This window comes from Rhizobium sp. BK591 (assembly GCF_014195045.1).
Classification (GTDB): Bacteria; Pseudomonadota; Alphaproteobacteria; order Rhizobiales; family Rhizobiaceae; genus Rhizobium; species Rhizobium anhuiense.
The window spans coordinates 32377-263062 of record NZ_JACIAZ010000008.1 but is presented as its reverse complement, the minus strand read 5'-3'; the positions used below and the strand labels follow the sequence as shown (position 1 = coordinate 263062).

Below are 230686 nucleotides of genomic sequence, written 5' to 3'. Positions count from 1 at the left end.
CGAGGCGGTCGACGGTTCGGCGACATGGAGCGAGCCTGACATCTATGTCTCGAAGGCCACAATTGGCAGCCCGCCCGATCCCTTCGCCGTGGACGGGCAGGACTGGCACCTCGCCGGATACCTGCCTTCGGCAATCGCTTCAGGAGAAATGTCGCCTTACCGGCGGATGGTGAGCGCTGCCATGCGATATGCGGGCGCCATTCGCATCGACCACGCCGCAGCGCTTCGCCGCCTCTTCCTGGTGCCATTAGGCAGCAGGCCGGACAAAGGCGCCTTTGTCCGCTATCCCGAGGATCGGCTTTTGCAGATCCTCGCCGAGCTATCCGCAGAACATCGCTGCCTGGTCATTGGAGAAGATTTGGGGCTGATCCCCAAGGGATTGCAGGAGGATCTGGCGGCGGCCCACATTCTCTCCTATCGCATTCTTTCCTATGAACAGGACGAACAGGGTTTCAAGCCGGCGGACGTCTATCCCGTCCTCGCTTTGGCCTGCATTTCGACCCACGACCATCAGACGCTTGCCGGCTGGTGGCGTGGCGCCGACATTCAGGCCCGCTCCGACCACGGCATCGTGCCGGCCGATCTCACCGAAAAACATCGCGAATACCGCAAGCGAGAACGGAGAAACCTGAAGGCCGCCTTCAAGCTCGCCGGCCTCGATCTGCCGGCCCGCCTCGCGCGCGCGAAAGCAAGCGAGCGGACGCTGAGAGAATTGACCGTGAGCGCCTATCGCTTCATCGCCAGGACACCCTCGCTTCTCGCCGTGGTCCGTCTCGCCGACCTTACCGACGAGAAGAGACCGACCAATGTTCCCGGCACCAGTGACAGCTATCCGAACTGGAAGCCGAAGCTATCGTTTTTGCTCGGGGATCTGATGTCGAGCCCGCTGCTCAAGAGCGTGACGGCGGCAATGCGGGAGGAACGGCCACGGGACTGATCGAGGTTGGGGCGAGCCGTCAGCTTCGTCATTGTCGCTCGATCGGGCATCCCAAACGAATGGAAATCGATCGGGAAGGGAACGAATAGCAGGCCGGCGAATTTTGAAGGAATAAGGACAGGGATCGTCGAGACGAGGCTCCGTCCGTTTCGCCGCTTCAGATGCGGCGCGCCTAATATTGATGGAAAATACGACCATGACGACCGCATTCATCCTTATCGCATTGGCGCTGATCATCATATACGCCGGCCGACATTGCTGTTCATCTGCGTCGGATATGCCGATTATGTGCTGGAGCGGCGAAGGCATATGGTAGCTCTGAAGCACGCCGTGAAGCGTCGCAGCGACGAGTTCTAGAGCAATTCCTGAAGGGGCTGATCCAGAGGCAGGTTGGCAGATAACCCGCCTCCGGCAGCCGGCGTTCGTGAAGCGCCCTGCAAAGATCCTAGAGCAAAGATCCTAGAGCATTTCCGTTTTTCTCCGAATCACGGAAATGCTATCTCTTTGTTTTCACGCAAGTCCGGACGCAAAACTGCGACGCCCTTTTGCTGGAATTGCTCTAGTCGTTCGCGGTGACCTTGACGCCGAGCACCGAGGGAATGGTGTTCGGTGCACCCATGGCAGCACCCATGATCATCGGAAAGGGAACCGGCTTTTCCGGCGCGGCGCTGATCGTCAGATTTTTCGGACCGTCGAGATAGGTGTTGACGGCGGCCGACACCTGGTTTTGCAGCTCGGGTAGGTTGAGCTGTGCCGTCATCATCGGCACAAGACCTTTCAGCGATTGCGCCAGTTGATCGCCCGTGACGCCCTGCTGCGAGCCAGCATAGTCAAGTGCCTTCTTGGTGATCGAGGCATCGTCGAAGCGGATCGAAGCGCTGTTGAACGTCAGCTGCTGCATCAGCCCCAACATCGCAAGGCCGGCGGCCTGGTTGGCCTCTTCCTTGTTCGGATTGGCCTCGGCGGTTTTCACCGCCTGCTGCAGCGATTTGATGAAGCTCAGCGTGTAACCGGAGAAGTCGACGGCGAAATTCAGCCGGCCGATATTCTTGAAATCGAAGGCATATTCGTCGACGGCGACCTTGCCGTTTTCGATCTCCCAGTTGCCCTTCATCGTCACGGTGCCGTCGAGCGTCGTCAGCCCGAGCTTCGCGATGGCTTCCTTCGCGCTCGCCTCCTCGACCTGCGACAGGTCGGCTTTGATGCCGGCGACATTGGCGTCATAGGCAAAGCCGCCGTCCTGGCGTCCGAGGTTTGACTCGATACTCTCGATAGCAAGCACGTCCTTGCCCTTGATGTTGAGAGCGATTGGGCCGGTGCTGACGGTTTCATAGAGGAGGATATCGTTCAGCGTGTCGCCTGATGCATTGGCGGGGATCGTGAGGCCGACGATCAGGATGTCCTTTGCGGAAAAACGACCTTCCTCCTGGCTCATATCGATATCCGGGAAAGAGACGCCCTTGGCGTAGTAGCCGCCGCCTTCGGTTTCCTCGACGCCCTCGAAGGTGAGGTCGCCGATTTTCAGCGTGTCGCCGGGCAGGTTCGCATATCCCACCTGGACGCCTGTCGCCGTTACCGTGTCGCCGTCGACATCCGCGTTCTCAAAAGTGATGACCGTACCGCCGGCACTGGTTGCGGCATTGAGTTTCTTCATCATGTCGGCGCCATCAAGGGCAAGCGCCGGGCCGGCGAGCGTCAGGAATGCGGCGCTTGCCATCATCATGTGGAGATTGCGTATGGGCTTCATCGAGATGTCCTTATGGAGAAAGTAGATGCGAGGTTTGTGAACATTATCCGGACGTGTCTCTCCCACGCTGAGAACGGAGAGGCGAATGCATGTCCTGGTGATCAGGTAAGCTAATTGGGGGGCGATAAGGTTCGGATCAGCCGCAACCCCAGGGCTGACAAAAAATGGCCATCCCTACGCCGGCCGTGGGCGGCAGCATTTTCTCTAGCAGGGGTGGTTTTGCGATTCATTCTCACACATAAAGTGTATTTCTTCGATTCTTGCAACCCTTTGAATTCGGATGCCAAACCGGAAATATGGGTGTTGTCAGATGCACCGGAATGGGGGGTCCAGCTTTTCTAAGCCCGCGGCACTCGCCCGCGCAACAGATAGGCGAGCGCAAAGATTACCAGAAAGGGATAGACGAGCACGATGATTGGCAGACCGGCGGCAAGCGCATCATTCTGCAGATAGATGTTGAGGACGCCGGCGCCGAGCACCAAGGGATAAAGCGGCGCAAATCTGTCGAACCACATCCTGAACGGTCCTGCCAACAGCAGAACGAGCGCTGGCAGAATGAAAATGCCAAAATTTCTCGCAACATTCATGAGTTCAGCATCAAGCGGTTCGGGGAATGAATAAATTCGGTTTAGTTGACGGGCCGCCCACAGAGCGGCGATTGCCGCCCCTGCATATCCCGCTGCTCTTGCTAGCATCGCCGAACGTTCCTTTCGTTCATCCTCCCGCATTGATACGGCCATGCCTTCACCGTATCCACATGCATTGCCCGATGTCTTAGTGTTTTTTGCCTAGGCTAGGACGACGTGCCCGTCGGAGGAAAGCGCTTCGAGGAGTGCCCCTTCCATTTTGGTGTTTCTGATCTGCAATGTGCGGATTGCGACGGGACGGAGCGAGAGCGTCGTCGAGGGATTCAGTGGAGCTTTGCGTGCATCCGGTGTTGCTGACAGCTAACCTCATGGGCAGCGAACTGCTGTGATGTAGCTCAGCATATGCTGAATGACTTGCCGGTCCACAGAGCGGGTGGGCTTATCCGCTGTCGGAGGTTCTGCTGCTTGTGCTGCGTGCGACAGTTGAGCGGCATGGAGGATTTCGTCGAGATCCGGCTTGGGGGCGAGGAGCGGATTATCTCTCGGCAATAGCCGACTGAGGGGTTCGGCGAGAAAGTCGCAAGGCCCGAACGACTGACGGTGTCGCAACCGTTTTATTGCGGGTGATCTAGTTAAAGCCGTAAGGCGAGATAACGTTGACGAAGCCTCTGCAATTGCGCTAACGTTAGCAAAAATTGGAGACTAAGATGAAGATTGTGCGCTACCAGTCAGCCGATGGAATTCACTACGGGGTCGAAAGCGAGGGCAGGATCGAGCGGATTGCTGGCGATCCCTTCCAAGCAGTCGAGCTAACCGGGCAGATGGATTATCTTTCCGACGTCCGCATACTATGCCCGATAGAGCGACCTCGCATATTTGGGGTCGCGTACAATTACCGGCAGCACACCGACGAGTCCGGAAAAGAACAGCCAACGCTCCCGGTGCTGTTCATGAAGCCAAGCACGGCTGCGAGCGGCAACGGAGATGCGATTGAATATCCAAGTGATGGCGAAATCGTCCACTACGAGGCTGAACTGGTCGCCATCATAGGCAAAGGCGGACGCCACATTCGCAAGGAACATGCCTTGCAACACGTCCTCGGCTACACATGCGGTAATGATATCAGCGACCGCATCATACAGCGGCAGGAGAGCAAGTTCGGTTGCCTGCTGGCGGGTAAGGGCTACGATACTTTTGCGCCGATGGGTCCGGCTATTATAACAGATCTCGATCCGACAAACCTTGACGTCATCCTTCGTCAGAACGGCACCGTCAAACAATCGGGGAATACGCGAGACCTCGTCTATTCAGTTGCTGACATTGTCGCTTACTTGAGCCGCTTCATGACATTGCTGGCCGGCGATGTCATCATGACCGGTACGCCTGCGGGTGTCGGGCCGATCGTTCCCGGCGACGATCTTGAGGTGGAAATCCCCGGTATCGGTGTTTTGAAGAATCCCGTGGTTCCTGCGCTGCATTAAGCGGCGCACGAGCGGAGATTGTTTCTAAACGGCTTGCATTTTCACGGCAAAGATTTCGGTTGACCTTAAGTTCTCGAGTGCTATTGATGCTAACGTTAGCACTTGCCTGTGAGCTGGTTTGCACCGGGCGACCTTCGGGCAGGAAGATTTGCGAAGACAAGCTGAAGGTGGAGAAATGGCACGAGTAAAATATATCTCGAATACCGAACTGGCCGAGAAGCAACCCGCACTCAATGAGCGCCTGCTTAAGGAGAGGAAGGTTCCGACCGGAAATATCTTCCTCGCGCTCGCCAATGCTCCGGCAGCCCTCAACGATTTCCTGACCTATGCAAATGCGGTCCGGGCGGCTGACCTCAGCCCGAAGCTGCGTGAAATGGCGATCCTGACGGTCGGTTACTGTACAAACTCCGAGTACGAAGTGAAGCATCATCACTCTCATGGCCTCAGGGCGGGCCTGACGGAGGAGCAATTCCATGCCATTCCGAATTTCGAAAACTCGGATCTTTTTAACGAGCAGGAAAAGGCTGTGATGGCCTTTGCCAAGGACTCCACGCTGAACGTTGATGTTTCCGATGAAGTGTGGAACGGGGTCGCAAAGTTCCTGTCGGAGAAGCAGCTTGTCGAACTCGCAATCAACGTCGCCTGGTACAATTCCGGCGTTCGCCTCATGGGCGCGCTGAAGATCGATCTTGAAGAGGGATACCGGTGAGCAAGCGGGCGGCGCGGAAGCTGCGTCCGCCTCGGCTTGCCGCATAGTTTTGGCGCGTCTCATCAAGATTATTCCAAAGCTTTCAGCGTCCGGCCTTGGGATATGAATCGCAGCCAATCAAAGAGAGGTGCACGTCGCAGGGCGGGCGCCTCTCTCTGATTCGGAGGCTTGCTGCGGGAGATCGACATCCTGCCGGCGTTCACGGAGCGCTCGTGCTGCCGCGAATGACCAACTGGGGCGGAGAGATGAAGCTGTAGGGCTTGCTTAGGTCACCCTTGTTCTGAAGATGATGCAGGAACCAAAGCCCGCAAGCCGTTGCCAACTCCGAAACAGGCAACTGGACTGTCGTCAGTCCCGGCCCCCACCACCGATACCCAAGCTCATCGCCGAACCCGATGACGGAAATGTCGTGGGGGACGCGCAAAGCCTGATCCTGTATTTCATCAATGACTCCGGAAGTGTTTTGTACCGCACCGATCACAACCGCCGTCGGTCGATCCTTTAAGGAAAGAAGGCGACGCACGGCCTCCCGTCCGAATTCGGTGGACGAAGGCGCGCCCAGTTCCTCATGAACGGTGATCGTGTGGCCGGAGCTCTTTACCGCGTCCCGGAAACCCTGCACGCGGGCTGCGCCAGTGGGCAGCTCTTCCGTGCCGCCGATATAAGCGATCCGTTTGTGACCTTCATTGATGATATGTTCAGTGCTTTCGTAAAGTGCCCGTCTGTCATCAATCCCAAACCATTGGTCGCCGAGCAGCGGCGCCTTTCGCAGCAGTTGGATGTGAGGCGTCATCTTCAGGATTCGCGCAGAATCGGGATGAGGTTTTGCGCTCGGGACCAGAATGATCCCGGCGACGTTGACGCTTGTGAGCTCCTTGATGTGACGAAGCTCGTGCATTCTGTCGTCATCGGTTTCGCACAGGGTCAGCTGGTAATTCGCTGAAAGAAGGCACCGCGAGAGAGCATGGGCAATAGTTGAATAAAAGCTGTTCCGGATATCTGGAACGATCAGCCCAACGAGATTACTCTGAACCCCACGCATCATGCGTGCGGCACGATTGGCAATATACCCCGCTTGAGTTGCAGCTTCGTTCACCTTTCGCTTCATCTCGGCGCTGATGCGTCGATCGTCGGCAAGGGCGCGACCCACGGTTGAGGGTGAAACTTGCAGTGTGGCGGCGATGTCTTTAATTGTTACCATTGTGCTTGGCTCGAATGATCACTTTCGCCAACGATAGCACTGACGTCGCAGTTGTCAAACTCCGAAATCACAATCGATTTCGCCAAATCGATGCGATCTAATTTTCGCCCCAATGCTTCGGCTCGGCGACGAGATGTAGTCATAAAAATTCCAAATTTCTCATAGGCTTGATCTTACGTTCCGGAACTTCTCTGTCCTTGTCGCTGCGCCTGAAGCGAACTTCGGCAGCGAATTAACCTGTTGAACGCCGTTGACAGGCAGGCTTCGCTATGAGACGAATGTTGTGCGAACGTTAGCGCAAACGGGAGGAGGCATAACGTATGGATGTTCTGGTGTTCCTGGAGCCGATCATCGTATCCACAGAAGGACGTGGATCCTGATGACCCTTGCTCTTTTCTTGCAATCGGCTGTCGGTGGCGTCTTGCTGGGTGGGATGTATGGCCTGCTGGCGATGGGCCTCAGCCTGAGCTGGGGCTTGTTGAAGCTGGTGAACCTCAGTCACTTCGCGCTGGCCTTCCTTGGCGCTTACCTGACCTATCAGTTTGGCACCGTTTACGGCGTCCCGGCATATTTGAGCGTTCTGGTGATCGTGCCGCTGTTTTTCGCGCTCGGCGTTGCGCTGCACAGCGTGTTCGTGCGCTTTCAGGTGAAGGAATTCGCGTCTCTCCTGGTGACGTTCGGCGTCACGATCCTGATCGAGTCGCTGATCCAATGGATCTGGTCGGCTGACTTCCTGCGCTATGAAACACCCTATGCCCAGACCACCATCCGGCTCGGTCCGATCTTTGTGCCCGTGCTGGATCTTTCCGCCTTTGTTTGCGCCGGGGTGCTTGCTGGAGCGGCCTGGTACGCGTTGAACAAGACCATGCTCGGCAAGGCGCTGCGTGCGGCCGCCCATGACGCCCCCGTAGCGTCAGCTTTCGGCATCAACTCTGCTCGCGTGTCATATATTCTGGCTGGCCTTTGCTCGGCGACAGCGGGTATCGCGGGTGTCTTCATCGCCCTGATCGGAACTTTGGCACCATCTCAAATCGAGGCCTGGATAGGGGTCGTATTTGCCGTCGCCATCATTGGAGGATTGGGCAGCCCCATCGGTGCGCTGGGCGCCGGAATGCTGATTGGCGTGGCCGAGAGCCTTACAATGTCCGTTGTAAATCCCGCTTGGGCGCCGCTCGTAGCATTCAGCGTGCTCATCGTCATCCTCTTGCGCAAACCGGTGATTTGACAATGAAAAAGCTTCTGATCACGGCGCCTATCGTAGCGGTCCTGGCCTTGCTGCCTTACCTGGGAATGGCGGATTACTACCTTTCCTATCTGTATATCATCTTCTTCTGGGTCGTGCTGGCAACGAGTTGGGGCATCCTGAGCGGTTATACGGGTTACTGGAGTTTTGGTCACGCCGCGTTTTTCGGGATTGGCGTCTACACAACCGCCACGCTGGCGACGCAGTTGTCGTGGCCTTTCGTCGCGACGATACCTGCTGCAGCACTGCTGGCGGCCGCGATCGCCGTTCTGATTGGCTTGGTTGTCTTCCGTTCCGGAACTCTGCGCGGTGAATTCTTCGCGCTGCTGACGCTGTCGGTGACGTTCGTTGTCGCGGCCATTGTGTCAAATACCTCGCTGGACTCGGGCACAGGCGTATTCCTCTCGGGGATCGAAATCCCGATGATCGGTGTGACGGCGTCCGGCTCTCTCTACATGTTCGGGCTTATCGCGGTTCTTGCTTCGCTGGCGACGTCATACTTCATCTTTCACAGCAAATTCGGTCAGGGCTTGCTCGCAATCCACGACGATGAAGACGTTGCAGAGGTGAAAGGCGTTCCGACATTTCGTTATAAGCTGATCTCGTTTGCGGTTTCGTCGGCACTTGCAGGCGGAATGGGTGCGATTCACGCCGTATATGTAGGCTACGTCACTGTTGGCGAGACGTTTGCGGTGACCGTTCCTCTCTATGTGGTGCTTATGAGCATTCTCGGCGGTGCTCGCCATTGGGCCGGGCCTGCGATCGGCGCGGTCATCATCACCGTGCTGCAGAGCGCTATCGTCAGCGGCGCTCATGCGGAATTCGGCCGTGCCGGCGTCGCTCTTGCGCTGATCGTTGTAATCCTCGTGCTGCCGTCCGGCATCGTCCCCAGCCTTATCCGCAGCTTTGCCGGCAGACGCGGCGGAATTGGCGCACCGGAGACGGCTGCCCAGGCCGGTACTCAACTCGCGCCTCTAGCCGCGGCAGGTTCCGATCCGGTGCTTCTCAAATGCGAGAATGTTACCAAATCCTTCGGCGGTATCCGCGCCCTGACCGGCGTCACGCTGGACGTTTGGCGGGGTGAAATCCTGGCTCTGGTTGGGCCGAATGGCTCCGGCAAGTCCACACTGATCAACATGATCAGCGGCCACTACGCCATGACCTCAGGTACGATAACACTGGAAGGCGAGGAGATTTCCGGTCGGTCACCCCATCTGATCGCGCAGCAGGGCGTGGCGCGGACGTACCAGATCCCGCGCTTGTTCGATAATCTGACGGTCCTCGAAAACGTTCAGCTCTGCGCGAAATTTGGTAGCGCAGATGGCATGGGCGCGGCTGCGGTCGACGCGGTTACCAGGGAGGCGCTGGCCTTTACCGGCCTGGCTGGGAAGGCCGGCGTGCTCCCCGCAGCATTGAACCTGCATGACCGAAAGTTTGTCGAATTCGCGAGAGCGCTGGCCGCAAAACCGCGTCTGCTCCTGCTCGATGAGGTGCTCTGTGGCTTGAATCCGGCCGAGGTCGACCACGCGGTTGAAATGATCAAGCGGATCAAGGCTGGCGGTACGACGATCATCTTCGTTGAACACCTCATGCGGGCGGTTGTCGCTTTGGCGGACCGTGTCGCTGTGCTGGATCAGGGTAAAGTTCTGGCGCTTGGGCATCCAAGCGAAACGATGAGAGATCCGGCTGTGGTCAGCGTATATTTGGGGGCCAGTGATGCTGCTTGAGGTCGATAAGATCGAGGTCGGTTATGGAGATGCGATTGCTCTGTGGGACCTGTCCATCGGTGTAAAGCCAGGCGAGATCGTTTCGGTCGTCGGTCCGAACGGGGCGGGCAAGAGCACGCTGGTCAATGCCATCGCCGGAATTCTCCGCCCGCACAAAGGAAAGATCGTTATCGAGGGTAACGATGTTTCCAAGGTGCCGAGCCATCGGGTCTGCGATTACGGCATTGCGGTTGTCCCGGAAGGGCGCCGTCTCTTCACGATGATGACGGTCCTCGACAATCTGTTGCTCGGTGCGTACCGCTCGGTCGCTCGTACGGAGCGCGACGCCACGCTCGCTGAGGTATTTCAGCTTTTCCCTATCCTGAAAGAGCGCCAGGATTCATTGGCGGGTTCCTTGTCGGGTGGGCAGCAGCAAATGGTTGCGATCGGCCGTGGCCTGATGGCCAAGCCGCGCGTGCTTCTCATGGACGAGCCGTCGCTCGGGCTGTCGCCTTTGATCGTCGGGGAAATGTTCAAAATCATCCAGATGATCAATGAGCGAGGCGTAGCGGTGCTGCTCGTCGAGCAGAACGTGAACAAGGCGCTGGAAATTGCCCATCAGGCCTACGTGATCGAGCAAGGTCGCGTGACGGCCTCTGGAGCGCCGGAGGTTCTCATCAATGATCCAAGCATCAGGGAGGCGTATCTTGGTATCTGAAAATTCCAGCGGGAGAGTTCCCGTACATCTTCGGCGCGTCGTGACGGAACACGGCAGTCAGGGTGCTGCCAGGTTCGCTGGGGACGGCGCCGTTCCCCGCACGGACATATTCAGGACGGTCCCTGGATTGGTGTCGCGGATGATCTGGTCGACTTCCGCCTCCACGGCCATCCCATTCAACGGAACCGATCCGACTCCGCTGGTCGCAAGCTTCGTTCCGGAGCCCGGCGAAACGCGCTTTCTAGTGCTAACGTTCCCACCAGATGCTGTTTTTATATCTCCGGATTTCGATGGTCCGGCCGCTCTCGCGGAGAATCTGGCGGTCAGTCCAGGTTTGGCCGAACGCTTCGAGCCGGATGGCAAACATCAAACGCCCACCGTCGATTATGGAATTGTTCTCGACGGCGAGATCTGGATGGAACTCGACGGTGGCAATGAGACCCGTCTGCGCCAGTTCGACGCCTTCGTACAGAACGGCACGCGTCACGCCTGGCGAAACAAGAGCGACAAACCGGCAACCATCGCCGTGGTGCTGGTTGGCGCACGGACCCCCGACCTGACGGATTATGATGACGGCCTGTGAGGCCTGATGATCCAATTTCAATCTGACCTTGTGGACCAACTGAACATGACCAACACCGAAATCCGAAAAGTGCAGGGCCGTCGCGTCTGGGATTCCCGTGGCAGGCCCACCGTTGAGGTAGAGATCGAGCTGGCCTCCGGTGCGACCGGCCGGGCCATTGCACCTGCTGGTGCATCGACCGGCACCGGCGAGGCGCTCGACCTTCGTGACGGCGGCAGCGCCTTTGCCGGCTTGGGGATCAACAAGGCCCTCACTGCCGTCAACGGAGAAATAGCCAAATTGCTGGTTGGCCGGAATGCCAATGATCAAGCCGAGCTGGACAATGCCATCATCGAGCTGGATGGCACCCCGAACCGGAGCAGACTGGGTGGAAATGCATCGGTGGCAACATCGATGGCGTTGCTTCACGCGGCAGCGGCAGCGGCCGACCAACCGATCTGGCGGTATCTCGCGGGTTCCGGCAAGGGGATTACGATGCCACTGCCGGAAATCCAGATTTTTGGAGGTGGAGCGCATGCAGCACGCCGGGTAGACGTCCAGGATTTCATGGTCATGTGCCCTGCTGCCTCGACTTTCGCGGAGGCTTTGGAGTGGACCGCTGAAGTCTACCGCGCGGCAGGCGACATTATGAAACGTGCCGGAAAGCTCCAGGGCGTGGCGGACGAGGGAGGCTATTGGCCTGCCTTCACCAGCAATGAAGAAGCCCTCGATGCCTTGGTGCGTTCGATCGAGGCCGCCGGCCTGAAGCCAGGCGGCGAAGTCGTCATATCGCTCGACATTGCGGCCTCCGAATTCGGTCGTGAGGGTAAGTATTCGCTGGCGTTGGAAGATCGGCAGCTCGATACGGCCGAGATGATCGACATGCTTGGCGGCTGGTTGAAGACCTATCCAATCGTCTCTATCGAGGATCCGCTCGCTGAGGACGATCCGGATGGATTCAAGGCGTTTACCGCTCGCTACGGCTCCAAATGCCAAATCATCGGCGACGACTTCTTCGTGACGAACGCGGCGCGGGTAACCGAAGCGATCAAGGATAAAAGCGCCAATGCGGTTCTGATCAAGCCGAACCAGGCGGGCACGATCACAGAGACGTTCGACGCGCTCTCAGTTGCCAAGAAAGCGGGCTTTCGGACAATTGTTTCGGCCAGATCCGGTGAGACGGAAGATGTGACGATCGCCCATCTGTCGGTCGGCTGGGATGCCAGGCAGCTCAAGGTCGGATCGTTCTCACGCTCCGAGCGGATGGCCAAGTGGAACGAGGTTCTCCGTATTGAGGAGGCCCTTGGAAAAGAGGCTTCGTTCGCCGGCTGGTCGGCGCTAGACTTGGCTGAAAAGCCAGCCGCGGTTGCTGCTGTAGGTTAGATTTTGGATGGGCCGGTTGCGGGTCTCGCTCAATAACAGGCGTTGACAAAAGCGCCGGCCCTTTTATGCTAACGTTAGCAATAAATAGATGAGGATGACATGCTTCCGGCTGTTAATTTGAAACCTCCCTTCAACATCACGCGCTTCAGCCACGTCGTGCTTGAAGTCAATGATGTGGAGCATAGCCGAGATTTCTACCTCAATGTCGGCGGCCTGATTGAAACAGAATTCGCGGAAGGTGTTTCATACCTTCGCGGATTGTCCGAGGCCTGCCATCACAGTCTCGTGCTCGCACCTGCCGGCGGGAAGCCGACGTGCAGGCGGATCGGTTACCGGGTGTTTCTGGAGGAGGACCTCGACAAGGCCAAGTTCTTCTTCGATGAAAAGGGGCTCCCGGCGGAATGGGTCGAAGTTCGAAATCAAGGGCGGACCCTGCTCGTCAGCGACCCGTCGGGCGCTCGCATCGAGCTTTGCTCCAGCATGAGTGTTCATCCCCGTAAGTTCCTCGAGGTGCATGAACATCGCGGCGCCCGAGCCCAGGGGCTTGATCATTGCCAGATCATGGTCGCCGATCCGTTGGGTCTAAGCGCGTTCTACGGCGAACTCGGTTTCCGGACTTCGGAATATATTGCGGCCGGCGACAATCTCATTGCGAACTTCATGTATCGCAAAGGTGTCTGCCTCGATCTGGCGTTGGTGCCGGGCATCGGCCCCCAATTGCATCATTTCGCTTATACGGTTCCCGAAAGCAGCGACATCTTCGCCGTGTGCGATTTTGCCAGCCGTTATGGATATGGCGACAGCGTTGAGCGCGGACCCGGACGCCATGGCCCTTCCGGAGTCCTGTTCGTCTACCTGCGCGATCCCGATGGACACCGGGTGGAGTTCTTCAACAATCACTACACCACGATAGACGCGGAATTGGAGCCCATTCGTTGGGACGCGGCAGCCCTTAGCACCAATGTCCATTGGGGAATGCCGGCCGTCTCGAAGTGGTTCTTCGAGGCAAGCGAATTTACGGGAGTACCGCTGGAGCACCCCGAGACAATGCCGAACCCCATGACGCTGGAACGCTACGCAGAGGGGCTGGCGAAGAGCTGAGACCTGCCGCCGGCGGCAGAGACTGATGATGACATGCCGGAAGCATCTGGGAGGATGAGATGAGTGCGAATTCCATGATACTGAATAGACGAACATTCCTCGGGTCTGCAGCCGCAGTAGCAGCTTTCAGCTCGATGCCGAGGGTTTTTGCCCAGGAAGGGCCGGTCCGCGTCGGCGGAACGCTGCCGTTAACAGGCCCGCTTGCGGGCGTAGGCGCGATCCACAAGCTCGCCGCAGAGGTGTTCGTCGAACAGATCAACGCCAAAGGCGGTATTCTCGGACGAAAGGTGGAATTCGTCCTTCTCGACGACCAATCGCTGCCCGCCAATGCTCGAACGCTCTATGAGCGCCTTGTGACCGCCGATAAGGTCGATCTGCTGATGGGCCCCTATGGCACGTCGTCGATCATCGCAGCAATGGGCGTTGCCGCTCGGTTCAAGAAGATGCTGGTTCAGAGCAGCCTGGGGGACCCGAGTCTCGCGCCCTATCCGCTGCAGTTCCCATCTCTTCCAATCGGCGCCGAGCCGCAATCGGCGGATACCGAGGTTGTTCTCGATGCCTATGCGAGCCTGCCGACCCCTCCCAAGACGATTGCGTTCGTCACGAGCAAATTTCCGTCGGCCCTCACGATCGCCAAGGGCGGCCAGCAAGTTGCCGAGAAGCGTGGCATCAAGAACGTGCTGGACCTTGAATACGAGTTCGGCACCAAGGACTTCGGCGCAATCGCGAACCGCATCAAAGCGGCTGATCCGGATCTGCTGTGGTCTGGTGCGATCGGCATGGAGGCCGTGCAGCTTCTCGATGCAATGGGCCGGATCGACTACCAGCCCAGGAACCAATTCTATCTGTTCCCGGCACCCGGCCCGACCGCAGCTCACCCCAAAGCGAACGGCTTGACCTCGCTGACCTGGTTTGAAGAGCACGAGCCGTTTCTCAGGTATCACGGCGCCCAGGAATTCGTAAGCGCTTATGACAGCAAGGCGAAGGCGGCGGGTTTCCCCTATCCGCGTACGGAGTATCAGGCTGCGGTCGAATATGCTGCGTGGCAAATTCTTGCAGCGGCAGCAGAAGGGGCAGGGAAATTGGACGACGCCGCGATGGCTGCGTGGTTGCGCTCGAATACCGTCGAGACGGTCGTCGGGCCAAGGACTTTCGACGGCAAGTTCAATGCCGGGAAACAATCGACGAAGCTCAAGCAAGTTCAAGGAAAGGATTGGGTGACTGTCTGGCCTGCGGATTTCCGACCGGCTGGGAAGGAGTTCCTGGTCCCCTGACGAATGCCGCTCGGCACTGTGCCGCGCATCTGTCTGAAACTGCAAAAAATGCATTCGGTCGGGCACGGTCCGACCGATGTCCCTATGGAGGAGTTAATGGTTAAGACTATGATCGCCGCTCGGCTGCATGCTCTGCATCAGCCGATGTCGCTGGATGAGATTCCGGTTCCCACGCCCCGGCCCAACGACGTCCTGGTGCAGGTCAGGGCCTGCGGTATCGTGCCCAACATGGCCAACGTCATCAACAATTGGCCAACCTGGTTCCCTCACCAGCCACTGCCGAAGTTTCCGGCAGTGTTTGGCTTGGACCCAGCCGGGGTCGTCGCCGAAGTCGGCGAGGCGGTCACCAATGTCAAAATTGGCGATCGTGTCTATGTAAGCCCTCTCAGATCCTGCGGTTCTTGCAAGGCGTGCCGGTCAGGCAACCGCAGCCAATGCCGCTACTACACCTTGAATGGGTACTTCAGCACCAGTCGCGACGGTCAAAGAATCTTTGATCTTTATCCGTACGGCGGCTTCAGCCAATTCATGACCGCCCCGGAATACTCGCTCGTGTGCCTGCCGGATAATCTCAGCTTCGAGCAGGCCGGCCGCTTCGGTTACCTCGGTACATCCTACGGCGCCCTGAAGAATGCACAGGCTGGACCTGGCCAGGTTTGCCTCATCGACGGGATCACCGGCACGCTTGGCGTCGCGGCAACCAAGCTCAGTCTTGCGATGGGGATCTCCAAAATTCTGGGCACCGGCAGAAGCAGGGAATTGCTGGACCGCGTAAAAGCCATCGCTCCTGACCGCATCGACACCATCATGCTCGGCGAAGGCTCGACCGGAGAATGGGCAAAGGCCCAAACCGGTGGCGAGGGAGTGGATTTCGTTATCAGTGCGCTGGGCGCGAGAGCCCCCGCCGCGACCGTGGTCGACTCCATGCGCGGAGTTCGTCGGGGCGGCCGCGTGGTTGTCGTTGGCGGCGTCGCAGAAGATGTCCCGGTCGACGTGAAGTGGCTGATGGACGAGCAAGTTCAGCTCATCGGCTCGAACTGGTTCAGCGCTGCGCAGGGGCAGGAAATGGCAGACATGGTCCGCACCGGTGTGCTCGACCTGTCGTATCTGGAGCACAAGGTCTATCCGCTTGAGCGGGTGAACGAAGCCATATCAGGCATTGGCGAGCGCGATGGCGGCTTCAGCAACTATGTGGTCGTTCCTCCGGTCCCTGCCTCCTATCAATAACAATCACCGGCGCCGGCTATCGCCGGCGCGTCCCTCACGCGAGAAGAGAGAACATGTCCAAGAAAGATATCGCGGTCCTGGTCGGAAGCCTTCGTCAGGCCTCGATCAACCTGAAGTTCGCCCGTGCAATGCAGAAAGTGGCGCCCGACGGACTGAACCTGGAAATCGTACCGATCGGCGACCTTCCGCTCTATAACCAGGACTTGGAGACGGAGACGCCGCCGACGGAATGGACATCCTTCCGCGAGCGCATCAAGGCTTGCGATGGCGCAATCTTCGTGACGCCTGAATACAATAGATCCGTACCCGCGGCATTGAAGAACGCGATCGAAGTCGGTTCTCGCCCGTTCGGGAAAAGCGTGTGGGATCACAAGCCCGGTGCGGTGACCGGAGCTTCTCCCGGTCTCATTGGCGGCGCAGCCGCGGCACTTCAGCTCAGGGTTATCCTGACCAACATCAACGTGCCGACCATGCCCCAGCCTGAAGTTTACCTCAGCACGGCCGACAAATTAGTGGGCGATCACGGTGTGTTCCTCAATGAAGGAACCCAGAAGTTCATCGAGAGCTTCCTGGTCGCTTTCGAAAGCTGGGTCGCTCGGTTCTGAGCCGAAGCAGATGTGAAGCTTTTATCCGCCATCGCGAGACCAGCGCGATGGCTTTTTATGCTCTCTTTTAATGAATGCGCCGCTTTCCCGATGAGCCCGGTATTTTCACGGGCGAAGCCTCAGCTGACAGGCGAAACCTCAGCGCCGTATGCTGCTCGATCGCCCGATGTGACGCACAAGCGCCGCGTCGGGAGTATCATGTCGGTTTTGTCGTGGTGATGGGAATTCTCGCCCGCAAGTCGTTGTTTCGCTCTTCTGACCATTTCACAAGGGCCGCGCGGTTATCGGCGCAGCGGCAAAGAAAAATGCCGCTGCCTGAGGAGTGGGGTTCCGTTATGGAAACCAGGCCTGCGCCACGTCAGCCAACTTTCGCCGAGGCGATGCGATCAGCGGGATGGCGACTTTGCGGACCGTTTCGCGCTGGCATTCGTCGGTTATGTATTCGACGGGCGATTTGCCGTCGACCCGGGCGAGGAAGAGAGCGGGCAACAAGCTTGCGGCCCGAGCCTCGAGAGCGTCTCGATCCTCCCAGTCGACCTGATCCAGGTAGGCTGCCGTCAACGCCGCGAATGACGATGCGAGCTCAGATGCCGCCTTTCCAGCGATGACCTTCTTCAGCAATAGATGGTTGAGGCAGAAGGCCAGGTCGAAAGCCGGGTCGCCAAACCAGGCGCATTCGGCATCCAGGAACACAGGGCCGTTCTTGCCCAAAAGGATGTTCTTCGGGCTGACGTCGCCGTGGACAAGCGCCAGCTTCGTTTCGGCCGTGCGCTGAACCAGTTCTGCGAGGCGGTCGCTGACGAAGGGATGTTTGGCGGCGGTCGCCACCAGATAGGGCTCAAGCCGAAGCGCATAGAAATTCGATCCGGAGTCGAACTTTTCTGGCAACCCCGATATACGGGCACTGACAGAATGGATCTGTCCAATCCGCCGACCCGTTAGCTCTGCCGCTTTTCGGTCAACGCTCCCGTGGAGCAGGTCGGTCTTCCACAGCGGATACTGATCGCCGGGAAGAAACTCCATTGCGAAGACGCCAGACAACGCGTCGTGTGCGAGAGGCTTCGGAACGGCAGAAGGGAAGTGCTGCGCCACGAAGGAAATCCAGTTCCATTCGTACACATTTCTCGACACCGGCGCCTGCCAATCGGCGGATACCTTGAGCTTGGCAAGTGCGCGTTTCACACAGATGAGCCGGCCGGGAAGCTCCACACGGTAGATATCTGAAGAAACACCACCCGTCAGCGGCTTGTAGATCGCCTCCTCGGAAGCGCTCCTCAAACCGTTCTTCAGCAAGAACTCATCGAAAGTCGTCATCTCATATACAGACATGAACCCAGTGTCCTTGCAGTATTAGCGGCGGGGGCTGTTGCGGGGTTGTTCAGGCTTCTCTCCGCAGAGAACCCTGACGACCTCCTCCGCCGCCCGGCGACGCAACTCGATCAGCGAAGCATCCGAGGAGAAGGCGACGTGCGGAGTGATCATCGCGCCGGGATGAGCGATCAGCTCCGGTGGGACGCGTGGTTCATCCTCAAGGACATCGAGGCCGACGCCGCTCAGAATGCCGGAGTCCAAGCCTTCGATCACGGCGGCAGTTTCGACAACGCCGCCTCGGCTGACATTGATCAGCAGGCTTCCACGGCGCATCTTCGAGATGGCGTCCCTGTTGATCAGGTGGTGCGTCGCAGGCGCAAGCGGCGCATGGACGATGACGATATCGCTCTTGGCCAGAAGCGTATCGAAGTCGGCGAGCTCCACATCTGCAGGAATATTCGAGGCATGGGGATCGTAGGCTAGCACCCGGCATCCGAGCGCCTGCATTTTCGCGCCGGTCGCACGACCGATGCGGCCAAAGCCAACGATGCCGCAGGCCAGGTCCGAAAGCCTGCGGAGATTTGCCGAAGCCGGGTCCCAGCGCCCGTCGCGAACTTCGCGATCGAAGTGGATCAGGCCACGGGCCCAGGCAATCGCAAAACCGACAGCGTGGTCAGACACTTCTGCAACGCAATAATCGGGAACATTCGTGACCCATATCCCCCGCTCCGTCGCCGCCTCGACTGCAATATTGTCCAGGCCAACTCCGAGACGAGCGACGATCTTGAGGTTAGGAGACGCAGCAATTGCCGTCTCGCTGACTTGAGCCCAGCAGGTCAGAATCGCGTCCGGCTGATGCTTTGCAGCCAAAGCGTCGATCTCAGCAGGCGGAGATGGCTCGGCCGGACCGCTGACGAGGATGAACCCGGCCCGCTCGATTACCTCCCGCTCCACTTTGTCATCCGGCCAGGCGTAGTCCGTCAACAGCACGGTCCGTGTCATGAATTTCCTCCCAGTTTGTGCGAACGTTAGCGCGGCAATTTTATCGAGGTCAAGAAAAATAGGCTTACGCCATCCGCATTGGCGCTCGTTACCCGCTGTTTCGCAGCCCTGCTGCAATTCCATTGATGGTCAGGTGCAGCGCCTCTTCAGTGTCCTGATCGCCTTCTCCGGCACGGTGGCGGCGAAGAAGGTCGATCTGCATGTGGTTAAGCGGATCGAGGCAAGGAAAGCGATGATGGATCGACTGCTTGAGTGCCGGATTATTCTCAAGCAGCGAGGCCTGATCCGTTATGGAAAATAGCGCAGCTGTCGTCGCTTCCCATTCGTCTTTTATGCGTGCGAAAATTTTCTCATGGGTGGATGCATCAGGAGTGAGGCCCACATACCGCGCCGCGATCGCCATGTTGGTCTTGGCCAACACCATCTCCATGTTCGCAATGAGTGTCTGGAAGAAAGGCCAGTCCCGGTGCATTCCCTGAAGAATTTGCAATCCGTCGCGGTGTCCGGCCAGCCATTGTCGCACGGCCGAACCGAATCCAAACCAACCCGGCAACATCATGCGGCTCTGCGACCAGCCGAACACCCAGGGTATCGCACGCAGGTCTTCGATGCGACGTGACGAGTTGCGTGAGGCTGGGCGGCTGCCAATGTTCAGTTTTGCGATTTCGCCGATGATCGTTGCTTCCCAGAAGAACCGCTCAAATCCCTCAGTCTCGTAAACCAAACGGCGATAGGCGCCAAAGGCCAGGTCGGACAGTTCCTCCATGGCGCCAAGATATTCGGGATCCGGCTCTTGCGCGTCGGAAGGCAGCAGGGACGCTTCCAGCGTCGCGGCTATAAGAAGTTCGAGATTCCGACGACCTAGTGCCGGATTGGAATATTTCGCCGCAATGACTTCACCTTGCTCCGTCAGCCGGATCGATCCGGCAACCGCGCCAGGGGGCAGGGCGGTGATGGCTTCATAGCTTGGGCCGCCACCGCGGCCCACGGAGCCGCCGCGACCGTGAAACAAGCTGAGGCGAACGCCTTCACGCTCAAAGAGCTGGATGAAGGACGTTTCTGCCTTATAAAGTTCCCATCCCGAAGTCAGATAACCGCCATCCTTGTTGCTGTCCGAATAGCCGAGCATAATTTCCTGTTTGCCGCCGAGCGCTTCCACATATGTCCGATAGGCTTCGACGGCCAAAACTGTTTGCATCACGTCATGCGACCTTCGAAGATCCGAGATCGTTTCGAAAAGCGGTATGATGTTGATTGACGCCGCTTCGGGCTCATCGGGCCGGAACAGCCCCGCCTCACGGAACAGGACCATGACCTCCAGAAGGTCGGAAGGGCTTCCGGCCTTCGAAATGATGTAATTGGGGATGCTGACGCGGCCATAGTGCTTATGGGCTTCGGCAGCTTCCCGCAGAACGGAAAGCTCCGACGCCGTCTCGGCCGAATAAGTCCTGAGCGGTGTCATCAGCAACTGGGAAGACCGTAGTTCCTCGGTGAGCAAGCGGATCTTATCACTCTCGGCTAACGCCTCGTAACGTGTGCCAGGCCGCACGTTCTCGAAAAGCTCATGAACAACCCGTTGATGAACCTCGGAATTCTGTCTCAAATCCAGACTGACAAGGTGAAAACCGAAGACGTCTACGGCGCGTTGGAGCCTGCGCAGTTTTCCGGTGGCGATCTTTTCTGCGCCATTGGCTGCCAGGGATTTGCTGATCGTCGCCAAGTCTTTGGCGAATTCGGCAGGGCACAGGTAGGAAGGGGCGGCCGCCACAGGTTCGCGAACCAGTTCCGTGCTGCCGAACTTACGTGCCGTGGCCGACAGGCGAGCATACATGCCCGATATCGCCAGGCGATATGGCTCGTGTCGGCGCCGCTCCGATCTGTCGGGGGAGTCGGTCGCGAGGCGCTGAAGCTCCTGCGAGACTTTCACATACCGGTCATCCAAGGAAAGTTCGGCGCCAAGGCTATGCAGTTCGCCGAGATAGAACGAGAAAACTCTCTCACTCTGCAAGCAGAGCGCCTCCCTCAGGGTTTCACCGTTAACATAGGGATTGCCATCCCGGTCGCCACCGATCCAGGAACCCATGCGCAGGAATGGCGGCAGCGCGCCCTCGCCGAAACTCCAGGGGGAGTCTCGCAGCTGATTTTCGAGAATCTCGTACACCTCCGGGATCACCCGGAAAATGGTGCTGTCGTAATAGGACAAGCCATTGAGGATTTCATCCACGACTTGAAGCCGCCGCCCCCGAAGGCTGTTCGTTTGCCAAAGCGTCGTCGTCGCCCTCTCCAAATCCTCCTTATGCCGACCTATCTCCTGCTCAATCAGGCCGGCTTGGTCGAGCTCAGTCAGGCATCGTGCAAGCTCCTGCTCGATTTCGATAACGCTCTTCCGCCGAACCTCGGTGGGGTGCGCTGTGAAAACGGGCGAGACGACCGCTTCAAGAAGCAGTTTGCGGATATCTTCCGCCTCTACCCCCGCCGCAGCCAGAACGGAAAGCGATCTGGCAATTGTTCCCGGCATGGCAGGTTCATGATCGACGATGCTGAAGCGCTGCATCCTGGCTTGGTGTGCGTCTTCGGCAATGTTCACGAGTTGAGAGAACTGGCTGAATGCGCGGATCACGCGCTTGAGGGTCCGGGGAGGCATTTCTGCACAAAAGAGGGCGAGCTTGTCGTTCAAGTGCCGGCCGGTCTTTCTATGGCCGGCAACCGAGAGAGTGCGGACCTGCTCCACGATCTCACGGGCCTCCTCGCCGTCGCTTGTTTCGATAGCCTCGCACAGCAGGCGGCCGAGCAGCCGAACGTCCTTCACCAGGGCCCTGCTGGCCATCAGGCGTTTCCCCTGCATGCTTGCTTTGCGTAATTGAAGGTGCAAATGTGCATTCCTTGTGCTAACGTTAGCATAAATTGGCAGGATTTAACCGAGGAGTCAAGCAACACGCGCAAACGAACATGAGCGAGAAGCCGAACGAGCGACGAAGCCCCTGACGATATTCCAGATTATCGAAGGTGTCTCAGGTGCGGCTTGATCAACCGCCGCCATCTGCCGATCCGCCTTCCTGGTAACGCGCGACCTCGTCCAGCAGCCATGCGCGGAACGCCACGACAGGACGGAAGTCCTTCCTGCTCAGAGGCGCGACCGCATAATAGGCGCTGGTGCTTTTGACCTGATGTGGAAAGGCTTGAACGAGCTGGCCATTTGCGAGTTCGGAGTCGATGAGGAAAAGCGGCATCAACGCGAGCCCCAGTCCGGCAATGCAGGCTTGGGCCACGTTGCTGAACTGTTCGAACCGCATGGCCTGCGATGGGGTGCCGTTAACCTGGAGGCTTTCAAAAAAATGGCTCCAAGCCCCGGGACGGGACGCCATCTGCAGCAGCGGCAGGCGAAGCAGATCTTCGGCCCTCACGATGGGATGTGAACTGAGAAAAGACGGGGACGCGATCGGTGCAACCATCTCTTCCATAAGAAATATGCTTTCCGTACCGGGCCAATCGGGCTGGCCGATATGAATCGCCATATCTATGTCGTCGCGGTCGAAATCGAACACGCCTATGCGCGTGGCGAAGTTCAACGTGATCTCCGGGTGTCTAGCGACAAATCGCGGAATGCGTGGCATCAGCCAGCGGGTGCCGAATGTCGGCAAGATGGCAAGATTGAGCTGATCGCTATGTTGTTTGGTCATGGCCTGCAGCGAAGCGGAACGGATTTCCGCCAAAGCGCTGGCAATAGCCCGGGCATAGTCTGTGCCCGCCTCCGTGAGGTTGACGCCACGGCTAGTGCGCTCGAACAGTAAAACGCCGAGTTGTTCTTCCAGCGCTGCGATCTGCCGACTGATCGCTCCCTGCGTCAGGGAAAGCTCCTGTGCTGCCGCAGAGAAGGTGCCCAGCCGCGCGACGGAATCGAACGCTGCGAGAGCCGAGGTGGAGGGAAGGAGCCTTCGCGAGAGGTTTGCCATGCGCTATTACTATAGCTCATAGGCCGATGAGTAAACCTCGCTTTCTCAGTCGTGAAAAAACAGCTTTAATTCCGTCAAATTCGAACTGCCAAAACCTCAACGGGAGGACGACGATCTTGGCCTTTTCTTGGAACGACCCTTTTCTGCTCGACGACCAGCTGACCGAAGATGAACGGATGATCCGCGAGTCCGCTGCGGCTTTCGCAGAATCTGAACTCTTGCCGCGCGTTGAGGACGCCTATCTCGAAGAAGCGACCGACCCGGAGCTGTTCAGGTTGATGGGGCGGACGGGCCTTCTTGGGGTGACGCTGCCTGAAGAATACGGGGCCGCGAACGCATCCTACGTTGCCTATGGTCTGGTCGCCCGCGAGGTCGAGCGTATCGACTCCGGATATCGTTCGATGATGAGCGTGCAGTCCTCGCTGGTCATCTATCCGATCTTCGCCTACGGCTCCGACGAGCAAAAGAAGAAGTATCTGCCGGGCCTCGTTTCGGGTGAACTGATCGGCTGTTTCGGCCTGACCGAGCCCGACGCGGGCTCGGATCCCGGCGGTATGAAAACCCGTGCCGAGAAAATCGAGGGCGGCTACCGATTGCGCGGCTCGAAGACGTGGATCTCGAACTCGCCGATTGCGGATGTCTTCGTCGTCTGGGCAAAATCTGAGGCTCACAACAATGAAATACGCGGCTTTGTTCTCGAAAAGGGCATGAGGGGCCTTTCGGCTCCAAAAATTGGTGGCAAGCTTTCGCTGCGCGCCTCGATCACGGGCGAAATCGTGATGGACGGTGTCGAAGTCACCGAGGATGCGCTTCTGCCCGGCGTTTCCGGTCTCAAGGGGCCGTTTGGCTGCCTCAACCGCGCCCGTTACGGCATCTCCTGGGGTGTTATGGGAGCTGCCGAGGACTGCTGGTTCCGCGCTCGTCAATACGGCCTGGACCGCAAACAGTTCGGGAAACCGCTAGCAGGGATGCAGCTTTATCAAAAGAAGCTCGCCGATATGATGACCGAAATCACGCTCGGACTGCAGGGCTCGCTTCGCGTTGGCCGGCTGATGGATGAGCACAAGATGGCCCCGGAAATGGTCTCGATCGTCAAGCGCAACAACTGCGGAAAGGCGCTTGAGATGGCGCGGCAAGCCCGGGATATGCATGGCGGCAACGGCATTCAGATCGAGTATCACGTCATGCGCCACGCGCAGAACTTGGAGACGGTCAACACATACGAAGGGACCCATGACGTCCATGCCCTGATCCTTGGGCGTGCTCAGACAGGCCTCCAGGCGTTTTCCTAATTCCCGATAGTCTATTCGGCACAGGCCGTCCTTTAACCTCCGGATTAACGCGAGGCAGCATGCCTATAGTGGATAAGATTTCTACCGTCGCCGTCATCGGTGCTGGACAGATGGGTACTGGGATCGCGGAAGTCGTGGCGAAACACGGGTATGAGGCACTGATTTACGATCTCGACAAAAGTCGAATTCGCGCGAGCATCGAGGCGAGCGCCGGATATTTCGGGCGCCAAGCGGAAACCGGCAAAATGCCGGGCGAGGCGGTTGAGCAGGCGATCTCCCGAATAAAGGGAGCGTTCTCCCTGTCGGATCTGGCGAGCGCCGATTTGGTTGTCGAAGCGGTGAGCGAGAATGAAGACCTCAAGAGGAAGGTCTTTACGGATGTGTGCACTGTCCTGAAGCCCGACGCGATCCTGGCGACGAACACATCGTCGCTCTCCATAACGCGGCTCGCCGCGTCAACCGACAGGCCCAATCATTTTATAGGGATGCACTTCATGAATCCCGTACCTGTTATGAAGCTCGTAGAGCTGGTTCGCGGCATCGGAACGGATCAAGAGACGTTTGCCATAGCCAAGGATTTCGCCGAATCCATCGGCAAAACGGTCACCGTCTCCGAGGATTTTCCGGCCTTCATCGTAAATCGTATCCTGATCCCCATGATCAACGAAGCGATCTACACCCTGTATGAGGGTGTTGGAAACGTGGAAGCCATAGACATCGGCATGAAACTCGGCGCCAATCATCCGATGGGGCCACTCGAACTGGCGGATTTCATCGGTTTGGACACATGCCTTTCCATCATGCAGGTCCTTCACGAAGGGTTGGCTGATAGCAAATACCGTCCGTGCCCGCTGTTGGTCAAATACGTCGAGGCCGGGTGGCTCGGTCGCAAAGCACAACGCGGGTTCTACGACTACAGGTACGTTCCAGCTCGACCAACTCGCTGATCCCCATCTCATCCCCAACATCGAGATTTATCAGGCATTTATCATGACCGAAGAACACGCAGACGAAAATCGCGAGAGCATGGAATTCGACGTTGTGATCGTCGGCGCCGGTCCGGCCGGTCTTGCGGCGGCGATCCGGCTGAAGCAGGTCAATCCGGAGCTCTCGGTCGTCGTGCTGGAGAAGGGCTCTGAGGTCGGGGCGCATATTCTGTCGGGCGCCGTCGTCGATCCGATCGGCATCGACCGGCTGCTGCCCGGCTGGCGTGAGGAGGAGGGGCACCCGTTCAAGACCGAGGTCAGCGCCGATCACTTCCTGCTGCTCGGCCCGGCCGGCTCTGTTCGCCTGCCGAATGTGCTGATGCCGCCGCTGATGAACAATCACGGCAATTACATCGTCTCGCTCGGCAATGTCTGTCGCTGGCTGGCGAGCAAGGCCGAAGAACTCGGCGTCGAGATCTATCCGGGCTTTGCCGCCACCGAAGTGCTCTACAATGACGAAGGCGCGGTGATCGGTGTCGCCACCGGCGACATGGGCATCGAGAAGAACGGCGAGCCTGGACCCAACTATACCCGCGGCATGGAGCTGCTCGGCAAATATACCCTGATCGGCGAGGGCGTGCGCGGCTCGCTCGCCAAGCAGCTGATCGCCAAGTTCGATCTGCAAAAGGATCGTGAACCGCAGAAGTTCGGCATCGGCGTCAAGGAACTCTGGCAGGTCAAGCCCGAGCATCACCGGCCTGGCCTGGTGCAGCACTCCTTCGGCTGGCCGCTGGGCATGAAGACCGGCGGCGGCTCCTTCCTCTATCACCTGGAAGACAATCTGGTGGCGGTCGGCTTCGTTGTCCATCTGAACTACAAGAACCCCTATCTCTATCCTTTCGAGGAATTCCAGCGCTTCAAGACGCATCCGGCGATCCGCACCACTTTCGAGGGCGGCAAGCGGCTGTCCTATGGGGCGCGCGCCATCACCGAGGGCGGCTACCAGTCGGTGCCGAAGCTCACCTTCCCCGGCGGGGCGCTGATCGGCTGTTCGGCCGGTCTCGTCAACGTGCCGCGCATCAAGGGCAGCCACAATGCGGTGCTGTCGGGCATGCTGGCGGCCGAGAAGCTGGCGGCGGCGATCGAAGCAGGCCGCAGCCATGACGAGGTCGCCGAGATCGAGAGCGAATGGCGCAAGGGCGACATCGGCCGCGACCTGAAGCGGGTGAGGAACGTCAAGCCGCTGTGGTCGAAGTTCGGCACCGCACTCGGTGTGGCGCTCGGCGGCTTCGACATGTGGACCAATACGCTGTTCGGCTTTTCGTTCTTCGGCACGCTGAAACACGGCAAGACCGATGCGCAGTCGCTGGAGCCTGCCGCCCAGCACAAGCCGATCGCCTATCCGAAGCCGGACGGCGTCCTGACCTTCGACCGTCTGTCCTCGGTGTTCCTGTCGAACACCAATCACGAGGAAGACCAGCCGGTGCATCTCAAGGTCAAGGACATGGGCCTGCAGAAGCGTTCCGAGCACGATATCTATGCCGGCCCGTCGACGCGCTACTGTCCGGCCGGCGTCTATGAGTGGGTGGAGAAGGACGGGCAGGATACCTTCGTCATCAACGCCCAGAACTGCGTGCACTGCAAGACCTGCGACATCAAGGACCCCAACCAGAACATCAACTGGGTGCCGCCGCAGGGCGGCGAGGGGCCGGTCTATCCGAATATGTAGTCCAACGATGATCTGCGGATTTAGGAACGATCAGGAGTTATCGATGCAGTTTCCGCTAGAGGGCGTTCGGGTCGTGGAGTTGGCGCGTATCCTGGCTGGTCCGTGGGCTGGACAGACACTTGCCGACCTGGGAGCGACCGTCATCAAGGTAGAAGGTCCGGATGGCGACGATACGCGCCGTTGGGGGCCTCCTTTCATCAAGGATGGCGATGACGTCGCTGCGGCCTATTTCCATAGCTGCAATCGCGGAAAACTGAGTATCACGGCGGATTTCAACTCTGTGGAAGACGTCGAAAAGGTTCGTGCACTGATCGCCAACGCGGATGTCGTCATCGAGAATTTCAAGGTAGGCGCCTTGAAGAAGTTCGGTCTTGATTACGAGAGCCTGAAGGCGATCAATTCGAAGCTGATCTACTGCTCGATTACCGGATTTGGCCAAACCGGTCCCTATGCCGGGCGCGCAGGATACGATTTTATCGTCCAGGGCATGGCGGGCATTATGGATTTGACCGGTGAACCAAGTCGGGAGCCGCAGAAGATTGGCGTGGCGTTCGGCGATATCTTCACAGGGCTCTATTCGGTGATCGCTATCCAGGCCGCTTTGATCCTCCGTAACAGCACAGGTGAGGGAGAGCATATCGATATGGCTCTGCTGGACAGCACGGTGGGCGTCTTGGCCAACCAGGCGATGAATTTCCTGGCCTCGGGAAAGGCACCAACGAGACTCGGCAATGCGCATCCCAACATCGCGCCATACCAGGTATTCCCGGTATCCGACGGCAATATCATTATCGCCTGCGGGAACGACAGTCAGTTCGCACGGGTGTGCGATATCCTTCGGCTATCCGCTGTGGCAGCCGATGTTCGTTTCAAAACGAACGCGGACAGAGTGCGTCATCGAGAGGAACTGACATCGGTGATGGAAGCGCGCACGAAGCTCTTCAACCGGACGGATTTGCTAGCCGACTTTGCGCGCGTGGGTGTTCCCGCCGGGCCGATCAACACCGTGGAAGATGTATTTTCGGATCCGCAAGTGCTGCATCGCCAGATGGCGGTGGAGAATGAAGGGATACCGGGCATCCGGACGCCTATCATCTTCTCGGAGACGATGCTGACCCGGCATCGTAAGTCGCCAAGGCTTGGCGAGCACAATGGCAAAGTGCGGTCAGACTGGTCTTCGACGGACTGATGCTTGCTAGCATCGCCGAACGTTCCTTTCGTTCATCCTCCCGCATTGATACGGCCATCCCTTCACCGTATCCACATGCATTATGGGCGCCTATTGCCTGCAGCCCCAACGCATTCAAGAATTGTCGTGCGGCAAACCCCGGTGTCCCGCTGGATGAGAGGTTGTGTGCGCCAGGCTCGGTGGGCGATCCGGAATTCGAGGTCCTTGTAAAAATAGGTCTTGGCCTTTTGTCTCAGACGGCTCCTGTCCAAAGCGTCTGCCGTTACGACAAGATGTGCGGCAAGCCGTTTGAATTGCCATGGCGGCGAACCTTGCTCCTTCTCGATCACCTCCACATGGTAATAGGGATCGTGATCGGCGGGATCCGGATGTTTGTAGACGGTGGCCCAACGAACTGTTCGTGGTGAAACGGAGAGAATGACCGTGGAAACATCCGTGGATTTCACCGGTTCGGCACGCATGAAGACCGGTGCGGCCAATATCGTCGCGACAGCCAGAAGGATGGTTCCAGGAACTATTCGCATGGGTAAACAGCGTTCCATCCAAGAGTTAAATCACTGCCACGCTTTGAATGAATTTTTAATGCCGCCTTTTTCTGAAAAATTCAACGCCAACACGAGGGATGGACGACTGCGTTTGCTCCGACCGATTCTGGAACAATGTCTATCGTCCCCTGTTACATTGACGATAAAACGAGTGCTGCGTGAAGGACGAAGCAGTTGGAGGGCTCGATGAAGCGGAGCATAGGATTTGGGTTGATACTTGCCGTTGTGCTGACAGGCTGCACCACCGGCGCAGGCAATTATTCGTCGGCGGGGCTGGCCCCCATTCCCGGCAGCATCACCTATAATGGTCAACCGCGCACGAAGTTGACGAAGTCGCCCGTCGGCTCTTCCTTCCCGCATACCTTCACAGATCAATGGGGACGCCAGGTCGAGGAGATCTACATCATCCGGCCCGACCGGAGCTTGCTGATCGCCGAGCGCCACTACCGGCCGGTCTTTTCGCTCGACGACGACTAGGCGCGGCGTCAGTCGAGCACTCTCTACGACACGATCCGAGGCCGCGTCTGACAAGATTTCAGGATTGTCAGCATCGCGATTATGGCCGACGCTCCGTTATCGAAGCGAGGGGATGTGCATGGTCGATATTATTATCCGAAGCGCTCTTGATATCGTTGGGCGGACTGAGCGGCTTATCGAAGCAATGAGGCGAATGCTCCAGAGCAAAGGTCTTGACGAAGTCGAGGTCTACGAGCTCGATTATGAGATCGAGCGGCTCGGGGACATGGTTTTCAACATGGACGAAGCTGTTCGATCGCTGGCACGCACGGTCGAAGGCTGGCCGCAGCCGGTTCTTGCACACGAGATCCGCAGGACATTGCATTGACGGCTGATCGCCGCTTTTGCAACTGACGTGTCACGAAGTCGGTCTTGAGTTGGGAATGTCGATTCTGCGTGTCACGCCGATGTCACGCGACCGTCGCAGCAATATGTGCTTGATAGGCGTCGTTAGGCTCGGGTTAAGGCACGGTCGGGCCAAAATGCTATTGTTTCGCGGGGGCGTCGCAATGACCTTGAAGACTTCGGGGCGAAAATCACAGCCCCACGAATTTATCTTTCCGGTTCACACGCGCACGATCGCAGAGATCAGGTACAATAGTCTCAGCCGCGTGATGACGGTGGTCTATCACGACGGTCGCTCGTGCACGACGTCAGGCATACAAGGTCCCGCCATGCTGCGGATCCTCGCCCAGCAGCCATTGGAGCGCTCTCCGTTTCTGTTGCAGACGGTGATCTGACGCAGAGGCGTCGTCGGCCCTTGTCGCGCCGCGGGTGTTCGCTTGTTAAATCAGCGCGGTTATGCATCCATTTCGCGCGGGCTGCGTTCATCTCCAACAGCCAATCCATGGAGGGAATGCCGATGACCTTTCCACCACCGAAGGCCGAAGCTCCTGCGCAGCGCTTCGAAGAGGCGACCGCCGCTGCGCGCGAGGCTTTAGAAAGGCTGATTGCAGCCGCCAATGAAGCCGGATGGGGCACCGAAGAGATAACCTCAGCGCTCCTGAAGGCTGCGCAGTTTCTGAGCGACGCCAACAAGAGAGATCCCGATCCGGCCGACGATCCCGCCATCAGCGACGAACCTGCCAGGGCACAGATCGGTCGTGGTGAGCTCTACGATTGATGCATGTCGCCCAAAAGCGTGCAGCGGTTTTGGGCAACGACATGCATGAAAACAAAGATCTAAACGGGTTGGTTTTCTGCTCGAACTGACCGCCGCGTCGATGCTCAGCGCATGAGCAGGGCCACCAAACCAACCTGGGAATTGACCCCGAGCTTGGAATAAATGTTTCTGAGATGAGTCCGGACAGTTTCGTAGCTGATGTGATCGGCTACGGCCACTTCCTTTGGAGAACGGCCTGAGGCAATGCTGGATGCGATCCGGATTTCCGTCGCAGTCAGTTTGTATGTTTCCATCAGGAAGTCTCGCCGCTCATTGAATGGTGTCGTGATCATCGGCTCGATGATCACGGCCACGGTCGGCCCCTCCAGGAATTCGGTGAACGCGTCGGACTGCAGTCGGACGAGGGTGATGCGGTAATTGGCCTTGTTCTTCCCCTTTACAATCGCCGTATGCGGCTTTGTTTGCACACCCTTTCTGGACGTCAGGAAATCGAGAACGGCAGCTGATGTCTCGCATTGAAGTGCGAGCCTGCCATCCGGCGCGATATGCACAGGGAAGCCAGCTTCCACGAACGCTTCCGCACTCCTATTCCATTGGCGTGCTCGCCCTTGCTCGGAAACGTAGATCAGTCCGGCGCCGATACTATCAAACAGGGTTTGCGTTGCCTGTTTTTCCGGTGCCAGCAGATCGCGCTTCCGAATGAAGTCGAAAGCCCTTTTCAAATGCGGCGCGAGGATCGTGTAGCGCCCGGTTGCCGCTTTGTTGAAATCGGGGTCTGCCGACGACGTGCAGGTCGACAGAACGAAGGTGCGGGTTTCCTCCCGGATGATGGAGACACCGATGCTGGTCTCGCAGCCGGCCTGCCCCTTCAGCCAATCGTTGTAGAATTCCGATTTGAGCAAGTCTTTGCGTGGAAAGATTTCGTCTCCACAGACACCCTGGCCGACGGGCACGACGCTCAATCTCGGAATCCAAGGGTTCACCGAGGCAAAGTGGCTGCTGAACTGGTCGACCTCGGTCCTCGAGAAGCCCGATACGTAAGGAACATGAGCAATAGGCGAGGCCAGATCGTGGTAATGGAGTGCAGCTTTTCCATTGGGCGAAGTTTCCGCAACTCGATCCAGAAAATCTTGCCAGTTGCACTCACCGAAGAGACTTCCATAGATCAAATCTATCAGCTCAGATGAAACCTCATTTGACTGGAGCATGATCTTTCTGAAAATCCCATGACGAGTATTTTCAGTATTAAATAACGTAGGCCAGGCAAAGACAACAGGAACTATATGCAATAACAAATCGGTGGCCATCGATACAACACGGCCGATCACAATGCTGCTGTGCGACCGATTGATTCCGCCTGGATCTGCGGTCTCACCGGCCGATCGTCGCGACGGAGCCGCGTACGACAAGGCGCGTACTGACGCGCAGACGTTCGACGGCAAGAGGCGTGCGTTCGATGCGGGCGACCAGACGTTCGCTCGCGAGCTTGCCCATCTCGTAGACGCGCTGGTCGATGATGGTGATCGGTGGAACGGTGACGCTGGTCCAGTCGGCATCCAGGAAGCAGATCATCGACACGTCGCTCGGGATTGACAGGCCGAGCGACTGCAGCGACTTGAAGATGCGCAAGCCGACGAGGCTGTCGGATGCCAAGAGTGCAGTTGGCGATGATCCCTCCGAGACCAGGCGTTTGATCACGCCGTCCGTCTGTTGCTGGTCGGTGGCGCCGAGCCTGACATAATGAAGAGGGTTCGGCAGGCCCGCCTCGGTCAGGACGCTCACGAAGCCTTCCACGCGTTCGCGCACGGCGGAATTCGATATTCGCCCGACATCGGTGAGCCCGCCGCCTTCGGCATCCATGGCGGAGACGTAGGCGAGGCGGCGATGCCCTTGCCCGATCAGATACCGGGTCGCGGTGACTGCCGCATCCTGGTCGTCCCCGGTCACGGCGTCGACATCGAGTTCCGGAATGGCCCGGTCGAACAGGACCAGCGGCACGCCGGCGCGGCGGATATCTCGGAGGTGATCGATGTTGTCGCAGCGAGCGGGCGTGACGATCAGACCATCGACGCGTTTGCCGATCAGAAGGTCGACGGCCGATTTTTCCGCATCCAGCTGTTCGCCCGAATTCGCGATGATGACGTTGAAGCCCGCAAGCCGGGCAGCATCGCTGATGCCGCGCACCGCCAGGCTGAAGAAAGCGTTCTCGATATCGCCGACCACGACCCCGATGATGCCGGATCTTCCGGTGCTCATGCTCCGGGCGAGCTCGTTCGGGCGGTATTCGAGCGCGGCTGCCGCCGCCATGACCTGATCCGTGATCTTGGCGCTGACCACGCCGTAGCCGCCGAGCACGCGGGCGGCCGTCGCCTTCGAGACCTTTGCGGCCTTCGCGACATCGGCGACCGTGACTGAACGTTTCGAATGAGCGGAATCTTCCATGAGCCGAGGACTACAAGAGTTGTTGACGGCCGGTCAATTGACGGATATCAAATATGTTGTGAGACCGGTCTCTTTATACAGGAGACCGGTGTCTTGTCCAGAAGACTCTGCCGCACTATGCGACGGGGGCGGGGCGACGCGACAATGCCGACAAGAGCATTCCTTTCAGAGCGGAGAACGAACATGAAGCCTTTTGAATCATTTGCGGCCACCCTCGCCCCATTGCGGGCCGGCCTTTTGACATGCCTTCTTGCAGTGGGTGCAGGATCCGCGGCGGCGGCTGACAATCCCTATAAGCTAATCGAGCCCGGGGTGATCAGCGTTGGCACGATGGGCGATTCCAAGCCCTATACGTTTGCGACGGCGGACGGCCAGTTCACGGGTTTCGATATCGAGCTGTTTCTCAACGTCGTCTCCCGCCTCGGTTTTCCAAAGGACAAGGTGACGTTCACGGGCCAGGAATTTTCAGCCCTTCTGCCGTCGGTCGCTAACGAACGGTTCGATGTTGCCGTTGCGGCGATCGGAACCACCGAAGCCCGCAAGAAGACGGTCGACTTTTCCGACGGCTATCTTGCCGGTTATCTCTCTGTCTTGACTGCGGATGCCGCCATCAAGGATGCCAGTGGCCTCAAGGGCAAGCGTCTCGGCGTCGTGCAGGGGACCTTGCAGGAAGTCTATGCGGCCAAGAATTTCGGTGAGACCGATCTGGTGAAATTCCCCGACAACAATTCCGCCGTGGCCGCCCTCAACAACGGAACGATCGATGCGCACTTTCTCGACTACGAGGCCGCCAAGCAATATGGCGAGCGCTATCCCGCGCTGAAGGTTGCTGTAAACATCCCGTCCTTCGATGCGCCGGCGGGCTTCGTGGTCAAGAAGGGAAATGATGCCTTTCGGACGGCGCTGAACGGCGCGCTTCACGACGCGATGCAGGATGGCACCTGGAAGTCCCTTTATGAAAAGTGGTTTCCCGGCTCGCCCATGCCGGACCAGTATCTTCCCAAGAAGTAAGGCCGCAGGCCGGCCGTTCAGAGCGGACGGCTGACAAATGGCGCTGCCGATCGCAGCCTGCGAGCGGCAGCGTGCCCGGCAAGGGCTCCAATGGGGATCTCGATGAACTGGCTTGAAAATCTGCGCCGCAGCTTCCTCGACTGGGATGCCATGGCGGAAGTGCTGCCGAGCATGATCAGCGTCGGCCTGAAAAACACGTTGATCCTGGCCGCTGCCTCGACCGTGCTCGGCGTCGTCATCGGCATGGTTCTTGCCGTGATGGGCATCTCGCAGTCCCGCTGGCTGCGGCTGCCGGCACGCCTCTATACCGATGTTTTCCGCGGGCTGCCGGCGATCGTCACGATCCTGATCATCGGTCAGGGTTTTGCCCGGATCGGCCGGGAGATCTTCGGTCCGTCGCCATTTCCGCTCGGCATCCTGGCGCTCAGCCTGATCGCCGGTGCTTATATCGGCGAAATCTTCCGGTCGGGGATCCAAAGCGTCGAGCGCGGTCAGATGGAAGCCTGTCGGGCGCTCAGCATGAGCTACGGGCAGGGCATGCGCCTGATCGTCATCCCGCAGGGCATCAGGCGCGTTCTGCCGGCGCTGGTCAACCAGTTCATCGGAAACGTCAAGGATTCCAGCCTTGTCTATTTCCTCGGATTGCTCGCCTCCGAGCGGGAGATCTTCCGTGTCGGGCAGGATCAGGCCGTCGTCACAGGTAATCTGTCGCCGCTGCTGCTAGCGGGTGTTTTCTACCTTGTCATCACCGTGCCGCTGACCCACTTCGTCAATTATATCGATGCGCGACTGCGCCTGGGAAAACAAGGCCACGGCCCCGGCACGGCAAGTGGGCTGCTCGAGGTGAGCGAGTTGCAGGCCGCTGCCGGTCCGCAGTCCGCGGCCAAATCTGTCGAGGAGATGGAACCGCGCTTCAAGGGTGGGGCCCTCAATATCCGGGACCTGACCATGGCCTATGGCCATCTCGACGTCCTGAAGGGGGTCGATCTCGACATTGCCGCCGGGACCGTCACCTGCATCATCGGCCCCTCCGGCTCGGGAAAATCGACGCTGTTGCGCTGCATGAACAGGCTTGTCGAACCGAAAGGCGGTGACATCCTGCTCGATGGCGAAAGCATCCTGGCGATGAAGCCGGAGAGGCTGCGCCGGCGTGTCGGCATGGTGTTCCAGCACTTCAACCTGTTTCCCGATCACACGGCGTTTGAAAACGTCATGCTTTCGCTGACGAAGATCAAAAAGATGCCGAGACAGGAGGCGCGACGCATCGCCGAGGCGCGTTTGGCCGAGGTCGGTCTCGCAGAGCGCAAGGATCATCGCCCGGCAGGTCTATCGGGCGGGCAGCAGCAGCGCGTCGCCATCGCGCGTGCGCTTGCCATGGATCCGGAACTCATCCTGTTCGACGAAGTAACCAGTGCGCTCGATCCCGAACTGGTGAAGGGCATTCTCGACCTGATGGCCGCTCTCGGCCGCCAGGGCATGACGATGGCCGTGGTGACGCACGAGATGGGATTTGCCCGCAGGGTGGCTGACCAGGTCGTCTTCATGGATGAGGGCCGCATCGTCGAAGCCGGCTGCCCGGAGCAGATATTCGACAATCCCCAAAGTGAGCGATTGAAGCGCTTCCTTGCCGAGGTCCTGTAAAGCGCCCGAGGCAAGGCATGGGCGCCGGTCTTCCGCACGCCGGATGCACCGGATTTTTCACCCGATGTAGAAAGAGCAGGAAACAAGGTTATCGACATGAATGCTTCCACCAAACCCGTGAAGGTCATCGTCATCGGCGGCGGGATCTTTGGCGTCTCGACGGCCGTTCATCTGGCGCGGCTCGGGGTCCGCACCGTGCTCGTCAATGACGGCCCGCTTGCCAACGGTGCCTCCGGCCGTTCGCTTGCCTGGCTCAACTCGGCGCGTAAACGCTCCGATGCCTATCACCGGCTGCGTTTGGCCGGCATAGATCGCTATCGCACCCTGGCCGCCCGATATCCCAATGCGCCGTGGCTGCGTTTCGACGGCGGCCTGACATGGGATGCGGACGATGCCGGCAACGAGATCGCCGAGATCTTCGACTATGAGCGCGATCGCGGCTATCACGCGCAATGGCTCGCCCGGGAAGGAATTGCCGGGACGACGCCAGGTGTCGACGCAAGCGCCGTGACGCCGCAAGGCGCGATCTTCAACCCCGGGGAGGGCTGGATCGATCTTCCGTCCTTGATCGCCACACTCGCGGAAGAGTTCCGCTCGCTGGGCGGTGAGATCATTACCGATGCCGGGCGCGCGACGGTCGATGTCGAAGGCGGGCGGGCCTGCGGCGTGATCACGGCCGACGGCATCCGCCGCGATGCAGATGCCGTGCTGCTTGCTGCGGGCGGCGATGTTCCCGCAATCGTGGCCGAGGCCGGCCAGCTTATCGAGGATGCAACGCCTGTCGCCCTTCTCGTCAGGACCAAACCGATCCGCCACCCGCTGAAGGCCGTACTCAATACCCCCCGCATTGCCATCCGGCCGACGCCCAGCGGCGGCTTTGCGCTCGATTCCGCCTGGTCCGAGGAAGAGGTGAGCGTGAAGCCTGACGGCAGCTACGAAGTCAGGCAATCGACGCTGGACGGGCTGCTGCGCGAGGCCTCAAGGGTTCTCGAAGGCAATCCGAGACTGGAGATCGAAGATTATGGGGTCGGGCCGAAGCCTATCCCGGGCGATGGCGAGCCGGTCTTCGGCGAGCTGTCGTCAATCCCTGGCTACTTCGTTGCCTTCAGCCATAGCGGCGCCACCCTCGGCCTGATTGCCGGCGAATTGCTGGCGGACGAAATCGTCACTGGGCGCCGCCATCCACTGCTGGCGGAGTTTCGGCCGGAGCGTTTCAGCGCGTCGCGACAGTGAAGGTCGCGAAGCTCGAGCCGCTGGCCGGGGGTGACGGTTCTATGCCGCAGCGGTTCGACGAAGCGTGTCCGTTTCCGCCAATTGGAACTGATCGATCAATTGGAGGAGTATCCTCGTCTCGTCGGCAAGTTCCTTCGTCGCCGCGCTGGTTTCCTCGACCATGGCCGCGTTCTGCTGCGTCATCTGGTCCATCCGGTTGACGGAAGAATTCACTTCATGAAGGGCGTTATACTGCTCTCTGCTCGAGCGGGCGATCACGTCCATCTGCTCGGAGGCTGTGACCACTTTCGCCGAAATGCTTTCGAGGACTTCGCTCGTTTCGCGCACGACACGCGCTCCATTGGCAATCTCCGTCTGCGAACGTCCGATGAGCTGTTTGATCCTTTGGCCGGCCTCCGCGGAGCGCTGGGCGAGCTCGCGCACTTCCTGGGCCACGACCGCAAAGCCCTTTCCGGCCTCGCCGGCGCGGGCCGCTTCGATGCCGGCGTTGAGCGCAAGCAGGTTCGTCTGAAACGCGATTTCGTCGATGACGCCGATGATTTGAACGATCTCGTCGGACGCCGCTTCGATCTTGCTCATCGCATCGATAGCACTGGCGACGACCTGGGATGACGAATCGGCCGCCTGTTTGGTGTCGGTGATGATCTGATGGGCGTCATCGGCGCAGGCTGCAGACGAACGAACCGTCGTGGTGATTTCTTCGATGGCTGCTGCAATCTCCTCGAGTGCGACGGCCTGTTGTTCCGTGCGCCTTGCTAGATCGCCCGCGGCGAGATCCATTTGGCCGGCATTGCCTTCGATCATCCGGGTGTTCGTGCGGATCTGGTCGATCGTTTCCTGCAGCCGCAGCAGCGACGCGTTGAAATCGTTGCGAAGCTGCTCCAACCGTCCGAAGAAGGGTGTCGCGATCGTTTGCGAAATGTCGCCCTGCGCCAGTCGACCGAGACCCTGCGCCAGTGCCGTCACCGCGAAGTCTATCTGCTCTTCGACCGCGCGTTTTTCCTCATCGTTTCGATGCCTTTCCTCTTCGGCCTTTGATCGCTCGATCTCGCTGCGCTCCTCGATCTCGACCTTGGCGATGGCATTGTTCTTGAATACGCCGAGCGCGCGGGCCATATCGCCGATTTCGTCGGCCCGGCGCTCGCCAACGATTGATGTTTCGAGCTTGCCATCCGCCAGGCGCCTCATGGCCGAGGTGATCTGATTGATCGGGCCCTTGAGCGTCACGGTCAGCCCGACGCCTGCGAGGATCGCGATCACCACGCCGAGGATCGTCGTGCCGAGAGACATCGAGTTGGCGTCCGTGCGTTCCTCGGCCGCGTTCTGCCGCTGCATTTCGGCGAAAGCCGTCAGTTGAGACCACATCCCGTCCACGTCGGCGGCGGCCGAACGGAATTCCTCCTGGCGCTGTGCGCTGATGTGGACGAGGTCGGCGGCAGCCTCCTGCATCTTGTCCAGCGCCGGCAGAAGCTTCGATCTGAGTTTGTCGAACTGCGCAACGCTGCCGGCGTTGGAAATCAGCATGTCCAGGCCTTTCCTGACAGCGGTAATTTCCTGCGAGAGTCTCTGAAGATTGGCGTCCGTCGGCGCGAGCGTCAGTTTGGCCATGACGATCTGGATCACATAAGCCGAAGTGATCAGTTTCTGGCCGTCTCTCTGGCTGGTCTTGGCGCGCTCGACCGGCTTGGCAATCTCGGCCGCCTTTTCCGTTGCCGCCTTCACCCGCCGTGCGGCGGCCGCCTGCAATTCAGGCAGTCTGCCGACGATCTGGCCCATCGCATTGCTGAGGCCGGCTGCGCGTTCCTCGGTTTGACCGGTGGCCTCGACAAGCGGCTTCAAGGAAACAATGGCGTCGTCGATCGCCTTTTTGGCCCCCGGCGCTTCGCCGGCCAGCGCCATCGCCAGGACCCGCTGCTGCCGGCCGAGTTCTTCCATGTCAGGCCCGCCGATACCGGCGGCGGCTTGAACCTTGTCGTTAAACGCCTGGGCGAAGGATAAGAAATCGGAAATACGCTGCGCATCGCCCAGCATGTTGCGTGCTTCGTCCTCCTGGCTGTCGGCAGCCCGCTGAAGAACCTTGGTACCTTCGACGATATCCGTCTGGGACGACACGACGACGCTCAATGCCTTCTGAAGATCGATGAGCAGCGCCGCCCGGTTCTCCTGAAGTCGCCAGAGCGAATCCATGCGGGTTGAAATTCCGTCGATGGAGGATTGCGCCTGCTCGAGTTCCTGCTGACCGCTGCGATCGGCGGCGAGCTTATCGATGCCGGCTTTCAGAAGGGTGCGTTGATCGGCAAGTTTTCGGGTGACGACATCCCGGTTTTCTTGCGTGGCATTGGCGAGGAACTCGCCCATCGCGGCCGACAAATCCCGAAAGCCGCTCAAGGACTGCAGGACGGAATTGGAAATATCCATCCGCCCCTGGAGCAGGCTCGACGCATAAAAACCTGTCGCGCCCACGGCCATGATGCTCAAGACGAACGGAATGATGAACACCATCACCTGCGTCTGGATTCGAACGCGTGACAATAGCCTTCCCAACATGAGTCCCTCCTCGGCTCACAGCGTCTCGTTACGGCGCCGGGCGCAGGGGCTGTTGCAGTTCGCCCCCGTCGAGTGAAAATCCTCTTCCGCCTGAGGCGGTCGCCGCACAGGTTTGCTCGCAACCAGCGGCCGTTCGCCCCTTCCTCTTGACCTTCCGAAATTCCTGGATCCGTCGGAAGGAAATGCCTGAAGAAGAACAATCAATCTCGGGTGAAGATGCCGATCCCCTCGAACCGGTTCTGCACATAATCCCTGCCGGACGCATGACGCATCAGTGGAATAGATATTTCATACTGCACGACTCATGAAATATTCGTTTCAATATTCGCTGAAACCAGCATTTTGTCTAGCCTGGGAAGCGGCGGCCGATGCATCCTTCTGAGCCGTCAGACGTTCTATCGCCAGGAAACAACTGGAGACGCATCATGTTGAAGGACGAACGCGGAGAGATCGGCACAAATAGGGGTATGCCCGGCGGTGCCGGCACCGCACCCGCGGCTTTCGAAGAAGCCACCATCAATCCCGATCTCATCAGACGTGAGGGTTTCGCGAGCGAGGCCGACTATCGGGCGTATATTGCAACACTCGGTGGTCATGTTCCGGTTGGCGACATCGTCGAGGAACCGCTCCTGGTCTCTGATGGTGATGTCTCCGATGGTCATGCCCTGGAAGGCCGCTTGCGAGAACTGAGAGAAGAGATCGAAAACCTCCGCGCGCGCCTTCACGTGATCCAGCATCAGGCTGCGACCGTCGTTGCGGAGAACGTCCGTTGGGCCGATGCAAGCGCCCATGCACAGCTCGGCAATCAGCCCTGGCTCAAGCTGGCAGGCGCGATGGCGGCGGCATTTGTCGTTACGCGGGGCATCCGGCGGCTGCCTCTGGGAGCCGTGGCGACGACGGCGGTGCCGTTGGTGCGGCGGCGATGAACCGGAAGTTCGCCAGGTGACGTCTGTCAGCGTCGACGACTGATCACGCGAAACCGATTTCCGCTAGCAGAGGCAGGTGGTCGGAGGCGACTCTTGTCAGCCGGTTTTCCAGGACCGCCGCCTGTTTGACGATGAGATCCTCGGTGACGAAGATGTGGTCGAGGCGCATCAGCGGGTAGCGGGATGGAAAAGTCGCTCTCGGCGCGTTGCTGCCTGCGAACTGGGCGTCCTTTAATGAGCGCGCGGCAAGTCGGTAAGTCGCCGACGACGGAATGGCGTTGAAATCGCCGCAAAGAATGCTGGGAAGCGCTTCGTCCGCCGTGCCGCGCAGCCAGCCGGAATTCAGCAGTGTCGTCATCTGCCGGATACGCTCGCGGCCGCGAAGGCCGAGATGGGTGTTGACGACCAGCAGTTTTCGGTCGCCGACCAGTATTTCGGCGGACAGCGCTCCGCGCTGTTCGCCGATGGATGGCAGCGGGCCGGCCTTGACCGCGCCTGTCGGCAGCGCGGTGATGATCGCGTCGCCATATTGCTCCTCGGCAACCGACAGCGCCGGATGGAAATGCGCCTGCATCTTCAGCAGCGAGGCAATCATATGGGCCTGGTCGACGCCGCCGGTCCTGCGCCTGAGGACATCGACCTCCTGAAGCGCGACGATATCGGCCCCGGCCTCGGCGATGACGGAAGCGATGCGGCCGGGATCGAGCTTCCGGTCGCTGCCGATACAGCTGTGCACGTTATAGGTCAGAAGTTTGATCGATTTATCCGGCATTGGCCCCGCTGAAAAGCTTGTTCCCTCCGGGAGAGCACGGAACTCGTTCCTCCCCAGGGACAACATAGAACGTGTTCTCCCTGGGGAACACAGAACTCGTTTGATCGTTCCAGATCATCGAGCCGCCGCGCTCGCATCTCGGAAACGGACAATCGATGAGCTTGAAAAGCGTAATCTGGAATGGACTGCTCGTGGCCGCGCTTTGCCTTGCGGTCTTTCTCCTCTATCGGATCTTCCAACAGTATAGTCTCGAGCAGATCGCCCAGTCGGTTCGCAGCATTCCTTTTTCGACCTTCTGCACAGCCCTTCTGTTTGCGGCGGCATCCTATCTGTGCCTCAGCTGTTTCGATCTGCTGGCGATCCGTTCGCTCGGCAAATCCTTGCCCTATTCCAGGATAGCGCTGACTTCATTCATCAGCCTGTCGCTCGGCCACAATATCGGCTTTGCCGGCCTGAGCAGCGGCGCCTTCCGCTATCGTTTCTATTCTCGCTGGGGGCTGACGGCGGAGGACGTGGCGAAGGTCATCCTGTTTTGTGGCGTCACGGTGGGGCTGGGGCTGATCACGCTTGGCGGTCTCGCCATGATCGTCAATCCCGGTGATGCCGGGCGCCTGCTGCGCATTGATCCGGGAAGTGTGCGCATCTTCGGCGCGATGGCGCTGGTCGTGCCGGTTGTCTATACGGGCCTGGCGTTCTTCATCCGCGGCACGTTGCGGCTGTGGCGCTGGTCGTTTCAGCTGCCGCGATTTTCGATCGCGGTCGCGCAGGTCGGGGTCGGGACGCTCAACTTCATGCTCGTCTCCGCCTGTCTGCACCAGATGCTCTCGGCCTTTGGCGACGTCGCCTTTTTCCGGTCGGTGACGGCTTACGTGCTCGCCAATTCGGCAATTCTCGCAACACATGTTCCGGGCGGCCTCGGCGTGCTCGAGGCGACCGTTTCGTATGCCGTGCCGAAGGAGGCCTCGATCGGCGCGCTGATTGCGTTCCGCTGCGCCTATTTCTTCATCCCGCTGGCGCTCGGATCCACGCTTCTCATCATCAGCGAGATGATCTTCCGGCGGAGATCACGCCGGCCGGATGAGGAGGCGGACGAGCGCGCCGAGGCCCAGTCGGTCTAAGGGTGCGAAGGGTCGAACCGGGTCGAAGAGCCCTGTGCCTGTAATCGGTGAAATGCTGCCCGACAGCGCAACGGTGAATTCCCGCAAGCCCCGAGGCCCGTCATTGAGCGCATCGACCGCAGCGATGACCGAGCCGCTTTGCGCAAAGGCTGCGGCAAAGCTTTCGGGTTTGGTTCCGAGATATTCCGAAAGCAGGCGATTGCGCAAATCCGCGATTGCGCCGCGGTGCTCGTCATTGCCAGCCTCGAACAGCATGTCGCATTCGCAATCCAGCCCTTCCGAGCGATTGTTGAGGTTGGAGGAGCCGATGCGGACCAGTTCGTCATCGGCGATTATCAGTTTGGAATGGACGAGCACCTCTACCTCGCCGTCCTCTCCCGGCGTGACCGCGTAATAGACGCGCAAACGGCCGGCGCGATCGGCGCGTTTGAGGCGGCGGATGACGCGGTCGCGATTGCCGCCCATGACGAGCTTTTCGATCAGTCCGTGAGAACTGCGCGTACAGATGATGACGACCTCAGGCCCGTCTTCCTCCTGCAGCTGCGCGGCAATGGCGTCGGCAACGCGGAAAGAGGCGAGATATTGCGCCTCGATGTAGAGCTGCCGCCGCGCGCGGGCGATGACGTCCAATGTCATGGCGATGCCGTCGCTAATGCCGGGGCGAAGTGCGGTCGAAGGCTCCGTCAGCGCGAAGCTGACCGCAACCTCCCTCATGGAAATGGCGAGATCGTCCGGCCAGACGAAGCGGATATTTTCGGCCAAAGGCAGGTGGATCTCGCCGGTGGCATTTTCCCAGCGCTGCCTGGCGATGTCGCCGATCAGCCTGGCGGCATCGCCGGTGACCATTGCCTGAACGTCGTGCAGCGGATCGTAGGAAACGCCCTCCGGGTCGCGCCGCAGTTTCTCCTCGGCGCGATGGCGCCGGGTATCCCATCGTCGCGACGTCAGGTCTATGCCGCCGATGAAGGCGACGGCGTCGTCGATGCAGACGAGTTTCTGATGGTGGCAGCCGCGCAATGTCGGCTGAAGCTCGAAGCGCAGATCGATCCGTACATTCCTGGGAAAGTTCTTCTTTCGCAGCACCTGCAGGGATTTCTCCGAATAGATCGGCCCGAGCGTCCAGATGAGGATGCGTATTTCAAGCTTGGGATTTGCCGCGGCCAGGGCATGCAGCAGATCGGCCAATGTTTCGTCGGATTTTTCCGGTTGCATCCGGATGTCGGGATTGAAATCCCATCCGATGATCCAGACGGTGCGCCGCGCCTGCCGCAGCACGCGCGCCAGTTCGGCGAAATAGCTGTTGCCGTTGATCAGGAAGGCTGCCTTCGCCGCGCTTCCTTCCAAGCGCAAGGCCCCGCCCTCCTGTTTTGGGCGGTCGCCTGGTCGTTGTGATTTTGTCTGGGGCAAGTTCGGGTCATTGAAGATGGTTTCGAATGTCGTCATGATTGCCTCGGCCTCTCACTGGGAGAGCAAACGCCTGGAATATTTTTGGGTTCCCTGTCGCGCCGGATGAGGCGAACATGCCGGCAACGACGGGCGATACAAAGTGCAAGGAAACGAGATGTCACAACGAGCAGGCAGCGCCGATCTTCCCCTTCACGGGGGACGTGTGCCGCATTGGCTCGGCGATCGGATGACGCGGCTCGGCACGCTGATCACCGAGGCGATCGTCCATCACTATGGCCGCGACGAATTCCTGCGCAGGCTCGCGCATCCCTTCTGGTTCCAGTCCTTCGGTGCGGTCATGGGCATGGACTGGCATTCCTCCGGCATCACCACCAGCGTACTCGGGGCGCTGAAGCGTGGGCTGAAGCCGCGTGCCGGCGAACTCGGCCTGCATGTCTGCGGCGGTCGCGGCGCGCATTCGCGCAAGACCCCGCAGGAGCTTGTCTCGATCGGCGAGCGTGTCGGTCTCGACGGGGAGGGGCTGGCGACTACGAGCCGTCTCATCGCCAAGGTCGACAGTGCTGCCCTTCAGGACGGGTTCGATCTTTATCTCCACGGGTTCATTGTTGCCGATGACGGCCATTGGGTGGTGGTGCAGCAGGGTATGAATGGCGACAGGCGGCAGGCCCGGCGCTATCACTGGCTGTCGGAAGGGCTGGAGAGTTTCGTCGACTCGCCGCATGCGGCAATCGAGGGAAGGAGCCAGGGCGAGATCGTCAATCTGGCCGACAGGCGCGCCGAGCGCTCGCGGCGCGGCCAGCTCGATCTGCTGGCGACGCTCGGCCCCGACCGGATCATCCGCGAGGCCGCCGCGCTGCAGCGTGCCGAAGAACCCGCGCCCGAACCTGCCGAACAGCCAATGCTGCCGCACCTGATCATGCCCGCCCATCACGACGTCCGCGAGAGCGACGTCAATATGCGGCGCCTGCACGGAAATCTCGCCGCCGCGGCCGATCGCGGACCAGCGGATTTCGAACAGCTGCTGCTCGTTCCAGGCGTCGGCGCCCGCACGGTGAAGGCGCTGGCGATGGTGGCGGAAGTCGTCCACGGCGCGCCTTGCCGTTTTTCCGATCCGGCGCGCTTCTCGATCGCCCATGGCGGCAAGGACCGACATCCCTTTCCGGTTCCGCTCAAGGTCTATGACGAGACCATCGCGGTGATGAAATCGGCGGTGCAGAAGGGCAAGCTGGGGCGGGAGGAGGAGTTGCAGGCGCTGCGGCGCTTGGACGACCAATCCAGGCAGATGGAACACTATGTGACCGGCCCCGACCTCAAGGAAATCATCGCCGGCGAATTCCGCCGATCCGCCGATTTCGGCGGCCGCAGCGTGTTCGGCTGGGAGCCGCCGCCGGTGGATGAGAGTGGTCATTGACGTGATCTGCCGACGAATGCGCGCCAGCCTCACGTCATGCGGGGCGGGCCATTAGATCCAACGGGCCGTGTTCATCATCGAAACAGGCAAGGGCGCAGGGGCGGCCATGCTTTCCTTAACGCGCGGAGCCAGGCAGGGCGATCTCACCGTTTTCCTCTCCATCCCAGTACCGGATGGAGGACGCCGAAACCTTGATGAGAACGATCCCAGGAGTGTCCACTCCTTCAGGAAACCACCGCTCGAGATCGGGGACCCAATGTTCTTCGAATGTCGCCTTGTCCCGTACCAGTGAGGCAAAGCCCTCGACAGCGATGAAAATCCCCGGCTTGCCGAGGAGGCTGGGAGGCGCCGTGAACGTCAGCGAGACGGCGTCGATGCCTTCGATCTCGGTGATTTTTCTGCTGTCTTCATACGAAAAGAACCAGGAATCCCCGTCATATTCGACGTCGCCGTTATTGCTCATCGGTCGGGCCGAGATGCGGCCCGACCCGGCGTTCGTAGACAGCATGCAGAAATCGATCTTCTTCAGTTGCGAGGATAGGTCTTCGAGGGTCATAGACGCCATTGTGATCTCCCGTGTTTGAATGCTCGGGAGTAGCGTGCAAGCGTCCAGATTGTTCCGTGGAAAGTCCACGTGACTATGTCTCTATCCCTCTGAAGATAAGCAGCGCTGTAGCGTCAATGGCCGTCGGGCGGGACGGCCTCAATCGGAACCGTTTCTTTCAGATTCTTCCGGTGGAAGATGAAGAGCCCGGCAACGACGATGATTGCGGCGCCGATGATGATCTGCATGTCGGGAACATCATTGAAGAAGAGGTAGCCGAGGATGATCGCCCAGAGCAGCAGCGTATATTGCAGCGGCGCGAGCAGCGATGCCGGTGCAAGCTTCAGCGAGCGGGTGATCAGCAGATGCGCGCAGGTGGCGACGATGCCGAGGAGCAGCATGCCGGACCAGTCGACAATCGTCCCCGGCTGCCAATGGCCGATGCTCAAAACGATGCCGGTGATGAGCGCGGCGACCGTCTGCCATGTCACGAGCGTCGTGTCGCTGGTCGAGCGCAGATAGCGGCTCATCACCAGCGACAATGCAAAGGCAAGGCTGCCCGCAAGGCCGAAAAGCGACGGAAGCGACAGCATTGCGGTTGACGGACGCAGCGCGATGACGACGCCTGCGAAGCCGATCAGAACGGCCAGCCAACGCCGCCAACCGATTTTTTCTCCGAGAAAGAAATGCGAGAGCGCCGCAATGTAGATCGGCCCGGCCATATAGAAGGTCATGACGTCTGCGAGCGGCAGATAGGCGACGGCGGCGTAAAACAGCGCGACATCGCAAGTCGCCATGAAAACGCGTATGAACTGGAGGCCCTTCTGCTCGACGCGGAACAAACCCATCGGTCCTTGCCGCAGGATCATTGGTCCGAGCACGATGAAAGCGCCGACCGAGCGGATCACCAGCACCTGGCCGACGGCAAAGCTCGCAACCAGCCACTTGCCCATCGCATCGTTCAGCGCAAAAAGCAGATCGCCAAGCAGCATCAGCACGACGCCTGTTATGATCAGGTTTCCGGCATTGGCTACAGCAGTCTCGGTCTTCATTTTAGACATCCTTGCAAAAGCGGCCGCGAATACGCGGCCGAGTGCGGCTTCGGCCTTAACCCTGCCGATGTCAATGGGCCGGTTGAAGAGATTGCAGTCGAACCCGCAAACGACCGTCTTCGGGCCTGTCGACCCACGGCTTCATCAGCCGCCGCATCAAGTGCCTCTCATGAATCGGTGCCTTCGAGCGCCAAATGCGGGCATCAATCGCCATGCAGGACGCTGACATGTGAAATATATTTCATATGATGAATTATATTGACACCGCTCCGCCGTTGCGATTATCTGCCCATACCGGACTTCGAGGAGGAACTCCGGTCTTCAATGGATCATCGGCAGCCGCTGAGGCGCCGCCGGATATTTGGGAGGGGCTTCGGCCTCGAGGAGGAAACTTGCGCAGATTTCTAAGCACGACCGCATTGGCGGTCCTCGCATCGACGCTTTATGCCGGCGTGGCCAGCGCGGACGCGGAAAATCCGTTCCGCTGCAAGCCCGGTGAAAAATACGTCATGAATGTCATGGTTTCGGGCGTCGAATACTGGTTCCCGGTCTATGAAATGTTCAAGCAGGCCGGTCAGCAGCTCGGTTGCGAGACGGCTTATACCGGCACGCCGGAATATGACGTCAACAAGCAGATCGCCACCTTCGACCAGGCGCTGGCCCAGAACCCGGCCGGTATCCTCGTTCATCCGATGAACTCCGATCCGTTCATCGAGCCGATCAACCGGGCCATCGATCAGGGCACGGCGGTCGTCACCTTCGCAGCCGACGCGCCGCTTTCCAAGCGCATCTCGTTCATCACGTCGGACAATACCCGCGAAGGCACCTATGCGGCCGACGCGATTGCCGAAAAGATGGGGGGCAAGGGTGAATATGCCGTTCTGGAAAATCCGGGCCAGGACAATCACGACAAGCGTATCGCCGCCTTCATCGCCCGAATGGACGAAAAATATCCTGATATGAAGCTGGTCGGCCGCGCTGCGTCCAACCAGGACCCGAACAAGGCCTATCAGGGCTTGATGAGCTTGGTGCAGGCACATCCGAACCTTGGCGCCGTCTTCATGCCGGAAGCCAACTCGGCCATCGGCGCTTCGCAGGCCAACAAGGAAAGCGGCGGCAAGATCCTCGTCATGTGCGCCGACGTCAACGCCAACATCCTCGACATGATCAAGGCGGGCGAAGTGTTCGGCTCGATCAACCCGAACCAGGGCATGCAGGGTTACATGGGCTTCATGCTCCTGTGGCTCGCCAAGCATCCCGAACTCATCGACCCGATGAACGACGCCAAGCGCGCCAGCTTCAACCCGATGAGCATTCCGTTCGTCGACAACGGCCTGTCGATCGTCACGGCCAATAATGCCGACGACTTCTACTGGGACAAGTACCTGAAGCGGCGGGGCACCAAGGGCATCGAGGAATAAACCTTTGTGCCTGCTGTCCGGGGCTTCAAGCTCCGGGCAGCCATCGCGAGCGTGAGGAGGAGATTATGGTGGCGTCGGTGCCGGTTCTGGAAATCCGCAATGTCAGCAAGCACTTCGGTGCAGTGAAGGCGTTGACGGATGTGAGCTTCACCCTGGAAAAAGGCGAGGTTCATGCACTTTGCGGCGAAAACGGCGCGGGCAAGTCGACGCTGATGAACATCATTGCCGGCGTGCTGCAGCCGACCGAGGGGGACGTCCTTGTCGATGGCGCGCCGGTAAAAGTGACGTCGCCGGCGGTGGCGCAATCGCTCGGGCTTGGCCTCGTGCATCAGGAAATCGCGCTCTGCCCGGATGCGACGGTGGCCGAGAACATGTTCATGGCCGCGACCAACCGTCGCCGCTCGCCTTTCATGAATTATGGCAAGCTGGAACGGGATGCACAGGTCGTGATGAACCGTCTGGCGCCGATCGACGTCCGCCGCAAAGTCGGCGACTTGTCGATATCGAGCCAGCAGCTTGTCGAGATCGCCAAGGCACTGACGCTCGATTGCCGGGTGCTGATCTTCGACGAACCGACGGCGGCGCTGACGGAATCGGAGGCGCAGGTCCTGTTCGGGATCGTCCGCGACCTCAAGGCGCAGGGTATTTCGATCATCTATATCAGCCACCGCATGGCCGAAATCTTCAGCCTGTGCGACCGGGTCACCGTCTTTCGCGATGGCCGCTATGTCTCGACGGGGACGGTGGCGGACTTGACGCCGGATGATGTCGTGCGCCGCATGGTTGGGCGCGAGATCACCCAGCTCTATCCGGAAAAGCAAGCGCCGGCGGAGCGGACCGGCGAGATCATTCTGAGCGTCCGCGATCTCGGCGACGGCAGCCGCTTTACGGATGTGAGCTTCGAACTGCGCAAGGGCGAAATTCTCGGCGTCGGCGGGCTGATCGGCTCGGGGCGCACCGAGATCGCCGAAGGCATTTGCGGATTGCGGCCGGTGATCGCCGGCGAGGTGCAACTGCATGGACAGCGACTGCCGGCGCACTCCTATGCGCAGGCCGCGCAGGCGGGTGTCGTCTACCTGTCGGAAGACCGGAAAGGCTCCGGCATCTTCCTCGATCTTTCCATCGCCCAGAACATTGCCGTTCTCGATTTGAAATCGCTGACCGGACCCCTGGGACTGTTGAATTCCAAAGCCGAGGCGGATCGTGCCCACGACCTGGTCCGGCGGCTCGGGGTGCGGATGGGGGGCATCGACATGCCGGTCTCGTCGCTGTCGGGCGGAAATCAGCAGAAGGTGGCGATTGCCAAGCAGCTGGCGGTCAATCCGAAGGTCATCCTGATGGACGAGCCGACCCGCGGCATTGATGTCGGCGCCAAATCGGAAATCCACCGGCTGCTGCGCGATCTCGCCCGCTCCGGCATCGGCATCGTCGTCATCTCGTCGGAACTGCCGGAGCTTCTTGGGCTGTGCGACCGGGTGCTGGTCATCCACGAGGGCACCGTTGCAGGCGAGGTCGAGGACGAGACGATGACGGAAGAAGCGATCATGCGGCTCGCGTCGGGTATCGGCGGTCTTAACAATTCAAAGGCATCAGAGCATGCCGCATAAAGAAAACGCAGGGGCGGGAGACAAGGTCATGGCGGACGCTACATTGGCAACGGTACATCAGGCACGCGCGCCCGGCTGGAAACGGCTGGGGACAATGCGCGAGGCGGGACTGATCGCGATCATCCTGGCGCTCTGCATCGTCATGAGCTTTGCCTCGCCGCATTTTCTGACGCTCGGCAATTTCCGGGCGATGCTGATGTCGTTCTCGGTGGAGGGAATCGTCGTCGTCGGCATGACCATCCTGTTGATCGTCGGCGGCATCGACCTGTCGGTCGGCTCGGTCGTCTGCTTCTCGATGGTATTGTCTGGCTCGCTGTTCCTGATGGGGCTCGATCCGTGGAGCGCATCCCTGATCGGGATCATAGCCAGCAGCCTGATCGGCTGCGTCATGGGCTTTTTCGTCACGGTCGTCGGGCTCAACCACTTCATCACCTCGCTTGCGGCGATGGTCATCGTGCGCGGCATCTGCCTGATCATCACCAAGGGCACGCCGCTGTCGCTGTTCACCTTGCCGCCTTCGTTCAAGGCGGTCGGGCAAGGCACGTTCTACGGCGTCCCCTATGTGATCCTGATTTTTGTTGCGGTCGTCGTGTTGTTCGATTTCCTGCTGCGCCGGGCAACCGCCTTCCGCAAGGTGTTCTACACCGGCAGCAACGAGAAGGCGGCGCTCTATTCCGGTATCAAGACCAACCAGGTGAAGTTCTGGGTGACGGTGCTTTGCGCCACGCTGTCGGGGGTTGCCGGGGTGATCTACATGTCCCGCTTCGGCGCCGCGACCCCGACCTTCGGCGTCGGCATGGAGCTCAATATCATCGCAGCCGCGGTGATTGGCGGCGCGTCGCTGAATGGCGGCTCCGGCACGATCTTGGGGGCAATTCTCGGCATTGCCCTCCTGTCGGTCGTTACAAGCTCGTTGATCTTGCTCGACGTGTCCGTCTATTGGCAAGACATGATTAAAGGCTGCATTCTGCTTGCTGCCGTCTCGATCGACCATTTCCTGCACAAGCGGAAGGCTGCCTGACATGCCGATAGCCAAACTCAAACCCGCAAACGCGCCGCGCGAGGAAATCGTCATCGCCCGGCAGATGCACCAGGCCCTGGTCTTGCATTTCCTCGAGGGACTGACACAGGCGCAGATTGCCGATCAACTCGGCATCTCGCATGCTACCGTCAACCGCCTGATCAAGCGCGGCCGGCAACTCGGCCTGGTCGAGATCAAGATCAAGTCGCCGGTCGAGCCGCTGGTCGATATGGAGGAACAGCTGCGAGCGCTTGGCGGCATCGGCCGCGCCGTGGTGGTGCCGACTGTGTCCGACAATCCGCAAACGGCGCTTCAGGCCGTCGGCGAAGCGGCAGCGCGGTTGCTGCTGGAAGAGATCATCGATGGCGATACGATCTGCATCACGGGAGGCAAAGGCGTGAGCGCCGTCGTCGCCGGCTTGCAGCCGTCACGTCGTTTCAATGTCGAGGTCATTCCAGCAACGGGCTGCGTGCAGGGTAAGCACTATACCGACGTCAACCATGTCTCGACCTTGATGGCCGACCGGCTTGGGGGACGTTCCTACCAGATTCACGCGCCGCTCTTTGCCGACGATGCCGAGCAGCGGGCAATGCTGATCAACATGCGTGCCGTCGCCGACGTTTTCAAACGGGCGCGCGAGGCGAAGGTCGCGGTGGTCGGCATCGGCTCGATCCTGTCGGACGATTCGAGCTATTACGACCTGCATCCCTCCTCGAGCACCGACCGCGCCGCGATCGAGCGGTCCGGCGCCTCCTGCGAATTGCTGGCGCATCTGCTCGATGATCATGGCCAGGTCTGCGACTACAGCCTCAACCGGTCGCTGGTGTCGCTGACGCTGCCGGAATTCGCCTCGATCCCCACCAAGATCGGCGTGGCGAGCGGGCCGAACAAGGCAGGCCCGATCCTCAGCGTTCTCAGGGGCAATCATCTCGATACGCTGGTGACCGATGAGGCGACAGGTGCCCGGGTGCTGGCACTGGCGAATGGCGAAGGAAAATGGGCATGAATGGACAGCAATTGACACGTGAGATCGGCAAATCCGGCGTTTCCGCCTCGGCGGTCGGGCTGGGCACCTGGGCGATCGGCGGCTGGATGTGGGGCGGGACCGACGAGGCCGAATCCATCGCCGCAATCCAGGCATCGATTGACGCCGGCGTAACGCTGATCGACACGGCGCCAGCCTATGGGCTTGGACGTTCCGAAGAGATCGTCGGCAAAGCGTTGGCTGGGCGACGCGACAAGGCTGTGATCGCCACCAAATGCGGCCTTGTCTGGCATACGCAGAAGGGCCGTCATTTCTTCGACCAAGACGGCAAGCCGGTCCACCGTTATCTCGGCGGCGATGCGATCCTGCATGAGGTCGAGGAAAGCCTGAGGCGGCTCGGAACCGACTATATCGACCTCTACATCACCCATTGGCAGGACCCGACGACCCCGATCGAGGAAACGATGCGGGCGCTGGAAGACCTGCGAACATCGGGCAAGATCCGGGCGATCGGCGCAAGCAATGTCAGTTCCGACGACCTCGATGCCTATCTCGCTGCCGGCGGTCTCGACGCGATCCAGGAGCGGTTCAGCATGATCGACCGCGAGATCGAGGCAGAGCTTCTGCCGCTGACCAAGGCCAACGGCATAGCGACGCTGAGTTACTCGTCGCTGGCGCTGGGGTTGCTGTCCGGCACCATCGGTCCGGACCGTGTGTTTTCCGGCGACGACCAGCGCAAGGACAATCCGCGCTTTTCAGTCGACAACCGCCAGAAGGCAGCGGCGCTCGCCGACGCCATCCGGCCGCTCGCAGAAAAACACGGCGCCAGCATCGCCCAGATCGTGATTGCCTGGACGCTGGCGCAGCCGGGCGTCACCTTTGCACTTTGCGGGGCGCGCAATCCGGCGCAAGCGCTCGACAATGCGCGGGCCGGGACCATCCGGCTGGATACGGCCGATCTTGCGGCCATCGATACGGCCATAGCGGCGAAACTGACTGATATGGACAGGTAGCGGATCGCCATCATGAAACGGCAAGAAATATTGGACGGGCTCCGCCAGAGCCCGAAGGTGGACGTCTGCGTCGTCGGCGGCGGCATCAACGGCATCAGCGTCTTTCGGGAACTGGCCCTGCAGGGGCTGAACGTGCTGCTCGTCGAGAAGCACGACTATTGCTCCGGTGCCAGTTCGGCGTTGTCGCGCATGGTCCATGGCGGGCTTCGCTATCTTGAAAACGGCGAATTCAAGCTGGTGCAGGAATCGCTGGTCGAGCGGGACCGGCTGCTGCGCAACGCGCCGCATTACGTCGCGCCGCTGCCGACGACGGTGCCGGTGTTCGATATCTTTTCCGGCCTCGGCAATGGCATTGTCCGCTTCCTTGGCCTCAGCCGCCGTCCGAGCCGACGTGGCGCCGTCGCCATCAAGGCGGGCCTGAGCATCTATGATTTCCTGACGCGCAAACGGGCATTGATGCCGCGCCACCAGTTTCGCGGCCGGCGCACAACGCTTGCCAAGTGGCCGGCGCTCAATCCCGACATCAAGAGTTCCGCCACCTATTTCGACGCCTGGGTCAGCCATCCGGAGCGGTTGGGCATCGAGCTCCTACAGGATGGTCTTTTGGCAAAGTTCGGAGTGATGGCGCTGAACTATGCCGAACTGCGGCGTACCGAAAATGGTGAGTATCACGTCGAGGATCAGATCGGCGGCGCGTCCGTTGCCGTCGAACCGGCGCTGATCATCAACGCCACCGGTGGCTGGATCGACCTTGCCAATCAAACCCTGTTTTCGCCAGAAGCACGGCCGTCACCACTGATGGGCGGCACCAAGGGCTCGCATCTCATCATCGACAATGCGGAGCTGCGCGACGCACTTGCCGATCACATGATCTACTACGAGAACGAGGACGGGCGGATCTGTATCGCTTTTCCTTATCTCGGTAAGGTTCTCGTCGGTTCCACCGATATCCGCGTCGATGATCCGGAAACGGTGCGCTGCGAGGCGGACGAGCGGGATTATATCCTGCAATCGCTTGCCTTCGTCCTGCCCGATATCACCATTCGGCCGGAGCAAATCGTTTTTCAGTTTTCCGGCGTGCGGCCGCTGCCGGCGAGCACCGACAGCTTTACCGGACGCATCCCGCGCGATCATTTCTGCACCATGCTGGAGCCTCCCGATGGCGGTGCGCCGGTGCTCTGCATGATCGGCGGCAAGTGGACGACATTCCGGTCCTTCGGGGAACTGGCGGCCGACATGGCTCTGGAAAGGCTCGGCAGGCGGCGCCGCGTTGCGACAACCGATCGGCCGATCGGCGGCGGTCGGGCCTTTCCCGCGAACACGCCCGCCTGGCTAGCGCAGATGGCAGCCAGCAAAGGCCTTTCCGCAGGGCGCATGGCTGAGCTGTTTGCCCGATATGGCACGGATGCCGAGGCGATTGCCGGCTTCATCGCGCCAAGCCCCGATGAAGCGCTGCCGCACGCCGCCTACTCGGTGCGCGAATTGCAGTTCCTGATCCGCGAGGAAGCGGTGGAACATCTCGACGACCTGCTTTTGCGGCGCACGACGCTTGCCGTTTCGGGCGAGCTTTCACTCGACATGATGGACGCCGCACTCGACCTGCTGGCGCAGGATAAGAACTGGACGCTCGCGCATCGCGCCAGTGAGCGCGTCCGCTTTCTCACCCTTCTCAACGAACGCCACGGCGTCGACGAAGACATGCTTTCCGCAAGGAACGAACCAAGGAGCACAGAATGCGACACAACAGCAAAGTCCGGATGAACCGGCTGTTCGGCGGCGGCCGCTGCCTCGATGTGGCGATCGATCACGGCGTCTGCAACGAGCCGTCCTTCCTCAACGGGCTGGAGGACATTCAGGCCGTCGTCAAGGCGCTGGTCTCTGCCGCGCCGGATGCGATCCAGATGAATTACGGCCAAGCGGACCTGCTGCAGGACGTGCCCGGCAAGGACAAGCCGGCGCTGGTCATGCGCATCGACATGGGCAATCCCTATAACCGAATCCGCCACCGCGACATGTGGGCGGTGCTGCAGAACGACGCCGAACCGTTGATCGGCGCGATCGAGATGGATGCAGCCTGCGTCGTCGTCAACCTGTTCATGCTGCCGGACGAGCCGGATCTGTTCCGCCAGTGCGTGCAGAATATTTCCCGCGTGCGGGCCGATTGCGACAAGTATGGCATGCCGCTGATGATCGAGCCGCTGGTGATGCAGCCGGTCACCGAAAAAGGGGGTTATATGGTCGACGGTGACGCGGACAAGATTGTGACGTTGACGCGGCTCGCCCGTGAGATGGGCGCAGATATCGTCAAGGCCGACCCAACCACCAATGCCGAGGATTTCCACAGGGTGGTGGAAGCAGCCCGTTGCCCGGTTCTCGTCCGCGGTGGCGGCAAGGAAGATCTTCGTGCCGTCTTCGACAAATCGGCGGCCTTGATGCGACAAGGCGCTCTAGGCATGGTCTATGGCCGCAACATCTATCAGCACGCCAATCCGAGGGCCGTGGTGCGCGGACTGATGGCGATCGTGCACGAGGATGCGAGCGGCGATCAGGCGTTTGCGCTCTACCAGCAGGGTTGAATGCGATCTCGAACCTTGGGAGGGGTTCAGCATGGGAAACTATCTTTTGGGGCTCGACGCCGGAAACACCGTCATCAAAGCGGTGATTTTCGACCTGAGCGGCAACGAGATCGCGGCTGCGTGGGAAGAAGGGCGCAGCCGCATGCCGAGCCCGGGGCATGTCGAGCGAGGGCTTGACGAACTCTGGACGAATGCACGGCAGGTCATCCGCGCCTGCATCGAAAAGGCGGAGATCCAGCCGGAGGAAATCGCCGCGATCGGTTGCGCCGGGCATGGCAACGGTCTCTATGCGCTTGATCGCGACGGCGCTCCACTGCTCGGCATCCAGTCACTCGACACGCGGGCCGCCGGCCTGGTCGATGAATGGCGAGAGGCCGGCGTTGGTGACCGGACCTATCCGATTGCCCGCCAGCGTCCGTGGCCATCCCAGACGCCGACATTGCTTGCCTGGCTCAAGCGTCACCGGCCGGATCTGTTCAACCGCATCGGTACGGTGTTCTTCTCCAAGGATTTCGTCGTCAACCGCCTGACCGGCCGCCGCGTCAGCGAGGTGTCCGATATGTCGGGTGCCGGTCTGCTGGATCTTGCCGCGCGCCGCTACGACAAGGCGCTGATGGAGGCCTATGGACTGGGAGATTGCATGGACCTCTTGCCGCCGCTCATCGAAAGCGCCGACATTGCCGGCACGGTAACGGAAGAAGTGGCGACGCAGACCGGGCTCGCCGCCGGTACTCCTGTGGTCGGCGGGCTGTTCGACGTCGTCGCCTCGGCGCTCGGCTCGGGCGTTTCACGCACCGGCAGCGCCTCGATCATCGCCGGCACCTGGAGTATCAACCAGGTCATCATCGATGGCCCCGACCTCGACGGGCCGGTGTTCATGTCGTCGACCTTCGATCGCAGCCGCTACATGGCGATGGAGAACAGCGCCACCTCGGCTGCCAATCTCGAATGGCTGGTGCGGGAGTTTTTCGAAGGCGAGCATGCGGAAGACGTTTCGCCCTTCGATGCCTGCTGCGCGCTGGCCGAGGCGATCGAACCCGCTGCAGACGACCCGCTCTACCATCCGTATCTCTACGGCGCCCAGCAGGATGGCCATGCACGCGCCGGCTTCTACGGTCTTGCCGGTTGGCACACCAAGGGGCATCTCGTTCGCGCGCTTCTTGAGGGCGTCGCCTTCGGTCACCGCCAGCACATCGAGGCGATCCGAAAGGCCGGCGCGGTCTTCAACGAAGCCGTGCTGTCCGGCGGCGGCTCGCGCAGCCTGATCTGGCCTCAGATCTTTGCCGATGTGCTCGGCGTTCCGGTCAGCGTTGCCCGCTCGCGTGAAACCGGTGCGCTGGGAGCGGCGATTGCAGCCGGAACCGGCGTCGGTGTCTTCGCAGACTTCGGCGCCGGTGCTGCGGCCATGGTCCGGACCGAGCGGCATTATCGTCCGGATGTCTCGCTTGAGGCACATTATGCGCGGCGCTACGCTCTCTATCAGGATATCGCCGAGGCAATGGCACCGCTCTGGCGGCGTCTGACGGCGGTTCCGCTGGCAGCGGGAGCGGCGGCATGAACATGCGGGTGAATGATGGGGCCATCGATGCGGGAAGCTACGACTACATCATCGTCGGCGCGGGATCGGCGGGATGCGTTCTGGCCAACCGGCTGTCGCGCGATCCGAAAACTCGTGTCCTGCTGCTCGAAGCCGGCGGCAGCGACCGATATCACTGGGTGCATGTGCCGATCGGCTATCTCTATTGCATGGGCAATCCGCGCACCGATTGGATGATGAAGACGGCGGCGGAAGCCGGACTGAACGGCAGGTCACTGCCTTATCCGCGTGGAAAAGTGCTGGGCGGCTGCTCGTCGATCAACGGCATGATCTATATGCGCGGCCAAGCGGCCGATTACGACGGCTGGCGGCAAGCCGGCAATTCCGGCTGGGGCTGGGATGACGTGCTGCCCTATTTCCTGAAATCCGAGGACAATTATCGCGGGAAGTCGCCGATGCACGGGGCAGGCGGCGAATGGCGGGTGGAAAAGCAACGGCTTTCCTGGCCGATCCTCGATGCCTTTCGCGATGCGGCCGAGGAGCTCGGCATTCCAAAAACCGACGATTTCAACGATGGCGACAATGAGGGCTCCGGCTATTTCGAGGTCAATCAGCGCGGCGGCCTGCGCTGGAACACGACAAAGGCCTTTCTGCGCCCGGCGATGAAGCGGCCCAATCTGCGCGTGCTGACCCGCGCCGAAACCGAGCGGCTGGAATTCGACGGCAGGATGGTGACCGGCGTGCGGTTCCGGCTGAACGGGCAGAAACATCTGGCTCGCGCCGATCGCGAGATCATCCTGTCTGCCGGTGCGATCAATTCGCCGAAAATCCTCGAGCTTTCCGGCGTCGGTCGCCCGGATGTGTTGTCCGCTGCCGGACTGGACGTCGCCCACGAACTTCGGGGTGTCGGCGAAAACCTGCAGGACCATTTGCAGATCCGTACGGTCTTCCGCATCGAGGGCGCAAAGACGCTGAACCAGCTCTATCACAACTTGTTCAGCCGAGCGGGTATGGGGCTTGAATATATGCTGCGCCGGTCCGGTCCGCTGTCGATGGCGCCGAGCCAGCTCGGTATCTTTGCCAAGAGCGATCCGGCTGTTGCGACCGCCGATCTCGAATATCACGTGCAGCCCTTGAGCACAGACCGGCTCGGCGAGCCGCTGCATAAATATCCCGCTGTCACCGTCTCCGTCTGCAATCTGCGGCCGGAAAGCCGGGGGAGCGTGCATGTTGGCGGCCCGGACCTTTGCATGGCGCCGGAAATCCGCCCGAACTATCTTTCGACAGCCGGCGACCGGATGGTTGCGACGAAATCGATCCGGCATGCCCGCCGGCTGATGGAGGCCGATGCCATTCGCAATTACCGGCCGCAGGAGATGCTGCCGGGCACGGAATATCAGAGTGACGAGGACCTGATCCGTCGGGTCGGCGATATCGCCACAACGATTTTCCATCCGGTCGGCACCTGCAAGATGGGCAGCGACACCATGGCGGTTGTCGATCCGCAATTGCGGGTGCATGGGCTTGCGAGACTGCGGGTGGTCGATGCCTCGATCATGCCGACGATCGTCTCGGGCAATACCAACTCGCCAGTAATCATGATTGCCGAAAAGGCCGCGGAAAGCATTCTATCAGAGGCTTAACGCGGTTTTCCCAGGCGAAGCGCGAAGCGGTTTTGCCGGGAATCGGCGTCATAACAGGGGGTTCGGCCGAACCGCTTTCGATCTAAAGCGCCCAGTCATCCCGATTTTGGACCTCGGCAGCTTTGTCCTCGCTGCAAATCGTTTCCAGCGCCAACGAGGCACGACTGGAGTGTCTCTGTTTGTGCCGCAGGATTGCAAATTGGCGGGACGGCAAAGGGAAGCGCGCCTTAACCAGCAGACCCTGCGTCAAGAGCGGCGCGGCCACGGCGCCGGAAACGACCGTTGCGCAGAGGCCTTCTCTTGCTGCCGATATGACTGCTTCATTCGACGGCAGCTCAAGCGCGACTGTCAGATCTGCGGGGCCGATGCCGAGATTGGAAATCGCCGCCTCGAAAGCCGACCGGGTTCCGGACCCTTTTTCCCGCATGACCCATTTCGTGCCCGAAACCAGCTCCGCCGGGGCGATCGGTTTGCCACGCGCCCAGGGATGGCGCGGACCGACGACGATAAGGAGTTCGTCCTCGGCGAGCGGCCGAATATTCAGCGCCGGTTCGTCAACGCTGCCCTCGACGAAACCGACTTCCGCCAATCCATCGAGAACCGCTTTCGCCGCCGTGGTCGTGTTGCCGATCATCAGCTTGAGGTCGATGCCCGGGTAGCGGACCTTGAAACGCATCAGCATCGCCGGCAGCCAATAGCTTGCGATCGTCTGGCTGGCAAAAACAACGAGCTCACCCTTTTGCAAGCCGCCGAGATCGGACAAGACGAGTGCTGCGGCTTTTGCGCGCGCGAGTGTGGCTCGTGCCTCCCCCAGAAACACCCGCCCTTCATATGTCAGCTCTATGCGGCGTCCGACACGGTGAAAAAGCTCGACGCCATAGGAGGCCTCGAGATTGCGGATGGCCGAACTGACGGCCGACGGCGTGAGGCCGATCGCCGCGGCGGCATTGGTCAGGTGCTCGCGTTCCGCAACCGCAACGAAAATGGAGAGCTGTTCGAAAGTCATGATGCAATCGTTCGATTTTACCGAATGAACTATATTAAACTATTCAATGGAAGTCGACAATTGAGTATGGGACAGTGAAGCATTCCGCAAGGTCTTGCCGATGCTCGTTTCCGCCTCCCGTTCCCCGTCGCTTCCTGCCGTCCTGCCGGGACTTGTCCTTTGTGTGGCGGTCACGCTCATTGCGCAGTTGGTTGAGCAGTTGCAGCTGATGATTTTCGGCGCGCACTGGATCGAGAGCCTCGTGCTGGCCATTCTGATCGGCATTGCCATGCGCTCCTCGGTCCGCCTGCCGCAGACCTTCACTCCCGGCATTCACTTCGCCGCCAAGACGCTTCTCGAGATTGCCGTCGTGTTGCTGGGCGCCTCGCTCAGCACGGCCGCCATCCGGCAGGCCGGACTGCCGCTTGTCGGTGGAATTGCCGTCCTGGTTGCGCTGTCCTTGGCCGGCAGCTTTCTGCTTGGCCGGCTCTTCGGGCTGTCGACCAGCCTGGCGACCTTGGTTGCTTGCGGCAACTCGATCTGCGGCAATTCTGCGATCGCCGCGGCAGCACCTGTGATCGGCGCCAAACCGGACGATATCGCCGCCTCGATAGCCTTTACCGCGCTGCTCGGCGTTGGTGCGGTGCTGACTTTGCCGCTTCTGCATCTGTTCCTGGGTCTCAGCGCCGTACAATATGGCGTTTTCGCAGGGCTGACAGCCTATGCCGTGCCGCAGGTATTGGCGGCGACGGCCTCCGCCGGCGCCGTCAGCACCCAGGTGGGCACGCTCGTCAAGTTGATCCGCGTGATGATGCTCGGCCCCGTCATTCTTGTGCTCGGCGCAGTTCATGGTCGCCGTCCCGGCGGCGCCGCAATCAATCTCCGCCATGTTCTGCCATGGTTCATCCTCGGTTTTGCGGCCATGGCGACGCTTCGTTCGCTCGACGCGATCCCGGCGCCGCTGCTGCCCGCGATGTCGGCTGTATCAGCCGCCTTCACCGTTACTGCCATGGCCGCGTTGGGCCTCTCCGTCGATGTCAGATCCATCGCCCATACCGGCGGTCGGGTCCTCGTCGCGGCGGCGCTGTCGCTGCTGGCTCTGGCGGTGCTTGGGCTTTGCTTGATCGGCCTGCTGAATATCGTCTGAGACGGGGTGGTGTGCCCAAAATACTTGCAAAAATTCCCGTTGCCTTCCAAACGATCAGCGGCTAGCCTGTATATACAGGGCGGAGAAGCAAAGATCGTCATGCGGGTCATCTCTTCACAGCAAGCTGCGGATCTCCTCGAAGACGGGATGACGGTCGCTGCCTCGGGTTTTGGAGGATGCTGCCATCCCGAGGCCATCACGGCCGCGGTGGAGGAGCGTTTCCTCGCCACTGGAAAACCGCGCAAGCTGACACTTCTGTTTGCTGCCAGCACGGGCGATCGTCAGACGCGCGGCATGGGGCATTTCGGCTATGAGGGCCTCGTCGCCCGCGTGATCGCCGGGGGATGGCGGGGAACGCCGCGCCTTGGCAGGCTGGCGATCGAGGAAAAGATCGAAGCGCATTGTTGGCCGCAAGGCGTCATCGCCCAGCTCTATCGGGCGATTGCCGCCGGTCAGCCTGGGGTGATCACCCATATCGGGCTCGGTTCTTTCATGGACCCGCTGCATGGCGGCGGCCGCATGAATGCGACGACGCCGCGAGCGCTTGTCGAGCGCGTGTCGTTGCGCGGCAAGGAATGGCTGCTTTATCCCTCGATGCCGCTCGACTGCGTGCTTTTGCGCGGTACGACGGCCGACGAAGACGGCAACGTCACCCTCGAGGACGAAGCCTTTCCGCTCGACGTGCTCGCCATGGCGCAGGCAGGCCGAAATTCCGGCGGTGTCGTCATCGTGCAGGTCAAGCGGATTGCCGAGCGCGGCTCGCTGCCGCCGGGCGATGTTCGCATCCCGGCGGCGCTGGTCGATTATGTCGTCGTCTGCGAAAATCCGGCCCAGCACGGCGTCAGTTTCGCCGAGACAGACAATATCGCCTATACCGGGCGCGTCCGGATGGCGGTGAGCCGCCTGCACCCGGCGCCGCTGTCGGCCGATAAGATAATTCAGCGCCGTGCCTTCCTGGAGTTGGCGCCGCTCCATCGCCCGACGATCAACCTCGGCATCGGCATTGCCGCCGGGATCGGTCGGATCGCCAGCGAAGAGGGATTCGACGATTATACGGTGACGATCGAATCCGGCGTGATCGGCGGCGTGCCGGCCGAGGAACTGTCCTTCGGCGCTGCCGTCAATCCGACCGCCATCGTCCCACAGGCTTCGCAGTTCGACTTTTACGACGGCGGCGGCCTCGATATCGCCTTTCTCGGCATGGCCGAGGTGGATAGGCACGGTGCGGTCAATGTCAGCCGCTTCAACAATTCCATCGTTGGGGTCGGCGGCTTCACCAATATTTCGCAGACGGCGGGGCGTGTTGTCTATCTCGGCGCATTTTCGGCCGGCGGCGCGGAAATTGCGGTTGCCGACGGCAGCCTCGACATCATCCGGGACGGCAGAGTTTGCAAGATCGTCGACCATGTCGACCAGATCAGTTCGAGCCCGGCCTTTGCGCCGGAAGGGCAGTCGCAGCTCGTCGTCACCGAGCGGGCGGTCTTTCGAGTGATCGACGGATGCCTGATGCTGACGGAGTTTGCCCCCGGCATCGATCTCGCCTCCCATGTTCTCGACCGCCTGCCGAAGGGCGTCGCGGTGTCGGGCCAGCTGAAACAGATGGACGCGCGCCTGTTTGCCACCCACGCCATGAAGGACTTTGCCCCATGAAAATCGATGGAGCCGTCATCATCGTCACGGGCTCGGCAACAGGCGTCGGGGCCGCATGCGTGAAGCAGTTCGCCGAGAGCGGTGCCCGGGTGGTCGTCAATTACAACAGCAGCAACAAAGAGGCCGATGAAACGGCCGATATCTGCCGCAGCCTGGGCGCGGAGGTCGAGATCGTCCAGGCCGACGTTGCCGACGATGCGGCCTGCCGCCGGATGGTCGCGACGGCCGTCAACCGGTGGGGGCGGCTCGACGCCCTGGTGAACAATGCCGCAACGACGGTCAAATCGGATCCTTTCGATCTGGAGACATTGTCGGCCGAAGATTTTCAGAGTGTTTTCGGCGTCAATGTCATCGGCGCCTATCAGATGTGCCGGGCGGCGGTGCCTGTGATGCGTGACAGCGGCGGCGGTGCGATCGTCAATGTCTCATCCAACGTTGCCTTTACCGGCGGCGGCAGTTCGCTTGCCTATACGGCCTCCAAGGGTGCGCTCAATGCGTTGACCCTGGCGCTAGCGCGCACCTGCGGTCCCGATATCCGGGTGAACGCGGTTTGCCCCGGCATCATCGATACGCGCTGGATGCGCGACACGCTCGGGCCGGATGCCTATGGCGCCATTGCCAAGCGATTTTCGGAAACCGCGCCGCTCGGCCGGGTCGCGACACCGGAAGACGTTGCCGGCGCCATTGTCTGGCTTGTTCAGGGGGCAGAGTTCGTCACTGGCGAATTGCTTTCCGTCGACGGCGGCATCCGCCTGTCGGGTGGTGTTCGCAAGCCCGTGGCATCCGGCGGAGCCGCATCGTGACGTTGTCGGCCCAATCCATTCTCGATTTCCCGGTGCCGCAAGCGACGCATGTGGTTACTGCAAGAGATGCCATCCTCTACGCCCTGTCTGTCGGCTACGGCACCAACCCGCTCGACGAAAACCTATTGAACTATGTCTATGAACGCGATCTCGTGACCGCGCCGACCCTTGCCAATGTCGTGGCGCATCCAGGCCCGTGGATGCAGCAGACGGGTGTCGACTGGGCGCGTCTCGTGCATTCCGAGCATCGCCTGACCATCCACCGGCCAGTCCCTCTCGATGTGCCGCTGATCTCCCGGTCGCGCGTCTTGTCGGTGGTCGATCGCGGCCTTGAGAAAGGCATGTTCGTCAGCTTCGAGCGCATGATCGCAACCGTGGACGGTGATGAGCCGATCGCGACGATCGTCCAGACGAACGCCTGCCGCGGTGACGGTGGATGCGGTTCGGCGGGATCGGCGCCTGAACCTCTGTCCAAAGTCCCGGACCGAGAGCCGGACTTCGAATTCAATGTCGACCTCCCTGACAACGCCGCGCTGCTTTATCGCCTGAACGGCGATCTCAATCCGCTGCATGCGGATCCACAGGCAGCCGGCCGAAGCGGCTTCGATCGGCCGATCCTGCATGGGCTGTGCAGCTTCGGTTATGCGGGCTACGCCATCATCGCCGCCATCGATCCAGGCATGAAGATCGGCTTGCGGGCGATCGCGGCGCGGTTCAGCGCGCCGATCTTTCCCGGAGAAACGATCACCCTGCAGATGTGGCGCAACGACGCCGAGATTCGCTTCAGGGGGATCGTTGCGTCACGGGGTGTGACCATCCTCGACAATGGCATGGCGAGGCTGTCATGACGAAAGCGGTCAAACCAGCCGCCCGCGAGGCGCGCCATTATATCAGGATCAAGGAGCAGATCCTGGCCGACATCGCCGAAGGCAAGCTGCAGCCGGGAGACCGGGTATCCTCTGAAAGCGAACTGGTGGCGGCATTCGGCGTCAGCCGCATGACGGCGAACCGCGCGCTGCGGGAATTGATGTTCGAGGGTGTCCTCAAGCGATCCGCCGGGATCGGAACCTTCGTGTCGCCAAAGCACCTCGACGTCGATCTGCTTCAAATCCGCAACATAGCCGACGAAATACTGGAGCGGGGTCACACGCATAAGGCGGCGGTCGTTCAGGCCGGCTCGATGAAGGCGGATGCCAACGTTGCCGACGCGCTCGAACTGACGCTCGGCGCTGAGGTGATGCACTCGCTGATCGTGCACCTGGAAAACGACCAGCCCATTCAGGTCGAGGAGCGCTACGTCAATCCGCTGGTCGCGCCCGACTATCTGTCGACCGATTTCAGCAGCATGACGCCGAACGAATATCTGACGAAGGTGGCGCCGATAACGGCGTTCGAACATATCGTCCAGGCCGTCAAACCGGACACGACGATCCGCAAATATCTTGGCCTGAAGAATGATCACCCTTGCCTGCGCGTCTTTCGAAGGACCTGGTCGGGCGAGGCCGTCGTGACCTGTGCGCTGTTATACTATCCGGGCGCGCAATATCGGCTGGAAGCACGGTCCACCAAGGGTCCCTCGAAGCCCGTCGCCATTCTCGGAGAGAAACAGTGAGCGCCACCCATTCTCCATCGATCACCTTCAGCGCGTCGCCGCCGACGATCGAGGACATCGCAGCAATTGCCCGTCGTCACGCCAGGATCGAAATCTCCGCCGAGGTCGAGGCTCGGATTACGGCGGCGCGCGCCGTCGTCGATCGCTATACGGAAAAGGAGCTGCCGGTTTATGGCCTGACGACAGGACTGGGAGCGGGGGTCGATACACGACTTGCAACGGAAGATCTGGTGGCGTTTCAGATGCGTGTGCCGCAAGCCCGCGCGGTCGGCGTCGGAAAGCCGCTTGCCCAGGAATCCGTGCGGGCGATGATGGCCGTTAGGGCTGCAGGCATGGCGGCGGGCGGCTCCGGCATTTCGCTGAACGTGTTCCGTGGTCTGATCGCCGCCATCAATGCAGATATCCATCCGGTCGTCCCGTCATTGGGCTCGATCGGTGCGGCGGATTTGGCTCCGCTTGCCCATATGAGCCGGGCGCTTCTCGGCTTCGGCGAGATCGAGCTTGGCGGCGAAGTGCTGCCGGCCGCCATCGCCCTGGAAAGGGCCGGCCTGAAACAACTCGAATTGGCGCCGAAGGACGGGCATGCGCTTGTCGTGGCCAACAGTCTCTCCATCGGCCTTGCCTGCCTGGCGCTTGAGGATATCGAGCGGCTCTTCGATTGGTCCCTGAAGGCGATTGCCGTTAATTTCGAAGCGTTCCGGGCCAATGTCAGCGTCTTCGACGATCGCGCTCTCGCTGCCAGACCGGCCTTTGGGCAGCGCCGTGTCGCCGCTCAACTGATGGAACTGCTTTCGGGAAGCTCCTTGCTTGCGGCCGATGCCGCAAGACGTCTCCAGGATCCTTTGAGCTACCGCTGCACGCCGCAGGTCTGGGGCGCGATGAGGCATGCGATCGACGAGGCAAGGCAGGCGACGGAGATAGATCTCGTCAGCTCCAGCGACAATCCTGTCGTCATCGCCTCCGAAGGCGTCATTCTTGCACACGGCAATTTCGACATGACCGCTTTTGTGCTCGCCTGGGAAAGGCTGGGGCAGGCGATGGCGCATTGTGCGGCAGGCACCGCCTATCGGATCATGAAGATCATGTCGCCCGGCATGTCAGACCTCCCGCGCTTCCTGACCCCGATGGGCCAGAGCCGGACCGGTTTTGCGACCGTGCAAAAGACCGTCTCGGCCATGGAAGCCGAAATCCGCCATCTCGCCATGCCGGTTTCGCTTTCGCCCTTTCCCGTCGCCGATGGCGTGGAAGACCAAGCGTCGATGGCGCCGAGCGTTTTGGCAAAGACGCAGGCGATCGTCGAGCGCCTGCGTTATCTCGTTGCCATCGAACTGATTGCCTCGGCCCAGGCCGTCGAGCTGCGCGGCGTCTCAGGCGAATTGGGCAAGGGATCGGCTGAGGCCTATGCTTTCGTCCGCAATCACGTCCCGGCGCTTGATGAGGATCGCGCGCAAGGGCCGGATTTTGCGGCGATCGCCGCATTGATCGGGCTTGGCCCGCTGTAAGCCCGGTTCGCCACTGCCCCACCAAGAAGGGCAGGGCGCCGACCGGTCATGCCGACGGCTATTCTGGGGAACGCCGCCGGTTCGTTCATTGAAAAGTCAACAAGAGGGAATGACTATGAAAAATTGGACAAAGGGCATCCTTGCAGCCGGCATCATGGCAACCGCCATGTTCCAGTCTGCATCCGCAGAGACCATCAAGGTCGGCAGCAAGAATTTCACTGAGCAGTTCATCCTCGCTGAAATGTATTCAGCCGTTCTGGAAAATGCCGGCTTCACCGTCGAGCGCAAGATCAACCTCGGCGGCACGCTGATTGCGCACCAGGCATTGGTGGCCGGCGAGATCGATCTTTATCCGGAATATACCGGCACGGCGCTCGCATCCGTCGTCAAGGGCGAGATGTCGACCGACGCCGACAAGGTCTATACGCAGGTCAAGGACTTCTACGCCAAGCAGTTCAATCTCACATGGCTGAAGCCGAGCGGGATCAATAACGGCTATGTCATCGTCGTCCGGCAAGAAACGGCGCAGGCCAACAATCTGAAGAGGCTGTCGGATCTCGCCAAGGTCTCCAAGACACTGGTCTTCGGCGGCGGCGCCGAATTTCCGGATCGCGCCGACGGCCTGCCCGGCCTGAAGCGCGTCTACGACGCCGAGTTCAAGGAGTTCAAGCAGTTCGCCAAGCTTGGTCTTCGTTACGACGCGCTGGAACAAAAGGATATCGACGTTGCCAATGGTGCGGCGACCGACTGGCAGATCGGCTCGAAGAATCTCGTGCCGCTGGCAGACGACAAGGGTCTGTTTCCGCCCTACTACGTGGCGCCTGTTGTCCGCCAGGACGTGCTGAAGGCCAACCCGAAGGTTGCCGAACTGCTCGAAGCGGTCGGCTCCCATCTCGACAACGAAAAGATGCGGGTCCTCAATGCCAAGGTCGAAACCGATCACGAGGAAGCCAAGGACGTGGCGGTCGATTTCCTCAAGGAAAACGGCCTCCTGCCGAAATGATTGTCATGCCTCCGCGGCCGGATATCAATCCGGCTGCGGTCTGGCGCGGCGATCCATTTAAGGGTTTTTGTTCGAAAATCCGTCCGGTCAGCAGCCGGGCAGGAATATGGAGAAGCGGGAAATGCAGGAAATCTGGATCGATTATCTCAACGCCCTCGATGCCAAGGCGCTGGCGCTGACGAATGACGAGATTCTCGATGCGGTGTCGAAGGCGCTGGATGCGCAGGGCAGGGGTGAAACCGTCATCGAGCCGCGTGTTCATCTTGTGCCGGAGAGCTCCGACAAAGGCCATTTCAACGTGCTTCGCGGCTACGTCAAAGCGCTGAATTATGCCGGCGTCAAAGTCGTCGGCGACTTCGTCGACAACTACAAGGTCGATCTGCCTTCGGAGCTTGCGGTCCTCAACCTGTTCGACCCGAACACCGGCGTGCCGAAGGCCATCATCGACGCAACTGATATCACCGACATGCGCACCGGGGCCGTCACCGCTCTTGGCGCAAAATATCTCGCCCGCAAGGACAGCAAGATTCTCGGCCATATCGGTGCGCGCGGAACCTCTTACTGGAATGTCCGGCTTCTCGACCATCTCTTCGACTTCGAGGAAATCCGCGTGCATTCGCGCCGGCCGGAAAGTCGGGATGCCTTCGCCAAGCGTCTTGAGGCGGATCTCGGCAAGAAGATCATCGTCACCGACAATTGGGAGGATTGCCTCAAGGGCGCCGACATCATGGTCGAGGCGAGCCGCCTGCCGGAACCGGCGCCGCTGTTCAAGACGGAATGGGTGAAGAAGGGCGCCTTCGTCGTGCCCTATGGCACGATGAGCGCGCTTGAATTCGATCTCACCGACATCATGGACAAGGTCGTCGTCGACGATTGGGGACAATGCGGCCCCGGCAAGCCGTTCGGAGCGCTTCGCCGTCACGTCGACGAGCGCAAGGTGACGGCCGAGAACCTGCATGCCGAAATCGGCCAGATCGTCTGCGGCATGAAGCCCGGCCGCGAAAGTGACGAGGAGACGATCCTGTTCTGGCACCGCGGCCTCAGCACCACCGACGTGGCGCTCGGCGCCGCCATGGTCGACAAGGCAAGAGAGATGAACATCGGCCAGCGGCTGCGGTTCGCATAGTTGCCATGGTGATGTCCAAGCCGATCGCCTGTTCGAGAATGTATAATCTCAGTCCGCGCATTCGCGGCCTGTGGGATGCGTTGTTTGCGCTGGTCAGCGTGCAGTCCGGCATTGAGCTCGAGATCATCGCTCATGCAGCACCGGCGCCGCTGTCGGAGCTATGGGCGAGGCCGGACATGGGGCTGGTCTTTATGTGCGGCTATCCGTTTTCGCGTATGCCCGAGGGCGCCAGGCCGACTGCCCTTGCTGCACCCGTTTCGAGCGAGGCATGGTCTTTGGACCAGCCGCTCTATGCCAGCCACATTCTCGTCGCCTCCACCGGGGCGGTGAACGAGGTAGCGGATCTCGCTGTGGCCCGCTGGGGCTGGACCGTGCGCGATTCCCAATCGGGCTACCACGCGGCGCGTTCTTTTCTTGCCGACCGGTTTGCCGGGAAAGTGAAGCAGAGCATGACGGTCGGGCCGCTGCTCAACCCGTCAGGCATCGTCGCCGCCCTCAAGGACGGCAGGATCGATGCGGGTGCGATCGATGCTTACGCCTTCCAATTGTTGTCGATGCACGAAACCGATGCGATCGATGGTCTTCGTATTCTGGCGACGACCGATCCGCTTCCCGCGCCGCTATTGGTTGCCGCGCAAACCTTGCCTGCGGACATCGCCACAGCATTACAGCAAAGCCTCGTGACGTTGCATGAAACGCGTGAGGGAGCGGCGGTTTTGGAACGGCTCGGCCTCCGGCGATTTTCGACGGTCGTTCCCCCGGCCTACGATAGTCTGCCGCTAAGAGCCGACGACGCCGATCGCAGATTGGGGATCACATGGTAGACAGCCGAACGAGCGCTCGGATGCGGAGGTTTCGACGATGAAATGGGTCCCCAAACATCTCGACCGGCTCTTCGACGCGCTGTTGGAGCACCTCTATCTCGTTTTTTCCTCGGTCGGCATTGCCCTGGTGATCTCGCTGATCGTCGGGATATGGGCGGCGAGGCGGCCGCGGAGTTTTGCGGCCATCGTCATCTTCACCGGCATCCTGTTCGCCGTGCCGAGCCTGGCGCTGTTTGCGCTTCTGATCCCCATCATGGGCATCGGGGCGGCACCCGCCATAACCGGTCTTGCCGCCTACTCGCTGATGATCCTGATCCGCAATATCGGCATGGGATTTCAGGCTATTCCGCGTGACATATTGGAAGCTGCTGATGGCATGGGCTACGGCACGGCACGGCGGATCTGGGAAGTAGAACTGCCGCTGGCCATGCCCTATATCGTCGGCGGCATCCGCATCGCCATGGTGACGGTCATCGGCATCGCCACCGTTGCCGCCTATATCAATGCCGGCGGGCTCGGCGTCATCATTTTCGAAGGCATCGACCAGCGCTTTCCCGAAAAGATCATCGCCGGCGGGCTGCTGACGTCATGTCTGGCGCTCTTTGCCGACTGCTGTTTTGCCTCCTTCGAAAGGCTGCTGCGCCGGCGCAGCGGGGGGAAGCCGGCATGATCGTGATCGATGCATTCAGCTGGATCTTCAACAATTCCGGCACCTTCTTCAACGCGTTCAATCGCCATCTTCTGATGTGCGCCCTCTCGCTCGGCATCGCCTTCGTCATCGCCGTGCCGCTCGGATTTGTCGTCGCACGGGCACCACGCGCCGCCTTTGCGGTGGTCAATATAGCCGGCGCCTTGCGCTCCATCCCGAGCCTGGCGATCCTGTCGGCGACGATGCCTTTTCTCGGCATCGGATTGCTGCCGTCGGTGATCGCCCTCATCGTCCTGGCCGTGCCGCCGCTATTGTTGAACACGATCATTGGCATCCGCGAGATCGACGCCTCGGTGATCGATGCGGCGGATGGAATGGGCATGAGCGCCGGACAGATGCTGTGGGAGATCGAACTTCCCCTGGCCGTTCCCGCGATTCTGTCGGGCGTCAGGACGAGCGCCATCCAGGTCATCGGCGGGGCGGCGCTGGCCTCTTTCATCGGCGGCGGCGGGCTTGGCGATTTCATCAATGCCGGCATTGCGATCATGAACATGCCGCGCCTTCTTGTCGGAGCGGTGCCGATTGCCCTGCTCGCAATCTTTGCGGAATTGGCCTTCGGCGCCCTGGAGCGCCTCTTCACTCAACGGCGCTGAGCGGCCGAAAGCGGATATCAGGATGATTCATCTCGATCATGTTACCAAGAACTACGACGGAAGCGGCCAGCATGCGGTCGACAACCTCGATCTCCTGATCGAGACTGGTACGACGGTTGCCCTGATCGGTCCTTCGGGCTGCGGCAAAACCACGACCATGCGGATGATCAATCAGTTGGAGACCCCGACGACGGGACGTGTGCTGGTCGACGGCAGGGATATCGCCCGGGTCGACCAGAAGGAGCTGCGCCGCAGCATCGGCTATGTCATCCAGCAGGTCGGTCTGTTTCCGCATATGTCGATCGCACGCAATGTCGCGACCGTCCCGCGGCTTCTCGGCTGGGAAAAGGCGCGCAGCAATCGCCGCGTCGACGAACTCCTGGATCTCGTCGGTCTTGATCCGGCCATCATGCGGCAGCGTCTGCCGCATGAATTGTCAGGCGGGCAGCGCCAGCGCGTCGGTTTCGCGCGTGCACTCGCAGCCGACCCCGCAATCATGCTGATGGACGAACCGTTCGGCGCGATCGATCCGATCACCCGCGTCCGGCTTCAGGACGAATTCCGCGATATTTTGAGGAAGGTGAAGAAAACCGTCGTCATCGTCACGCATGACCTCGATGAGGCTATCAAGATGGGCGATCGCATTGCGATCATGCGGGATGGCCGCCTCCTTCAATATGATAGCCCGCAGGAAATCCTTGCGCGTCCCGTCAACGAATTCGTCGAGAGTTTCCTCGGCCCCGACCGAGCCATAAAGAGGCTCAGCTTGATTGCCGTATCGACGATCATGACCGCGCCGGAACCGTCCAACGGCGATGCCGAGATCGCCGCTGACGCCACGGTTCACGATGCCTTGGCGCTCATCCTCTCCGGTGAGATGCCGGGCCTGCATGTCAGGTCAGCCGATGGGACGCTTGCGGGATATCTGTCGCGAGACACCTTGTTGCGCGCCAATCGGCTGTAGAGCTCACCTGCTAAGCAGATGCGAGCGCAGCGCCGAGGACACGAACCATCGATATTGGAGCGCAACTCACCGACTCGCTCGCGGTGCGCGAAGGGATCAACATGCCAATGCTACCCACGCGCGCTGAAAGGGATTGCCGATCGCCCGCCTCAGGCTGTAGATCGGTATCACACAATGGGATTGTGTGAAGCCGGTCGCAATGGCGTCAACGCCGCTCATTCATCATCGGCTGTCTGAAGCTTTACCAGCGCGCTGCGCTGTCACATAAGGGGTCGACGCCATTGTCTTCGCTTGTTCTTCCTAGTCGCCCGCTTTCGTTGGCGCGCAACGTCATCTCCACGCCAAATGCTTACTTCTGGTCAACGCCTATCATCCTGGCACTGGCTATCTTTCTCTTCGTTTCGGCAGCGCCAGGCGTGATCCGCGATTTCCAGATCAGCCAGAACCCCTTGGTGCTCGAAAACGGCGATGTGCAAAACGGGCGATGCACGACGCGCAAAGCCATCTTCACGGATTGCGAAGCACGCCTTGTCTACAATTACGGCGGACGGGACTACGACACCGAGGTCGAGGTCATGTTCGTCGATTTCCATACCGGCGACTATGAAACTGGCCTTGTGATCTCAGCCGATCATCCGGAACTCGCGACGATGAGCCTCGGTCTGGATATGCTCTGGAACCGGATCATCACGCTGACTGTGTTTGTCATCCTGCTTGGCGGCATGAGCCTGGGTATGATTTTTCTCGGTATCCGCATTTGGCGGGTCAAGGGCCAACTGCGCCGGCCTGCCATGCTGACCCCTGTCCCGGTCGAGGTGACCGCATTCGACCGCAAACGCGGCGTCCTTTCCATCACCTATAATGACAAGATCGCCGCCGACAAAACGGGGCGATCGGCTTACACGCGCATGAAGAATGGAGAAGAGCCGCTCATCGTCGGTGAAGCCAAGGGCAAAGCGATCGGACTGGCTGTCAGGCACGGCAATACTGCTCTTCCGGTGCTTCTGGACGATCGTCTGCAGCGCGTCGAGCTTACGAATGATGAGCGTGCCGCCGCTCTTGCATCTCTTGCGTCTCAGCAAGAAGGCGATCGGAATGCGACGGTCTTGGTCGAAGAGCCCAAAAAGGCGGTATCGATCTGGAAGCGGCTGCAGATTTTCTTCGGTGTGTTGCTCCTGATCGTCGTCGGTGTGGTCGGCTTCTGGCTTTGGTACGTCACGAGCTCCACGACACAATTTCAATCGCCTGGCATGGATATCAACAATCTCATGCCGGCGCCGTTGAACGAGTGGGGATGCCAGCAGCTCAAGAAGCGGTTCGATCAGGATCGTGCGCCGTTTGGTTGCGTCGCTGACGATTACACAAGTTGGAAATAGGGACTTTCAATGGCGGGCTCAGCCGGGAGGACTGGCTCGGCCTGCCTGGCGCCTAGCCATTTTGGGGATAAGCTCGGAAAAAATCTGCGGATGCAGGCAACACACCATTGCGAAACCAACCGCGCTCGGCAAATGTCACCTCACGTAGCGTGAGACAAGTTCATGTCATTTCGGATCGAACGTCTGGTTGAAAAACACGTCAGCGGCGCGGCCGACGTATTGGTAAGAGCCTATGCCCTGCCGCCGTGGAACGAGAGCTGGTCCCTTGAGGCGGCTGCGGAAAATGTGACCTATGTGCTTGAAACCCCTAGATCGGTTGCGCTGGCGGCGGTTGATGAAGGCAAGGTGCTCGGGATTGCGCTGGGCGTACGACAGCGGCGCCACACCGGCCCGGTGATTTACTTGGACGAGCTTTCAGTGCAACCCGACGCACAGGGTAAGGGAATAGGCACTGCTCTGCTTTCTGCAATGTTTGAAACAGCCAAAGCTGAAGGGTGTAATAGCGTCTGGCTGATCTCGCAGCGAGGTGGGGCGCTGTCGGAGTTCTATCAGCGTTGCGGATTTGCTATGAGAGACGAGCTTGGCCTGTACTCCAGATCGAGCGGATAGTGCTGGATTGGGAGTCTCTGATCCGCCATTGACGATCCTGAGGATGGCGGGCCTGCGACGACGTCGAGCCGCCGCGCATCGATCGAGAATTTACGCCTTTCCATACATCTGGCTCGCCCGCAGCAGGCGTTGCGAATAGGGATGCTCGACCGCGCCTCTGCGCAGGGCTGCGATATCGACCTGTTCGACGATCTCGCCGGCTTCCATAATGGCGACGCGGCTGCACATATGGGAGACGACGGCGAGATCATGGCTGACGAGCAGATAGGTGAGGCCGCGTTCCCGACGCAAATCCTGAAGGAGATTGAGGATTTCGGCCTGAACCGACACGTCGAGCGCAGATGTCGGTTCGTCGAGAAGCAGAACATCCGGGTCCAGCATCAGGGCGCGGGCGATCGCCACACGCTGCCGCTGTCCGCCGGACAGCTGGTGCGGAAATCGGTAGCTCAGCGCCGGATCGAGGCCGACCGATCTCAGGACGGCATTCACGTCGACGGAATTCGTATCCAGTCCCTGGTTGCGCAGCGGCTCTTTCAGCTGCGAGCGGATGGTTTTGCGCGGGTGGAGCGACCCGTAGGGGTCCTGGAACACCATCTGCACCCGGCGGAAGAACGGCCGGCTGCGCTGCCGGTCCAGCGTCTCGCCCTGGAGCGAGATCCGGCCGTCATAATTGGCGTTGAGGCCGGAAAGCGCCCTGAGCACGGTGGATTTTCCGCAGCCGGACTCGCCGACCAGGCCGAAGGCCGTGCCGCTCTCGATGGCGAGGCTGATGTCTCTGACGACGGGTCGCTGGCCATGCCCGAAACGGATCGTGAGATTGTCGATCTTGATCACCGCGGCGCCTCCAATACGGGTTCGTCGAGCCAGGCCGGATCGCGTTTGAGGATCGGCAGCCGGGCAGGGGGATTGTCGATCGTCGGCAGGGATGCGAGCAGCCCTTGCGTATAGGGGTGTCTGGCCTTGTCGAGATCGCGCGCCTCGAGCACTTCGACGACCCGCCCCGCATACATGATGAGGACGCGATCGCAGAAATTCCTGATCAGATTGAGGTCGTGACTGATGAAGATCAGGCCGAGATTGCGGCGTAGCACGAGCTCGTCGAGCAGCGCCAGGATTTCGAGCCTTACCGTCACGTCGAGTGCCGACGTCGGCTCGTCGGCGATCAGCACTTCGGGTTCGGCGATCAGCATCATGGCGATCATCGCGCGCTGGCCCATCCCGCCGGAGATTTCGTGCGGATAAAGGCGGGCCACGCGCTCGGGATCGCGAATCTGGACGGCTTCGAGCATATCGAGCGCTTGGCGGGAGGTCTGCTTGGTGCTCGCCTTGGGATGATGGAAACGATAGGTTTCGGCGATCTGTTCGCCGATCCGCATGACAGGATTGAGCGAATATTTCGGGTCCTGCAGGATGAGCCCGATCCGCCGCCCCCTGATCGTCATCATCGTTTTCTCGTTTGCCTTGAGCAGATCCACGTCGCGAAAGCGCATCCGCTCGGCATTGACGATCGCGGTCGGCGGTAAGAGCTTCATGATCGCCCGCCCGACAGTGGATTTTCCCGATCCGGATTCACCGACGATCCCGAGTTTTTCCTGTCCGAGCGCGAAGCTGACGCCGCGCACGGCCCGCACCTGTCCACCGCCGAAGGCGATTTCGAGGTTTCGAATATCGATCAAGGGCTCGGTCATTCTGAACCTCGGGGATCAAGCACATCGCGGAGCGCATCGCCGACGAGGTTGAAGGCGAGGCTGACTAGCGCAATGGCAATGCCGGGTGCGGCGATGACCCAGGGGCTGTCGAGCATGAACTCACGGCCGCTCGCGGCCATCGAGCCCCATTCCGGCCATGGCGGCTGCGCACCGAGGCCGAGGAAGCCGAGACCAGCGGCGGTGATGATGATGCCGGCCATATTGAGGGTGACGCGGACGATCACCGAGGGAATGCACATCGGCAGGATGTGGCGGGTGATGATTGCGATTGAGCTCGCGCCCTGCAGGCGCACGGCGGCGATATAGTCCGCCTTGCGAAGGCTGAGCGTTTCGGCCCGCGCGAGGCGCGCGATCGGCGGCCAGGCCGTCAGCGAAATTGCGATGATTGCGTTGGTGATGCCCGGTCCGAGCGCTGCGGCAAAACCGAGCGCCAGCACCAGCCCGGGGAAAGACAGGAAAATGTCGGTGACGCGCATCAGGATTTCATCGATGATGCCGCCGAAATAACCTGAGACGGTGCCGATCAGCAGGCCGAGCGGGGCGACGATGATCGTGACGAGCATGATGATGTAGAGCGTCGTGCGGGCGCCATAGATCACCCGGGAGAACACATCGCGGCCGAAATTGTCGGTGCCGAGCCAATGGCTTGCCGATGGCGCGGCAAGCCGCCCGGCCATGTCCTGGACGATCGGATCGTAGCTCGTCAGCAAGGGGGCGGCCGTCGCTACCACGATCAGCAGCACGATGATGGCGAGTCCGGCGAGGCCAAGCGGGTGCAGGCTGAATTTCAGCCAGCCCTGATGGATTTGCTGCGCGGACGATTGAAACCAGCCTCGCGGCTCCGGCGCGAGCAGCCATTTGCGAAAGCCGCCGGTGTCAACGCTGTCTGCGTGCTCAGAGGAAATCGTCATGGCGTCACCGTGTCCTCGGATCAAGAATGCGATAGAGGAAGTCCGACAGGATATTGATCGTCAGGAAGACGGCGCCGATCGTCAGCACCGAGCCCATGACGACATTCATGTCATTCATCTGCAGCCCTCGGGTCAGGTACTGGCCGAGCCCCGGCCATCCGAAAACCGTTTCGATCAGCACCGCTCCTTCGAGCAGCCCACCGAAGGTCAGCGCCATGATCGTCAAAAGCTGCACGCGGATGTTCTTGAAGGCATGGCGCCAGACGACCTTGCGGGTGCCGAGCCCCTTTGCCCGCGCAGTGATGATGTATTCCTGGCTGAGCTGCTCCAGCATGAAGCTGCGCGACATGCGGCTGATATAGGCGACGGAATAATAGCCGAGGATCGCCGCCGGCAGGATGATGTGGCCGAGAGCGTTGTGAAACACGTCCCATTGCTGCTGCAGCGCTGCGTCGATCAGGAGAAAGCCGGTCATGGGTGTGACGAGACCTTCGTAGAAGACGTCGATGCGGCCGGATGCGCCGACGAGCTTGAGCTTGGCATAGAAGATGAAGAGCGCCATCAGCCCGGTCCAGAAGATCGGAATGGAATGGCCGGCAAGGGCGACGATGCGGGCGACGTGGTCGATGACAGTTCCGCGTCTGACGGCAGCCGTGATCCCCAGGGGAACGCCGATGATGGCGCCGATGATCATGGCGATGACCGCAAGCTCGATGGTGGCGGGAAAGATCGTCATGAGGTCGGTGAGGATTGGTTGGCCGGTCGTCGCCGAGGTGCCGAGATCGCCTGTCGCGATCTTCCCGACATAGGCGAGGAACTGCATCCAGACGGGTTGCCCGAGCCCCAGCTCATGATAGACGCGATCATAAACCTCCTTGCTGACCTCCGCTCCGGTGATGGCGAGCACCGGGTCGGCAGGCAGCAGACGACCCATCGAAAAGGTCAGGAAGAGAAGGCCGAGCAGCGTCGTCACCACAGCCACGACCCGCCCTGCCAAGCGCCGCAACAGGTTCACCAGAGGGTGCGGGGCCGCCTCGGCGAACCCGCCCTCCGCAGAACGGGTGCCGCTCTCCCGCTTCGATGTCAGATCGGCGCTCGCCACGCGTTCTACTCCTTGGTCACGTCGTGCCAGCGCGTCGACCAGGTCGTGTGCCCGTGATAGTTCTTGACGTTGGCGCGCGTGACATAGGGGTCGGTTCGCTGGAAGAAGATGACGAGCGGCGAGGCCATGCCGGCATAGATGCCGTCCATCTTCTTGAAGATGTCAGTGCGCTTGCCCGTATCGCGCTCCTTCATCGATTGGTCGACGAGTGTGTTGAGCTCGTCCACTTTCATGCCGGCGCGCCAGAGATAATAGCTGCCGAGACGCGCCTCGTCGCTGTTGTCGGGATTGTAGGCATATTGCGTGGCGACAGCGAAAGGATCAGGCAGTCGGGCGCCGGAATTGCCGAGCAGCACCTCGTATTTCCGCTCGCGGAAGGCGGGCGTGAATTCGCCGGGCACGAGATCGAGATCGAGGCCGGCAGCACGGGCGCTCGCCTGCAGCGCTTCGGCGAAGGGCAGTGTCGCCGCGCCCGATGGATTGAGCACCTTCTTCAGGCCATTGGGGTAGCCGGCTTCCGCCAGCAGCTGTTTGGCTTTGGCAGGATCATAGTCGTAGTGGGAGGCAGCTTCCTCGGGCGCGCCGATCATGCCGCGCGGGATCATCGACTGCCAGGGAAAACCGGTATAGCGCATGATGTTGCCGGAGATCGCCTTCCAGTCGAAAGCATGCTGGAAGGCCTCGCGAACCTTCGGCTTCTGCAGATCCGGGTCTTTTTGGTTGAGGGCGATGTAATAGAAGCCCAGACCCGGAACGCTCTCGATCACCACGTCCTTGTTGTTGGACAGGGCATCGAGGTCGCCGCTTGCCAGATACTGGCCGACATCGACATCTCCGGCTTCGAGCTGCAGTCTGAGGTTGCCGGATTCTGGGATATGCCGAGCGACGACGCGGGCCATGGCCGGCTTGCCGCCCCAGTAGTTCGGCTGCGCGTTGAAGATCGCAACATCGTTCGGCCGCCATTGCGCCAGCGCGAACGGGCCGCTGCCGGCAGAATTGGCAGAAAGCCAGGCGCCGCCGAAGTCGCCGTTTGCCTCATGCGAGAGTGCCGTCTTCTTGTCGATGATGCCGATCGACGAGCCGGCTAGCGAATAGAGCACCAGATCGGTGTTCACGGCCTGCGGCAGCTCGATCTCAAGCGTGTGTTCGTCCTTTGCCCGAACGAGCTTTTCGACGTTGTCTGATGTGAAGCCCCAGAGCGCGACATCGGTGGAGCCGACCTGGCCCATCTTGATAACGCGCTGGATCGACCAGGCGGCATCATCGGCTGTTACCTTGTTGCCGCTCTGGAAGACCGCGTCGTCGCGCAATGTCAGCGTGATGATCTTGCCGTCCGCCGAGACGCTCCATTGCGTCGCGAGCATCGGCTTCAGCGTTTTTAGATCGTCCGGTGACAGTTGCACGAGGTTGTCGTAGAGATTGGAGATCAGCTCGGAAACCGTGCGGGCATTGTTCTGGGCCGGATCGAGCGTTCTTATGCCGGTGAGATTCGTGCCGATGACCAGCATGTTTGGCGGCGATGCAGCCCAGCTCGGCTGTGCCGCCGTCAGGGCGCCCGTTATCGCGATCGTTGTCAGTAGCTGTTTCAGCATCTCAAGACCTCCCAATCCTGTGGCGCGGCCATGCCGGCACCTGTTGCTTGCGGAAATAATGTCGGCCTCAGACGGCGGCCTTTGAAGTCTCCTGCCGGTTCGGATCCGTTTGAACATTGCCCTCGGCCTCCCAGCTTCGAAGCAGCCGATGAAGTTCCTCGCGGTCATGCTGGTCGAGCAGCGGCAAGCCCGGCACACGCACCGGGCCGACATCGAGACCGGAATAGCTGACCGCCTCTTTCACGACGGTCACGTTGGCGCCGTTGCGGAATTTGGTCCGCATCCGCTCGAATGGTTCGAGCTTGTTGACGATCGCTCGTGCCGCGGCGAAATCGCCATTTTCAAGCGCATCGTGGACGGCAAGCGAGAGCTTCGGTGCAACATTGACGAGACCGGAAGTGAAGCCGCGCGCACCGGCTGCGGTGAATGTCGGCGCCCAGCTTTCTGCCAGGCCGCAGACGAACAGTGCACCGGCCGGGTCGGCGGCCGGGATCGCTCGCGACAGCAGCATCAGATCGGTCGTCGCAAACTTGATACCGGCAATATTGCCGTGATTTGCGAGCCGAACGATCTCTGCGACACTGAAACCCTCGGCCCTGACATACGCGACCAGCGGCAGGGCGGAAGCATCCGCAAGATTGCAGAAATAGTCGATCTGGGCCGAAGGGGCCGCAAAAGGATCGACGGGCTGATGCGACATCACGGCGGAGGCGCCGATGCGGGCCGCGTCCTTTGCCATGCCGACCGCCTCGCGCAGCGACCGGCCGATCGCCGCCGTCACCGGCGCCTTGCCGTCGACACCTGACACCGCCGCCTCGTGGACGATCCTGATCTCCTCAGGCGTCAACGCATAAAATTCCCCGGTATTGCCGGCGGCAACGATGTTGTGGATGCCTGCTGCCGCCACCCGCTCATAGACCTTCGCCGTGATCCGGGGGTCGACTTCGCCGCTGCCGTCATAGGCGGTGACGGGAACACCCGATACGCCTGTGAGCGCCTTGCGCATGATTGCGATGCTCATCTTTCTTCCCCCTTAGCTTTCCATCAATCCGCCGTCACCCGACGGGTGATCGGCACGCTGTCATCCGAAACGGAAGGGCGCCAAGCCCTCTGCGTCCGCGTCGAAGGCGATGACCGTTCCCGCCTCGAAGCGTCCAGTGCGGTCGGTCGACAGGCTCGTGACGTAGAGGGTGCGCAGATCCGGCCCTCCGAAACACGGCATGGTCGGTGCGGCGACCGGCAGAATGTAGATCTCGACGATTTCGCCGTCGGGCGATATCCGGTTGAGGCGACCGGCGGATACGCCGGCGCTCCAGTAAAAGCCGTCACGATCGATGGCCGCTCCGTCCGGCCGCCCGTCGTCTTCCGTGAAGCTGCGAAGCCGGCGTCCTTCGCCGATTTCGCCCGTCGCCGGATTGAAATCGAATGCCTGCAGGAAACATTGCCGGCTGTCGGAGTGATACATCCGCCGGCCATCCGGCGACCAGGCAAGACCGTTGGAGCTCGTCAGTCCCGTTGCCACCGTCCGCGCGCTGCCGTCGGCGCCAACCCGGAAAAGAGCGGCGTCGTTTACTTGCGGCTTGGCTTCGCTGATCGAGCCGACCCAGAAGTGTCGGTCGGGACCGACCTTGCCATCGTTGAGGCGGCCATTGATGTGGCGCCCGACCGGATCGCACAGGAACTCGAGATCGCCCGAGGCGGGCTCGAAGAGGTGGACGCCTGTCTGGAGGCCCACGACGATCCTGTTGTCACGGCAGAGCCCGAGGCTGCCGACCGGAGCCGGCATGTCGAAGCGGTCGACCTTCCCTTGCGCGGAGATGCGGACAACTGCCGGCGCCAGGATATCGACGAGCCACAGCGTGCCGGTCCGCTCGTCCCATACCGGGGATTCACCGACCGTCAGCGGTTGCTGGATCACGGAACGGACGTCCGGGCGGATGATGCGCGGTGCCGTCATGGAACCATCTCCAGGCTCTCGGCCAAGCCCTCGGCGTCCCGCATGCGGATGGTGCCGTCGTGATTGATCTCACAGAAGCCGCCACCCTGGAACGCAAGCGCCACCGGCCCTTCGGATCCCTGCTCGATGCGGGCATGGTCGCGTGGCCGGTCCTGTGGCTGGTAGCCGAGCCTCGCTGCCAGTTCGTTGTCCCACCATTTCTCGTCGGTGTCAGAAACGCCATAGACCACCGTCGCGGCGATCGACGGGTGCGACAGGCCGATCCTGACCAATTGCGCCAGGTCTCGTGCGCTGATCCAGATCGCGACGGATCGCTCGCTGTTGGGATAGGTGCCGGCATTGCCGATGCGGATCGAAAGGGAGCGAATGCCCGATGTGTCGTAGTAGAGCCCCGCCACCAGTTCGCCCCAGCATTTGGAAAGCCCATAAGGGCTGTCCGGGCGCATCGGATCGAGCGGCGAGACGAGCTGGCCGCGCGGATAAAAGCCGGTGGCATGATTGCTCGAGGCATAGACGACCCTGGGAATTTTGTTGATCCGCGCCGCCTCGTAGAGATTGTAGGTTCCCAGCACATTGGCCTGCAGGATGGCGTTCATATCGATGCCGCTTGCAATGCCCGCCAGGTGGACGATGCCGTCGATATCTTCAAGCGCAGCGGTGGCCTCATCGACATTGGCGAGATCGGCCTTCACGAAATGCTCGTTTTCGCCAAGCCCGGCAGGCTCCTCGAGATCGATCAGGCGCAGATGCTCGACATGCGAGCGAAGCAGCGGGCGCAGCAGCGTTCCGACACGTCCGGCGGCACCCGTCACAGCGACCCGTTTCATCGTTCTTCCTCCCATTCTCGCTCAAACGCCCTGGAACATGCGGGCGCGAGCATTCAGTATGTGTCTCTTCATCGCATCGTGAGCGTCGGTTTCCCGCCGCGCGAAGATCGCCTCCACGATCACCGCATGCTCATCCTGGACGCTGCGAATCTGCTCCAGCGTTCGTTTCAAGCTCAGGCTTCGTGTCACGGAATGCCCGATGGCGAAATGCGGCCTGAACCATTCACGAACGGTGATGTGGAACTGGTTGCCGGTCGCCATGGCGATGGCATCATGCAGTGCCTGGTCTTCCTCAGCGCCAAGCTCCCCGTTGCGAAGGCATTGCTCGATCGCAAGAAGCGCTGCCGTTATCCGCTCCCTGTCATCCGGCTGCCAGTTTCGTGCGGCAAGCTCCGCAGCCTCGGCTTCGAGGCCGGCGCGGAATTCGAAAAAGCGCTGGACATCGGCGAGCGAGCCGACCGGCACCATTTTCAGCATCGACGAATCCGGCCTTTGCCGAACATAGGAACCGGATCCCTTGCGCGAAACGACCAGGCCATCGGCTCTTAAACGTTCGAGCGCCTCACGCACGACGGGCCTCGAGGCGCCGAAATCCGCGGCGAGCTTCGTTTCCGACGGCAGTCGTTCGTTCACCGGAAAGTTGCCGTCGGCGATCATCCCCACGATCTTCTCGTAGATGATGTCGCTGAAGCGCGTTGCGCCTCTGTTGGAAACGGCGTCGACTGCGAAAGTCATTATGGTCCTTTTCTCTCAAGCCACGCGGCGCCCCACGTACTCCCTGTCGCCGATCGTGAGGTCTTCTGTGTGGCCTACAGAATCTGACAGATCTGCCGCCGTTTTTGGTCTGGCGACAGTATTTTCAGCGGCATGACGCCTGCGGTGTCTGGCTGCATCGCTATCGAATTTGTAAATATCTGTCAACTCTTGTAATCATTTGAGAACGTGTCTATGGTTCGGTCCCAGCGCCGAGGAGGGCGCAAGCGGCAGGTCGGGAGCCCGCCGCATCAGCCGGTGCAAAAGCTGTGCCGGCGCAAAAAGGGAGGAACTCGATGCCCAATGAAATTCTGTCGCGTGGTGTCACACGCCGCGCCGTGCTTGGTGGCATGGCTGGCGTCGCAGCGCTGTCCATCGCCGGCCGCGCTTTCGCCGCAGGCGGCGAAGCGCCGGCACTTGCGCAGCTCGTCAAAGACGGAAAACTGCCGCCGCTTGCCGAGCGCCTGCCGAAAAAGCCGATGGTGGTGACGCCGTACGAGAAAGTCGGCACCTATGGCGGCTCGCTGCGGCGCGGCCTTCGCGGTTCATCGGACCATAACGGCATCCTGCGCATGGTCGGCAACCAGAGCCTTGTGCGCTGGAACCTCGATTTTACCGCCGTGCAGCCGAACCTTGCCGAACGCTGGGAAGTTAGCGACGACGCAAAGCAATTCACCTTCCATCTGATCGAAGGTGTTCGCTGGTCCGACGGCCACCCCTTCACGGCCGACGACGTCGTTTTTGCGATCGAAGACTGCGTCAAGAACACCGAGCTCTACAGCTCGACACCGGCGCAGCTTGCGGTCGCCGGCAAGCCGGTCACGGTCGAGAAGATCGACGATTATACGGTGAAGTTCACCTTTGCGGCGGCCAACGCGCTTTATCTCGAAAACCTCGCCACGCCGCTCGGTCAGCATCCGACATTGTTCCCGAAGCATTACTGCAGCCAGTTCCTGCCGAAATACAATCCCAATATCGAGGCCGATGCGAAGAAGGCCGGCGTCACCAGCTGGACGGAGCTGTTCCGCAGCCGTTGCGGCGATATCGAGATCCCGTCGCGGTGGGGCAATGTCGACAAGCCGACGCTCGATCCGTGGGTGGTCAAGGAGCCCTATGCCGGGGGTGCCACGCGCGTCGTCATGACCCGCAATCCCTATTTCTGGCAGGTCGATACCGAGGGCAACCAGCTTCCCTACATCGATGAAATCAACTTCGGCATCTCGCAGGACGTCGAATCGCTGATGCTGAACGTCATCTCCGGAAAGATCGATATCCAGGAACGCCATATCAGCGTTCTGGCCAACAAGCCGACGCTGTCCCAGAACATGGAGAAAGGCGATTATCGTCTGCTGACGCTGGTGCCTTCGGCCTCGCAACAGTGCCAGATCTACTTCAACATCACCCACAAAGATCCTGCCATGCGCAAGATGTTTGCGGATAAGGCGTTCCGGCAAGCGCTGTCGATCGGCATCAATCGCCCAGAACTCATCGACATCGTCTATTTCGGACAGAGCGAACCCTACCAGGCAGGACCGCGTCCGACCCATCCCTGGTATAACGAGAAATACGCGCGCCAGTTCACCGAATATGATGTCGACAAGGCGAGCGCGATGCTCGATGAAGCCGGCTACAAGAAGGGCAGCGACGGTTTCCGGCTGCGGCCCGACGGCCAGAAAGTGTTCTTCTCGATCGACGTCATTCCGACGCTCTATCCCGACCTCGTCGATGCCCTGGAATTGGTCAAGACGCATTGGGCTCAGATCGGTATAGACATGAAGGTCAACACGATCGAGCGGGCGCTCTATTACACTCGCGGCGACGACAACGCCCATGATGCGGCGGTGTGGCCGGGTCCTGGCGGTCTCGATCCGATGCTCGATCCGCGCGATTTCTTCGCCTTCCATCCTCAAGGATCGCGTTACGCCATTCCGTGGACGCTTTGGTACACCTCCAACGGTGCCCGCGGCGAAGAGCCCCCGGAAAGCCAGAAGAAGCGCATGAAGCTCTTCGACGAAGCGCGTTCGACGGCCGATCTCGACAAGCGCGGCGCGATCATGAAGCAGATCTTCGATATCGCTGCGGAGGAGTTCGAGACAGTCGGCCTATGCCTTGCCGTCGGCGGCTTCGGCATCATCCGCAACAATCTGCGCAATGTTCCCGAGAAGGAGCCGGATAGCTGGTCCTGGCCCAATCCAGGGCCTGCGATGCCGCAGCAATTCACCTTTACGAGCTGATTTCGAACTTGGCGCCGTGCCCAACGGTACGGCGCTTTCTTTCAGTTCGCCCTCCGAGATGCCTTGCCGGCTGACGGCCGACAGGGCCCGGAGGGCGGCGTTCAATGCAAGAGGCGCCTCATGCTGATCTTTATCGCCAAACGCTTCCTATGGATGATTCCATCGCTGTTTGCCGTCAGCTTCCTCGCTTTCGTGTTGATCCAGCTGCCGCCGGGCGACTATGTCACGACCTATATTGCGACGCTGGCCGCCTCCAACGAGATCGTCGATCAGAACACGGCGGCACAATTGCGCGAGCGCTTCGGCCTCGGCGATCCGATGCTCGTCCAATATTTCAAATGGATCTGGGGCATCCTCTCGCGCGGCGATTTCGGCATTTCCTTCGAGTGGCAGCAACCGGTCTCCGACCTGATCTGGGAGCGCATGGCGCTGACCCTCGTCCTGGCTCTGTCGACATTGATCGCCACCTGGGCGATCGCCCTGCCGATCGGCGTTTTCTCCGCCGTGCGCAAATATTCCATCGGCGACTATTTCTTCACCGCCTTCACCTTCTTCGGCCTGGCCGTTCCGTCTTTCCTGCTGGCGCTGGTGCTGATGTATATCGCGGCGGTCGAATTCGGCCAGGATGTCGGCGGGTTGTTTTCGGCGGAATACGAGAACGCGTCCTGGAGCTTCGCCAAGATGGTCGACCTGTTTTCGCATCTCTGGCTTCCCGTCATCATCCTGGCCGTCTCTTCGACGGCAAGCCTCATTCGCGTGATGCGCGCGAATATGCTCGACGAACTGCCGAAGCCTTATGTGACCACGGCACGGGCAAAGGGGCTCTCGGAGTTCCGGCTGCTGATGAAATATCCTCTGATGATCGCGCTCAATCCCTTCATCTCGACGATTGCCTGGCTGCTGCCCAACCTCATTTCCGGCTCCGTCGTCGTCGCCATCGTCCTCAATCTGCCGACGGCAGCACCCCTGCTGCTGCAGGCGCTGATGGCCCAGGACATGTATCTCGCCGGCGCCTTCGTTCTGCTGATCTGCGCGCTGACGCTGATAGGCTCTCTGATCAGCGACATCCTGCTTGCGCTGGTCGATCCCCGCATCCGGTTGGAATAGGAGCCTCACGTGGCCGACATCACCGTTACAAATATTCAGCCGGATCGCGCTGCCGTCGCATCGCAGTGGCAGCTCATCTGGTGGGCTTTCCGCCGGCACCGGCTCGCCATGGTCGCGCTCGTCGTCACCGTGATGATGTATATCGTCGCCCTTGTTCCCGGTTTCTTCGCCATCAACGATCCGAACCTGCAAAATGCGCGGGCGACTTTTCACCCGCCGCAGAAATTGCATCTGATCGATACTGCGAACGGTTTCTCCTTCGGCCCGCATTATTACCCGATGAAGCTGACTCGCGATCCGGAAACGCTGGCCGCTATCTTCAAGGAAGACACGACGAAGCGTGTCGACGTCCAGTTTTTCGGGCGCGGCTATGAATATTCCGTGTTCGGCCTGTTCAACACCAACATCCATCTGATCGCCTCGCCCGACAAGACGACGCCGCTGCTTCTCTTCGGTGCCGACAGGCTGGGGCGCGATGTCTTCAGCCGAACGGTACAGGGCTCGCAGATATCGTTGTCGATCGGCCTCGTTGGCGTATTCTTCTCACTGATTCTCGGCATCGTGCTCGGCGGCATCTCGGGATACTACGGCGGCCACATCGATTTCTTCCTGCAGCGGGTGATCGATTTCGTGCTGTCGCTGCCGACGATCCCGATCTGGCTGGCCATGGCCGCGGCCCTGCCGCAGGATTGGCCGGCGACGCTGCAATATATGATGATCACGATCATCCTGTCGCTGACCGGCTGGGCGCAGCTTGCCCGCGTCGTTCGCGGCCGCTTCCTGTCCCTGCGCACCGAAGAATTCGTCGCCGCCGCCAGGCTCGACGGCGTTCGCGAAAGACGCATCATCTTTCGCCACATGCTGCCGAGCTTCGCCAGCCACATCATTGCCTCGATCACGCTTGCGGTGCCGGCGATGATCCTTGCCGAAACCTCACTCTCCTTCCTGGGGCTTGGGCTGCAGCCGCCGACCATCTCCTGGGGCGTGCTGTTGCGCGAGGCCCAGAACATTCGCTCGATCGCCACGGCACCGTGGCTCTTCATGCCGGGCTGCGCCGTCGTCGTTGCCGTGATGGCGCTCAACCTTCTCGGCGATGGCCTGCGCGATGCAGCCGATCCCTACAACAAATGAGGCCGGCATGACCGATATCGTTCCCATTGCCGGCAAGCCGCTGCTGCAGGTGAAAAATCTGACCGTCGAATTCCCGCTGCGCACCGGCGTCTTTCGCGCCGTCAGCGATCTGTCCTTCACGATCGAGCCGGGCAAGACGCTCTGTGTCGTCGGCGAAAGCGGATCGGGAAAGTCGGTGACGGCGCGTTCGATCCTGCAGATCGTCGATGCGCCCGGCCGTATCTCCGGCGGATCGATCATCTTGAACGAACAGAACGGCGGCTCGATCGATCTGACCAGTCTCAATCCGCGTGGGCGCCAGATCCGGGCGATCCGCGGCCGCGACATCGCCATGATTTTCCAGGAGCCGATGTCGTCACTGTCGCCGATCCACACGGTCGGCAACCAGATCGTCGAGGCGCTTCGCCTTCACACCAGGATGAGCAAGGCAGAGGCGCGCGCCGAGGCCATATCGCTGCTCAAGCAGGTCGAGATTCCCTCGCCGGAAAAGGCGCTCGACCGATATGCCTTCCAATATTCCGGCGGCATGCGCCAGCGCGCGATGATAGCCATGGCGCTCGCCTGCAAACCGCAGCTCCTGATCGCCGACGAACCGACCACGGCCCTCGACGTGACGACACAGGCCGAAATTCTCGATCTGATCGCCCGGCTGCAGAAGGCCAAGGGCATGGCCGTTCTGTTCATCACCCATGACATGGGCGTCGTCGCGCAGATCGCCGACGATGTGCTCGTCATGCACAATGGCGTCGCCAAGGAATATGCGCCGGTCGAGCAAATCTTTCATGCACCGAAAGACGACTATACCCGCATGCTGATCGGCTCGGTGCTGAAGCTGGAAGCGAAGGCCGAAATTCGGCTGGAGCGCGCCCCGCTCGACACGACGGCGCCACCGATCCTCGAACTCCGCAATGTATCGATGGATTTCGGTGAAGTGAAAGCGCTGGACGATGTTTCCATTTCGCTTCTGCCGGGCGAGACGCTTGGGATCGTCGGCGAAAGCGGATCCGGGAAGACGACGATGGGCCGCTCGATCATGCGGCTGATTGATCCCACAGCAGGCGAAATCCTCTATCGCCGCGCCGACGGCGACATCATCGATCTGGCAACGGCAAAGGGTCAGACGCTCGCCGCCGCACGGCGGGAATTGCGGATGGTGTTTCAAGATCCTTTCGGCTCCCTCAACCCACGCATGACCGTCTCCCAGATCATCGGCGAGCCGCTGCTCGTCAATGGCGTGGCAAAGGGGCGGGCGCTGGACGAGCGCGTTTGCCACCTCATGGAGCAGGTCGGCCTAGACCCGAGGGCGCGCGAACGCTACCCGCACGCATTCTCCGGCGGCCAGCGCCAGCGCATCGGCATTGCCCGCGCCATCACACTCAATCCGCGTGTCATCGTTGCCGATGAGGCGACCTCGGCGCTCGACGTCTCCGTGCGCTCGCAGGTGCTCGATCTCCTGATGCGCCTGCAGGACGAACTCGGCCTCGCCTATATCTTCATCAGTCATGACATCGGCGTCATCCGCTACATGTGCGACCGTGTCGGCGTCATGTACAAAGGCCAACTCGTCGAAATCGGCGATGCGGAGAAAGTCTGCCGCACGCCCGAGCACGCCTATACGCAGGCGCTCATATCAGCCATCCCGCGCCCCGATCCGCGCGACCGCGATCATTCGCGGCGTTTCCGCTACGTCGCGCCGGAGATTCTGAAGAATGGGAGTTCTCTGCGATGAAAATCACCGGGATCCGCACGTTTCTCATGCATGCCGGTCAGCCCGATCCCTCCAAATGGGCCTCGGACGAGCGCTCCGGACATGGTGCGTCCAGACAGCTCGCCGGCACCCGGAACTGGCTCTTTCTGAAGATCGATACCGACGAGGGCATCACCGGTATTGGTGAATGCTCCGGCTGGCCGCGCGTCATCGAGACGGCGATCCATGATCTTGCACCCCTCCTTATCGGCGAGGATCCGGCCCATATCGAACGGCTGTGGCAGAAGATGCATATCGCCATGATGGGTCACGGCATGCTCGGGACGGTCGGCGGCGGTGCGATGACCGGCATCGACATGGCGCTCTGGGACATCAAGGGCAAGGCGCTCGGCGTGCCAGTCTGGATGCTGCTCGGCGGCAAGGTGCGTGATCGGATCCCGATCTATTCGCATGCGAATACGCCCGAGCGCGCGCTCGCCATCAAGGAGCGCGGCATCAAGGCGATCAAATGCGGCGGGGTTGCCGATCCCGTCCGCAAGGTTGCAGCTCTCCGCGACGCCGTCGGCGACGACATGGACATCGCCATCGATCTGCATGGGCCGCCATGGCTGACGCCAGCCGATGCCTGCCGGCTGGTGCGGGCGCTCGAACCTTACGAGCTGATGTGGGTCGAAGATCCGATCGCACCCGACAATATCGACGGCTACCGGCGCATCCGCGACGCAGCCCATGTGCCGCTCGCGGCTGGCGAGCGCTCGGCAACTATCTTCGGCGAGCGCGAGCTCATCGAGAAGGAACTGGTCGACGTGATCCAGCCGGATACCGGCCGGGCCGGCGGCATCACCCAGATGAAGAAGATCGCCGCCATGGCCGAGGCGCATCATATCCAGATGGCGCCGCATTCGGGCTCGCTCGGGCCGGTGGCCGAATATGCCGCCTTGCATCTGCTTGCGGCGATCCCGAACGCCCTCATTCTCGAGCGCCTTGACGACGACTGGGACGGCCGCCGCCAGACGATCGTGCCGCACCCTGTTCAGGTCGACGGCCTGATTGCGGTTCCCGACGGGCCGGGGCTCGGCTGCGATATCGACGAAGCATTCGTCGCTCGTTTTCCGAGCGGCGGCAATGTCTCCGTTCCCGTGCCGGAAGCTGCCGGCTCCTATAATCCCGGAACCTACAAAGAGCATCTCTACGTGCAGACGCGCGTCGCACGCCGCAGCTATTTCAATCGCTAGAAGGACAGAAAGATGAAGATCGACCGCATGCGGGTTTTCATGACCCGCGACAAGGACCGTCCCCGCGTGATCGTCGCGCTCGACACCGATGACGGGCTGACGGGCTGGGGTGAATGCTACAATCACGGCCCCGACAAGGCGCTGCCGCCGCTCCTGGATTATCTCTACGCATTTCTCTCCGGCCAGGACCCCACACGCGTCGATTATCTCGTCAATCTGTTGATCCAGCAAAGCCGGTTCCCGCCGGGCGCGCTTGGCCTTGCCGCGATCTCTGCGCTCGATCACTGCCTGTGGGATCTTGCGGCCAAGGCAGCAAATGTCCCAGTCTACAAGCTGCTGGGCGGCGAGGTGCGCGACCGCATCAAGGTCTATGCCGGCGTCTACACCGCACCGGACGCGCCGGCCGCCCGCGACGAATTCGATCGTCTGAAGGAAGAATGGGGTTTCACCGCCTTCAAGCTCAGCCCCTGGCGTATCGACATGCACGCCCATCGCTGGGGCAATGTGGTGAAAGCCTCGGCGGATTATTTCCGCTCGCTGCGCGAGACGGTCAACGACGAATACGAGATCGCCTTCGATGCCCATGCCAAGATTTTCGAGCCGGTCGCCGCAAGGCAACTCGGCAACGCGCTGGCCCCCTACGATCCCTTGTTTTTCGAGGAACCGCTGCGCCCTGAGAATATCGAGGCGTGGGGCGATCTGAAACAGGGGCTCAACTGCGTGCTTGCCACCGGCGAGTCGCTCTACAACAGAAACGAGTTCCTGCGGCTGCTGCAGGTCAAGGGCGCCGATCTCATCCAGCCCGATATCTGCGTCGTCGGCGGCATCAGCGAAATGCGCCGCATTGCCACACTCGCCGAAGCCTATTTCGTCGGGGTGGCGCCGCACAACCCGATGGGGCCGCTTGCGACGGCGGTCAACGTTCATTTTTCGGCCGCGGCGCAGAATTTCCGCATCCTCGAATACCGGCTGCCGAAGGGGCAGGCCTATGTCTATGGCGGCCTCGATATCGAGAAACGGCAGGGGGAAACCCGCTATGTCGTCGATCCCTATCTGCCGAAGGACGGCTATCTGGAATTGCGTCCCGACCGGCCGGGCTGGGGCGTCGAAATGGACGAGAAGGCGATGGAAGAGGAAGGCTACATCCACTGGCAGCGGCGCGTGCCGAAGCGACCGGACGGCTCCTACGCCTTCGCCTGAGGCATTGTGCGCTTTAAAAACCGGAGCTGGCCGCCCAGATGGACGTGGCCAGCTCCCGCAGTACAGGATACGCAATCGCTCATTCCAAGCGCCCTCTAGGCATCTCTAGGCAGCACTGAGCGAACCCTTGCGATGAAGACGTGGAAGTCCCGCATGAAAGTGCGAAGGAAATCGGCGGTGCTGTCTTTCGTGACCTCGCCGTCGTCGGTGATCAGCCCTGGTGTGAACTGGATGTAGGCTTCCGGGGCATTCATCTGCGGAGAGTTGCAGAAACTGAGCACACTGCGCAAATTCTGCTGGGCGACGGCTGTGCCGATCGCGCCCGGCGACGTGCCGATCACTGCTGACGGCTTGCGTGTGAACGAGTTGGTGCCGTAGGGGCGGCTCGCCCAGTCGATTGCGTTTTTCAGCCCGCCGGGTATGGATCGATTGTATTCCGGCGTGACGAACAGCACGGCGTCGACGGCCGCGATTGCCGCCTTGAATGCCTTGCCAGCCGGAGGGTAGTCGGCGTCATAGTCGTAGCTGTAGAGCGGCAGATCCTTGAAGGATATCTCCGACATTTCGAGTTCCGGCGGGGCCAACCGCACCAACGCCGTGGCGAGTTTGCGGTTGATCGAGCCCTTGGCGAGGCTGCCGATGAGATAGCCTACTTTATGCGTGGTCATGGCGTTCTCCCTCTTGTCCTTTGATCGCAAGTAACTAATCGCCGAGGAACGTGACCGTCTCGTCGAGCGGCGCGCGGCCCGTACGGGCGTAACTTACCGTGGGGTCCTCGTACCCGATCGACATGCCGCAGAAGAGGATGAGCCCGTCCGGGGGTGACAGGACCTCCGCGACCGTCTCGCGAACCTGCGACCACGCCATCTGCGGGCAACTGTGCAGACCTTCGGCGCGGAGCAGCAGCATGACGGTCTGCAGATACATGCCGACGTCGGCCCATTGGGGTAGGCCCAGGTCGCGATCGATGTAGCAGAACAGGGCGGCGGGCGCGCCGAAACAGTTCCAGTTGGCGATTGCTGCCCGCTGGCGCGCTTCCCAGTCCTCGCGTGCAATGCCGAGCGCGCTGTAGCGCTCCTTGCCGAAGGCGGATCGGCGCTCCCCGTAGGGGGACTTCAGTGCGGCCGGGTACATCTCGTACTGCCGTTTGTCCCAGGCGTCGCCATGGGCCACACGCTCGACGGCGGACGTCTTCAGCTCAGCCAGCGGCGCGCCGGTCATCACGTAGGTGTTCCACGGCTGGATGTTCGATCCTGACGGCGACCAAGCCGCGGCGGACAGCACCCGCTCCAGAACCCCCCTGTCCACAGGCGCGTCTTTGAACCCGCGCACCGACCGTCGGCTTTTGACTGCCTCATATACGTCCATGATCACCTCCGTCTGACCCAAACCCAGCATCGATGAGCATGGTCGGGCTGCCGTTCCGTTCCTGATGCGGTTCATTATCTCCATTCGCAATGGAGGCGTAATCACACCGTGGTCTAGGAGGGGTACATCAAACGTACATCGGGGATCGATGCGTTCGAGGGGCATGTAGGCGAAGCATGACAGGACTCCCGCGCCACGGCATCCCGGCCTTGGAATTGCGGCCCCTGAACGGCGGCTTGGCGCTTGCGCTCAAGCCGCAGTCGTCTTTTTCGAAACTGCGTTCTTCGCCGTGATGCCGCACCTCGATGCGGCGGCGCCGATCCTGAGTTGCCGACAGGATCATCCTCAGCAGAATTGGACACCAATCATGAGCCGCAAGAGCAACGCTTCGTCATCAGGTGCCTACGGCTCGGACACGTTCTACCGGGGAGCGATGGTAGGATCCGAAAATGTCGGCGAGCGTATCGAGCATCGCCTTGGCCGCGCCGGATTGAAGTGAATAATAGATCGTCTGTGCAGCCCTTCGCGTCTGCACGAGTTCCTGTTCTCGAAGAATGGCCAAATGCTGGGACGTCGAAGATTGGCTCAACCCCACCTCGTCGGCCAGGACGCTCACCGACATTTCTCCCTCGGCCAGCAGATGCAGCATATGAAGCCGTTTGGCATTCCCCATGGCCGACAGGAAGTTTGCTTCGTTGTCGAAGGCGGTGGTTTCAGGGGAAGGCGCGGTTGACGAGTGATTGTTCAAAGCGAGATCTCCTTTAGGAACCAAAGCGGGGCACCAGGTCATATCCCCGAGCTTTAATTTAGGAATAACGCATGGGTGCGCGGCCGAAACCCCATTGCCGGCGCAAGATGGTCTTTTTCGGCGCAGATCGGATACGGCGCGCATCAAATGGACAGCGGCGGTATGTAATCTTCGAGGCCGGCATCCCGAGTTTTTGGAGGCGTGCTGCTAAAGCTGGAGCAATTCCAGCAAAACTGTGCAGCAGTGTTGCGTCTGGAATTGCGCTAGCGCGCGCCTGCCTGGCGCATTTGTGCGGGCAGAGTTTCCCAGGCCCGGATCAATTCGCCGATGGAGGCAGCCTCCATCTTGTGCATGACATTGCTGCGATGCAGCTTGACCGTCACTTCGCTGATGCCGAGATCGAAGGCGATCTGCTTGTTGAGGCGGCCGCGTGCCACTTCATGCAGAACCTCGCGCTCGCGCTGCGTCAGGGTCTCCAGGCGCTTGATATTGCGCTCGGCGATCGCGGCTTCCGCTCGCCGCTCGGCATCCGTCGCAATGGCAGCCGTAATGGCGTCGAGCAGCGTCTGGTCCCGCACGGGTTTGGTGAGAAAATCGACAGCGCCGGCCTTCATCGCCTGAACGGTCATCGGGATGTCGCCATGGCCGGTCACGAAGATGATCGGCTTGGCAATGCCGTTTTCGGCCAGATGACGCTGCAGGTGGAGGCCGCTTGCTCCAGGCATGCGCACATCGAGGATCAGGCAACCGGGGCTATCCAATATATCGGCGTCAAGCAATTCGCGGGTCGAGGCAAAACTGGTCGACCGGAAACCCGCCGACAGGATGAGCTCCGACAGCGCCTCACGAACGGACGCGTCGTCATCGACGATGATGACGAGTGGCTCTGTCTCTTCACATCTGCCCTGCAACGATAACGGCGCCGATCTCCGCAGCAACGGCTGGTCAACTCGCATGTCACCCTCCATCTGTCGATTTATGCAAAGCGCTGGCTATGGCTGCCAGCAGCGCCTGGGCATCAAAGGGCTTGCGGAAAAATCCGCCCACGCCTTGAGCGCGGCCCTGATCTGCTATCTCGTGGCGGCCCGTGATCAGGAATACCGGCAGCTCCGGGCGCGACTTCCGCACCAAATCGCGAAGTTCGAAGCCGTCGATGCCAGGCATTCCGATATCGGTGATGAGCAGGTCGAGGTCCGACAGCCCGTTGATGAGCAACGAGCCCGCCGACGAAAAGCTGCGGGCCACATAACCCGCGGATTCCAGAAGGTCGCCCATCGATTCAAGCAACCTTGGATCGTCATCGACAATTGCCACGACGTGTCTTGTCTTGTTCATGTTCAATTCCCTCCCACTCGGCGCGAGTGGGTTATCGGTATTTCCAATCTCTCCGCGATCCGGACGAGATCGGCGAGCGACGCCGCCGCCATTTTCTGCATCACATTTCTTCTATGGATCTGCAGCGTGACTTCGCTGATCCCCAATTCGGCTGCCGCCTGCTTGTTGAGAAGACCGCTGACGACGAGCGGCAGCACCTCGCGCTCTCGCGGCGTCAGGTCGAGGTAGTGTCGTTTGAGCATGTCGAGTTCGGCGCGTTCCGATCTCTTTGTCCGATCCTCGGCGATCGCCGCGTGGACTGCCGCCATGAGGTCCGCATCGCTGAAGGGTTTGGTCAGGAAGTCCACCGCACCATGCTTGATCGCACGCACGGAGGAGGGAATGTCGCCATGTCCTGTGATGAAGACGATCGGCGGATGGTCCCTGTCAGCGATCTGTCTCTGCAGGTCGAGGCCGTTGATGTCAGGCAGTTCGATATCGAGAATAAGGCAGGCGGGCAGGTCGGGCTTGTCCGCTTTCACGTATTCGCAGGCCGATTCGAAGGCGATGGCGCGCATGCCGTGCGACTCCAGCAACTCGCCGAGCGCTTCCCGAATACGTCCATCGTCATCCACGATGAAGACAATATGGTCATCGGCTGTCATGACGCCGCCTTCGTTTCTATGGGCAAGGTAAAGATCAACGTCGCTCCGTGCGGATTGTTCTTCTCGGCCCACAATCGTCCACCATGAAGCTCGACGATCGAACGGCAGATCGCCAGCCCCATGCCCATGCCGTTTTCCTTGGTCGTGAAGAACGGCTCGAACATTTTCTCGGGAAACTCGATACCCTGGCCGCGATCGCTAATCTCGGTCTGGACGGCATTCCCCATATGGCGCGCGCGGATCTCGATCATCCTGTCGTCTGCAACGGCGTCCATCGCTTCCATGCCGTTGCGGATGAGATTGATCAGGACTTGCTGGATCTGGATGCGATCGATTGCAATGAGCGGAAGATTGCCGTCAACGTCGACACCGATGCGAACACGACGTCGCCAGGCCTCGTCGGTCATCAGGCTGCGCGCCTCGTCGATGATGCCGGAGATCGTCGTTTGGATCCTCCTGTCCGCGGACTGTTTGAATAAGGCGCGAATGCGGCTGACGACCTCGGCCGCCGAGTTGGCGTCCCGGATGATGCGCTCGACCGTCTTTTGCGCCCGCTCCATATTCGGCGGCTCAGCCGTGAGCCAGCGCTGGCAGGCATGCGAATTCGCCACGACGGCCGCCAGCGGCTGGTTCACCTCATGCGCGATCGAAGCCGAAAGCTCGGCGAGGCTCGCCGCCTGGCTCGCCCGGGCAAGGCCCTCTTGCGCCAGGCGCAGCTCGTCTTGCGCTCGTACCTCACCGTCGATATCGAGGCATATGACATTCCACTGAATGATCTCGCCTTCAGCGTTGCGCATCGGCGCCGCGCGTGTCTCGACCCAACGATATTCACCATCGAACCGCCGTAGGCGATGCCTGCGTGCATAGGGCTCGCCGGTGGCGAGCGAATGAGCATACTTTTCCTTGACTCCGGCCACCTCGTCGGGATGAACACCGGCGTCGAGTGTGCCGGCCAGCCGGGACTTTCCCGTTCCGTCCAGCTCTTCGAGCTTGTATCCGAGAAAGTCGCGAAGCTGAGGATTGCGATAGACCGGCTCTCCATCCGGAGCGGCGCAATCGATCATGGCCGGCAGCGTCTCGACGATCTGCCAGAGCGAGCGTTCACTCTCTCGCAGCGCTTCTTCAACGCGCAGCTGATCATCGATGTCATGCGAGAGACCGTACCATTGGACGATCCGCCCGTTTTCGTCCCGCAGCGGCTCGGCGCTGCCCTTCACCCAGCGATAGACGCCATCGGCGCGCCGCAGGCGATACTGTTTTGAGAAGCCCTCGCCGGTGACGAGGGAGTGGTTGAGCGCTTCGGCGAGGCTGGCGGCATCGTCGGGATGGACGGCGGCTTCGATGAGGGCTGCCAGCCGACTGACGCCGGGCTTTTCCATATCGGCGATGTCGAGACCGAGAAAATCGATTAGGCGCTGGTTGAAGAAGGTCGGAGTGCCGTCCGAATTGAGCCGCCAGAGCAGGCTGGGAACCATATCCACCAGTTGCGAAAGCTCCCGCTCCCGGTCGCGCAGCGCTTCCTGTGCACGCATCTCATCGTCAATGTCGACTGAGATCACGTACCATTGCATGATTGCGCCGCTTTGGTCCCGCAGCGGTTCGGCGCGGCCGTCGACCCAGCGATAGGCACCGTCGACGCGGCGCATGCGGTATTTTATCGAGAAGGGATCGCCGCTGGCGAGGGAACGATGAACCGTCTCCAGCAACCTCGATGCGTCATCGGGGTGGACGAGGGTGTGAATGACTGACGCGAGGCGGCTCATGCCAGGCCTGTCCATATCGCCCACGTCGAGACCGAAAAAGTCGATCAGACGTTTGTTGAAGAAGACCGGCTCGCCTTCCGGCGTCAAGCGCCTGATCTGTACCGGGACCATGTCGACGAGCTGCGAGAGCTCGCGCTCACGTTCACGTAACGCCTCCAGCGCACGCACCTCGTCGTCGATATCGAGAGAAACGCCATACCATTGCACGACCGTTCCGTCGTCATCGCGGCGGGGCTCGACCCGGCATTCCGCCCAGCGATAGACATCATCCTGTTCGCGCCAGCGAAATCGCATCGCGGAGCCGGAGCCGGTTTCGAAGCAGTTCCTGAGCGTACGCTGGATGTCGGGTGCGTCTTCTGGATGAATCAGCTGTTGCAGCAGATCGTCGATGCGCGGTTCACCGAGAGCGTCGAAATTGGCAATAACGGAGCGGAAATGATCCTGATACCGCTTGTTGAAATAGAACGATCCTCCCGTGGGCTCCACACTCCAGATGCGAACCGGCACGGCGTCTATGATCTGCTGAAGCTGTTGTTGGCTCCGCCGCACAGCCTCTTCGGCATGAACCTGATCGTCGATGTCGTGACACAGGCCGTACCATTGGACAATGCGCCCTGATTGATCCCTCATCGGTTCCGCGCGGCTCGACATCCAGCGATAGAGGCCGTCGGAGCGGCGCAGGCGATACCGCATGGCGAAGCTCGCGCCGGTAGCGAGGCAATGGCGAAGGGCATCTCCGAAACCCGCCGCATCCTCCGGGTGAACGGTGGCGTCCAGGACGGACTCCAGCCGGCTCATGCCGGGTTTGTCGAAATCAGCAACATCGAGACCGAGAAAATCGACCATCCGTTGGTTGAAGAAGGTCGGCTCGCCGTCGGGGGTCAGACGCCAGACGTGGCTCGGAACCATATCCACGAGCTGCGAGAGTTCCCGCTCCCGGTCGCGGAGCGTATCCAGGCTTTGGCGCAATGTGAGCACTGCCAACTGGTGTTGCCGGGATATGGCGGCCACAATGAGCGCCGAAAATGCCGAGATGGCCAGAAAAAGCTGCAGCATGACCTGCTTGTGCTTCTGGGCCTCGGGATCGCCGGCAAACTGGCTGGTGCCTGTTATCGTGAACAATGCCGTGATCAAGGCGAGGAGGACCAAGGATACGGCGGCGCCTTTGAATTCGAAGCGAACGGCGGCCCAAAGAAGAGGCGGCATGATAATGTATGCGAAGGGGAGGTAGCCGCTCAGCGAAAGAGCCGCAACGCCGAGAAAGATCAGCCCCAGGACGAAAGCTTCCACCCATTGCGCGGCTGAGAGCCGGGTCTTGCCGCGCCAGCTGTGAAATACGACCAGCGCCAGCGGCGCCACGATCAGGACGCCGGTGGCGTCTCCGATCCACCAAAGAGGCCAAGCCGTTGCGAAGGATTGCGATTGTATGCCAAACCACGCCAGGGTCGCACTTCCCACGGTCGCGCTTGCGATGGGCGCAATCCCGGCGCCCAGTACGACGAACGCGAAAACTTCCTGCAAGGTTTCCAGCCGAACTGGCCGCTTCAAGATTCGGTTGACGAGCCATGCCCCGGCAACCGCTTCCAGGGCGTTCCCGATGTAGATCAGAAAAGCCGCAGGCAGCGGACTGTGGAACCACAGCAAATTGCTGAACAGTTCGGCCAGGCAGCCCCCCACCACCCACCACGGCCAGCTGTAGGGAGAGGCGGCTACAAGTGTCGCAATGAAAAGGCCACTCGCCGGCCAGATGGAAATTCCGGTTCCAGGGACGATTGCGAGCGACTGGGCGAATCCGCAGGCCAGCACATAGGCCACGATGAAAAGGCCCAGGTGCAGGAATTGAGGGCGGTGCGACCAGACGCTCATTATCAGTTGCTCCTGCCGGACAGACAAAGCCACGGGATCGTCGGCGTTTCGTATTGTCGTTCTTCTCGATTTCGGGGCTGGCGAGCGCATGCTCAGACCGTAACCCCGCCCCATTACAACCGCAACTCATGGAAACCCATGCATTGCGCGGGGATGTAGCCGCCGTGCCCGGAATCGGTGTTCGTCGCGAACGAGCAATTGGAGACCTGTCCTGCCTTCTGGTGGGGCATGCTAAACCTTGGGGTGGTTTCGCTAGACGTACGGCTAAGGCGACCGGACCCCACGGACGATGGAGAGCGCCCGGCTTTCCAGTCATTGTCGGTCCGGTCGATCCCGAGACGTTGAAGACAATCCCTATCCGCGATCTCGTCGCCATTCGCGCGGTGCAATGCAACAAAGGATGCTGAGATGAAAATCACGGTAGCGGGAGCAACCGGTGTTGTCGGAACACGCCTCAGTGAAATCATGCGCCAGTCCGGCCACCAAGTCAGCGCCGCGTCGTTGTCGCTCGGCGTCGACACGGTCAGCGGGAAAGGCCTTGAAGCGGCCTTGGTGGGAACTGAAGTCATCGTTGACGTTACCAACGCCGCATCTTTCGGCGACAGTGCGGCGCTGGATTTTTTCAGGGCTTCGACCAGGAATTTGCTTGCCGCAGCGGCCGAGGCCGGTGTCAGGCACTATCTTGCACTTTCGGTCGTCGGCACGCCAAGTCTGGTCGAAAGCGACTATTTCCGCGCGAAAATGGTGCAGGAAAATCTCATCAGGGCTTCAAATCGACCCTTTACGCTTCTCCGTTCCACACAGTTCTACGAGTTCATCAGCGGATTGATCGACACCGGTGCTGATGGTGATGTTTTCCGATTGTCTCCGGCGTTCATGAGGCCGGTGGCGGCCGGTGACGTCGCCGCATTGCTGGCGGAATTGTCAGTCGGAGCGCCGTTGAACGATATTGTTGAAATCGGCGGTCCGGATCAATTCGGTATCGATGAAATCGCCCGGATCTATCTCGCCGCGAATGAGGACGAGCGGCAGGTGGTGACAGACCCATCCGCCTCGTATTTCGGCGTCGAATTGACCGCCGGCGCGCTGCTTCCTGGCGCCGGCGCGCGCGTGGCGACCGAGAAGCTCTCCGACTGGCTCTACCAAGCGATGGCGGACTAGCGAGTCGATCATTTGATCGCGCGGCGGCACCCGGTTCATATCCACGACGCATTCCGTTGCGTGCAGGTCGGGTATCGGTCGAGGCCCTGGCGGCCAAGGGAATTGTCAAACTCGACGTGTGAGATGGCCGACCCCAGGGGGCGCTTAAAAGAAGGCGGTGGACCCTCATGTTGCCCACCGCCCACCTCCTCCCGGCGTCCGCCGCGACGGTCGGGAAGAGAACCAAATCTATCCGAACCAGGCCTTGGTTTGTATCTAAGCCGGCAAACAAAAGGGCAGTGTCGTTCACCAGTCACATAAGCATTTGTGAGGTGTGATTTGCTGCCAGGCGAATGTCATTGAAGTTGCTGCGGTCGCGGTCGCCGTTCCTGTGGATAAGCTGTGGATATCCAGTGGATGACACGATCGATCGGCGGCCGACAAAGCCCCCTATTCTAATCATATGTTGCCTATCCGTTCCGAATCTCTTCATCTTGCGTTGCTGCCGTCGACCTCCGCCGCAAACGTCGTCGACCGCACGCTACGGGCGCTCCGACATAAGTCGCGGAGCGCCCTTTCTCTTGCCGGAGGCTGGAACGCAGGCTAGAACCGTGGCGGCGGTTCCACCGCACCCGTGCTTCAGTCCGGGCAGGCCAACGCGGATCGTTTCACTGGATCGGTCGTCTCGTCACAAAAGAGGCGATGCGAACCGATAGCTAAGCCTCGCATATCGTTGCTCATGCCATAGATTACGCGAATTGGCAGTCGATCAATCGTGCGACGCCGACGCCGGTGACAGGCCGGCACATGTTCATAACTTGCGGGAGCTGCATGATGGAATATCGACGTTTGGGAAAGTCGGGTCTGAAAGTGAGCGAGTTCTCTTTCGGTTCATGGGTCACTTTCGGCAAGCAGGTAAATGGAGGCGACGCCGTCGATCTCATGAAGCTTGCCTATGACAACGGGGTGAACTTCTTCGACAATGCCGAGGGATACGAAAGCGGCAAGTCCGAAATCGTCATGGGCGAGGCGCTCAGATCGCTTGGCTGGAGCCGTGACAGCTTCGTCGTCTCCAGCAAGGTCTTCTGGGGAGGGCAGAAACCGACACAGCGCGGCCTGTCGCGCAAGCATGTGACCGACGCCTGCCATGCCGCGCTCAAGCGGCTTCAGGTCGACTATCTCGACCTCTACTTCTGTCATCGCCCGGATATCGACACGCCCATCGAGGAAACAGTCCGGGCGATGCACGATCTCGTCGCCCAGGGCAAAGTGCTCTACTGGGGTACGTCGGAATGGTCGGCGCAACAATTGACTGAAGCCTATGCCGTCGCTCGGGACTTGCGCATCACTCCGCCGACGATGGAGCAGCCGCAATACAACATCTTCGAGCGCCAGAAGGTCGAGTCGGACTACCTCCCGCTCTACGAGCTGATCGGGCTTGGCACCACGATCTGGTCGCCGCTCGCCTCGGGCGTCCTTACCGGCAAATACAATGACGGTGTGCCCGCCGACAGTCGTATGAACCTGCCTGGCTACGAATGGCTGAAGGAAAAATGGTCCAGCGATGCCGGCCGCGCCCAGCTCCGACAAGTCGGCGAGCTCGCAAAGCTCGCGGACGAGATCGGAATATCGATCACGCATCTCGCCCTTTTGTGGTGCCTCGCCAACCGGAACGTCTCGACCGTCATTCTTGGCGCATCGCGCGCCAGCCAGCTGCAGGACAATCTCGCGGCCCTCTCACACAGGCAAAAGATGACGTCTGACGTGCTGGACCGGATCGACGTGATCGCCGGCAACAAACCCGAAGAACCCCGTCGCTTCTAGGCGAAACAAATTTCTCTCGACGAGCCAAACCAAAACTCGTCGAGGGAAACTGCGGTTGGCCTACCGCAGCAGCACCGTGGTGGCCCCTCGGCGGTTGGCGTGCTTTCCGATTTTTGATCGGCGCTGAGCTGCGATAGAGCAACTGCCGCTATTGAGCGGCAATGTCGGCCGTTATCGCCCTGTTTCTCCTGATAGCGCCCACTTCTTCTTAGGCTCACGAATATGATGTGGGTCGAAGCGTTCAAGAAACCTTCATGAAGCTCAGGGTTGAAATGGCCTCCCCCGGCTCCAAATCTCGTCGGCGGTCTTCGAAGCACGAGGGGAGGGGCACATGGGCAATGCGTATGTCGATCGGATAGGGCGGGCCAGGTCAGGTTTGGGCTTCATTGTCGTTCTTGCCTGCCTCCTGTCCTGCCTTCCGGCATTTGCCGCGCCCGCCGATATCGGCGGTTTGACGGTGACCCTGCCCGACGCCGCTTCCGGCTGGAGGAAGGCCGCCAAAGGCAATCTCTTCATGCTGCAGAAGGATTTTCCTGAAACGGATGACGACAAGCGCGGCAGTGCTCTGATCCAGATCACCAAGCCGCTCCCGGCCGCGCGCAATTCCCTGCAGGCCGGGATGAAGACCTTCGTCGCCACGCTGCCCGACATGGCGAAGGAAGATATCCTGATCAAACATTACGGGGTGACGGTGAACGGCCACGACATCCGCGTGGAAGAACGCTGCTGCGTCCATCAGAACAATGTCAGCATCAACCAGATCGTGGTCGGCATCGCCGGCGACAAGCGGCAGGCCTATCTGCAGCTCGTGCTGCTGAATGTAACCGGCGACAGAAGCAAAGGGGCGGAGGCTGATTTCGCGGCCCTCGTGCGCTCGGTGAAGCTCGATCCTTCCGACAGGGATTTCGACCTTGTTCCGGCGAGCGGCGATGGCGGGCTGGACGGCGTCTTCACCCATCTCGATACCGGCATCCGGCCGAATGTCTTCGGCGGCATGGATTTCTACTCGGACAGCACGATCAGCATGTTCGACCGGGAGGGCCGGTTCAGCACGGAGCTGCCGAAGGGCGGCCGGAGCATTGGCGAACATTGCAAGGAGACCCCGACTGATTGCGGTCTCTACAAGCTTGCCGGCGGCGGCTTCTTCTCCTCGGCCGGGTCGATCGAAATGCGCAGCGTCACCTCAGCCTACGGCACGATCGAAATCGAGACGAAACCATTCTCGAAAAAGGGTGAGGACCTGGTGATTTCAGACGCGGATTATCGCGCCGTGCCGCCATTTGATGAGGGCACGACGCTCGACGGCGAATGGGTTTCCACCTTTGCCTCGAGCGGCATGACTGCGACCTCATCGGGATCGGTGGCCTCCAGCCATACGCTGACGCTTCGTCGAAACGGCACCTTCGAACGCACGGGCTGGTCCGGCGCCTCGATGATGAACGAAATCGGCGGATCCCGATCGGGCGTCACCACATCCGGAAACCGGCCGGGCGCAAGCGGCCGCTATAAGCTTTCCGGCTATCGCCTCGACTTGACCGACGCCGACGGCAGGACGGAAAGCATGAGCATATTCGAACCGGACAAAGCATCCGACGGGCTTCTGGTGATCAACGGCAACAACTACCTCAAGGACGACGGGAGATAGCCAGGTAGCATCCAAGGTATTGAATAAATTAGATTTATAAGGCTAATGCCTAAACTTCCCGGTCGGTTTGAAAGCCGCCAGGGTTGTCAGCCGTTTCGAGCCGTCGCCATGGCGCCAGCCGCCCGAAACCTGCCTGACCTGGCCAGCCGTCTCGATGGGTGAAATGAGCAGCTTGGTTAAGCATTTGTAAATTGGTAACGAATCGAGGCATATAGTAACTGCGCAACTGAAGCGCTTTCGTTCAAAATTGCGCAGTTACGTGGGAAAAAGATCATGCAGCCGAGTCTTGCTCTTCAGGACGATCAAGAGCATCTCCCGTCGCTTCTGGCAACAGATGCGAAGGAGTTATCCTATCAACTTCAGCAGCATCAGGCAAAAATCTTCCCCCCGCTGTCGCAAAAGACCATCAGAACATTTTCGCCGGCGGAAGCTGCGGCCTTCATCGGCATTGGCGAAGGCTATCTCCGCCAGGTGGCTGCCGATGGCCATGGCCCCGATCCGCTCGCAAACGGACGGCGGCTTTACAGTGCCCTGGATATGGATCGGATTCGCCGGGTCCTCGACGAGCGAAACGGCACGCCGAAATATGTGCCGGCCCGCAGGCCGGGCGAAAAGCTCCAGATCGTCTCCGTCATGAATTTCAAGGGCGGCTCGGGCAAGACCACCACGGCGGCCCACCTGGCGCAGTTCATGGCGCTCAGGGGCTACCGCGTGCTCGCCGTCGACCTCGATCCGCAGGCTTCCTTGTCCGCCTTGTTCGGCCATCAGCCGGAGTTCGACGTCGGAGAGGGCGAAACCATATATGGCGCGATCCGATATGAGGAGCCGCGTCCGATCGCCGACATCGTGCGCGCCACCTACACGCCCAATCTGCATCTGATTCCGGGCAATCTCGAGCTGATGGAATTCGAGCACGAGACACCGAAGGCGATGGCCTCGGGAACGGCGGAGACGATGTTCTTTGCCCGCATCGGCGAGGTCCTGACGGAGATCGAAAGCCTTTACGACATCGTCGTCATCGACTGCCCGCCACAGTTGGGATTCCTGACGATGTCGGCGCTCTGCGCGGCAACCTCGGTCCTGATCACGGTTCACCCGCAGATGCTGGATGTCATGTCGATGTCGCAGTTCCTGACGATGACGAGTGAGCTGATGTCGGTCGTGGAAAAGGCGGGTGGTCGCACCAGCTATGACTGGATGCGCTATCTCGTGACCCGTTTCGAGCCGAACGACGGGCCGCAAAGTCAGATGACCGGCTTCATGCGGGCGATCTTCGGCAATCGAATGCTTCACAATGCCATGGTGAAGTCGACGGCGGTCGCCGACGCCGGCGTCACCAAGCAGACTCTCTACGAGGTCGAGCGGTCGCAGTTCACACGCGGAACCTATGACCGGGCTCTGGAGTCCCTCAACCTCGTGAATGGCGAGATCGAAGCGCATATTCGCTCGACCTGGGGAAGGAAATAGGAGATGGCGCGCAAGAACCTCATCGAAATCTCCGCTCCGAACCCGGCAAGGGTGGAGGCAGTCGCGCCGCGCGACAATCGTCCGATCGCCGGATTCGTGCCGCAGGAGCGCAGTGCGGTGCCGGTCGGCGGCATCACCAAGACGCTCGGCAACATTACCGAGAAAATGGAGCGGGCGAGTGAACTGGAACGGCAGCTTGCCGCCGGCCAGACCATCGTCGAGCTCGATCCCGGCCTGATCGACGCTTCCTTCGTTAGCGATCGGTTGGCGATCGATGCGGCCGAACTCGCCCAGCTTGTCGAGCAGATCCGCGAGCATGGGCAGCAGGTTCCGATCCTTGTTCGTCCGCATCCCGAAACTAGGGGACGCTATCAGGTTGCCTACGGCCATCGTCGCCTGGCTGCCGCCCGAGAAATCGGCATCAGGGTGCGCGCGGTCGTCCGCGATCTTACTGACGGTCAGTTGGTCGTCAGCCAGGGTCAGGAAAACAGCGCTCGAACCAATCTCTCCTATATCGAGCGTGCGCTCTTCGCATCGCGGCTGGAGGAACGCAGCTTTGGCCGCGATGTCATCATGGCGGCTCTCGGCGTCGATAAGGCGGCGCTGTCGAGAATGCTGATCGTCATCCGGCAGGTCCCCCTGGCGCTCGTCAACGCCATCGGCGCGGCCCCCGATATCGGCCGTCGACGCTGGTTGGAGCTGGGCGAGCGGCTGGAAGGCGCCGACATCGAGAAGATCATCGCGGAGTTGTCCGCGGACGACGCTCGCAAAATCTCAAGCGACGAGCGGTTTCATCGGGCACTCGTTCTGGCAACGAAGAGGACGGCAGCGCCGAAGCCGGCGATCGCCAAAACCCTAGTCAGCGGCGTGCCGGTGGTGATCAAAAAGACAGCATCCGGTGCAACCTTCGTCTTCGACGGCAAGACCGCACCCGGTTTCGATCAATTCGTCCAGGAAAGGCTGAAGGGCCTGTTCCAGGAATTCAACAAGGACAGAGGAGCGTAACGCGCAAAAGAAAAAGGCCCCCAACGACGCCGTCGTGGAAGCCCTTCTCAGATCTTAAGCACATCGAGAATCGCATTTCCACGAATCACAGTCAAGCGTCTTAGGCACCAAATTGGTGGATGGTTTTCTTTTGCCTGAACGAAGGTGAAGGCAAATGGAGAGTGGATATGTGACGACGCCCTTTGGGCGGCGGCCGATGTCGCTTGGCATGCTGGCAAGCCAGCAACTGGCCGAGACCATCGAGCCGGGAATGAAGCGCAGCAAGTGGAAGCTGTTCAGGGCAATCTGCGAGGCGCGGCCGGCGCTCGGCGTGACCGATCGGGCGCTGACGGTGCTCGATGCGCTTCTGACTTTCTACCCTGACGACGAGATTTCCGAAGAAAAGGGCCTGATCGTCTTCCCGTCGAATGCGCAGCTTTCGCTGCGTGCCCGCGGCATGACGGCAGCCACCCTCAGGCGGCATCTTGCCGTCCTGGTCGAGGCCGGCCTGATCCTGCGCAAGGACAGTCCGAATGGAAAGCGCTATGCGCGCCGCGACAAAGCAGGTGCCGTCGGTGAGGCCTTCGGCTTCAGCGTCGCGCCGCTGCTCGCGCGTGCGGTTGAAATCGAAAACCTGGCCGCCCAGGCGGTCGCCGACCGGGAATTGCTCAGGGTGACCAGGGAACGCCTGACGGTGTGCCGGCGCGATATCTCCAAGCTGATCGCGACAGCCATCGAAGAGGAGGTCTCCGGTGACTGGGAGGGAATTTCGGCGATGTTCCGCACGCTCCTTGCCCGAATTCCGCGCGTTGCGACGGCCGAAGCACTGGCGCCGCTGCTCGACGAGATGGGACTACTGCGCGATGAGATCATCAACGCATTGGAAAGACGAATAAAAACACAAAATATAGGCGCCAATGAGTCTCAGATTGAGCGTCACAAACAGAATTCAAATCCCGACTCTATTTATGAACTTGAACCACGCTTCGACACGAAGCAGGGCGAAAGGGCGGTGGCCGATAATGAGCCGAACGCCGAAGCGCCGGACGAGCGAAGATTGAAACAACCGAAGCCTTCCGGCGGGATGGGCAACAAGGCGAAAGACACGGCAGATCCAGGGGCCGGGCATAGCCTGAAATCCTTCCCGCTTGGCCTCGTCCTCCAGGCCTGCCCTCAAATTCTCGACTACGGGCCGGGTGGAACGATCGGCAACTGGCGGGATCTGATGTCGGCTGCCGTCATCGTGCGCTCGATGCTCGGCGTCAGCCCCTCGGCCTATGAGGAAGCCTGCTCGGGCATGGGGCCGGAAAATGCCGCAACCGTGATCGCCTGCATCCTGGAAAGGGGAGGGCATATCAACTCGCCTGGCGGTTATCTCCGCGATCTGACCCGAAGAACCGAGAGGGGCGAATTTGCTATCGGCCCGATGCTGATGGCGCTGGTGCGGGCAAACAGTGGAGTGCGGCGACATGCCGGTTGATCGTAAGGAAGTTGCGGCTACGACAATGATCCGCAACGCTGACAAAGCGGCAACAAGGCAAAGAAAAACCCGCCGCTGAGGGCGGGTTTGGTTGGCGCCCCTTCGATGGAATAATCCGGCTCTGTTGCGGCAACGCTCGAGAGGACGCCGGCCGGACGATCCGAGGTTGACCGTCGACTACAACGTGCGCGTTCGCCCGAACGAACGCAGAAGAAGATTAAGAGAGACCGCGACTTTATCGATGTCGCGAATGTCCTGCGAATATTGACCAGTGTAGAGCTTCACGATCATGCTGTCGCGAGCAGAGCCAATGAGTTCGAAATACAGGTGGAGGTAGTAAGATTGCTTGTCACCGCCGCGACTTATGCTCCTGCGTCGTTGGGTGACCAGTCTGAGCTCAGATTTGAACGGAGCAAAGCCGGGCAGTTTAAGCACGACGGATTTGGATTGAAATCGGGACATGGTGGGGACCGCAACGACCGCCTTGTCCAAGGCCAAACTTACGATTTGGCCAGGGACATCGTCTACGATCGCGGGTTCATCGAGTTTGAAGGCATGAAACAAGCGTCGGGGTTTCTCAAAGCAGATGAGCGATGCGATGAGCAGCACGACGATATTGATACCTGACCACCAGGCCGCGACCGGCGAAAACTGGCCTTGTACATGCGCCGTTTCCGGGACGATGTTGACCAGCAGACCAAGGACGGTGATCATGATGATGCTTGCGATCCAGGCGAAGCTGTAGCGGTCGAACTGGTTCGACTCGTTGCCACTGCCCTTCGGCGTCACCCTGAACGGCTTGCCAAATGGTCTCACGAGACTGGAGACCACGGTAGGCAACATGCGGAATGTCGCAAAGGTCCCGACGGCGCTTGATATCACAGGCAGATAGCGCGTCGGCGTGATCCATAGCATAAGCAGAAAATACGCTGCCAGCAGCGGCACCTGATGAGACACATAATCGGCTATGTCAGTGAAATAGAGGGGGAGCAGGCCGAACCAGAGATAGACGATGGGGACGAGCAATATCATGAAGCGGACCAGATACTGCACCAGCCAGGACGCCGGCAGGAACATGATCCGTTGAAAGAGCGTCAATCCGGGGCCACGCAGCGGGCCATTATGCAGGTAAAGGGTTTGAATACCTCCCTGACACCACCGTTCGCGCTGCACAAAATAACCGGTTAGGTTTTCGGCAGCCAATCCCATCGACAGCCGCTCGTTCAGGTAGCGCGTTTTGTAGCCTTTGTTGAGCATTGAAAGAGTTGTCAGCAGGTCTTCTGTGATCGACTCCGTCGGGAATCCTCCTATTGCGTCAATGGACTTGCGGCGGGCAATCGAGCATGACCCGCAGCAGAAACTGACGTCCCAGGCGTCTCTGCTGGGCGCGATCTCGTCGAAGAACAAACGCTGCTCGTCCGGCCAGATATTCTCCAGGCCGAGGTTTGATTGCACCGGATCGGCGTTGAAGAAATGTTGAGGCGTCTGGACGATGCCGATGCTTTCGTCGCAAAAGAAGGGCAGCGTTCGGCGAAGGAAATGTCGATAGGGAACAAAATCGGCGTCGAAGACCGCAATAAACTCGCCCGAGCTGACCTTCAGCCCATTGTTCATATTGCCCGCTTTGGCGTGGTTGTTGTCGCCGCGCATGACGTGGATGACGTTCTTTTCTTCGCAATAGGCCTTCAGCCAGTCCCGGCGTTGATCGTCAAGCACGTACACATTCAATTTGTCGGGAGGATAATCCAGCGAGCGGGCGCCGATGATGGTTCGCTCGAGCACGTCGAGTGGCTCGTTATAGGTTGGAATGAAAACATCGACAGTCGGCAGCTCACGCTTGTCGCGCGCAAAGAAACCACGAGCCAGCCTGTCCGCTTCCGCGCTCCGGTCGACGTAGCGGCTCATCAATACCAGAAAAAGGATGACTTCGACGCACGCCAGAATCTCGACGACGAAGAGGATCCAAACCCAGTAGAAACTCGCACCGTTGTTGGGATAGGGAAGCACTGTCTCCGTCAAGCGCCAGAACATGTATCGCAATGCGACTGCAGCGACAAACGCGCAGGTCACCGCCCGTGTCCAGGTGTGACGGCGCGACCAATTGAACGGCCCCAGGCAAAAGAAGGCCAAAACGAGAAAGGTCGGAACCAGCGCTACAAGATACTGAACCACAGGCTTTTGACCCAGTTGGACACGTCGATGCCGTGCTTGGAAAACCTTACCTGCACTGTGCGCCCCACTTGGCAGGAGTTCGCAAAGTCGTCGTTCATGAAGGATGGATCAAGGCGAACCCGAATGCGGGCATTGCGCTGAGTCGACGGCGGCAAAGTGGCGGCAAAGGAATCGGTCTCGACCGAAGCCGAACTGCCTCTGACAGAAATGACCGTGCCCTTGAAGACATCGCTACGGCCGAACAAACGCACCTGCGCGACAAGTCCCGGATAGATCTCGTCATAATTGACCTCGGGAACAAGGATATCCACAAACAGCTCTCGACAGTCGAGGAGGCGCATCAACTCGTCATTCAGCACAACGTTCGAACCGCTGACGATACTCCTCGCCCAAACAACGCCGTCAAAGGGCGCTATCGCGGTTGCGGATTCAAGGCTGCTGACGCGATTTGCCTCTTTGACCAGCTGCTTTTGAACTTCGGTGGCTCGTGTTTCATTTTCCGCTATGCGCGAGTTCAAGTCGTTGATGCGAACGACTACCTCGTCTTCGCGCTGTCGCGAATAAGGCACGTCATTCTGCCCGTCGCCGAAGACAAAGATACCCTGGCGGACCGCATTGAGCCTTTGTTGCAATTGATCGACAGTCAGGTTGCTGATTTCGACCTCGCCGCCGGTCGCAGCGCCCGCGGCACGCGCGGCCTCAACCAGCTTCTGCGTGAGAATGCCTTTTGACTCGAGCTGCATCCGGCGGCTCAAGTCGACCTGGGCGACCAGATCCTGAGCTTGCGACACTTCGACTTTCTTCCGCAGGATTTCGACTTCGCGTTCGAGATTGGCAATGGTGGTCTGCTTGTAGACTTCCAATCTGGTAGACAATTCCTCGCGAAGCGCGGAGAGTTCCTCCCGTTCCTTTTTCAGTGCCGCGACGCGGTCGAGCGCCGTGTTGTGATCTGCCTCGAGCGACGCGAGGATTGCGCGATTGACGCGCGTATTTCTGATTTCTGCGAGGGATTGTCCCGCTTTGACCGGGCTGCCGACCTTGAGGGATTCTTCCGCAATTGTGCCATCGATTGGGGCATTAACGACCGCAAACCGCGCATTGACCGTGCCATCAAGGCTCGTAAAGCCGGTAATCGTCGGCAATGAAACGAGTGTCACCAGTGCCAGCAGCAGCAGGCCGACAACAATGCGTGTGATGCGATGGTTCCAGATCATGTTGGCATCCGAAGGTATCGCTTCTGCAGCATCCGCCCCAATCGAGCGGGGACAAACCGATGCAACTAATTCTTGTAATTTAGCGCATTGAAAAAAATAGACAAGTGATGGTCGTAAGCCTGAGGCAGAAGCAGGTCGGCTGTGGACGAAGTGCCGCATTGAAAGTCTACGGCGGCTGTTCGATCAGGGGCTTATTCCGGCCAAAACGCCTCGGAGCGATTGGGGCCTTTTGCGGTAGAACACGCAGCATCGCTCGGCTATAAAGTTCACGCCACTTTGGCCTTTTGGCGGTAACCGATGCCCAATCCTCCCGAATCCTCAGGCGAAAGCGTTGGCAAATCGAGCACGGGTGGCAATCAGCAAGCAGTTTCGGCAACGCAAGTGACCGCCTCGGATTCGCCGAGAACCACCCAGGCCGACAGTCCGCAACTCCCTCACCGACCCTTCGTCCAAACTCGCCAGGCCGCGAGCAATCTGTTAGGTGCGCTGCGTCACGATTTGCAGGCAAGTCCTGTGCTGGCGAAGATCAAGTCGATGGCTTTGTTTTTGATAACGAGGCTGACGAGGTCGATGCGGCTGGGAAGCACATCGGCTCTCACCAAATGGATGACGACTGCTCCGATCAAAGCCGGGCGCGGCATTCGCCATTGGCATAGCAAGCCGCGCGAAAGTCGCCGGCGCCGATGGCTTCCGGCGAACTGGTGGAAATTCGCTATGGGCTGGGCCTTGCTTGTGTGCCTCCTCATAGGCAGCGTGCTGGTGTGGGCACTAAAAGACGTGCCCTGGAGCGAGATTCGTGACGGAACGTTGAAGCCGATTGTTGTGCTGGAAACCGCTGACGGTGCGCCGCTCGTAAGGCAGGGACCTTATCAAGGGCCATATACGCAATACGACCAGTTCCCGTCCCATCTGATCGATGCCGTCCTTTCGATTGAGGACCGCCGGTTCATGGACCATTTCGGCGTCGATCCGAGAGGGATCGGGAGGGCGTTTCTCCGGAATTTGGAGGCTGGCTCGGTGGTGGAGGGGGGCAGCACCATCACCCAGCAACTCATCAAGCTGCAATATCTGGACAGCGATCGAACGATAAAGCGAAAGATACAGGAGGTTGTGATCGCAGTCTGGCTGGAGTGGAAGCTCGGCAAGCGGGAAATCCTGACGCGCTATCTCAACAGCGTCTATCTTGGCGCTGGCGCGACAGGCATGCCTGCCGCCGCGCGGATCTATTTCAACAAGGATATCGACGCCCTTAACTTGCCGGAATCGGCGATGCTGGCGGGGTTGCTGCGGGCTCCAAGTCAATGGAATCCCATCGACAATTTCGAAGGCGCCCGGCAGCGTAGCATGGTCGTTCTCGATGCGATGGCGACCAATGAAAAAATCACCGCGCCAGAGGCGGCGGAGGCCAAGGCGAGCTTTGCCAAGCTGCATCCAACGACGCCGACGCCGCGCTCGGGAAGCTGGTTTGCGGACTGGATTTCGCCGCAAGCGAGCGAAATCGCCGGCTCCTCGCCAGGTTCGACGTCGGTGCGAACCACGATGGTGCCGCAATTGCAGCAAATCGCCGAAAGGGTCGTGAAAGGAGCCTTGGACGGTGAAGGGAAGGCAGTCGGAGCATCGCAGGCCGCGTTGGTTGCGATGACGCCCGATGGCGCGGTCGTCGCGATGGTTGGCGGGCGCGACTACAAGGCAAGCCAGTTCAACCGCGCCGTCACAGCGATGCGCCAGCCGGGTTCCACCTTCAAGCTATTCGTCTATTACGCAGCATTGAAGGCCGGGTTCACCTTGTCTGACCAGGTTCTGGACGCGCCAATTGACATCGATGGCTGGTCGCCAGAAAATTCCGGCGGCAACTATCGCGGTTGGGTAACGCTTGCCGAGGCGTTCGCGCGATCGCTCAATGCCGCTTCAGTCGCGCTTGCCGAAGAGGTTGGTTTAGACAATGTGATTGCCGCAGCGCGTGAACTCGGCATCGATGCACCACTCGCCAACACGCCGTCTTTGGCGCTTGGGACATCCGAAGTAAATCTGCTTAACCTCACCAGCGCCTATGCGTCCGTCCAACTCGGTAGGGCACCTGTCAAGCCCTGGGGCATCATCGACTTTCAAGCGGCAGGGCAGCCCAAGACATTTCGAGTTGGCTCACAATCAAATCCGAACGTCGATCTTTCGCCCTACCAGTCCGATCTCCTCGGCCTCCTGCAGTTGGTGGTCGAGCGCGGTACTGGGCGTGGAGCGGACCCCGGCACGTTTGCGGCCGGCAAGACCGGCACGAGCCAGAACAATCGTGACGCCTGGTTCGTTGGCTTCACGGAAGCGCTTGTCGTCGGTGTCTGGGTTGGCAATGATGATGACGCGCCGATGAAGGGGGTGACGGGCGGCGCCCTGCCAGCGCATATTTGGCGGGATTTCATGCGCCAGGCGACGGCCGAACCTCCGCTGAATGGCGTGCGATCGACAGAAGCGGCAAGCGATGGTCAAGGCGCACCGCAGTCCTGTAACATCACCGCCTGCTCGCGCAGTTACCGCTCCTTCCGGCCTTCCGACTGTACCTATCAGCCATATTCCGGCGGCCGGCGGCTCTGCGAAAAGTGACGTGGCGCGCGTAACGAGGAGTCTGCAATCACCTCTTTACAGCTAACATGTCAGTCTGCTACATCTAATCTCAACAATCGGGAGGAAGCATATTTGACCCAGAAATTCGGCCTGTCAGTCGCCCTTGCCACGCCGTTTGACAGCAATGGCGATATTGCGATCGATGCGATGATCGTGCAGGCAAGGCGAAGCCTCGCTGCAGGATGTTCCAGCGTAACCCTGTTCGGAACGACGGGTGAAGGCTCCTCCATCGGAAGCCGGGAACGTGACCGCGTCCTCGCGTCTTTCCTCGATGCGGGGATCGCGGCAAAAAACATCATCGTCGGTGTGCTGGTCGATGCCGCCGAGGATGCGGCGATCCAGGCAGATCATGCTCTTTCCCAGGGCGTTCGTAATATTCTTCTTGCCCCGCCGTCCTATTTCAAGAATGTCAGCGACGACGGTGTCTTCCAGTGGTTTTCGGCCGTCTTCGCCATTCTGGGAGACAAGGCGCGGGACATCATCGTCTACAATCTTCCCTCGCTCACCATGGTCCCGCTGACCGTGTCGCTGATCGGACGGCTGCGGACCGCCTTCCCCAATATCGTGACAGGCGTCAAGGATTCTTCCGGCGACTGGCCGTATACCGAAAGCCTGCTCAAGGCGCATGGCGATCTCATTATCCTGGTGGGCGATGAACGGCATCTTGCCAGGGGCGTGCGGATCGGCGGCCAGGGGGCGATCTCCGGCATGGCGAATTTTGTGCCCCGCGACGTCAAGCTGATGGCCGAAGAAGGCAAGGACGATCCCCGCATCGAGGGTTTTGTGGCCGAGCTGCTCAAATATCCTGTTGTCCCGGCCGTGAAAGCCATGATGGCGCACGTGGCGTCCGAAGAGATCTGGCTTGCGGTGCGCCCGCCGCTCGCTTCAATATCCGCCGAAGGGCAGGCGCAGCTCGCTCTTGCTTTCGATCGTCTTTTCCAGTCGAAAGCGGCATAGGTCAGACATGTTTCGGGAAGAGGCGATGGACGAAACGGACGAGCAGCCAACGCTGCGGGAAAAGGCGTATGCGAGCTTCACGCGCCATCTTCTTGCGCGTGACGTGCGTCCCGGCCAGTTCGTCTCCCAGCGCCGTCTCGTCGAGCTGACGGGACTGACGCTCGGCGCCATCCGTGAGCTCATCCCGAGGCTCGAAGCCGAAGGGCTGATCAAGACGGTCCCCCAGCGGGGTTTGCAGATTGCTCATATCGACCTCAACCTCATTCGCGAGGCCTTCCAGCTGCGCGTGTTCCTGGAGAAGGAGGCCGTCGCGCTTTTCACCCGCTCTGCGTCTGACGAGACGATCGCCGGGCTTTTGAAGCAGCATCGGGATATCGCCGATGCCATTCGAAGCGGCGATACATCGCACGAATTGGAAGTGCACGCGCAGGCCGTCGATTGGGGTATGCACGACGCCTTTATCGATGCCCTGGGAAATTCCATCATTTCGAACGCCTATCGGGTGAACTCGATCAAGATGCGCCTGATCAGTCAGGATCGTTTTCGCATCGAAGGTCACGTCGGACCTGTCATGGGCGAGCACCTGAAAGTGCTCGAGGCGATCGAACGACGATCGGCGGAGGACGCCGTCAACAGCCTTGTCGCACACATCAATCATGCAAGAGATCGTGCGCTCAGGATATAATCGGAAATAAACAGCCGGGGGTGAGGAGATCGCCGGCAATAAGGAGGAGGAATCACATGTCATCGTTTTTGAATCCGACGAGACGCGGCTTTCTGGCGGGCACAGCCGCTTTTGGGGCGAGCAGCATGCTCGGCATGCGGCTCGCATCGGCCGCCGTCGACTGGAAGCGTTTTGCCGGCACGACGCTCGAAGTCAACCTGGTCAAGAGCCCGCGCAGCGAAATACTGCTGAAGTACCTGTCCGAGTTCGAGGCGCTCACCGGCATCAAGGTCAATGCCGAAGCGACGCCCGAACAGCAGCAGCGCCAGAAGACGACGATCGAGCTGAGCTCCGGCAAGCCGAGTTTCGACGTCGTGCATATGAGCTACCATGTCCAGAAGCGGCAGTTCGAAAAGGGCGGCTGGCTTGCCGATATCAGCGGTTTCCTCAAGGACCCTTCGCTGACCGACCCGTCCCTGACGGAGGGCGATTTCGCCGAAGCCGGCCTCGCCTTCGCCAAGGACGCCGGAGGTGTTCTGCGCTCTCTTCCCTTTTCAGTCGATTACTGGATCATCTACTGGAACAAGGCGCTGTTCGAGAAGAAGGGGCTTGCTTACCCCTCGAGCTTCGAAGAGCTGGCAAGTGCTGCGGAGGCACTGACCGACGCTTCGACCAACACCTACGGCTTCGTCGCCCGCGGCCTGAAGAACGCCAATACGCCGGTCTGGACGTCGCTGCTGCTCGGCTATGGTTCGAGCCCGCTCGGCCCTGACGGCAAGCTGCGCACGACATCGCCGGAAGCGATCGATGCGGCCAAGCTTTACCAGAGACTGATGACCAAAACCGCCCCTCCCGGCGTCTCCGGCTTCAACTGGGCGGAGGCGCAGTCGGCCTTCCTGCAGGGCAAGATCGGCATGTGGCTTGATGGCGTCGGTTTTGCACCGCCGATCGAAAATCCGGAAAAGTCGCGCGTCGTCGGCCAGGTCGGTTACGGCATCATGCCGAAAGGCCCGAAGGCACAGGCCGCAGGCACCTTCGGCGACGGCCTTGGCGTCGTCGCAGCAAGCCAGAAAAAGGAAGCAGCCTACCTCTTCTGCCAATGGGCGATTTCGCATGAAATGGGCGCCCGTCTGCTGCAGGCCGGCGCCGGCGTTCCTTTCCGGCAGTCCGTCCTCGAGGATGCGAAGGTTCGCGAAGGCGTCAAGATGCCGGGCGCGTGGCTTGATGCCGTCGTCGGTTCGGGCAAGATCTCGCAGCTCGCGCTGCCGGTCATCATTCCGGTCACCGAGTTCCGCGACATCTATGGCGTCGGTCTCACCAACATGATCGGCGGCGCTGATCCCGAAACCGAACTGAAGGCAGCGACGGCACAGTTCGAACCCGTCCTGGCGAAAAGCGAGGGATAATGGCCTCGGCAAGCATCGAAACGGCCACAGCGGCCAAGGCGTCGAAAGGAAGGAGCAAACCGGATCGGTTTGCTCCCAACTACTGGCCCTTCGTCATCCCGGCGCTCATCGTCATATCGGCCGTGATCGTCTTTCCATGGGTGTTTACCGTGTGGATGAGCGTCAACAGCTGGACGCTCGGCCAAGCGCAGGTCTTTGCGGGGTGGGACAATTATGTGCGCCTCGCCGGCGACGTGCGCTTTTGGGAGTCGCTGTGGCATACGGTGCTCTATACGACGCTCTCCGTAGTGGTTCCCCTTTTTCTGGGAACGCTCGCCGCGCTGATCTTCGATGCTCAATTTCCGCTGCGCGGTCTCATCCGCGGCATATTCGTGATGCCGATGATGGCCACACCCGTCGCCATCGCACTCGTCTGGACGATGATGTTCCATCCGCAGCTCGGCGTTCTCAACTATCTCCTCTCCCTCATCGGCATCGGTCCCCAGGAGTGGATCTACAATCAGAGCAGCGTCATCCCGTCGCTGGTGCTGGTCGAGACCTGGCAATGGACGCCGCTTATCATGCTGATCGTGCTTGGCGGCCTGGCGGCGGTTCCGCGCGAACCTTATGAAAGTGCGGAGATCGATGGCGCCAATGTCTGGCAGAAATTCCGTTATCTGACGCTGCCGATGATCGCGCCTTTCCTGATGATCGCCGTGATCATCCGCAGCATCGATGCAGTGAAAAGTTTCGACATCATCTATGCCATGACCCAAGGCGGCCCCGGCACGGCGTCGGAAACGATCAACATCTATCTCTACAACACCGCTTTCGCCTATTACGATATCGGCTATGGCTCGGCCATGGCGGTTGTCTTCTTCATCCTCATCGTCCTGCTTTCTTTCGTCCTTATGATGCTCAGGCAGCGCGTGAACTGGTCCGACGGGGAGGCACGCTGATGAAGCGCAAGACGCTCGATCGCATCGGACTGCTGTTCGTCGCCCTGGTGATGATCTCGCCGGTCGTCCTGTTCTTCCTCTGGATGATCTCGCTGTCGCTGAAGTATGAAATCGACAACGGCGCCTATCCGCCGATCTTCATCCCGGAGCGCTTGGCCTGGTCGAACTATCTGAAAGTCTTCGAGGAGAACAATTTCTTCCTCTATCTCTGGAATTCGGTGCTGGTGACGGGTGCGGCCACGCTTCTGGCGCTGCTGATCGGCGTGCCCGCCGGATATGGCATCGCCCGGCTGAAGGCGGAGAAGTCCGCGATGGTCATCATGATCGCGCGCATGACACCGGGCCTTTCCTTCCTGATCCCGCTCTTCCTGCTGTTCCAATGGCTGAACCTGCTCGGCACGCTCTTGCCGCAGATCATCATCCATCTCGTGGTCACCGTGCCGATCGTCGTGTGGATCATGATCGGCTATTTCGAGACGACCCCGATGGAGCTGGAAGAGGCTGCAAGCATCGACGGCGCGACACCCTGGCAGGTTTTCCGTCTGGTCGCCTTGCCGATCGCAAGGCCGGGCATCGTCGTCGCCTTCATCCTGTCGGTCATTTTTTCCTGGAACAATTTCGTCTTCGGCATCGTGCTCGCCAGTCGCGAGACGCGCACGCTTCCGGTCGCGGTCTACAACATGCTCTCGTTCGAACAGGTCAGTTGGGGTCCGCTCGCGGCAGCCGCATTGATCGTCACCTTGCCGGTGCTGATCTTGACGGTGTTTGCGCAACGGCAGATCGTGGCAGGCCTGACGGCCGGAGCCGTCAAGTGAGCGGGTGAGACGACGGTTTTGACGACTTCTGCCTTCGACCCGCCTCCCGGTCAGGCGCGCCGCGTTTTGTGCGTCGGCGCGGCGGTTATGGATACGTTGTTTCGTGTGCGCTCGTTACCGACCGGCCAGGGCAAATTTCTGCCCTATGATATGCTGCAGATTGCCGAGGGCATGGCATCGAGCGCCGCCTTTGCCGTTGCCCGGCTTGGCGGCCATGCCAGCCTTTGGGGCGCGGTCGGCGATGACGCCACCGGCGACCGCATCATTGCCGACCTCGGCGAGAGCGGCATAGACACGAGCGGTATGGTGCGTGTGGCAGGCGCCCGCTCGGCCGTCTCGACGATCCTTGTCGATGATCAGGGCGAACGCTTGATCGTGCCTTTCTACGATGCTGGCCTGCACGAGACGGTCAAGCCGGTCACAAAACAGGACATTTCCTCCTTCGACGCAGTGCTGGTCGACGTCCGCTGGCCGAAGCTTGCGCTGCGGACGCTGTTGGCAGCGAGAGAGGCGGGCAAGCCGGCCATTCTCGATGGCGACGTTGCCGGCGATGGCGTGGTCGAGATGCTTGCGCCGGCGGCGAGCCATATCGTGTTCTCGCAACCAGCCGCTGAGCGGCTTGCGGGAACGGCCGACCCGGTGACAGTCGTCGGCCTGCTGAAGCAAAAGTTCGAGCATGCCTTCATCAGCGTCACGGCTGGCGAAAATGGCTGCTTCTGGTTCGATGACGCAACCGGCGAAGTCTGCCATCTTGCCGCTCCAAAGGTGAGAGCGGTCGATACGCTTGCAGCCGGGGATATCTTCCATGGCGCTTTCGTGTTGGCTATCGCGGAAGGCATGCCGATCGAAGAGACGATGCGCCTGTCGTCTATGGCGGCGGCGCTCAAGTGCCAGGTCTTCGGCGGTCGCACCGGCGCGCCGACCAGAGCCGAAGTCTGCAAGGTGCTTCAAGATTGGCGCCCGGCGGTGGCGACGATGAAAGTGATCACACCGGAAGAGTTGTGACAATCCAGGCAGCAACGTCGTTAATGGTGAACGCCATGGAGGTGTTCACTTGATCACGCTTGTGCTGCCACCCAAAGGCGACCAAGCCCATGCCGCCGGGTCACGGCCCTCAATCCCATATCCTCGGCCCGAGAACCGCCCACCTCGAACCTGATGCTGTCGCCAGCATTGCGCCAGTCCGCAGGTGATCGCCGGCCGCAAATGTTCATTTGAACATTTCATTCTTGCAAAGTGAACTTCGCCTGTTACCATCGGGCTCACGTTCGTAGCGGGAGGCTTCGGACCGACAACAAGTGGGAGTGAGGATGAACAAGATCGCTTTTTTCCTGTCCGCAGGATTGACCAGCCTATCGTTATCCGTTCCGGCAATGGCAGCCACGAAGATCCAGTGGTGGCACGCAATGGGCGGCGAGAATGGCGCGAAGCTTGAACAGATCGCCAAGGGGTTCAACGCATCTCAATCTGACTATGAGATCGTTCCGGTATTCAAGGGCACCTATGACGAGACGCTGACGGGCGCCATTGCTGCGTTCCGCGCCAACCAGCAGCCCGCAATCGTACAGGTCTATGAAGTTGGTACCGGCACCATGATGGCAGCACAGGGTGCGGTCTATCCCGTTTACCAGTTGATGAAGGACGAAGGTGAGGCCTGGGACCAGAGCAAATTCATTGCTCCGGTCGTCGGTTACTACTCTGACACCAGCGGCAACGTTCTGTCCTTGCCGTTCAATTCCTCGACGCCGATCCTGTATTACAACAAGGATATCTTCAAGAAAGCAGGGCTTGACCCGGAAACGCCGCCGAAAACATGGGCGGACGTTGAAGCCTTTTCGCGGACGATCATGAAGTCCGGCGCAGCTAAATGCGGTTTCACCAGCGCCTGGATCTCCTGGATCCAGACTGAGAACCTGAATGCCCTGCACGATAAGCCGTATTCTACCAAGGCCAACGGTTTTGGCGGCTTGGACGCAGAATTCACCTTCAACAATGATCTCACGATCCGCCATTGGGGCAATCTGAAGAAGTGGCAGGACGAGGGGCTCTTCAAATTTGGAGGACCTGGCGGCGGCGATAACGCTCCTCCGATGTTCTATTCTCAGGAATGCGCGATGTACATGAATTCGTCCGCCGGTCGGGCAGGGGTCATCAACAACGCAAAGGCTTTCAAGGTCGGTTTTGCGCCGCTTCCCTACTATGACGACGTTATTCCGCAGCCGCTCAACTCGATTATCGGCGGCGCCACTCTCTGGACACTGAAAGGTCGCCCGGAAGAGGAGTACAAAGGTGTCGCGAAGTTCTTCACCTACCTGCAGAAGCCGGAAGTCCAAGCCGATTGGCATCAGTTCTCGGGCTACCTGCCGATAACGGAGGCTGCCTATAAGCTGGGCCAGGATCAGGGCTATTACGAGAAGAACCCCGGAGCAGATATCGGCATCAAGCAACTGACGCGGGTGACACCCACCGACAATTCCAAGGGCATCCGTTTCGGCAACTACGTCCAGGTGCGTGGCATTATCGACGATGAGTTTGCGGCCTTGCTGGGCGGGAAGAAGACGGCGAAGGAAGCAGTTGATTCCGTGGTCGCAAGAGGCAACGAACAGCTTCGCGATTTCCAGTCCGCCAACTAATGGGCTCCGTGACGGGGGCTGGTGAAAGACCGGCCCCCGTTTCCCATCCGTCAGTGTGAGGGCCCATGCAAACCAAACGGACCGTATTTCCCAACAAGCTTTTGCCTTACCTGCTCATCGCTCCCCAAATTTTCGTGACCGTGGTATTTTTCCTTTGGCCTGCGGGAACTGCATTCTGGCAATCTTTCCTGCGTCAGGACGCTTTCGGTTTCAAAACGACCTTCGTCTGGTTTGAAAACTACCGTCGGCTCTTTGCCGATCCGATCTACATCAATGCCTTCGGCCACACGCTCATCTTCGCCATACTCGTGACGGTCCTATCAACGTCGATTGCGCTGCTCCTGGCTGCAGCGGCAATGCGCGTGTTGCGCACCTCTCGAATCTATTCGACCTTGCTCATTTGGCCCTATGCCGTCGCCCCCGCGATCGCCGGCATTCTTTGGTGGTTCATGTTCAATCCGTCGATCGGCATCGTCGCCTATATGTTGCGGGCAATGGGAATCAATTGGAATCATCTGATCAATCCCGACGATGCCATGGTCCTGATCGTGATCGCGGCGACGTGGAAGCAGATTTCCTATAATTTCTTGTTCTTCTTGGCTGCGCTGCAATCCGTCCCACGCTCGCTTCAGGAAGCCGGGGCCATCGACGGAGCCGGTCCGATGAAGCGTTTCTGGACGATCGTGTTCCCGCTGATCTCACCGACGACTTTCTATCTGATCGTCATCAATATCGTCTACGCGATGTTCGACACCTTCGGCATCGTTCATGCAACCACCCAAGGCGGACCGGCGCGCGCGACGGAAATCCTTGTCTACAAAGTCTATTTCGACGGGTTTATCGGGCTGAATTTGGGCTCGTCGGCGGCACAGTCGGTCATTCTCATGGTGATCGTCGTCGCTCTGACGGCCGTCCAATTCCGTTTTATCGAACGCCGCGTACAATATTGAGGAATTCCAAGGATGGTTGAGAATCGCCCCTTCCTAAATTTCCTGGCGCACCTTGTCCTCATCATTGGCGTGACGATCGTGGTGTTTCCGGTCTACGTGGCTTTCATTGCATCAAGCCATGGCCCAAACGACTTCTTGTCAGGCGTCGTGCCGCTGACACCAGGTGGCCACATCATCGAGAACTATTCGACGATGCTCTCATCCGGGATGACGAGCTCCGGGGCGCCGCCGATCGGGCCGATGATGATCAACTCGTTGATCATGGCGGTTGGCGTCGCCGTCGGCAAGATCGTCATCTCGATCCTTTCGGCCTTTGCCATCGTCTATTTCCGGTTTCCGTTCCGGACCCTGGCATTCTGGATGATCTTCATCACCCTGATGTTGCCGGTCGAGGTGCGTATCGTGCCGACCTACAAAGTCGTCGCCGATCTTGGAATGCTGAACAATTACAGCGGCCTCATCATCCCGCTGATCGCCTCGGCAACGGCAACCTTCCTGTTTCGTCAGTTCTTTCTGACCGTCCCTGACGAACTGATGGAGGCCGCCCGCGTCGATGGAGCGGGACCGATGAAGTTCTTCCGGGATATTCTGCTGCCGTTGTCGATCACCAATATCGCGGCGCTCTTCATCATCCTCTTCGTACTCGGCTGGAACCAGTATCTCTGGCCGCTCATCATAACGACCGACCAGAGCTTCTACACAGTCGTGATGGGAATCCAGCGCATGGCAGCGGTTGCCGATGCCGAGCCCCGCTGGAACCTCGTGATGGCAGCGGTCATTCTCGCCGCCCTGCCACCCGTCCTCGTCATCGTCGCCATGCAACGCCTTTTTGTCAAAGGCCTGGTCGAAACGGAGAAATGAAATGGCAACGATCAACATCATCGACGTCAAGAAGAATTATGGTACCGTTCCAGCTGTCAAAGGCATCAACCTATCCGTTGCAGACGGCGAACTCATCGTCCTCGTCGGCCCCTCGGGCTGTGGCAAATCCACCCTGCTTCGCATGATTGCCGGGTTGGAAACGATCAGCGAAGGCCAGGTCGAGATTGCGGGCCGCAATGTCAATAAGGCAGAGCCGGCCGACCGCGATATCGCCATGGTCTTTCAAAACTATGCGCTTTATCCGCATATGACGGTACGCGGAAATCTCGAATATGGTTTGAAAAATCGCGGCACCGAACGGGCCGAAATCAACCGTCGTGTGGCGGAAGCCGCCGAGATCCTCGAAATCGGACCGATGTTGGATCGTAAACCTCGCGAACTCTCCGGCGGGCAGCGCCAGCGGGTTGCGATGGGGCGCGCCATCGTTCGCGAGCCGGCCGCCTTCCTGTTCGATGAGCCGCTGTCCAATCTCGATGCCAAATTGCGCGTGCAGATGCGAGTTGAAATTCGTCGGCTGCAACGGCGTCTCAAGACGACCAGCATCTACGTCACCCATGACCAACTTGAAGCGATGACCCTCGCAGACCGATTGGTCGTCATGAACGGCGGACTTGTCGAACAGGTCGGAACGCCAGTGGCAGTCTACGACCGTCCGGCAAGCTTGTTTGTCGCAGGCTTCATCGGCTCGCCGCCGATGAATCTGGTACCGATCGACGTCCTCAGGGCGGCCGACGGCGCTGGGACCCTGGCATTGCCTGCCGGTACCGACATGGTCGGGCTCCGCCCGGACGCGTTACTTGTTGCCAGGCCGGCAGAGCCTTCCGTCCGTCTCAACGCAACCGTCGAGTTGCTCGAGCCAATCGGGGGAGAAAGCCATCTGCATGTGCGATTGGGGGGGGGCCAGCAGACGGTTGTCCTGACCGTACCGGGTCGTCCGGACTTTGCCGAGAATGCGAATATCGACATCTTTGCACGTGTTGACGCGATGCACCCTTTTAATAGCGATACGGGAAAACGCACAGATTGACTCCAGTTTATTATTTCTCCATCCAACCTTCGAAGAAGACGAAAGAGATGAGACGATGACGACCGTAGAGTCGCGATCCGGGCCGAGACGCGGTGAAGTTCAGGCACATCGAGGCGCTTCTGCCGTTGCGCCTGAAAATACGATTGCTGCCTTTCGAGCGGCCGCGGACCAGGGCGCGGAATGGGTCGAACTCGACGTTGCACTTCTTGCCGACGGTACGCCGGTCGTGATCCACGACGTTTCCATCGACCGCTGTTCCTCGTCAAAGGGAAATCTGGCCAACCTCAACGCGTCGGATCTCGCGAGAATCGACGCTGGCTCGTGGTTCAGCCCAAAATTCAAAGGCGAACCGCTGCCGACGCTGGCCCGTGTCGTTTCCGCCTTGGGCGAACTCGGTCTCAATGCCAACGTCGAGATCAAGCAGCATGCTCATCACAAATCACTCGACCAGTTGGTCAAAGTCGTTGATGAACATTTGAAAGGGCGGGCGGCGCACACCAAGATCATGATCTCGAGCTTTGATGCCGCTGCGCTGAAGGGAATGCACGAAGTCGATCCAAGCTACGAGCTCGCCATGCTGTGGAGCAACCTGCCCGCGGATTGGTTGGATATCCTTCGGTCAATTCCCGCAAAGACCATCCATCTCGACTACAAGGCTCTGAGTGTCGGGTTTCTCGAGGAGGCCGTGCGTCGCGGCATCGCGGTGCGGGCATGGACTTGCAATGATCCCAAGCTGCTCGCGTCTTTCTGGGAGGTGGGTTTGACTGGGGTGATAACAGACGACCCCAGTGTCTACCTCACGTAAGGAGCGGCGATGGGGCAGCGGATCATATCGAGCCGACAACGTGAGATCCTTGCGCTGATCGAAACGGACGGTGTTCAGTACATCGAGGAACTGGCACGTCGGTACGATCTGACGACGCAGACGATCCGTCGCGATATCAATGCATTGTGCGATCTCGGGCACGCGCGCCGCTTCCACGGTGGCGTCGACCTGCCGGTCGAGGGCAGCAACATCTCGCTCAACGCTCGCGCCCAGCTCAACCGAAGGGCCAAGCGGCTTATCGCCAAGCGCGTCGCCGCCGACATAGGGGTCGACGCGACAGTGTTCCTGGGGATCGGCAGCACGGTTCGGTTCGTTGCCGAGGCGCTGCGTGATCACCAGGGCCTGACGGTGATTACCAACAACATCCACGTCGCCTTGAGCCTTTGCGATGCACCGAGTGTCGAGGTGCATTTGACGGGCGGCCTTTTGCGTCACGACGATCGCGACGTGGTGGGCACGGATGTGATCAGGTTCGTCGAAAAATTCTATGCGACTTACGCCGTCGTCGGCGCAGGCGCTCTAAGCCCGCTCAACGGTCTGATGGATTTCAGCTATAGCGAAGCCCAAATCACCAATGCCCTCCTTGAGAATTCACAAACGCAGATTCTGGCTGCAGACGTCAGCAAGTGGACGCGAAACGCTTCCGTGCGTGTGGCGCCATTCAGCAAACTCACCCGCTTTTATACGGATCGGCTGCCTGGCGAAGCGGCCGCCACCAATGCCCTCTCCGAGAGCGGCTTGGACGTGGTGACATGCAGCGAGGATATGGCATGAGCTATGTAGACCTTGCGCCATCAGCTCGTGAGTTACGGGACGTGCGCTACCTGTTCACCGACATCGACGATACCCTGACCACCGAAGGCAAGCTACTTCCGCAAACCTACCAAGCTCTCTGGGATCTCAGCCGGGCAGGCATTGCCGTCGTGCCGGTTACGGGCGGCTCCGCCGGTTGGTGCGAACACATCGTTCGTGCCTGGCCGGTGGCCGCGGTCGTCGGCGAAAGCGGCGCATATTGTGTCACCCGTAGGGACGGCGCAGTCGTCTTCGACTATTGGGAAGATGCCACCCTGCAGGCTGAGCGCCAACGCCTGCATCTCCAGTCAGTGAAAGAGCTGGTTTCGCGAAGGGGCAAGACGTTCAGAATTGCCCACGATCAGGTCTTCCGGCTGGCGGACGTCGCGATCGATATCCAGGGTCACGACCCGCATGAGGTCGAGGATCTCGCGTCCAGCATAAAAGCCATTGGCGGAACGGTTGCGATCAGCTCCATTCACATCAACACGTGGATCGGCAATTACGACAAGCGGTCGATGAGCGAACGCGTCTTAACCGAGATATTCGGTATCGACCCGGCTGAAACTCCCGCCGTTACCGCCTTCGTCGGCGACTCTCGAAACGATGCCCCGATGTTCGGCTTTATCCGCAACTCCTTCGGCGTCAACAATATCATTCCCGTCCTTCCGCAATTGCAGTACGCACCGAAGTGGGTCTCGTTGCAGCCCGCCGGCCTTGGTTTTGCTGATATTGCGAGAACGATCTTGCAAGCAGCAGCCGCAGGTGAATGAACGACGATCGACTTCGTGTCATGGCGGGGTGACGGCTCTAGAGAAATAATTCCGCGAAATCATACTGCGCAGCCGTGGCCACCAGCCGTCAGCTTTTGACCGAGCCGGCGGTCATGCCTGCCAGGAAATAGCGTTGGGCAACCAGGTAGAGTACCAGAAGGGGCAGGGAACCAAGCACGCTCATCGCCATCATCTCGTTCCATTCGAAGGCGTGCTGGCCCATCAGAAGCTGGATACCGATCGGAACGGTTCTGAGATCCATCGATTTCGTCAGCGTTAGCGCGAAGAGGAATTCGTTCCAGGCCAGCAGAAACGTGTAGACCGCCGTGGCGACGATCCCGGGGATGGAGACCGGAACGATGACGCGCCAGAGCGCCGTCCAGCTCGAGCCGCCGTCGACAAGGACGGCCTCGTCCAGCTCTTTCGGCAAGGTATTGAGATAGCCTGTCATTAGCAGGATGGCATAAGGCAGCGTGAAGACCATGTAGGTCAGGATCAGCGCCAGATAGGTATCGAAGATCCTGAAGGCGACCACCATGCCGAAATAGGGGATGAGAAGGGTGATCGGCGGAACGGTCTGGGTGCTGATGATGAAGATGTTCAAAGTGTTCTTGAAGCGGAACTGATAGCGGCTGAATCCGTAGGCGGTCAGGATGGCGATAACCAGGGTCAGGCAGGTGACGACGCCGGCGACGAAGTAGCTGTTGATGAAGAAGCGCACTTTCACCGGATCGTTGAAGATCGTCAGATAGGCGGCCACCGTAAAGTCATCCGGCAGCAGCCGCGGCGGAAGGGCGAAGATTTCCGTATTCGATTTCAGCGAACTGAAAAACATCCAGACGATCGGGAAGGTCGAAAAGACCAGGCCGATCGCCAGGCCGAGATAGGTCAGGATGGTCGGCAATGCCGAGCTTTTGAAGGAACGCTTTGCCATGGCGGTCACCTGCGCTGCTGGTGTTTGATGTAGAAGTAGGTGACGCTCATCGAAATGATGAGGATGATCATCGCGCTCGCCGAAGCCAGGGAAAACTCATACTGGGAGAAGGCGAGCTTGTAGGTGAAAGTCGAGAGCACTTCCGTCGAATAGATCGGACCGCCGCCCGTCGTCATCCATACGAGTGGAAAAACCTGCATCGTCCAGATGAAGTCGAGAAGCGCGATGCTGATGATGATCGGCATCAATTGCGGAATGGTGATGTACCAGAATTTTTCGAGTTCGTTGGCACCGTCGATACCGGCTGCCTCGTAAAGCTCCTTCGAAATGCCCTGGAGGCCGGCGAGCAGGCTGACCATGTAGAGCGGGTAACCCGCCCAGATGTTTGCGAAGGTCAATGCATGAATGGCGGTGCGCGTCGAAGAGAACCACTCGACCTTGAAGTTGATGATATGGAGCGCCATCAGCACGCTGTTGACGACGCCGTTCGGATCGAGCAGCAGGCGCCAGATGATGGCGATGATGACGGCGGTGAACAGCCAGGGCAGGATGAAGAGCACGCGCAGGATGCTGCGAATGAGCGGATCGACGCGGTTGGTGTTCAACAGCAGCGCGAAGGCCAGGCCGATGATGAAATGGAAGACGACGCTCATGATGGTAAAATAAAGCGTCTGGGCGACCGACTGCCAGAAGACCGGATTCTCGAAGATGGTCAGGTAGTTCTGGACGCCTGCGAACGCCGCATCCTTTTTCATGATGGCGCCGTCCATCAGCGAATATTTGAAGACCATCACCATCGGGAACAGCATCAGCAGAACAAGCAGCAGAGTGGCGGGCGACACGTAGAAATACGGCACCAGCTTCCTCAAGGTGCTGTAACGAAGCCATCCTTTTCTTGGCGCTTTGGCGTGCGCAGCGACCAGAGCCGGAGCGGAATGATTCATGAGCTGTGAGTTCCCATTCTGCCGAGATTTGACGACTTGCACCGGCAGCGCAATCTGGCGCTGCCGGTGATTCGTGAAAGCGACGTGCTTTAGAACTTCGCGAGCCAGGCCTTCTGGGTATTGGAAGCCGCGTCCTTGGCCGACTGCCCGCCGTCGAACATCTTCTGAACTTCGACGTTCATGTCGCGCATCAGCTCTTCGGCAACCGGAAGACCGACGAATTCATTGGCAGGATAGCCGCTCTGGAAGATTTTGAAAGCTTCGGCGAAGATCGGGTCCGATGCCACAAAATCCGGCTTGGCGTGGACATTGCCGGGGAAGGCGTTGGCAATCGAAACCAGACGGCCGTTGACGTCTGGGCTCATCAGATATTCCACAAGCTTCCAGGCTTCTTCCTTGTGCTGGCTGCCTTCGCTGATACCGATGCCCCAGGAGGCATAAGGCATGCCGCGCTTGCCGGTGTAGCCGTCAGTGGCCGGCAAGGCGGAGATGCCGAAGTTGAGCTTCGGATTGCGCTCGCGGATGAGGTTCACGTGGGCGAGCGAGTCGACCATCATGCCGACGCGGCCGTTGACGAATTCCTCGACCTTGTCCTGTTCCTTCTTGGCGAAAATGCCGGGCGAAATAACGCCTTCCTTGTTGAGGGACGCGATATAATCGAGCGTGCCGACGACAGCGTCATTTTCGAGATCCGGCTTGCCGTCCTTCAGCATCGAGGCGCCCGAGGCCCAGACCCAGGACATGACGTCGTTCTGGATTCCGCTCGGCGACTGCAGCGACAGCGGCAGGACCCAGCCATACTGGTTCTTCGGCGCATCGGTCATCTTCTTCGCGGCTTCAGCGAATTCCGTGCGTGTGGTCGGCAACTTGTCGACGCCGGATGCCTTGGCGATATCGAGGTTGACGAAGACGGGATAGACGAAGGAAGCGAGCGGGAACATCACGCTCTTGCCATCGACCTTGACGATATCGGTGATCTGGCTCTTGTCGTACTTCGCCTTGTCCATCAGTTCGTCCATGGAGGCGATTGCGCCCTGCTTGGCCAGCCCGTTTACCCAGGCGCCATCCAGGCCCACCACGTCGCTCAGCGTTCCGGAGGCGGCGCCGACGACGATCTGGTCACGCGTCGTGGCATAGGGGCCGCTGACCAGCGTCACCTTGATGCCGGGGTTGGCGGCCTCGAAATCGTTCATGATGCCGCGCAGCGCCCCGGACGGCATTTCGGGTTCCCACCATTGTATGAATTCGATGGTGGTGTCGGCAAACGCCGATGTGGCGCAGAGCGCCCATACCGCCACGGCAGCCCGCATCGTCACGCTGAATTTTCTGATATTCATGTGTGCCTCCCATAGATTTTCAGTTAATCGATCCTCCTCAAGATCGTAGGCAAAGTAGGTTCCCTAAGGCGCCTATCTGTCAATGAAGAACTGCGATCGAGAAAAAATGGGAGGCCCGTATTCATGGCGAGTTCGCACACAACTAATTGAAATATAATAACAAAATTATTCGCTATCGTCCGAATTTTTTCGGAGCATTTGTGTTGCTTGTGACGCTTTTTTTCTTTACTTTCGTAAACAAATGAAAGTCTGCCCAACAAAACGAAAAGCGGAGACGCCCGCCGTCCTCACCGCAAATTTTCGAATTCGGGGCCTGAAACAAGCGTTTTTGCAACCATGCGGCGCGAGCACCTGACGTCGCAAGAGAGGAGAATATTTCGTTTTTCGAAAGAGAGCCGGGTCCGCAGCGAAAAGTCATGCCGGCCTGCCCGTTGATTTTCCCCGATTCCGGAAAACGAAGACCACCCTGTACAAATTGCCGAATGCGTGTGATGCGACATCATTTTCGATTCAGCGCACCGTCGCGCCGCCGATTAAGGAACTGAATGGCCAAGAAAAGTTATAAATCGATGGACGATTTTGCGGCCGCCTCCGGCGTATCGCGTCCGACGCTGTCGAAATATTTCGATGATCCCTCGCAGATCAAGGAAGTGACCCGCAAGCGTATCGAGGCGGCTCTCAAGAAGTCGAACTTCGAGCCGAATCTTTTCGCGCGGCATCTCAATCGCAAGCGGACCAGGAATATCGGGATTCTGGTCCCGACCATGTCGGATCCCTTTTATGTGCAGGTCGTGTCGCTGATCGAGCTGGAGTTGCGCGAAAGGGGATTCTGGCCTGTCCAGATCTCCTCGCACACGCGGCCCGAGCTGGAGGCGGAGGCCGTGCGGACCTTGCTCTCGCTGAAGGTCGCGGGTGCGATCGTGGCGCCGCTGGGCGCCGGTTCGCGGCGTTCCGCGCTGGAAAGACTAAGGGATGCAATCCCCGTCGTTTGCTTCGACAATCCTGCCAGCGGTGACCTTCCCTATGTCGGCAACGACAACGCGCAAAGCATGGCAGCCATTGTGCAATATCTCTGCCGATCCGGTGAGCCGCCGATCTTCCTGGAAATTCCGCATATGACCGAAAATGCCGGCGAGCGGCAGGCGGGCTATCGCGCGACCATGGCGAGGGAAGGGCATTCCCCGCTCGTCATCGATTGCGACGCGCCGCCTTCCTGGGAGTTCGAGCGTCTCGGATACGAGCAGATGCAGAGGATGCTTGCGAATGGCGGACTTCCCGGCAAAACGCTCCTCTGCGCCAACGACCGGTTCGCCTTCGGCGCGATGGCGGCGGCATTCGCCTCGGGACTGAAAATCGGCCGGAACGAGGCTTGCGACGTGCGCATCGCCGGGCACGACGACCACCCGCTGAGCCGATATACCTGCCCGTCGCTGACGACGATGGCCCAGAACGCATCCGAGATCGCCGCGAAATCCGTGGAGCTTTTGCTCGCGCATATCGAGAGCGAGGATGACGGAACGACCCCCGCCACGAACAAGGTGATCCTTGAGGCAACGCTTGTCATGCGCGACTCGGCTTGAGATCCGGTCGGCTTGAGATCCGGCGAGGGTTACGGCCTCAGCGGGTAAGCGCGGGGTCCATGGTGCGCCACGCCATTGCAATGGCCTCAAGCGCCTCTTGCGCCTCCGGAATGGCCCGTCTCTTCGATACGAAGCCATGGATCTGTCCGGGCCAGGTCCGGCTTGTGGCCTGCGCTTCCCGGCTGAGCCGCTCGGCATAGCCTGCCCCTTCGTCGACCAGCACGTCGTGTCCGGCAAGGATCACGAAGGCCGGCGCCACACCGGCCAACGACATCGCGCTGAGCGGCGAAGCCCGCCAGTCCGACCTGCTCGCGGCTTCCGGCAGATAGTGGTCCCGGAACCATTTCATCGCCGCTGCCGTCAGGCCGAAACCCTCTGCGTAACGTGAGTAGCTGTCTGCGGCCTGCAACTGGTCGGTCACCGGATAGATCAGCACCTGGCCGATGACGGCCGGCACCTGTCCGTCCCGCGCCAGGAGGGCAACGACGGCGGCCAGATTGCCGCCGGCGCTATCGCCGCCGACGATAATGCGCGAGGGATCAATACCGAGTGCATCGGCCTGCTCCGTCATCCAAACAAGTGTGGCAGCGCAATCGTCGATCGCGGCCGGAAACGGATGTTCCGGTGCCAGGCGATAATCGGGTGAAACCACGACGGCGCCTGCCATATTGGCAAGCGTCCGGGAGATATCCTCATGGGTTTCCGGCGCGCCGATCACAAAGCCGCCACCATGGAGATAAAGCAGGGCCGGCGCCCCTTGGCGCGGCGCTGCTTGGCCGCGCCATATCTTCACCCTGATGGCGCCCACACGTCTTTCCAACATCTCTGCCACCTCTTCGAGTGGCCACTGGATGCCTGCGAAACTGTCCAGATATTGCTGCCGCGCCTGCGCCGGAGTGCAGCTTTCCACCGCCGTTTCCGGATCGCCAGGCCATGCCAGGGCGCGTTTGGCGGATTCGTCCAGTTGCGTCATGCGAGCAAGCTCCTTGCTTCGTCTTCCCGCAATTCTTTCGGCTGCGCGACGATACCCGCAATGGTCTGCGCGACGCCGGTTTCACCCGCACGCAGGATCGCTTCCATGACTTCGAGCACATGCAGGGCGAGATCGCCCGAAGCGCGTGGCGTGCGGCCTTCGATGATTGCGCGCGCGAGATCGGCAAGGCCAAGCATGCGGTAGTTGGCGCGATCAGGCGCGGCGATCGGCCAGTTGACGGCCCCGAAGAGTTCGCCTGATGTATCCGTTTCCTGCCAGGGAGCGCCACGGCTGGAGAGCGCGACGGAGCCGCCGAAATTGTCGGGGTCGGGCAGGCGCAGCGAGCCTTCGGTACCGTGGAGCTCGATCGGGTGGTTGGAGTGGCGGAAGACGTCCCAGGAGGTGCCGAAGGTGACGGTGGCGCCGCAATCGAATTCCAGCAGCGACAGCACGCTGGTCGGCGTGCCGACCTTGAACGTGGTGCCCTGTTTCGGCCCCTCGGCGGTGATGAGCCGTTCTTCCTGCCCGCTTGTGGCGACCGCCTGCACACGGCGGATCGGCCCCATGAGATTGACCATCATCGTCAGATAGTAAGGCCCCATATCCATGACCGGGCCGGCGCCGGCCTGGTAGTAAAAGCTGGGATCGGGATGCCAGTGCTCCATGCCGCGCCCCATCATGAAGGCCGTTCCCGTCACCGGCTTGCCGATGGCGCCGGCTTCCATCTGCCGCCGGGCATGGCGTCCGGCTGCCCCCAGGAACGTGTCCGGCGCCGAGCCGAGCATAAGGCCCTTGGTGGCGGCCGCATCCACCAGCCGGCGTCCTTCCGCGGCCGTGACGCCGAGCGGCTTCTCGGTGAAGACATGCTTGCCTGCCGACAGCGCCCGCATCGAAACGTCGAAATGCGCAGCCGGGATCGTCAGATTGAGGATGAGGTCGATGTCCTTGTCGTCAATGAGGCTATCGACGTCGGCCGCGCGCAGATTGAATTCCGCCGCGCGGCGCTTGCCGGCGTCGGCGTTAAGATCTGCACAGGCAATGATTTCGACGCCGCGGAACAGCGGCGCGTTGCGCATATAGGCGAGCGAAATGTTGCCGCATCCCACAACGCCGATCCTGAGTTTCATGCCATTGGTCTGTGTCATCGAGGAACCTGATTTTGCCGTTGCGGCTGCGGAGAGTTGAGGGTGCGTTACGTTTTAAGCGCAGGGAATAAATTATATTGACGCACGGTAACATTTGACCGTACGTAATGACAAGACACTGGGGTCGCAATCTCCGAAGAAGAGCCGCCCTTCCGGTTTTCGATCCGCACTCCCTGCGGAAGGGCTTTCGGCCGGCGAGGCGAAATGGCCCGAGGACTTCGGTATCGGCTGTTATCAATAGATAGGTCAGGACCAAGATATGAAAAATGCTGAGCTGCAGATCGGCTGCCAGACATTCACCTGGGAGATGCTCGGCGCAGGCTGGAGCGGCGGCCCGGACGATCTGGTGCGCGCCGTCGCCGATGGCGGATATACCGGCATCGAAATCACCGACACGATGATCGGTCACTACGCGCTCAATCCTGCCGATTTTGCCCGTACTCTGACAGACGCCGGTTTGACGCTGGTTTCCTTTGCCTTCGGCTCCGCCAGCGGCTTCACGGTGGCGGAAAAGATTGCCTCCGATCTCGACACGGCGCGGCGATGGGTCGATTTCGCGGCGAACTTTCCCGGTGCGATGGTCTCGATGGGATCGGCGACGGTCGTTTCGGATGGCCCGCGCGATGAGAAGTTCGCCATTGCGGCCGAGTGCTACAATCGTGCGACCGAGATTGGGCAGTCGGCCGGTGTCGCCGTTGCCGTCCATCCTTCCTCGCACCACAACACGCTCCTCTTCACCCGCGAGGACTATGACCGCCTGTTTGCTCTCTTGGATTCGCGCGCGGGCTGGGTGCCTGATACCGGCCATATCCTGCGTGGCGGCCAGCAGATCGGCGATACGCTGGCGGCCTATTGGGAGCGTATCCGCTACGTGCATCTGAAGGATGTCGACGCCGGTGGCGTCTGGGAGATGCTGGGCGACGGCGTCTGCGACGTGCCTGCCGTGATTTCGGCCGTTCGGGATGCGCCGAAGTTTACCGGCTGGATCGTGGTCGAGGAAGAATCGGACCACGCCGGAACCGATCCCGCCGCGGCGGTTCGCGTGAACCGCGAGACGCTTCGACGTCTCGGATTTTAGCCGGCCTCGTTTTCCCCGCTGTCGGCCTGAACCGTCGATCGGAGCCCAAGTCTCTGCTGGCGTTCTTACGCAGCGAAGAGGTGGACGGCAGGTCACGCGTAGCGGACCTCCACGCCGAGCTTGTCCAGCCGGTGGCGGATGCTGTGCGGCATGTTGCTGTCGGTGATGATCAGATCGACACGCGACAGCGAGAAGGCTTTCGAGGAGGCGCCGATGTCGAATTTGCTCGAATCCGCCACGAGGACGACACGCCGGGCCATGCGAACCAGGTTGCGCTTGGTCCGGGCGATGTCCTCGGAGACGTCGACGACATCGAAGGCCTGATCGATCGCGTGGGCGCCGACAAAGGCCTGGTGGGCGACGAGGCCACCGACCGCCTTGTCGGAGTCCGAAACGATCGTGCTCACGGTGCTCGGAAACACGCGGCCGCCGATCATGTGCACGTCGAGCCCTGGCCGGTACATCAGATGTTGTGCGATGTTCATCGCCGTCGTCGCAACCACGACGTTGTTGACCGGCGGCATCTGCATGGCAACCTGCAGCAGCGTCGAGCCGCTGTCGAAGACGATCGACTGGTTGTCGATGATCTGCCGCGCAGCCATCTGGGCGATACGCCGTTTCGCATCGAAATTGCGCTGCATGCGTTCCTCGAAGGCCGCCGCCGGCGAGTCGGACGGCAGGGCGATCGCGCCGCCATGCGTTTTGATCAGCTGCTTCTTCGCGTCCATGATTTCGAGATCGGAGCGGATCGTCACTTCCGAGACCTCGAAGAATTCAGCCAGCTGGCGGGTGCGTGCCTGACCCACCCGCTGAAGTTCCAGCATGATCTGCTGCCGCCTCTGTTCTGCAAGCATATGTGATCCCGACTGTCGCTTTTTGCGACTATCTGACTTTTGAAAAACGAAAGCATGAGCTCTCAGCTCACGGCTTCTGCTGCAAAACTAGCCGTTGAACGACGAAAATGCACGTCAAAAATTCCCTCGCCACGTAAAAACGAAAGAAATCGAAATATTGAATGTTTGTTTGTTTTCGAGTTAGGTTCTCCAACAATTGAAAAACCAGCCATCACAAAGGGAAGTCTCGCCATGGGTCTCGGAACCAAAGTCCGCCTCGCACGCCTGTTCTCGAACCCCTCGGGTCATTTGTTCGGAGGCGCCGTCGATCATTTTGTCGGTTATGGCAATGTGCGTGAGGGCGGGCTTGCCGACCTGCCGGGCGCGCTCCGGCGCGTCATGGCGGGGGGGCCGGACTACATCAGCATCCAGCCTGGTGCGGCGCGTCACCTCTGGTCGGAATATGCCGGAAAGGCAGCGCTCGTCATTCAGGGCGGTTGCTTCACCGCCGACGACCGCATTCGCCAGCTCATTGCCACCCCGGAGGATGCCGTGCGCTATGGTGCGGACGCTCTGGCGGTCGCCATTCCCGTGCGCGGCGCCACCGAAGGAGAGTATATCCGCTGGCTCACCGATACGGTCAACGCCGCCGCCCGTTTCGAGATGCCGGTCGTCGCCCATGTCTATCCCCGTGATTTCTCCGACGGCGGCAAGATCGTGTTCACGCCGGATGAGATTGCCTATGCGGTGCGCATCGGCTTCGAGGCCGGCGTCGACGTGATCAAGGTCGGCTATACCGGCGATTTCGAGTCCTTCAGGGAGACCGTTGCGACCTGCCCGATTCCGGTGGTGATCGCCGGCGGCCCGAAGACCGATACGCTGCTCGGAGCGCTCGTCCAGACTTCCGAAGCGTTGCGCGCTGGCGCCAAAGGCGCGGTTGTCGGTCGCAACCTTTGGGGTCATGGCGATACGACCATGGCCGCGCGCGCCTTCAAGCTCGTCATTCATAAGGGGATGGCGCCAGAGGACGCGCTGGCGGCGGCCGGTGCTTGAGGCGTGTCGCGCCCTTTCCAGGTTCTGGGCTTCGGCGCCCTGGCAATCGATGACATCATCTATGTCGATCGGGGGCTGACGGCCGGCAAGGGGAAGGTGACGAAACGCGCCACCGACCATGGCGGCAACGTGGCGACGGCCCTTGTTGCCGTCGCCCGGCTGGGCGGGCGCGCCGGCTTCATCGGCTGGCTCGGCGATGAGCCCGCGACTGATGTGGCCGGCAGCGAACTCGAGCGTGACGGCGTCGACATATCGCTGGCTCCCCGCCATGCGGATGCCGCTCCGATCCGCTCCGTGATCACGGTCGGTCCCGACGGCGACCGGTTCATTGCCTATGACGACGATGTGCTGCACGGCACGTCGGATGCGCTGCCCGACGATGTTCTGCTGCAGGCCCCGGTGCTGCTGATCGACGGTTATGCCACGCACTCGGAAAGCGTCGTGGCCCGCGCACGTGCCTTGGGCCTAGCCGTGATTGCCGATATCGAATGGACGGTCGGTGCCACGACGGATCGGATATTGGCTTTCGCTGACCATCTGGTGCTGCCGCTCGCCTTCGGGCAGGAATATACCGGCAAGCGTGATCCGACGATGATCCTGGACAAGCTCTGGTCTGCGGATCGGTCCGCTGTTGTCCTCACTGATGGCGAACGGGGGACCTACCTCCGCCAGAGTGGCGATGCCGTCCGGTGGCATGTGCCGGCTTATCCAGTACAAGCGGTCGATACCACAGGCGCCGGGGACTGTTTTCACGGGGCCTACGCTCTTGCCCTCGCGGAAGGGAAAAGCCCGCTGGATTGCGTTGCCTATGCTACGGCGGCTGCCGCCATTTCCGTGACCGCACGGGGAGGGCGCCGGGGCCTGCCGGACAACCGGACATGCCTGGCATGGATGGCGGCGGAGAATGCGCCGGTGCCGCTCGCTTTGCCCCAATGCCGGGAATGAGCGCGGGGTGCCTGATGTCGACGCTGGCCGATCGGTCGAGTGAAACCTCTCTGGTGGATAATTGATCGCACGGCGAGATCTCAACACCTGCAGCACGGCCATAAAAATTACGCGCGATAAAAAATAAAATCTCGCAACTAAACATCATAAATAGATATATTTTTCAGATATATATACCGAATTATCGGCACTTTCTGGCGAGTCATACCTCGATTCTTTTGTTGACTTTGAGGCGCAGTCCTGAGCCTTCTTGTCGAAAGGATCGGAGACGGCGGGGAGCGCCGTCTGAAGATGTGATCCGACTGGTACGGGAGGACGAGACGTGGCCGTGGTTGTACTGGACAAAATCTGCAAGACCTATGGCAACAGCTACCATGCGATCAAGGATCTGAGCCTGACGATCCATGACGGCGAGTTTCTGATCCTGGTCGGTCCGTCCGGATGCGGAAAATCGACTGCGCTGCGCATGATTGCCGGGCTCGAGGAAATCAGCAGCGGAACCCTGAGCATCGGCGGCCAGGACGTGGTGGATCTCGCGCCCAAGGACCGGGACATTGCCATGGTCTTTCAAAGCTATGCGCTTTACCCGCACATGACCGTGTTCGACAACATCGCTTTCTCGATGAAGCTGGCCGGAAAGAGCAAGGCCGAACGCACCAAGCGCGTGCATGAGATCGCCAAGATCCTGCAGCTGGAAGCCTTGTTGGGCAACAAGCCCGCACAGCTTTCCGGCGGCCAGCGCCAGCGTGTTGCGATGGGCCGCGCCATGGTCCGCGAGCCGGCGGCATTCCTCATGGACGAACCGCTCTCGAACCTCGATGCGAAGCTGCGCGTGCAGATGCGGGCGGAGATCGCCAGCCTGCAGCGACAGCTGGGCGTGACGACGATCTACGTGACGCATGACCAGACCGAAGCGCTGACCATGGGCGATCGGGTCGCGGTGCTGAAGGGCGGCGTGCTTCAGCAGGTGGATACGCCCAAGGCTTTGTATCACCGCCCGGTCAACGCCTTTGTCGCCGGTTTTATCGGCTCGCCATCGATGAACCTGTTCGAGGGGCGTCTGGAAGGCCGGCGAATTCATCTGCCGGGCTTCTCCATTCCCTTGACCGACGGCGCCTTCGAACGCGCGCCCGGTCTTTCCGCCTTCGAGGGAAATTCCGTGATCTTTGGAGTCAGGCCTGAGGATCTCTATGACAGCCGGTTGCCGTCCGGTGCTTCGTATCCGACGATCCCGGTGGTCGTGAAGTCGATCGAGGAGCTCGGCTCCGAGCTGATCGTGCATTTGAAGATCGACGCGGTCCGGATCGACTCGGGCGATCCCGATGCCGTCGAAGACCTGAGCGGGGCCGCCAACGCCGTCGCGCGGTTCGAAGCGGTCAGTGCGGTCGAGACAGGTCAATCGATCGATCTGGCAATCGACCCGGCGAAACTACACTTTTTCCATCCTCAAACGCATATGGCGCTCTGAAGTGACGAGCGAAAGAAGGGCTCATCGATGCCAGCAAAACAGGAACGACGTCTCCGCATCGGCGTATTGGGAGCGGGCCAGATTGCCCAGGCCGCGCACTTCGAGAGCTGCACCAAGGCGGCCAATGCCGACCTCTATGCGATTTGCGACGTTGCCGAGGATCTCCGCGAACGTATGGCAATCACCCACGGAGCGGAAAAAACCTATGACGACTACGACAGGATGCTGGCCGATCCCGACCTCGATGCCGTGATCATCGCCACCGCCGATGCGTTTCACGTCCCGGCCTCCATTCGCGCTCTTCAGGCGGGCAAGCATGTCCTGTGCGAGAAACCCGTCGGTGTCACCATTGAGGAATGCCTTGAACTGAAGGCCGCTGTCGAGACGTCGGGAAAGGTGTTTCAGGTCGGGCACATGAAGCGTTTCGACGCGGGGCTCCAGGCTGCCAAATCCTTCATCCGCGATGAAATGGGCGAGATGGTCGCTCTGAAAGCCTGGTATTGCGACAGCACGCACCGCTATCCGATGACCGATGCGGTCCAGCCCCTGATCGTCACCAGCGCCAATGCGAAAAAGCCCTCGGCCAATCCGAAAGCCGACCTGCGGCGCTACTACATGCTTGCGCACGGCTGCCATCTGATCGACACCGCACGTTATTTCGCCGGCGACATCGTTTCCGTCAACGCGCGCCTGTCCGAGCGCGCGGGCATCTGGTGCTGGTTCGTGGACGTGGAATTTGCCTCCGGCACGCTCGGCCATCTCGATCTCACCGTCCAGGTGCGCATGGACTGGCACGAAGGCTTCCAGATCTATGGCCGAAATGGCAGCATTTTGGGCAAGACTTATAACCCATGGTACTACAAGAGCAGCGAGGTGGACATTTTCCGCGAAGCGGACGGCGCCACCCATCGCGTTCTCGGCGCCGACGGCCATTTCTACCGCCGCCAGGTCGAAGGCTTCGCCCGCACCATTCTGGACGGCGCGGTGATGGAAGGCGCTGACATCGATGATGGCGTGGCATCCGTACGAGCCATGGTCGCCGTCGCGCGTTCGGCCGAAAGCGGCAAGGCGGTTGCGCTGGCTGACGTCACGGGCGGCGTGTGATGAAGCTCGGGATCTTCGCAAAGACCTTCGAGGGAACGGAGCCCTTGACCGTTTTGAATTCGGTCGCTGCGGCCGGGTTCACCTGCACCCAATACAATATGGCCTGTTCTGGCCTTCCGCCGATGCCGGAGATCATCACGCAAGCCCAGGCCCGCTCGGTCGCCGACGCTGCGCTGAGCAGCGGCGTCGAGATCGTTGCCGTTTCCGGCACCTTTAACATGATCCATCCGGATCCCGCCGTGCGCGAGGCCGGCCTTCGCAATCTGGCGACATTGGCCGAGCGTTGCGCCGGCATGTCGACCGACCTGATTACGCTCTGCACCGGCACGCGCGACCCCATCGACCAGTGGAAGGCCCACGCCGACAACGACACGCCGGAGGCGTGGCGGGATCTCCTCGAAGCCATGGAGACGGCCATCGAGATTGCCGAGCGCTATGATGTGGACCTCGGCATCGAGCCCGAGCTTGCCAATGTCGTCAACTCGGCTGAGAAAGCCGATCGGCTGATCACGGCACTGACGAGCCCCCGCATCAAGATCGTGCTCGATCCGGCCAATCTCTTCGAGGTCGCGACGCTGGATGAGCAGCGGCGCATCGTGTCTTCCGCCATCGACCTCCTGGCCGATCGGATCGTCATGGCGCATGCGAAAGACCGCAATCCTGACGGTCGTTTCGCGACCGCCGGCAAGGGTGTCCTCGACTATGGGCATTATCTCGGCCGTCTCAAGGCGATCGGTTTTGACGGCAGTCTCGTCACGCATGGTCTTTCGGCCTCGGAGGCGGCCGGTGTGGCGGCCTTCCTGAAGAATAGCCTCGACGGTAATTCTGCGGAGGCAGGAAGATGAGACGAGGTCAACCGTTCGAAACCAGCGACGGGACCATTCTCAATGTGGATACGGCGGGCGAGGGCGTGTCCGTCATCTTCCAGCATGGCCTATGCGGAGATGCGGCGCAGACCGATGAGGTCTTTCCGCCCGACATGGGTTTCCGCCGGGTGACGATCGAAGCGCGCGGCCACGGCCAGTCCCAAGCCGGCAATCCGGAGCAAATGTCGATCGCGACCTTCTGCGATGATATCGCCGCCTATATCGAGAAAAACCTCGCATGGCCGGTCGTGATCGGCGGCATCTCGATGGGGGCTGCGATCGCCTTGCGGCTCGCAGTCAAACGGCCCGATCTTGTCAAGGCTCTGATCATTGCAAGGCCGGCCTGGCTGACGGCGTCGGCGCCGGAGAATATGGCGCCCAATGCTGAAGTCGGGCGGCTTGTGAAAACTCTGCCGCCGGGCGAGGCAAAGGCCGCATTCCTGGCCGGGCCGGTGGGCCTGCGGCTCGCCGCCGAGGCGCCGGACAATCTGGCCTCGCTTGCCGGTTTTTTCTCCCGCACGCCTTTGGATGTGACCGCCGAACTGCTCACCAGGATCTCAAATGACGGTCCTGATGTGACCGAAGAGGAAGTCCGCGGTCTCACTACGCCGACGCTCGTCATCGGCCATGAGCGGGACAGCATTCATCCTCTCGCCTATGCGCGCGCGCTTGCCGAGCGGATTGCCGGCGCGCGCTTCGCGCAGATCACCCCGAAGACTGAGAGCCGTCCGCAATATGTCGCGGACTTCCGGCTTGCCATGAGCAATTATCTGAAGGAGCTCTGAAACAATGACGACCCCCTCCAGGACCTGGATCGAAGACCTTCCGAAGGATCGCCTGATCGCGGAATTCTCCGTCTGGTCGGCCGATCTCGTGCATTTGGCGGATGATCTCGCGCGTGTCGATCCTCACGTCGACATTCTGCATATCGATGTCGCCGATGGCCATTTCGCGCCGGCCATGTTGTTTTTCCCCGACCTCGTTGCCGGGGTGCGCAAAGTCTCCGCGCGCCCGATCCATGTTCACCTGATGGTCGCCGACAGCATCATCCTGTCGCAGATCGAGCAATTCGCCGATGCGGGCAGCGACCTGATCAGTCTTCACGTTGAAAATGAAAGCGTCGCCGACCAGGCTCTCGATCTTCTCGACCGTCGCGGTGTCGCAGCCGGCATGGTTCTCAAGGTAGATACCCCCGTCGAGCGGGTCGAAAGATATGTTTCCCGGCTGAGTTTCGTGACATTGCTCGGCACGGCGATCGGCGTGAAGGGCCAGGGCCTCGACGAAAAGGCCGGCGCCCGGCTGCAACAGGCCAAGCAGATCATCGCCGGCTGCGGTGCGGCGCATCGGATCGTGCTTGCGGCCGACGGCGGTATTCGCGAGCACACCGTGCCTCTCCTGCGCCAGTCAGGTGCGGAGACGGTCGTTCTCGGCTCCCTGGCTTTCAATGCGCCATCGCTCGACGAGCGTATGGCATGGCTCCGCGCACTCTAACTCATGGTCTTCACATGCAGCAGGTTGCCATTGGAATCGACCTCGGTGGGACGCAGGTCCGCGCTGCCCTTGTCGATGAGCACGGCAGGATTCTGGCGCGCGCAGCCGAACCAACGGATGCGCTGGCGGGCCCCGACCGCGTGCTCGCCCAGATTTGTGGCCTGGCCGATGGACTGCTCGCGGCATCGAACCCGGCTTCGGTGGTGGGCGTCGGAGTATCCGCTCCAGGCCCGCTCGATACGGTCACGGGCGTCGCCACCGATATCCCGACCCTCCCGGGCTTTGTCGACTTTCCGCTGAAGGCGGAGTTGCAGAAGCGGTTCCCGTTTGCAGTCGACCTCGAGAATGATGCTATTGCCGCTGCCATCGGCGAGTGGCAGTTCGGAATTGGCAAGGGATTTGATAATCTCGTCTATGTCACCGTCAGCACCGGCATTGGCGGCGGCGTTATTTCGGACGGTCGCGTGGTGCGCGGCCGCAAGGGCATGGCCGCCCATGTCGGGCACATGTCGGTCGTGCCGAATGGAGAGCTCTGCCCTTGCGGCAACAGGGGCTGCTTCGAGGCCTACGGATCCGGACCGGCTTTTGCACGACGCGCTCAAATAAGGGCGATGGAATCGAGCGGGACGACGATAGGCAGCGATGGCGGTGTCATCGACAGCCGCAGCATCTTCGCAGCCGCGAGAAATGGCGATCGTCTGGCAAATCAACTGGTTGACGAAGAAGCGGAAATTCTCGGCCGAGGCTTCACCAGCCTGATCCACATTTTCAGTCCGGATATCATTGTGATGGGAGGCGGGCTTTCCCACGAGTTCGACCGGCTCCAACCCGGCATTCAAGGCTACATCACACAATCGGCAATGCCGGCATTCAAAGATGTCAAGGTGATGCTGGCAGCATTGGATCAGAACTCGGGCCTCGTCGGCGCAGCGGCTCTGGCGTTTCTGACCGGCAAGGTACCTGCGATCGATCAGCTTTAGAGCCTTTCCGTATCGAGAGGTTGCTCTCCGTCAGGGCGGCGGGGTGGTACTTTCCCTCAGGATCAGTTCGACTGGCCACAATTCGTGAACCTCATCCACGGCACGTCCAGCGATAAGCTGTAGCGTTAGCTCAGCGCATCGCGTGCCCGCGGCACGCATGGACGATCGGGTTGTCGAGAGTGACGGTACCATGCTTTCTGCCGTCAGATAAGGGAAGACGTCGTCATGGGCGATGACCGACACATCCCGACCCACCGTCATCCCAAGCGAACGGACGGCACGGTAGACACCAAGCGCTGTCATCGTGGAACCGGCAACGATGGCGGTCGGCGCATTCGCGCTCTCCAGAAAAGAGCGGGCATGACGAAAGCCGCTCTCGTCGGAGAATTTATCGCAGACCATCAGGTTGGGATCGACGACGAGCCCACGCTCCTGATGGGCAATCCGAAAACCATGTTCGCGATGGATCGAATACGTCTTGCCCCGCAGGCCGTTGATCATGGCAATGCGCCGGTGCCCGAGATCGAACAGGTGTTCGGTGGCTCTACGCACGGCATTTTCATTATCGATATCGAGCCACGCGTGAACGTGCTCGGTCTCCGAGCGGCCGTGAACCAGGAAAGGCAGGCCCAAGCTGTTCAGCAACTCGATCCGCGGGTCCTTGGGGCGCGGCGAATGAATGATCACTGCATCCACTCGGCGACTTTCGACCAGGCGTCGGTAGGCCTGCATTTCGTCGTCATCATTGTGCGCGGTAATAGGCGTGATGAGAATATCGGTATCGGCCGTTTCCAAGCGCTGCGCCATCCCCGATATGAATTCAGCGAAATGGATTTCTCCCGAACGCCCCATCATGACGCCTATCGCCCCGGCTCTCCCGGTCTTTAGCCGCACGGCATTGATATCGGGGCGATAGCCAAGCCGCATTGCTTCGCCCGCAACCCGGGCGCGCGTGGCCTCGCTCACCTCGGGATAGCCGCTGAGCGCACGGCTGACCGTCGTCGGTGAGAGCCCAAGCTGCTTTGCAAATTCACGAAGTTTCATCGAATGTCTTCTTTGTCCCGGCAATCAATGGACGAAGCGTTGGCGATGCGCAACGGGCAAGTGCCAATCCGGCAAAAATTGAAATCGATTTCAATTTCTTGACATTGAATCTTTGCTCGCGAGGTCAAGAAGTACCTCTAATCGCTGTATATATGGCATTTTCCCATCATAATACAACTGAAGATCGACAATCGTAATGGCTTGACGCCTCTGCGGCCTTCTGCAATGGTCTGGTTGCCAAATCGATTTCAATTTCTGGGAGGAGATCATGAAAAAGTTTGCTTTAGCCTTGTCCGCACTCAGCGTCGCCATCGCTGCCGGCTCTGTCTGTGCCGCTGAAATTTCGTTTGCCGCAAATACCACCGGCAAAAACGTCGAATTCCTTCACAAGCAGCTTGCAATTTTTGAGAAGAATACCGGCAATCATGTCAAGCTCGTCACCATGCCGTCATCGAGCAGCGAGCAGTTTTCCCAATATCGCCTGTGGCTTGCTGCTGGAAACAAGGACGTCGATGTTTATCAGACCGATGTCATCTGGGCGCCGCAGCTTGCCGAGCAGTTCGTCGATCTGAAGGAGGCAGCCAAGGACGTGGTCGGCCAGTTCTTCCCGTCGATCATCGCGTCTCAGACTGTCAATGGCCGGCTTGTGGCGTTGCCGTTGTTTACCGATGCTCCGGCGCTGTTTTACCGAAAGGACCTGCTAGAGAAATATGGAAAACAGCCGCCGAAGACTTGGGACGAGATGGCTGCGACAGCCAAAGAGGTTCAGGATAAAGAACGCCAGGCCGGACAGAAGGACCTCTGGGGCTACGTCTTCCAGGGCAATTCCTACGAAGGGCTGACCTGCAACGGACTGGAATGGGTGAAGTCGTCCGGCGGCGGCCAGATCGTCGAGCCGGACGGGACCATCTCGATCAATAACGAGAAGGCGGCAGCAGCGCTCGAGCGGGCCAAGGGCTGGATCGGCACGATCTCGCCGCCAGGGGTGCTCGCATATCAGGAAGAAGAATCGCGCGGCGTCTGGCAGACCGGCAACGCCGTCTTCATGCGCAACTGGCCGTATGCCTATTCTCTCGGAAACGGTGCCGACAGCGCGGTGAAGGGCAAGTTCGACGTGATGACGCTACCGGTTGCGGCCGTCGGCGATAAGCCGTCTTCGACACTCGGCGGCTGGAACCTGGCGGTTTCGAAATATTCCGAAAAGCAGGACGCAGCCATCGCGCTCGTAAAATTCCTGGCGTCGAAGGACGTTCAAAAGGCACGTGCCATCGAACTGTCCAATTTGCCGACCCTGACGGATCTTTATGACGACAAGGATGTTGCTGCCGCGCAGCCCTTCATGCCGAACTGGAAACCCATTTTCCAGGACGCGGTGCCACGCCCTTCGGCGACGGCCAAGGTGAAATACAACGAGGTGTCCTCGAAGTTCTGGACTGCAGTGCACAATACCTTGTCAGGCAGCGGCTCAGCTGCCGAGAACCTCGAGCTTCTCGAAGCCGACCTAACGACCCTCAAGGGCGACGCTTGGTGAGTATTCCGACCGGCGGCTGTCAGGCCGCCGGTCCGGTCTTCGGACGAGCTAGCGAGGGATAGTCGTTGCATGAGCGAAATCGTAGTTCCACAAGCAGTCAAGCCCAGGGTTTCCCATTTCAGATCCTCCACGGAGCTGCGGTCCGAGCGCATCCGATCGGCATGGATGTTTCTGGCGCCGACGCTGTTGATCTTGGCAATCGTCGCTGGCTGGCCGCTGTTCAGAACGATCTATTTCAGTTTTACGAATGCGTCGCTGAACGACCTTGGCGATGCGCAGTTCGTCGGCTTTGACAATTATTTGTCGTGGGTGACGCTGAAGAGCGGAAGGACCGTCTATCGCGGACTGCTTGCCGATCCGGTCTGGTGGAACGCCGTCTGGAACACTGCCAAGTTTACCGTCCTTTCGGTGGTAATCGAGACCGTGCTCGGACTGATCGTCGCCTTGGTGCTGAACGCACGGTTCGTCGGGCGTGGGATCGTACGGGCCGCAATCCTCATTCCTTGGGCGATCCCAACCATCGTCTCAGCAAAGATGTGGGCCTGGATGCTCAATGATCAGTTCGGCATCCTGAACGATATTTTGCTCGGCTTCGGTCTTATCAGTGAGAAGATTGCCTGGACCGCCAATCCGGAAACGGCGATGATCGCAGTGCTGATCGTCGATGTCTGGAAGACGACGCCCTTCATGGCGCTTCTGATTCTTGCGGGACTACAGATGGTTCCGGGAGACATTTATGAGGCTGCCAAGATCGACGGCGTCAATCCGGTCAAGGTTTTCTGGCGTCTGACGCTGCCGCTGATCCGACCGGCAATCATGGTTGCCGTGATCTTCCGGATGCTGGATGCGATGCGCATCTTCGACCTGATCTATGTTCTGACGCCCAACAATGCGCAGACGAAGACCATGTCGGTCATGGCGCGCGAGAACCTGTTCGACTTCGACAAGTTCGCCTACGGCGCCACCGCGTCAACGGTGCTTTTCCTCATCATTGCCTCCGTAACCGTCCTTTATATCTGGCTCGGTCGCGTCAAGCTCGGCGGGGAGGAACGTTGATGCTGCTTTCGATCGTCAAGAATACGCTTTTCTACCTGCTCGTCACAATCATCGTCATCATTGCGGTATTTCCGTTCTACTATGCGATCCTCACGAGCCTGAAGACCGGCACGGCCCTTTTCAAAGTCGATTATTGGCCGACCTCGATCTCCTTCGGCAACTACACGTCCGTGATGGGCCAGGGCGGTTTCGTCCGCAGTCTGGCGAATTCCGCGATGATCGCCTGCGTCGTGGTTTCAGCATCGCTGCTACTTTCGATCACCGCTTCGTTCGCTTTGGCCCGGGTACACTTCCGCGGGCGGGCACTGTTGATGTTGACCATCCTCTCGGTGTCGATGTTTCCGCAGATTGCCGTTCTTGCGGGCCTCTTCGAACTCATCCGCTGGATCGGCATCTTCAACACGCCCTTCGCGCTGATCTTTTCCTACATGATCTTCACGCTCCCCTTCACCGTCTGGGTGCTGACGACCTTCATGCGCGAATTGCCGATCGAGATCGAAGAGGCGGCGATCGTCGATGGCGCTTCACCTTGGGTCATCATCACCCAGGTGTTCATGCCGTTGATGTGGCCGGCGCTGGTGACGACCGGACTGCTCGCCTTCATCACCGCCTGGAACGAGTTTCTTTTTGCGCTGACGTTCACATCGTCGGATACGCAGCGAACCGTCCCGGTTGCGATCGCCCTGCTTTCGGGCAACAGCGAATTCGAGATCCCCTGGGGCAACATCATGGCGGCTTCAGTGATCGTCACCGTGCCGGTTGTCGTGCTTGTTTTGATATTCCAGCGCCGGATCATTTCGGGGCTGACCGCCGGCGGCGTCAAGGGTTGAGGGAGTAGGACATGGCAGAAATCCGACTGGAGAATATCCGCAAGAGCTTCGGCGCTTTCGAGGTGATCAAAGGCGTGACGATGGACATCCGCCGGGGCGAGTTCATGGTGTTCGTGGGGCCGTCGGGATGTGGCAAGTCCACGCTGCTGCGGCTTATCTCCGGGCTCGAGGACATCACCTCGGGAACCCTCTCCTTCGACAACAAGACGGTGAACCAGCACGCGCCGTCGAAGAGAGGGATCGCCATGGTGTTCCAGTCCTACGCGCTCTACCCGCATATGACGGTCTTCGACAACATGGCTTTCGGCATGAAACTTTCCGGGAGCACCAGAGGCGAATGCCGCCAGCGTGTCGAACAGGCCGCCGGTATGCTGCAGCTCTCACCCTACTTAGACCGCTTGCCGCGACAGCTTTCCGGCGGGCAGCGTCAGCGCGTCGCAATCGGCCGGGCGATCGTACGCGATCCCAAGGTCTTTCTCTTCGACGAGCCGCTGTCCAACCTCGATGCGGCGCTTCGAGTCGCGACGAGGCTGGAAATTGCGAAGCTTCATCGCAGCATGAACAACACGACGATGGTCTATGTGACCCATGACCAGGTCGAGGCCATGACACTCGCCGATCGGATCTGCGTGCTGAGGGACGGCGTCGTCGAGCAGATCGGCACGCCGCTGGAACTTTACGAAAGCCCAAATTCGGTCTTCGTTGCCGGCTTCATCGGTTCGCCGAAAATGAATTTCCTCTCGGGCGAACTGGCGCAAGCCTATGATAGCCATACGATTGGCGTGCGCGCCGAGCATGTTCGCATCACGCCCGAGTCGCCCGTTTGGAGCGGCACGGTCATCCATTCAGAAATCCTCGGCTCCGATAGCTTCGTCTATGTGGATATCGGGGCGGATGAGCCGCTCATCGTGCGGGAAGCCGGAGTCTCCCGCCATGCGCCCGGCCAAACGCTTGGCCTTACGCCGCTTGCCGGCCACATCCACCGTTTCGACCGGTCGGGCCGTTCGCTTGAGCGAGCCTCCATTCGGGCTGCCTGATGTTCCCAAGGTCGATGTTCTTCCCAGGACTCGATCCGTTTTTTAACTATAAGGAGAGAACGACGTGACCATTCGCACCGTTGTGTGGGGAGAGAATATCCACGAGAATACCAATGCCATCGTCCGGGGCATCTATCCCGAAGGCATGCACACGACGATCGCCAACGCGCTGAATACCGACCCCAGCATCTCGGCGACGACGGCGACGCTGCAGGAGCCGGAACACGGCCTCAGCGAAGCCCGCCTTGCCGAAACCGATGTCTTGACCTGGTGGGGCCACAAGGATCACGGCGCCGTCTCCGATGTCGTCGTCGAGCGTGTCGCCAAGCGCGTCTGGGAAGGCATGGGGCTGCTCGTGCTGCATTCCGGCCATTTCTCCAAGATCTTCAAGCGGCTGATGGGCACACCCTGCGCGCTGAAATGGCGCGAGGCGGGTGAGCGCGAGCGTCTGTGGACGATCAATCAGCGCCATCCGATCGCCGCCGGCATCGGCGAACATTTTGAACTCGAGAACGAAGAAATGTACGGCGAGCAGTTTTCGGTGCCGGAACCGCTCGAAACGGTGTTCATCTCCTGGTTCCAGGGCGGCGAAGTGTTCCGCTCGGGCCTGACCTGGCGCCGTGGCGCCGGCAACATCTTCTATTTCCGCCCCGGCCACGAGACCTATCCGACCTATCACGACGTCAATGTCCAGAAGGTGCTGATCAACGGCGTGAAGTGGGCCTATAACCCTGAGGGCTCGTTGACGGGTATCACCGACGCTCCAAATGTGCCGGTAGAAAAAGCACTGGAGCCGATCGTCGAACGCGGCCCGAAACTACACCAAGCCGGCGAAGCCGGTTACCGCTGAGGACCTGAAACACCTTCCTTGGGCGCGGACGCCACGCGTGCGTTCGGCCCGGGAAAACGCTGAGCTGACAGCCGTCGCTCACCATTTGGCAAGACCATCTGGCGCTCGTGAAAGACGACGGTTTGGTGCTGATGATTTCGATAAACGACTATGAGGACAAAATGCGCTTGATCATTCTCGGAACCGGAGGATGGGCAAACACCCATGCCATGAATTTTTCCGAAATCGCCGACGTAAAAATTGTTGCTGCTGTCGATACGGACGAGGTCCGGCTGCGGGCCTTTGCGCTCAGGCATGATATCCCACTTACTTTCACGTCACTTGATGACGCCCTTGCCTGGGGAGAGTTTGACGCCGTGACCAATGTCACGCCGGATCGCGCGCATTATTCCACGACAATGAAGATACTCGGCGCCGGCAAGCATGTCCTCTGCGAGAAGCCGCTGGCGGTTAACTACCGCGAAGCTAAAGAGATGGCCGACGCTGCTGCTGCGTCCGGCAAGGTTGCGATGGTAAACCTTACCTATCGCAATGTTGCGCCGCTGCAAGCAGCGCGCAAGATGGTGCTGGACGGACGCCTCGGCGCGATCCGCCACTTCGAAGCGTCCTATCTCCAGAGCTGGCTGGTCTCAAAGGCGTGGGGCGACTGGACCAAGGAATCGCAATGGCTGTGGCGGCTGTCGACAAAGCACGGATCCAATGGCGTGCTGGGCGATGTCGGTATTCATATTCTCGACTTCGCGGTTTTTGCCGCCGGAAGTGACGTCAAGGCAGCCGCATCGCATCTCAAGGTGTTCGACAAGAGCCCCGGAAATCGGATCGGGGAGTACGAGCTCGATGCAAATGACAGTTTCCTGATGATGGCTGAACTCGAAAACGGTGCCGCCGGTGTCATCCACGCAACGCGCTGGGCGACTGGTCATCTGAACGAATTGCGCCTGCGCCTGCATGGAGACAAGGGCGCGCTGGAGGTGGTGCACACGCCGGAAGGTTCGACGCTCAGGGCCTGTGAAGGTCCCGATGCCGACAAGGCAATCTGGCGTAAGATCGAGGTCGAACCGGTCATCACCAATTTCCAGCGATTTGCAAATGCCGTGCAAAAGGGGCAGCCGGATGAGCCTGGTTTCGGCCACGCCGCCAAGCTGCAATTCGTTCTTGATCACGCAGTGAAGACGGCAGGCGTTCTGGCTGAACTGTAAGCGAAGGCGCCGAGCTAGTGCCCACTTTTGCTGGTTGCTCGTCGTCTTAAGGCGACAGCACCGGCTGCGCGGCCTCGTTGGAACCAGCGCCGACAGCTCGCACAAATTCCTCGAAGGGGAAGTTGCAAAGGGACGTCGGCCGTCAGACTCGCCGGTTAAGCTCGTCTTCGCTAATCCCAAAGTGGTCGAGGATGATACCCACGTTTCGGCGATGAGACTTGAAATAGACGTCGAAGAGATCGCCGATCAGGGGAACCGTTCCGCCGGCGGCGTCGATCCCCAGATTGACGGCCATACGGGCGAGCTTATGGGTGGGAATACCGAGGCGTCTCGCCTCATCGATGATGAAAAGGCCGATCAGGGATCCGGCAATGTCGCCGACGGCCGGGATAAGGCCGAGAATTGAGTCCGCGCCGATACGCACGCCGATGACAGGCAATCGGACTGCGGTATCCATCAGCCGCGCTATGCTGACAGCGCGCCGAATTCGTCCAAGTTCGATAGACGTCAGGTGTTTCGCGCTGGCGGAAGCTGGCATCAGCAGCCTTTTGGCGCGCGCGATCGCTCCGCCCCCTCGAGTGGGGGCGTGGGAGCGATTTGGTCGCATCGCCGCGAAATAGTCCGACGCAACGAAGGGCCGGCGCCATCATGATTTTCCATTGCCGTGAAACGCTGCAAACCCGATAAGGTTCGCCCGCGAAAGCAAGGATCATCTCTCGTCGGGAACCACGACCAGTTTGCCGACGAAGTTCTTCGCCATGAAATCGGTCTGCGCGCGATGGAATTCCGACAGTGGATAGACGCCGCCGACGAGAGGCCGGATTTTCCGGCTTTCGATATAGCCGACGATCCGACGGAAGTCGGCGCGGCTGCCCTGGCTCGAGCCATGCAGTTCCAGCTGCTTCAGATACATGGTCCGCAAATCGAGCTGGACGACCGGGCCGGCGATGGCGCCAGCCGTCGAGTAGCGGCCTTCTGGACGCAGGATCTTCAGCAGGTCGTTGAACAGCGGTCCGCCGACGAGATCGGCGACCACATCGATCGGCTGGCCGTGGCTGGCGGCATGGACGGCTTCGACCAGGTCGCCCTTGCCGCGGGTCACCACCGCCTCGGCGCCGATATCGAGCATCGCCGCCTCCTTGCCGGGACCTGCGACGGCGATCGGGATCGCGCCGCGAGCGCGCGCGAGCTGGATGATCGCCGAGCCGACGCCGCCTGAAGCGCCGGTCACGAGCACGCTTTCGCCGGCCGACAGCCTTGCCCGTTCCAGCATGCGCTCGCCAGTCAGATAGGCGCAGCAGAAAGTGGCGAGTTCGATGTCGGTCAGATCGGTTGCGACGACATGGGCATTCTCAGCCGGCAGCGCCATATATTCGGCATAACCGCCGTCGCGGCCATGGCCCATGTAATCGATGTCGGCGAGGCTGTCGTCGTCCCGGTTGTAGATCGAAAAGTCGACCATGACGCGTTCACCGATACGTTTGGGATCAACGCCGGCGCCGACGGCGACGATATGACCGACCGTATCGGTGCCCTGGATGCGTGGAAACGTCAGCGTGTTGCCTTGCCTGCGCCACGTGGAGACCGCCGATGGATCGTCCTCTGTGCCGTAGGCGCCCTGGCGGACCCAGACGTCGGTATTGTTCATGCCGCAGGCCGTGACACGGATCAGAACCTCGCCATCGGCGGGCGTCGGGACGGGCACGTCCCTGTCATAGACGAGCTTGTCCAGACCGCCATGGTCGGTGAGCAAGACGGCTGCCATCTTTTCGGGGATCGTCATACCGATCTGCTCCTCAGATATTCTTGAAGACAGTTTCGATGGCGTCCGCTGCGGCCTTGACCACAATGTCGGCCTCCTCGCGCGTCAGGCAAAGCGGCGGGGCGAAGCCGAGGATATCGCCTTGCGGCATGGCGCGGCCGATGACGCCGCGTTCGAGCAGGGCGGATGCGACCTGAGGGCCGATCTTGCGGCCGGCATCGAAGAACGTGCTGTCGTCCTTGTCCTCGACGAATTCGATGGCCGCCATCAGCCCGTCACCGCGGACTTCGCCGACGTTGCGGTGGCCGCCGACCGCCTTTTCCAGTTCCGAACGGAAATAGGCGCCGGTCGTGCCGGCATTCTCGACAATGCCGAGTTCGTCGATCAGTTCGAGATTGGCAATGCCTGCCGCAGCACAGATCGGATGGGCGGAATAGGTCCAGCCGTGACCGATCGCCCCCAGTTGATCGGACCCCTGTATCAGGACTTGCCACATCTTGTTCGAGACGATCGTGCCCGAAAGGGGAGCGTAGGCCGAGGTCAGCCCCTTGGCGATGGTGATCAGGTCCGGCTTCATGCCGTAATGGTCCGAGCCGAACATCGTGCCGAGACGGCCGAAGCCGGTGACCACTTCATCCGCGACGAGCAGGATGTCATATTTGTCGAGCACGGCCTGGATCTTCTGCCAGTAGCCGTTCGGCGGCGGCACGATGCCGCCGGTGCCGAGGATGGGTTCGCCGATGAAGGCGGCGATCGTTTCCGGACCCTCGGCGATGATCATCTCCTCGAGCTTGTCGGCGCAATATTGCGAGAACTGCTCTTCGCTCATCGACCGGTCAGGGCGGCGGAAATAATAGGGCGCTTCGGTGTGCAGCACCGGTGCGCGCGGCAGGTCGAAGGCGTTGTGAAAGAGCGCCAGGCCGGTGAGGCTGCCGGTCATGACGCCGGAGCCGTGATAACCGCGCCAACGCGAGATGATCTTCTTCTTGTCCGGACGGCCGAGGATGTTGTTGTAGTACCAGATGAGCTTGATGTTGGTTTCGTTGGCATCCGAGCCCGACAGACCGAAATAGACGCGGCTCATGCCGGCGGGCGCGCGGTCGATGATCATCTTCGACAGCGTAATCGAAGCTTCCGTGCCGTGGCCGACATAGGCGTGGTAATAGGCGAGGTTCTTCGCCTGCTCGGCGATCGCGTCGGCGATCTTCTGGCGGCCGTAGCCGACATTGACGCAATAAAGGCCGGCAAAGGCGTCGAGGCTTTTGCGGCCCGTCGTGTCGGTGATGTAGACGCCTTCGCCGCCGGCGATGACACGGGTCGGCGTCTCGCCGCGGGCATGCGCGCCCATATGGGTCGATGGGTGGAAGAAATGATCGCGGTCCCAGGCGTTGAGTTCGTTGCTTCTGTCGAGCATGTCGTAGCCTCTTTCTTGAAATGGAGCGGCTCAGGCGGCCGTGTCGATGCAGAGATATTTGAGCTCGGTGAAGGCCTCGAGCCCGTGGCGGGAGCCCTCGCGGCCGAGGCCGGACTGCTTCCAGCCGCCGAAGGGAATGGGCCCGCCGGTGATCTTGACGCGGTTGATCGCCACCATGCCGTATTCCAGCGCGCGGCCGAGCCGCAGCTGGCGGGCGCCATTTTCCGTGACGGCATAGGCGACGAGACCATATTCGGTATCGTTGGCGCGGGCGATGACCTCTTCCTCCGTGTCGAAGGTGGCAACCGCCGCCACCGGCCCGAAGGTCTCCTCGCGCATGACCAGCGCATCCGCCGGCACATCGGTCAGCAGCGTCGGCTCGTAAAAGAGCCGGCCCGTCTTGTGGCGTTTGCCGCCGGTGACCAGCTGTGCGCCACGCGCCAGCGCGTCGGAGACCTGCTCCTCGACCTTGGCGACGGCGCGTTCATGCATCAGCGGCCCGATCTCGGCGCCATCCTCGAGCCCCGCACCGAGCTTCAGTTCGGCAATGCGGTCTGCAAAGGCTTTGGTGAAGGCATCGGCGATGCGCCGCTGGACGAAAATGCGGTTGGCGGCGAGGCAATCCTGGCCTGACGTGGCAAACTTGGCGTTGACGGCGATCTCGACCGCCTTTGATATGTCGGCGTCATCGAAGATGATCAGCGGGGCGTGGCCGCCGAGTTCCATCACCAGCCGCTTCAGGGTCGGCGCGCACTGGGCGGCGATCAGACGTCCGATGCCGGTGGAGCCAGTGAAGCTCATGGCACGCAGGCGGATGTCGGCGCACATCCGCCCGACGATCGTTGCGGCGTGGCCGGTGACGACATTGAAGACGCCGGCCGGAATACCGGCGCGTTCGCCGAGCTCGGCAAGGGCAAGTGCTGAAAGCGGCGTCTCGGAGGAGGGGTGAGCAACGACCGTGCAACCGGCGGCGAGCGCGGCCGCAGCCTTTCGGGTGAGCATGGCAGAGGGAAAATTCCAGGGCGTGACGATGCCGACGACGCCGAGCGCCTCGCGGCGAACGATCATTTCCGCGTCGGGCAGGTGGCTGGTGACGCTCTCGGCGTTCAGCCGCTTGCCTTCCTCGGCATACCATTCGACGAAGGAGGCGGCGTAATCGATCTCGCCGCGTGATTCCGCGAGCGGTTTGCCCTGTTCGAGCGTCATGATCAGGGCCAGATCCTCCCTGGCCGCGAGCATCAGCTCAAACCATTTGCGCAGGATCGCCGCGCGGCTCTGCGGCAGCATTGCGCGCCAGGCGGCGAAAGCTTGCGACGCTGCATCGATTGCCACCGCCGTCTCGTTTGCGCCAAGGCTTGCCACCCAGGCCAGCGTCGCCGACGAGGCGGGATCGGTGACCTCGAAGCTTTTCCCTGATTTGCCGGCGACCCATCGGCCGCCGACATAGGCCAGATCGCGCAGGAGATGACGGTCTGCGAGCCGAGCCAGCGCGTCATGGTAGGCGGGGCGGGCAAAAACAGCGCTCATGTCCAATCTCCTCGTGGCGGTTGACGTCAGTCTTCCACGGGAGCTGGCGAGAGATTGTCTGTTGGCGGATGCAAAAAGAGAGAGATGGTCTAAAGAACGGCGGCCTGGCAGAGAGATTGTCTACGACGCGGTCTCTTCGCCGGCCGCAGTGAACGAAGAGACCGGAAGGACTGTTTCGTCCTTCACCGTCTTGGTGACGATGTAGGTGAAGTAGCGGTCGATGCCGAGTTCGCGGTCGAGAAGCCCGTCGACCAGCCGCTGATAGGCGTCGATATCGGGTGCGATGATCTTCAAGATGTAATCGACGCCGCCGCCGACCGACCAGCAGGCGACGATCTCCGGGGTTGCGCTGATGGCGCGTTCGAAGCGTTCGAAATCCGCCTGGCGATGATTGGCGAGCGTCACTTCCATCATCACGCTGGCGACCGGCGCGATGCGCCGCGGAGCGATGCGTGCGTGATAACCGGTGATAACACCGGCCTTTTCGAGTTTGCGCAACCGCATCCAGCAGGGCGTCGGCGACAGTCCGGCCTTTTCGGCCAGCGCCAGCTTGGTGATGCGGCCGTCGCGCTGGACGGCGTCGAGAATGCGCAGGTCGATGGCGTCGAGCTTCATGGTGCTTTCTTTAGAAAGAAATCATTTCAAACGCAGGGAAAAGACAATGGAAGCGCATTTTGGCATTGTCAATTGAACTGATTTTCAGCAGTGTTGAAATCATGACAAAGTGGCGCCCCGATCCCTCGCAACTCCGCCGGCCGGCCTATCTCTCGATTGCCGAGCAGATCGCAAACGCGATCACTGACGGCAAGCTCTCCGACGGCACGCAATTGCCGCCGCACCGCAAGATGGCGGATGATCTGCATCTCTCGGTGCAGACGGTCAGCCGCGCCTATGACGAGCTGATCCGCCGGGGGCTGATATCAGGCGAGATTGGACGCGGCAGCTTCGTCCAGACGCGCCCGCGCGAGCCGGAACCGCCCTACCTGCCGGAACGGCTGGGCGAGCTGATCGATCTGTCGATCCTGAAACCGGTCTGCGAGCAGATCCATCTGGAAAGGCTGCGGCAGGCCTTCGGCTGGCTTTCGGAAAACCTGCCCTCCAGTTCGGCCCTTTCCTTCAGGCCGAACATGGTGTTTCCGCGCCACCGTACCGTCGCCACGGAATGGCTGGCGCGCTGCGGGCTGGAGATATCGCCGCTGAACATCAGCCTGACGAACGGTGCGACGTCGGGCATGACGGTGGCGCTGATGAGCGTTGCCCCGCCCGGCTCGACGATTGCGACCGAAGCGATCAGCCACCATACGCTGGTTCCGCTCGCCACCTATCTCGGTCTGCATCTCGAAGGGCTGGCGATCGATGAGGAGGGCATGATCCCCGAGGCGCTGGATGAAGCCTGTCGGAAGGGACCGATCCGGGCAATTTTCCTGCAGCCCTCGGTGATCAATCCGATGGCGGCGCTGATGAGCGCGGAGCGCAGGCAGGCGCTCGCCACCGTCGCCGCCAAACATGATATCGCAATCATCGAAAACGACATTCTCGGCCCGATGGTCGAGAACCGCGCGCCGCCGATGGCAGCCTTTGCGCCGGAACGGACACTGTACGTCACGAGTTTCACCAAGATCACCGTTCCGGGTCTGCGGATCGGCTATCTCACCGCGCCCGACCGCTATGTCGCCGCCGTCGCCAACCGGCATCTCGTGTCCAACTGGATGGCGACGCCTGCCATGGCCGAGATCGCCACCCGCTGGGTCAGCGACGGCACGGCAATGGAACTCGTCAACTGGCAGCGCCGTGCCCTTTTGAGCCGGCACGCGATCGCGGCGGAGATGTTGGCCGGGCTTCCCTACCGGGCGCATCCGCAAAGCCTGCACGTCTGGCTGCCGCTCTCCGGCAATCATACGGAGGACGGGTTCGTATCGCAGGCAAGGCTGCGCGGGGTGGCGATCGCGCCCGGCAAATCCTTCCATACCACCGATCAGGGCTGGACGCCGGCTGTGCGCATCTCGCTTGGTTCGACGACGGAAAGCGAGTTGCGGACCGGGCTTGGGATCGTCGCCTCATTGGCGCAAGGCAATCCGGAAGAGCTGCTGCTTGCGATCTGACGCAACTGCCTTGCGTTTGGGCATTCGCAGAATAATTGTCATGATATTATTTTACGAATTGACATGATTTTGATGGACGGTCATCGTTAGGACATTGCTTGTCTCAACAGGGAGAGACATGAATGCTTCCGCCCATCATCCGCATCGACAACATCGTCAAAAAATACGGCCCACTGACCGTACTCGACGGCCTGTCGATGAATGTCATGCCGGGCGAGAAGCTGGCGCTGATCGGGCCGTCGGGCTCCGGCAAGACGACGATCCTGCGCATTCTGATGACGCTGGAGACGATCAGCGGCGGCCATATCGAGGTCGACGGCGAACAGCTCTACCATATGCCCGGCAGCAGTGGGCTGGTGCCGGCCGATGAGCGGCATCTGCACCGCATGCGCGAAAAGATCGGCATGGTCTTTCAACATTTCAATCTGTTCCCGCACAAATGCGTGCTCGACAATGTGACGCTGGCGCCGATGCTGACCAAGGGCATCAAGCGGCCGCAGGCCGAAAAACGGGCTATGGAGCTTCTCGACATGGTCGGCCTGGCCGACAAGGCGAGAAGTGTCCCGGCGCAGCTTTCCGGCGGGCAGAAGCAGCGCGTTGCCATTGCCCGAGCGCTGGCGCTGTCGCCGAAGATCATGCTGTTCGACGAGGTGACCTCGGCGCTCGACCCGGAGCTGGTCGAGGAGGTGCTGAACGTCATGCGGCGGCTGGCGTCCGAGACCGATATGACCATGCTTCTCGTCACCCATGAAATGGGCTTTGCCCATGATTTCGCCGACCGTGTCCTGTTCTTCGACCGCGGCAAGATCGTCGAGGAAGGCAAGCCGGGCGACATCTTTCGCAATCCGACGCAGGAGAGGACGCAGACCTTCCTGCGCAAGATCATTGCGGCGGGGCACCGCGTCTGAGCTCAGACATTGCCCGCAAGAACAAACTCAAGGAAAATCAGAGGAGTTGGGAACGATGAAAGCAGGATATTTTTTGAGCGCCGCCAGCCTGTCGGTGCTTCTGGTTGCAGCAGCTGCCCCGGCCTCGGCTGCCGATGACAAGCTCGAGCAGCTGAAGGAGCAGGGCTTTGCGCGTATTGCCATTGCCAACGAACCGCCGTTCACCGCCGTCGGCGCCGATGGCAAGGTGTCCGGCGCCGCACCCGATGTGGCGCGCGCCATCTTCGAAAAGCTCGGCGTCAAGGAAGTCGTCGCCTCGATTTCGGAATATGGCGCGATGATCCCCGGCCTGCAGGCCGGCCGCCACGATGCGATCACCGCGGGCCTCTTCATGAAGCCCGAGCGTTGCGCCGCCGTCGCCTATTCCGAACCGATCCTCTGCGACGCCGAAGCTTTCGCTCTCAAGAAGGGCAATCCGCTGAAACTGACCAGCTACAAGGACATCGCCGACAATCCGGACGCCAAGATCGGCGCGCCGGGCGGCGGGACCGAGGAGAAGCTGGCGCTTGAGGCCGGCGTGCCGCGCGACCGCGTCATCGTTGTTCCGGATGGCCAGAGCGGCATCAAGATGCTGCAGGACGGCCGCATCGACGTCTACTCGCTGCCGGTCCTGTCGATCCATGACCTGATGGCCAAGGCGAACGATCCGAACCTCGAAACCGTCGCTCCGGTCGTCAATGCGCCGGTCTATTGCGATGGCGCTGCATTCCGCAAGCAGGACGTCGCCCTGCGCGACGCCTTCGACGTCGAGCTGAAGAAGCTGAAGGAATCGGGCGAATTCGCCAAGATCATCGAGCCCTACGGCTTCTCGGCCAAGGCCGCGATGTCGACGAGCCGCGAAAAGCTCTGCGCCGCGGCGAAGTAATCGTGGCAGCCGGCCATGCCATCGGCATGGCCGGGTTGTCCCCGAACGATCTCCTAAAGCGTGTTGCGCTTTAGGTCCTTGTTTTTACGCATGTCGTCATCGCAAAACCGCTGCACAGTTTTGCGCGGCATGCTCTAGGAAGTGAGTTGCCGATGTCGGTATGGTCCGGCTATCTGACACTGATCCTTGAGGGCGCCCTGGTGACGCTCGAACTGACGGTCATGGGGTCTGCGCTGGCACTGGTGATGGCCTTCCTGGCGGGCCTCGGCCGGCTGTCGCGCTTCTTCGCCGTGCGGGCTCTGGCGACGGCCTATATCGAATTCTTCCGCGGCACCTCGATCTTCGTCCAGCTTTTCTGGGTCTATTTTGTGCTGCCTTTTGCGGGTTTGACCCTGACGCCGCTGCAGGCGGGCGTGCTGGCGCTCGGGCTGAATGTCGGTGCCTATGCGGCGGAGGTGGTGCGCGGCGCCGTCAAGGCCGTCGGGCGCGAACAGTCGGAAGCCTGCATCGCGCTCAACCTGTCGCGATACCAGCGCATGCGCCACGTCATCCTGCCGCAGGCGCTGCCGCTGATGCTGCCGACCTTCTGCAACAATGCGATCGAACTTCTCAAAGGCACGGCCGTCGTGTCGCTGATCTCGCTGACGGATATGACGTTCCAGGCGCAGGTGGTGCGGGCGCAGACCGGCAATACGCTGGTGCCCTTCGCGACGATCCTCATCCTCTATTTTCTCATGGCCTCGGCGATCTCCGCGACGATGCGCTGGCTGGAGCGGCGTATGGCGCGCAGCCTCGACGGCATAAGGACCTGATCGGATGGAATGGGATTGGGACTTCGTCTGGCAGATCATGCCGACCCTTCTCGAAGGGTTCCAGATCACCATTCTCGCGACCATCCTCGGCGCTGCCGTCGCGATGATCGTCGGCCTGGCTCTTGCGATTGCCCGGCGATCACCGGTCGCCGGCGTGTCCCGCACGGTCGGCTTCGTCTCGGAATTCATCCGCGGCACGCCGCTGCTGGTGCAGCTCTATTTCATCTTCTACGTGCTGCCCGATATCGGCATTCGGCTGGCGCCGCTGGTCGCAGGCGTCATCGGTATGGGCATTCACTATGCGACCTATACCGCCGAGGTCTATCGCGCCGGCATCGAGAATGTGCCGCGCGGACAATGGGAGGCGGCCAAGGCCACAAATCTGACGACGCGCCAGGCATGGATCCACGTGGTCCTGCCGCAGGCGATCCCGCCGATGATCCCGGCACTCGCCAATTATTTCATCGCCATGTTCAAGGAGACGCCGCTGCTTTCGGCGATCACCGTGCTCGAACTGATGAACCAGGCCAAGAGCATCGCCAACAGCAACTACCGCTACATCGAACCGATGACGCTGGTCGGCGTCTTCTTCCTCGTCATCAGCCTGATCTCCGTAGTGGGATTGCGCTGGCTTGAGGAACGCTACGCCAGGATGGATGACTGACCATGACCGTAGAGATTGAGATCATCCCTGCCGGCAGGCTGCCGCGACTGGAGAATCGGCCGCTGGAAAAGCGCATCGGCCTGATCATCCTCGCGACCGACCACACGACGGAAGTCGACTTCCAGCGCATGGTCGCCAGCGATCGCCTCGGCGTCTATGTCAGCCGCATCCACTACGCCAATCCGGTCACGGCCGAAAACCTCCTGAGGATGCAGCCGTTGCTGACGCAAGGCGCGGCACTGATCCTGCCGGACGAGGCGCTCGATGCCATCGTCTATTCCTGCACCTCCGCCTCGGTGGTGATCGGCGATCGCAACATCGAGGCGGCGATCCATGCGGCCAAGCCCGGGATTCCCGTCGTGACGCCGACGGCGGCCGCCGTGAAAGGTCTGAAAGCGCTTGGCGCCAGACGGATCTCGGTGCTGACGCCCTATACGGTCGAGACCAGTCGGCCGATGGCGGACTATTTTTCGGATCTCGGTTTTGCGATTGACCGCTTCACCTGTCTCGGCCTGACCGATGATCGCGAGATGGCGCGGATCGCACCGGAGGAGATCCTTGCCTTTGCGCGCCAGGCGCTGGCGCCGCAATCGGACGCGCTGTTCATCTCCTGTACGGCGGTGCGCGCAGCCCAGGTCGCTGCCCGCATCGAAAGTGAGACCGGCAAGCCGGTGGTGACCAGCAATCTGGCGACGGCCTGGTCCTGTCTGAGGCTTTGCGGCGATGATCGGGCGCGGCCCGAACTCGGTCAGTTGATGACCAAGTCCTATTGGGAAGGCTGAGATCATGGTGAGCACCTTGCCCGTTTCGCTGGAGGACATCCGTGCGGCGGCGCGACGGATTGCCGGCCGCGTGACCACCACTCCGATGGTGCAGTCCGCGTCGCTTGGCGAATTGGCCGGCGTGCCAGTGCATCTCAAGCTCGAACATCATCAGACGACCGGCAGCTTCAAGCTCCGTGGGGCGACCAATGCGGTGCTGTCCTTGTCGCCGGCGCAGCGCTTACGTGGCGTCGTCGCAGCCTCGACCGGAAATCACGGCCGTGCGCTTGCCTATGCGGCAAAGGCCGAAGGTGCCGTTGCGACCATCTGCATGTCGCGGCTGGTGCCGGAGAACAAGGTTTCGGAGATCCGCCGTCTCGGCGCCGATGTCCGCATCGTCGGCGTATCGCAGGACGAGGCGCAGCAGGAAGTCGACCGGTTGGTCCGCGAGGAAGGGTTGGTGATGGTGCCGCCCTTCGACCATCCCGATGTCGTGGCCGGGCAGGGGACGCTGGGGCTTGAAATCATCGACGACTTGCCGGAGGCGGCGAGCGTGCTGGTGCCGCTCTCGGGCGGCGGCCTTGCGGCGGGGCTTGCGGCCGCGGTCAAAGCCATCAGTCCGACGACCAAAGTGATCGGCCTGACGATGGAGAAGGGTGCCGCGATGAAGGCAAGCCTCGATGCCGGGCAGCCGGTGCAGGTCGAGGAAGTGGCGAGCCTTGCCGACTCGCTCGGCGGCGGCATTGGTCTCGACAACCGCGTCACCTTTGCCATGTGCCGCGAACTTCTCGACGACGTCATCCTGCTGACCGAGACGGAAATCGCCGCCGGCATGCGCCATGCCTATGCCTGCGAACGCCAGGTCGTCGAAGGCGCGGGCGCGGTCGGTATCGCCGCGCTGCTTGCCGGAAAAATCAGGGGCGGCGGTCCCATCGTCGCGATCTTGTCCGGGGCGAATGTCGACATGGAGCAGCACCTGCGGGTGATCAACGGGACGCAGCCGCTCTACGGCGAGGAGGGGCCATGAGCCGGATGATCATTCTGACGGAAACGGAACTGAGGAAAGTCATCGGGCTTGACCGAGATGCGGTCGCCTGCATCGAGGAGGCTTTCGCAGCGCTTGCGACCAAGGCCGTCGCCATGCCCCCGATCCTGCGGCTCGACATTCCGGAATATCGGGGCGAAGTCGATGTGAAGACGGCCTATGTGCCCGGCATCGAGGGCTTCGCGATCAAGATCAGCCCCGGTTTCTTCGACAACCCCCAGATCGGCCTGCCGAGCACCAACGGCATGATGGTGCTGCTGTCGAGCCGGACCGGACTGGTGCAGGCACTGCTGCTGGACAACGGCTATCTCACCGACGTGCGCACCGCAGCAGCCGGCGCTGTCGCGGCGAAACATCTGTCGCGCCAAAATGCGTCCGTGGCCACGATCTTCGGCGCCGGTATGCAGGCGCGGCTGCAGCTCGAAGCGCTGACGCTGGTGCGGCCGATCCGCGAAGCAAGGATATGGGCGCGCGATGCCGCCAAGGCGCAAGCCACGGCTGCGGAATTGGCCGGAAAACTCGGCTTTCCCGTCATCGCGACATCGGACGCCAGGGGAGCAGTGACCGGCGCCGACCTCATCGTCACCACCACGCCGTCGGAAATGCCGATCATCAAGGCGGGGTGGCTGGAACCCGGACAGCATCTGACGGCGATGGGCTCGGATGCCGAACACAAGAACGAGATCGATCCGGCCGCCATCGCCGCTGCCGGCCTCTACGTCGCCGACAGCCTGAAGCAAACGCGGCGCCTCGGCGAGCTGCATCACGCAATCGATGCCGGCCTGGTCGCGGCCGATGCGGTCTTCACCGAACTCGGCCAGATCGTCGCCGGCCGGGCGCCGGGGCGGACGGATAACGACCAGATCACCATTGCGGACCTGACCGGGACCGGCATTCAGGACACCGCCATCGCCACCCTCGCCTTTGCCCGAGCCGGCGCGGCGAAGGCCGGGACCACGTTCGAAAGCTGACCGGCGCGGCGCCGGAAAAGAAGGGAAGAGACATGACCCAGCCCAACCTCAAATTCTCGCTCGGCGAATATGCCGCGCGGCTGGAAAAGACACGGCGTGCCATGGAAGCGAAGGGCGTCGACCTGCTGATCGTCAGCGACCCGTCGAACATGGCCTGGCTCACCGGCTATGATGGCTGGTCCTTCTATGTGCACCAGGCGGTGATCGTGCCGCCACAGGGAGAGCCGATCTGGTTCGGCCGCGGCCAGGATGCCAACGGCGCCAAGTTCACCGCCTATCTGAAGCATGACAACATCATTGGCTATCCCGATCACTATGTGCAATCGACCGAACGCCATCCGATGGATTATCTCTCGGGCATCCTCACCGAACGCGGCTTCGGCAAGCTGACGATCGGCGTCGAGATGGACAATTACTGGTTCTCGGCGGCGGCCTTCGCGGCGCTGCAGAAGCACCTGCCGAATGCGCGCTTCGTCGATACGACCGCCCTCGTCAACTGGCAGCGCGCGGTCAAGAGCGAGACCGAAATCAAGTATATGCGCAATGCCGCCCGCATCGTCGAGGCGATGCATGCCCGCATCTTCGACAAGATCGAGGTCGGCATGCGCAAATGCGATCTGGTCGCGGAAATCTATGATGCCGGCACCCGCGGCGTCGACGGCATCGGCGGCGATTATCCGGCGATCGTGCCGCTGCTGCCGTCCGGCGTCGAAGCATCCGCACCGCATCTGACCTGGGACGACCGGCCGATGAAGACGGGCGAGGGCACCTTCTTCGAGATTGCCGGCTGCTACAACCGCTATCACCTGCCGCTGTCGCGCACCGTCTTCCTCGGCAAGCCGACGCAGGCCTTTCTCGATGCCGAAAAGGCGACGCTGGAGGGCATGGAGGCCGGTCTTGCGGTCGCCAGACCCGGCAATAGCTGCGAGGATATCGCCAACGCCTTCTTCGCGGTGCTGAAAAAATACGGCATCGTCAAGGACAACCGCACCGGTTATCCGATTGGCCTTTCCTATCCGCCGGACTGGGGCGAGCGCACCATGAGCCTGCGACCGGGCGACCGGACGGAACTGAAGCCCGGCATGACCTTCCATTTCATGACCGGCCTCTGGCTCGACGACATGGGATTCGAGACGACCGAGAGCATCCTCATCACCGAGAGCGGTGTCGAGTGCTTCGCGAACGTGCCGCGCAGGCTGATGGTCAAGGATTGAGGCTGCGATGACAGAGATTGGCTTGCGACCGTCACCGATCAGCGCGACGGTCAATTTCGCCGCCGAGGGCGTCCAGCACGGCTTCCTGCGGCTGCCCTACAGCCGCGACGATTCCGCCTGGGGATCGGTGATGGTGCCGATAACGGTCATCAGGAACGGCAAGGGGCCAACGGCTCTTCTGACCGGCGGCAATCACGGCGACGAGTATGAAGGACCGATCACACTCTTCGATCTTGCCCGCACGCTGAAAGCTGAGGAGGTGAGCGGCACTGTCATCATCGTGCCGGCCATGAATTATCCGGCATTCCAGGCGGGAACCAGGACCTCGCCGATCGACAGGGGCAACATGAACCGCAGCTTCCCGGGCCGGCCGGACGGCACGGTGACGGAGAAGATTGCCGACTATTTCCAGCGGGTGCTTCTGCCGATGGCGGATCTCGTCCTCGACTTCCATTCCGGCGGCAAGACGCTCGATTTTCTGCCGTTCTGCGCGGCCCACATCCTGGCGAACAAGCAACAGGAGAAAAAGGCCTTCGAATTGGTGACGGCCTTTGCGGCCCCCTATTCGATGAAGATGCTTGAGATCGATGCGGTCGGCATGTACGACACCGCCGCCGAGGAGATGGGCAAGGTCTTCATCACCACGGAACTCGGCGGCGGCGGCACCGCCACGGCCAAAAGTGCGGCGATTGCCAAACGCGGCACCATCAACGTGCTGCGCCATGCGGGGATCGTCGCGGGCGCCGTCGAGACCGGCCCGACGAGCTGGCTCGATATGCCGGACGGCCGCTGTTTCTCTTTCGCAGAGGAGGGCGGGTTGATCGAGCCTGTCATTGACCTCGGTGAAGCCGTGGCCGAAGACGCCGTCGTCGCGCGCATCCATCCGATCGGCCGGACCGGAATGGCGCCCCGCGAGATCCGCGCCGGCATGAACGGCATTCTCTGTGCCCGGCATTTCCCGGGGCTGGTCAAAGCAGGCGACTGCGTTGCCGTCGTGGCGATCGTTACGGACTGAGGTGGGAAGGGCGGCCCTTCCCTTTGCCGCGGACGCGTCAGGCCGCTTTCTGCGATCTTGACGGGCTGGCGGCCGCGTCGATCTGAAAGCGGCTGACGACCCCTTCCAATGTCTGCGTCTGGCTGCCGAGCGCCCGGCAGGCCGAGGCGGTTTCGACGGCCATGGCGGCGTTGCGTTGGGTGACCTGATCCAGAGCGTTGACGGAGGCGTTGATCTCGCCGATCGCCACCGCCTGCTCGGAGGACACCGAGACGATGCGGGCGATCAGACCGGCAACCTGCTCGACCTGTCCTTCGATTTCCAGAAGCGCCTTGCCGGTGCGGTTGACGAGCTGCACCCCGGTGGAGACCTGAGACGAGGAGGTGGAAATCAGCGCTCTGATCTCCTTGGCGGCGTTGGCCGAGCGCATGGCGAGTTCGCGCACTTCCTGGGCAACGACGGCGAAACCCTTGCCCGCTTCGCCCGCGCGGGCCGCCTCGACCCCGGCATTGAGCGCCAGAAGATTGGTCTGGAAGGCGATTTCATCGATGACATTGACGATGTCGCCGATCTGGGAGGACGAACCTTCGATCCGTTCCATGGCGGCGATCGCTTCGCGAACGACGGCCGCCGAATGTTCGGCGCTGGTGCGGGTCTCGGTCATCATGCCGGTTGCCTTGCCGGCATGGTCGGAGGCGTCTTTCGCCTTGGCATTCATCTCGTCGAGCGCGGCTGTGGCCTCTTCGAGCATCGCGGCCTGCTGTTCCGTGCGCAAGGCAAGGCTGTCGGCGGCATCGGTGATGCCGGACGAGGAACTGCCCACTTGCTTGGAGGTCTGGGCGATCTCGGCCATCGAAGCGCAAAGCGCATCCATGCTGTCGTTGAACTTTGCGCGCAAAGTTTCGTAGGCCGTGGCGAAGGGCGTCGTGATGCGGCAATCGAGATTGCCGTTCGATAGCTGTTCCAGGCCGTATGTCAGTTGGGCGATCACCGTTTCGCGGATCTGTTCCTCAGCGGCCTTTTCGGCCAGCTGGCTGCGCTCGCGCTCGAATTCCGCGTCGCGAAGTGCGGTCTCGCGCTTCTGCGCGTCCTGCCGTTCGAGCGCATTGCGGCGGAATACCGCGACGGCCTTGGACATGGCGCCGATCTCGTCGGAACGGTTGGCATAGGGAACTTCGGTCGAAAAATCGCCTTCGGCGAGGTTGCCCATATAGGCCTTCATACCGTCGAGCGGCACGATGGCGCGACGGCGCAGGAGATAGAGGCCGATCAGCAGCAGGCCGAACGAGCCGAAACCCGCAGCACCGGCATAGATCGTCCAGGTGACGATTTCCGAAGCGGCATTGCGCTCCTCGCCCTTCAGGAAGGCGTCGGAATTGGCAACGAGTTTCTCGACCGCATCCTGATGCGAATGGAAGGCAACGCGCAACTGTTCGATCGCACCATGCGCCTTGTCTTCATCCTTGGCATTCAAGGCGGGGATGATCTCGCGGTTCATCACCCCCCAGAATGCATCGCCCTTGGCGATGACATCGTTTTCAAGCTCGTCCTTCAACGCCTGCGGCAGCCGGGTGGTTTTCCAATAGGCGCGGCGGTCGTCGTAAGCGGCCTTGAGATTGGCGATCTTGGCAAGATTGGTGTCTGTTAGTTCGGGAAATTTGCTCGCCTCGAAGGAGAGCATGTAGGATTCGACCACGAACAGCGGCGGCGGTAGAATATCGGCAATCAAATCCTTGCCGTAGACGACCTGCTCGTAAACCGGACCGTTGACCTTCAGCCGTTCGAGCGCCGATTGCTGCAATCCGATCGACATGAAAAGACCTACTGAAACGGCGACGCCGAACGCCACCAGACTGCGAGCGATGGTGAATGCCAAGACTGTCTCCAAATAACTTTTGGCCTCTCTACTTCGAGAGACCTGATCTACGTACGGCATTATTTGGCAAGAACACTGAAATATGGTTAATTCTTATGAGGTCGGAGCTTAGCCAGCTCTTTCAGGTCTGGGGCAACCGTCCAAAATTGGGTTGATAGGTTGAAGCGGTGGTATCAAACCATCACCAGCCATCATGATGGCTCAAGGCGACATCACCTTCATCGCGAAGGAGATCAGCTTGGCTGCCCTCAGCTTTCCGTACGAAGTGCAAAAAGCATGTGATCTTGCTCGCCGTGAAAACGGCTCGATAGCCGCCATAGCCGAGCGGACCGAAGCCCAAGGATTTCCTATCGCGGCGCCGGGGTTATCGCGGATAGCGTTGTCAAGCGGTTAGCTTCTGAATGGGTCGATCGACGCGCCGGTAAGCCTTTCAGGCCAATCGCATGAGCATTTCATTCAGGTCGCTGATCTGGCGGAGCAGTTCGACCAACTTGTCCGTATCATCTTGGCTGAGCCGGCCCGTTCCGGCGCTGCTCTGCCAAAGATGTTGAAATTGTTGGCTCGTCTGGCGCGCGCTGCTCATGATTTCGATGATTTGCGCGCGGTTTTCCCAGGTTGCAACGACGGTCGATTCGTTCATTTCCATCGACACGTCCGGTTCGCGTTCCAGCAAAAGCAATTCCTGATTCCTCTTGGCGACGGCGGGTTGGTTCGGCAGTCAGCAGCGATTGAAAATCAAACGATTGTCTGTCGGGTGTGGGGCGAACCCGATAGACAATCGGCAAGTCCTTCTTGGGAACCCAAATCAGGAATCGCAAGAGCAATAAATGGGAAATTTTCCCATATGTCAATCTGATTGATGGCGCGTTAGCGCGGAACTGGAGGATCCGTAGGCGGTGGACCGCGGCGCAAGGGGTCTTGCGGCGGCGGACCCCGCCTGTTCGGATCAGGATAATCTCCGCCAGGCCCGCCTCTGCCGAAAGACGGATGGCCACGCTCTGGCCCGTCTGGAGGACCATCCGGCGGGCGAGGACCAAAGCCGTCTGGGCCTTGCCTGTCCGCAAAGCCCGTCATTCTGCTTGAATCGCGAACGGTGACGTCGACAAATCCATGGCCATCGGGAGACATTCGCATCGAGCCGTAAGGCGCTGAGCCCCCAGGTCCTGCGCCAGCTCCGCCCTTTTCTGCGGGTTTGAAGGTCTCGACGTTGACGACACCTCGTTTCAGACCCGGCACCACAGGTTCGGCCTGAATGCGTATAATGACCGATCGATTGGCGTCCGTCCTGAGACGCACGACGGTTTGCTTGCCGACCAAATGTGCTTGCGCCTGCCCAAGCGAAAGGCCGCCGAGCAAGACGCGATTGCCGCTCCTTACGGGGACACCGCGAACATGGGCGCCATCGGAAACGGCGCGATGCTCGATGCGTCTGGCAATGATGGTGCCATCCGGTTTGCGGATGCCGAACACGGCGACCCGCTTGCCCTTTCGCAAGCCCTTCGTGACCAAACCGGTCGTGTCGACGGTTTGCGACAGGATGGTCATCCCGGTCTTACCCATCTCGTCGATGCGGCCCTGGACCTCGCTGACGATCGCGATGCGGGCAGCACGCTTTCCTGCCATCAGCACCCGGACGACATGACCGACCTTCATCGCGCTTGCAGGCGCGCGTCGTCCATCGATGTCGATCGGCGTCGTCGCACTGAACGGTATGTGGATGTTGTTGACGATGATGCTGCCAAAACCCTGGATGGTCCCGACGATGCCGGTTCCACCGATACCGTGGTCTTCGTTCTCTCCACCTCCAATGGAAAGACCGGAGCCTCCGATGCCATGATCGCCGGTGCCCGTCGGCTGCGCGGCTGTCATCGCTGGCATCAGAACCTGGAGCGCTATTCCGCCCAAGAGAAACTGTCTTCTCGAGATCGTTGACGGGCTCATGCGTCAGTCTCCGTCTCGGAAGCGGCTGCTGCCGGAGGAACTGCGTCACCCTCCTCGGTCATGACATAGACGCCCGTGATCCAGCGGCTGTTGCCGCCGGGATCGTCCTTGATGGCCTGATGGGCGATCTTGTTGAGCTTCAGGAGCAGCGCCATCCCTTCCTTGCGCCCAATCTCGTCGAGCCGGGCTGCCAGCGCTGGAGATATCCCGTCATAATGAACGGCGCGTTCGAAATAGGGAGGAGGGTCGTTCATCAGATTCATGACCGATGCCTGGACGTGGTCACGAAGGTTGCGGGTAAAATAATGCCGGCGGGCTTCGTCCCCGGCATTCGGGACGATCGATGAGAGGTTGAGCTGGATCCAACCGTTCTGATCGACAACGACAATGTCTCTGTCCAGCCAGTCGTCCAGGATCGAGCGAGGATGGACGTCCTTGGTGATGTCGCCCACCAGGCTTTCGAATGACGGACCGCCGTCGCTGGATGTGCGGGGCAGGGCGCTCGGCCTATCCTCCGCATCGCAATAGAGCGGATCGGCAAGCCATCTCGCAAGAATGCGGCTCGTCTGCGAAACACTCACGGTGAGAAAGGATGCCGTCAGGGCCTGTCCACGCAGCCGGTTGACGTCCTTGCGGTGGATGCCGGTCAGAAGCGAGATACGGCTATCCGTCTGCTGTTTGTTCGGCAGCGTAAATTCGTTCTCCGCAACCTCGATATAGAGGCGGCGAAGAATGGCCGAAAAAGCAGTGAAGTTGAAGCCGGAGGCGAGAGCGAGTTTGACCAGCGGGCGAAGCACGCGGACGAGCATGGCCTGCAAGGTCTCTTCGGAGAATGGAAGCTTCGCGCGCGGCTTTGACATCAACAATACACTCGGTCCCTGAAAGACCATTGCCGGCAGACTTCGACAGTCGCCCTCCATCTCCCTATGGCAAAGTCCAGACTGCCGCAACGGACAAGCCACATGCAAGACCAGCCTATGCCATGCTCCCGGGCGGCGCGGCCGTTGTCACGCCGCCTTCGAGACGAGATTTAGCGTGGTCCGTTAATGAGTTACCGGATGCGGCTCGGGTGAAAGCACCGCGCCATGGCGCCAGTCGATCAGCCGGTCGATACGTGCAATCTTGTGGAAAACCTCGAAGACATCGAATGACGCGCCTTTCTCGATATGGCCGGCCAAGAGCTCGCAAAGCTCGAATATTTCGGGCGGCGTGCCGGTCATCTCGACGCCGTCATCGGTGAAAACGCCTGATCGCGGCCATGCCCGCGGCTGTTGTTCGTCGAGTTTGCAGCCGACGAAAGGGATTGTATCGATGATGCCGGCAGCGAGCGCGAAGGCGGCTTCCGTCACGATTTCGGAGCAATCCGTGCTCGGCTGTTTGCTTAAGGCTGGTATCTGCAAGCGCTTGAACTCCTTCATGTCAGATCCGTCAGAGGTAATTGACCAAACTCAGGCCCTGGAGTTTCGAGACGAGCGTATAGGCCGTTTCCAGTTGCGTTTGCAGTTGGTTGACGAGTGTCGACGCCTCATAGACATCCACGCCCTGGAGATCGACGAGCTTTCCCTGAAGCAGGGTTGATTGAGCGTCGAGGGCGTCATTTGCCTTTTCGACCCGCTCCTGCGAGAGGCCGAGCTCGCTTTGCTGCGTGACGATGCCGGCCGTTGCCTGCGCCGCATAAGCGATAGCCTTGGATGCAACGGTGCTCTGCGCATCGGATGCGAGATCCTGACCGAAGAGGGACGACACGACGACGGATGCAAGCGCGAGATAACGCATGCCTTCCGAATTCGCGTTGGTGGACGAGGTGATGGTTTCCGATCCGCTGATCCGGCTTGTCATGTCGGTGCTCGAGGCAGTCGACCAGCCGTCTGCAGAGTCCGTCCAGGCGCTCTCGGAAAACATCGGCTCGACCGTGTCGGTGATGAATGTGCCGATTTCCTCGCCCGTCAGCTCGTTCACGTCTTTTCCGAGGCCGGTTGCATAGTCGCTCAGCGCCGTCACGATCGTATCCGAGACCGTGGAAGTTTGGTCGGTCAGGGGCTGGCTGTCGAGGTTTGTCCCGCCAAACAGGAACTCGCCGTTGACGGCCGTATTCGCCGTCGAGATCAGTTGCGAGACCGTGGAGCTCGCTGTCTGCAAGGCGACGGCGATACTCGTCGTATCCTGGCTCGCCTGAAGCGCGGTCAGGTTCGAAACCAGGCTGTCGCCGGCATCCTTGAGGTTTGAAAGGGCCGTCTGCGACGCGTCCATGCGCAATGCGACGACGGAATTGCTCGTTTGAAACGACGCGGCCTGGTTGATGGCGCTGGTGAAGTTGAGCGACTTTGCAGCGCCGGCACCAAGGGCCGTACCGATATCGCTGTAGGTTCCCGTCGTTGCCTCTGTCGAAGCGCTCTGCAGCTTGGACTGGGACTGGCTGATGGTCAGCTTGAGAACGTTTTGCATCGCCGATGATGAGACAAAAGATGCTTTCATGACTAGCTCGCTATGTCGAGGAGCGACTTGAACATGTCGTCGATGACGTTCAGGATTTTCGTCGCCGCTTTGTAGGATTGTTCGATGTCGAGAAGCAGCGTCAGCTCCTCGTCGAGGTTCACGCCCGCTTCATTGGAATAAGCCTCGTCGGAGCGCGACAGGGCCGCCGAAGTGGTTTCGGAGGCCGTCGTCGCATCGCTGCGATATTGCTCGAGCCAGCCGATGGAGGCGCTGGCATAGTCCGTCAGGCTTTGCGTCGTGGAGAGGCCGGCATCGGAAGAGAAGGAGCGCTGTTCCGTCAATGCCTCGTACAGGGCGTCGAGATTGTCCGAGAAGCCGCTGTCTCCCGACGTGTTGAGATCGGTGATGCCGCTGATCGTTCCATCGCGCAGCTTCGTCGCATCGCCGCCGTCGCTCGTGACGACGGCTGTATTGACCGAGATGGTGGACGCGATCCCGGTGATATCGTCGGTGTCGGACGGCGTTGTCCCGGTTGCGCCCGATGCTGTCGTCCACACGAAAAGTCCGGGTGCGCTCGTGCTGCCGTCGGTTTCGGAGAAGATCTGGACGAGCGATTTGGCGATCTCGTCGAGCTGGGCCTGGAAGGTCGGGGCGACCTCGTCGCGAAGCTGCAGCAATGACTGCAGGCTGCCCGAGGCAGTGGTCGTCGATCCTTCGCCGGCGTCGAGCGCAACCCCGTCTATGTAGACGGAATTGCCCTCCGTTCCCGCGACATAGGTTGCTGTCGAGGTGAATGAGACGGTGCGCGGTACAGTCTCGAACAGCACGGTGCCATCCGAGGTGTAGAGCGCCATGTCGTTATTGCTGCGGACGACGGAATTGACGCCGACGATCGAGGAGATCTGCTTCAAGAGCTTTTCGCGCTCGTCGAGCGCCGAGGATGTATCCGCGCCGGTCGATGTCGCCAGTTTGACTGCGTTGTTTGCCGTCTCGAACTGCGACAGCAGCGTATTCAGCGTCGAGACCTGCGTGGCGATTTCCGCGTCGGCGTCGGTTCTGATCGACTGAACGCCGTCGCTTGCGGTATTCAGCGAATTGGCAAGATCCTGCGCGGCGGTGACGGCCGATTGTGCCGCGGTCGTGCTGCTCGGCGAGGTGCCGAACGTCTGGAGCGCCTGCTGGAATGCCGCGAGATAAGTGCTTGGCGAGGTCTCGTAGTCATTGCCGCCCACCAGCGACTTCAAGCTTTCAAGGCCGGTCAGAAGCGTTTGCTGGGCGCTGTCCTTGGAATTCGTCTGCAGGTACTGAGACAGAAGCGCGGTTTCCTGCGCCCGGCTGATGCTGACGACCTGCGCGCCGGAAAGGGATGTCGTGATCGACGCTTCCCGTCTCACATAGTCGGAGTTTCCTGCATTGGCGATGTTCGTCGAGACGACGCTGCTTTGCTGGCCGGTATTGTTGAAGATGCTTTGTGCGCTGTTTAAGGCGGAGGTGAGCGACATGCCGACGCCCTCCCTATCGTTTCAGATTGACGAGGACATCCATGATATCGGAGCCGGTCTGGAACACCTTCGAATTGGCGGTATAGCTGCGCTGCGCTTCGATCATCTCCGTCAGTTCGCCGGCGAGATCGACGTTCGAGCTTTCGAGAGCGCCGGACTGGATGGAGCCGAGGCCGTTGGTCTGCGGGAAGCCGGTTACCGTCACGCCGGACATTCCGTTGGCGGTGTAGACGTTGCCGCTGAGCAGCGTCAGATTGTCGGGGCTTGCGACCGTCGCGAGAGGAATCTGGTAGAGAGACTTCGTCGTGCCGTTGGCATAGGAGACCGACACCACACCATCCGTGCCGATCGAGACCGCACTCACAGCGCTCGCGGCCTGGCCGTCGGCCGAGCCCGTCGCCGAGAAGTCGGAGGCGAGCTGGGTGAAATCCGAATAGTCCATGGTGATCGTCTGTGCCGTCGTCGGATCGACGATATCCGTGTCGGTCGCCGAGGTGAGCTGTCCGTCGGCGTCGAAGGAGAGCGTCGCGACGCTGACGGCGTCGGAGGAGTAGGGGAAGGACGTCGTGCCGCCGGTGGTTGCGTCGGCATTGCGATAAACCGCGACCTCCCAGGTGCTTCCGGTGACCGCGCCGCTTGAATCCGTCGTCACACCGGTTTTGGTGAAATAGTAGTCGTATTGGACGGTAGCGCCGAGGCTGTCATAGGCAACCAGCGACATTTTCTGCGTGTCGTCGGTGACATCAGACGTGTTGGCGCTCGGCAAAGTCGTCGTATCGGTAACGACGGTCGCTTCGGAGTTCAGGTTGCCGCTGAAATAGGCGCTGCTCGAGGCAACTGCGCTCAATCCCGACTGGGACACGTTGACCGGCACCAGGCCGTCAAAACCGTTGACGACCACCGCCGGCACGCCGGAATCATAGGAATATCCCATCAGCGTGTAGCCGGCGCCGTTGACGAGATTGCCGTCGCTGTCGACAGAGAAGTCGCCGGCCCGGGTGAGCACCGGCGTGCCGTCGGCACCTTGCACGATGAAGAACCCGTCTCCCGAGATCGCCAGGTCGTAATCGGAGGTCGTGTAGGAGATGTCCCCCTGTTCGGAAATCGCCTGGCGCACGGATGTCTGAACGCCACCGGAATTGTAATTGCCCGACGAAGACGGCAGGACCAGCGACGAGAAGGACGTGGAAACGGCCTTGTAGCCGGTGGTGTTGGCATTGGCGATATTGTCGGAAACCGTGCTGAGCCGGTTTGCCTGGGCGCTCATGCCGGAGACGGCGGTTTTCATGCTTCCAAAAATGCTCATGGCTCGATCCTTTAAGGTTTGGGAACATGCCATGTGACGAAAGGCTTCCAGAGCCCGGATGGCGGGCGCACGACATCGCTGGCGCCGTGCAAAAGCCGACACCGGTCGATGATCTGATTGTCTGGACTGACCCCGTGATGGCGATAGGCGCTTCGGCTCATCCGCGCGCTGGTTATCCGTGCGCCTGTGACGGCGCACACTTCAACATTTCCATATTTCGGAAGCGACCCGACTGAAGGCTCTGCCGGCTCAACTGCCGGGTCGCTTTAAAACCGTCTCAGTGCAGATCCTCCAGCGACCGCAATGGCGACGGCTTAACGACCGTCAGCTCGTGGACTGTGCAGACAATGAACCGGTGCCCGACGTGTCGAGCAGACTAAAGAGCTGGCTCGCCTGGCTTTCGGTGACGTCGTCCGGCTTACCCGCCATGAATTCGTCCAGTGTCACGAGCCCGTCTCCATCCGTATCGAGATCGGAGAGCAGGGATGCAAACTGGTCATCGTCATCGTCACTGGACGACGGCGGCGGTCCTTCGGGACGTTCCGACTGCTGAGCGGACATGGCCTCGGTCAGCGTATCGACCGATAGCGAGCCGGCACCTTCGCTGTCGAAGCTGTCGAACAGCGTGCCGGCCTGCTCCTCGCTCACATCGGACGGCCGACCTGCAACGAATTCGGCTTTGCTTACCTGCCCGTCGCCGTCGGTATCGAGATCGGAGAGCAGGGATGCAAGATCGTCATCGTCGGAAGGTGGCGGGGGTGGCGGCCCCTCGGCACGTTCCGACTGCTGGGCGGACATGGCTTCGGTCAGCGCATCGACCGATAGCGAGCCGGCACCTTCGCTGTCGAAGCTGTCGAACAGCGTGCCGGCTTGATCCTCCGACACATCGGACGGCCGGGCTGCGACGAACTCGGCCTTGCTGACGTAGCCGTCGCCGTCGCTGTCCAGCTGCGCAACGTCCATGTCTGCGCCGCCGTCCTGCTGCTCGCTGGAAGCGGACTGATCGGCGAGGCCGTTCATCGTCAGCGACATCAACTGCGACATGAGTTTCTCAGCGCTGTTGGCCGCGTCTTCGCTGAGCTGCTGGGTTGTGGTTGATTTTTTTGCCGAAACCGTATTACAGGATAGGACGTCCTGGGACGCTGACGTCGAACTCTTGCTATAGGAATAGGAAGACATTGACGTTGCGGCGGAAATGGTCGTCATAAGCGCTCCATCGCTAGAGGGTGGGGATGCAACGCATTACAGAACTGATGAGTTCTCTAAATCGAAATTACTAATGCCACAACCGAAAAAATCGTCCCTCAGAAATCGTAGTCTCCTTTCTGCGGGCGTCGGCTTGTGCTTCGATGAGGCGGTCTAGATCATCATGGATGTTGCCGACGATCCCGCAGATGAGCCGCGCAAACGGGGCCGGCCGAAAGTCTCCAGCGATGATGACAAGCGCGTGCATATCGTCGAGATTGCCCGCCGCGTTTTTGTAAAATACGGCTACGCCGGAAGCACGACCGCGGTCGTCGCCACCGAGGCGGGTGTTTCGAAACAGACGCTCTACAAGCTGTTTCAGAGCAAGGAAGAGCTGTTTGCCGCCGTGGTCGGTGCTCATCGGCGCATGATGCTCGACCTGCCACGGCCTCCAGAAGATCTCTCGATCGCCGAGAGCCTTGAACGCATCTTCATGATCGACATGGATGAGGACAAGGATGCCGATCGTGCCGGTTTCCTGCAACTCGTCTTTCGCGAAGCGGGGCAGTTTCCCGAACTCGTCGACATTCTGCAGCGCGAAGGCATGCGTGCCAGCCGGCAGCAGCTTGCCGACTGGCTGAGCGACCGCAGGGCCGAAGGCAGGCTGTCGCTTGATGATCCGACCAGCGGAGCCCGCATGCTGATGGATATGATCTTCGGTGGCATGGGGCCGCCGGAAGGGCGTGCTCAGGCCTGGCCCGACCGGGCGGCACTGCTTGCCCATCTCCGGCGCTGCATTGCAATCTTTGCCGCGGGCGTCGGCGCCGCGTGACCCGATAAAGCCGCGATCCCTCGGCTTTCGACGTCCTGTTGCATTTTCGAAGAATTATAGTACCATGTGGTTCTATTAAATTGATTCGGCCGCATGAATGCGGTCCGTCAGCGCCATGAACGGCGGCAACATCTCAGCAAACATGAAAAGTTTCAACCGTGGCGGCCGGCAGGCTTTCGCGCGCGCATGCTCATGAAAGGGACAGGCGTTGGTTTCCACCTATGTGAGCTACCTCTCGGTCGCCAGAAATCTGAGCGCCAGTCTCTCGAGTGTGGCTTCACAGGCAACGGTTTCCCGCGACAGTGACTACTACAAGGAAAACATCGACAAGGTCACGACGGTCGATGAATTCATGGGCGATTACAAACTCTACTCCTATGCCATGAAGGCATACGGGCTAGAGGACATGACCTATGCCAAGGCCTTCATGAAGAAGGTGCTGGAAAGCGACCTCAGCGATTCATCGAGTTTCGCCAACACTTTGAGCGATAGCCGCTATGCCGAATTCGCCGCCGCCTTCAAATTCGGGGGCGAGACGAAGACGGCGCAGTCAGACGTGCAGCGGGACAATCTGCTCGATGCCTATGAGGAATCCTTCGACACCGAGGCGGACGACATCACGGATGAGACGGATTATTTCGAAGAGAATATCTCGTCGATCACCTCGGTCGATGATTTCCTGTCGAGCTCCAGACTGAAGAACTATGCGCTTACGGCCTTCGGCCTCAGCACCGAATACACGTCCAGCAGCTTCCTGAAGCAGGTTTTGACGAGCGATCTGGATGATGCCGACAGTTTCGTCAACCAGCTCGGCGACGACGTCTATGTCAGCCTGGCAAAGGCCTTCAACTTCAACGAGGATGGCTCGACCGACGGCGATGTGATGTCGGAAGACCAGATCTCGCTGGTGACGAGTGGCTATGCGGTGGCCTCGTCGACGATCGCGTCCACGGAAACCGGGGAGGCCTACGACACCTATTTCGCTGCTGAAATTGGCAACATCACCTCCGTCGACCAATTGATGAGCGACGACAAGCTGGTCGGCTATCTCAGGATTGCCTACGGTCTTTCCGACGACGAATCCGACAGCTACATTTCGGCGGCCCTGAAAAGCGCCGACATCGCCGAAGCGATCGGCTTGTCCGACCTGCACGAGGCCTTCAATTTCGACGAGGACGGCGCGCTTGCCGATGGCGACACCGCCCAGACCTCGGACCAGACCGCCACGACCACGGCAGCCTTCGATGAAAATTATGAAGTGCTGGTCGCCAATACCAGCACGGAAGACGCCACCGACAACTATACGACGCGCATCGCCAGCGTCACCTCGATCGATGATTTCCTCGTGTCGAATGCCGATGACGACGATGACGACAACGACGATCTCCCCGAACTGTGGGAAATGGCGTTGCGCGCCTATGATATAGACCCCGACAGCGTTTCGAGAAGCGAGGTCCGGAAAATTCTCGAAAGCGATCCCACGGACTCGAAAAGCTATGTCAACAGCCTGAAGGACGACCGGTTCGTAGCCTTTCGCAAAGCATTCAACTTCGACGACAATGGCGACGTCACCGTTCCCTTGCAGGCCATGTCGGAATCCGTCGTCGACGACTACGCCGCCTATTACAAGCAGAACAAGATCCGATACCTTGAAGGCGACGAGCTGACCGAGGCGACCGACGCGGCGAATGACGAGATCACCTATTTTCGCGAGCAGATGGCGACGATCACGACGGCCAGCGAATTCCTGGCCGACGATCGCCTGGTTAGCTTCGCGCTTGAGGCGAAGGGGCTCGATCCGGACGATGTCACGTCGGACGAACTGAAGAAGATGTTCTCTTCCGATCTCGACGACGAAGATAGTTATGTCAACAAGCAGGACGACAATCGTTTCGCCGAACTCGTCGGCTCGTTCAATTTCGATCAGGACGGCAATATTTCCGCCGATCCGACCGGGACCGTGCAGCAGCGCGGCGACGTGCTGGAAACGATCGACTCCTATGTCAGGCTGACGCTCGAAGACGATCAGGGCGACAGCAACACCGGCGTGCGCCTTGCCCTCTATTTCGAACGCAAGGCGCCGGAGATCTCGAACGCCTATGATATTCTGGGCGACAGCGCGCTCTTCGAGTTCTTTACGACGACCTTCAACCTGTCCAGTTACGTCTCGAATATGGACGTCGAGAAGCAAGCCGAGATGGTCAACAATTTCATCGACATGGAGGATCTGTCGGATCCTGACAAAGTCGACGATCTGATCCAACGCTTCACCGCCATGTATGACATGGCCAACGGTACGGGCACCACGTCGTCAGCCCTTTCGATCCTGACCGGCTCGTCGACAATAAGCGCTGACACGCTGCTTGCGGTGGCGCAGTTGAAAAGCAGCTGAGCGGCCCGCAGTGCGCCGTTCCCGGGGAGGCTGCATCGCTGCCCGCGGCAGGGCGGGCCGCCGGCTGTCTTTGCCCCCGGATGCGCCTGATGAATGCAGCGCTGGTTGAAAATAAATTATACTGCACGTCACATTCATAATTAAATCCCCGTTAATGAGCATGAGCGAATATTCGCAAAATGGCTGGATCGACAGCGATGAATCTAGGAGGATTTGCGAGTGAATATTCTTGATCGTGGTGCAAATGCTGTCGCTGTTCTGGCGGCTCTATCGAATTCGCAAGCCATGATCGAGTTTGATTTGTCGGGCAAAATCCTCACCGCAAACGAAAACTTCTGCAGGGCGCTTGGTTACGAGTTGAGGGAGATCGTCGGAAAACATCACAGCATGTTTGTCGAAACTGCCTATGCATCCTCGGCAGAATACAAGGCTTTCTGGACGAAGCTGTCAGCAGGAAAATTCGATCAACGACAGTATAAACGGCTCGGCAAAGGCGGGCGCGAGGTCTGGATCGAAGCGTCCTACAATCCGGTGTTCCGTCGCGGGAAGCCGGTCAAGGTCATCAAGATTGCAACCGATATCACCGCGCAGAAGCTGATATCTGCCGAGCATGCGGGCAAGATCGACGCATTGTCCCGGGCTCAGGCGATCATCGAATTCACGCCGGCCGGCGAAATCCTGACCGCAAACGACAATTTCCTGACCGCTCTTGGTTATTCGCTTGCCGAAATCCAGGGCAAGCATCACTCGATGTTCTGCGAAGGCGACTATTCCAAGTCGGAGGCCTACAAGGAATTCTGGCGGAAACTTGCGGGCGGCCAACTGGTTGCCGACGAATTCATGCGTGTGGGCAAGGGCGGACGGAAGGTTTACATCCAGGCTTCCTATAATCCGATCTTCGACCTGAACGGCAAAGTGTTCAAAGTCGTGAAGTTCGCAACCGATGTCACTGCGCGTGTCGAGAATGTCGAACAGCTCGCCCGTTGCCTGACGAATTTTGCAGATGGCGACCTGTCGCAGACGATCCAGAAGCCTTTCATTCCTTCGCTGGAACGGCTGCGCACCGACTTCAACAGCGCTTCGGAAAAGTTGAAGGACGCGATGGCAACGGTGGCCGAAAATGCCAAGGCGATCTCGGCCGGTTCCAACGAAATCCGCACCGCCGCCGACGACCTGGCAAAGCGTACCGAGCAGCAAGCGGCATCCGTCGAAGAGACGGCGGCCGCCCTTGAGGAAATCACGACGACGGTCAAGGATTCGAGCCGCCGCGCCGAGGAGGCCGGTCAACTCGTCTCCCGCACCAAAGACCATGCGGAACATTCCGGCCAGGTGGTTCGTGATGCGATCGGAGCGATGGACCAGATCGAAACCTCGTCGCGCGAAATTTCCAATATCATCGGCGTCATCGATGAGATTGCCTTCCAGACGAACCTCTTGGCGCTCAATGCCGGCGTAGAGGCGGCACGGGCAGGGGAGGCCGGCAAGGGTTTTGCGGTCGTTGCTCAGGAGGTCCGGGAGTTGGCGCAGCGGTCGGCGAAAGCTGCAAAGGAGATAAAGAGCCTGATTACAGCCTCCGGTTCTCACGTCGCAAAGGGCGTCGCCCTCGTCACGAATGCCGGATCCGCGCTTCAGGAAATCGCCAGTCAGGTTCACGACATCAACACCAATGTCACGGCGATCGTGGAGGCGGCGCGCGAGCAATCGACGGCGCTCGGCGAGATCAACCAGGCCATCAACACCGTCGACCAGGGAACGCAGCAGAATGCCGCGATGGTCGAGGAACAGACGGCTGCGAGCCATGGCCTCGCACGCGAGGCCGCCGCACTTTTCAAGCTTCTTGAACAGTTCCGTTTCGACGATGCTCCGAGATCGAGACTTTCATCCACGCAGGCGGATCGTCATGTGCCCGCACCGACGGCTTTGAAAGTTGTTCGTACCTCGCCCGCCGCGTCCGTCCAGCGCGGGTCGGCGGCCGCCGCGCTGAAGTCTGATTGGGAAGAATTCTGATCAACCCAGAAAATTGCTGTCGGCGGCAAGTTCGTCCGCTTCCATGATCCATGAAGGGTCTCACTCCGCGTCACGCAGCACTGCGAGGAGTAAGGTCGCATGTCCCTTACCGAAGATGAAAGATTGAACCTTCTCCACGAGGCAAGCATTCTCGATACACCGCCGACGACAGAGTTCGACGCTATCGTCCGTCTGGCCTGCAATATATTCAACATGCCGATGGCATTGGTTTCGTTCGTCGACGAGCAGCGGCAGTGGTTCAAGGCCCAGCAAGGCTTCACTTTGAAAGAGACGTCACGCGAGCATTCCTTTTGCGGACATGTTGTGGAAACAGGGTTGCCGCTCGTCGTTGAAGATGCCGGGAAAGATTCCCGCTTTTGGGAAAACACATTCGTGAACGAGTGTTCCGTCCAATTCTACGCGGGCGTTCCGCTTTTGGAAGGGGAGACCTGCTACGGCAGTTTTTGTGTCCTCGATACGAAGACCCGCCGTTTCGGCGATCGGGATATCGAACAGCTCCGTAACTTGGCAAGCGTCATCGTGGGCCTGATTCGGGAGCATCGTCAGCAAAGCCAGCTGAAAGAGCAGCAACGTGAACCGGAGTTGAAGCAGGCTCGGTTCGAACAGACCGAGCGCTCTGCCAAAGTCGGTGGCTTTGAGATGGATCTCAACACCGGTACGATCATCTGGTCGGACCAGATTTATCGCACTGTCGGATTGCCGGTCGGTAAACGAATGACCTCGGAGGAGGTGATCGGCTGCTATGCTCCGGAAGAGCGCGACGGCGTCAGTCGCAGGATTCGCGGTCTCCTGAATGGCTCGGAGATCGGCGTTGACAAAGAGTATCGCATCATAACGCCAGAAGGCGAAGAACGATGGATTCGCGTGGTCAGCGATATCGAACACCTGCACGGTGAGCCAAAACGTTTGTTCGGCATCGTTCAGGATGTTTCCGAAAAAGTGCGCTACGAGCAACGCTTGCTGCAGGCGGCAAATGCCGATCCCCTGACCGGGCTTGCCAACCGGGCGGCATACAATGCTCACATGGCGAGGCTCACAGCGACGGATGCCGCCTCCATTGGTTTGCTGCTGGTCGACGTCGATCGCCTGAAGCAGGTGAACGATATCCTGGGCCATGCGACCGGTGACCTGCTGCTGAAAGGCGTGGCATCTCGTCTGGACGAGCGCTTGGGAAAGCGCGGAAAGGTCTTTCGCCTCGGCGGCGACGAATTCTCGGTTGTTCTGGACGCACCCGCAAACGCGCGGGTAATGCGTTCACTCGCGCGACACCTGATTGAATATATCGGCCGCCCTCTGGAGGTCGCGGGATCAACGATAAATCCCACGATAACCGTGGGAGGCGCGATTTCGGAAGGTGAAATGGATGCGGCGACGCTTTCGCAAAACGCAGACTTCGCCCTGTATCACGCCAAGGAAACACGGCGTGGAAGCTACGTTCAATATGAGCCCAGCCTGCGTTCGAGGATAGCCCATCGCATTCAGATCGTCCGAGAGGTGGAGTTGGCGCTTACCGAGCATCGAATGGTGCCGCATTATCAGCCAATCGTGAGCTGCGCCGACGGTCAGGTATGGGCGTTTGAAGCGCTGGTGAGAATGCAACGTCCCGATGGATCAGTCGTATCGGCGGCGCAATTTCATGAAGCCTTCACGGACTCGAGTGTTTCCCATCACATTACGACATGCATGCTCGATCATGTCGCGACCGATATCTGCAAATGGATGGACCGGGGGCTGAGTTTCGGACGGGTTGGCATCAATGTCAGCGCCTCTGATTTCATGAGGGGTGACCTGGAAAGCCGCATCGTTGGTGCGTTCGCGTCGAGAGGCATTCCGCTCGATAAGCTCGTGCTCGAAGTGACGGAAACCGTCTTCCTGCAGGGCTTGGAAGACACTGTTGCAACAACGCTGCAACGTTTGCGGAAAAGAGGCTTGGCCGTGGCGCTCGATGATTTCGGGACGGGCTATGCATCGCTGACACATTTGCGGAGCCTGCCCGTCGATATCATCAAAATCGACAAGAGCTTCATCGACACCATGCTCGTGGATGAATCGAGCCTCGCAATCGTAGAACTGGTGCTCAACCTGGCGCGGAAGCTCGACATGAAGGTCACGGCGGAGGGCGTCGAAAGCCATCGGCAGGCGATGTGCTTGCTGGAAATGGGCTGCACCACCCTCCAGGGCTATTTGTTTAACAAGCCGATGGACCGCGAACACGTGGGCAGCTACCTATCTGCATCAAAACCACATTGTACGGAGAATTCAGGAGAATCGCGGACGGGTCTGCTGCTCTTCGGATAGTCATCAAGATGGCGTGTCGAAGGTGGTGCGGGGCCTTCCCCGCGCTCCTTTGCGCCATCGGGACGGGCCTGCGTCCACATCAGCAGATCAGCGTGCTTCGAGCTTGTCCAGGTTGGTATGGATGATCTTCAGCGCCGATTTCAGCCAGGCCACCTCCGCCTCGCTGAACGTCTCGACGCCGACCGCCTCGAATTCTGCTGCGAGCGGCATCAATTTCTGCACCAGCGCATCGCCCGAGGGGGTCAGCGCAATCGAAACCGTGCGGCCGTCGTCGGGCCGGGTGCGCGACACCAGTTCTTTCTTCTTCATCACAGTGACCAGGCGCGACAGGGTGGAGAGCTCGACCGTAACCATGGGGCTCAGATCTGTCAGCCTTTGCGGTCCCTCCTGCTTCAGGATCGCAAGGACGCGGTACATGGGCAAGGTAACGTCAAAATCGTGCAGCCGCTCCGAAAAAAGCTCCCCCATGCGCACGCCGACGCGATTGAGAAGGTAGGGAAAGGATCCGGTAAATCGATAGGACATTTTCGCTCACAACTATTGCATCCGCACTGAATAGCCTTAGGCGAGAGCATGTGCAATCAAAAGTCGCGTTCGTCAGGACAAATGAAAGCCGGCCTCATCGAGGCCGGCCATGGTCGCGGGCGTGCTTGCCTTAGCTAGTCAGTGCACGACGACGTCTCCCTTTTCGGTCGTGCCATGGAGGAAGGTGAGGGCCGTCAAAGCGCAGCCGACCACGGCCGCTATGGCGAAGATGTAGAAGTTCCACTCCGGTGCGAGCCCCCGCTGCAGCACTGCGCCGCCGATCAGCGGCCCGGCCATGCCACCAAGGCGGCCGACCGCGAGCGAAAATCCGAGCCCGGTTCCGCGGATCTGGACTGGATAGAAGCGGCCAACCAGAACATTCGAGAGGATCTGGGTGCCGATCGTTCCAGCGCCGGCAAGAGCGACAAGCGCGTACATGAAAACACCCTGCTTCAGTGTGAGCATGTAGATCGCCCCAGCGCCGATGGCGAACAGCACGGCGACAGTCATCTTCACATGGCCCCTATCGGCAATCCGGCCGGCAATGACGATACCGATGGCGGCGCCGACATTGAGCATGATTGCAAACAGCAGCGCCGAACTGATGTCGTAGCCCATTTTGTTCATGATGGTCGGCAGCCAGTTCACCATGCCGAAAGTCAGCAACAGAGAGCAGAAGTGAATCGCCCAGGCATTCAGCGTCAGCGCAAGCCGCCCTTCCGCAAACAGCGCCCGTACGCCCTGTTTTTCCGAAGTTGTCGGCTGGTGCGGAACCCGTTCCAGGCTAAAGCTGTCGCAAACCGCGTCGGCCTCGGCGCGGCGGCCCTTGGCGGCGAGCCAGTCGGGCGATTCGGGCAGTGATTTGATCAGGAACGGCAGTGCCAGCAAAGGCGCGCCGCCAATGATCATCAGGGGGCGCCAGCCGTAATGCTCAAGAAGAAGCATGCCGAGAATGCCGGAAAGGATGCCGCCCAGCAGATAGCCCATGAAGGACAGGGAGTTGGCCAGCGCCTTCCGTTTGGCGGGCGAAAATTCGAGAATGAGCGCGGTTACGGTCGGCAGAAGTGCGCCGAGCCCGAGCCCGCTCAGGAAACGCGTGGCTGCGAAGACCGGGAAGTTCGGAGCAAGCCCGCTGGCGATCATCATGAAGGAAAAACTGGCGAGGCTGCCGAGAACGACTTTTTTCCGGCCGATGCGATCGGCGAGCGTCCCGGCGATTGCCGCACCCAGCAGCATGCCGAACAGGGTCAAGGCGGCGGCACGGCCGACGAGGGATGGATCCAGCGCCCATTCCGCCTGTTTGAGTAGCGCTGGTGCGATTACCCCATAGACGACCAGGTCATAGCCGTCGAACAATATCATGAAGCCGCACATGGCAATGACACTTGCCGTCGTTTTGGTCTGCGCCACCATGGCGCTCATTTCCTGCGAAGACATGGCTCCTCCTCCGTGATCTCGCTTTGAAAAAGGCTTCAGCTGTCCTGGAGCCTAGAAAATCAAAGATTACCTCCGTCGTCATCGGGCTTCTGAACGGCGCGCTAGGCACGCTGCCCGATAATCCTCTCCCACCCGATGCGTAAGACAATAGAATATTGCAAATGCAAATATTGCAATAGAAAATATGGTGCGATCAAAATTATCTTCGGCAGGCGGTGGGAACGCATCTGCAGGTTATCCAATCGCAGCTCTCGTCATCACGAACGGAAAATTATTTGCGTTGACAATAATTGCAAATGCAAATAATTGATGGAAATCGGAATGGGAGAGAGATCATGCAGATTTTATCCGATGGAGTGGTCGGCGCGAATTTTCGTGCCGCAATGCGCAAATTTCCAGCGACAGTGACCGTGATCACGGCGGTGAAGGACGGTGTCGACCATGGCATGACGGTCACGGCGGTCACCTCCGTTTCCATGGATCCGCCCTCGCTTGTGGTCTGTCTCAACAACAGGACCCTGCTGCACGAAATGCTGCTTTGTCAGCCGGATTTCGCGGTGAATGTCCTCAGTCACGCGCAGCGGCCGCTGTCTGAGGCATTCGCCGGCAAAGTCGAGCCGCATGCGCGCTTCGGACTGGCGAACTGGCGGCGGCACGAAGCCGGAATGCAGCTCCTCGACGGCGCCAACGCCAATGTCGTCTGCCGCCGCATGGCTGCCGTGCCCTATGGCACTCACACACTTTTCATCGGGCAGGTCGTTCACGCGACCGTCGACCCCAACACCATACCGCTCATCTACGAGGACGCCCGCTACTGCGTCTCGCAGCCGGCGGCTTGATCCCGCCAAGGAGGAGAATATGAAGCTTGAGATCATCGAAGGCGGTGCCGATAATATCGCACGCCCCATTCGCGGCGCTGTACTGAAGGACCGCATCCTGCCGCTCCTGCCGGCCTTCAAGGACCGTGCGCAGGCAACCGAAAAGGCACGCCGGGTACCGGCGGAAAACATCGCAGCTCTTCGCGCTGCCGGTTATTTCGATGCGGTCAAGCCGGCCGCTTATGGTGGCGCGCCCGGGCCTTTCGCCGATCTCGTCGACGCCAATCTCGAACTGGCCTCGGCCTGTGCCTCGACCGGCTGGGTCGCGGGTCTTCTTGCAGCCCATCAATGGCTGCTCGCAATGTTTCCGAAGGCCGCGCAGGATGACGTCTGGGGCAAAAATCCGGATGCGCTTCTCTGCGGCTCCTATGCGCCCGCCTCCTTGGCCGAGGCCACCGAAGACGGTTATCGGCTGAACGGCCGCTGGGCTTTTGCCAGCGGCTGCGAGAATGCCGACTGGTCGCTCTGCGCCGCCGTCCTGCCCGCTGAAGGTGCCAGCAAGCCGGTTCCGGCCTTCCTGCTGGTGCCTGCGACGCAGTATGAAATCGAAGACACATGGGATGTCGCGGGACTGGCGGGCACCGGCTCCAAGACCCTCATTCTCGCCAATGTCGTTGTGCCGAAGCATCGCGTGCTCACTTTCCCGGAGGCCACCAGCGGCCGGACGCCGGGCGCCGGCCTCTATGCCGACAAGGGCCTTTTCAACATGCCGCTTCTCACCGGCATTCCGTCCTGCCTCGCTTCCGCCGCTGTCGGCGCCGCGAAAGGCGCGTTGGAAAGCTATGTCGCATCAACAGGTAGCCGTGTGACCCGGGGGGCGGTCGCGGGCGGCAACAGCCGCATGGCAGAATTTGCGACAATCCAGCTCAGGGTGGCGGATGCCGCTGCCAGTGTCGACGCAGCCCGCGAGATCCTGCTCCGGGATGTGGCGCGCGCCGAGGAGCTGGCGGGTTCAGGACGAGAATTCACCATCGAGGACAGATTGCTCAGCCGGCGCGGCCAGTCCTTTGCCGTCACCCTGGCGCTCCGGGCCGTCGAAGCCCTGAACGCTTCCACCGGCGGACTTGGCCTCAACATGGACAATCCGGTTCAGCGCGCCTGGCGCGACGCCAACGCCGTCGGCCGTCATATCAGCATGAACTGGGACGCCGTCGGCACGATGGTCGGCCAGCACATGCTCGGCCTCGAGCCCAAGGGTCAATATTAAAACGAGAAAGTTGGAGGAGAAACATGCAAGGCAAGATCGCGCTCGAAGAGCATTTCGCCATTCCCGAGACGCTGATGGATTCGGCGGGTTTCGTCCCGGGAGACTACTGGACAGAGCTTCAGTCCCGATTGCTCGACATTCAGGACAAACGACTGAAGCTGATGGATGCGCACGGGATCGAGACCATGATCCTGTCGCTCAACGCACCGGCCGTCCAGGCAATCGCCGAAACCGGACGGGCCATAGATATTGCCCGCCGCGCCAACGATGCGCTGGCCGAAGAATGCGCCAAACGTCCCGACCGCTTTCGCGCCTTTGCGGCCCTGCCGCTCCAGGATCCCGAGGCCGCCGCACGGGAGCTGGAACGGTGCGTGAAGGACATGGGCTTCGTCGGAGCCCTGGTCAACGGCTTCAGCCAGCGCGCCGATACCAATGCGCTGCTCTATTACGACCTGCCGCAATATCGCGGCTTCTGGGCGACGGTCGCCGCGCTCGATGTGCCCTTCTATCTGCACCCGCGCAATCCGCTGGCTGAGGACAGCCGCATCTATGAGGGCCACCCCTGGCTGATGGGGCCGACCTGGGCCTTCGCCCAGGAGACGGCGGTCCACGCGTTGCGCCTCATGGGATCGGGACTTTTCGACGAACACCCGAACCTCCGTATCATCCTCGGCCATATGGGCGAAGGTCTGCCCTACATGATGTGGCGCATCGACAATCGTAACGCCTGGGTCAAGGTGCCGCCGAAATATCCGGCCAAACGCCGCATCGCCGACTATTTCAACGAGAATTTCTACATCACGACTTCAGGCAATTTCCGCACCCAGACGCTGATCGATGCCATGCTGGAAATCGGCGCCGACCGGATCCTGTTTTCGACCGATTGGCCGTTCGAGAATATCGATCATGCCGCCGATTGGTTCGACACCACGACGATTGCGGAGGCGGACAGGGTGAAAATCGGCCGGACAAATGCCAAACTGCTCTTCGGCATTTGATGGAGGGTGAGATGGCTGCGACGAAGTACCCGCTTTTCACCGAAGAAAACTCGGTCGAGGCCGTCAATGCGCGCATGGGCGGGGATATCGATCCCCGCCTGCGTGAGATCATGTCGGTTCTCGTGCGGCATCTCCATGCTGCAGTGAAAGAGATCGAGCCGACTCATGAGGAATGGCTGACGGCGATCGACTTTCTCACCAGAACTGGCCAGATGTGCAATGAATGGCGGCAGGAATACATTCTGCTCTCAGATGTGCTGGGTGTTTCGATGCTGGTCGATGCGATCAACCATCGCCGGCCTTCCGGCGCGACGGAAAACACCATTCTCGGTCCGTTCTACGTGCCGGAAGCACCGCGTTATGCACGGGGAGCGAATATCTGCCTCGACGGCAAGGGCGAGCCGCTCGTGGTCGGCGGCTTCGTCAGGGATACCGCTGGCAATCCGATCGAGCACGCATTGATCGACGTCTGGCAGACCAATGACGACGGCTTCTATGACGTCCAGCAAAAGGGCACGCAGCCGGACTGGAACCTGCGTGGTGTCTTCACGACGGACGGCGAGGGCAGCTATCGGTTCCGCTCCGTCAAGCCGCGCTATTATCCCATCCCCGACGACGGGCCGGTGGGCAAGCTTCTGGGCCGCCTGGGCCGGCATCCGAACCGCGCGGCGCATATCCATTTCATCGTCAGCGCCGAGGGGTATGATCCCGTTGTCACCCATATCTTCCCCCCTGATTGCCAATATCTGGATCAGGATGCGGTGTTCGGAGTGAAGGAGAGTCTCATCGCCGATTTCCGGACGCAGCAGGAGGACGCCGTGGGCGAGGACGAGGGCCTCAAGGCGCCTTATTGGCAGGTGGACTGGGATTTCGTGCTGACAAAAAGGGCTGAGATCTGAGATGGAGGACTTCGTCTATACCGGATTGGCAACGCGCGTGATTTTCGGCACCGGCACGCTCAAACAGCTTGCCGATGAGGCCAAGCGGCTCGGCATGTCCCGGCCGCTGGTCCTCTCCACGCCGCATCAGGTGAGCGAAGCGGAAAGAGTGGCGGGCCTGATCGGACCCCAGGCCGCGGTCTTTTCCGGCGCCGTCATGCATACTCCCGTCGAGGTGACGATGGAGGCGATGAAGGTCGCTGCGGAAGCCGGCGCCGACGGCGTGATCGCGATTGGCGGCGGCTCGACCACCGGTCTTTCCAAAGCGATCGCGCTTCGCACGGATTTGCCGCAGCTCATCGTGCCCACGACCTATGCAGGGTCGGAAATGACACCCATTCTCGGACAGACCGAAAATGGCAGCAAGACAACGCTTCGGGACAATCGCGTGCTGCCGGAAACGGTGATCTATGATGTCTCGCTGACATTGGGGCTGCCAGTGGGTCTATCTGCGGTCAGCGGCCTCAACGCGATCGCGCATGCGGTTGAAGCGCTCTATGCTCGCGACCGCAATCCGGTGACCGATCTGATGGCAGAGGACGGGATCCGCGCCCTGGCGCGGGCATTGCCGCGTATCGGCCGCGATGGCCTGGATGTGGAGGCCCGCTCGGATGCTCTCTACGGCGCATGGCTCTGCGGCATCAGCCTGGGTTGCGTCGGCATGGCGCTCCATCACAAGCTTTGCCACACGCTGGGCGGCATGTTCGACCTGCCGCATGCCGAAACCCACAGCGTGATCCTGCCTTACGTGATGCGGTATAATATGCAGGCCGCTCCCGATGCGGCCCAGAAGGTCGCGCGGGCACTCCGAGCGGACAATGCCGCAACCGGGCTTCGCAACCTCGCACAGGAGATCGGGGCACCCCTGTCACTTGCGCAGATCGGAATGCCGGCCGAAGGCATAGGGACGGCGGCCATCGAGGCAACTTCCAATCCCTATTGGAACCCGGCGCCCGTCACCGAACCGGCCATTCGCGCGCTGTTGACGGACGCATTCGACGGCGTTTGGCCCGACTGACTGTTTTCGGGCTGCGCGATAGCTGTCGATCCTCAAATGTGGAGCGTCAAAGGACCGAAATCATGCCGCCATGGCAACACGGCGGCATCAGAGCGACATCAAAGACCGGCGGCGCTGGTTGGCCGCCAGCAAGTTAGTCCTCCGCCGGACCGTAGAGCCCGAGTTGGTCGAGCAGCGCCCGCTGCCGGTCGGCGCTTTCGACGAGCAGGGCGGTGTAGCGATCGATGAGCCGGCTGCGATGGCAGGGATCCGAAACGGCCGAGAGCCCGCCCAGGATCGCCGCGACCTTCATCGAGGTCTGCTGCAACTCGTTGAGGATCTCCGTCTTGCCGCCGGCCTCCGCGACTGCCTGCTTCGTTACCCGGCCGATGCCTGCCGGCGTGCGGCTGCCGGCCGACACGTAACCCTCCGGCAGGTCGCCCTTGAGATTGGTGACCGATTTGAAGCGGATGACGTCGAAGATCTGGTCGACCGCCTGCTTGGCGCCGTTCACCCGTGAGGGATGGTCGGTGTCGGCGGCGGCGTGCGGCAGCAGTTCCAGCTTGCCCTTATGGCGCTCTTCGAGTGGCAGGTAAGGAAGTATCGGCCCGCTGAGCTTGCCGGTCGCGGCGTCCTTGAAGAGGTCGGCGTCGATCGCCGCATGAGCAATCTTGCCCGACGACAGGGCCTCGTCGAGCGCGGCGACATCGACGACCTCGCCCCGATCGTAGTTGACCAGCACCGCGCCATCCTTCATAGCGCCGAGCACCTTCGCATCGACAGTGCCGGCGTTGGAATAGACGCCGGTTGACCCGTCCAGGCGGCCGAGACCGATATGGACGGAGAGTATGTCGGCGCCGCTCGCCGCTTCAACCGGAGTCTTGGCGTAGTCGAAGCCTTCCGCCTCAATCCAGCGCTGGTGATGCTGGCGGGCGTAGATCGCCACCTTCATGCCGAAAGCCTTGGCGAGCTTGGCGACTTCGCGGCCGATATTGCCATAGCCGAGAATGGCGATTTTCCGGCCTTCGAGCTTGGCGGTCGGAAAATCCTTGAGCTGGCGGCCTGTATCGAAGTCGCCCCCGGCGACCATCCGATGCAGCCTGTCGACCGGCAGATCGGGCACGACCTTCAGGATCGCCTTGATCGCCATCTGAGCGGTCGCCCGGCTGTTGATGCCCGGCGTATTCATCAGCGGCGCGTTGCCGCCCTCGCCATTGCCGCCACCCCAGGAGGCCGAGCCCATATTGCCGGTGCCTGCACCGATGCGCACGCCGCCGAGCGGAAATACGGAGGCTTTTGGGATGAAGGTCGCGGCTGCGATCAGCGCGTCGTACTGGCCCCTGTCGGTTTGCGGCAGGATCTCTGCCTCCGTGCTCAGGTTTGGCTGATAGAAGAAATGGACGCGGCCCTTCTCGAGCGTCGATCGGTCGCCCAGCGCCCCGAGGTGGAAGACGCCACCCTTTTCCTCGATATATGCCTTGATCTCGCTGTGATCCGGCTGCCCCCCGGCGTCGAAGCGCAGGCCGACCAGGTCGGCGATCAGCACGGTATAGGCGCGCGCCGGATCCTCCTTGCGGGCCGCTGCACCAGCGCCGGCAGGCGCCTCGAACGTGACGCCCTCCTTCGCCAATTCCTCTTCGAGAACGACGATCTTGGCGCGCAGATAGGCGTATTGCAGATTCTCCAGCAGTGCGACGACATCTTCCGGCTCGCGGATGCCGCCAACCCAGGCGCGGTAGTCGCCGGGTGTACCCGGGAAAGCATTGACGTAGCGGGCCGCGTCGAGGCCGGGCTCGTATTCGCCGTTCGGATGGGTCATGCCCTCATAGCCGAGCAGTTGTTTCGATCGCGCGATGATGCGGGCATGGATGTCGGCATCGGCGATGCCGTCATCCTCGACCTTCAGAAGCGTCACCGCCGCGCCGCGGCGCTCGGCATCGGTGACGGTTAGCGACAGAAGCGGATGCGACTTGACCCAGTCGTCGATCACGTTGCGATTGGCGGCAGAGCGGCGATTGAGCTCGACGACGGAGCCGACCCGGGCCTCCGACTGCAACAGGCCGAAGGTGGTCTCGGCAAAAGCGAGCGCGCTGTAGGTGTTGATGACGCCGCCGAGCATGCGGTCTTCGGCAGCATCGTAGAACGGCCCTGCATCGACGGAGCGCTTCGCCGAAAACGGCCGCCTCGGATCGATCGGCGGTGCGATCTTCAACTGGCGTGGGATCGCCCAGGCCGGATCCTGCTGGTTCTTCTCGATCAATGCCAAAGCATGCGGCGTGAAGGAGGCGACGAAATAGCCGGAAACCCCGCCGATCGCCTTCTGGAAGGGCATGAACAGGCAGCACTTCGCCATGACGGCGCTGACCAGTTCGGGCTCCCACGGCATGGCGCCGAGCATCGAGGTGGCATCGAACACCGCATGGCGATTTGCCGGATCGCCGTCGAGCCAGTTCAAAAGTTCGCGGATCTCACGGCTGGTATAGGCATTGGCGCCGGTCGTTTCGTGACCGACGCCGACGAAGATCGAAACGCCTAGGGCTGACAGCTCCGCTGCCGTCGGGATCACGCCTTCGGAGGCGGCAAAATGAATGCGGCTCTCGCAGCCCTTTTCGGCGAAGCGCTGCATCTCGATCAACTGCGTGGCCCAAGACTGGCGGAAGAAACCGGCGGCCCTGGAGGGATCGCTCTCTGGCCGCGGCGTATCGACATAGACATGCTGGGTCGCGTCGTTGGCGTTCATCAGATGCTGGATGCAGACCGTATAGCCGCTGTGGCCGCCGCCGAGTCCCACTGCCATGCGGTTCGTCTTCGGAAAGCCGAAATAGCGATGGATCGCCCGCATCATGTCGGTCAGGATTTTGTCTGCGGGATAGCCGCGATGCATGCTCCGGGAAATCTCGGCGGTCGTAAAGCCGCCGATGTCGTTACCCCTGTCATCGAACTTGCGATAGGTCTTCTCGATCCACGCGTCGAAGGCCGCGCTCCGAAGACGGCTGTCCACTTCGTCGGTGGTCGCATCCGTGATCGGACCGACGCCGAAGAACGGGTTGGAAGGCCGCTTCGGTGCGCCCGATCCGGTCAATTCGAGCGCCTTCAGTCGCTGTTCCTGCATCTGCGCGATATTCATCATTGTTTGCCTATCTGTGCTTGAGGCGGGGCATGGTGCCGATAATGAAGCGAACGCCTGGGAAAGATGATGGCATATGCGTCGAACAGCAGGCGGAATGCGTCATCCATACGCCTGCGTGACGTAATGCGACGAATAAGGGCGAGGGCATGGTCGGTAACCCCGCAAATCACATTCGAAGCTGATTTGAAGATGACCATGGACTGGGCTTTGGGTGACTATGGCTCACGCATTCATGAACCAGATTGATAACCGTATGCAACGGAAAGGGCCTAATCAAAGGACGGAGTTGCACTACCTCTGCTGACGGCGTCGACCCGCGCCTATGTCCAACGAGCAAGGTGGAACAGTTCATGCCAAGCCAGACACAACTGGAACTTTCCCGTCGAGATTTGCTTATCTCGTCGGCCGCAACGGTCGCGGTCACCGGAGCCGTCACTCCCGCGGCGGCACAGTCCCCAGGAAATGAAATGGCGCATACATCGAAAGTTTCCTTCACGGTCAACGGCGAAAGACGTGATCTTGAGGTCGACAACAGAACTTCGCTGCTCGATGCGCTGCGCGAGCACCTGCATCTCACAGGCACGAAAAAGGGATGCGATCACGGTCAATGCGGCGCCTGCACCGTCATGGTCGACGGCCACCGGATCAACTCCTGTCTGACGTTGGCGGTCATGCACGAAGGCGATCGGATCACTACCATCGAAGGTCTCGGCCAACCCGGAAATCTTCATCCGATGCAGGTTGCGTTCGTGAAGCATGACGGGTTTCAGTGCGGCTACTGCACGCCAGGACAGATCTGTTCCTCCGTGGCGGTGCTCGAGGAGATCAAGGCCAACATACCAAGCCACGTCACCGGCGACCTTACGGCACAGGCGGTCGTCACTCCCGTCGAGATCCGCGAACGCATGAGCGGCAATATCTGTCGATGCGGCGCCTACTCCAACATTCTCGATGCCATTTCGGAAGTCGCGGGGATAAAAGCATGAGAGCCTTCACCTATGAACGCGCCTCGTCGGTCGAGGCCGCGGCCAAGGCGGTCGCCTCCAATGCCGAAACAAAATTCATCGCCGGCGGCACCAACCTCCTCGACCTGATGAAGCTCGAGATCGAGACACCGACGCATCTGATCGACATCAACGGTCTCGGCCTCGACAGGATCGAATCCACCCCTGAGGGCGGGCTGCGCATCGGAGCCTTGGTCCGCAACACCGACCTTGCCGCCCATGAGACCGTTCGCCGTGACTATGGCTTGCTCTCCAGGGCGCTCGTTGCGGGCGCCTCCGGGCAGTTGCGCAACAAGGCGACGACGGCCGGCAACCTCCTGCAGCGCACGCGCTGTCCCTATTTTTATGACCCGAACCAGCCGTGCAACAAGCGGCAGCCGGGCAGCGGCTGTTCCGCTATCGGCGGTTTCAGCCGTCAGCATGCGGTGGTCGGCGTGAGCGAGAGCTGTATCGCCACGCATCCGAGCGACATGGCCATCGCGATGCGGGCGCTCGATGCCGTCATCGAGACGGTAAAGGCGGACGGCAGCCGCCGCTCGGTACCTATTGCCGACTTTCATCGGCTGCCCGGCGACACGCCTGATATCGAGACTGTTCTCGAGCGTGGCGAATTCATCACCGCGGTCCTGCTGCCGCCGCCGATCGGCGGCAAGCACATCTATCGCAAGGTCCGCGACCGCGCCTCCTATGCCTTCGCGCTGGTCTCGGTCGGCGCCGTTATCCAGTCGGACGGCACAGGACGCATCGCCGTCGGTGGCGTCGCTCACAAGCCGTGGCGCATCGAGGCAGCTGAAGCTGAATTGCCGAAAGGTGCGCGGGCGGCGGCGGGCGTTCTTCTTGCCGATGCCCATCCTACAGAACAGAACCGTTTCAAGGTCGACCTGGTCGAGCGCACGCTCGGCGCGGTCATCGCCGAAGCAAGGGGGTGAGCCATGCAGTTCGACACACCAGCGACAACCAACCCGATCGACAATCTGAAGGTCGTCGGCCAGCCGATCCACCGCATCGACGGTCAGCTCAAGACGACCGGCCGGGCGATGTACGCCTATGAGTGGCATGACCCGAACATGCGCTACGCCTATGGCTATCCCGTCGGCTCCGCCATCGCCAAGGGCCGCATCACGTCGATGGATGTCTCCGCCGCCAAGAGGTCTCCCGGGGTGCTTGCTGTCGTGACGACGCTCGACATCGGCGAGCGGAAGAAGGGCAAGTTCAACACCGCCAAGCTTTTCGGCGGCGACGAGGTTCAGCACTATCACCAGGCAATCGCGGTCGTCGTCGCCGAAACCTTCGAACAGGCGCGCGCCGCAGCCGCGCTGGTCAAGGTCGACTATGCCGAGGAAAAGGGTGTATTCGACCTCGGTGAGGCAAAGGTCTCAGCGGTCAAGCCGGATGAATCGCAGCAGCCCGATACCGCGACCGGCGATTTCGAGACTGCCTTCAGCGCAGCTCCCGTCACTCTGGACGAGACTTACACCACGCCCGACCAATCGCATGCGATGATGGAGCCGCATGCATCGATCGCCGCCTGGAACGGCGATGAGGTGACGGTCTGGACATCAAGCCAGATGATCGATTGGTGGCGGTCCGATCTTGCAACGACACTCGACATCGACAAGGAGAAGATCCACCTGATGTCGCCCTTCATCGGCGGCGGCTTCGGTGGCAAGCTGTTTCTGCGGGCGGATGCCGTGCTTGCCGTTGTCGGCGCGCGTGCGATTGGACGCCCCGTCAAGGTTGCCTTGCCGCGCCCGTTCATGATGAACAACACGACCCACCGGCCGGCGACGATCCAGCGAATTCGCATTGGAACCGAGCGTGACGGCAAGATAACCGCCATTGCCCACGAAAGCTGGTCCGGGGACCTTCCCGGCGGAGGCCTGGAGACCGCCGTCAACCAGACCCGTCTTCTCTACGCCGGCGCGAACCGGATGACGGCGATGCGGCTGGCGACGCTTCACCTCCCCGAGGGCAACGCCATGCGCGCTCCCGGCGAGGCGCCGGGACTGATGGCGCTCGAAATCGCCATCGACGAGATTGCCGAAAAAGTTGGTATGGATCCTGTTCAGTTCCGGATCGTCAACGACACGCAGATCGATCCCGAGAAACCGCAGCGGCCTTTTTCCCAGCGCAATCTCATCGGCTGTCTCAGGCTCGGTGCGGAGCGGTTTGGTTGGAGTGAACGGGGAAGGCCGGGTTCCAAACGGGACGGCAACTGGCTGGTCGGCATGGGTGTTGCCGCTGCCTTCCGCAACAACCTCGTGCTTCCCTCCGGCGCTCGGGTAAAGCTCGACCGGGAAGGCGTCGTGACGGTTGAAACCGACATGACCGACATCGGGACGGGCAGCTATACGATCATCGCGCAGACGGCCGCCGAAATGATGGGGGTTACGATCGACAAGGTCGCTGTCCAATTGGGCGACTCGCGTTTTCCTGTTTCGGCGGGCTCCGGCGGACAGTTCGGCGCCAATTCTTCCACCTCGGGCGTCTACGCAGCCTGTGTCAAGCTGCGTGAGGCCGTCGCCAAAAAGCTCGGCTTCAACTCAGGAGACATCGTCTTCGAGAATGGAGAGGTCCGCTCGGGCGATCGTTCAGTGCCTCTTGCCGAGGCCACCGGTCCAGATGGTCTTGTCGGCGAGGACACGATCACATGGGGCGATCTCACCGACACGCATCAGCAATCGACGTTCGGAGCGCATTTCGTGGAGGTTGGCGTCGACATCGCCACCGGTGAAAGCCGCATTCGCAGGATGCTCGCAGTCTGCGCGGCGGGCCGCATCCTCAACCCGATCACCGCCCGCAGCCAGGTCATCGGCGCAATGACGATGGGGGCCGGCGGAGCGCTCTCCGAGGAACTCGTGGTCGATACCCGTCGCGGCTTCTTCGTCAACCACGATCTCGCCAGCTACGAAGTGGCGGTGCATGCCGATATTCCGCACCAGGAGGTGATCTTCATGGACGAGACCGATCCGATGTCGTCGCCGATGAAAGCCAAGGGCGTCGGCGAGCTTGGCCTTTGCGGCGTCGCGGCAGCGATCGCCAACGCCGTCTACAACGCGACCGGCGTGAGGGTCCGGCATTATCCGCTCACGCTCGACAAGCTGATCGGCGGCCTGCCGGACGTGGCCTGATGATTTCGACGGCGGTCTCGAAGTGGGCTCGCCGTCGCTTCCTGTAGGATTGTCCATGAATCAGATAATCGCGCCGATAATGGCGCCAATTCCCGTCAGAGCCTCGTCCAGCGACGATCCTGCGGAACTGCTTCGCTTCGCAATAGACGCCCATGGTGTTGGTGCGGCAGTACTCGCCACCCTGGTCGAAATCCGGGGCGGGGCCGCGCGCGCGCTCGGCGCGCATGTGGCGGTTGCCGCAGACGGGCGCTTCTGCGGCTATGTCTCCGGCGGATGCGTCGAAGCCGCAGTCGCTTCCGAAGCGCTTCTGGCAATGGCGGAAGGACACGACCGCACGGTGAAGTTCGGCGAAGGCTCGCCCTTCTTCGACATCGTCCTTCCTTGCGGCGGAGGAATCTCCGTTGCGATCCATGTTCTAAGGGAAGTGGGCGCTTTGCAGCATGTTCTGGATCGTCTTCGACGAAGGCAGGCCGCCGGCCTTGTATATTCGCCGGCGCGGCAGACGATCGAACCGGTCGACCCACCGCCACGGGCATGCTGGCTTGGGCGAGAATTCGTGGGCGTCTATCGTCCGCGCACCCGCGTCGTTCTTTCCGGGCAGACGATCGACGCACAGGCCGTCGCGCGACTGGCCGAGGCTTCCAGCTACGACGTAATCGTCCGGGAGCAGGGCGAGAAGGGCAGGGTCGCAGCCGACACCATCGATCCTTTCACGGCCGTTGTACTCCTGCATCATGACCTCGACGCCGAAGCCGCCATTCTCGAGACCGCGCTTGCCTCGCCCGGCTTCTACATCGGCGCGCTCGGGAGCACCCGGACGCATCGCCGGCGCATCGAGCGGCTGACGGCCATGGCTTTCGCAGAGGACGACATCCGCCGTATCAAAGCGCCGATCGGACTGTTCGGCCCGACACGGGATGCAACGTCGCTGGCGCTATCGGTGCTGGCGGATATCGCTGCGGCAAGACTGGTGGCTTTTGCTTAAGGCGTCGGTGGCGATCGTCATTCTCGCCGCCGGCCGGGCAAGCCGGATGGGCGAGGGCGGAAAACACAAGCTGCTGGCCGAGTTCGACGGCGTTTCGCTCGTGCGGCGGACAGCATTGACCGCGTTCGGGTCGGACGCAGCCTCTGTCGTCGTTGTCACGGGCCATCGCCGGCGCGAGATCGAGGCCGCGCTCGCTGGGATTGATCTCACTCTCGTCGATAATCCCGATTATGCGGATGGCATGGCGAGCTCGCTCGTCGCGGGGGTGTCATCAAGGCACGCTCACAGTGCCGACGGCATTCTCGTCATGCTGGCCGATATGCCCGGCATTTCGACCGCCCACCTCGATGCCTTGATTGTCGCCTTTCGCAATGCGGGCGGCCAAGCCGTCGTGCGCGCCGTCTCGCGCGGCAAGCCCGGCAATCCTGTCATTCTGCCGCGTTCTCTCCATCCCGCGATCCTGCGACTTGAAGGCGACGTCGGTGCGCGCGGTATCATCGCCACGTCAGGCCTGCCCGTGCTCGATGTCGAAGTTGGCGACGCAGCTTGCCTCGACGTCGACACGCCGGACGATATCGGGGCTGCCGGCGGCACGATAAAGAACTAAAGCGCGGGGATCTGCTCCGGGCAGCTGAACGGCGCGGCTGTGGCCAGGCCTGCCGACTTTACCGCAGCGAGTGTCGTCCGACAGTCGAGCCGAAGGCAATCTCGCGGATCGATCCGACGTGGGACTATCTGCGCAATAGCGCGACCAGCGATATCGGCATCTCAACCGCGAAAAAATCCATCACCGCACCGATAATCACAGCCCACACGACGATCAGGAAAATGAGCGCTGCGATCCTGATTTCTACTGGTTGCACTATTCGTTCCGCCCCAGCATATGCCTCCCCCGAGACAAAACCTTGTTATCCCTCGCCAAATCCGCTAGCGCGAGGGATGATGTGCGACCGTGGAGAGCGTGGGCGCGTGCAGCGCCGAAGTCTTGGCTTTCTCAAAGCTGATGTCGCTTTGACCGATCAAGTCGCCGGACGCAGCGCCGTTGCTGCGTTCGAGATAATGGCCAGCAAGGAAGGAGCGGTAGGCGTCTGCGATACCCTCCTGCAGGCCGATCTTAGGAGACCAGCCGAGCGCGCGAAGCTTGTCGACGTTCAAGAGTTTACGTGGCGTGCCATCTGGCTTGGTGAGATCGCACGTGATCTTGCCTTCGAAACCGACGACCTTGGAGACGAGATATCCCAATTCGAGGATGGTAATGTCTTCGCCAGAACCCACGTTCACATGACTTTCGGCGGAATAGGTCTTCATGAGATGGACGCAGGCGTCGGCGCAATCGTCAACATGCAGGAATTCGCGCCGCGGCGTGCCAGTACCCCAGATGCATATCTCTTGCTGCTGGTTGATCTTGGCCTCATGCGCCTTGCGTATGAGCGCCGGCATGACATGGCTTGACCCCAAGTCAAAATTGTCCTCTGGACCATAAAGATTGGTAGGCATGCCCGAGATGAAATCTCTACCGTGCTGGTTGCGATAGGCCTGGCAGAGTTTCAATCCGGCAATTTTGGCGATCGCATACCACTCATTCGTGGGCTCGAGCGATCCTGTCAGAAGTGAGTCCTCAACGATCGGCTGATCGGCGAATTTCGGATAGATGCAGGACGATCCCAGAAACATCAGTTTTTCGACCTGAGCCTTATGGGCTGCATGGATGATGTTCGCCTGGAGAATCAAGTTGTCGTAAAGGAAGTCGGCCGGATAGGTGGCGTTCGCGAGAATGCCGCCGACCCTCGCAGCAGCCAGGAAGACAGCGTCGGGACGATTCTTACTCATCCAGGTCTCCACCTGCTCTTGCCGTCTGAGATCGACCTCGGCGCGGGTGGCCGTCAAAATCTCGCAGCCCTCGGAAGCGAGACGCCGCACGATCGCAGAGCCCACCATGCCGCGGTGGCCCGCGACATAGACCCTTTTTCCGGCAAGGCCGTAGATCACCTCAGGCATAGGCAAAACCTTTCGTGACACCGACCGACGGGACATTTCGTGCCATGACTTTCAAATCTTCGCGAACCATCTCCGTCACCAGCTGATCAAGACTGGTCTCATGTTTCCAGCCAAGCTTTGTGTGCGCCTTCGTCGGATCGCCAATCAGAAGATCAACCTCAGTCGGACGGAAGTAAGCTGGATCGATCTCCACCACACACTGGCCCGAGGTCTTGTCGTATCCCTTTTCTTCAACCCCGTTCCCACGCCAATCAATCGGCATGCCCACCTTGGCAAAGGCCTTGTCGACAAAGGAACGAACCGAGTGCGTTTCGCCGGTCGCAAGCACATAGTCCTCCGGTTCGTCCTGTTGCAGCATCAGCCACATGCCGCGAACATATTCTCGTGCGTGTCCCCAGTCGCGCTTGGCATCCAAATTGCCGAGATAGAGCCTTTCCTGCAGTCCAAGATGGATCGCGGCCGCCGCCCGGGTGATTTTACGCGTCACGAATGTTTCGCCGCGGATCGGGCTTTCATGATTGAACAGAATGCCGTTCGAGGCGTGCATGCCGTATGCCTCGCGATAATTGACCACTATCCAATAGGCGTAGAGCTTGGCCGCCGCGTAGGGTGATCGAGGGTAGAACGGTGTCGTTTCACTCTGCGGGACTTCCTGGACTTTGCCGTAGAGTTCTGAGGTGGACGCTTGATAGAAGCGGGTCTTCTTGGTCAACCCCAGGAGTCGAATAGCTTCAAGTAGCCGAAGGGTGCCGGTTCCATCGGCGTTGGCCGTATATTCCGGCGTCTCGAAAGAGACTTGAACGTGGCTCTGTGCGGCGAGATTATAGATCTCGTCCGGCTGCGTTTCCTGAACGACACGGATGAGATTCGTTGAATCCGTCATGTCCCCGAAATGCAGAATAAACCGAGGATTCTCGACATGGGGATCCTCGTATAGATGCTCGATGCGGCTGGTGTTGAAGGACGATGAGCGTCGCTTGAGGCCGTGAACAATATAGCCCTTCTCCAAGAGCAACTCGGCCAAATACGCACCGTCTTGGCCTGTTATGCCGGTAATTAGCGCGACTTTTCGGTTCTTTGTCATTCCCATATCCATGGTTGCCCTCCAACTCGAATACCAATGCAGAAGTATATGATGCTGTTCATGTCGTACGGTATCACAAAAATGAAAGCGCATCTCCTAATATATTAAGTATTCATGCCTTGAAGCTATAGTATTTCATCAAAGATTTCGAAAATAATTCCGAGTCACTGAAATTATAAAGCGCGTGGTTTTTGGGATTTACATTGTTGATTGCGACAACAATTTCCGAGTTTCGCGAGCTTTTCATTTGCTGCAGGCTGAACTCGACCGCGCGGCGGCTCGTCTTTCCCCATCTAACAACTGCCAGTGTTCTTTCCGCCAGGGCGGTCAAATGCACGGTATCTGTCGAGGCGAGCACAGGCGCGCTGTCGAAGATGACAATCTGGCCGGCCGCGCCCGCCATCTCGATGATTTCTGCCAGGCCGTTCGAACGGACGCGCCGCTGAAGACTGAATTTGCCAGATGGAATGAAATCGATACCGCTTGGGTGGCGGTAGACGATGTCGCGGACATCGGCCCGACCATTCAGGAATTCGTTCAGTCCGTGCACTAGACCCGACCTGAAAAACGAATTGAGTTTTCCCCGTTTGAGGTCGCCGTCAACCAGCAGCACCGGAATTGCGGCGGCGGCAAGTTCGATAGCCAGCGATCTCGCGACCAGCGATTTGCCTTCTCCGCTGTGAGCCGACGTAACGACGATACTGTTCGGCAACTTGCCGCCATTGGACTGCTTGAGTGAAAGCACCACGGTACGGATTGCTTCGTCAAACATCGGGACCGGCATATGTTCGAACATCGTTTTCGAATTTTCCCACCGCGCCAGACGCGGGATAAGTCCAGCCGGTATCGTACGCGCCATCGCAGCTATCTGGTCGAAACTCCGGACCGTCCGGTCCGACATTTCGATCACGAAAGCGGCCGTTACGGCTCCCGAGATTGCGGCCAGGAGGGCGCCCACCAGATAGAAAAGCCGTCCACGTCCCTGTGACGCGAGCGGCACTGAAGCCGGTGACAAAACTTCCAATTCCGCCCCCGGCAGCATGGCCTTCGCGGCGAGGTCGCGGCGCTGGTCCTCAAGCTTGTCGAGTGCCGTTTGTTCCTTGTCGGCGATATGCTGCAGCCGCGTCAATTCCGTCTGCACCATGGCATCGCGTGTGCGTTTTTCATGAGCCTCAGCCAAGATGGATTGTATTGCCTCCGCTTCGTGATCGAGTGCGGCGAGCTTGGCACGCATTGTTCGGAGATATTGCTTGGTCGCAAGGTTGAGATCGGCACGGGATTGCTCGATCTTCCCACGCAGATCCACCACGGCCTCGGCATTGCCGTCATATGTCTGAAGAAGACGGGCGAGATCTTGCTCCTGTGCGCGAAGATCGCGTTGTTTTGTGGCAATGTTGTCGGGGACGGCGATATTCTCCGCGGCGACCGAAGCGTTATCCGTTGCTTCCAGCGTGGATATCGTCGCCTTTACCTCAAGCCGGCTTTCTTCGATTTTCCCTTCGCGGCCAGTGACTTCTATGAGTGACTTGATCCGTTCATCCTGAGCATCCTCTTTCGAGACGACGTCCATCGATTCTTGATAGTTGCGCGCAGCTTCGCGAGCAATATCCGCGCGGGCCTGCTGTTCGGTGATGCGCTGTCGGATCCATTCTTGCGCTGAATCCAGGCGGCCACTGACACTGAACTTCCGTTCATCGAGGTAAACGCTGATGACCCGGTTCGGGACTGCGGCGGCGAGTTGAGGATCATAGGAAGTGAAGCTGACCTGGATAACGTCACTCTTATCTTCGTGCCACACGCCGAGCGCCCTATAATATTCCGGGATGATGGCGTCGACGCTGTCCCGTGACGGCGAGGTGGGTTTTTCCGTGTCGAACAGGCCGCGCAACTTTGCCCGGATACTGTCAACGAGCGAGACCTCGCGCAGCGCTGGATTGAATTCCGGCCGCAGGTTAAACCGCAGTTCGCGGACGACTCGCTCTGCGATGCTTCTGGATAGAAGCCGCTCAGTCTCCGATTTTGCGTCAAGTAGATCACTGCGGCTGCTGTCGTCGGCACCAAGTGATGTTGCGAGAGGCTGGTGGACGATCAATCGGGCCCAGGCCTGATACGTGGGCTTCAACCCAGCGATAATAATTACCGTGGGCGTCATCAGCAGCACGGTTATCGCGATGATCATGATCATTCTTCGCCGGACGAGACGGAAGGCGGATGCCAGATCGAAGTTGTCCGCCTTGGTCTCCACCTGAAAGCGAGGGTCATAGCGCATCGGCGAGATGGGAAGGTTGCGGTCCGGCGGAACAGTGGAAATCGTCATCGTGCGCCAACCATTGCTTGAGGTTTCGCGGAAACGGTTTCGTAGAGGTTCTCGAGCGATCGCATATAGGCCATCATGCTGAAATGGTTGAGATAATGCGCGCGCCCCTGGACCGAGAGGCGGATGCAGATTTCCGGATCGGACACCAGCTTCGCCAGGGCTGCAGCCAGGGCATCCTGGTCTCCGACTGGGACGAAGATGCCGGTTTCGCCGTCGGTAATGACTTCGTCATGGGCCCCAACACGCGTGGTGACGACGGCGAGGCCGTGGGACAGCCCTTCGAGCACGGCCATTGCCAGACCTTCGGCGTGCGAAGGCAAGACCAGGATATCTGCATGCGCACACAGGGCTCGCGCCTCTCCGGCGTCAAGCCAGCCGGGCATCTGTACCAGGTTTGAAAGCGCCATGGCGTCAGCCTGACGGCGATATTCCTCGACAGGTCCGTCGCCTGCCAGTACAGCCCGCCACTGGAGTTCTTTCATGATCGGGTGGCTCAGGGCCAACAGAAGCTCCGTGACCCCCTTGCGTTCGCTCAGCCGGCCAAGGAATACGATCAACGGCGTCTGACCGACGCGAATATCGTGCGCCCCGGGATCGGGGACGCAATTGTGAGCAACGACCGCGCGGCGCTCGTCAACGCCCAAAAGTGTCGTCAGCGTCATGCGATCGCGCCGGCCGAGCGCGACAACGCAATCGGCATTCTGAAACATCCGACGGATGAGCCGTTGTTGGCGCGGCGAGCGTTTCTCGAAGTCGCCGGCGTAGTCGTAGTCGTGCAGGTGCAATATGTGGCAGCACCCGAACAAACGGGCAGCCTCGGTCAGGACCAGCTTTCGGGAGGTGCTGCCGCGGCCGGCGATATGGATATGGTGAATGCGGGTTGGTGCAACAATCCGGTCCTTTGCCATCGTCAGGATGGCCCCGAGCAGCCGTGCGGGTGACGTCACCTTGGACCATCGAGCCCCTCTGGTATCGGTGACGAAATGTTTCGTGCCGGTCTCTTTGGCTGTCTCTGTGATATAGCCGACCAGCCTGCCAATGCCGCCGCCGTTCTCACAGCCGCCCGGAACATAGTGGCGGACGCTAGCCGCGCTCCGTGCCGCCACTCGAATTCTGTCCGTGAGGGCCTCTGTCAGCATGACCCGACCACCTCCCGATAAACGGCCGCAGCCTGGGCGCCGACGCGTTCAGGCGAATTCGGCCCTTTGGCCCATTCGAGTGCATTGGCACCGAAATTGTTTCTAAGCTCGCCGTTGTCTGCCAATGTCCTGATAGCTGCCGCGAGCTCTTTGGCATCCCCGGGAGGGACCACCATTCCCAACCCATTGGGCTGAACAGTGCCCCGCAACTCGCCGACATCCGTCACGATGACCGGTTTGCCAAATGCGGCGGCAAGGTTGAGCACACCGCTTTGGGATGCTTCCGTATAGGGAAGCACGACGATGTCGGCGTCCAGGAAAAGCTGGGCGACCTCTGCATCCTCGATAAAACGATTGCGAATATCGTAGCGGCCGGCATCCCCCATGAGCGGCTGGAATATCATCGGATTGTCGCCACGGCCTGCGACAGTGATGCGCAGGTTGGGAAGTGCGTCCTTGAGCATCGCCTCGGCCCGGACCAGATGTTCCAAGCCCTTGTAGGCAAAAATCCGTCCGAAGAGCAGGACGCGTATAGTTCCATCCGCTTCGCGCGGCGCCATCTTCTGTTGCCGGGCGAGTTCCGCATAGCGAAGGATGGAAGGATGCGACAGGACATGGACGCAGTCCGGCGATTTTGAATATCGATCGAGGACCAACCGCTTCAGTCCCTCGCCGTGGACGACAAGATGTCCGGATTGTTTCACCATCAATTCGGGGGCCCAGCCGGGCAGCGTTCGCGTATCGGAATCGCCGGGATGGATTTGCACGTCATGAACGGTGGTCACGAGCGGGATCGGGCGCCAGAACGGCACGGCGAGGTTCAGCCAAAGTGTAGAATTGCTGAGGAGATGAATGAGGTTCGGCCGTTCCCGCCGGATCAGACGCGTAAGCTGGTACAGAAACCAGGGATTGGAGAGAGAACGGTGTCTCGGCCAGTCCAGAAGGTGCAGGTCGACAGCCGGATCGATGGAAGAGGCGAGATGTGCATAGCGCCGGCGCGGTACGGCAAGCACAACGTTTAGGTGTTGGGCAACGCCGCTGGCAAATGAGATAGTATAGTCTTCCAGTTCGGAAACTAACAGCAGCGCCTTCATTTTGCTGCCTCCGACAAGCCGACGTCCAGACCGAGCCGTGACAGGCCGCGCACCGAGCGCAAACTATCGCGCGTCCGCCTGAGAAGGTTTGGTTCGCCGGCAAAGAAGAGGCCCTCGACGGCAAGCTTGAACCGGGTGCGCGCATCGGCTCCCTGCAGCTTTGCCGACGCGATGCGATAGGGATAGTGATCCGTCAGATGTAGTCTTGCCGGCAGTTGATGGGTCGAGAGAAACAGGTTCGTCGCTTCAACGGTATGCTGCCAGTGCGTCATCCGCCTCCTCAGCGTGCTCGCATCCTCGGTCGAGCGATACCAGTTGTTATTGTGGATGCGGTAGAATCCAAGCGGATCCGGCAGGGCAATGACGTCCCCCAGAAACGGGTAGATGCCCACGAGCCAGGCGTCGGCTGATATGCGGAATTGTTCGGGAATGCTGCCCGCAGCATTCCATGCGCTACGTCGTACAGCGATGGCTGACGTCATCGGAAAAGGCCACCAACCAGCCGATCTGGTGAGCAGCGCCGACAACGCGCCCGAACACAGGCTTCGAGGGATCGGCTTGGAAGTCGGCGTGCCATCGACAAGCGTTGGCTGCAGCCGGTGATAGACGAGCGATGCCTGAGGGTTGGCGCGGAATGCCGCAGCCGTCGCCGACAGCTTGCTCGGCGCCCACCAGTCGTCGGCATCCAGAAAACAGAGGATCTCGCCCATGCTTGATCCCACAGCGACGTTGATCGCAGCGGCCTGTCCTGCGTTCTCCTGGAAGATCACCTTCACTCGGCTGCCATACGCTTCCAGAACGGACCGCGACTGGTCGGTGGAACCGTCATCGACGACGATTATCTCGACGTTGCGGGCGTCTTGGCTCAACACGCTGTCTATCGCCCGCCCAACGAAGCGAGCGTAGTTGTAATTATTGATGAGGACACTGAGGGCCGGCCGTTCCATGACGCGTCTCAGACGGGTTGCGGCGATGCACCGCCGTACAGCAGCGCAAAGTTGCTTGAGAGGTCGACCTTTAAGCAGCCATCGAGGTTTGGAGCCTCGGCGATGGTGATATCCATAATAGCTTGTCGGCCGAACAGCATCTCGCGCAGAACCGGTGAGGTCGCCGCGACGAATAGAGCGCCCGTCGTGTTGCATAGAGAACTAGGATCATGACGCAGGAACATAGTAATCCTAAACCTTCCAGGCTTCGACTGCAGAGAGAGCCTCTGTCAGAATTGTTGCCTCATTCCAGTAGAACCGCGGCTTACCCGCCACGCTTCACAAGACACTCATCGCCACGGTACCGGCGAACGGACATGCGCAACACCTGCTCTTAAGGGCAATCCGCGGACATGAAGACCCGTCTTTTGGGTAAAGACCGGCTGAAAGCTTACGCCCAACACCGTCTTTGGGTGGAGCGAAGGTGCATTAGGCGTAGCCCGCCCTTCACTAGGACAGATTGACTGCGGCTGTGGCTGAATGATTGCTTGAGAGCAGCGCAGCGCGGAGGCCGACACCTGTTTTTTGATCTGCCGCGATCAACAGTCGCTTGTCTTTTCAAGTCAGTCGGGACGGACAATGAGAGTAGATAGCCTCGGAACTCCCAGCGGACCAACCATCAGTTGGCGGGCCATAGAATGCTGGGGTGCCGGCATATCTCTTTTTTTTCAGGCAGGCGCCCTTCTGCCGCTTATCCTGGCAGATGCGGACGGAACGCTCAGCGAATCTGCCAAATCTATACTGCGTCTTCCTTGCTTTCCGGTATATGTCTTTACAATCGTGATCCTGATACGCAATTTTCCGCAATTTCTAACAGCGCTCAGGCGAAATCTGATTGTTCCCTCGATCCTTATCCTGCCGTTTTTGTCTACCCTGTGGTCAATAGGGCCTCAAACGACCTTGAGGCGCGCAATCGGTCTTTTGTTTTGCGTGCTTCTTTCCTATGTGCTCGCGATACGTTTCACCCCAAGGCAGCTGCTGTTCCTGTTATTTGTGACCCTCGGAGCCTGTATCGTCCTCAGTGTGGTGATGTCAGTGGTGTCACCAAGCCTCGCCAGTATGCCGGATGGCACTATGCGGGGCATTTTCATTCACAAGAATGTCCTGGGCTGGTACGCGTCTCTGATGATCTTGGCGGCGACGGCTGTGCTGATCGACGGGACGCTCGGCCTGCGGCGAACCGCGTTCATCCTGTTGGCCGCGGGTGTGATCTGCCTTGCAAGCTCCGGATCGATGACCGCGATCATTGCAACGTCAGTGGCGTATTGCCTGATCGGCTTTTATACCCTCCTGAAAAGAAGCAGCAGCATTGGCCGCGTGGTCGTCGTCCTGCTTTTCGTCCAGCTGTCGCTCGGCATTCTGATTTCGCTTCACGAATTCCTGGTTCCGGCCCTTGAAGCGCTCGGCAAGGACGCGACTCTAACCGGTCGGGTGCCATTGTGGGAGCTGGTTGATCGCGAAATATCCGATCGTTGGATGGTTGGCTACGGTTACCAGGCATTCTGGACAACCGTGAACCCCGAAGCGACGCGCATGTGGTTGAAGATCGGATGGGCGGCACCCCACGCGCATAATGGATACCGCGATATCTTGTTGAGCTTTGGAATAATGGGAATGATTCCGTTTGTTCTGTTGCTTCTCCATGCAATCCGCCAAGGCGCGACCCTTCACTGCAATGATCCGCACTACGGGTGGCTCTGGCTCAATGTTTTTACGATCATGATTCTGGTGATGAATCTGACCGAGAGTATTTTTTTCACTCAGAATGACGCCATCTTCATCCTGTTTACCGCAGCCATCATCATGTTTTCGCTATATGCGCCCGTCGTTTCGATCAGCCGTGCGCCACCTTGGCAGGCGCCCTCGCGCGGCCTTGCGAGCGGGTTGCAGATATCATGAGGCGGCGCTTTGGACTGACGCTGAGCATGTTACCTGTCATGCTGTTTCCGCAGTCCGGCAATCCGGCTCCGGTCGGGACAGAGATAGATGCGCCCGAGCGCTTGCAGATGCTCGTCAGGGAGGCGACTTGCGCGGAAGCTTCGCCGACTTTGTCCGCCAAGTTGAATGGGACTTCATTAAGCGAGGTATTGAGCAGCAGCACCGGGGCACGGACGATATTTTACGTTTCTCCCGACGGCAAAGACAGCTGGAGTGGCCTCCTTCCGACCGCAGATCAGCAGGGCGGCGACGGCCCTTTCGCCAGCATTGAAAGAGCCCGTGATGCTGCCCGTGAGAAGGGCGGCAACAACACAATCGCGCTGGGTAAAGGCGATTACTACCTTGCTCAGCCGATCGTCTTTGACTCCCGCGATAAGGGCTTGATCGTCACGGCAAGATGCAATGAAGCGCCGATTTTGCATGGGGGGCAACGCGTGTTCAACTGGACGCAGCAGGCCGATGGTCGCTGGACGGCGCCGCTGAAATTGCCACCGGATGAGGGGGTCGGTGACCTTTTCGTCAATGGGATACGCCAAACTCGGGCTCGATTTCCCGACGCTCCCGCTGATGGCGATCCACGCAAAGGATGGTTGTTTGCCGCAAAGTGCCAGCCTGCCATCGACGTGCGGGAGGGAAACACGCGCTTTTGTTTCCATGCCGGCGACCTTCCGCCAGTGGGTGATACAAGTGGACTGGTCGTGGACATCGTTGGAGGGTATCAACCCGGAAGCCAGTGGGGCAATGATACGCTCCCAGTTGTATCGATCGATGGCGCCGGCCGAACTGTCCATACCAAAGGCACAGACTATTTCTTTACCGCAGAAGGCAGCCGCTATTTCCTAACCGGAGCCAAGGCCTTGCTCGATGCTCCCGGAGAGTGGTGGTACGATCTTGTTGCGGGCCAGCTTCATTATATCCCCGTCGATCAGTCGTTACCCAGTTCCGTAGTCGTTGCGGGCATTTTGCCGACCTTGTTCAAATTGGATGGGGCCAATGGGATGGTTGTATCAGGGCTCGAGTTTAGAGACGGCGCTCCTGAAGGCAGCGGCAAGTTCTATACGGAAACCAGAGGATTTGGCGCCATACGGATCGAACACGCTGACGGCGTCAAGATTCTCGGCAACAGCATCGAAAATGTCGGCGTCGGGGTCCATGTGACGGAAAGCAAGGATGCGTTGATTGCCGGCAATGTGATTGCCGATGTGGCTGGCAACGGGATTTACGTCGGCACAAATTATGGCACGTTCGGCAAGTCGAACGGCTCCAGAATCCTTTCGAACCACATCCATGACATCGGAAAGGTTTACATTGAAACCGCAGGAATATGGTTCCAGGCGGCTGACAATGTCAGGATCGCCAACAATCTGATCGAAAACACGGCGCAGTTCGGAATCGCCGGCGGTTCGCTATGGGGTTCCAACGACGCCGTCTATAACGCTGTCATCGAGCACAACGTGATCCATAACGCCAACCAGCAGACGGCAGATGGCGGCGCCATCAAGATGATGGGGGAGCAAGCCGACTCTCTCAACAGCGTCATCCGCTCCAATCTGGTGACCGGGACCGGTCATCTCATGAACAGGGTCGATGGAACGTTCTGGCCTCCCGGATACGAGAATACCAGCGAATGGCCGTCTCCTATCAGCTGGGCGATCTATACGGATGGGAAGGCGAGCGGACTGCGTATCGAGGGAAATACGCTCTCGGGCAACATCGCGGCGATCGGTATCAATGGCGGTTGGAGCAACCTGGTGGCGGGAAACGTCATCACACACGGATCGGGCGCGGCTTTTCGGGTCGATGAGGGTACCGGCAAGGGTTGGCGTCCGCCATGGGCACGCCCCAATCGCATTGAGGAGAATGTTGTATCTGTCGACAGTGACAGTGGCATTGTGGCCTATGTCAACGCTCCCGATCTTGGGCTTGGATTTGTGCAATTCGCGCGCAACCGCTACAGCGGTAACTTGAACGACAAGAGCTTCAGGGTCCATCCGGAGATCATGCTTTCGGGGGAATTCGGCGGCCTAGGAGATCTTCAGAAGGCTGGAGAGGACACCGGAAGCGTAGTCGCGCCGCCCGAGTAACAAAAGGCGCCGCGACGAGGGGTGTTATGCGGCGATAGAGTCCGCAGCTATGGCGACCTATAACGCCCTTCAACCACGGCGTGCCCGCGCTGTGCGAGGCTTGCGGGTATAGCGCATGCAGGCATGCGCATCAAAATCGGGGACCTAGAGATCTGGTAGGGTGAGGCAGGTTTCCCATAGTGGGCGGGGCAATATTATTGGCAGCGAGCTGTCTCAGCATCTCTGCACTGAGCGTTCCGCGAACGTCAAGATCGCGATTGCAGCCTTCCCGGCATAGGGGTCAGGAATTCCCTGATGACTATAACCATACGGCACATCGCCGCTGGAACTTAGATCTGTCCGCAGCTGGTTGGTTGTGTCGGACGTCTCCGAACGCTCGCCGGCCGGGGTCTTCATCTCGCCTATCGGGTTGAGCATGTCTCTCTTCCCGACTTTGTTCGCGCTCAAACCTCACGAGCGTTGATCACGCTAGAGTGAATAGCTTCTGCGGCTCTGCGCGGGTCGAAGCGCCATTTCGGGCCAACGGTCATCAAAAAGAGCAATATGGCAAGCGGTGGGGTACATGGACTTACTTCGAATATTGTACGTCGTCGCGGCATAAGACGTAAATATGAAATCTCTTCTACGTCCAATAGCTGGAGCGGCAAGTATGGAGGCAATCGGCCTGCCGGGATATTCTGATGACAGTTTCGATCGCGAAAGCGTAGGTCATGGGAAATCAATCAGCAGGCAGCAGCCAAACTTCAGTTCTTCATCCAAAGGGTTCCCTAGAATGGACGAATGTCCTTGGTGTTCGCGTTTCGGCAGTCAATCTCAAAAGCGCGACGGGATTTATTCAAGAAGCGATCGAAGACGGCAGAAAGGAATATGTGTGCGTTCGCGACGCACACGGCATCGTCCGCTGCCAAGATGATCCCGAGCTCCGGTCGATCCACAACCGGGCGTTCCTCGTAACCCCCGACGGCATGCCGCTTGTTTGGGCGCTGAGACATGCTGGTCATGTGGAAAGCGACAGGGTCTATGGACCGGATCTGATGTTATCCGTCTTCGATGCCGGCAGCTCCAAGGGCTTGCGCCATTTCCTTTATGGCGCAACGGCCGAAACACTCGAGCAACTGCAGGCGCGCCTTCTGGCAAAATTTCCGCAAGCACGGATCGTCGGCTTCTATGCGCCACCTTTTCGCAACCTGTCGACGCGGGAGGAAACGGATATTGCTGACCGGCTCAATCGGTCGGGTGCCGATATCATCTGGGTCGGGCTGAGCAGTCCCAAGCAGGAACTCTGGATGGCGCGCATGCGCGATCGTCTGGAAGCATCGATGCTCATCGGTGTCGGAGCCGCATTCGATTTCCACGCCGGCCTCAAGCGGCAGGCTCCAAGGTTCATTCAAAGAAGCGGCTTCGAATGGGCGTTTCGGCTCTTGTGCGAGCCGCGACGGCTGTGGCGGCGCTATGCGCTCGTCGTGCCGACCTTCATCTCACTGACGGCATTCCAGAGACTGGGGCTTCGGAAGTTTCCAATCGAAGACAAGGTTTTTGGATCAAGCGTGCCAAAAGCGGCAGCTGTAAAGGTGTAGCCATCATGTCCCTATTTGCTTCGTCAGCAATGAGACCAGGTCCGTCGAAGGCATCCACATCAAATGACATGACGTCGCGGGCGATTCCGGCAGGTTCCGTGCCGCCCATAGCAGCTAAGACCGCCGATCCCTTTGCACAGGCAGCGTTGAATATATCAGTCGCACTAGGGCGCCAGCTTGCTCGGCTTGCAACATCGTCTTTCCTGGTCGCCGGCGACATTGCAAGCTATTTGATTGCCTACTTTGTTCTCCTGTCCGTTCTCCCCATGGGTTCGGAGGGCACAATGGTGGAGCGTACGTTCACGATCGCAGCATTCGCTGCGATGATCCTTTACGCGTCGGCCGGCCTCTATCCTGGATATCGGTTGCATGACCACGAACATCTCCGGCGGCGCACCATAGCTGCCGTCAAGGTGGCTGTCCTGACGGCATTCGGAGCAATTGTCCTGCCGGAGGGGGAACGACTGCTGCTTGCCGTTATTGGGTTCCTCGCTCTCGGGCTGATTGTCCAGCCACTTGCGCATTGGCTTGCACGAGGCCTGTGCCGGAGACTTGGAATCTGGGGGGAGCGCGCGGTTGTCATAGGGGCGCGCAACCTTACTCCCGCGCTTGTGGCACATTTCGAGGACCACTGGCAGTATGGTATCAGGCCGGAGCCCTTTTCCCCCGATACTTTGGAGGCATTGCCCGATGGCGGGCCATCCATTGCCGTGATTGCCGGCGACACAGGCTCGCTTGGACCCGACTTGGCGGCGATGCGTCGGAAGTTCGTGGAAGTCATTTTGCTGTCCGACACGCCGAGCCTCAAGGTAAGCGGATTGCGACCTGCAGATGTCGGCGGAGAGATCGGCATTCGCCTCACCACTGGTGGGAGTTGGGTCAACTCGGATCTGGTTCGCCGAATCCTCGATCTCGCGATCGCCATCCCTGCAACGATCGTGGTTGCACCATTCATCGCGTTCGCAGCGGCCGCAGTCTATGCCATCGATCCAGGTCCCGTCTTCTTCCGGCATACAAGGGAAGGGCGGTCCGGCAAGCCGGTGCACGTCCTGAAATTAAGGACGATGTACCAAGATGCAGAACAGCGCCTTGAAGCATTATTCCGAGACAACCCCAGCATGCGCGCCGAGTGGTTGAGCCACTTCAAGCTCAAGGACGATCCGCGCATCCTTCCGGTCATCGGACATATGCTGCGCTCTTCGAGCATCGACGAGCTCCCGCAATTGGCAAACATCATTGCGGGCGAGATGGCCTTCGTGGGACCACGCCCGTTTCCCGAGTACCACCTTTCGGCGATGGACGGCGAATTTCGGGCCAAACGCCGTTCCGTCACGCCGGGGCTGACGGGTCTCTGGCAAATATCCGAGCGAAGCAATGCGGATATCGAGCTGCAGCAGCAACTCGATGAGTTCTACATCGACAACCGGTCCTTGTGGTTCGACTTGCACATCCTTCTGAGCACAATTCCTGCGGTCTTAAAGGGCAAGGGAGCTTGCTGACCTGTTCCTCGTCCTTCGGCAATCATCACAACAACGGAGCACACCAATGCACGGACAAAAGCGAATTATGGTAACCGGCGGCACCGGGTTTCTGGGGTCATTCCTGTGCGAAAGGCTTTTGCGAGAGGGCAATGATGTCCTCTGCGTGGACAATTACTACACCGGTTCGCGCGACAATGTGCTGCATCTTCTTGACGATCCTCGCTTTGAGGTGCTCCGTCATGACATTACCTTCCCGCTCTATGTGGAGGTCGACGAGATCTACAATCTCGCCTGTCCGGCATCTCCGGTTCACTATCAGCACGACCCCGTGCAGACCGTGAAGACCAATGTGCACGGGGCCATCAATATGCTCGGCCTGGCAAAACGCACCAAGGCGAAGATCTTCCAGGCATCCACGAGCGAAGTCTATGGCGATCCGGCAGTCCACCCTCAGCCCGAGGAGTATCGAGGCAGCGTCAATCCCATAGGGCCGCGCGCATGTTATGACGAAGGCAAACGGTGTGCCGAAACATTGTTCTTCGATTACCATCGCCAATATGGCGTGGAGATCCGCGTGGCACGGATCTTCAATACATACGGGCCTCGCATGCAAACCAATGATGGCCGCGTCGTCTCCAATTTCATCGTTCAGGCGCTTCAAAACGAGCCGATCACCATCTTCGGCAACGGTAAGCAAACGCGCTCCTTCTGCTATGTAGACGATCTGATTGAGGGCTTTATCCGCCTGATGGGGGCGCCGGCCGGCGTTACGGGTCCGATCAATCTCGGTAATCCAGGAGAATTCCAGGTCCGGGAACTGGCCGAAATGGTCATCGAGATGACGGGATCGAAATCAAGCATTGTTTACAAGCCTCTGCCGATTGACGATCCGACGCAGCGCAAGCCCGACATCACCCACGCAAAGCAGGACCTGGGCTGGCAGCCGACCGTAAACCTGCGACAGGGGCTTGAGAAAACGATCGCGTATTTCGAGTGGAAGCTGTCTGGCGGAACCAAGAGCACGCTTGGCGTCCAGTCCTCGCGAATGGCCTACACCCATCTGCCTACCCCGGCCGTCGGCCTTCCCGTTCAGGAAGCCGTACCAATCGGGCCGTGAACAGAAAGATCGATCATTGCAAGCTCGTGTTCTTTCGATGGGATGGTGCCGGAAACATGAATGTGCATAGCATACCAACAGGAGCCGCCCTTGCGGGTGCAAAACAGCGGTTGGGGCCCATCGTCTTTGCAGTCGATGCGGCCTACGCCGTTCCCTTGGCGACCGCCCTTAGATCGATCGCCGAGAATAACCAAAGCGCATGGCCCTTGAATATCCATGTCATTCATGAGGGAATAGGCGAAGAAACAAAGCGACTGATCTTTGACTCTCTGCCCGCAAATTCTGCAGTCATTCAGTGGCATCCCATCGCCACATTGTCCTTCGCAAATGGATTTTCCACTCGCCCTGGCGTATCGAGGATGACCTTCGCAAGGATCCTTCTGCCGCAGTTCCTTCCGCAGACCTGCAATCGGGCTCTGTATCTGGATGGCGACATCCTGGTCCTGACTGCGCTTGAACAGTTGTGGAATATCGATCTCGGCGAGGCAGTGATCGGCGCCGTACCGGATTACTGGCTGGACAATGTTGTAAGCATCGGACCAAGTGCGACAGGCGGCCCTCGGGTCGAACGTTATTTCAACGCCGGCATTCTTCTCATCGACCTTGAAAAATGGCGAAACGAGCGAATAACGGAACGTTCGCTGGAGTATCTCGACCGCTTTCCGACGACGGAATATTCGGATCAGGACGCCCTTAACTTTGCCTGCGACGGAAAGTGGAAGATCCTGAACCGCGCCTGGAATTTTCAGTTCGAGCCAACGCAGGCGATCGCCCGCATCGCGCTCGAGCAGAAGCTCGCGATCGTTCATTTCGTGACCAACGTGAAGCCCTGGAAATCAGGAAGCTTGAGCCCGAACGTCGCCTTCTACGATGCATTTCGGTCCCGGACCCGTTTTGCGCTTACCCGGTGGGAGCGCGCTCGGAGTGGCTTGAAGCGTGTAGGCTCGCGGCTGCTTGCCCGATCCTCCTTGTTGAGAGCTGCATGGTCCTGCACGAAATCAGCGATGCGGGCACACGCATCGACGTCGCGCCAATGAATCGGGAGCGACGAACGCGTCAGAGCGAAACGAAGCCGGGTTCGGGTTCCATGAAATACTCCCGAACGTAACGATTGCCTGCGGAGGATTAAGTTTGCAACGCGTTGATGTCGTCATTCCCTGCTACAACTACGCTCATTTCCTTGAGGAATGTGTTGGAAGTGTTCTGTCACAGGCAGGCGTCGATGTACGCGTGCTTATTCTGGATGACTGCTCGCCAGACAATACGCCGGAAGTCGGAAAGGCTCTGGCATCCCGGGACAAACGGGTCACCTATCGGCGGCACACGGCAAACAAGGGCCACATCGCCACCTATAATGGCGGAATCGAGTGGGCGGGCGGCGACTTATTCCTGCTTCTCTCCGCGGATGATTATCTCTTGCCGGGCGCGCTGGGTCGCGCTTCGGAGTTGATGCGCAATCATCCGAATGTGGGGTTCACCTTCGGGAACGCGCTCATAGCTGAGCCGAGCGGCGTCAGTAAGCGCGTCGATCCTCTCGGGGACAATGGTGTGGCTCCCATGCAGGTCTTGTCGGGCCCGCAATTCATACGGTTGAGTGGAGCAAACAACCTGGTTCCGACACCGACGGCCGTCATCAGAACGACGCTGCAAAAACAGGTCGGCGGCTATCATAAGGAACTGCCGCATACCGGTGATATGGAGATGTGGCTGCGGCTCGCATCACATGCCGGAGTGGGCTACATCAACCAAGACCAAGCCGTATACCGCAGACATGCTTCGAACATGTCGCTACAATACTATGGACAAAGTATTCTTCCCGACCTCCGGCAAAGAAAACAGGCTTTCGATATTCTGTTTCGTCAAGGCGCGGAAAGCCTCAGGAAAGATGAGAAACTCAGACGTTTTCTTGCCAGGGATCTCGGGAAAGAGGCGCTTCGGCTGGCAGGCATGGCATTCAATAATTTCGATATTGCCACAGCCATGGCTATTCAGCGCTTTGCTCTTGAAGTTTCGCCCGAAGTGCGAAATTCATTGCCCTGGATCAAATTGGTCTGCAAGCAAACAATCGGGCCAAAATACTGGTACGCCCTGAATTCTATCGGGCGACGCGTTGCAGGATGAATGGGCAGGACGGGGCCGTTCATCCGCAAGTACGCAAACAACAGTCAGGTGGTCGAGCGCTCGATCGCTATTATGCCAAGATCGCGGGAGACGGGATGGAGACGAACCCCGGCATCAAAAAACCCGGTGACGCATTCGCGCCATCGGGTTTTTTGAGCAAGACCGTGGTTCCAAGATACGAAGAGGTTTGCCTCAACAACGATCAGTACAACGCCTTATCCACGCTCATGCCGGAATACTGGTTTGGAACAAGTCGTTGAGCTTGAACACGACTTCCGTCCTGTTCGTTGCTTTGACCTTTTTCATAATGTTACGAACATGCACCTTTACAGTGCTTTCTCGCAGATTGAGCTCATAGGCGATAATTTTATTCGCCTTTCCGCGTCGGAGCGCTTCAACGACTTCCACCTGACGATCCGTGAATATGCCGGCTAGCGGGCGCGCGGTCGAATTGCTCGAGTCCAGCAAGTGACGCATGGCGAACAGGGCGCTTGCAGGTACAAAAATTCCTCCCGCCACCGACAGCGCGATCAGCTCCATGCACACACTGACGCTGACCGAGGCGGGTATGAACCCCTTGGCTCCGTACTCGAGCGCCCTGACGATTTGGCCGAAATCGTCGCTATCGGCCAATACGATGAGTGGCGTTGATGCAAATTCCGACGAGAGCTTCCGGATTTGCTCCGAAACGGCCGGTTCATCGATCTTTTTGCCGCCGACGTTCAAGAGGATTGCCGAAAGCGGAGGATAGTCGTCCCGCTTCTGCTTCCACTCCTCAATTGATCCAAATGCCAGAATCTGCAAATCCGTCTTTTGGGCAGCCATGCATTGCGCCAAGCATTGCCGATCGAGTTCACGATTATCGAGAATGACAAGCGAATGCGTTTGTCTTGTCGACAAGGCAAGTGCCGTCGAATTACTTTCTATCGTAAGGGGAAAGGCTAGGTTCTCCTGCCTGGAGTCTAAATTCGGTATAAGTGCTGAATTCACAGCTTCACCCTCCCCTAACACGTTTACGCTCTCACTACGGCTTCGAGTACCAACCCCTCTCAATACGGGGGTTTAGGAAACTCTAAAGTAGGAATCGAATACCACAATTCGCGGAACGTTACAGTAGCTAATATAGGCTAAGTAGCGCACAACTACCATCGTAAGGCGGAAATAGAATGATAAATCTAGGGTAGACTTATATATTACTAGGAGGTTTGTAGAATAGTCTGCGCCGTTACACCGCATTTTGGGCGGGCCACTAAATGCATGGAAACAATCGTCGTCTCCGGCATGGGTCCGGTAACGGGTGTGGGAGGTGGCCCCACCACCAATGTCGGTCGATGCGTGAATAAGGGCGTAAGTCGTCATAAGTAGATACGCCTTTAGGTGAATAACCTTAAACGTTTTGTTTCTTTACTCAGATGAAGAAAACAATTCTCTTTGAAGTGAAGAGAAGTATTTGTCCTGTCGGTATGAAACCTTGGGTGCAATCAAGCGATTGTTGTTTCAACTGAGAATCTGGGCTTGTTCAGGAGTAGGGGTTTTGCAGGGATGATTGCATCAAACGTCAAGCTGGGTGACGGCAGCATCATCCACCATCCAGATCTGGTGAATCTATACGGCTGCACGATCGGCGCAGGAACGCGCATCGGCACCTTCGTCGAGATTCAGAAGAACGTCATCGTCGGAAAAGACTGCAAGATCTCCAGCCATTCCTTCCTCTGCGAGGGCGTGACGCTGGAGGACGGCGTGTTCATAGGCCACGGGGTGATGTTTACGAACGACATGTACCCGCGCGCCGTCAATCCGGATGGCAGCCTGCAGACGGAGGCCGATTGGATCCTCATCCCGACGTTGGTCAAGCGCTACGCATCGATCGGCAGCAACGCCACCATTCTGCCTGGCGTGACCATCGGAGAGGCTGCCCAGGTCGGCGCCGGTGCGGTTGTAACAAAGGACGTGCCTGATGGCGCCATTGTCGCGGGCGTTCCAGCCAGGGTGATCGGTCGCGTCAATGACGGGGCAGTCGACATGTATGCGTTGGGAGGAATGAAATGATCGGCATCGCTGTTGTCGGGTATGGGTATTGGGGTCCGAATCTGGTTCGTAACATCTCGGAAGCGGCCGGCGCGCATCTCGTTTCAGTTTGTGATCTGAATGTCGAACGGTTGGCGGCTGTTAAAAGCCGGTATCCAGCAGTAACGATCACCGACAAGTTCGAGGAAGTTCTGCGCGATCCAAAGGTGGATGCAATCGCCATCGCAACGCCGGTCTCGACCCATTTCAAGCTCGCAATGCAGGCGATGATGGCCGGAAAGCATGTCTTCGTCGAAAAGCCGATGGCATCGACGACGGAGGAAGCCGCACGGATGGTCGAAGAAGCGGCGCGCAGACGCCTCGTGCTGGCCGTGGATCATACCTTCGTCCACACCGGCGCCGTCCGCAAGATGTGCGAACTCGTCGAGAGCGGCTTGGGCGACATGTATTATTACGACTCGGTCCGGGTCAATCTGGGGCTCTTCCAGCACGATGTCAGCGTTATCTGGGACCTCGCGGTGCATGATCTCTCTATCCTGGACCATGTTGTGCAGGAAAGGCCGGTGGCGGTTTCGGCGACGGGCATGAGCCATGTGCTCGGCGAGCCTGAGAACATCGCCTATCTGACGCTCTTCTTCGAAAGCAAGCTGATCGCCCACATCCACGTCAATTGGCTGGCGCCGGTCAAGGTGCGCCGCACCCTGATCGGCGGCAGCAACAAGATGGTCGTCTACGACGATCTGGAGCCCAGCGAAAAGATCAAGGTTTACGACAAGGGCATCACGCTGAACCCAAATTCTCAGGCCTACGGCGAGAAGGTGCATCAGATGATGGTCGGGTACCGCAGCGGCGACATGTGGGCGCCCAAGCTCGATATGACCGAGGCATTAAAACGCGAACTGGATCAGTTCGTCGAGTGCATCGAGCAAAATTCGCGGCCCATTACGGATGGCCAAGCCGGGCTGCGGGTCGTTCGCATCCTTGAAGCCGCAAGCCGGTCGCTCGCCCAGCGCGGTCGTATCATCGAGCTCGAAGAGGCGAGGCGCATTGCATGATCCCGTTCCTCGATCTCAAAGCACAATATCAATCCATCAAGAGCGAAATCGACACCGCCGTCCTCGGTGTCCTGGCCTCGGGGCAATACATATTGGGCGAGGAGGTCGCCCGCCTCGAGCAGGAATTCGCGGACTATTGCAACGTCAAACATGCGATAGCCGTCAACACCGGGACGAGTGCCCTGCATCTGTCGCTTCTCGCGGCAGGCGTCGGCCCCGGCGATGAAGTCATCACCGTGCCATTTACCTTCGTCGCGACCGTATCGGCGATCTGCTACGCAGGTGCACGACCGGTATTCGTCGATGTCGAGCCCGTGACGCTGACGATGGATCCGGCGCAACTCGAGGCTAAGATTACGGCCCGAACCAAGGCCATTATTCCCGTCCATCTCTACGGTCAGATGGCCGATATGGACGCGATCAAAGCGATTGCCGACCACTACCGGATCCCGGTCATCGAGGACGCCTGCCAGGCGCACGGAGCGCAATACAAAGGCGCGCGCGCCGGCAGTATCGGCACATCCGGCTGCTTCAGCTTCTATCCCGGCAAAAATCTCGGCGCCTGCGGCGAGGGGGGTATCGTCGTCACCAACAGCGACGATCAGGCCAAGACGATGCGGATGCTGCGCGACTGGGGTCAGGAACAGCGCTATCACCATCTGCTGAAGGGCTTCAACTACCGCATGGATGCCATTCAAGGTGCGATCCTGCGCATCAAGCTCCGGCATCTCGAAGCCTGGACCGAAGCGCGGCGCGCCCATGGACGCCGCTACTCGTTGCTGCTTGGCGGTTCGGCGAATTTGAGGACTCCTGTCGAAATCTCCGACCGGCGCCACGTCTATCACGTCTATGCTATCAGAAGCCGCGATCGTGACCAGCTTCAGCGCGTATTGAGCGCGGAGGGCATTCAGTCCGGGCTGCACTATCCGATCCCAGTGCATCTGCAGAAGGCCCATGCCGACCTTGGTTACAAGGCCGGCGATTTCCCAAACTCGGAAGCCGCCGCACGGGAGGTCCTCTCGCTGCCGATCTATCCGGAGATGCCGGCGTGGCACGTCGACCAGGTGGCCGCCGCGCTGGAGAACGCCTATGTCAGTTGATCGTGCGGGCGAGGCCCGGATCGTGCAGGCGGTCCACGGCCGTCATGAAAGGCCGGCGGACCCTGCCTATCAGGCCGGGCTGGCCGAAGAACTGAGGCAGTCATACGGGCGCGCCGGCCTGATTGAGCTCTACGGTCGTTTCGCGGCCGGTGACGGTGTCATCGATACTCTGATGCGAAAAGCCATCTGGCAAGCCATCGCGCGGAGCTGTGGCACAGGATTGCAAGTTGCAGGCGGTGCCGGTTTCAAACATCCCGAGACGTTCGACATCGGCAATGGGGTGTTCATCGGGGCTCAGGCCTATATCCAGGGTCGTTTCGACGGCCGGTGCAAGATCGGCGATAATGTCTGGATCGGGCCGATGGCCTATTTCGACGCTCGCGATCTCGTGATCGAGGATTCTGTCGGGTGGGGACCTGGCGCCAAGGTGCTTGGCTCGACCCACACGGCACTGCCCTTGGATGTGCCGATCATTCGCACGGATCTTGAAATCAAGCCGGTACGCATCTGCGCAGAGGCCGATATCGGAACGAACGCGACCATTCTTCCCGGCGTGACCATCGGGAAGGGGGCGATCATTGGAGCGGGGGCAATTGTCGTTTCCGACGTCGAACCGTTCTCGGTCGCCGCAGGTGTACCTGCGAAATTCATACGTTGGCGTTCGGATAATGATCCGATGACGAACATGTCGCGTGAGGGAAGATCATGAGAGACAAACGGGTGCTCATTACCGGCGGGGCCGGTCTGATCGGCTCGCATATTGCCGATCTTGTCGCATTGGAAAAACCTCGCGAGATCATCGTCCTCGACAATTTCGTGCGCGGGCGCCGGGACAATCTCAGCTCGGCGATAACAAGCGCGCCTGTTAAGATCATCGACGGGGATATCCGCGACAGAGCGCTTCTGGCAAAAGTCTTTGAAGGCGTCGACATCGTCTTTCATCAGGCCGCCATCCGCATCACGCAATGCGCCGAAGAGCCTCGACTGGCTTTCGATGTCCTTGCGGAGGGGACGTTCAACGTTCTCGAAACCGCCGTCAAGGCGGGCGTATCGAAAGTAGTTGCTGCCTCTTCCGCCTCCGTTCTGGGGCTTGCCGAGAGTTTTCCAACGACCGAAGAGCACCATCCGTACAATAACCGGACGATCTACGGCGCGGCGAAAACATTCAACGAGGGGCTGCTGCGTAGTTTTGCGGAGATGTACGGCCTGCGCTATGTCGCGCTCCGTTATTTCAACGTCTATGGGCCGCGCATGGACGTTTACGGCGCCTATACGGAAGTTCTGATCCGTTGGATGGAACGCCTGGTGGCCGGGATGCCGCCCCTCATCTATGGGGATGGTAGCCAGACGATGGACTTCGTCGATGCACGCGACATCGCCCGGGCAAACATTCTGGCCGCGAAAAGCGATGTCACGGACGAAGTGTTCAACGTCGCGAGCGGCAAGGAAATAAGTCTACTGGAACTCGCGAAGATGCTGAGCGACATCATGGGTTCCTCACTCGAACCGCAGCACAAAGAGGCCCGCACGGTCAACGGCGTGACCCGTCGCCTTGCCGATATCAGCAAGGCCGAACGGCTCCTCGGCTTCAAGGCGGAGATCTCCATGGAGCAAGGGCTTCGCGATCTCGTTGCCTGGTGGCAAAAGCAGACAAGCGCAGGAGGGCAGGCTGCATGAGCTCATCTCAATCCATAATTCCGGTTGCCAAACCCGTCCTCGGGGAAGAAGAGGCTGAGGCTGCGCGCCGCGTTATTCTGTCGGGATGGGTGACGCAGGGGCCGGAAGTCGCGGCTTTCGAGCGTGAATTCGCTGCCTTTGTGGGCGCCGCGCATGCTTGCGCCATGTCCAATTGCACGACCGCGTTGCATCTGGCCCTGAAGGCTGTTGGCATATCCGCCGGCGATGAAGTCGTCACAGTCAGCCATTCGTTCATCGCAACGGCGAACGCGATTCGATACTGTGATGCAGTGCCGGTATTCGTCGACATCGAAGCGGATGGTTACAACATCGACCCCAGCCTGATCGAAACAGCAATCACGCCTCGCACCAGGGCAATTCTCTGCGTGCATCAGCTCGGCATGCCTTGCGATCTCCGCGCCATCGTGGAGATCGGCAAGCGCCACTCGATACCGGTTATCGAAGATGCAGCCTGTGCGTCCGGAAGCGAAATCCTGTGGGACGGTCGTTGGGAAAAGATCGGCAAAGCGCATGGCGACATTGCCTGCTTCTCCTTCCACCCCAGGAAGGTCGTCACGACAGGCGATGGCGGCATGTTGACGACGGCCAATCCCGAATATGACCGGAAGTTCCGGCTCTGGCGCCAGCATGGCATGAGCGTCACCGATGCCGTTCGTCACGGCTCCAAACAAGTCATCTTCGAAGACTATGATGAGTTGGGCTACAACTACCGGATGACCGATCTTCAGGCGGCCGTCGGACGCGAGCAATTGCGGCGGCTGCCGGAATTGGTTGCCCAGCGCAGGCTGCTTGCCGAGCAATATTGCGAGCGTCTGTCGACGATTGTAGGGCTTTCGCTGCCGGCCGAGCCGCGCTGGGCTCGCAGCAATTGGCAGAGCTTCTGTGTGAGGTTGCCCGATACGGTCGACCAGCGGGCCGTCATGCAGACCCTGCTCGATCAGGGTATCTCGACTCGGCGTGGTGTGATGAACATTCATCTGGAGGGAGCCTATTCCGGTGAGACCTCCCACCGCGTTGCCACGAGCCTGACGCGAAGCGTATCTGCGCAGCAGCAAACGATAATCCTGCCGCTTTATGCCCAGATGACCGTGTCTGACATGGACCGGGTCGTCGAGGCATTGCGCGCAGCCCTTGCGGAAGCGACCGTCGGAGCCGCCAGCGTGCAACGTGCCATGGATGTCGCTGTCGCCTGAACCCGCATTTGCCTGAGGTAAAAACAATCTGCATAACGAAACAATGCGCGCATCTCCGGATACGCGCATTGTTTCGTTATGCAGATTTCGTGATCCATCCGCGGATGGTTGCGGGCACGGACTCCGGCGGAAGCAGGTCGATCAGCATGCGCAGCGAGTAGAGCCCGCAGAGAGCGACGGCGACGAAGCCAATCACCGTCGCCGGCCATAGCGGCAAAATCGAGAACATCAGGAATACCAGTCCCGATGCGGGCAAGAAAAGCAGCCCGTGTCTGCGATTGGCGGCGGACCAGCGAAAACCGGTCAGCTTCCGCACGATCACATAGATCAGCATGCTGTGCCAGACATAGAGGCCGAAAAACGCCATACCGGCTCCCTGCGTGCCGAGCAGCGATACGAAGAGCCAGGCAAGCCCCACATGCACGACCGCCGCCGCAACCTCCGTCCAGAAGAAAATCGCCTGGGTACGCTTTGCCACGACTATGAAACCCATCGGCCAGGAAATAATCCGCAGCATCATTCCAAGGCAGATCCAGCGCAGAAGATCGACTGCCCCCTGAAATTCCGCCGAATAGAACAGGCTCATCATGAGCGGCGCAAGCGTCAGGGTGGCGAGCAGGCCGGGGCCAGCGAGCAGCATGCTGATTTCCGCCTGTTCATTGACCAGCCGATTGCATTCGGCATTGTTGTCGGCCGCCGCGGTCAGGCGCGGATAAAAATCCGTTCCCATCGCCTGCAGGATGAAGCCGGCATAGAGACCGCCAAGGCCCCAGGCCGCCTGGTACAATCCAGCCGCCATGACACCGCCCTCCTTCAGCACGATGAGGCGGATGGCATAAGCCGCGCCGAAGGTCAGAAGCCCGCTTGCCATGAAGACGAAGCCGAGCCTGAGCAGTGCCGACACTTCCCGACCGAACTGGCGCGTGGGCATTGGCGAGGGATGCGGGCAGATCCGCCGGCTGTACCACCAGGTCGGAAGGATTGAGGCAGCCGCAATGACCACGAGGGACGGTGCGATCGCCTGCAGGCCGAACAGATAGATCAGCGGGATGCTGACAGCTGTGCCGATAAGCCCGGCAAGCACGTTGATACGGGCAAGATCGGCAATGCCGCGCAGGCCCTGGATCAATGCAGTCTGCCCTGCGGAGACCAGTCGAAAGAAGATTGCCAGCGACAGCAGTGCAATGCCACCGGCATGCTGGTAGCCGCCGAAAGTGAAATTTGAAACCGGGAATGCCAATGCGGCGAGAAGGAGCGCACCAAACAATCCGAGCACCATCGATATGCGTCTCAGCACTGTTGCTGATCGTGCGATCATTTCTGCGTCATCGGTGCCCGCAGCTTCGGCAATCTGGCGCACGCCGCTGCTGCCCACGCCAAGCCCGGCAATCGCCTGCGCGATATCGAGGATCGATCCATAGAGGCCCATCAGTCCCATGCCTTCCGGCCCGAGCAGAACAGCCATGGCTTTGTTTCTGATAATGCTGAGTGCGACATTGACGAGCGAAGAGCCGCCCATCAGCATCGTCGATTTGAGGATCTGGGTGTAGGTCTGGCTGCTGGGTGGGGTCATGCGCAAAGTCATCGGATGCCCATGCCCGTTATCCGGTGCCGGCGTTCAATCGCCCGCCGCAGGGCCAATTGCGGCACATGCCTTTCGCGTATCACCGGCTTACCTGACTGATATTGGCCTCTGTCTGAACAGGCAGCGCAGCGGCGTCTTCGGACGGCGCATCCGTGATACGGGGCTTGGCTACCCTGACCACGTCGCCCGGCGCCAATTCCGTCGTTTCGGATGCCTGGAATTGATTGACTTGTCCCTTGTCCCGCCGGCTCACGATGAAGGTCAGCGGGAGTTCTTCATCGCGGTTATTCACGTTTATGCCGGTCGACAGCTCTCCGAGAAGCAGTTGTTGCGTGGTGTCGCGCTTCAATTTGAGCTGATCGAGAGTGGCCTTTTCCGCCTGCACCTCGGAAGCGATCTCGCTCCGACGAGTGTCGGAAAGTCCCTCGAGATTGCGCGTCGTCTCGTTGATCGCCTGGCGGCCCCGCATGATGGCGGTGACCAGGTCGAGCCGGTCGGAGCGATAGTTGGTGAGCAATCGTTCCAGATCCATCTGTCGTGAGGTGATCGTGAGGCCCTTCTGGACAAGCGTCTTCACGCTCGTCAGTTGCTCCTCGACCGACTGGATATTGTCATCCGAGCCTTTCAGCTTTTCTTCCAGTGTATCGATTTCCGCATTCAAGAGATTGCGCAATTCGACGAGGGCCACCGACTGCTTGTCGAGCGCGCTTGCACGGGCCTGAAAAATGACCCGCTCCTCCTGGTGGATACTCTCGGCATACTGCCGATCGGCAGCGGGCGGCGGATCGAAGACGATCTCCTTCGCGCCGGCCATCTCCGCTTGCAGCCGCGCGAGCTTTGCCGAACTGCGTAGCAGCGAATGGTCGATTTCTCGTAGCTCGCCGGCAAGCTTGATCGTCTCCGTTTGCTGCTGTGCCGCAGCCCGCAACGGGCCGCCGCTCATGGCCAGGGATTGCAGGACGCTGAGGCCGGAGTGAAACTTGTATTCTCCCGGTGCCATCACGTCTCCGACGACGTAAATGGCCGGATAGTCGAGAACGTCGATGGTCACCGCAGGTGTCTGGGCCAAACCCATCTTTGCCTGAAGGCGCTTGCCAATCTCGCTGGTCAGGCTGGCACTGTCCAGATTTCCAACCGGCAGCGACCCTAGAAAGGGCAGGGAGACTTCACCTGCCTCCGAAACCGTATATTCGCCGCCAATCGCATCCCATCGCTCAAACTGGCCCTTGGACGGCATCCATTGGACGACCGTCAGGCGGATTTTCGTTTGTGGAGCCAAAGGGGCGCTATCGGCGAGAGCCGGCGATGCAGCTCCGGCAAGAAAGACCAGTGCACTGATGACAAACGTTGCTCGAAAGAACAGGTGAGGGACGCGGTGCGATAGATTCATGTACATGTCTCGCCTTCAAAACATCCTTCAACGGACGCTGGTCCGATGCCTTAAGCGCTGTTCGAACGCCGGACGCCAAGCCCGAAACCACATCGCTAGTGTGCAGTGTGGCGAAGCCTTGAGGAAGGTGGAGGTCGTTTACTTTGCCTAATCACAATTGATAGGGTGAGGAGGGTGCATAAGCCTAAATCGAGCAGAAGCACATATCTTCTGCGCGACACAGAGGCATCGCCTCGAAAAATCAACGGGCCCAGCGGCTTATGCTATCGCACGAACGGTCCGGTGCGTGGTCTCCTGCTTGGGAGGCCAGCATGAGCGCCACCATGCGGCGATGGTGAAGCCACCGCCGCGGCTTCGAGCCTTGCACAGGAAGGGCGAATCTTCGCGACCTCACGCGTCCCATCCATCACGTGGGCGACGCAACACGGCCGTTTGCCCAAAGGATGCCGCATGTAGAGCGAAAGGCGTAGGATATACCCTCTCATTTTTCGGCTATAATTCAGGGTCTCGTATCAAACGATCCTCATAGATTCGATCCTGAAAATCACGCGAGAGGTGCCCGCCATGTATCGCAACGCTCGCCGCTGGAGCTCGCGCTCCCTCCTGTTGGATTCGCTGGTTCCCCGATGGTTGGCCGTCGGCGGAGAGGGAAAGCCGCGCAAGCCTGCCGAAAGGCGCGAGGATAGTGCTCAACTTGCGACATCCGTGCAAACCGCGGATGGAAGCAAGCATGATGGAACGCTTGTCGACAATCCCGACAACAACGTGGAGCTCAATGAGCATGACGTTGGACGGAGAGAGGGCGTGATCGGCGACGCGGACGGTCGAGCTGATATCCCCCGCGCGCAGCCGCCCATGGCCAACACTGTCGCGACAAATCTCGAAACGGGGGGGCGAAGCGCTGATACTGCCGCGTCACGGTTGCCCGCCTACACGCTTGGTTTTGCGCGTTTCGAGCGGGACGCGAACGGAGTTGCATTCGGGGCCGCATCGCCCTTTTATCGCACCTATGCTGGAATGAGCTCCATAGGCGACGATCCTCTGGCTCCGTATCTGCCGCAAAGCCCTGCACCGACGGTTTCCGGGCAGGGTTCTGCTGCGGTGGCGGCTGAGCGTGCGCACTCGGGCAAGGTCGTCATTCTCGAATCGAGCCCGTCAGCGCAGGCGACAGCCCAGCATGCCGGCGCTAATTCGCTGGCATTTGGCATGCCCTTTGGTGTGTGCGGATGCGGCTACTTTACCTCCCCCACGCGGATTCTCGATTGGGCGCATGGCGGCGCCTTGCTTCAACAGGACGGTCAATTGTCGGGAACCAAGCTGACCGAGGGCCCGGACTATGTGCAGAAGATCAAACGGGCCATAGGCGCCTCGGTCAGCGATCCGCTTCTCGACCGTGATTTGTCCCCGCTCTCGGGCTGGCGCGGGACCGCAACGTGGACGGATTCGACGATCTTGAACGGATCGTTGCCCGGTGGCGGAGAAATCGGAACGGGCACGTCCACATCCAAGGGTATCGGCATCCTTTCCGGCTCGGTGACAACGCCACCTTCTACACAGCGGTCGTTGGCAACGCAAAATCTGGCGGCCGCGGCGGCGGCGGCCAGCAACGCGATCGTGCTGGAAAACCAGAAGCAGGGTAACCCGGAGAGTGAGTGGGGCATCGACGGTGCCGGTAGCTCCAACATCGAGGGGTTTGCGACCGACATCAGCGTCGACAACGGCAAGACGGTCAGCTTCAAGATCAATACCAATTCCACCAATTATCGGATCGACATCTATCGGCTCGGCTATTATGGCGGCATGGGCGCGCGCAAGGTCGCGACCATGCAGCATACCGGTTTGCAGACGCAGCCCAATCCGTTGCGCAACGCCTCGACCGGCACGGTGGATGCCGGCAACTGGGCAGTCTCGGCGTCGTGGACCGTACCCAATGATGCCGTCTCGGGCGTCTACATCGCCAAGCTCGTGCGACAGGATGGCACCTTTGGCGAAAATCAAATCCCGTTCATCGTGCGGGATGACGACAGCCACAGCGACATCGTCTTCCAGACTGCAGACGAGACATGGCAAGCTTATAACGGCTGGGGTGGCGCTAACTTCTATGGCGGCAATGGTCCGGCGACAGGCCAGGGGGCGGGTCGTGCCTATGCGGTCAGCTACAACAGGCCGATTGCGACCCGCGGCGGGGTCGGCACCTATGCCGGTCCGCAGGACTATCTGTTCGGCGCCGAATATGCAGGCATCTACTGGCTGGAACAGAACGGCTATGACGTCTCCTACCTGTCGGGTGTCGACGTCGACCGTTATGGCAGCCTGTTGCTCAATCACAAAACCTATGTTGATGCCGGGCACGACGAATACTGGTCTGGACAGCAGCGAACCAATGTCGAAGCCGCGCGCGATGCGGGCGTCAACCTGATGTTCTGGAGCGGCAACGAGGTTTATTGGCGCACCCGTTGGGGCAATGCCTACAGCGCCGACGGCACGCCCTATCGCACACTGATCTCCTATAAGGAGACCTGGTCGCCCACCGCCAGCATCGACCCTTCCAACGAATGGACGGGCACATTCCGGGATCCGCGTCTCAGCCCACCTGCTATCGGCGGCGGAAACCCGGAAAACTCGCTGACCGGACAGTTGTTTAAGGTCGACGATGTCGGCAGCAATCTCCAGGCGATCACTATTCCCTATGACGACGCCAATCTGCGTTTCTGGCGCAATACCAGCGTCGCCAATCTTCAGCCTGGCCAGACGGCGACGCTCACCAAGAACTATCTTGGTTACGAATGGGACGAAGCTGTAGACAACGGCTTTGATCCGGCCGGCCTCGTGAAGCTGTCGTCGACGACGCTTCCGGTCAGCACTTACTTGCTCGATTACGGAAACACGACCGGCAATGCGACCTCGACCCACAATCTGACGCTCTATCGCGCGCCCAGCGGTGCATTGGTGTTCGGCGCCGGCACGGTCTACTGGACATGGGGCCTGAGCGACAACCACGATCTCACGGCGACGCCGACGGACCCGCGCGTGCAGCAGGCAATGGTCAACTTGCTTGCCGATATGGGCATTCAGCCCGGGACGCTGCAATCCGGGCTCGTCGCGGCAACCGCTTCGTCGGACAATGTTGCACCGACTTCCATCATCACGGCGCCGTCAACGGCGACCGTTGGCTCCGCAGTCACGATTACAGGTACCGCCACCGATACGGGCGGCGGGGTCATCGCCGGCGTCGAGGTTTCTACGGACAACGGGGCAAGCTGGCATCCGGCGACGGGCGATGAGAACTGGACTTATACCTGGTCGCCGCAGACAGCGGGCACATACACCATCCGATCTCGCGCCGTCGACGATAACATCAACCTGGAAACACCCTCGGCGGGACGCACGGTCACCGTCAGCGGGCCGAGTTACACCTCTCTCTTCGGCGCGGCGACGCCGGCGGTCGTCAACACCAACGATAGCTCAGCCGTTGAACTCGGCGTCAAATTCCAGACCTCCGTGGCAGGCACCGTCACCGGCATTCGTTTCTACAAGGGCGACCTGGATACTGGCACGCATACCGGTTCATTATGGTCGAGCACCGGCACGCGGCTTGCGACCCTCACCTTCACGAATGAGTCAGCCAGCGGTTGGCAGACTGCCTATTTCACCAGCCCGGTGTCACTGACAGTCGGACAAACCTATACGGCGTCTTATCACACGAATAGCGGTCATTATTCCACGACCACCGGCTACTTCACCTCGAACGTAACGAGCGGGTCGCTCACGGCGCCGGCCAGCGGCAACGGCGTCTACCGCTATGGCAGCAACAGCCTATTCCCCACGAGCACGTTCCAGTCGACGAACTATTGGGTCGATGTGATGTTTACCACGCCGAGTTCGAACACGACGCCGACGGCGGTTGCCGATGCGGGTGATGCGACGGAGAAGGGTGGTGTCGCCAATGGTTCGGGTGGTGTGGTTGCCAGCGGCAACGTGCTGACCAACGACACCGATCCGGATGCCGGTGATACCAAGACGGTCACGGCCGTCGTTTTCGGCGCG

Annotated in this window: 197 protein-coding genes and 1 pseudogene (1 of these 198 cut by a window edge); 130 read left to right on the top strand and 68 right to left on the bottom strand. The window is 60.1% G+C overall.

The genetic code is table 11. From position 1 onward, the window contains the following. Positions 1–937 carry the 3' portion of a 4-alpha-glucanotransferase gene (gene malQ, locus FHX10_RS29980; RefSeq protein ID WP_063473572.1) on the top strand. 929 nt of this gene lie to the left of the window's left edge, so the window shows 937 of its 1866 coding nt (coding positions 930–1866); the start codon falls outside the window, past its left edge; the stop codon is at positions 935–937. Positions 938–1496: 559 nt separating this feature from the next. On the opposite strand, the gene FHX10_RS29975 is transcribed toward malQ, so the two are convergent. Continuing rightward, the gene (locus tag FHX10_RS29975; RefSeq protein ID WP_063473573.1) at positions 1497–2684 is read right to left on the bottom strand and encodes a hypothetical protein; all 1188 of its coding nucleotides are present in this window, start codon (positions 2682–2684) and stop codon (positions 1497–1499) included. 338 nt (positions 2685–3022) lie between these two features. Then, a complete protein-coding gene (locus tag FHX10_RS29970) occupies positions 3023–3424 on the bottom strand; it encodes a hypothetical protein (protein ID WP_244604832.1) in 402 nt (133 codons plus the stop codon). A 554-nt stretch (positions 3425–3978) separates the two neighbouring features. Between FHX10_RS29970 and FHX10_RS29965 the strand changes: the two genes are divergently transcribed. Together FHX10_RS29965 and FHX10_RS29960 are read left to right on the top strand one after the other, a co-directional pair. Next, a complete protein-coding gene (locus tag FHX10_RS29965) occupies positions 3979–4752 on the top strand; it encodes a fumarylacetoacetate hydrolase family protein (protein WP_047618929.1) in 774 nt (257 codons plus the stop codon). 118 nt (positions 4753–4870) lie between these two features. Next, positions 4871–5461 carry a carboxymuconolactone decarboxylase family protein gene (locus FHX10_RS29960; protein WP_246781269.1) on the top strand — a complete coding sequence of 197 codons (591 nt, stop codon included), beginning with the start codon at positions 4871–4873 and terminating at the stop codon, positions 5459–5461. Between the two features lie 199 nt (positions 5462–5660). Here FHX10_RS29960 and FHX10_RS29955 read toward each other — a convergent pair whose 3' ends face one another. After that, the gene (locus FHX10_RS29955; protein ID WP_047618932.1) at positions 5661–6662 is read right to left on the bottom strand and encodes a LacI family DNA-binding transcriptional regulator; all 1002 of its coding nucleotides are present in this window, start codon (positions 6660–6662) and stop codon (positions 5661–5663) included. 379 nt (positions 6663–7041) lie between these two features. Between FHX10_RS29955 and FHX10_RS29950 the strand changes: the two genes are divergently transcribed. From FHX10_RS29950 to FHX10_RS29910, 9 genes are all read left to right on the top strand, one after another. Next, a complete protein-coding gene (locus FHX10_RS29950; RefSeq protein ID WP_176707320.1) occupies positions 7042–7887 on the top strand; it encodes a branched-chain amino acid ABC transporter permease in 846 nt (281 codons plus the stop codon). A 2-nt stretch (positions 7888–7889) separates the two neighbouring features. After that, complete coding sequence (locus FHX10_RS29945) at positions 7890–9632, top strand: ABC transporter permease subunit (protein WP_063473574.1); 1743 nt, start codon at positions 7890–7892, stop codon at positions 9630–9632. Then, positions 9622–10329: an ABC transporter ATP-binding protein gene (locus FHX10_RS29940; RefSeq protein ID WP_047618937.1), complete on the top strand. Its 708-nt coding sequence runs from the start codon at positions 9622–9624 to the stop codon at positions 10327–10329. The genes FHX10_RS29945 and FHX10_RS29940 overlap by 11 nt, the downstream gene beginning before the upstream one ends. Before the next feature lie 139 nt (positions 10330–10468). Next, positions 10469–10912 carry a cupin domain-containing protein gene (locus tag FHX10_RS29935; RefSeq protein WP_245294526.1) on the top strand — a complete coding sequence of 148 codons (444 nt, stop codon included), beginning with the start codon at positions 10469–10471 and terminating at the stop codon, positions 10910–10912. A 45-nt stretch (positions 10913–10957) separates the two neighbouring features. Then, positions 10958–12274, top strand: a complete 1317-nt coding sequence (eno, locus tag FHX10_RS29930) for a phosphopyruvate hydratase (protein WP_047618945.1) — start codon at positions 10958–10960, stop codon at positions 12272–12274. Between the two features lie 99 nt (positions 12275–12373). Next, a complete protein-coding gene (locus FHX10_RS29925; protein WP_047618948.1) occupies positions 12374–13375 on the top strand; it encodes a VOC family protein in 1002 nt (333 codons plus the stop codon). Positions 13376–13434: 59 nt separating this feature from the next. After that, a complete protein-coding gene (locus FHX10_RS29920) occupies positions 13435–14649 on the top strand; it encodes an amino acid ABC transporter substrate-binding protein (RefSeq protein ID WP_029868081.1) in 1215 nt (404 codons plus the stop codon). Between the two features lie 108 nt (positions 14650–14757). Further along, positions 14758–15876: an alcohol dehydrogenase catalytic domain-containing protein gene (locus FHX10_RS29915; RefSeq protein ID WP_176707323.1), complete on the top strand. Its 1119-nt coding sequence runs from the start codon at positions 14758–14760 to the stop codon at positions 15874–15876. 53 nt (positions 15877–15929) lie between these two features. Then, positions 15930–16481, top strand: coding sequence for an NADPH-dependent FMN reductase (locus FHX10_RS29910; RefSeq protein ID WP_029868078.1), 552 nt, complete (start codon positions 15930–15932; stop codon positions 16479–16481). Between the two features lie 333 nt (positions 16482–16814). On the opposite strand, the gene FHX10_RS29905 is transcribed toward FHX10_RS29910, so the two are convergent. From FHX10_RS29905 to FHX10_RS29890, 4 genes are all read right to left on the bottom strand, one after another. After that, entirely contained in the window at positions 16815–17795 is a 981-nt protein-coding gene (locus FHX10_RS29905) for a phosphotransferase family protein (protein WP_176707321.1), read from the bottom strand. 36 nt (positions 17796–17831) lie between these two features. Beyond that, positions 17832–18917 carry a C-terminal binding protein gene (locus FHX10_RS29900; RefSeq protein ID WP_245294527.1) on the bottom strand — a complete coding sequence of 362 codons (1086 nt, stop codon included), beginning with the start codon at positions 18915–18917 and terminating at the stop codon, positions 17832–17834. Further along, entirely contained in the window at positions 18883–21639 is a 2757-nt protein-coding gene (gene ppc / locus FHX10_RS29895) for a phosphoenolpyruvate carboxylase (protein ID WP_029868075.1), read from the bottom strand. The genes FHX10_RS29900 and ppc overlap by 35 nt, the downstream gene beginning before the upstream one ends. Before the next feature lie 181 nt (positions 21640–21820). Next, positions 21821–22747, bottom strand: coding sequence for a LysR family transcriptional regulator (locus FHX10_RS29890; RefSeq protein ID WP_029868074.1), 927 nt, complete (start codon positions 22745–22747; stop codon positions 21821–21823). Between the two features lie 116 nt (positions 22748–22863). Here FHX10_RS29890 and FHX10_RS29885 point away from each other — a divergent pair, with 116 nt between their 5' ends. The 4 genes from FHX10_RS29885 to FHX10_RS29870 are packed head-to-tail and all read left to right on the top strand — an operon-like array spanning position 22864 to position 27883. Further along, positions 22864–24039 carry an acyl-CoA dehydrogenase gene (locus FHX10_RS29885; RefSeq protein WP_029868073.1) on the top strand — a complete coding sequence of 392 codons (1176 nt, stop codon included), beginning with the start codon at positions 22864–22866 and terminating at the stop codon, positions 24037–24039. 59 nt (positions 24040–24098) lie between these two features. After that, positions 24099–24986 carry a 3-hydroxybutyryl-CoA dehydrogenase gene (locus tag FHX10_RS29880; RefSeq protein ID WP_029868072.1) on the top strand — a complete coding sequence of 296 codons (888 nt, stop codon included), beginning with the start codon at positions 24099–24101 and terminating at the stop codon, positions 24984–24986. A gap of 43 nt (positions 24987–25029) precedes the next feature. Further along, positions 25030–26694, top strand: a complete 1665-nt coding sequence (locus FHX10_RS29875) for an electron transfer flavoprotein-ubiquinone oxidoreductase (protein WP_184390649.1) — start codon at positions 25030–25032, stop codon at positions 26692–26694. A 43-nt stretch (positions 26695–26737) separates the two neighbouring features. Then, on the top strand, positions 26738–27883 hold the full coding sequence (locus tag FHX10_RS29870; RefSeq protein ID WP_029868070.1) for a CaiB/BaiF CoA transferase family protein: 1146 nt from the start codon (positions 26738–26740) through the stop codon (positions 27881–27883). An 80-nt stretch (positions 27884–27963) separates the two neighbouring features. Here the strand turns inward: FHX10_RS29870 and FHX10_RS29865 are convergent, their stop codons facing one another. Beyond that, complete coding sequence (locus FHX10_RS29865) at positions 27964–28344, bottom strand: DUF5086 family protein (RefSeq protein ID WP_245294540.1); 381 nt, start codon at positions 28342–28344, stop codon at positions 27964–27966. On the opposite strand from FHX10_RS29865, the gene FHX10_RS29860 reads away from it, so the two are divergent. The 5 genes from FHX10_RS29860 to FHX10_RS29840 all read left to right on the top strand — a co-directional run bounded on the left by FHX10_RS29860 (position 28301) and on the right by FHX10_RS29840 (position 30067). Continuing rightward, positions 28301–28618: a hypothetical protein gene (locus FHX10_RS29860; RefSeq protein WP_165932276.1), complete on the top strand. Its 318-nt coding sequence runs from the start codon at positions 28301–28303 to the stop codon at positions 28616–28618. The genes FHX10_RS29865 and FHX10_RS29860 overlap by 44 nt on opposite strands. Beyond that, positions 28615–28905, top strand: coding sequence for a hypothetical protein (locus FHX10_RS29855; protein ID WP_029868068.1), 291 nt, complete (start codon positions 28615–28617; stop codon positions 28903–28905). The genes FHX10_RS29860 and FHX10_RS29855 overlap by 4 nt, the downstream gene beginning before the upstream one ends. Before the next feature lie 118 nt (positions 28906–29023). Beyond that, entirely contained in the window at positions 29024–29272 is a 249-nt protein-coding gene (locus FHX10_RS29850) for a hypothetical protein (protein ID WP_029868067.1), read from the top strand. Between the two features lie 181 nt (positions 29273–29453). Then, positions 29454–29684, top strand: coding sequence for a hypothetical protein (locus FHX10_RS29845; RefSeq protein ID WP_028757534.1), 231 nt, complete (start codon positions 29454–29456; stop codon positions 29682–29684). 122 nt (positions 29685–29806) lie between these two features. Continuing rightward, positions 29807–30067 (top strand): hypothetical protein, encoded by a 261-nt coding sequence (locus FHX10_RS29840; protein WP_029868066.1) that lies wholly within the window; start codon positions 29807–29809, stop codon positions 30065–30067. Between the two features lie 104 nt (positions 30068–30171). Here the strand turns inward: FHX10_RS29840 and FHX10_RS29835 are convergent, their stop codons facing one another. Both FHX10_RS29835 and FHX10_RS29830 read right to left on the bottom strand, forming a co-directional pair. Then, positions 30172–31275, bottom strand: coding sequence for a helix-turn-helix transcriptional regulator (locus tag FHX10_RS29835; protein ID WP_029868065.1), 1104 nt, complete (start codon positions 31273–31275; stop codon positions 30172–30174). A gap of 163 nt (positions 31276–31438) precedes the next feature. Next, the gene (locus tag FHX10_RS29830) at positions 31439–32509 is read right to left on the bottom strand and encodes a LacI family DNA-binding transcriptional regulator (RefSeq protein ID WP_029868064.1); all 1071 of its coding nucleotides are present in this window, start codon (positions 32507–32509) and stop codon (positions 31439–31441) included. 183 nt (positions 32510–32692) lie between these two features. Between FHX10_RS29830 and FHX10_RS29825 the strand changes: the two genes are divergently transcribed. The 3 genes from FHX10_RS29825 to FHX10_RS29815 all read left to right on the top strand — a co-directional run bounded on the left by FHX10_RS29825 (position 32693) and on the right by FHX10_RS29815 (position 36394). After that, entirely contained in the window at positions 32693–33520 is an 828-nt protein-coding gene (locus tag FHX10_RS29825; protein ID WP_028757530.1) for an ABC transporter substrate-binding protein, read from the top strand. Positions 33521–33622: 102 nt separating this feature from the next. Then, positions 33623–35161: an amino acid ABC transporter permease/ATP-binding protein gene (locus tag FHX10_RS35510; protein ID WP_183845285.1), complete on the top strand. Its 1539-nt coding sequence runs from the start codon at positions 33623–33625 to the stop codon at positions 35159–35161. 96 nt (positions 35162–35257) lie between these two features. Then, positions 35258–36394 carry an NAD(P)/FAD-dependent oxidoreductase gene (locus FHX10_RS29815; protein ID WP_029868063.1) on the top strand — a complete coding sequence of 379 codons (1137 nt, stop codon included), beginning with the start codon at positions 35258–35260 and terminating at the stop codon, positions 36392–36394. Between the two features lie 39 nt (positions 36395–36433). On the opposite strand, the gene FHX10_RS29810 is transcribed toward FHX10_RS29815, so the two are convergent. Then, entirely contained in the window at positions 36434–38941 is a 2508-nt protein-coding gene (locus tag FHX10_RS29810; RefSeq protein ID WP_183845286.1) for a methyl-accepting chemotaxis protein, read from the bottom strand. A gap of 425 nt (positions 38942–39366) precedes the next feature. Between FHX10_RS29810 and FHX10_RS29805 the strand changes: the two are divergent. Beyond that, positions 39367–39887, top strand: a pseudogene (locus tag FHX10_RS29805) (hypothetical protein). Between the two features lie 23 nt (positions 39888–39910). On the opposite strand, the gene FHX10_RS29800 reads toward FHX10_RS29805, so the two are convergent. Continuing rightward, complete coding sequence (locus FHX10_RS29800) at positions 39911–40639, bottom strand: endonuclease/exonuclease/phosphatase family protein (RefSeq protein WP_183845287.1); 729 nt, start codon at positions 40637–40639, stop codon at positions 39911–39913. Between the two features lie 155 nt (positions 40640–40794). On the opposite strand from FHX10_RS29800, the gene FHX10_RS29795 reads away from it, so the two are divergent. Continuing rightward, a complete protein-coding gene (locus FHX10_RS29795; RefSeq protein ID WP_183845288.1) occupies positions 40795–41757 on the top strand; it encodes a lysylphosphatidylglycerol synthase domain-containing protein in 963 nt (320 codons plus the stop codon). Here the strand turns inward: FHX10_RS29795 and FHX10_RS29790 are convergent. Beyond that, positions 41704–43200 carry a phospholipase D-like domain-containing protein gene (locus tag FHX10_RS29790; protein ID WP_183845289.1) on the bottom strand — a complete coding sequence of 499 codons (1497 nt, stop codon included), beginning with the start codon at positions 43198–43200 and terminating at the stop codon, positions 41704–41706. The genes FHX10_RS29795 and FHX10_RS29790 overlap by 54 nt on opposite strands. A gap of 118 nt (positions 43201–43318) precedes the next feature. Here FHX10_RS29790 and FHX10_RS29785 point away from each other — a divergent pair, with 118 nt between their 5' ends. Beyond that, the gene (locus tag FHX10_RS29785) at positions 43319–44575 is read left to right on the top strand and encodes a DUF763 domain-containing protein (protein WP_183845290.1); all 1257 of its coding nucleotides are present in this window, start codon (positions 43319–43321) and stop codon (positions 44573–44575) included. Positions 44576–44690: 115 nt separating this feature from the next. Here FHX10_RS29785 and FHX10_RS29780 read toward each other — a convergent pair whose 3' ends face one another. Then, positions 44691–45140: a pyridoxamine 5'-phosphate oxidase family protein gene (locus tag FHX10_RS29780; protein ID WP_047619183.1), complete on the bottom strand. Its 450-nt coding sequence runs from the start codon at positions 45138–45140 to the stop codon at positions 44691–44693. Positions 45141–45253: 113 nt separating this feature from the next. Continuing rightward, on the bottom strand, positions 45254–46171 hold the full coding sequence (locus FHX10_RS29775) for a DMT family transporter (RefSeq protein WP_063473758.1): 918 nt from the start codon (positions 46169–46171) through the stop codon (positions 45254–45256). Positions 46172–46563: 392 nt separating this feature from the next. On the opposite strand from FHX10_RS29775, the gene FHX10_RS29770 reads away from it, so the two are divergent. The 9 genes from FHX10_RS29770 to FHX10_RS29730 all read left to right on the top strand — a co-directional run bounded on the left by FHX10_RS29770 (position 46564) and on the right by FHX10_RS29730 (position 57974). Further along, positions 46564–47592 carry a substrate-binding domain-containing protein gene (locus tag FHX10_RS29770; RefSeq protein ID WP_047619177.1) on the top strand — a complete coding sequence of 343 codons (1029 nt, stop codon included), beginning with the start codon at positions 46564–46566 and terminating at the stop codon, positions 47590–47592. 65 nt (positions 47593–47657) lie between these two features. After that, positions 47658–49199, top strand: coding sequence for a sugar ABC transporter ATP-binding protein (locus FHX10_RS29765; RefSeq protein ID WP_206114661.1), 1542 nt, complete (start codon positions 47658–47660; stop codon positions 49197–49199). A gap of 28 nt (positions 49200–49227) precedes the next feature. Then, positions 49228–50220, top strand: coding sequence for an ABC transporter permease (locus FHX10_RS29760; protein WP_088930321.1), 993 nt, complete (start codon positions 49228–49230; stop codon positions 50218–50220). A 1-nt stretch (position 50221) separates the two neighbouring features. Further along, positions 50222–51226, top strand: coding sequence for a sugar-binding transcriptional regulator (locus FHX10_RS29755; RefSeq protein WP_063473755.1), 1005 nt, complete (start codon positions 50222–50224; stop codon positions 51224–51226). Further along, a complete protein-coding gene (locus tag FHX10_RS29750) occupies positions 51223–52218 on the top strand; it encodes an aldo/keto reductase (RefSeq protein WP_047619220.1) in 996 nt (331 codons plus the stop codon). The genes FHX10_RS29755 and FHX10_RS29750 overlap by 4 nt, the downstream gene beginning before the upstream one ends. Positions 52219–52230: 12 nt before the next feature. After that, positions 52231–53979, top strand: a complete 1749-nt coding sequence (locus FHX10_RS29745) for a glycerol-3-phosphate dehydrogenase/oxidase (RefSeq protein WP_063473754.1) — start codon at positions 52231–52233, stop codon at positions 53977–53979. After that, positions 53952–54794, top strand: coding sequence for a class I fructose-bisphosphate aldolase (locus FHX10_RS29740; RefSeq protein WP_063473753.1), 843 nt, complete (start codon positions 53952–53954; stop codon positions 54792–54794). Before FHX10_RS29745 ends, FHX10_RS29740 begins: the two co-directional genes overlap by 28 nt. Positions 54795–54825: 31 nt before the next feature. Further along, on the top strand, positions 54826–56352 hold the full coding sequence (locus FHX10_RS29735; protein WP_063473752.1) for an FGGY-family carbohydrate kinase: 1527 nt from the start codon (positions 54826–54828) through the stop codon (positions 56350–56352). Then, positions 56349–57974 carry a GMC family oxidoreductase gene (locus tag FHX10_RS29730; RefSeq protein ID WP_063473751.1) on the top strand — a complete coding sequence of 542 codons (1626 nt, stop codon included), beginning with the start codon at positions 56349–56351 and terminating at the stop codon, positions 57972–57974. Before FHX10_RS29735 ends, FHX10_RS29730 begins: the two co-directional genes overlap by 4 nt. An 82-nt stretch (positions 57975–58056) precedes the next feature. On the opposite strand, the gene FHX10_RS29725 is transcribed toward FHX10_RS29730, so the two are convergent. Then, positions 58057–58980: a LysR family transcriptional regulator gene (locus tag FHX10_RS29725; protein ID WP_063473750.1), complete on the bottom strand. Its 924-nt coding sequence runs from the start codon at positions 58978–58980 to the stop codon at positions 58057–58059. A gap of 100 nt (positions 58981–59080) precedes the next feature. Here FHX10_RS29725 and FHX10_RS29720 point away from each other — a divergent pair, with 100 nt between their 5' ends. From FHX10_RS29720 to FHX10_RS29655, 14 genes are all read left to right on the top strand, one after another. Beyond that, positions 59081–60106: a YeiH family protein gene (locus tag FHX10_RS29720; protein ID WP_063473749.1), complete on the top strand. Its 1026-nt coding sequence runs from the start codon at positions 59081–59083 to the stop codon at positions 60104–60106. A 99-nt stretch (positions 60107–60205) separates the two neighbouring features. Beyond that, positions 60206–61756, top strand: a complete 1551-nt coding sequence (locus FHX10_RS29715; protein WP_063473748.1) for an acyl CoA:acetate/3-ketoacid CoA transferase — start codon at positions 60206–60208, stop codon at positions 61754–61756. Next, on the top strand, positions 61753–62559 hold the full coding sequence (locus FHX10_RS29710) for an SDR family NAD(P)-dependent oxidoreductase (RefSeq protein WP_063473747.1): 807 nt from the start codon (positions 61753–61755) through the stop codon (positions 62557–62559). Before FHX10_RS29715 ends, FHX10_RS29710 begins: the two co-directional genes overlap by 4 nt. Beyond that, positions 62556–63407, top strand: a complete 852-nt coding sequence (locus FHX10_RS29705) for a MaoC family dehydratase (protein WP_047619153.1) — start codon at positions 62556–62558, stop codon at positions 63405–63407. Before FHX10_RS29710 ends, FHX10_RS29705 begins: the two co-directional genes overlap by 4 nt. Continuing rightward, positions 63404–64171: a histidine utilization repressor gene (gene hutC / locus FHX10_RS29700; RefSeq protein WP_063473746.1), complete on the top strand. Its 768-nt coding sequence runs from the start codon at positions 63404–63406 to the stop codon at positions 64169–64171. Before FHX10_RS29705 ends, hutC begins: the two co-directional genes overlap by 4 nt. Beyond that, complete coding sequence (gene hutH / locus FHX10_RS29695) at positions 64168–65673, top strand: histidine ammonia-lyase (RefSeq protein ID WP_063473745.1); 1506 nt, start codon at positions 64168–64170, stop codon at positions 65671–65673. Before hutC ends, hutH begins: the two co-directional genes overlap by 4 nt. A 115-nt stretch (positions 65674–65788) precedes the next feature. Beyond that, the gene (locus tag FHX10_RS29690) at positions 65789–66676 is read left to right on the top strand and encodes a glycine betaine ABC transporter substrate-binding protein (protein ID WP_063473744.1); all 888 of its coding nucleotides are present in this window, start codon (positions 65789–65791) and stop codon (positions 66674–66676) included. 121 nt (positions 66677–66797) lie between these two features. Beyond that, a complete protein-coding gene (locus tag FHX10_RS29685) occupies positions 66798–67802 on the top strand; it encodes an ornithine cyclodeaminase family protein (protein ID WP_063473743.1) in 1005 nt (334 codons plus the stop codon). Between the two features lie 5 nt (positions 67803–67807). Then, complete coding sequence (locus FHX10_RS29680; protein WP_063473742.1) at positions 67808–68626, top strand: phosphate/phosphite/phosphonate ABC transporter substrate-binding protein; 819 nt, start codon at positions 67808–67810, stop codon at positions 68624–68626. Between the two features lie 37 nt (positions 68627–68663). After that, positions 68664–69296 carry an ABC transporter permease gene (locus FHX10_RS29675; RefSeq protein WP_063473741.1) on the top strand — a complete coding sequence of 211 codons (633 nt, stop codon included), beginning with the start codon at positions 68664–68666 and terminating at the stop codon, positions 69294–69296. Next, positions 69293–69928, top strand: coding sequence for an ABC transporter permease (locus tag FHX10_RS29670; RefSeq protein ID WP_047619135.1), 636 nt, complete (start codon positions 69293–69295; stop codon positions 69926–69928). The genes FHX10_RS29675 and FHX10_RS29670 overlap by 4 nt, the downstream gene beginning before the upstream one ends. Positions 69929–69950: 22 nt before the next feature. Next, complete coding sequence (locus FHX10_RS29665) at positions 69951–70892, top strand: ABC transporter ATP-binding protein (RefSeq protein WP_063473740.1); 942 nt, start codon at positions 69951–69953, stop codon at positions 70890–70892. Positions 70893–71173: 281 nt separating this feature from the next. Next, positions 71174–72268, top strand: a complete 1095-nt coding sequence (locus FHX10_RS29660) for a hypothetical protein (RefSeq protein ID WP_063473739.1) — start codon at positions 71174–71176, stop codon at positions 72266–72268. Positions 72269–72430: 162 nt separating this feature from the next. Continuing rightward, positions 72431–72877 (top strand): GNAT family N-acetyltransferase, encoded by a 447-nt coding sequence (locus FHX10_RS29655; protein WP_063473738.1) that lies wholly within the window; start codon positions 72431–72433, stop codon positions 72875–72877. Between the two features lie 90 nt (positions 72878–72967). Here FHX10_RS29655 and FHX10_RS29650 read toward each other — a convergent pair whose 3' ends face one another. From FHX10_RS29650 to FHX10_RS29610, 9 genes are all read right to left on the bottom strand, one after another. Then, positions 72968–73711 carry an ABC transporter ATP-binding protein gene (locus tag FHX10_RS29650; protein WP_063473737.1) on the bottom strand — a complete coding sequence of 248 codons (744 nt, stop codon included), beginning with the start codon at positions 73709–73711 and terminating at the stop codon, positions 72968–72970. Next, on the bottom strand, positions 73708–74565 hold the full coding sequence (locus tag FHX10_RS29645; RefSeq protein WP_063473736.1) for an ABC transporter ATP-binding protein: 858 nt from the start codon (positions 74563–74565) through the stop codon (positions 73708–73710). The genes FHX10_RS29650 and FHX10_RS29645 overlap by 4 nt, the downstream gene beginning before the upstream one ends. After that, complete coding sequence (locus FHX10_RS29640) at positions 74562–75497, bottom strand: ABC transporter permease (protein WP_063473735.1); 936 nt, start codon at positions 75495–75497, stop codon at positions 74562–74564. Before FHX10_RS29640 ends, FHX10_RS29645 begins: the two co-directional genes overlap by 4 nt. Positions 75498–75501: 4 nt before the next feature. Continuing rightward, positions 75502–76599 carry an ABC transporter permease gene (locus tag FHX10_RS29635; protein WP_063473734.1) on the bottom strand — a complete coding sequence of 366 codons (1098 nt, stop codon included), beginning with the start codon at positions 76597–76599 and terminating at the stop codon, positions 75502–75504. 5 nt (positions 76600–76604) lie between these two features. Then, positions 76605–78191, bottom strand: a complete 1587-nt coding sequence (locus tag FHX10_RS29630) for an ABC transporter substrate-binding protein (protein WP_047619113.1) — start codon at positions 78189–78191, stop codon at positions 76605–76607. 67 nt (positions 78192–78258) lie between these two features. Next, positions 78259–79212: a dihydrodipicolinate synthase family protein gene (locus FHX10_RS29625; RefSeq protein ID WP_047619110.1), complete on the bottom strand. Its 954-nt coding sequence runs from the start codon at positions 79210–79212 to the stop codon at positions 78259–78261. 60 nt (positions 79213–79272) lie between these two features. Continuing rightward, positions 79273–80148: an SMP-30/gluconolactonase/LRE family protein gene (locus tag FHX10_RS29620; RefSeq protein WP_063473733.1), complete on the bottom strand. Its 876-nt coding sequence runs from the start codon at positions 80146–80148 to the stop codon at positions 79273–79275. Next, positions 80145–80975 carry an NAD-dependent epimerase/dehydratase family protein gene (locus tag FHX10_RS29615; RefSeq protein WP_063473732.1) on the bottom strand — a complete coding sequence of 277 codons (831 nt, stop codon included), beginning with the start codon at positions 80973–80975 and terminating at the stop codon, positions 80145–80147. Before FHX10_RS29615 ends, FHX10_RS29620 begins: the two co-directional genes overlap by 4 nt. Positions 80976–80996: 21 nt before the next feature. Continuing rightward, positions 80997–81710 (bottom strand): FadR/GntR family transcriptional regulator, encoded by a 714-nt coding sequence (locus tag FHX10_RS29610; protein WP_047619104.1) that lies wholly within the window; start codon positions 81708–81710, stop codon positions 80997–80999. A 314-nt stretch (positions 81711–82024) separates the two neighbouring features. Here FHX10_RS29610 and FHX10_RS29605 point away from each other — a divergent pair, with 314 nt between their 5' ends. The 6 genes from FHX10_RS29605 (at position 82025) to FHX10_RS29580 (ending at position 90343) form a co-directional block, all read left to right on the top strand. After that, on the top strand, positions 82025–83962 hold the full coding sequence (locus FHX10_RS29605) for an ABC transporter substrate-binding protein (RefSeq protein WP_063473731.1): 1938 nt from the start codon (positions 82025–82027) through the stop codon (positions 83960–83962). A gap of 120 nt (positions 83963–84082) precedes the next feature. After that, entirely contained in the window at positions 84083–85069 is a 987-nt protein-coding gene (locus FHX10_RS29600; RefSeq protein WP_063473730.1) for an ABC transporter permease, read from the top strand. A 9-nt stretch (positions 85070–85078) separates the two neighbouring features. Continuing rightward, positions 85079–86200 (top strand): ABC transporter permease, encoded by a 1122-nt coding sequence (locus FHX10_RS29595; protein ID WP_063473729.1) that lies wholly within the window; start codon positions 85079–85081, stop codon positions 86198–86200. A gap of 7 nt (positions 86201–86207) precedes the next feature. Next, positions 86208–87929, top strand: coding sequence for an ABC transporter ATP-binding protein (locus tag FHX10_RS29590; RefSeq protein WP_063473728.1), 1722 nt, complete (start codon positions 86208–86210; stop codon positions 87927–87929). Next, positions 87926–89143: a mandelate racemase/muconate lactonizing enzyme family protein gene (locus FHX10_RS29585; RefSeq protein ID WP_063473727.1), complete on the top strand. Its 1218-nt coding sequence runs from the start codon at positions 87926–87928 to the stop codon at positions 89141–89143. The genes FHX10_RS29590 and FHX10_RS29585 overlap by 4 nt, the downstream gene beginning before the upstream one ends. Before the next feature lie 12 nt (positions 89144–89155). Continuing rightward, the gene (locus tag FHX10_RS29580) at positions 89156–90343 is read left to right on the top strand and encodes a galactarate dehydratase (RefSeq protein WP_047619090.1); all 1188 of its coding nucleotides are present in this window, start codon (positions 89156–89158) and stop codon (positions 90341–90343) included. A gap of 95 nt (positions 90344–90438) precedes the next feature. On the opposite strand, the gene FHX10_RS29575 is transcribed toward FHX10_RS29580, so the two are convergent. The 7 genes from FHX10_RS29575 to FHX10_RS29545 form a co-directional block, all read right to left on the bottom strand. Further along, complete coding sequence (locus tag FHX10_RS29575) at positions 90439–91011, bottom strand: NADPH-dependent FMN reductase (RefSeq protein ID WP_047619086.1); 573 nt, start codon at positions 91009–91011, stop codon at positions 90439–90441. A 34-nt stretch (positions 91012–91045) separates the two neighbouring features. After that, on the bottom strand, positions 91046–91711 hold the full coding sequence (locus FHX10_RS29570; protein ID WP_063473766.1) for a nitroreductase: 666 nt from the start codon (positions 91709–91711) through the stop codon (positions 91046–91048). Between the two features lie 394 nt (positions 91712–92105). Continuing rightward, positions 92106–92459, bottom strand: a complete 354-nt coding sequence (locus FHX10_RS29565; protein WP_047619082.1) for an ArsR/SmtB family transcription factor — start codon at positions 92457–92459, stop codon at positions 92106–92108. A 263-nt stretch (positions 92460–92722) separates the two neighbouring features. Continuing rightward, positions 92723–93415: a response regulator transcription factor gene (locus FHX10_RS29560; RefSeq protein WP_063473726.1), complete on the bottom strand. Its 693-nt coding sequence runs from the start codon at positions 93413–93415 to the stop codon at positions 92723–92725. 1 nt (position 93416) lies between these two features. Then, complete coding sequence (locus FHX10_RS29555) at positions 93417–93794, bottom strand: response regulator (protein ID WP_063473725.1); 378 nt, start codon at positions 93792–93794, stop codon at positions 93417–93419. Between the two features lie 2 nt (positions 93795–93796). Next, a complete protein-coding gene (locus FHX10_RS29550; RefSeq protein WP_063473724.1) occupies positions 93797–94438 on the bottom strand; it encodes a response regulator transcription factor in 642 nt (213 codons plus the stop codon). Continuing rightward, complete coding sequence (locus FHX10_RS29545; protein WP_063473765.1) at positions 94435–98070, bottom strand: PAS domain-containing protein; 3636 nt, start codon at positions 98068–98070, stop codon at positions 94435–94437. Before FHX10_RS29545 ends, FHX10_RS29550 begins: the two co-directional genes overlap by 4 nt. 405 nt (positions 98071–98475) lie before the next feature. Between FHX10_RS29545 and FHX10_RS29540 the strand changes: the two genes are divergently transcribed. The 6 genes from FHX10_RS29540 to repC all read left to right on the top strand — a co-directional run bounded on the left by FHX10_RS29540 (position 98476) and on the right by repC (position 106607). Continuing rightward, positions 98476–99228, top strand: coding sequence for an SDR family oxidoreductase (locus FHX10_RS29540; RefSeq protein WP_063473723.1), 753 nt, complete (start codon positions 98476–98478; stop codon positions 99226–99228). An 813-nt stretch (positions 99229–100041) separates the two neighbouring features. Beyond that, positions 100042–101031 carry a potassium channel beta subunit family protein gene (locus FHX10_RS29535; protein ID WP_063473722.1) on the top strand — a complete coding sequence of 330 codons (990 nt, stop codon included), beginning with the start codon at positions 100042–100044 and terminating at the stop codon, positions 101029–101031. A 331-nt stretch (positions 101032–101362) separates the two neighbouring features. Continuing rightward, on the top strand, positions 101363–102676 hold the full coding sequence (locus FHX10_RS29530; protein ID WP_063473721.1) for a hypothetical protein: 1314 nt from the start codon (positions 101363–101365) through the stop codon (positions 102674–102676). 273 nt (positions 102677–102949) lie between these two features. After that, the gene (repA, locus tag FHX10_RS29525; protein WP_047619065.1) at positions 102950–104143 is read left to right on the top strand and encodes a plasmid partitioning protein RepA; all 1194 of its coding nucleotides are present in this window, start codon (positions 102950–102952) and stop codon (positions 104141–104143) included. Between the two features lie 3 nt (positions 104144–104146). Continuing rightward, on the top strand, positions 104147–105148 hold the full coding sequence (repB, locus tag FHX10_RS29520; RefSeq protein ID WP_063473720.1) for a plasmid partitioning protein RepB: 1002 nt from the start codon (positions 104147–104149) through the stop codon (positions 105146–105148). A 154-nt stretch (positions 105149–105302) separates the two neighbouring features. Next, positions 105303–106607 (top strand): plasmid replication protein RepC, encoded by a 1305-nt coding sequence (repC, locus tag FHX10_RS29515; RefSeq protein ID WP_063473719.1) that lies wholly within the window; start codon positions 105303–105305, stop codon positions 106605–106607. 177 nt (positions 106608–106784) lie between these two features. Here repC and FHX10_RS29510 read toward each other — a convergent pair whose 3' ends face one another. Together FHX10_RS29510 and FHX10_RS29505 are read right to left on the bottom strand one after the other, a co-directional pair. Then, a complete protein-coding gene (locus FHX10_RS29510) occupies positions 106785–108779 on the bottom strand; it encodes a glycosyltransferase (RefSeq protein ID WP_047619057.1) in 1995 nt (664 codons plus the stop codon). Beyond that, a complete protein-coding gene (locus FHX10_RS29505; protein ID WP_047619055.1) occupies positions 108761–109993 on the bottom strand; it encodes an HlyD family secretion protein in 1233 nt (410 codons plus the stop codon). The genes FHX10_RS29510 and FHX10_RS29505 overlap by 19 nt, the downstream gene beginning before the upstream one ends. Before the next feature lie 297 nt (positions 109994–110290). Between FHX10_RS29505 and FHX10_RS29500 the strand changes: the two genes are divergently transcribed. From FHX10_RS29500 to FHX10_RS29435, 14 genes are all read left to right on the top strand, one after another. Continuing rightward, entirely contained in the window at positions 110291–112588 is a 2298-nt protein-coding gene (locus FHX10_RS29500; RefSeq protein WP_063473718.1) for a PBP1A family penicillin-binding protein, read from the top strand. Between the two features lie 93 nt (positions 112589–112681). Continuing rightward, entirely contained in the window at positions 112682–113566 is an 885-nt protein-coding gene (locus FHX10_RS29495) for a dihydrodipicolinate synthase family protein (protein WP_063473717.1), read from the top strand. A gap of 7 nt (positions 113567–113573) precedes the next feature. Beyond that, positions 113574–114251: a GntR family transcriptional regulator gene (locus FHX10_RS29490; RefSeq protein ID WP_174824481.1), complete on the top strand. Its 678-nt coding sequence runs from the start codon at positions 113574–113576 to the stop codon at positions 114249–114251. 56 nt (positions 114252–114307) lie between these two features. Further along, positions 114308–115636, top strand: a complete 1329-nt coding sequence (locus FHX10_RS29485; RefSeq protein WP_063473716.1) for an ABC transporter substrate-binding protein — start codon at positions 114308–114310, stop codon at positions 115634–115636. Next, on the top strand, positions 115636–116574 hold the full coding sequence (locus FHX10_RS29480) for a carbohydrate ABC transporter permease (RefSeq protein WP_047619046.1): 939 nt from the start codon (positions 115636–115638) through the stop codon (positions 116572–116574). The genes FHX10_RS29485 and FHX10_RS29480 overlap by 1 nt, the downstream gene beginning before the upstream one ends. After that, positions 116574–117389: a carbohydrate ABC transporter permease gene (locus FHX10_RS29475; RefSeq protein ID WP_027664817.1), complete on the top strand. Its 816-nt coding sequence runs from the start codon at positions 116574–116576 to the stop codon at positions 117387–117389. The genes FHX10_RS29480 and FHX10_RS29475 overlap by 1 nt, the downstream gene beginning before the upstream one ends. 18 nt (positions 117390–117407) lie before the next feature. Further along, positions 117408–118394 carry a sugar kinase gene (locus FHX10_RS29470; protein ID WP_047619043.1) on the top strand — a complete coding sequence of 329 codons (987 nt, stop codon included), beginning with the start codon at positions 117408–117410 and terminating at the stop codon, positions 118392–118394. Between the two features lie 305 nt (positions 118395–118699). Beyond that, entirely contained in the window at positions 118700–120022 is a 1323-nt protein-coding gene (gene ugpB / locus FHX10_RS29465; protein ID WP_028758677.1) for a sn-glycerol-3-phosphate ABC transporter substrate-binding protein UgpB, read from the top strand. A 65-nt stretch (positions 120023–120087) separates the two neighbouring features. Continuing rightward, on the top strand, positions 120088–120972 hold the full coding sequence (ugpA, locus tag FHX10_RS29460) for a sn-glycerol-3-phosphate ABC transporter permease UgpA (protein ID WP_048338469.1): 885 nt from the start codon (positions 120088–120090) through the stop codon (positions 120970–120972). Between the two features lie 12 nt (positions 120973–120984). Next, positions 120985–121833: a sn-glycerol-3-phosphate ABC transporter permease UgpE gene (ugpE, locus tag FHX10_RS29455; RefSeq protein WP_028758675.1), complete on the top strand. Its 849-nt coding sequence runs from the start codon at positions 120985–120987 to the stop codon at positions 121831–121833. 1 nt (position 121834) lies between these two features. Then, a complete protein-coding gene (locus FHX10_RS29450) occupies positions 121835–122881 on the top strand; it encodes a sn-glycerol-3-phosphate import ATP-binding protein UgpC (protein ID WP_047619035.1) in 1047 nt (348 codons plus the stop codon). Positions 122882–122936: 55 nt separating this feature from the next. Continuing rightward, positions 122937–123686: a glycerophosphoryl diester phosphodiesterase gene (locus tag FHX10_RS29445; protein ID WP_047619032.1), complete on the top strand. Its 750-nt coding sequence runs from the start codon at positions 122937–122939 to the stop codon at positions 123684–123686. A gap of 9 nt (positions 123687–123695) precedes the next feature. Further along, positions 123696–124481, top strand: a complete 786-nt coding sequence (locus FHX10_RS29440; protein WP_047619028.1) for a DeoR/GlpR family DNA-binding transcription regulator — start codon at positions 123696–123698, stop codon at positions 124479–124481. Continuing rightward, a complete protein-coding gene (locus FHX10_RS29435) occupies positions 124478–125272 on the top strand; it encodes an HAD-IIB family hydrolase (protein ID WP_048338470.1) in 795 nt (264 codons plus the stop codon). Before FHX10_RS29440 ends, FHX10_RS29435 begins: the two co-directional genes overlap by 4 nt. A gap of 88 nt (positions 125273–125360) precedes the next feature. On the opposite strand, the gene FHX10_RS29430 is transcribed toward FHX10_RS29435, so the two are convergent. From FHX10_RS29430 to FHX10_RS29420, 3 genes are all read right to left on the bottom strand, one after another. After that, entirely contained in the window at positions 125361–126206 is an 846-nt protein-coding gene (locus FHX10_RS29430) for a carbohydrate ABC transporter permease (protein ID WP_028758670.1), read from the bottom strand. A 5-nt stretch (positions 126207–126211) separates the two neighbouring features. Beyond that, the gene (locus FHX10_RS29425; RefSeq protein WP_028758669.1) at positions 126212–127150 is read right to left on the bottom strand and encodes a carbohydrate ABC transporter permease; all 939 of its coding nucleotides are present in this window, start codon (positions 127148–127150) and stop codon (positions 126212–126214) included. 89 nt (positions 127151–127239) lie between these two features. After that, positions 127240–128487, bottom strand: coding sequence for an ABC transporter substrate-binding protein (locus FHX10_RS29420; RefSeq protein WP_063473714.1), 1248 nt, complete (start codon positions 128485–128487; stop codon positions 127240–127242). Positions 128488–129032: 545 nt separating this feature from the next. Between FHX10_RS29420 and FHX10_RS29415 the strand changes: the two genes are divergently transcribed. Beyond that, positions 129033–130067 (top strand): LacI family DNA-binding transcriptional regulator, encoded by a 1035-nt coding sequence (locus FHX10_RS29415; RefSeq protein WP_047619020.1) that lies wholly within the window; start codon positions 129033–129035, stop codon positions 130065–130067. Between the two features lie 37 nt (positions 130068–130104). Here FHX10_RS29415 and FHX10_RS29410 read toward each other — a convergent pair whose 3' ends face one another. Together FHX10_RS29410 and FHX10_RS29405 are read right to left on the bottom strand one after the other, a co-directional pair. Beyond that, on the bottom strand, positions 130105–131040 hold the full coding sequence (locus tag FHX10_RS29410) for an alpha/beta hydrolase (RefSeq protein WP_183845293.1): 936 nt from the start codon (positions 131038–131040) through the stop codon (positions 130105–130107). After that, a complete protein-coding gene (locus FHX10_RS29405) occupies positions 131037–132185 on the bottom strand; it encodes a Gfo/Idh/MocA family protein (RefSeq protein ID WP_047619015.1) in 1149 nt (382 codons plus the stop codon). Before FHX10_RS29405 ends, FHX10_RS29410 begins: the two co-directional genes overlap by 4 nt. Before the next feature lie 259 nt (positions 132186–132444). On the opposite strand from FHX10_RS29405, the gene FHX10_RS29400 reads away from it, so the two are divergent. Next, positions 132445–133263, top strand: a complete 819-nt coding sequence (locus FHX10_RS29400) for a sugar phosphate isomerase/epimerase family protein (protein WP_184390647.1) — start codon at positions 132445–132447, stop codon at positions 133261–133263. A gap of 92 nt (positions 133264–133355) precedes the next feature. On the opposite strand, the gene FHX10_RS29395 is transcribed toward FHX10_RS29400, so the two are convergent. Then, complete coding sequence (locus FHX10_RS29395; protein ID WP_028758619.1) at positions 133356–134117, bottom strand: DeoR/GlpR family DNA-binding transcription regulator; 762 nt, start codon at positions 134115–134117, stop codon at positions 133356–133358. Between the two features lie 231 nt (positions 134118–134348). Between FHX10_RS29395 and FHX10_RS29390 the strand changes: the two genes are divergently transcribed. From FHX10_RS29390 to FHX10_RS29355, 8 genes are all read left to right on the top strand, one after another. Continuing rightward, on the top strand, positions 134349–135149 hold the full coding sequence (locus FHX10_RS29390) for a class I fructose-bisphosphate aldolase (protein WP_063473712.1): 801 nt from the start codon (positions 134349–134351) through the stop codon (positions 135147–135149). A gap of 3 nt (positions 135150–135152) precedes the next feature. Then, the gene (locus tag FHX10_RS29385; RefSeq protein WP_047619006.1) at positions 135153–136094 is read left to right on the top strand and encodes a PfkB family carbohydrate kinase; all 942 of its coding nucleotides are present in this window, start codon (positions 135153–135155) and stop codon (positions 136092–136094) included. Positions 136095–136416: 322 nt separating this feature from the next. Next, positions 136417–137562, top strand: coding sequence for an ABC transporter ATP-binding protein (locus tag FHX10_RS29380; RefSeq protein WP_063473711.1), 1146 nt, complete (start codon positions 136417–136419; stop codon positions 137560–137562). A gap of 27 nt (positions 137563–137589) precedes the next feature. Next, positions 137590–138666 (top strand): Gfo/Idh/MocA family protein, encoded by a 1077-nt coding sequence (locus FHX10_RS29375; protein ID WP_097596094.1) that lies wholly within the window; start codon positions 137590–137592, stop codon positions 138664–138666. After that, positions 138666–139511: a sugar phosphate isomerase/epimerase family protein gene (locus FHX10_RS29370; protein WP_063473709.1), complete on the top strand. Its 846-nt coding sequence runs from the start codon at positions 138666–138668 to the stop codon at positions 139509–139511. The genes FHX10_RS29375 and FHX10_RS29370 overlap by 1 nt, the downstream gene beginning before the upstream one ends. Continuing rightward, on the top strand, positions 139508–140317 hold the full coding sequence (locus FHX10_RS29365) for an alpha/beta fold hydrolase (protein ID WP_097543801.1): 810 nt from the start codon (positions 139508–139510) through the stop codon (positions 140315–140317). The genes FHX10_RS29370 and FHX10_RS29365 overlap by 4 nt, the downstream gene beginning before the upstream one ends. Before the next feature lie 4 nt (positions 140318–140321). Beyond that, positions 140322–141023 carry a ribulose-phosphate 3-epimerase gene (locus FHX10_RS29360; RefSeq protein WP_097596093.1) on the top strand — a complete coding sequence of 234 codons (702 nt, stop codon included), beginning with the start codon at positions 140322–140324 and terminating at the stop codon, positions 141021–141023. 14 nt (positions 141024–141037) lie between these two features. After that, positions 141038–142003: an ROK family protein gene (locus FHX10_RS29355; protein WP_097596092.1), complete on the top strand. Its 966-nt coding sequence runs from the start codon at positions 141038–141040 to the stop codon at positions 142001–142003. Positions 142004–142033: 30 nt separating this feature from the next. On the opposite strand, the gene FHX10_RS29350 is transcribed toward FHX10_RS29355, so the two are convergent. After that, the gene (locus FHX10_RS29350) at positions 142034–143047 is read right to left on the bottom strand and encodes a substrate-binding domain-containing protein (protein ID WP_028758610.1); all 1014 of its coding nucleotides are present in this window, start codon (positions 143045–143047) and stop codon (positions 142034–142036) included. A 268-nt stretch (positions 143048–143315) separates the two neighbouring features. Between FHX10_RS29350 and FHX10_RS29345 the strand changes: the two genes are divergently transcribed. The 6 genes from FHX10_RS29345 (at position 143316) to FHX10_RS29320 (ending at position 149550) form a co-directional block, all read left to right on the top strand. Beyond that, a complete protein-coding gene (locus tag FHX10_RS29345; RefSeq protein ID WP_097596091.1) occupies positions 143316–144578 on the top strand; it encodes an ABC transporter substrate-binding protein in 1263 nt (420 codons plus the stop codon). A gap of 69 nt (positions 144579–144647) precedes the next feature. After that, positions 144648–145634, top strand: coding sequence for a carbohydrate ABC transporter permease (locus tag FHX10_RS29340; RefSeq protein WP_097596090.1), 987 nt, complete (start codon positions 144648–144650; stop codon positions 145632–145634). Then, positions 145634–146464 (top strand): carbohydrate ABC transporter permease, encoded by an 831-nt coding sequence (locus tag FHX10_RS29335; RefSeq protein WP_047618991.1) that lies wholly within the window; start codon positions 145634–145636, stop codon positions 146462–146464. Before FHX10_RS29340 ends, FHX10_RS29335 begins: the two co-directional genes overlap by 1 nt. A gap of 11 nt (positions 146465–146475) precedes the next feature. Next, positions 146476–147501, top strand: coding sequence for an ABC transporter ATP-binding protein (locus FHX10_RS29330; protein ID WP_047618987.1), 1026 nt, complete (start codon positions 146476–146478; stop codon positions 147499–147501). Positions 147502–147565: 64 nt separating this feature from the next. Further along, on the top strand, positions 147566–148351 hold the full coding sequence (locus tag FHX10_RS29325; protein WP_132575455.1) for a ThuA domain-containing protein: 786 nt from the start codon (positions 147566–147568) through the stop codon (positions 148349–148351). Positions 148352–148512: 161 nt separating this feature from the next. Beyond that, complete coding sequence (locus FHX10_RS29320; protein WP_047619775.1) at positions 148513–149550, top strand: Gfo/Idh/MocA family protein; 1038 nt, start codon at positions 148513–148515, stop codon at positions 149548–149550. Positions 149551–149692: 142 nt separating this feature from the next. On the opposite strand, the gene FHX10_RS29315 is transcribed toward FHX10_RS29320, so the two are convergent. The 5 genes from FHX10_RS29315 to FHX10_RS29295 all read right to left on the bottom strand — a co-directional run bounded on the left by FHX10_RS29315 (position 149693) and on the right by FHX10_RS29295 (position 154868). Further along, positions 149693–150088 carry a DUF4112 domain-containing protein gene (locus FHX10_RS29315; protein WP_028758816.1) on the bottom strand — a complete coding sequence of 132 codons (396 nt, stop codon included), beginning with the start codon at positions 150086–150088 and terminating at the stop codon, positions 149693–149695. 171 nt (positions 150089–150259) lie between these two features. Further along, positions 150260–151333, bottom strand: a complete 1074-nt coding sequence (locus FHX10_RS29310) for an alcohol dehydrogenase family protein (protein ID WP_097545043.1) — start codon at positions 151331–151333, stop codon at positions 150260–150262. A 13-nt stretch (positions 151334–151346) separates the two neighbouring features. Then, complete coding sequence (locus FHX10_RS29305; protein ID WP_097596209.1) at positions 151347–152726, bottom strand: aspartate aminotransferase family protein; 1380 nt, start codon at positions 152724–152726, stop codon at positions 151347–151349. A 30-nt stretch (positions 152727–152756) separates the two neighbouring features. Continuing rightward, complete coding sequence (locus FHX10_RS29300) at positions 152757–154253, bottom strand: NAD-dependent succinate-semialdehyde dehydrogenase (RefSeq protein ID WP_097596210.1); 1497 nt, start codon at positions 154251–154253, stop codon at positions 152757–152759. Positions 154254–154373: 120 nt separating this feature from the next. Further along, on the bottom strand, positions 154374–154868 hold the full coding sequence (locus FHX10_RS29295) for an Lrp/AsnC family transcriptional regulator (protein WP_063473700.1): 495 nt from the start codon (positions 154866–154868) through the stop codon (positions 154374–154376). A gap of 101 nt (positions 154869–154969) precedes the next feature. Between FHX10_RS29295 and FHX10_RS29290 the strand changes: the two genes are divergently transcribed. The 10 genes from FHX10_RS29290 (at position 154970) to doeB (ending at position 164649) form a co-directional block, all read left to right on the top strand. Beyond that, a complete protein-coding gene (locus FHX10_RS29290) occupies positions 154970–156355 on the top strand; it encodes a PLP-dependent aminotransferase family protein (protein WP_063473764.1) in 1386 nt (461 codons plus the stop codon). 122 nt (positions 156356–156477) lie between these two features. After that, a complete protein-coding gene (ehuA, locus tag FHX10_RS29285; RefSeq protein ID WP_047619687.1) occupies positions 156478–157263 on the top strand; it encodes an ectoine/hydroxyectoine ABC transporter ATP-binding protein EhuA in 786 nt (261 codons plus the stop codon). A gap of 55 nt (positions 157264–157318) precedes the next feature. After that, positions 157319–158167 (top strand): ectoine/hydroxyectoine ABC transporter substrate-binding protein EhuB, encoded by an 849-nt coding sequence (gene ehuB / locus FHX10_RS29280; protein ID WP_047619777.1) that lies wholly within the window; start codon positions 157319–157321, stop codon positions 158165–158167. Positions 158168–158319: 152 nt separating this feature from the next. After that, positions 158320–158979, top strand: coding sequence for an ectoine/hydroxyectoine ABC transporter permease subunit EhuC (gene ehuC, locus FHX10_RS29275; protein ID WP_047619689.1), 660 nt, complete (start codon positions 158320–158322; stop codon positions 158977–158979). A gap of 4 nt (positions 158980–158983) precedes the next feature. Next, entirely contained in the window at positions 158984–159643 is a 660-nt protein-coding gene (gene ehuD / locus FHX10_RS29270) for an ectoine/hydroxyectoine ABC transporter permease subunit EhuD (RefSeq protein ID WP_097545047.1), read from the top strand. A 2-nt stretch (positions 159644–159645) separates the two neighbouring features. Beyond that, complete coding sequence (eutA, locus tag FHX10_RS29265; RefSeq protein WP_097596211.1) at positions 159646–160425, top strand: ectoine utilization protein EutA; 780 nt, start codon at positions 159646–159648, stop codon at positions 160423–160425. A gap of 4 nt (positions 160426–160429) precedes the next feature. Next, entirely contained in the window at positions 160430–161431 is a 1002-nt protein-coding gene (gene eutB, locus FHX10_RS29260) for a hydroxyectoine utilization dehydratase EutB (RefSeq protein WP_097596212.1), read from the top strand. Continuing rightward, on the top strand, positions 161428–162420 hold the full coding sequence (gene eutC / locus FHX10_RS29255) for an ectoine utilization protein EutC (RefSeq protein ID WP_097596213.1): 993 nt from the start codon (positions 161428–161430) through the stop codon (positions 162418–162420). Before eutB ends, eutC begins: the two co-directional genes overlap by 4 nt. A gap of 32 nt (positions 162421–162452) precedes the next feature. Next, a complete protein-coding gene (gene doeA / locus FHX10_RS29250; protein WP_097596214.1) occupies positions 162453–163634 on the top strand; it encodes an ectoine hydrolase DoeA in 1182 nt (393 codons plus the stop codon). Between the two features lie 7 nt (positions 163635–163641). Beyond that, positions 163642–164649 (top strand): N(2)-acetyl-L-2,4-diaminobutanoate deacetylase DoeB, encoded by a 1008-nt coding sequence (gene doeB, locus FHX10_RS29245; RefSeq protein ID WP_097596215.1) that lies wholly within the window; start codon positions 163642–163644, stop codon positions 164647–164649. Positions 164650–164686: 37 nt separating this feature from the next. Here doeB and FHX10_RS29240 read toward each other — a convergent pair whose 3' ends face one another. From FHX10_RS29240 to FHX10_RS29200, 9 genes are all read right to left on the bottom strand, one after another. After that, on the bottom strand, positions 164687–166504 hold the full coding sequence (locus FHX10_RS29240) for a methyl-accepting chemotaxis protein (RefSeq protein ID WP_097596216.1): 1818 nt from the start codon (positions 166502–166504) through the stop codon (positions 164687–164689). Positions 166505–166934: 430 nt separating this feature from the next. Next, positions 166935–167183, bottom strand: a complete 249-nt coding sequence (locus FHX10_RS29235) for a hypothetical protein (RefSeq protein WP_047619707.1) — start codon at positions 167181–167183, stop codon at positions 166935–166937. 188 nt (positions 167184–167371) lie between these two features. Beyond that, positions 167372–168445 carry a DUF5666 domain-containing protein gene (locus FHX10_RS35310; protein ID WP_063473691.1) on the bottom strand — a complete coding sequence of 358 codons (1074 nt, stop codon included), beginning with the start codon at positions 168443–168445 and terminating at the stop codon, positions 167372–167374. Then, complete coding sequence (locus tag FHX10_RS29225; protein ID WP_063473690.1) at positions 168442–169335, bottom strand: DUF6502 family protein; 894 nt, start codon at positions 169333–169335, stop codon at positions 168442–168444. Before FHX10_RS29225 ends, FHX10_RS35310 begins: the two co-directional genes overlap by 4 nt. Before the next feature lie 153 nt (positions 169336–169488). Further along, positions 169489–169863: a hypothetical protein gene (locus FHX10_RS29220; RefSeq protein ID WP_063473689.1), complete on the bottom strand. Its 375-nt coding sequence runs from the start codon at positions 169861–169863 to the stop codon at positions 169489–169491. Between the two features lie 10 nt (positions 169864–169873). Continuing rightward, entirely contained in the window at positions 169874–170920 is a 1047-nt protein-coding gene (locus FHX10_RS29215; RefSeq protein WP_063473688.1) for a flagellar hook-associated family protein, read from the bottom strand. Between the two features lie 2 nt (positions 170921–170922). Beyond that, positions 170923–172383 (bottom strand): flagellar hook-associated protein FlgK, encoded by a 1461-nt coding sequence (flgK, locus tag FHX10_RS29210; RefSeq protein ID WP_047619722.1) that lies wholly within the window; start codon positions 172381–172383, stop codon positions 170923–170925. A 13-nt stretch (positions 172384–172396) separates the two neighbouring features. Further along, on the bottom strand, positions 172397–173689 hold the full coding sequence (locus FHX10_RS29205) for a flagellar hook protein FlgE (protein ID WP_047619723.1): 1293 nt from the start codon (positions 173687–173689) through the stop codon (positions 172397–172399). 324 nt (positions 173690–174013) lie between these two features. Continuing rightward, positions 174014–174895: an EF-hand domain-containing protein gene (locus FHX10_RS29200; protein ID WP_063473687.1), complete on the bottom strand. Its 882-nt coding sequence runs from the start codon at positions 174893–174895 to the stop codon at positions 174014–174016. A gap of 163 nt (positions 174896–175058) precedes the next feature. Between FHX10_RS29200 and FHX10_RS29195 the strand changes: the two genes are divergently transcribed. The 4 genes from FHX10_RS29195 to FHX10_RS29180 all read left to right on the top strand — a co-directional run bounded on the left by FHX10_RS29195 (position 175059) and on the right by FHX10_RS29180 (position 182424). After that, positions 175059–175706, top strand: coding sequence for a TetR/AcrR family transcriptional regulator (locus tag FHX10_RS29195; protein ID WP_063473686.1), 648 nt, complete (start codon positions 175059–175061; stop codon positions 175704–175706). Between the two features lie 208 nt (positions 175707–175914). After that, positions 175915–178098 carry a DUF1217 domain-containing protein gene (locus FHX10_RS29190; protein ID WP_063473685.1) on the top strand — a complete coding sequence of 728 codons (2184 nt, stop codon included), beginning with the start codon at positions 175915–175917 and terminating at the stop codon, positions 178096–178098. Positions 178099–178317: 219 nt separating this feature from the next. Further along, positions 178318–180105 (top strand): methyl-accepting chemotaxis protein, encoded by a 1788-nt coding sequence (locus FHX10_RS29185; protein ID WP_063473684.1) that lies wholly within the window; start codon positions 178318–178320, stop codon positions 180103–180105. A 99-nt stretch (positions 180106–180204) separates the two neighbouring features. Then, positions 180205–182424, top strand: coding sequence for an EAL domain-containing protein (locus tag FHX10_RS29180; protein ID WP_183845295.1), 2220 nt, complete (start codon positions 180205–180207; stop codon positions 182422–182424). Between the two features lie 87 nt (positions 182425–182511). Here FHX10_RS29180 and FHX10_RS29175 read toward each other — a convergent pair whose 3' ends face one another. Both FHX10_RS29175 and FHX10_RS29170 read right to left on the bottom strand, forming a co-directional pair. After that, positions 182512–182949, bottom strand: coding sequence for a MarR family winged helix-turn-helix transcriptional regulator (locus tag FHX10_RS29175; protein WP_047619733.1), 438 nt, complete (start codon positions 182947–182949; stop codon positions 182512–182514). A gap of 138 nt (positions 182950–183087) precedes the next feature. Beyond that, the gene (locus FHX10_RS29170) at positions 183088–184386 is read right to left on the bottom strand and encodes an MFS transporter (RefSeq protein WP_063473682.1); all 1299 of its coding nucleotides are present in this window, start codon (positions 184384–184386) and stop codon (positions 183088–183090) included. A 335-nt stretch (positions 184387–184721) separates the two neighbouring features. On the opposite strand from FHX10_RS29170, the gene FHX10_RS29165 reads away from it, so the two are divergent. From FHX10_RS29165 to FHX10_RS29145, 5 genes are read left to right on the top strand one after another with little or no spacing between them, the layout of a single operon-like run. Then, positions 184722–185225: a flavin reductase family protein gene (locus FHX10_RS29165; protein WP_047619736.1), complete on the top strand. Its 504-nt coding sequence runs from the start codon at positions 184722–184724 to the stop codon at positions 185223–185225. A gap of 19 nt (positions 185226–185244) precedes the next feature. Next, on the top strand, positions 185245–186471 hold the full coding sequence (locus tag FHX10_RS29160) for an acyl-CoA dehydrogenase family protein (RefSeq protein ID WP_052213517.1): 1227 nt from the start codon (positions 185245–185247) through the stop codon (positions 186469–186471). A 23-nt stretch (positions 186472–186494) separates the two neighbouring features. Beyond that, on the top strand, positions 186495–187469 hold the full coding sequence (gene tsdA, locus FHX10_RS29155; protein WP_047619739.1) for a gamma-resorcylate decarboxylase: 975 nt from the start codon (positions 186495–186497) through the stop codon (positions 187467–187469). Positions 187470–187480: 11 nt separating this feature from the next. Beyond that, positions 187481–188368, top strand: coding sequence for an intradiol ring-cleavage dioxygenase (locus FHX10_RS29150; RefSeq protein ID WP_047619783.1), 888 nt, complete (start codon positions 187481–187483; stop codon positions 188366–188368). Between the two features lies 1 nt (position 188369). Further along, positions 188370–189425 carry a maleylacetate reductase gene (locus FHX10_RS29145; RefSeq protein WP_048338505.1) on the top strand — a complete coding sequence of 352 codons (1056 nt, stop codon included), beginning with the start codon at positions 188370–188372 and terminating at the stop codon, positions 189423–189425. Positions 189426–189558: 133 nt separating this feature from the next. Here FHX10_RS29145 and FHX10_RS29140 read toward each other — a convergent pair whose 3' ends face one another. Continuing rightward, positions 189559–192534 (bottom strand): NAD(P)-dependent oxidoreductase, encoded by a 2976-nt coding sequence (locus tag FHX10_RS29140; RefSeq protein ID WP_047619743.1) that lies wholly within the window; start codon positions 192532–192534, stop codon positions 189559–189561. Between the two features lie 338 nt (positions 192535–192872). On the opposite strand from FHX10_RS29140, the gene paoA reads away from it, so the two are divergent. From paoA to FHX10_RS29115, 5 genes are read left to right on the top strand one after another with little or no spacing between them, the layout of a single operon-like run. Next, positions 192873–193520 (top strand): aldehyde dehydrogenase iron-sulfur subunit PaoA, encoded by a 648-nt coding sequence (gene paoA, locus FHX10_RS29135; protein ID WP_088930320.1) that lies wholly within the window; start codon positions 192873–192875, stop codon positions 193518–193520. Next, positions 193517–194467 (top strand): FAD binding domain-containing protein, encoded by a 951-nt coding sequence (locus tag FHX10_RS29130; protein ID WP_063473679.1) that lies wholly within the window; start codon positions 193517–193519, stop codon positions 194465–194467. Before paoA ends, FHX10_RS29130 begins: the two co-directional genes overlap by 4 nt. Before the next feature lie 3 nt (positions 194468–194470). Further along, on the top strand, positions 194471–196669 hold the full coding sequence (gene paoC, locus FHX10_RS29125) for an aldehyde oxidoreductase molybdenum-binding subunit PaoC (RefSeq protein WP_063473678.1): 2199 nt from the start codon (positions 194471–194473) through the stop codon (positions 196667–196669). Positions 196670–196724: 55 nt separating this feature from the next. Further along, the gene (locus FHX10_RS29120) at positions 196725–197654 is read left to right on the top strand and encodes an XdhC family protein (RefSeq protein WP_132575437.1); all 930 of its coding nucleotides are present in this window, start codon (positions 196725–196727) and stop codon (positions 197652–197654) included. Continuing rightward, a complete protein-coding gene (locus FHX10_RS29115; protein WP_063473676.1) occupies positions 197647–198261 on the top strand; it encodes an NTP transferase domain-containing protein in 615 nt (204 codons plus the stop codon). The genes FHX10_RS29120 and FHX10_RS29115 overlap by 8 nt, the downstream gene beginning before the upstream one ends. Positions 198262–198581: 320 nt before the next feature. On the opposite strand, the gene FHX10_RS29110 is transcribed toward FHX10_RS29115, so the two are convergent. The 7 genes from FHX10_RS29110 to FHX10_RS29080 all read right to left on the bottom strand — a co-directional run bounded on the left by FHX10_RS29110 (position 198582) and on the right by FHX10_RS29080 (position 206457). Then, positions 198582–199652, bottom strand: coding sequence for a GDP-L-fucose synthase family protein (locus FHX10_RS29110; RefSeq protein ID WP_047619745.1), 1071 nt, complete (start codon positions 199650–199652; stop codon positions 198582–198584). Further along, positions 199645–200748, bottom strand: coding sequence for a GDP-mannose 4,6-dehydratase (gmd, locus tag FHX10_RS29105; protein WP_047619747.1), 1104 nt, complete (start codon positions 200746–200748; stop codon positions 199645–199647). Before gmd ends, FHX10_RS29110 begins: the two co-directional genes overlap by 8 nt. Positions 200749–200848: 100 nt before the next feature. Next, complete coding sequence (locus FHX10_RS29100; RefSeq protein WP_028757627.1) at positions 200849–203053, bottom strand: GumC family protein; 2205 nt, start codon at positions 203051–203053, stop codon at positions 200849–200851. Beyond that, complete coding sequence (locus FHX10_RS29095; protein ID WP_029868056.1) at positions 203050–204192, bottom strand: glycosyltransferase family 4 protein; 1143 nt, start codon at positions 204190–204192, stop codon at positions 203050–203052. Before FHX10_RS29095 ends, FHX10_RS29100 begins: the two co-directional genes overlap by 4 nt. Further along, positions 204186–205286: a glycosyltransferase family 4 protein gene (locus tag FHX10_RS29090; protein WP_028757677.1), complete on the bottom strand. Its 1101-nt coding sequence runs from the start codon at positions 205284–205286 to the stop codon at positions 204186–204188. Before FHX10_RS29090 ends, FHX10_RS29095 begins: the two co-directional genes overlap by 7 nt. Continuing rightward, a complete protein-coding gene (locus FHX10_RS29085) occupies positions 205283–206233 on the bottom strand; it encodes a glycosyltransferase family 2 protein (RefSeq protein WP_029868055.1) in 951 nt (316 codons plus the stop codon). Before FHX10_RS29085 ends, FHX10_RS29090 begins: the two co-directional genes overlap by 4 nt. 8 nt (positions 206234–206241) lie before the next feature. Further along, positions 206242–206457, bottom strand: coding sequence for a hypothetical protein (locus FHX10_RS29080; RefSeq protein ID WP_029733089.1), 216 nt, complete (start codon positions 206455–206457; stop codon positions 206242–206244). Positions 206458–206851: 394 nt separating this feature from the next. On the opposite strand from FHX10_RS29080, the gene FHX10_RS29075 reads away from it, so the two are divergent. The 7 genes from FHX10_RS29075 to FHX10_RS29045 all read left to right on the top strand — a co-directional run bounded on the left by FHX10_RS29075 (position 206852) and on the right by FHX10_RS29045 (position 216590). After that, positions 206852–208171 carry an O-antigen ligase family protein gene (locus tag FHX10_RS29075; RefSeq protein ID WP_029733090.1) on the top strand — a complete coding sequence of 440 codons (1320 nt, stop codon included), beginning with the start codon at positions 206852–206854 and terminating at the stop codon, positions 208169–208171. Beyond that, positions 208168–210294: a right-handed parallel beta-helix repeat-containing protein gene (locus FHX10_RS29070; RefSeq protein ID WP_063473675.1), complete on the top strand. Its 2127-nt coding sequence runs from the start codon at positions 208168–208170 to the stop codon at positions 210292–210294. Before FHX10_RS29075 ends, FHX10_RS29070 begins: the two co-directional genes overlap by 4 nt. Positions 210295–211004: 710 nt before the next feature. Further along, positions 211005–211871, top strand: a complete 867-nt coding sequence (locus tag FHX10_RS29065) for a WecB/TagA/CpsF family glycosyltransferase (protein WP_029733093.1) — start codon at positions 211005–211007, stop codon at positions 211869–211871. A gap of 5 nt (positions 211872–211876) precedes the next feature. Next, positions 211877–213370 (top strand): sugar transferase, encoded by a 1494-nt coding sequence (locus FHX10_RS29060; protein ID WP_029733094.1) that lies wholly within the window; start codon positions 211877–211879, stop codon positions 213368–213370. 46 nt (positions 213371–213416) lie between these two features. Further along, entirely contained in the window at positions 213417–214469 is a 1053-nt protein-coding gene (locus FHX10_RS29055) for a UDP-glucuronic acid decarboxylase family protein (protein ID WP_029733095.1), read from the top strand. Positions 214470–214525: 56 nt separating this feature from the next. After that, positions 214526–215506, top strand: coding sequence for a glycosyltransferase family 8 protein (locus FHX10_RS29050; RefSeq protein WP_049813635.1), 981 nt, complete (start codon positions 214526–214528; stop codon positions 215504–215506). 94 nt (positions 215507–215600) lie between these two features. Continuing rightward, on the top strand, positions 215601–216590 hold the full coding sequence (locus FHX10_RS29045) for a glycosyltransferase family 2 protein (protein ID WP_028757615.1): 990 nt from the start codon (positions 215601–215603) through the stop codon (positions 216588–216590). A gap of 225 nt (positions 216591–216815) precedes the next feature. On the opposite strand, the gene FHX10_RS29040 is transcribed toward FHX10_RS29045, so the two are convergent. Then, positions 216816–217580 carry a response regulator transcription factor gene (locus FHX10_RS29040; protein WP_029733098.1) on the bottom strand — a complete coding sequence of 255 codons (765 nt, stop codon included), beginning with the start codon at positions 217578–217580 and terminating at the stop codon, positions 216816–216818. A gap of 552 nt (positions 217581–218132) precedes the next feature. On the opposite strand from FHX10_RS29040, the gene FHX10_RS29035 reads away from it, so the two are divergent. The 6 genes from FHX10_RS29035 to FHX10_RS29010 are packed head-to-tail and all read left to right on the top strand — an operon-like array spanning position 218133 to position 223664. Further along, complete coding sequence (locus FHX10_RS29035) at positions 218133–218639, top strand: acyltransferase (protein WP_029733099.1); 507 nt, start codon at positions 218133–218135, stop codon at positions 218637–218639. Continuing rightward, positions 218636–219673, top strand: coding sequence for a Gfo/Idh/MocA family protein (locus FHX10_RS29030; protein WP_029733100.1), 1038 nt, complete (start codon positions 218636–218638; stop codon positions 219671–219673). The genes FHX10_RS29035 and FHX10_RS29030 overlap by 4 nt, the downstream gene beginning before the upstream one ends. Beyond that, entirely contained in the window at positions 219670–220773 is a 1104-nt protein-coding gene (locus FHX10_RS29025) for a DegT/DnrJ/EryC1/StrS family aminotransferase (RefSeq protein ID WP_029868054.1), read from the top strand. The genes FHX10_RS29030 and FHX10_RS29025 overlap by 4 nt, the downstream gene beginning before the upstream one ends. Continuing rightward, positions 220763–221482 carry an acyltransferase gene (locus tag FHX10_RS29020; protein ID WP_029868053.1) on the top strand — a complete coding sequence of 240 codons (720 nt, stop codon included), beginning with the start codon at positions 220763–220765 and terminating at the stop codon, positions 221480–221482. The genes FHX10_RS29025 and FHX10_RS29020 overlap by 11 nt, the downstream gene beginning before the upstream one ends. Then, positions 221479–222450, top strand: coding sequence for an NAD-dependent epimerase/dehydratase family protein (locus FHX10_RS29015; protein ID WP_029868052.1), 972 nt, complete (start codon positions 221479–221481; stop codon positions 222448–222450). The genes FHX10_RS29020 and FHX10_RS29015 overlap by 4 nt, the downstream gene beginning before the upstream one ends. Then, positions 222447–223664 (top strand): DegT/DnrJ/EryC1/StrS family aminotransferase, encoded by a 1218-nt coding sequence (locus tag FHX10_RS29010; RefSeq protein ID WP_029868051.1) that lies wholly within the window; start codon positions 222447–222449, stop codon positions 223662–223664. The genes FHX10_RS29015 and FHX10_RS29010 overlap by 4 nt, the downstream gene beginning before the upstream one ends. Positions 223665–223740: 76 nt before the next feature. Here the strand turns inward: FHX10_RS29010 and FHX10_RS29005 are convergent, their stop codons facing one another. Both FHX10_RS29005 and FHX10_RS29000 read right to left on the bottom strand, forming a co-directional pair. Next, positions 223741–225249 (bottom strand): O-antigen translocase, encoded by a 1509-nt coding sequence (locus FHX10_RS29005; RefSeq protein ID WP_063473674.1) that lies wholly within the window; start codon positions 225247–225249, stop codon positions 223741–223743. 79 nt (positions 225250–225328) lie between these two features. Further along, positions 225329–226639 carry a polysaccharide biosynthesis/export family protein gene (locus FHX10_RS29000; RefSeq protein ID WP_176707325.1) on the bottom strand — a complete coding sequence of 437 codons (1311 nt, stop codon included), beginning with the start codon at positions 226637–226639 and terminating at the stop codon, positions 225329–225331. A 564-nt stretch (positions 226640–227203) separates the two neighbouring features. Between FHX10_RS29000 and FHX10_RS28995 the strand changes: the two genes are divergently transcribed. Further along, on the top strand, positions 227204–230686 hold a 3483-nt coding region (locus tag FHX10_RS28995; RefSeq protein ID WP_246781268.1), incomplete at its 3' end, for a DUF4082 domain-containing protein.

What these genes read in the sequence shown, in the direction of transcription:
- FHX10_RS29145 (WP_048338505.1), top strand. Translation starts at nt 188,370, where the DNA reads ATGGAGGACTTCGTCTATACCGGATTGGCAACGCGCGTGATTTTCGGC.
- FHX10_RS29830 (WP_029868064.1), bottom strand. Translation starts at nt 32,509, where the DNA reads ATGGAAGATTCCGCTCATTCGAAACGTTCAGTCACGGTCGCCGATGTC.
- FHX10_RS29490 (WP_174824481.1), top strand. Translation starts at nt 113,574, where the DNA reads ATGTTTCGGGAAGAGGCGATGGACGAAACGGACGAGCAGCCAACGCTG.
- FHX10_RS29760 (WP_088930321.1), top strand. Translation starts at nt 49,228, where the DNA reads ATGGCGGACGCTACATTGGCAACGGTACATCAGGCACGCGCGCCCGGC.
- FHX10_RS29295 (WP_063473700.1), bottom strand. Translation starts at nt 154,868, where the DNA reads ATGAAGCTCGACGCCATCGACCTGCGCATTCTCGACGCCGTCCAGCGC.
- flgK (WP_047619722.1), bottom strand. Translation starts at nt 172,383, where the DNA reads ATGTCGCTCACCTCCGCCTTAAACAGCGCACAAAGCATCTTCAACAAT.
- FHX10_RS29975 (WP_063473573.1), bottom strand. Translation starts at nt 2,684, where the DNA reads ATGAAGCCCATACGCAATCTCCACATGATGATGGCAAGCGCCGCATTC.
- FHX10_RS29730 (WP_063473751.1), top strand. Translation starts at nt 56,349, where the DNA reads ATGAACATGCGGGTGAATGATGGGGCCATCGATGCGGGAAGCTACGAC.
- FHX10_RS29655 (WP_063473738.1), top strand. Translation starts at nt 72,431, where the DNA reads ATGTCATTTCGGATCGAACGTCTGGTTGAAAAACACGTCAGCGGCGCG.
- FHX10_RS29330 (WP_047618987.1), top strand. Translation starts at nt 146,476, where the DNA reads ATGGCAGAAATCCGACTGGAGAATATCCGCAAGAGCTTCGGCGCTTTC.
- FHX10_RS29355 (WP_097596092.1), top strand. Translation starts at nt 141,038, where the DNA reads ATGCAGCAGGTTGCCATTGGAATCGACCTCGGTGGGACGCAGGTCCGC.
- FHX10_RS29435 (WP_048338470.1), top strand. Translation starts at nt 124,478, where the DNA reads ATGAGCTATGTAGACCTTGCGCCATCAGCTCGTGAGTTACGGGACGTG.
- FHX10_RS29165 (WP_047619736.1), top strand. Translation starts at nt 184,722, where the DNA reads ATGCAGATTTTATCCGATGGAGTGGTCGGCGCGAATTTTCGTGCCGCA.
- FHX10_RS29225 (WP_063473690.1), bottom strand. Translation starts at nt 169,335, where the DNA reads ATGGTCTTTCAGGGACCGAGTGTATTGTTGATGTCAAAGCCGCGCGCG.
- FHX10_RS29560 (WP_063473726.1), bottom strand. Translation starts at nt 93,415, where the DNA reads ATGCGAGTTGACCAGCCGTTGCTGCGGAGATCGGCGCCGTTATCGTTG.
- repC (WP_063473719.1), top strand. Translation starts at nt 105,303, where the DNA reads ATGGAGAGTGGATATGTGACGACGCCCTTTGGGCGGCGGCCGATGTCG.
- FHX10_RS29530 (WP_063473721.1), top strand. Translation starts at nt 101,363, where the DNA reads ATGGGCAATGCGTATGTCGATCGGATAGGGCGGGCCAGGTCAGGTTTG.
- FHX10_RS29575 (WP_047619086.1), bottom strand. Translation starts at nt 91,011, where the DNA reads ATGACCACGCATAAAGTAGGCTATCTCATCGGCAGCCTCGCCAAGGGC.
- FHX10_RS29710 (WP_063473747.1), top strand. Translation starts at nt 61,753, where the DNA reads ATGAAAATCGATGGAGCCGTCATCATCGTCACGGGCTCGGCAACAGGC.
- FHX10_RS29025 (WP_029868054.1), top strand. Translation starts at nt 219,670, where the DNA reads ATGATCCCGTTCCTCGATCTCAAAGCACAATATCAATCCATCAAGAGC.
- FHX10_RS29345 (WP_097596091.1), top strand. Translation starts at nt 143,316, where the DNA reads ATGAAAAAGTTTGCTTTAGCCTTGTCCGCACTCAGCGTCGCCATCGCT.
- FHX10_RS29180 (WP_183845295.1), top strand. Translation starts at nt 180,205, where the DNA reads ATGTCCCTTACCGAAGATGAAAGATTGAACCTTCTCCACGAGGCAAGC.
- FHX10_RS29850 (WP_029868067.1), top strand. Translation starts at nt 29,024, where the DNA reads ATGGTCGATATTATTATCCGAAGCGCTCTTGATATCGTTGGGCGGACT.
- FHX10_RS29305 (WP_097596209.1), bottom strand. Translation starts at nt 152,726, where the DNA reads ATGCTCGACAGAAGCAACGAACTCAACGCCTGGGACCGCGATCATTTC.
- FHX10_RS29890 (WP_029868074.1), bottom strand. Translation starts at nt 22,747, where the DNA reads ATGGCAAACCTCTCGCGAAGGCTCCTTCCCTCCACCTCGGCTCTCGCA.
- FHX10_RS29120 (WP_132575437.1), top strand. Translation starts at nt 196,725, where the DNA reads ATGAATCAGATAATCGCGCCGATAATGGCGCCAATTCCCGTCAGAGCC.
- FHX10_RS29500 (WP_063473718.1), top strand. Translation starts at nt 110,291, where the DNA reads ATGCCCAATCCTCCCGAATCCTCAGGCGAAAGCGTTGGCAAATCGAGC.
- ugpA (WP_048338469.1), top strand. Translation starts at nt 120,088, where the DNA reads ATGCAAACCAAACGGACCGTATTTCCCAACAAGCTTTTGCCTTACCTG.
- FHX10_RS29835 (WP_029868065.1), bottom strand. Translation starts at nt 31,275, where the DNA reads ATGCTCCAGTCAAATGAGGTTTCATCTGAGCTGATAGATTTGATCTAT.
- FHX10_RS29585 (WP_063473727.1), top strand. Translation starts at nt 87,926, where the DNA reads ATGAAAATCACCGGGATCCGCACGTTTCTCATGCATGCCGGTCAGCCC.
- FHX10_RS29610 (WP_047619104.1), bottom strand. Translation starts at nt 81,710, where the DNA reads ATGACTTTCGCAGTCGACGCCGTTTCCAACAGAGGCGCAACGCGCTTC.
- FHX10_RS29970 (WP_244604832.1), bottom strand. Translation starts at nt 3,424, where the DNA reads ATGGCCGTATCAATGCGGGAGGATGAACGAAAGGAACGTTCGGCGATG.
- FHX10_RS29780 (WP_047619183.1), bottom strand. Translation starts at nt 45,140, where the DNA reads ATGGCGTCTATGACCCTCGAAGACCTATCCTCGCAACTGAAGAAGATC.
- FHX10_RS29715 (WP_063473748.1), top strand. Translation starts at nt 60,206, where the DNA reads ATGCGGGTCATCTCTTCACAGCAAGCTGCGGATCTCCTCGAAGACGGG.
- FHX10_RS29030 (WP_029733100.1), top strand. Translation starts at nt 218,636, where the DNA reads ATGATCGGCATCGCTGTTGTCGGGTATGGGTATTGGGGTCCGAATCTG.
- FHX10_RS29405 (WP_047619015.1), bottom strand. Translation starts at nt 132,185, where the DNA reads ATGACACAGACCAATGGCATGAAACTCAGGATCGGCGTTGTGGGATGC.
- FHX10_RS29755 (WP_063473755.1), top strand. Translation starts at nt 50,222, where the DNA reads ATGCCGATAGCCAAACTCAAACCCGCAAACGCGCCGCGCGAGGAAATC.
- FHX10_RS29000 (WP_176707325.1), bottom strand. Translation starts at nt 226,639, where the DNA reads ATGAATCTATCGCACCGCGTCCCTCACCTGTTCTTTCGAGCAACGTTT.
- ugpE (WP_028758675.1), top strand. Translation starts at nt 120,985, where the DNA reads ATGGTTGAGAATCGCCCCTTCCTAAATTTCCTGGCGCACCTTGTCCTC.
- FHX10_RS29555 (WP_063473725.1), bottom strand. Translation starts at nt 93,794, where the DNA reads ATGAACAAGACAAGACACGTCGTGGCAATTGTCGATGACGATCCAAGG.
- FHX10_RS29080 (WP_029733089.1), bottom strand. Translation starts at nt 206,457, where the DNA reads ATGTTCCTGCGTCATGATCCTAGTTCTCTATGCAACACGACGGGCGCT.
- FHX10_RS29925 (WP_047618948.1), top strand. Translation starts at nt 12,374, where the DNA reads ATGCTTCCGGCTGTTAATTTGAAACCTCCCTTCAACATCACGCGCTTC.
- FHX10_RS29085 (WP_029868055.1), bottom strand. Translation starts at nt 206,233, where the DNA reads ATGGAACGGCCGGCCCTCAGTGTCCTCATCAATAATTACAACTACGCT.
- FHX10_RS29195 (WP_063473686.1), top strand. Translation starts at nt 175,059, where the DNA reads ATGGATGTTGCCGACGATCCCGCAGATGAGCCGCGCAAACGGGGCCGG.
- FHX10_RS29395 (WP_028758619.1), bottom strand. Translation starts at nt 134,117, where the DNA reads ATGCTTGCAGAACAGAGGCGGCAGCAGATCATGCTGGAACTTCAGCGG.
- eno (WP_047618945.1), top strand. Translation starts at nt 10,958, where the DNA reads ATGACCAACACCGAAATCCGAAAAGTGCAGGGCCGTCGCGTCTGGGAT.
- FHX10_RS29205 (WP_047619723.1), bottom strand. Translation starts at nt 173,689, where the DNA reads ATGAGCATTTTTGGAAGCATGAAAACCGCCGTCTCCGGCATGAGCGCC.
- FHX10_RS29100 (WP_028757627.1), bottom strand. Translation starts at nt 203,053, where the DNA reads ATGACGATTTCCACTGTTCCGCCGGACCGCAACCTTCCCATCTCGCCG.
- eutA (WP_097596211.1), top strand. Translation starts at nt 159,646, where the DNA reads ATGACCGTAGAGATTGAGATCATCCCTGCCGGCAGGCTGCCGCGACTG.
- FHX10_RS29600 (WP_063473730.1), top strand. Translation starts at nt 84,083, where the DNA reads ATGCTGATCTTTATCGCCAAACGCTTCCTATGGATGATTCCATCGCTG.
- FHX10_RS29430 (WP_028758670.1), bottom strand. Translation starts at nt 126,206, where the DNA reads ATGGCAAAGCGTTCCTTCAAAAGCTCGGCATTGCCGACCATCCTGACC.
- ehuA (WP_047619687.1), top strand. Translation starts at nt 156,478, where the DNA reads ATGCTTCCGCCCATCATCCGCATCGACAACATCGTCAAAAAATACGGC.
- FHX10_RS29735 (WP_063473752.1), top strand. Translation starts at nt 54,826, where the DNA reads ATGGGAAACTATCTTTTGGGGCTCGACGCCGGAAACACCGTCATCAAA.
- FHX10_RS29540 (WP_063473723.1), top strand. Translation starts at nt 98,476, where the DNA reads ATGAAAATCACGGTAGCGGGAGCAACCGGTGTTGTCGGAACACGCCTC.
- FHX10_RS29615 (WP_063473732.1), bottom strand. Translation starts at nt 80,975, where the DNA reads ATGAAACGGGTCGCTGTGACGGGTGCCGCCGGACGTGTCGGAACGCTG.
- FHX10_RS29630 (WP_047619113.1), bottom strand. Translation starts at nt 78,191, where the DNA reads ATGCTGAAACAGCTACTGACAACGATCGCGATAACGGGCGCCCTGACG.
- FHX10_RS29020 (WP_029868053.1), top strand. Translation starts at nt 220,763, where the DNA reads ATGTCAGTTGATCGTGCGGGCGAGGCCCGGATCGTGCAGGCGGTCCAC.
- ehuD (WP_097545047.1), top strand. Translation starts at nt 158,984, where the DNA reads ATGGAATGGGATTGGGACTTCGTCTGGCAGATCATGCCGACCCTTCTC.
- FHX10_RS29505 (WP_047619055.1), bottom strand. Translation starts at nt 109,993, where the DNA reads ATGATCTGGAACCATCGCATCACACGCATTGTTGTCGGCCTGCTGCTG.
- repA (WP_047619065.1), top strand. Translation starts at nt 102,950, where the DNA reads ATGCAGCCGAGTCTTGCTCTTCAGGACGATCAAGAGCATCTCCCGTCG.
- FHX10_RS29090 (WP_028757677.1), bottom strand. Translation starts at nt 205,286, where the DNA reads ATGAAGGCGCTGCTGTTAGTTTCCGAACTGGAAGACTATACTATCTCA.
- FHX10_RS29170 (WP_063473682.1), bottom strand. Translation starts at nt 184,386, where the DNA reads ATGTCTTCGCAGGAAATGAGCGCCATGGTGGCGCAGACCAAAACGACG.
- FHX10_RS29535 (WP_063473722.1), top strand. Translation starts at nt 100,042, where the DNA reads ATGGAATATCGACGTTTGGGAAAGTCGGGTCTGAAAGTGAGCGAGTTC.
- FHX10_RS29920 (WP_029868081.1), top strand. Translation starts at nt 13,435, where the DNA reads ATGAGTGCGAATTCCATGATACTGAATAGACGAACATTCCTCGGGTCT.
- FHX10_RS35510 (WP_183845285.1), top strand. Translation starts at nt 33,623, where the DNA reads ATGAACTGGCTTGAAAATCTGCGCCGCAGCTTCCTCGACTGGGATGCC.
- FHX10_RS29350 (WP_028758610.1), bottom strand. Translation starts at nt 143,047, where the DNA reads ATGAAACTTCGTGAATTTGCAAAGCAGCTTGGGCTCTCACCGACGACG.
- FHX10_RS29400 (WP_184390647.1), top strand. Translation starts at nt 132,445, where the DNA reads ATGAAAAATGCTGAGCTGCAGATCGGCTGCCAGACATTCACCTGGGAG.
- FHX10_RS29065 (WP_029733093.1), top strand. Translation starts at nt 211,005, where the DNA reads ATGGGAAATCAATCAGCAGGCAGCAGCCAAACTTCAGTTCTTCATCCA.
- FHX10_RS29625 (WP_047619110.1), bottom strand. Translation starts at nt 79,212, where the DNA reads ATGAGCATCGCAATCATGCGCAAGGCGCTCACAGGCGTATCGGGTGTT.
- FHX10_RS29945 (WP_063473574.1), top strand. Translation starts at nt 7,890, where the DNA reads ATGAAAAAGCTTCTGATCACGGCGCCTATCGTAGCGGTCCTGGCCTTG.
- FHX10_RS29840 (WP_029868066.1), top strand. Translation starts at nt 29,807, where the DNA reads ATGACCTTTCCACCACCGAAGGCCGAAGCTCCTGCGCAGCGCTTCGAA.
- FHX10_RS29375 (WP_097596094.1), top strand. Translation starts at nt 137,590, where the DNA reads ATGCCAGCAAAACAGGAACGACGTCTCCGCATCGGCGTATTGGGAGCG.
- ehuC (WP_047619689.1), top strand. Translation starts at nt 158,320, where the DNA reads ATGTCGGTATGGTCCGGCTATCTGACACTGATCCTTGAGGGCGCCCTG.
- repB (WP_063473720.1), top strand. Translation starts at nt 104,147, where the DNA reads ATGGCGCGCAAGAACCTCATCGAAATCTCCGCTCCGAACCCGGCAAGG.
- FHX10_RS29580 (WP_047619090.1), top strand. Translation starts at nt 89,156, where the DNA reads ATGAAGATCGACCGCATGCGGGTTTTCATGACCCGCGACAAGGACCGT.
- FHX10_RS29175 (WP_047619733.1), bottom strand. Translation starts at nt 182,949, where the DNA reads ATGTCCTATCGATTTACCGGATCCTTTCCCTACCTTCTCAATCGCGTC.
- FHX10_RS29340 (WP_097596090.1), top strand. Translation starts at nt 144,648, where the DNA reads ATGAGCGAAATCGTAGTTCCACAAGCAGTCAAGCCCAGGGTTTCCCAT.
- FHX10_RS29200 (WP_063473687.1), bottom strand. Translation starts at nt 174,895, where the DNA reads ATGACGACCATTTCCGCCGCAACGTCAATGTCTTCCTATTCCTATAGC.
- FHX10_RS29450 (WP_047619035.1), top strand. Translation starts at nt 121,835, where the DNA reads ATGGCAACGATCAACATCATCGACGTCAAGAAGAATTATGGTACCGTT.
- FHX10_RS29870 (WP_029868070.1), top strand. Translation starts at nt 26,738, where the DNA reads ATGCAGTTTCCGCTAGAGGGCGTTCGGGTCGTGGAGTTGGCGCGTATC.
- FHX10_RS29110 (WP_047619745.1), bottom strand. Translation starts at nt 199,652, where the DNA reads ATGCCTGAGGTGATCTACGGCCTTGCCGGAAAAAGGGTCTATGTCGCG.
- FHX10_RS29550 (WP_063473724.1), bottom strand. Translation starts at nt 94,438, where the DNA reads ATGACAGCCGATGACCATATTGTCTTCATCGTGGATGACGATGGACGT.
- FHX10_RS29875 (WP_184390649.1), top strand. Translation starts at nt 25,030, where the DNA reads ATGACCGAAGAACACGCAGACGAAAATCGCGAGAGCATGGAATTCGAC.
- tsdA (WP_047619739.1), top strand. Translation starts at nt 186,495, where the DNA reads ATGCAAGGCAAGATCGCGCTCGAAGAGCATTTCGCCATTCCCGAGACG.
- FHX10_RS29825 (WP_028757530.1), top strand. Translation starts at nt 32,693, where the DNA reads ATGAAGCCTTTTGAATCATTTGCGGCCACCCTCGCCCCATTGCGGGCC.
- FHX10_RS29790 (WP_183845289.1), bottom strand. Translation starts at nt 43,200, where the DNA reads ATGACGACATTCGAAACCATCTTCAATGACCCGAACTTGCCCCAGACA.
- FHX10_RS29620 (WP_063473733.1), bottom strand. Translation starts at nt 80,148, where the DNA reads ATGACGGCACCGCGCATCATCCGCCCGGACGTCCGTTCCGTGATCCAG.
- FHX10_RS29055 (WP_029733095.1), top strand. Translation starts at nt 213,417, where the DNA reads ATGCACGGACAAAAGCGAATTATGGTAACCGGCGGCACCGGGTTTCTG.
- FHX10_RS29095 (WP_029868056.1), bottom strand. Translation starts at nt 204,192, where the DNA reads ATGCTGACAGAGGCCCTCACGGACAGAATTCGAGTGGCGGCACGGAGC.
- FHX10_RS29670 (WP_047619135.1), top strand. Translation starts at nt 69,293, where the DNA reads ATGATCGTGATCGATGCATTCAGCTGGATCTTCAACAATTCCGGCACC.
- FHX10_RS29315 (WP_028758816.1), bottom strand. Translation starts at nt 150,088, where the DNA reads ATGCCAGCTTCCGCCAGCGCGAAACACCTGACGTCTATCGAACTTGGA.
- gmd (WP_047619747.1), bottom strand. Translation starts at nt 200,748, where the DNA reads ATGGATATGGGAATGACAAAGAACCGAAAAGTCGCGCTAATTACCGGC.
- FHX10_RS29220 (WP_063473689.1), bottom strand. Translation starts at nt 169,863, where the DNA reads ATGAAGGAGTTCAAGCGCTTGCAGATACCAGCCTTAAGCAAACAGCCG.
- FHX10_RS29075 (WP_029733090.1), top strand. Translation starts at nt 206,852, where the DNA reads ATGAGAGTAGATAGCCTCGGAACTCCCAGCGGACCAACCATCAGTTGG.
- FHX10_RS29665 (WP_063473740.1), top strand. Translation starts at nt 69,951, where the DNA reads ATGATTCATCTCGATCATGTTACCAAGAACTACGACGGAAGCGGCCAG.
- FHX10_RS29800 (WP_183845287.1), bottom strand. Translation starts at nt 40,639, where the DNA reads ATGCCGGATAAATCGATCAAACTTCTGACCTATAACGTGCACAGCTGT.
- hutC (WP_063473746.1), top strand. Translation starts at nt 63,404, where the DNA reads ATGACGAAAGCGGTCAAACCAGCCGCCCGCGAGGCGCGCCATTATATC.
- FHX10_RS29910 (WP_029868078.1), top strand. Translation starts at nt 15,930, where the DNA reads ATGTCCAAGAAAGATATCGCGGTCCTGGTCGGAAGCCTTCGTCAGGCC.
- FHX10_RS29370 (WP_063473709.1), top strand. Translation starts at nt 138,666, where the DNA reads ATGAAGCTCGGGATCTTCGCAAAGACCTTCGAGGGAACGGAGCCCTTG.
- FHX10_RS29010 (WP_029868051.1), top strand. Translation starts at nt 222,447, where the DNA reads ATGAGCTCATCTCAATCCATAATTCCGGTTGCCAAACCCGTCCTCGGG.
- FHX10_RS29795 (WP_183845288.1), top strand. Translation starts at nt 40,795, where the DNA reads ATGAGCTTGAAAAGCGTAATCTGGAATGGACTGCTCGTGGCCGCGCTT.
- FHX10_RS29590 (WP_063473728.1), top strand. Translation starts at nt 86,208, where the DNA reads ATGACCGATATCGTTCCCATTGCCGGCAAGCCGCTGCTGCAGGTGAAA.
- FHX10_RS29320 (WP_047619775.1), top strand. Translation starts at nt 148,513, where the DNA reads ATGCGCTTGATCATTCTCGGAACCGGAGGATGGGCAAACACCCATGCC.
- FHX10_RS29365 (WP_097543801.1), top strand. Translation starts at nt 139,508, where the DNA reads ATGAGACGAGGTCAACCGTTCGAAACCAGCGACGGGACCATTCTCAAT.
- FHX10_RS29415 (WP_047619020.1), top strand. Translation starts at nt 129,033, where the DNA reads ATGGCCAAGAAAAGTTATAAATCGATGGACGATTTTGCGGCCGCCTCC.
- FHX10_RS29015 (WP_029868052.1), top strand. Translation starts at nt 221,479, where the DNA reads ATGAGAGACAAACGGGTGCTCATTACCGGCGGGGCCGGTCTGATCGGC.
- FHX10_RS29475 (WP_027664817.1), top strand. Translation starts at nt 116,574, where the DNA reads ATGAAGCGCAAGACGCTCGATCGCATCGGACTGCTGTTCGTCGCCCTG.
- FHX10_RS35310 (WP_063473691.1), bottom strand. Translation starts at nt 168,445, where the DNA reads ATGAGCCCGTCAACGATCTCGAGAAGACAGTTTCTCTTGGGCGGAATA.
- FHX10_RS29360 (WP_097596093.1), top strand. Translation starts at nt 140,322, where the DNA reads ATGACGACCCCCTCCAGGACCTGGATCGAAGACCTTCCGAAGGATCGC.
- FHX10_RS29050 (WP_049813635.1), top strand. Translation starts at nt 214,526, where the DNA reads ATGAATGTGCATAGCATACCAACAGGAGCCGCCCTTGCGGGTGCAAAA.
- FHX10_RS29680 (WP_063473742.1), top strand. Translation starts at nt 67,808, where the DNA reads ATGGTGATGTCCAAGCCGATCGCCTGTTCGAGAATGTATAATCTCAGT.
- FHX10_RS29645 (WP_063473736.1), bottom strand. Translation starts at nt 74,565, where the DNA reads ATGACCGAGCCCTTGATCGATATTCGAAACCTCGAAATCGCCTTCGGC.
- FHX10_RS29750 (WP_047619220.1), top strand. Translation starts at nt 51,223, where the DNA reads ATGAATGGACAGCAATTGACACGTGAGATCGGCAAATCCGGCGTTTCC.
- FHX10_RS29810 (WP_183845286.1), bottom strand. Translation starts at nt 38,941, where the DNA reads ATGTTGGGAAGGCTATTGTCACGCGTTCGAATCCAGACGCAGGTGATG.
- doeB (WP_097596215.1), top strand. Translation starts at nt 163,642, where the DNA reads ATGACAGAGATTGGCTTGCGACCGTCACCGATCAGCGCGACGGTCAAT.
- FHX10_RS29570 (WP_063473766.1), bottom strand. Translation starts at nt 91,711, where the DNA reads ATGGACGTATATGAGGCAGTCAAAAGCCGACGGTCGGTGCGCGGGTTC.
- FHX10_RS29675 (WP_063473741.1), top strand. Translation starts at nt 68,664, where the DNA reads ATGAAATGGGTCCCCAAACATCTCGACCGGCTCTTCGACGCGCTGTTG.
- eutB (WP_097596212.1), top strand. Translation starts at nt 160,430, where the DNA reads ATGGTGAGCACCTTGCCCGTTTCGCTGGAGGACATCCGTGCGGCGGCG.
- FHX10_RS29310 (WP_097545043.1), bottom strand. Translation starts at nt 151,333, where the DNA reads ATGACGATCCCCGAAAAGATGGCAGCCGTCTTGCTCACCGACCATGGC.
- FHX10_RS29950 (WP_176707320.1), top strand. Translation starts at nt 7,042, where the DNA reads ATGACCCTTGCTCTTTTCTTGCAATCGGCTGTCGGTGGCGTCTTGCTG.
- FHX10_RS29160 (WP_052213517.1), top strand. Translation starts at nt 185,245, where the DNA reads ATGAAGCTTGAGATCATCGAAGGCGGTGCCGATAATATCGCACGCCCC.
- FHX10_RS29775 (WP_063473758.1), bottom strand. Translation starts at nt 46,171, where the DNA reads ATGAAGACCGAGACTGCTGTAGCCAATGCCGGAAACCTGATCATAACA.
- FHX10_RS29440 (WP_047619028.1), top strand. Translation starts at nt 123,696, where the DNA reads ATGGGGCAGCGGATCATATCGAGCCGACAACGTGAGATCCTTGCGCTG.
- FHX10_RS29965 (WP_047618929.1), top strand. Translation starts at nt 3,979, where the DNA reads ATGAAGATTGTGCGCTACCAGTCAGCCGATGGAATTCACTACGGGGTC.
- ehuB (WP_047619777.1), top strand. Translation starts at nt 157,319, where the DNA reads ATGAAAGCAGGATATTTTTTGAGCGCCGCCAGCCTGTCGGTGCTTCTG.
- FHX10_RS29905 (WP_176707321.1), bottom strand. Translation starts at nt 17,795, where the DNA reads ATGACGACTTTCGATGAGTTCTTGCTGAAGAACGGTTTGAGGAGCGCT.
- FHX10_RS29785 (WP_183845290.1), top strand. Translation starts at nt 43,319, where the DNA reads ATGTCACAACGAGCAGGCAGCGCCGATCTTCCCCTTCACGGGGGACGT.
- FHX10_RS29410 (WP_183845293.1), bottom strand. Translation starts at nt 131,040, where the DNA reads ATGACGCAACTGGACGAATCCGCCAAACGCGCCCTGGCATGGCCTGGC.
- FHX10_RS29845 (WP_028757534.1), top strand. Translation starts at nt 29,454, where the DNA reads ATGACCTTGAAGACTTCGGGGCGAAAATCACAGCCCCACGAATTTATC.
- FHX10_RS29060 (WP_029733094.1), top strand. Translation starts at nt 211,877, where the DNA reads ATGTCCCTATTTGCTTCGTCAGCAATGAGACCAGGTCCGTCGAAGGCA.
- FHX10_RS29390 (WP_063473712.1), top strand. Translation starts at nt 134,349, where the DNA reads ATGGGTCTCGGAACCAAAGTCCGCCTCGCACGCCTGTTCTCGAACCCC.
- ppc (WP_029868075.1), bottom strand. Translation starts at nt 21,639, where the DNA reads ATGCAGGGGAAACGCCTGATGGCCAGCAGGGCCCTGGTGAAGGACGTT.
- FHX10_RS29300 (WP_097596210.1), bottom strand. Translation starts at nt 154,253, where the DNA reads ATGAGCGCTGTTTTTGCCCGCCCCGCCTACCATGACGCGCTGGCTCGG.
- FHX10_RS29425 (WP_028758669.1), bottom strand. Translation starts at nt 127,150, where the DNA reads ATGAATCATTCCGCTCCGGCTCTGGTCGCTGCGCACGCCAAAGCGCCA.
- FHX10_RS29685 (WP_063473743.1), top strand. Translation starts at nt 66,798, where the DNA reads ATGCAGGAAATCTGGATCGATTATCTCAACGCCCTCGATGCCAAGGCG.
- eutC (WP_097596213.1), top strand. Translation starts at nt 161,428, where the DNA reads ATGAGCCGGATGATCATTCTGACGGAAACGGAACTGAGGAAAGTCATC.
- FHX10_RS29140 (WP_047619743.1), bottom strand. Translation starts at nt 192,534, where the DNA reads ATGATGAATATCGCGCAGATGCAGGAACAGCGACTGAAGGCGCTCGAA.
- FHX10_RS29445 (WP_047619032.1), top strand. Translation starts at nt 122,937, where the DNA reads ATGACGACCGTAGAGTCGCGATCCGGGCCGAGACGCGGTGAAGTTCAG.
- FHX10_RS29880 (WP_029868072.1), top strand. Translation starts at nt 24,099, where the DNA reads ATGCCTATAGTGGATAAGATTTCTACCGTCGCCGTCATCGGTGCTGGA.
- FHX10_RS29690 (WP_063473744.1), top strand. Translation starts at nt 65,789, where the DNA reads ATGAAAAATTGGACAAAGGGCATCCTTGCAGCCGGCATCATGGCAACC.
- FHX10_RS29480 (WP_047619046.1), top strand. Translation starts at nt 115,636, where the DNA reads ATGGCCTCGGCAAGCATCGAAACGGCCACAGCGGCCAAGGCGTCGAAA.
- FHX10_RS29860 (WP_165932276.1), top strand. Translation starts at nt 28,301, where the DNA reads ATGACCGTGGAAACATCCGTGGATTTCACCGGTTCGGCACGCATGAAG.
- FHX10_RS29855 (WP_029868068.1), top strand. Translation starts at nt 28,615, where the DNA reads ATGAAGCGGAGCATAGGATTTGGGTTGATACTTGCCGTTGTGCTGACA.
- FHX10_RS29915 (WP_176707323.1), top strand. Translation starts at nt 14,758, where the DNA reads ATGATCGCCGCTCGGCTGCATGCTCTGCATCAGCCGATGTCGCTGGAT.
- FHX10_RS29640 (WP_063473735.1), bottom strand. Translation starts at nt 75,497, where the DNA reads ATGACGATTTCCTCTGAGCACGCAGACAGCGTTGACACCGGCGGCTTT.
- FHX10_RS29335 (WP_047618991.1), top strand. Translation starts at nt 145,634, where the DNA reads ATGCTGCTTTCGATCGTCAAGAATACGCTTTTCTACCTGCTCGTCACA.
- FHX10_RS29150 (WP_047619783.1), top strand. Translation starts at nt 187,481, where the DNA reads ATGGCTGCGACGAAGTACCCGCTTTTCACCGAAGAAAACTCGGTCGAG.
- FHX10_RS29290 (WP_063473764.1), top strand. Translation starts at nt 154,970, where the DNA reads ATGACAAAGTGGCGCCCCGATCCCTCGCAACTCCGCCGGCCGGCCTAT.
- FHX10_RS29745 (WP_063473754.1), top strand. Translation starts at nt 52,231, where the DNA reads ATGAAACGGCAAGAAATATTGGACGGGCTCCGCCAGAGCCCGAAGGTG.
- FHX10_RS29940 (WP_047618937.1), top strand. Translation starts at nt 9,622, where the DNA reads ATGCTGCTTGAGGTCGATAAGATCGAGGTCGGTTATGGAGATGCGATT.
- FHX10_RS29070 (WP_063473675.1), top strand. Translation starts at nt 208,168, where the DNA reads ATGAGGCGGCGCTTTGGACTGACGCTGAGCATGTTACCTGTCATGCTG.
- paoC (WP_063473678.1), top strand. Translation starts at nt 194,471, where the DNA reads ATGCAGTTCGACACACCAGCGACAACCAACCCGATCGACAATCTGAAG.
- FHX10_RS29485 (WP_063473716.1), top strand. Translation starts at nt 114,308, where the DNA reads ATGTCATCGTTTTTGAATCCGACGAGACGCGGCTTTCTGGCGGGCACA.
- FHX10_RS29005 (WP_063473674.1), bottom strand. Translation starts at nt 225,249, where the DNA reads ATGACTTTGCGCATGACCCCACCCAGCAGCCAGACCTACACCCAGATC.
- FHX10_RS29215 (WP_063473688.1), bottom strand. Translation starts at nt 170,920, where the DNA reads ATGAAAGCATCTTTTGTCTCATCATCGGCGATGCAAAACGTTCTCAAG.
- doeA (WP_097596214.1), top strand. Translation starts at nt 162,453, where the DNA reads ATGACCCAGCCCAACCTCAAATTCTCGCTCGGCGAATATGCCGCGCGG.
- FHX10_RS29035 (WP_029733099.1), top strand. Translation starts at nt 218,133, where the DNA reads ATGATTGCATCAAACGTCAAGCTGGGTGACGGCAGCATCATCCACCAT.
- FHX10_RS29935 (WP_245294526.1), top strand. Translation starts at nt 10,469, where the DNA reads ATGATCTGGTCGACTTCCGCCTCCACGGCCATCCCATTCAACGGAACC.
- FHX10_RS29900 (WP_245294527.1), bottom strand. Translation starts at nt 18,917, where the DNA reads ATGGAATTGCAGCAGGGCTGCGAAACAGCGGGTAACGAGCGCCAATGC.
- FHX10_RS29420 (WP_063473714.1), bottom strand. Translation starts at nt 128,487, where the DNA reads ATGAATATCAGAAAATTCAGCGTGACGATGCGGGCTGCCGTGGCGGTA.
- FHX10_RS29955 (WP_047618932.1), bottom strand. Translation starts at nt 6,662, where the DNA reads ATGGTAACAATTAAAGACATCGCCGCCACACTGCAAGTTTCACCCTCA.
- FHX10_RS29605 (WP_063473731.1), top strand. Translation starts at nt 82,025, where the DNA reads ATGCCCAATGAAATTCTGTCGCGTGGTGTCACACGCCGCGCCGTGCTT.
- FHX10_RS29725 (WP_063473750.1), bottom strand. Translation starts at nt 58,980, where the DNA reads ATGACTTTCGAACAGCTCTCCATTTTCGTTGCGGTTGCGGAACGCGAG.
- FHX10_RS29740 (WP_063473753.1), top strand. Translation starts at nt 53,952, where the DNA reads ATGCGACACAACAGCAAAGTCCGGATGAACCGGCTGTTCGGCGGCGGC.
- FHX10_RS29720 (WP_063473749.1), top strand. Translation starts at nt 59,081, where the DNA reads ATGCTCGTTTCCGCCTCCCGTTCCCCGTCGCTTCCTGCCGTCCTGCCG.
- FHX10_RS29865 (WP_245294540.1), bottom strand. Translation starts at nt 28,344, where the DNA reads ATGCGTGCCGAACCGGTGAAATCCACGGATGTTTCCACGGTCATTCTC.
- FHX10_RS29130 (WP_063473679.1), top strand. Translation starts at nt 193,517, where the DNA reads ATGAGAGCCTTCACCTATGAACGCGCCTCGTCGGTCGAGGCCGCGGCC.
- FHX10_RS29765 (WP_206114661.1), top strand. Translation starts at nt 47,658, where the DNA reads ATGGTGGCGTCGGTGCCGGTTCTGGAAATCCGCAATGTCAGCAAGCAC.
- FHX10_RS29815 (WP_029868063.1), top strand. Translation starts at nt 35,258, where the DNA reads ATGAATGCTTCCACCAAACCCGTGAAGGTCATCGTCATCGGCGGCGGG.
- ugpB (WP_028758677.1), top strand. Translation starts at nt 118,700, where the DNA reads ATGAACAAGATCGCTTTTTTCCTGTCCGCAGGATTGACCAGCCTATCG.